The organism is Streptomyces sp. NPDC047853 (assembly GCF_043204535.1).
In the GTDB taxonomy this organism is placed as follows: Bacteria; Actinomycetota; Actinomycetes; order Streptomycetales; family Streptomycetaceae; genus Streptomyces.
This window is the reverse complement of the sequence record NZ_JBIDCI010000006.1, coordinates 140,481-362,434: the sequence shown is the minus strand read 5'-3', so window position 1 is coordinate 362,434 and position 221,954 is coordinate 140,481. Positions and strand designations below refer to the sequence as shown.

The 221,954-nt window shown below is 72.1% G+C and carries 195 protein-coding genes, 5 tRNA genes, 1 other RNA gene and 1 riboswitch; of the genes, 109 read left to right on the top strand and 92 right to left on the bottom strand.

Annotated elements, in window-relative coordinates; all coding sequences use genetic code 11:
* Nucleotides 1-159: 159 nt before the first annotated feature.
* From ACGF5T_RS15160 to ACGF5T_RS15140, 5 genes are read right to left on the bottom strand one after another with little or no spacing between them, the layout of a single operon-like run.
* Nucleotides 160-1,470 (bottom strand): DUF58 domain-containing protein, encoded by a 1,311-nt coding sequence (locus tag ACGF5T_RS15160; RefSeq protein ID WP_366768778.1) that lies wholly within the window; start codon nucleotides 1,468-1,470, stop codon nucleotides 160-162.
* The gene (locus tag ACGF5T_RS15155; protein WP_356612169.1) at nucleotides 1,470-2,459 is read right to left on the bottom strand and encodes a MoxR family ATPase; all 990 of its coding nucleotides are present in this window, start codon (nucleotides 2,457-2,459) and stop codon (nucleotides 1,470-1,472) included. Before ACGF5T_RS15155 ends, ACGF5T_RS15160 begins: the two co-directional genes overlap by 1 nt.
* Complete coding sequence (locus tag ACGF5T_RS15150; RefSeq protein WP_366768779.1) at nucleotides 2,459-3,679, bottom strand: DUF4350 domain-containing protein; 1,221 nt, start codon at nucleotides 3,677-3,679, stop codon at nucleotides 2,459-2,461. Before ACGF5T_RS15150 ends, ACGF5T_RS15155 begins: the two co-directional genes overlap by 1 nt.
* Nucleotides 3,676-4,449, bottom strand: a complete 774-nt coding sequence (locus tag ACGF5T_RS15145; RefSeq protein WP_392888038.1) for a DUF4129 domain-containing protein — start codon at nucleotides 4,447-4,449, stop codon at nucleotides 3,676-3,678. The genes ACGF5T_RS15150 and ACGF5T_RS15145 overlap by 4 nt, the downstream gene beginning before the upstream one ends.
* 4 nt (nucleotides 4,450-4,453) lie before the next feature.
* The gene (locus tag ACGF5T_RS15140) at nucleotides 4,454-5,845 is read right to left on the bottom strand and encodes a glycerophosphoryl diester phosphodiesterase membrane domain-containing protein (RefSeq protein ID WP_366768780.1); all 1,392 of its coding nucleotides are present in this window, start codon (nucleotides 5,843-5,845) and stop codon (nucleotides 4,454-4,456) included.
* Between the two features lie 140 nt (nucleotides 5,846-5,985).
* Between ACGF5T_RS15140 and mtnA the strand changes: the two genes are divergently transcribed.
* Nucleotides 5,986-7,128, top strand: coding sequence for an S-methyl-5-thioribose-1-phosphate isomerase (mtnA, locus tag ACGF5T_RS15135; protein ID WP_356612070.1), 1,143 nt, complete (start codon nucleotides 5,986-5,988; stop codon nucleotides 7,126-7,128).
* 87 nt (nucleotides 7,129-7,215) lie between these two features.
* Here the strand turns inward: mtnA and xerC are convergent, their stop codons facing one another.
* The 12 genes from xerC to ACGF5T_RS15075 all read right to left on the bottom strand — a co-directional run bounded on the left by xerC (nucleotide 7,216) and on the right by ACGF5T_RS15075 (nucleotide 13,800).
* Nucleotides 7,216-8,424, bottom strand: a complete 1,209-nt coding sequence (gene xerC, locus ACGF5T_RS15130; protein ID WP_366768781.1) for a tyrosine-type recombinase/integrase — start codon at nucleotides 8,422-8,424, stop codon at nucleotides 7,216-7,218.
* A complete protein-coding gene (locus ACGF5T_RS15125) occupies nucleotides 8,424-8,612 on the bottom strand; it encodes a helix-turn-helix domain-containing protein (protein WP_366768782.1) in 189 nt (62 codons plus the stop codon). The genes xerC and ACGF5T_RS15125 overlap by 1 nt, the downstream gene beginning before the upstream one ends.
* Nucleotides 8,609-10,000: a replication initiator protein RepSA gene (gene repSA / locus ACGF5T_RS15120; RefSeq protein WP_366768783.1), complete on the bottom strand. Its 1,392-nt coding sequence runs from the start codon at nucleotides 9,998-10,000 to the stop codon at nucleotides 8,609-8,611. Before repSA ends, ACGF5T_RS15125 begins: the two co-directional genes overlap by 4 nt.
* The gene (locus ACGF5T_RS15115; RefSeq protein ID WP_366768784.1) at nucleotides 9,997-10,167 is read right to left on the bottom strand and encodes a hypothetical protein; all 171 of its coding nucleotides are present in this window, start codon (nucleotides 10,165-10,167) and stop codon (nucleotides 9,997-9,999) included. Before ACGF5T_RS15115 ends, repSA begins: the two co-directional genes overlap by 4 nt.
* Nucleotides 10,168-10,172: 5 nt before the next feature.
* Nucleotides 10,173-10,352, bottom strand: a complete 180-nt coding sequence (locus tag ACGF5T_RS15110) for a hypothetical protein (protein WP_366768803.1) — start codon at nucleotides 10,350-10,352, stop codon at nucleotides 10,173-10,175.
* A gap of 91 nt (nucleotides 10,353-10,443) precedes the next feature.
* Nucleotides 10,444-10,767, bottom strand: a complete 324-nt coding sequence (locus tag ACGF5T_RS15105; RefSeq protein ID WP_366768785.1) for a SpdD-like protein — start codon at nucleotides 10,765-10,767, stop codon at nucleotides 10,444-10,446.
* Nucleotides 10,768-10,787: 20 nt separating this feature from the next.
* Nucleotides 10,788-10,943, bottom strand: coding sequence for a hypothetical protein (locus tag ACGF5T_RS15100; RefSeq protein ID WP_355160939.1), 156 nt, complete (start codon nucleotides 10,941-10,943; stop codon nucleotides 10,788-10,790).
* Nucleotides 10,944-10,952: 9 nt separating this feature from the next.
* A complete protein-coding gene (locus ACGF5T_RS15095; RefSeq protein ID WP_007387681.1) occupies nucleotides 10,953-11,144 on the bottom strand; it encodes a mobile element transfer protein in 192 nt (63 codons plus the stop codon).
* Nucleotides 11,145-11,163: 19 nt separating this feature from the next.
* A complete protein-coding gene (locus ACGF5T_RS15090; RefSeq protein ID WP_366768786.1) occupies nucleotides 11,164-11,847 on the bottom strand; it encodes a DUF2637 domain-containing protein in 684 nt (227 codons plus the stop codon).
* Between the two features lie 18 nt (nucleotides 11,848-11,865).
* Nucleotides 11,866-12,063: a hypothetical protein gene (locus ACGF5T_RS15085; protein ID WP_366768787.1), complete on the bottom strand. Its 198-nt coding sequence runs from the start codon at nucleotides 12,061-12,063 to the stop codon at nucleotides 11,866-11,868.
* Nucleotides 12,064-12,084: 21 nt separating this feature from the next.
* A complete protein-coding gene (locus ACGF5T_RS15080; RefSeq protein WP_366768788.1) occupies nucleotides 12,085-13,440 on the bottom strand; it encodes an FtsK/SpoIIIE domain-containing protein in 1,356 nt (451 codons plus the stop codon).
* Nucleotides 13,441-13,443: 3 nt separating this feature from the next.
* A complete protein-coding gene (locus ACGF5T_RS15075) occupies nucleotides 13,444-13,800 on the bottom strand; it encodes a hypothetical protein (protein WP_366768789.1) in 357 nt (118 codons plus the stop codon).
* Between the two features lie 156 nt (nucleotides 13,801-13,956).
* On the opposite strand from ACGF5T_RS15075, the gene ACGF5T_RS15070 reads away from it, so the two are divergent.
* Entirely contained in the window at nucleotides 13,957-14,688 is a 732-nt protein-coding gene (locus ACGF5T_RS15070) for an XRE family transcriptional regulator (protein WP_366768790.1), read from the top strand.
* Nucleotides 14,689-14,735: 47 nt separating this feature from the next.
* Complete coding sequence (locus ACGF5T_RS15065; protein WP_359191878.1) at nucleotides 14,736-15,206, top strand: NUDIX domain-containing protein; 471 nt, start codon at nucleotides 14,736-14,738, stop codon at nucleotides 15,204-15,206.
* On the opposite strand, the gene ACGF5T_RS15060 is transcribed toward ACGF5T_RS15065, so the two are convergent.
* From ACGF5T_RS15060 to ACGF5T_RS15045, 4 genes are all read right to left on the bottom strand, one after another.
* The gene (locus ACGF5T_RS15060; protein ID WP_366768791.1) at nucleotides 15,194-15,754 is read right to left on the bottom strand and encodes an HDIG domain-containing metalloprotein; all 561 of its coding nucleotides are present in this window, start codon (nucleotides 15,752-15,754) and stop codon (nucleotides 15,194-15,196) included. The genes ACGF5T_RS15065 and ACGF5T_RS15060 overlap by 13 nt on opposite strands.
* Before the next feature lie 556 nt (nucleotides 15,755-16,310).
* The gene (locus tag ACGF5T_RS15055) at nucleotides 16,311-16,745 is read right to left on the bottom strand and encodes a hypothetical protein (protein ID WP_366768792.1); all 435 of its coding nucleotides are present in this window, start codon (nucleotides 16,743-16,745) and stop codon (nucleotides 16,311-16,313) included.
* Nucleotides 16,742-17,149: a helix-turn-helix transcriptional regulator gene (locus ACGF5T_RS15050; RefSeq protein ID WP_366768804.1), complete on the bottom strand. Its 408-nt coding sequence runs from the start codon at nucleotides 17,147-17,149 to the stop codon at nucleotides 16,742-16,744. Before ACGF5T_RS15050 ends, ACGF5T_RS15055 begins: the two co-directional genes overlap by 4 nt.
* Before the next feature lie 64 nt (nucleotides 17,150-17,213).
* A complete protein-coding gene (locus ACGF5T_RS15045; protein ID WP_366768793.1) occupies nucleotides 17,214-17,573 on the bottom strand; it encodes a type II toxin-antitoxin system RelE/ParE family toxin in 360 nt (119 codons plus the stop codon).
* A gap of 214 nt (nucleotides 17,574-17,787) precedes the next feature.
* Between ACGF5T_RS15045 and ACGF5T_RS15040 the strand changes: the two genes are divergently transcribed.
* From ACGF5T_RS15040 to ACGF5T_RS15010, 7 genes are all read left to right on the top strand, one after another.
* A complete protein-coding gene (locus tag ACGF5T_RS15040) occupies nucleotides 17,788-19,122 on the top strand; it encodes an EVE domain-containing protein (protein ID WP_366768795.1) in 1,335 nt (444 codons plus the stop codon).
* Between the two features lie 118 nt (nucleotides 19,123-19,240).
* On the top strand, nucleotides 19,241-19,930 hold the full coding sequence (gene mtrA, locus ACGF5T_RS15035; RefSeq protein WP_366768796.1) for a two-component system response regulator MtrA: 690 nt from the start codon (nucleotides 19,241-19,243) through the stop codon (nucleotides 19,928-19,930).
* A 1-nt stretch (nucleotide 19,931) separates the two neighbouring features.
* A complete protein-coding gene (mtrB, locus tag ACGF5T_RS15030; RefSeq protein ID WP_356612072.1) occupies nucleotides 19,932-22,019 on the top strand; it encodes an MtrAB system histidine kinase MtrB in 2,088 nt (695 codons plus the stop codon).
* Entirely contained in the window at nucleotides 22,009-23,850 is a 1,842-nt protein-coding gene (locus ACGF5T_RS15025; protein WP_366768797.1) for an LpqB family beta-propeller domain-containing protein, read from the top strand. Before mtrB ends, ACGF5T_RS15025 begins: the two co-directional genes overlap by 11 nt.
* A 137-nt stretch (nucleotides 23,851-23,987) precedes the next feature.
* Nucleotides 23,988-24,914 carry a ComF family protein gene (locus ACGF5T_RS15020; RefSeq protein ID WP_366768798.1) on the top strand — a complete coding sequence of 309 codons (927 nt, stop codon included), beginning with the start codon at nucleotides 23,988-23,990 and terminating at the stop codon, nucleotides 24,912-24,914.
* Between the two features lie 313 nt (nucleotides 24,915-25,227).
* Nucleotides 25,228-25,920 carry a ribosome hibernation-promoting factor, HPF/YfiA family gene (gene hpf / locus ACGF5T_RS15015; RefSeq protein ID WP_356612078.1) on the top strand — a complete coding sequence of 231 codons (693 nt, stop codon included), beginning with the start codon at nucleotides 25,228-25,230 and terminating at the stop codon, nucleotides 25,918-25,920.
* 218 nt (nucleotides 25,921-26,138) lie between these two features.
* Nucleotides 26,139-26,894: a response regulator transcription factor gene (locus ACGF5T_RS15010; RefSeq protein WP_356612080.1), complete on the top strand. Its 756-nt coding sequence runs from the start codon at nucleotides 26,139-26,141 to the stop codon at nucleotides 26,892-26,894.
* 4 nt (nucleotides 26,895-26,898) lie between these two features.
* Here the strand turns inward: ACGF5T_RS15010 and ACGF5T_RS15005 are convergent, their stop codons facing one another.
* Nucleotides 26,899-28,074, bottom strand: coding sequence for a DNA glycosylase AlkZ-like family protein (locus tag ACGF5T_RS15005; RefSeq protein ID WP_361011232.1), 1,176 nt, complete (start codon nucleotides 28,072-28,074; stop codon nucleotides 26,899-26,901).
* 62 nt (nucleotides 28,075-28,136) lie between these two features.
* Nucleotides 28,137-28,703 (bottom strand): GNAT family N-acetyltransferase, encoded by a 567-nt coding sequence (locus ACGF5T_RS15000; RefSeq protein WP_356612084.1) that lies wholly within the window; start codon nucleotides 28,701-28,703, stop codon nucleotides 28,137-28,139.
* A 275-nt stretch (nucleotides 28,704-28,978) separates the two neighbouring features.
* On the opposite strand from ACGF5T_RS15000, the gene secA reads away from it, so the two are divergent.
* Nucleotides 28,979-31,822, top strand: a complete 2,844-nt coding sequence (gene secA / locus ACGF5T_RS14995) for a preprotein translocase subunit SecA (protein WP_356612086.1) — start codon at nucleotides 28,979-28,981, stop codon at nucleotides 31,820-31,822.
* Nucleotides 31,823-32,053: 231 nt separating this feature from the next.
* Here the strand turns inward: secA and ACGF5T_RS14990 are convergent, their stop codons facing one another.
* Entirely contained in the window at nucleotides 32,054-32,788 is a 735-nt protein-coding gene (locus tag ACGF5T_RS14990) for an Rv3235 family protein (RefSeq protein WP_366768799.1), read from the bottom strand.
* Nucleotides 32,789-33,120: 332 nt separating this feature from the next.
* Here ACGF5T_RS14990 and ACGF5T_RS14985 point away from each other — a divergent pair, with 332 nt between their 5' ends.
* From ACGF5T_RS14985 to ACGF5T_RS14975, 3 genes are all read left to right on the top strand, one after another.
* Nucleotides 33,121-33,636, top strand: coding sequence for a DUF6912 family protein (locus tag ACGF5T_RS14985; RefSeq protein ID WP_366768800.1), 516 nt, complete (start codon nucleotides 33,121-33,123; stop codon nucleotides 33,634-33,636).
* A gap of 132 nt (nucleotides 33,637-33,768) precedes the next feature.
* On the top strand, nucleotides 33,769-34,440 hold the full coding sequence (locus tag ACGF5T_RS14980; RefSeq protein ID WP_356612092.1) for an HAD family hydrolase: 672 nt from the start codon (nucleotides 33,769-33,771) through the stop codon (nucleotides 34,438-34,440).
* 608 nt (nucleotides 34,441-35,048) lie between these two features.
* On the top strand, nucleotides 35,049-40,004 hold the full coding sequence (locus ACGF5T_RS14975; protein WP_356612094.1) for an NAD-glutamate dehydrogenase: 4,956 nt from the start codon (nucleotides 35,049-35,051) through the stop codon (nucleotides 40,002-40,004).
* A 144-nt stretch (nucleotides 40,005-40,148) separates the two neighbouring features.
* Here the strand turns inward: ACGF5T_RS14975 and ACGF5T_RS14970 are convergent, their stop codons facing one another.
* On the bottom strand, nucleotides 40,149-40,898 hold the full coding sequence (locus tag ACGF5T_RS14970; protein WP_392888019.1) for a helix-turn-helix domain-containing protein: 750 nt from the start codon (nucleotides 40,896-40,898) through the stop codon (nucleotides 40,149-40,151).
* A 225-nt stretch (nucleotides 40,899-41,123) separates the two neighbouring features.
* On the opposite strand from ACGF5T_RS14970, the gene ACGF5T_RS14965 reads away from it, so the two are divergent.
* The 4 genes from ACGF5T_RS14965 (at nucleotide 41,124) to ACGF5T_RS14950 (ending at nucleotide 45,275) form a co-directional block, all read left to right on the top strand.
* The gene (locus ACGF5T_RS14965; RefSeq protein ID WP_366768801.1) at nucleotides 41,124-41,792 is read left to right on the top strand and encodes a DUF4097 family beta strand repeat-containing protein; all 669 of its coding nucleotides are present in this window, start codon (nucleotides 41,124-41,126) and stop codon (nucleotides 41,790-41,792) included.
* A 12-nt stretch (nucleotides 41,793-41,804) separates the two neighbouring features.
* Entirely contained in the window at nucleotides 41,805-42,785 is a 981-nt protein-coding gene (locus ACGF5T_RS14960; protein ID WP_392888016.1) for an ATP-binding cassette domain-containing protein, read from the top strand.
* Entirely contained in the window at nucleotides 42,782-43,600 is an 819-nt protein-coding gene (locus ACGF5T_RS14955) for an ABC transporter permease (RefSeq protein ID WP_356612102.1), read from the top strand. Before ACGF5T_RS14960 ends, ACGF5T_RS14955 begins: the two co-directional genes overlap by 4 nt.
* A gap of 163 nt (nucleotides 43,601-43,763) precedes the next feature.
* On the top strand, nucleotides 43,764-45,275 hold the full coding sequence (locus ACGF5T_RS14950; RefSeq protein WP_366768580.1) for a hypothetical protein: 1,512 nt from the start codon (nucleotides 43,764-43,766) through the stop codon (nucleotides 45,273-45,275).
* 84 nt (nucleotides 45,276-45,359) lie between these two features.
* Here ACGF5T_RS14950 and ACGF5T_RS14945 read toward each other — a convergent pair whose 3' ends face one another.
* From ACGF5T_RS14945 to ACGF5T_RS14930, 4 genes are all read right to left on the bottom strand, one after another.
* Nucleotides 45,360-47,063 (bottom strand): glycosyltransferase family 2 protein, encoded by a 1,704-nt coding sequence (locus tag ACGF5T_RS14945; RefSeq protein ID WP_366768566.1) that lies wholly within the window; start codon nucleotides 47,061-47,063, stop codon nucleotides 45,360-45,362.
* A complete protein-coding gene (locus tag ACGF5T_RS14940; RefSeq protein WP_366768567.1) occupies nucleotides 47,060-49,279 on the bottom strand; it encodes a CDP-glycerol glycerophosphotransferase family protein in 2,220 nt (739 codons plus the stop codon). The genes ACGF5T_RS14945 and ACGF5T_RS14940 overlap by 4 nt, the downstream gene beginning before the upstream one ends.
* A 137-nt stretch (nucleotides 49,280-49,416) precedes the next feature.
* Nucleotides 49,417-50,295, bottom strand: a complete 879-nt coding sequence (locus ACGF5T_RS14935) for an ABC transporter ATP-binding protein (protein WP_356612108.1) — start codon at nucleotides 50,293-50,295, stop codon at nucleotides 49,417-49,419.
* Entirely contained in the window at nucleotides 50,288-51,229 is a 942-nt protein-coding gene (locus tag ACGF5T_RS14930; RefSeq protein ID WP_356612110.1) for an ABC transporter permease, read from the bottom strand. Before ACGF5T_RS14930 ends, ACGF5T_RS14935 begins: the two co-directional genes overlap by 8 nt.
* Before the next feature lie 179 nt (nucleotides 51,230-51,408).
* On the opposite strand from ACGF5T_RS14930, the gene ACGF5T_RS14925 reads away from it, so the two are divergent.
* Nucleotides 51,409-52,038 carry a TetR/AcrR family transcriptional regulator gene (locus ACGF5T_RS14925; protein WP_356612112.1) on the top strand — a complete coding sequence of 210 codons (630 nt, stop codon included), beginning with the start codon at nucleotides 51,409-51,411 and terminating at the stop codon, nucleotides 52,036-52,038.
* Nucleotides 52,039-52,170: 132 nt separating this feature from the next.
* Here the strand turns inward: ACGF5T_RS14925 and galE are convergent, their stop codons facing one another.
* A complete protein-coding gene (gene galE / locus ACGF5T_RS14920) occupies nucleotides 52,171-53,151 on the bottom strand; it encodes a UDP-glucose 4-epimerase GalE (protein ID WP_356612114.1) in 981 nt (326 codons plus the stop codon).
* 74 nt (nucleotides 53,152-53,225) lie between these two features.
* Nucleotides 53,226-53,696, bottom strand: coding sequence for a MarR family transcriptional regulator (locus ACGF5T_RS14915; protein WP_356612116.1), 471 nt, complete (start codon nucleotides 53,694-53,696; stop codon nucleotides 53,226-53,228).
* A gap of 143 nt (nucleotides 53,697-53,839) precedes the next feature.
* On the opposite strand from ACGF5T_RS14915, the gene ACGF5T_RS14910 reads away from it, so the two are divergent.
* Nucleotides 53,840-54,253: an organic hydroperoxide resistance protein gene (locus ACGF5T_RS14910; RefSeq protein WP_361011196.1), complete on the top strand. Its 414-nt coding sequence runs from the start codon at nucleotides 53,840-53,842 to the stop codon at nucleotides 54,251-54,253.
* Between the two features lie 38 nt (nucleotides 54,254-54,291).
* Here the strand turns inward: ACGF5T_RS14910 and ACGF5T_RS14905 are convergent, their stop codons facing one another.
* The 9 genes from ACGF5T_RS14905 to ACGF5T_RS14865 form a co-directional block, all read right to left on the bottom strand.
* Complete coding sequence (locus ACGF5T_RS14905) at nucleotides 54,292-55,845, bottom strand: hypothetical protein (protein WP_366768568.1); 1,554 nt, start codon at nucleotides 55,843-55,845, stop codon at nucleotides 54,292-54,294.
* Between the two features lie 92 nt (nucleotides 55,846-55,937).
* Nucleotides 55,938-57,215 carry a hypothetical protein gene (locus ACGF5T_RS14900; protein ID WP_356612122.1) on the bottom strand — a complete coding sequence of 426 codons (1,278 nt, stop codon included), beginning with the start codon at nucleotides 57,213-57,215 and terminating at the stop codon, nucleotides 55,938-55,940.
* Nucleotides 57,212-59,437, bottom strand: coding sequence for a bifunctional glycosyltransferase family 2 protein/CDP-glycerol:glycerophosphate glycerophosphotransferase (locus ACGF5T_RS14895; protein ID WP_356612124.1), 2,226 nt, complete (start codon nucleotides 59,435-59,437; stop codon nucleotides 57,212-57,214). The genes ACGF5T_RS14900 and ACGF5T_RS14895 overlap by 4 nt, the downstream gene beginning before the upstream one ends.
* Nucleotides 59,438-59,444: 7 nt before the next feature.
* On the bottom strand, nucleotides 59,445-61,652 hold the full coding sequence (locus ACGF5T_RS14890; RefSeq protein ID WP_366768569.1) for a bifunctional glycosyltransferase family 2 protein/CDP-glycerol:glycerophosphate glycerophosphotransferase: 2,208 nt from the start codon (nucleotides 61,650-61,652) through the stop codon (nucleotides 59,445-59,447).
* A 156-nt stretch (nucleotides 61,653-61,808) separates the two neighbouring features.
* Complete coding sequence (locus tag ACGF5T_RS14885; protein ID WP_366768570.1) at nucleotides 61,809-64,070, bottom strand: bifunctional glycosyltransferase family 2 protein/CDP-glycerol:glycerophosphate glycerophosphotransferase; 2,262 nt, start codon at nucleotides 64,068-64,070, stop codon at nucleotides 61,809-61,811.
* A 175-nt stretch (nucleotides 64,071-64,245) separates the two neighbouring features.
* Entirely contained in the window at nucleotides 64,246-65,163 is a 918-nt protein-coding gene (locus ACGF5T_RS14880) for a carbohydrate ABC transporter permease (RefSeq protein WP_361011185.1), read from the bottom strand.
* Nucleotides 65,160-66,506, bottom strand: a complete 1,347-nt coding sequence (locus ACGF5T_RS14875) for a carbohydrate ABC transporter permease (protein ID WP_392888007.1) — start codon at nucleotides 66,504-66,506, stop codon at nucleotides 65,160-65,162. The genes ACGF5T_RS14880 and ACGF5T_RS14875 overlap by 4 nt, the downstream gene beginning before the upstream one ends.
* Nucleotides 66,507-66,510: 4 nt before the next feature.
* Nucleotides 66,511-67,926 carry an ABC transporter substrate-binding protein gene (locus ACGF5T_RS14870; protein ID WP_392888004.1) on the bottom strand — a complete coding sequence of 472 codons (1,416 nt, stop codon included), beginning with the start codon at nucleotides 67,924-67,926 and terminating at the stop codon, nucleotides 66,511-66,513.
* A 731-nt stretch (nucleotides 67,927-68,657) separates the two neighbouring features.
* Complete coding sequence (locus ACGF5T_RS14865; protein ID WP_366768571.1) at nucleotides 68,658-72,422, bottom strand: FHA domain-containing protein; 3,765 nt, start codon at nucleotides 72,420-72,422, stop codon at nucleotides 68,658-68,660.
* A gap of 480 nt (nucleotides 72,423-72,902) precedes the next feature.
* Here ACGF5T_RS14865 and ACGF5T_RS14860 point away from each other — a divergent pair, with 480 nt between their 5' ends.
* The 4 genes from ACGF5T_RS14860 to ACGF5T_RS14845 all read left to right on the top strand — a co-directional run bounded on the left by ACGF5T_RS14860 (nucleotide 72,903) and on the right by ACGF5T_RS14845 (nucleotide 78,372).
* Nucleotides 72,903-74,630, top strand: coding sequence for a serine/threonine-protein kinase (locus ACGF5T_RS14860; RefSeq protein ID WP_366768572.1), 1,728 nt, complete (start codon nucleotides 72,903-72,905; stop codon nucleotides 74,628-74,630).
* A gap of 143 nt (nucleotides 74,631-74,773) precedes the next feature.
* Nucleotides 74,774-76,018 carry a serine/threonine-protein kinase gene (locus tag ACGF5T_RS14855; RefSeq protein WP_361011177.1) on the top strand — a complete coding sequence of 415 codons (1,245 nt, stop codon included), beginning with the start codon at nucleotides 74,774-74,776 and terminating at the stop codon, nucleotides 76,016-76,018.
* A gap of 75 nt (nucleotides 76,019-76,093) precedes the next feature.
* On the top strand, nucleotides 76,094-77,200 hold the full coding sequence (gene prfB / locus ACGF5T_RS14850) for a peptide chain release factor 2 (RefSeq protein ID WP_356612138.1): 1,107 nt from the start codon (nucleotides 76,094-76,096) through the stop codon (nucleotides 77,198-77,200).
* A 320-nt stretch (nucleotides 77,201-77,520) separates the two neighbouring features.
* Nucleotides 77,521-78,372 carry a hypothetical protein gene (locus ACGF5T_RS14845; RefSeq protein ID WP_366768573.1) on the top strand — a complete coding sequence of 284 codons (852 nt, stop codon included), beginning with the start codon at nucleotides 77,521-77,523 and terminating at the stop codon, nucleotides 78,370-78,372.
* Nucleotides 78,373-78,500: 128 nt separating this feature from the next.
* Here the strand turns inward: ACGF5T_RS14845 and ACGF5T_RS14840 are convergent, their stop codons facing one another.
* Nucleotides 78,501-78,692, bottom strand: coding sequence for a hypothetical protein (locus tag ACGF5T_RS14840; RefSeq protein ID WP_053131881.1), 192 nt, complete (start codon nucleotides 78,690-78,692; stop codon nucleotides 78,501-78,503).
* A 247-nt stretch (nucleotides 78,693-78,939) separates the two neighbouring features.
* On the opposite strand from ACGF5T_RS14840, the gene ftsE reads away from it, so the two are divergent.
* From ftsE to ssrA, 5 genes are all read left to right on the top strand, one after another.
* A complete protein-coding gene (gene ftsE, locus ACGF5T_RS14835; protein ID WP_053131878.1) occupies nucleotides 78,940-79,629 on the top strand; it encodes a cell division ATP-binding protein FtsE in 690 nt (229 codons plus the stop codon).
* 29 nt (nucleotides 79,630-79,658) lie between these two features.
* Nucleotides 79,659-80,576, top strand: coding sequence for a permease-like cell division protein FtsX (gene ftsX, locus ACGF5T_RS14830; protein ID WP_053131875.1), 918 nt, complete (start codon nucleotides 79,659-79,661; stop codon nucleotides 80,574-80,576).
* A 68-nt stretch (nucleotides 80,577-80,644) separates the two neighbouring features.
* Nucleotides 80,645-81,817 carry a S41 family peptidase gene (locus tag ACGF5T_RS14825; protein WP_356612143.1) on the top strand — a complete coding sequence of 391 codons (1,173 nt, stop codon included), beginning with the start codon at nucleotides 80,645-80,647 and terminating at the stop codon, nucleotides 81,815-81,817.
* A 77-nt stretch (nucleotides 81,818-81,894) separates the two neighbouring features.
* Nucleotides 81,895-82,374, top strand: coding sequence for an SsrA-binding protein SmpB (gene smpB, locus ACGF5T_RS14820; RefSeq protein WP_356612145.1), 480 nt, complete (start codon nucleotides 81,895-81,897; stop codon nucleotides 82,372-82,374).
* A gap of 98 nt (nucleotides 82,375-82,472) precedes the next feature.
* Nucleotides 82,473-82,872: a transfer-messenger RNA gene (gene ssrA / locus ACGF5T_RS14815) on the top strand.
* 47 nt (nucleotides 82,873-82,919) lie between these two features.
* Here the strand turns inward: ssrA and ACGF5T_RS14810 are convergent.
* Complete coding sequence (locus ACGF5T_RS14810) at nucleotides 82,920-84,233, bottom strand: MFS transporter (RefSeq protein WP_366768574.1); 1,314 nt, start codon at nucleotides 84,231-84,233, stop codon at nucleotides 82,920-82,922.
* Nucleotides 84,234-84,316: 83 nt separating this feature from the next.
* On the opposite strand from ACGF5T_RS14810, the gene ACGF5T_RS14805 reads away from it, so the two are divergent.
* The 6 genes from ACGF5T_RS14805 to ACGF5T_RS14780 all read left to right on the top strand — a co-directional run bounded on the left by ACGF5T_RS14805 (nucleotide 84,317) and on the right by ACGF5T_RS14780 (nucleotide 93,536).
* On the top strand, nucleotides 84,317-85,288 hold the full coding sequence (locus ACGF5T_RS14805) for a LysR family transcriptional regulator (protein WP_366768575.1): 972 nt from the start codon (nucleotides 84,317-84,319) through the stop codon (nucleotides 85,286-85,288).
* Nucleotides 85,289-85,763: 475 nt separating this feature from the next.
* Nucleotides 85,764-87,152 carry a hypothetical protein gene (locus tag ACGF5T_RS14800; protein ID WP_356612151.1) on the top strand — a complete coding sequence of 463 codons (1,389 nt, stop codon included), beginning with the start codon at nucleotides 85,764-85,766 and terminating at the stop codon, nucleotides 87,150-87,152.
* On the top strand, nucleotides 87,152-89,347 hold the full coding sequence (locus tag ACGF5T_RS14795; protein ID WP_356612153.1) for a polysaccharide deacetylase family protein: 2,196 nt from the start codon (nucleotides 87,152-87,154) through the stop codon (nucleotides 89,345-89,347). The genes ACGF5T_RS14800 and ACGF5T_RS14795 overlap by 1 nt, the downstream gene beginning before the upstream one ends.
* Nucleotides 89,344-90,774, top strand: a complete 1,431-nt coding sequence (locus ACGF5T_RS14790) for an acyltransferase (RefSeq protein WP_366768577.1) — start codon at nucleotides 89,344-89,346, stop codon at nucleotides 90,772-90,774. The genes ACGF5T_RS14795 and ACGF5T_RS14790 overlap by 4 nt, the downstream gene beginning before the upstream one ends.
* 144 nt (nucleotides 90,775-90,918) lie before the next feature.
* Nucleotides 90,919-92,280, top strand: coding sequence for a nitrate/nitrite transporter (locus ACGF5T_RS14785; RefSeq protein WP_356612157.1), 1,362 nt, complete (start codon nucleotides 90,919-90,921; stop codon nucleotides 92,278-92,280).
* A gap of 104 nt (nucleotides 92,281-92,384) precedes the next feature.
* A complete protein-coding gene (locus tag ACGF5T_RS14780; RefSeq protein ID WP_361011157.1) occupies nucleotides 92,385-93,536 on the top strand; it encodes a uroporphyrinogen-III synthase in 1,152 nt (383 codons plus the stop codon).
* A gap of 41 nt (nucleotides 93,537-93,577) precedes the next feature.
* Here ACGF5T_RS14780 and ACGF5T_RS14775 read toward each other — a convergent pair whose 3' ends face one another.
* Nucleotides 93,578-94,609, bottom strand: coding sequence for a hypothetical protein (locus tag ACGF5T_RS14775; RefSeq protein WP_366768578.1), 1,032 nt, complete (start codon nucleotides 94,607-94,609; stop codon nucleotides 93,578-93,580).
* 299 nt (nucleotides 94,610-94,908) lie between these two features.
* On the opposite strand from ACGF5T_RS14775, the gene ACGF5T_RS14770 reads away from it, so the two are divergent.
* The 6 genes from ACGF5T_RS14770 (at nucleotide 94,909) to ACGF5T_RS14745 (ending at nucleotide 101,956) form a co-directional block, all read left to right on the top strand.
* Nucleotides 94,909-95,499 (top strand): CGNR zinc finger domain-containing protein, encoded by a 591-nt coding sequence (locus ACGF5T_RS14770; RefSeq protein ID WP_366768579.1) that lies wholly within the window; start codon nucleotides 94,909-94,911, stop codon nucleotides 95,497-95,499.
* 184 nt (nucleotides 95,500-95,683) lie between these two features.
* A complete protein-coding gene (locus tag ACGF5T_RS14765) occupies nucleotides 95,684-96,208 on the top strand; it encodes a sigma-70 family RNA polymerase sigma factor (RefSeq protein ID WP_007450155.1) in 525 nt (174 codons plus the stop codon).
* A 71-nt stretch (nucleotides 96,209-96,279) separates the two neighbouring features.
* Nucleotides 96,280-97,059, top strand: a complete 780-nt coding sequence (locus tag ACGF5T_RS14760) for a zf-HC2 domain-containing protein (protein WP_356612165.1) — start codon at nucleotides 96,280-96,282, stop codon at nucleotides 97,057-97,059.
* Between the two features lie 82 nt (nucleotides 97,060-97,141).
* The gene (locus tag ACGF5T_RS14755) at nucleotides 97,142-99,469 is read left to right on the top strand and encodes a UvrD-helicase domain-containing protein (RefSeq protein ID WP_361011148.1); all 2,328 of its coding nucleotides are present in this window, start codon (nucleotides 97,142-97,144) and stop codon (nucleotides 99,467-99,469) included.
* A gap of 437 nt (nucleotides 99,470-99,906) precedes the next feature.
* On the top strand, nucleotides 99,907-101,322 hold the full coding sequence (locus ACGF5T_RS14750; protein WP_356612966.1) for an NAD-dependent malic enzyme: 1,416 nt from the start codon (nucleotides 99,907-99,909) through the stop codon (nucleotides 101,320-101,322).
* A 352-nt stretch (nucleotides 101,323-101,674) separates the two neighbouring features.
* Nucleotides 101,675-101,956 carry an HU family DNA-binding protein gene (locus ACGF5T_RS14745; protein ID WP_003990598.1) on the top strand — a complete coding sequence of 94 codons (282 nt, stop codon included), beginning with the start codon at nucleotides 101,675-101,677 and terminating at the stop codon, nucleotides 101,954-101,956.
* A 184-nt stretch (nucleotides 101,957-102,140) separates the two neighbouring features.
* Here the strand turns inward: ACGF5T_RS14745 and murA are convergent, their stop codons facing one another.
* The gene (gene murA / locus ACGF5T_RS14740) at nucleotides 102,141-103,487 is read right to left on the bottom strand and encodes a UDP-N-acetylglucosamine 1-carboxyvinyltransferase (protein WP_053131822.1); all 1,347 of its coding nucleotides are present in this window, start codon (nucleotides 103,485-103,487) and stop codon (nucleotides 102,141-102,143) included.
* A gap of 235 nt (nucleotides 103,488-103,722) precedes the next feature.
* Between murA and ACGF5T_RS14735 the strand changes: the two genes are divergently transcribed.
* The 10 genes from ACGF5T_RS14735 (at nucleotide 103,723) to ACGF5T_RS14690 (ending at nucleotide 115,845) form a co-directional block, all read left to right on the top strand.
* Nucleotides 103,723-104,295, top strand: a complete 573-nt coding sequence (locus ACGF5T_RS14735) for a YqgE/AlgH family protein (RefSeq protein WP_356603935.1) — start codon at nucleotides 103,723-103,725, stop codon at nucleotides 104,293-104,295.
* 82 nt (nucleotides 104,296-104,377) lie between these two features.
* Entirely contained in the window at nucleotides 104,378-104,671 is a 294-nt protein-coding gene (locus tag ACGF5T_RS14730; protein ID WP_162492103.1) for a DUF3039 domain-containing protein, read from the top strand.
* A 188-nt stretch (nucleotides 104,672-104,859) separates the two neighbouring features.
* Nucleotides 104,860-106,158 (top strand): extracellular solute-binding protein, encoded by a 1,299-nt coding sequence (locus ACGF5T_RS14725; RefSeq protein WP_356603933.1) that lies wholly within the window; start codon nucleotides 104,860-104,862, stop codon nucleotides 106,156-106,158.
* Nucleotides 106,155-107,120, top strand: a complete 966-nt coding sequence (locus ACGF5T_RS14720) for a sugar ABC transporter permease (RefSeq protein WP_366768671.1) — start codon at nucleotides 106,155-106,157, stop codon at nucleotides 107,118-107,120. Before ACGF5T_RS14725 ends, ACGF5T_RS14720 begins: the two co-directional genes overlap by 4 nt.
* A complete protein-coding gene (locus ACGF5T_RS14715; protein ID WP_366768670.1) occupies nucleotides 107,117-107,962 on the top strand; it encodes a carbohydrate ABC transporter permease in 846 nt (281 codons plus the stop codon). Before ACGF5T_RS14720 ends, ACGF5T_RS14715 begins: the two co-directional genes overlap by 4 nt.
* A gap of 4 nt (nucleotides 107,963-107,966) precedes the next feature.
* Entirely contained in the window at nucleotides 107,967-109,577 is a 1,611-nt protein-coding gene (locus ACGF5T_RS14710) for a beta-N-acetylhexosaminidase (RefSeq protein WP_366768669.1), read from the top strand.
* A gap of 262 nt (nucleotides 109,578-109,839) precedes the next feature.
* Entirely contained in the window at nucleotides 109,840-110,733 is an 894-nt protein-coding gene (locus tag ACGF5T_RS14705; RefSeq protein WP_053131793.1) for a xanthine dehydrogenase family protein subunit M, read from the top strand.
* Nucleotides 110,730-112,763 carry a 2Fe-2S iron-sulfur cluster-binding protein gene (locus ACGF5T_RS14700; RefSeq protein WP_366768668.1) on the top strand — a complete coding sequence of 678 codons (2,034 nt, stop codon included), beginning with the start codon at nucleotides 110,730-110,732 and terminating at the stop codon, nucleotides 112,761-112,763. The genes ACGF5T_RS14705 and ACGF5T_RS14700 overlap by 4 nt, the downstream gene beginning before the upstream one ends.
* Nucleotides 112,760-115,075: a molybdopterin cofactor-binding domain-containing protein gene (locus tag ACGF5T_RS14695; RefSeq protein ID WP_356603923.1), complete on the top strand. Its 2,316-nt coding sequence runs from the start codon at nucleotides 112,760-112,762 to the stop codon at nucleotides 115,073-115,075. The genes ACGF5T_RS14700 and ACGF5T_RS14695 overlap by 4 nt, the downstream gene beginning before the upstream one ends.
* A 170-nt stretch (nucleotides 115,076-115,245) precedes the next feature.
* Entirely contained in the window at nucleotides 115,246-115,845 is a 600-nt protein-coding gene (locus ACGF5T_RS14690) for an SUKH-4 family immunity protein (RefSeq protein ID WP_356603921.1), read from the top strand.
* Here ACGF5T_RS14690 and ACGF5T_RS14685 read toward each other — a convergent pair.
* Nucleotides 115,817-115,888: transfer RNA gene (locus ACGF5T_RS14685), tRNA-Cys, on the bottom strand. The genes ACGF5T_RS14690 and ACGF5T_RS14685 overlap by 29 nt on opposite strands.
* A gap of 218 nt (nucleotides 115,889-116,106) precedes the next feature.
* Between ACGF5T_RS14685 and ACGF5T_RS14680 the strand changes: the two genes are divergently transcribed.
* The 4 genes from ACGF5T_RS14680 to ACGF5T_RS14665 all read left to right on the top strand — a co-directional run bounded on the left by ACGF5T_RS14680 (nucleotide 116,107) and on the right by ACGF5T_RS14665 (nucleotide 121,601).
* The gene (locus tag ACGF5T_RS14680) at nucleotides 116,107-117,558 is read left to right on the top strand and encodes an MFS transporter (protein ID WP_361011131.1); all 1,452 of its coding nucleotides are present in this window, start codon (nucleotides 116,107-116,109) and stop codon (nucleotides 117,556-117,558) included.
* Nucleotides 117,559-117,711: 153 nt separating this feature from the next.
* Nucleotides 117,712-119,508 carry a DEAD/DEAH box helicase gene (locus tag ACGF5T_RS14675; protein WP_356603917.1) on the top strand — a complete coding sequence of 599 codons (1,797 nt, stop codon included), beginning with the start codon at nucleotides 117,712-117,714 and terminating at the stop codon, nucleotides 119,506-119,508.
* A 313-nt stretch (nucleotides 119,509-119,821) separates the two neighbouring features.
* Nucleotides 119,822-120,481: a helix-turn-helix domain-containing protein gene (locus ACGF5T_RS14670; protein ID WP_356603915.1), complete on the top strand. Its 660-nt coding sequence runs from the start codon at nucleotides 119,822-119,824 to the stop codon at nucleotides 120,479-120,481.
* Nucleotides 120,482-120,821: 340 nt separating this feature from the next.
* On the top strand, nucleotides 120,822-121,601 hold the full coding sequence (locus ACGF5T_RS14665) for a S16 family serine protease (protein ID WP_356603913.1): 780 nt from the start codon (nucleotides 120,822-120,824) through the stop codon (nucleotides 121,599-121,601).
* 14 nt (nucleotides 121,602-121,615) lie between these two features.
* Here the strand turns inward: ACGF5T_RS14665 and ACGF5T_RS14660 are convergent, their stop codons facing one another.
* The 5 genes from ACGF5T_RS14660 to ACGF5T_RS14640 are packed head-to-tail and all read right to left on the bottom strand — an operon-like array spanning nucleotide 121,616 to nucleotide 125,869.
* A complete protein-coding gene (locus ACGF5T_RS14660; protein WP_392887984.1) occupies nucleotides 121,616-122,620 on the bottom strand; it encodes a glycine betaine ABC transporter substrate-binding protein in 1,005 nt (334 codons plus the stop codon).
* Entirely contained in the window at nucleotides 122,617-123,471 is an 855-nt protein-coding gene (locus tag ACGF5T_RS14655) for an ABC transporter permease (RefSeq protein WP_392887981.1), read from the bottom strand. Before ACGF5T_RS14655 ends, ACGF5T_RS14660 begins: the two co-directional genes overlap by 4 nt.
* Nucleotides 123,468-124,718 (bottom strand): betaine/proline/choline family ABC transporter ATP-binding protein, encoded by a 1,251-nt coding sequence (locus tag ACGF5T_RS14650; protein ID WP_366768667.1) that lies wholly within the window; start codon nucleotides 124,716-124,718, stop codon nucleotides 123,468-123,470. Before ACGF5T_RS14650 ends, ACGF5T_RS14655 begins: the two co-directional genes overlap by 4 nt.
* Nucleotides 124,711-125,358 carry an ABC transporter permease gene (locus ACGF5T_RS14645; RefSeq protein WP_356603909.1) on the bottom strand — a complete coding sequence of 216 codons (648 nt, stop codon included), beginning with the start codon at nucleotides 125,356-125,358 and terminating at the stop codon, nucleotides 124,711-124,713. The genes ACGF5T_RS14650 and ACGF5T_RS14645 overlap by 8 nt, the downstream gene beginning before the upstream one ends.
* 28 nt (nucleotides 125,359-125,386) lie before the next feature.
* Nucleotides 125,387-125,869 (bottom strand): Lrp/AsnC family transcriptional regulator, encoded by a 483-nt coding sequence (locus ACGF5T_RS14640; RefSeq protein ID WP_356603907.1) that lies wholly within the window; start codon nucleotides 125,867-125,869, stop codon nucleotides 125,387-125,389.
* A 125-nt stretch (nucleotides 125,870-125,994) separates the two neighbouring features.
* On the opposite strand from ACGF5T_RS14640, the gene hppD reads away from it, so the two are divergent.
* On the top strand, nucleotides 125,995-127,140 hold the full coding sequence (hppD, locus tag ACGF5T_RS14635) for a 4-hydroxyphenylpyruvate dioxygenase (RefSeq protein WP_356603905.1): 1,146 nt from the start codon (nucleotides 125,995-125,997) through the stop codon (nucleotides 127,138-127,140).
* 14 nt (nucleotides 127,141-127,154) lie between these two features.
* On the opposite strand, the gene ACGF5T_RS14630 is transcribed toward hppD, so the two are convergent.
* Nucleotides 127,155-128,552, bottom strand: a complete 1,398-nt coding sequence (locus ACGF5T_RS14630; protein WP_356603903.1) for a tetratricopeptide repeat protein — start codon at nucleotides 128,550-128,552, stop codon at nucleotides 127,155-127,157.
* 98 nt (nucleotides 128,553-128,650) lie between these two features.
* On the opposite strand from ACGF5T_RS14630, the gene ACGF5T_RS14625 reads away from it, so the two are divergent.
* Nucleotides 128,651-130,111: an FAD-linked oxidase C-terminal domain-containing protein gene (locus ACGF5T_RS14625; protein WP_356603901.1), complete on the top strand. Its 1,461-nt coding sequence runs from the start codon at nucleotides 128,651-128,653 to the stop codon at nucleotides 130,109-130,111.
* Between the two features lie 21 nt (nucleotides 130,112-130,132).
* On the opposite strand, the gene ACGF5T_RS14620 is transcribed toward ACGF5T_RS14625, so the two are convergent.
* Nucleotides 130,133-130,552 (bottom strand): SsgA family sporulation/cell division regulator, encoded by a 420-nt coding sequence (locus tag ACGF5T_RS14620; protein WP_356603899.1) that lies wholly within the window; start codon nucleotides 130,550-130,552, stop codon nucleotides 130,133-130,135.
* A 253-nt stretch (nucleotides 130,553-130,805) separates the two neighbouring features.
* Here ACGF5T_RS14620 and ACGF5T_RS14615 point away from each other — a divergent pair, with 253 nt between their 5' ends.
* Both ACGF5T_RS14615 and ACGF5T_RS14610 read left to right on the top strand, forming a co-directional pair.
* Nucleotides 130,806-132,482 carry an RDD family protein gene (locus ACGF5T_RS14615; RefSeq protein WP_366768666.1) on the top strand — a complete coding sequence of 559 codons (1,677 nt, stop codon included), beginning with the start codon at nucleotides 130,806-130,808 and terminating at the stop codon, nucleotides 132,480-132,482.
* A 269-nt stretch (nucleotides 132,483-132,751) separates the two neighbouring features.
* Nucleotides 132,752-133,573, top strand: coding sequence for an RDD family protein (locus ACGF5T_RS14610; protein WP_356603895.1), 822 nt, complete (start codon nucleotides 132,752-132,754; stop codon nucleotides 133,571-133,573).
* Nucleotides 133,574-133,609: 36 nt separating this feature from the next.
* On the opposite strand, the gene ACGF5T_RS14605 is transcribed toward ACGF5T_RS14610, so the two are convergent.
* On the bottom strand, nucleotides 133,610-133,900 hold the full coding sequence (locus ACGF5T_RS14605) for a hypothetical protein (protein ID WP_392887973.1): 291 nt from the start codon (nucleotides 133,898-133,900) through the stop codon (nucleotides 133,610-133,612).
* A 410-nt stretch (nucleotides 133,901-134,310) separates the two neighbouring features.
* On the opposite strand from ACGF5T_RS14605, the gene ACGF5T_RS14600 reads away from it, so the two are divergent.
* Nucleotides 134,311-136,662 carry an immune inhibitor A domain-containing protein gene (locus ACGF5T_RS14600; protein WP_366768665.1) on the top strand — a complete coding sequence of 784 codons (2,352 nt, stop codon included), beginning with the start codon at nucleotides 134,311-134,313 and terminating at the stop codon, nucleotides 136,660-136,662.
* Nucleotides 136,663-136,808: 146 nt separating this feature from the next.
* Nucleotides 136,809-137,150: a hypothetical protein gene (locus tag ACGF5T_RS14595; protein ID WP_356603889.1), complete on the top strand. Its 342-nt coding sequence runs from the start codon at nucleotides 136,809-136,811 to the stop codon at nucleotides 137,148-137,150.
* Nucleotides 137,151-137,422: 272 nt separating this feature from the next.
* On the opposite strand, the gene ACGF5T_RS14590 is transcribed toward ACGF5T_RS14595, so the two are convergent.
* Nucleotides 137,423-138,010, bottom strand: a complete 588-nt coding sequence (locus tag ACGF5T_RS14590) for a nicotinamidase (protein WP_361011101.1) — start codon at nucleotides 138,008-138,010, stop codon at nucleotides 137,423-137,425.
* Between the two features lie 84 nt (nucleotides 138,011-138,094).
* Nucleotides 138,095-139,450 carry a nicotinate phosphoribosyltransferase gene (locus ACGF5T_RS14585; RefSeq protein ID WP_356603885.1) on the bottom strand — a complete coding sequence of 452 codons (1,356 nt, stop codon included), beginning with the start codon at nucleotides 139,448-139,450 and terminating at the stop codon, nucleotides 138,095-138,097.
* Nucleotides 139,451-139,548: 98 nt separating this feature from the next.
* On the opposite strand from ACGF5T_RS14585, the gene clpS reads away from it, so the two are divergent.
* The 7 genes from clpS (at nucleotide 139,549) to ACGF5T_RS14550 (ending at nucleotide 144,412) form a co-directional block, all read left to right on the top strand.
* Nucleotides 139,549-139,866 carry an ATP-dependent Clp protease adapter ClpS gene (gene clpS, locus ACGF5T_RS14580; RefSeq protein ID WP_053131729.1) on the top strand — a complete coding sequence of 106 codons (318 nt, stop codon included), beginning with the start codon at nucleotides 139,549-139,551 and terminating at the stop codon, nucleotides 139,864-139,866.
* 41 nt (nucleotides 139,867-139,907) lie between these two features.
* The gene (locus tag ACGF5T_RS14575) at nucleotides 139,908-140,522 is read left to right on the top strand and encodes a DUF2017 domain-containing protein (protein WP_361011094.1); all 615 of its coding nucleotides are present in this window, start codon (nucleotides 139,908-139,910) and stop codon (nucleotides 140,520-140,522) included.
* Between the two features lie 352 nt (nucleotides 140,523-140,874).
* Nucleotides 140,875-142,302, top strand: a complete 1,428-nt coding sequence (locus ACGF5T_RS14570; RefSeq protein ID WP_356603881.1) for an amino acid permease — start codon at nucleotides 140,875-140,877, stop codon at nucleotides 142,300-142,302.
* 170 nt (nucleotides 142,303-142,472) lie between these two features.
* Nucleotides 142,473-142,895: a Mov34/MPN/PAD-1 family protein gene (locus tag ACGF5T_RS14565; RefSeq protein WP_063482172.1), complete on the top strand. Its 423-nt coding sequence runs from the start codon at nucleotides 142,473-142,475 to the stop codon at nucleotides 142,893-142,895.
* 90 nt (nucleotides 142,896-142,985) lie between these two features.
* Nucleotides 142,986-143,081, top strand: a complete 96-nt coding sequence (locus tag ACGF5T_RS14560) for a putative leader peptide (protein WP_310873142.1) — start codon at nucleotides 142,986-142,988, stop codon at nucleotides 143,079-143,081.
* A 96-nt stretch (nucleotides 143,082-143,177) separates the two neighbouring features.
* Nucleotides 143,178-143,456 carry a MoaD/ThiS family protein gene (locus tag ACGF5T_RS14555; RefSeq protein WP_361011090.1) on the top strand — a complete coding sequence of 93 codons (279 nt, stop codon included), beginning with the start codon at nucleotides 143,178-143,180 and terminating at the stop codon, nucleotides 143,454-143,456.
* A 5-nt stretch (nucleotides 143,457-143,461) separates the two neighbouring features.
* Entirely contained in the window at nucleotides 143,462-144,412 is a 951-nt protein-coding gene (locus ACGF5T_RS14550) for a cysteine synthase (protein ID WP_361011087.1), read from the top strand.
* Between the two features lie 175 nt (nucleotides 144,413-144,587).
* Here ACGF5T_RS14550 and ACGF5T_RS14545 read toward each other — a convergent pair whose 3' ends face one another.
* The gene (locus ACGF5T_RS14545; RefSeq protein WP_356603875.1) at nucleotides 144,588-145,052 is read right to left on the bottom strand and encodes a type II toxin-antitoxin system PemK/MazF family toxin; all 465 of its coding nucleotides are present in this window, start codon (nucleotides 145,050-145,052) and stop codon (nucleotides 144,588-144,590) included.
* Nucleotides 145,053-145,255: 203 nt separating this feature from the next.
* Between ACGF5T_RS14545 and ACGF5T_RS14540 the strand changes: the two genes are divergently transcribed.
* On the top strand, nucleotides 145,256-146,008 hold the full coding sequence (locus tag ACGF5T_RS14540) for an MBL fold metallo-hydrolase (RefSeq protein WP_356603872.1): 753 nt from the start codon (nucleotides 145,256-145,258) through the stop codon (nucleotides 146,006-146,008).
* Between the two features lie 69 nt (nucleotides 146,009-146,077).
* On the opposite strand, the gene ACGF5T_RS14535 is transcribed toward ACGF5T_RS14540, so the two are convergent.
* Together ACGF5T_RS14535 and ACGF5T_RS14530 are read right to left on the bottom strand one after the other, a co-directional pair.
* Nucleotides 146,078-147,343 carry a PTS transporter subunit EIIC gene (locus ACGF5T_RS14535; protein WP_356603870.1) on the bottom strand — a complete coding sequence of 422 codons (1,266 nt, stop codon included), beginning with the start codon at nucleotides 147,341-147,343 and terminating at the stop codon, nucleotides 146,078-146,080.
* Between the two features lie 261 nt (nucleotides 147,344-147,604).
* Nucleotides 147,605-148,900 (bottom strand): PTS transporter subunit EIIC, encoded by a 1,296-nt coding sequence (locus tag ACGF5T_RS14530; protein WP_356603868.1) that lies wholly within the window; start codon nucleotides 148,898-148,900, stop codon nucleotides 147,605-147,607.
* A gap of 158 nt (nucleotides 148,901-149,058) precedes the next feature.
* Between ACGF5T_RS14530 and ACGF5T_RS14525 the strand changes: the two genes are divergently transcribed.
* The 4 genes from ACGF5T_RS14525 (at nucleotide 149,059) to rdgB (ending at nucleotide 151,384) form a co-directional block, all read left to right on the top strand.
* The gene (locus ACGF5T_RS14525; protein ID WP_053131695.1) at nucleotides 149,059-149,292 is read left to right on the top strand and encodes a glucose PTS transporter subunit EIIB; all 234 of its coding nucleotides are present in this window, start codon (nucleotides 149,059-149,061) and stop codon (nucleotides 149,290-149,292) included.
* A gap of 83 nt (nucleotides 149,293-149,375) precedes the next feature.
* Entirely contained in the window at nucleotides 149,376-150,116 is a 741-nt protein-coding gene (gene rph, locus ACGF5T_RS14520) for a ribonuclease PH (RefSeq protein WP_361011082.1), read from the top strand.
* Nucleotides 150,117-150,326: 210 nt separating this feature from the next.
* On the top strand, nucleotides 150,327-150,734 hold the full coding sequence (locus tag ACGF5T_RS14515) for a hypothetical protein (protein WP_356603865.1): 408 nt from the start codon (nucleotides 150,327-150,329) through the stop codon (nucleotides 150,732-150,734).
* 47 nt (nucleotides 150,735-150,781) lie between these two features.
* The gene (rdgB, locus tag ACGF5T_RS14510) at nucleotides 150,782-151,384 is read left to right on the top strand and encodes an RdgB/HAM1 family non-canonical purine NTP pyrophosphatase (RefSeq protein WP_366767240.1); all 603 of its coding nucleotides are present in this window, start codon (nucleotides 150,782-150,784) and stop codon (nucleotides 151,382-151,384) included.
* Nucleotides 151,385-151,433: 49 nt separating this feature from the next.
* On the opposite strand, the gene ACGF5T_RS14505 is transcribed toward rdgB, so the two are convergent.
* The 4 genes from ACGF5T_RS14505 to bcp form a co-directional block, all read right to left on the bottom strand.
* Nucleotides 151,434-151,506: transfer RNA gene (locus ACGF5T_RS14505), tRNA-Leu, on the bottom strand.
* Nucleotides 151,507-151,521: 15 nt separating this feature from the next.
* Nucleotides 151,522-152,127, bottom strand: coding sequence for an HNH endonuclease (locus ACGF5T_RS14500; RefSeq protein WP_392888053.1), 606 nt, complete (start codon nucleotides 152,125-152,127; stop codon nucleotides 151,522-151,524).
* Nucleotides 152,025-152,669, bottom strand: coding sequence for an HNH endonuclease signature motif containing protein (locus ACGF5T_RS14495; RefSeq protein WP_366767241.1), 645 nt, complete (start codon nucleotides 152,667-152,669; stop codon nucleotides 152,025-152,027). The genes ACGF5T_RS14500 and ACGF5T_RS14495 overlap by 103 nt, the downstream gene beginning before the upstream one ends.
* Nucleotides 152,670-152,801: 132 nt before the next feature.
* Nucleotides 152,802-153,269, bottom strand: coding sequence for a thioredoxin-dependent thiol peroxidase (gene bcp / locus ACGF5T_RS14490; RefSeq protein WP_356603859.1), 468 nt, complete (start codon nucleotides 153,267-153,269; stop codon nucleotides 152,802-152,804).
* A 92-nt stretch (nucleotides 153,270-153,361) separates the two neighbouring features.
* Here bcp and ACGF5T_RS14485 point away from each other — a divergent pair, with 92 nt between their 5' ends.
* The 3 genes from ACGF5T_RS14485 (at nucleotide 153,362) to ACGF5T_RS14475 (ending at nucleotide 154,553) form a co-directional block, all read left to right on the top strand.
* On the top strand, nucleotides 153,362-153,694 hold the full coding sequence (locus ACGF5T_RS14485) for a DUF3618 domain-containing protein (protein ID WP_361011072.1): 333 nt from the start codon (nucleotides 153,362-153,364) through the stop codon (nucleotides 153,692-153,694).
* Between the two features lie 77 nt (nucleotides 153,695-153,771).
* Nucleotides 153,772-154,074 (top strand): GroES family chaperonin, encoded by a 303-nt coding sequence (locus ACGF5T_RS14480; RefSeq protein WP_383641017.1) that lies wholly within the window; start codon nucleotides 153,772-153,774, stop codon nucleotides 154,072-154,074.
* 56 nt (nucleotides 154,075-154,130) lie between these two features.
* Nucleotides 154,131-154,202: riboswitch (guanidine-III (ykkC-III) riboswitch) on the top strand.
* Between the two features lie 30 nt (nucleotides 154,203-154,232).
* Nucleotides 154,233-154,553: a multidrug efflux SMR transporter gene (locus ACGF5T_RS14475; RefSeq protein ID WP_053131664.1), complete on the top strand. Its 321-nt coding sequence runs from the start codon at nucleotides 154,233-154,235 to the stop codon at nucleotides 154,551-154,553.
* A gap of 27 nt (nucleotides 154,554-154,580) precedes the next feature.
* Here ACGF5T_RS14475 and ACGF5T_RS14470 read toward each other — a convergent pair whose 3' ends face one another.
* Nucleotides 154,581-157,004, bottom strand: coding sequence for a transglycosylase domain-containing protein (locus ACGF5T_RS14470; protein ID WP_361011067.1), 2,424 nt, complete (start codon nucleotides 157,002-157,004; stop codon nucleotides 154,581-154,583).
* 223 nt (nucleotides 157,005-157,227) lie between these two features.
* Here ACGF5T_RS14470 and ACGF5T_RS14465 point away from each other — a divergent pair, with 223 nt between their 5' ends.
* From ACGF5T_RS14465 to ACGF5T_RS14450, 4 genes are read left to right on the top strand one after another with little or no spacing between them, the layout of a single operon-like run.
* Entirely contained in the window at nucleotides 157,228-158,034 is an 807-nt protein-coding gene (locus tag ACGF5T_RS14465; protein ID WP_356603852.1) for an ABC-2 family transporter protein, read from the top strand.
* Nucleotides 158,027-158,860 carry an ABC transporter permease gene (locus ACGF5T_RS14460; protein ID WP_366767242.1) on the top strand — a complete coding sequence of 278 codons (834 nt, stop codon included), beginning with the start codon at nucleotides 158,027-158,029 and terminating at the stop codon, nucleotides 158,858-158,860. Before ACGF5T_RS14465 ends, ACGF5T_RS14460 begins: the two co-directional genes overlap by 8 nt.
* On the top strand, nucleotides 158,857-159,861 hold the full coding sequence (locus tag ACGF5T_RS14455) for an ATP-binding cassette domain-containing protein (RefSeq protein ID WP_392887955.1): 1,005 nt from the start codon (nucleotides 158,857-158,859) through the stop codon (nucleotides 159,859-159,861). The genes ACGF5T_RS14460 and ACGF5T_RS14455 overlap by 4 nt, the downstream gene beginning before the upstream one ends.
* Before the next feature lie 33 nt (nucleotides 159,862-159,894).
* On the top strand, nucleotides 159,895-160,731 hold the full coding sequence (locus ACGF5T_RS14450; RefSeq protein ID WP_366767243.1) for a DUF1707 domain-containing protein: 837 nt from the start codon (nucleotides 159,895-159,897) through the stop codon (nucleotides 160,729-160,731).
* A 37-nt stretch (nucleotides 160,732-160,768) separates the two neighbouring features.
* On the opposite strand, the gene ACGF5T_RS14445 is transcribed toward ACGF5T_RS14450, so the two are convergent.
* A complete protein-coding gene (locus ACGF5T_RS14445) occupies nucleotides 160,769-162,136 on the bottom strand; it encodes an SGNH/GDSL hydrolase family protein (RefSeq protein WP_366767244.1) in 1,368 nt (455 codons plus the stop codon).
* 197 nt (nucleotides 162,137-162,333) lie between these two features.
* On the opposite strand from ACGF5T_RS14445, the gene ACGF5T_RS14440 reads away from it, so the two are divergent.
* From ACGF5T_RS14440 to ACGF5T_RS14430, 3 genes are all read left to right on the top strand, one after another.
* Nucleotides 162,334-163,785 (top strand): DUF445 domain-containing protein, encoded by a 1,452-nt coding sequence (locus ACGF5T_RS14440; protein ID WP_366767245.1) that lies wholly within the window; start codon nucleotides 162,334-162,336, stop codon nucleotides 163,783-163,785.
* A gap of 99 nt (nucleotides 163,786-163,884) precedes the next feature.
* Nucleotides 163,885-165,432 (top strand): MFS transporter, encoded by a 1,548-nt coding sequence (locus ACGF5T_RS14435; protein WP_356603841.1) that lies wholly within the window; start codon nucleotides 163,885-163,887, stop codon nucleotides 165,430-165,432.
* A gap of 31 nt (nucleotides 165,433-165,463) precedes the next feature.
* Complete coding sequence (locus tag ACGF5T_RS14430; protein ID WP_356603839.1) at nucleotides 165,464-165,823, top strand: VOC family protein; 360 nt, start codon at nucleotides 165,464-165,466, stop codon at nucleotides 165,821-165,823.
* Between the two features lie 116 nt (nucleotides 165,824-165,939).
* Here the strand turns inward: ACGF5T_RS14430 and ACGF5T_RS14425 are convergent, their stop codons facing one another.
* A complete protein-coding gene (locus ACGF5T_RS14425; RefSeq protein ID WP_356603837.1) occupies nucleotides 165,940-166,242 on the bottom strand; it encodes a hypothetical protein in 303 nt (100 codons plus the stop codon).
* Between the two features lie 398 nt (nucleotides 166,243-166,640).
* Between ACGF5T_RS14425 and ACGF5T_RS14420 the strand changes: the two genes are divergently transcribed.
* Both ACGF5T_RS14420 and ACGF5T_RS14415 read left to right on the top strand, forming a co-directional pair.
* The gene (locus ACGF5T_RS14420) at nucleotides 166,641-167,114 is read left to right on the top strand and encodes a carboxymuconolactone decarboxylase family protein (protein ID WP_356603835.1); all 474 of its coding nucleotides are present in this window, start codon (nucleotides 166,641-166,643) and stop codon (nucleotides 167,112-167,114) included.
* Nucleotides 167,115-167,286: 172 nt separating this feature from the next.
* The gene (locus ACGF5T_RS14415; protein WP_356603833.1) at nucleotides 167,287-168,105 is read left to right on the top strand and encodes an SAM-dependent methyltransferase; all 819 of its coding nucleotides are present in this window, start codon (nucleotides 167,287-167,289) and stop codon (nucleotides 168,103-168,105) included.
* A 38-nt stretch (nucleotides 168,106-168,143) separates the two neighbouring features.
* Here ACGF5T_RS14415 and ACGF5T_RS14410 read toward each other — a convergent pair whose 3' ends face one another.
* The 3 genes from ACGF5T_RS14410 to ACGF5T_RS14400 form a co-directional block, all read right to left on the bottom strand.
* A complete protein-coding gene (locus ACGF5T_RS14410) occupies nucleotides 168,144-169,727 on the bottom strand; it encodes a hypothetical protein (protein ID WP_366767246.1) in 1,584 nt (527 codons plus the stop codon).
* Between the two features lie 170 nt (nucleotides 169,728-169,897).
* Complete coding sequence (tgmC, locus tag ACGF5T_RS14405) at nucleotides 169,898-171,097, bottom strand: ATP-grasp peptide maturase system methyltransferase (RefSeq protein WP_366767247.1); 1,200 nt, start codon at nucleotides 171,095-171,097, stop codon at nucleotides 169,898-169,900.
* Complete coding sequence (locus ACGF5T_RS14400) at nucleotides 171,094-171,630, bottom strand: hypothetical protein (protein ID WP_366767248.1); 537 nt, start codon at nucleotides 171,628-171,630, stop codon at nucleotides 171,094-171,096. Before ACGF5T_RS14400 ends, tgmC begins: the two co-directional genes overlap by 4 nt.
* A gap of 189 nt (nucleotides 171,631-171,819) precedes the next feature.
* Between ACGF5T_RS14400 and ACGF5T_RS14395 the strand changes: the two genes are divergently transcribed.
* Complete coding sequence (locus ACGF5T_RS14395; protein WP_366767249.1) at nucleotides 171,820-173,094, top strand: transcriptional regulator; 1,275 nt, start codon at nucleotides 171,820-171,822, stop codon at nucleotides 173,092-173,094.
* On the opposite strand, the gene ACGF5T_RS14390 is transcribed toward ACGF5T_RS14395, so the two are convergent.
* Nucleotides 173,075-173,737 (bottom strand): HAD family hydrolase, encoded by a 663-nt coding sequence (locus tag ACGF5T_RS14390; RefSeq protein ID WP_366767250.1) that lies wholly within the window; start codon nucleotides 173,735-173,737, stop codon nucleotides 173,075-173,077. The two genes, ACGF5T_RS14395 and ACGF5T_RS14390, sit on opposite strands and share 20 nt — an antisense overlap.
* Nucleotides 173,738-173,940: 203 nt before the next feature.
* On the opposite strand from ACGF5T_RS14390, the gene ACGF5T_RS14385 reads away from it, so the two are divergent.
* The gene (locus ACGF5T_RS14385) at nucleotides 173,941-175,665 is read left to right on the top strand and encodes a DUF262 domain-containing protein (protein ID WP_366767251.1); all 1,725 of its coding nucleotides are present in this window, start codon (nucleotides 173,941-173,943) and stop codon (nucleotides 175,663-175,665) included.
* 50 nt (nucleotides 175,666-175,715) lie between these two features.
* Here the strand turns inward: ACGF5T_RS14385 and ACGF5T_RS14380 are convergent, their stop codons facing one another.
* From ACGF5T_RS14380 to ACGF5T_RS14365, 4 genes are all read right to left on the bottom strand, one after another.
* On the bottom strand, nucleotides 175,716-178,862 hold the full coding sequence (locus tag ACGF5T_RS14380) for a DUF3427 domain-containing protein (RefSeq protein ID WP_366767306.1): 3,147 nt from the start codon (nucleotides 178,860-178,862) through the stop codon (nucleotides 175,716-175,718).
* A 211-nt stretch (nucleotides 178,863-179,073) separates the two neighbouring features.
* Entirely contained in the window at nucleotides 179,074-179,529 is a 456-nt protein-coding gene (locus ACGF5T_RS14375) for an SRPBCC domain-containing protein (RefSeq protein ID WP_366767252.1), read from the bottom strand.
* A gap of 79 nt (nucleotides 179,530-179,608) precedes the next feature.
* Nucleotides 179,609-180,646, bottom strand: a complete 1,038-nt coding sequence (locus ACGF5T_RS14370; RefSeq protein WP_356603811.1) for an SEC-C domain-containing protein — start codon at nucleotides 180,644-180,646, stop codon at nucleotides 179,609-179,611.
* Between the two features lie 150 nt (nucleotides 180,647-180,796).
* Nucleotides 180,797-182,221 (bottom strand): MFS transporter, encoded by a 1,425-nt coding sequence (locus ACGF5T_RS14365; RefSeq protein WP_366767253.1) that lies wholly within the window; start codon nucleotides 182,219-182,221, stop codon nucleotides 180,797-180,799.
* Between the two features lie 153 nt (nucleotides 182,222-182,374).
* On the opposite strand from ACGF5T_RS14365, the gene ACGF5T_RS14360 reads away from it, so the two are divergent.
* The 4 genes from ACGF5T_RS14360 (at nucleotide 182,375) to ACGF5T_RS14345 (ending at nucleotide 185,169) form a co-directional block, all read left to right on the top strand.
* On the top strand, nucleotides 182,375-182,938 hold the full coding sequence (locus ACGF5T_RS14360; RefSeq protein ID WP_356603807.1) for a helix-turn-helix domain-containing protein: 564 nt from the start codon (nucleotides 182,375-182,377) through the stop codon (nucleotides 182,936-182,938).
* 69 nt (nucleotides 182,939-183,007) lie between these two features.
* Nucleotides 183,008-183,319 (top strand): DUF6412 domain-containing protein, encoded by a 312-nt coding sequence (locus ACGF5T_RS14355; protein ID WP_356603805.1) that lies wholly within the window; start codon nucleotides 183,008-183,010, stop codon nucleotides 183,317-183,319.
* Nucleotides 183,320-183,411: 92 nt separating this feature from the next.
* Nucleotides 183,412-184,125, top strand: coding sequence for a membrane protein insertase YidC (locus ACGF5T_RS14350; protein ID WP_366767254.1), 714 nt, complete (start codon nucleotides 183,412-183,414; stop codon nucleotides 184,123-184,125).
* Between the two features lie 186 nt (nucleotides 184,126-184,311).
* Nucleotides 184,312-185,169 (top strand): fumarylacetoacetate hydrolase family protein, encoded by an 858-nt coding sequence (locus ACGF5T_RS14345; protein WP_361010985.1) that lies wholly within the window; start codon nucleotides 184,312-184,314, stop codon nucleotides 185,167-185,169.
* A 293-nt stretch (nucleotides 185,170-185,462) separates the two neighbouring features.
* Here ACGF5T_RS14345 and ACGF5T_RS14340 read toward each other — a convergent pair whose 3' ends face one another.
* From ACGF5T_RS14340 to ACGF5T_RS14330, 3 genes are all read right to left on the bottom strand, one after another.
* Nucleotides 185,463-186,335, bottom strand: coding sequence for an LLM class F420-dependent oxidoreductase (locus ACGF5T_RS14340; protein ID WP_356603799.1), 873 nt, complete (start codon nucleotides 186,333-186,335; stop codon nucleotides 185,463-185,465).
* A 119-nt stretch (nucleotides 186,336-186,454) separates the two neighbouring features.
* Complete coding sequence (locus ACGF5T_RS14335) at nucleotides 186,455-186,931, bottom strand: heme-degrading domain-containing protein (RefSeq protein ID WP_356603797.1); 477 nt, start codon at nucleotides 186,929-186,931, stop codon at nucleotides 186,455-186,457.
* A complete protein-coding gene (locus tag ACGF5T_RS14330; RefSeq protein WP_366767255.1) occupies nucleotides 186,928-188,010 on the bottom strand; it encodes a Gfo/Idh/MocA family oxidoreductase in 1,083 nt (360 codons plus the stop codon). The genes ACGF5T_RS14335 and ACGF5T_RS14330 overlap by 4 nt, the downstream gene beginning before the upstream one ends.
* Nucleotides 188,011-188,174: 164 nt before the next feature.
* On the opposite strand from ACGF5T_RS14330, the gene ACGF5T_RS14325 reads away from it, so the two are divergent.
* Nucleotides 188,175-189,308, top strand: coding sequence for an ROK family transcriptional regulator (locus ACGF5T_RS14325; RefSeq protein ID WP_366767307.1), 1,134 nt, complete (start codon nucleotides 188,175-188,177; stop codon nucleotides 189,306-189,308).
* A 196-nt stretch (nucleotides 189,309-189,504) separates the two neighbouring features.
* Here the strand turns inward: ACGF5T_RS14325 and ACGF5T_RS14320 are convergent, their stop codons facing one another.
* On the bottom strand, nucleotides 189,505-190,980 hold the full coding sequence (locus ACGF5T_RS14320; RefSeq protein ID WP_361010976.1) for a PQQ-dependent sugar dehydrogenase: 1,476 nt from the start codon (nucleotides 190,978-190,980) through the stop codon (nucleotides 189,505-189,507).
* Between the two features lie 673 nt (nucleotides 190,981-191,653).
* On the opposite strand from ACGF5T_RS14320, the gene ACGF5T_RS14315 reads away from it, so the two are divergent.
* The 6 genes from ACGF5T_RS14315 (at nucleotide 191,654) to ACGF5T_RS14290 (ending at nucleotide 196,755) form a co-directional block, all read left to right on the top strand.
* Entirely contained in the window at nucleotides 191,654-192,637 is a 984-nt protein-coding gene (locus ACGF5T_RS14315; RefSeq protein ID WP_366767256.1) for a hypothetical protein, read from the top strand.
* 276 nt (nucleotides 192,638-192,913) lie between these two features.
* Entirely contained in the window at nucleotides 192,914-193,693 is a 780-nt protein-coding gene (locus ACGF5T_RS14310) for an HAD-IIA family hydrolase (protein WP_356603790.1), read from the top strand.
* Between the two features lie 111 nt (nucleotides 193,694-193,804).
* The gene (locus ACGF5T_RS14305) at nucleotides 193,805-194,359 is read left to right on the top strand and encodes a hypothetical protein (RefSeq protein ID WP_366767257.1); all 555 of its coding nucleotides are present in this window, start codon (nucleotides 193,805-193,807) and stop codon (nucleotides 194,357-194,359) included.
* 2 nt (nucleotides 194,360-194,361) lie between these two features.
* Nucleotides 194,362-195,030 carry a class F sortase gene (locus ACGF5T_RS14300; protein ID WP_366767258.1) on the top strand — a complete coding sequence of 223 codons (669 nt, stop codon included), beginning with the start codon at nucleotides 194,362-194,364 and terminating at the stop codon, nucleotides 195,028-195,030.
* Nucleotides 195,031-195,117: 87 nt separating this feature from the next.
* Nucleotides 195,118-196,149 carry a glycoside hydrolase family 6 protein gene (locus ACGF5T_RS14295; RefSeq protein WP_356603785.1) on the top strand — a complete coding sequence of 344 codons (1,032 nt, stop codon included), beginning with the start codon at nucleotides 195,118-195,120 and terminating at the stop codon, nucleotides 196,147-196,149.
* A gap of 138 nt (nucleotides 196,150-196,287) precedes the next feature.
* Entirely contained in the window at nucleotides 196,288-196,755 is a 468-nt protein-coding gene (locus tag ACGF5T_RS14290; protein WP_361010964.1) for a MarR family winged helix-turn-helix transcriptional regulator, read from the top strand.
* A gap of 24 nt (nucleotides 196,756-196,779) precedes the next feature.
* Here ACGF5T_RS14290 and ACGF5T_RS14285 read toward each other — a convergent pair whose 3' ends face one another.
* From ACGF5T_RS14285 to ACGF5T_RS14275, 3 genes are all read right to left on the bottom strand, one after another.
* On the bottom strand, nucleotides 196,780-198,717 hold the full coding sequence (locus ACGF5T_RS14285; protein ID WP_356603781.1) for a kelch motif-containing protein: 1,938 nt from the start codon (nucleotides 198,715-198,717) through the stop codon (nucleotides 196,780-196,782).
* On the bottom strand, nucleotides 198,714-200,702 hold the full coding sequence (locus ACGF5T_RS14280; protein ID WP_366767259.1) for a glycosyltransferase family 2 protein: 1,989 nt from the start codon (nucleotides 200,700-200,702) through the stop codon (nucleotides 198,714-198,716). Before ACGF5T_RS14280 ends, ACGF5T_RS14285 begins: the two co-directional genes overlap by 4 nt.
* 283 nt (nucleotides 200,703-200,985) lie before the next feature.
* A tRNA-Lys gene (locus tag ACGF5T_RS14275) sits at nucleotides 200,986-201,059 on the bottom strand.
* 198 nt (nucleotides 201,060-201,257) lie between these two features.
* On the opposite strand from ACGF5T_RS14275, the gene ACGF5T_RS14270 reads away from it, so the two are divergent.
* The 3 genes from ACGF5T_RS14270 (at nucleotide 201,258) to ACGF5T_RS14260 (ending at nucleotide 204,498) form a co-directional block, all read left to right on the top strand.
* Complete coding sequence (locus tag ACGF5T_RS14270) at nucleotides 201,258-202,544, top strand: peptidoglycan-binding protein (RefSeq protein WP_361010958.1); 1,287 nt, start codon at nucleotides 201,258-201,260, stop codon at nucleotides 202,542-202,544.
* Between the two features lie 59 nt (nucleotides 202,545-202,603).
* The gene (locus ACGF5T_RS14265; RefSeq protein WP_366767260.1) at nucleotides 202,604-203,761 is read left to right on the top strand and encodes an SPFH domain-containing protein; all 1,158 of its coding nucleotides are present in this window, start codon (nucleotides 202,604-202,606) and stop codon (nucleotides 203,759-203,761) included.
* Between the two features lie 131 nt (nucleotides 203,762-203,892).
* Nucleotides 203,893-204,498, top strand: coding sequence for a lytic polysaccharide monooxygenase (locus tag ACGF5T_RS14260; protein WP_356603773.1), 606 nt, complete (start codon nucleotides 203,893-203,895; stop codon nucleotides 204,496-204,498).
* Nucleotides 204,499-204,567: 69 nt separating this feature from the next.
* Here ACGF5T_RS14260 and ACGF5T_RS14255 read toward each other — a convergent pair.
* The 6 genes from ACGF5T_RS14255 to ehuB form a co-directional block, all read right to left on the bottom strand.
* Nucleotides 204,568-204,641, bottom strand: a tRNA-Lys gene (locus tag ACGF5T_RS14255).
* A 120-nt stretch (nucleotides 204,642-204,761) separates the two neighbouring features.
* On the bottom strand, nucleotides 204,762-205,520 hold the full coding sequence (locus ACGF5T_RS14250; protein WP_356603771.1) for an IclR family transcriptional regulator C-terminal domain-containing protein: 759 nt from the start codon (nucleotides 205,518-205,520) through the stop codon (nucleotides 204,762-204,764).
* 205 nt (nucleotides 205,521-205,725) lie between these two features.
* On the bottom strand, nucleotides 205,726-206,511 hold the full coding sequence (gene ehuA / locus ACGF5T_RS14245) for an ectoine/hydroxyectoine ABC transporter ATP-binding protein EhuA (protein WP_361010951.1): 786 nt from the start codon (nucleotides 206,509-206,511) through the stop codon (nucleotides 205,726-205,728).
* Nucleotides 206,501-207,151, bottom strand: coding sequence for an ectoine/hydroxyectoine ABC transporter permease subunit EhuD (gene ehuD / locus ACGF5T_RS14240; RefSeq protein WP_356603767.1), 651 nt, complete (start codon nucleotides 207,149-207,151; stop codon nucleotides 206,501-206,503). Before ehuD ends, ehuA begins: the two co-directional genes overlap by 11 nt.
* Nucleotides 207,148-207,852 carry an ectoine/hydroxyectoine ABC transporter permease subunit EhuC gene (gene ehuC, locus ACGF5T_RS14235; protein ID WP_356603765.1) on the bottom strand — a complete coding sequence of 235 codons (705 nt, stop codon included), beginning with the start codon at nucleotides 207,850-207,852 and terminating at the stop codon, nucleotides 207,148-207,150. The genes ehuD and ehuC overlap by 4 nt, the downstream gene beginning before the upstream one ends.
* Nucleotides 207,849-208,778, bottom strand: a complete 930-nt coding sequence (gene ehuB, locus ACGF5T_RS14230) for an ectoine/hydroxyectoine ABC transporter substrate-binding protein EhuB (RefSeq protein WP_356603763.1) — start codon at nucleotides 208,776-208,778, stop codon at nucleotides 207,849-207,851. Before ehuB ends, ehuC begins: the two co-directional genes overlap by 4 nt.
* 107 nt (nucleotides 208,779-208,885) lie before the next feature.
* Between ehuB and ACGF5T_RS14225 the strand changes: the two genes are divergently transcribed.
* Nucleotides 208,886-209,380 (top strand): DUF3830 family protein, encoded by a 495-nt coding sequence (locus ACGF5T_RS14225; protein WP_361010947.1) that lies wholly within the window; start codon nucleotides 208,886-208,888, stop codon nucleotides 209,378-209,380.
* Between the two features lie 12 nt (nucleotides 209,381-209,392).
* On the opposite strand, the gene ACGF5T_RS14220 is transcribed toward ACGF5T_RS14225, so the two are convergent.
* Both ACGF5T_RS14220 and ACGF5T_RS14215 read right to left on the bottom strand, forming a co-directional pair.
* Complete coding sequence (locus ACGF5T_RS14220; RefSeq protein WP_356603759.1) at nucleotides 209,393-210,787, bottom strand: amidase; 1,395 nt, start codon at nucleotides 210,785-210,787, stop codon at nucleotides 209,393-209,395.
* A 22-nt stretch (nucleotides 210,788-210,809) separates the two neighbouring features.
* Nucleotides 210,810-211,757 carry a D-2-hydroxyacid dehydrogenase gene (locus tag ACGF5T_RS14215; protein ID WP_366767261.1) on the bottom strand — a complete coding sequence of 316 codons (948 nt, stop codon included), beginning with the start codon at nucleotides 211,755-211,757 and terminating at the stop codon, nucleotides 210,810-210,812.
* Between the two features lie 188 nt (nucleotides 211,758-211,945).
* Between ACGF5T_RS14215 and ACGF5T_RS14210 the strand changes: the two genes are divergently transcribed.
* The 6 genes from ACGF5T_RS14210 to ACGF5T_RS14185 all read left to right on the top strand — a co-directional run bounded on the left by ACGF5T_RS14210 (nucleotide 211,946) and on the right by ACGF5T_RS14185 (nucleotide 216,827).
* The gene (locus tag ACGF5T_RS14210; RefSeq protein WP_361010941.1) at nucleotides 211,946-212,791 is read left to right on the top strand and encodes an aspartate/glutamate racemase family protein; all 846 of its coding nucleotides are present in this window, start codon (nucleotides 211,946-211,948) and stop codon (nucleotides 212,789-212,791) included.
* A complete protein-coding gene (locus ACGF5T_RS14205; RefSeq protein ID WP_356603753.1) occupies nucleotides 212,788-213,519 on the top strand; it encodes an aspartate/glutamate racemase family protein in 732 nt (243 codons plus the stop codon). Before ACGF5T_RS14210 ends, ACGF5T_RS14205 begins: the two co-directional genes overlap by 4 nt.
* Nucleotides 213,520-213,958: 439 nt before the next feature.
* Complete coding sequence (locus tag ACGF5T_RS14200) at nucleotides 213,959-215,518, top strand: pectate lyase (protein WP_366767262.1); 1,560 nt, start codon at nucleotides 213,959-213,961, stop codon at nucleotides 215,516-215,518.
* A gap of 162 nt (nucleotides 215,519-215,680) precedes the next feature.
* Nucleotides 215,681-216,031 carry a hypothetical protein gene (locus ACGF5T_RS14195; protein ID WP_356603750.1) on the top strand — a complete coding sequence of 117 codons (351 nt, stop codon included), beginning with the start codon at nucleotides 215,681-215,683 and terminating at the stop codon, nucleotides 216,029-216,031.
* Nucleotides 216,032-216,154: 123 nt separating this feature from the next.
* Nucleotides 216,155-216,763 carry a bifunctional DNA primase/polymerase gene (locus ACGF5T_RS14190; protein ID WP_361010933.1) on the top strand — a complete coding sequence of 203 codons (609 nt, stop codon included), beginning with the start codon at nucleotides 216,155-216,157 and terminating at the stop codon, nucleotides 216,761-216,763.
* Nucleotides 216,754-216,827, top strand: a tRNA-Lys gene (locus ACGF5T_RS14185). The genes ACGF5T_RS14190 and ACGF5T_RS14185 overlap by 10 nt, the downstream gene beginning before the upstream one ends.
* Before the next feature lie 62 nt (nucleotides 216,828-216,889).
* Here ACGF5T_RS14185 and ACGF5T_RS14180 read toward each other — a convergent pair.
* Entirely contained in the window at nucleotides 216,890-218,263 is a 1,374-nt protein-coding gene (locus ACGF5T_RS14180; RefSeq protein WP_366767263.1) for a M6 family metalloprotease domain-containing protein, read from the bottom strand.
* Between the two features lie 284 nt (nucleotides 218,264-218,547).
* Between ACGF5T_RS14180 and ACGF5T_RS14175 the strand changes: the two genes are divergently transcribed.
* Nucleotides 218,548-220,446, top strand: a complete 1,899-nt coding sequence (locus ACGF5T_RS14175; protein WP_356603744.1) for an EAL domain-containing protein — start codon at nucleotides 218,548-218,550, stop codon at nucleotides 220,444-220,446.
* Here the strand turns inward: ACGF5T_RS14175 and ACGF5T_RS14170 are convergent.
* From ACGF5T_RS14170 to ACGF5T_RS14160, 3 genes are all read right to left on the bottom strand, one after another.
* Nucleotides 220,422-221,522: an LLM class flavin-dependent oxidoreductase gene (locus ACGF5T_RS14170; RefSeq protein ID WP_361010926.1), complete on the bottom strand. Its 1,101-nt coding sequence runs from the start codon at nucleotides 221,520-221,522 to the stop codon at nucleotides 220,422-220,424. The genes ACGF5T_RS14175 and ACGF5T_RS14170 overlap by 25 nt on opposite strands.
* A 72-nt stretch (nucleotides 221,523-221,594) precedes the next feature.
* On the bottom strand, nucleotides 221,595-221,786 hold the full coding sequence (locus ACGF5T_RS14165) for a DUF397 domain-containing protein (protein WP_366767264.1): 192 nt from the start codon (nucleotides 221,784-221,786) through the stop codon (nucleotides 221,595-221,597).
* 5 nt (nucleotides 221,787-221,791) lie between these two features.
* Nucleotides 221,792-221,954, bottom strand: a 163-nt coding sequence (locus ACGF5T_RS14160; protein WP_392888048.1) for a DUF397 domain-containing protein, incomplete at its 5' end; no start/stop codon positions are given.

The window sequence follows — 221,954 nt, the reverse complement described above, 5'->3', positions numbered from 1 at the left end:
GTACTGCAGGGGGGACCCTGTGGGAGAGTAGGACGCCGCCGAACAATTATTGCGAGAAGACCCCGCACCGGGAACGGTGCGGGGTTTTCTGCGTTTAGGGGGAACTCCGGAGGTGGTGAGGGATTTCCGGGAGAGCGGCGGGGCGGGCTGCCCCGCCGGTCATAGACGTCCTGCTGCCTTCAGTTCGAGATAGGCGTCTGCCAGTGCCGGGGCGAGGTTTTCCGGGGTCGCGTCGACTACCGTGACGCCGTGCCGGCGGAGCTGGTCGGCGGTGCGATCGCGTTCCGACTGGGCCTGTGCGGCCGCCGCGGCCTCGTAGACCGCGTCCGTGGTACCGCGCGCCCTGGCCATATGCGCGATCTGGGGATCCGCCACCGACGCCAGGAGCACCGTATGGCGCTGAGTCAGTCGGGGCAGGACCGGGAGAAGCCCCTCTTCGATCGGGGCGGCGTCGAGCGTCGTGAGCAGGACGACCAGAGAACGGCGAGGAGCCGAGCGCAGGGCCGTGGCGGTGAGACCGCGGGCGTCGGTCTCCACGAGCTCCGGCTCCAGAGCGGCCATCGCGTTGACCAGTGACGGAAGCACATCGCTCGCCGTGCGGCCCTGTACACGAGCGCGCACCCGACGGTCGTACGCGAGAAGGTCCACGCGGTCGCCCGCGCGGGAGGCCAGCGCCGCCAGGAGCAGGGCCGCGTCCATGGAGGCGTCCAGCCGGGGGGCGTCACCGACACGGCCGGCGGAGGTGCGACCGGTGTCGAGGACGAGCAGGATGTGCCGGTCCCGCTCCGGGCGCCAGGTGCGTACGGCGACAGTGGTCTGACGAGCGGTCGCCCGCCAGTCGATGGCACGGGTGTCGTCGCCCGGGACGTACTCACGCAGGCTGTCGAACTCCGTGCCCTCGCCGCGGGTGAGCAGACTCGTACGGCCGTCGAGTTCGCGGAGGCGGGACAGCTTCGAGGGGAGATGCTTGCGGCTGGCGAAAGGCGGCAGGACGCGTACCGTCCACGGGACCCGGTGGGTGCCCTGGCGGGTGAAGAGCCCCAGCGGCCCGTACGAGCGGATCGTGACGCGGTCCGACCGGTGGTCGCCGCGGCGCGTGGGCCGCAGACGCGTGGTGACGCGCCGGCGTTCACCGGCGGGCACCGTCACCCGGTGACTGGAGTCCGCCGCCTCCCCGCCGGCCCGCCAGCTGCTGGGCGGCCAGGCGTCGCGGAGGTGGGCCCGAAGCGGGCGGTTGGACGGGTTGGCGACCGTCAGTGTGATGTCGGCGGTGTCGCCCAGACGGGTGGACGTGTCGCCGCTGCGGGACAGGCGCAGACGCCGTACGGGGGCGGCCAGGGCGAAGTCGCAGGCGCAGGCCGCGGCCAGTGGGACGTTGACCGCGAGGATCCCCGTCAGACCCGGTTCCCAGATGCCGACGGGGACGGAGCCCAGGGCCGCCAGGAGCGCGGCGCGTCCGGTGAAGGCCATCAGCGGGGCACGGGGACGTGGGCGAGGATCGCGTTGACCACGGAGTCCGTGGTCACGCCCTCCATCTCGGCCTCCGGACGGAGCTGCACCCGGTGCCGGAGGGTGGGCAGGGCCAGGGCCTTCACGTCGTCGGGGGTGACGTAGTCGCGGCCCGTCAGCCAGGCCCACGCGCGGGCCGTCGAGAGCAGGGCCGTGGCTCCGCGCGGGGAGACGCCGAGGGTGAGGGACGGCGACTCGCGGGTGGCCCGGCAGATGTCGACGACGTACCCCGTGATCTCGGGGGAGACGGTCGTCTTGGCGACCTCAGCGCGGGCGGCCTCCAGATCGGCGGCGCTCGCCACGGGGCGTACGCCGGCGGCGCGCAGGTCACGCGGGTTGAAGCCCGAGGCGTGGCGGGTGAGGACGTCGATCTCGTCCTGCCGGGAGGGGAGGGGGACGGTCAGCTTGAGGAGGAAGCGGTCCAGCTGGGCTTCGGGCAGGGGATAGGTGCCCTCGTACTCGACCGGGTTCTGGGTCGCCGCGACCAGGAAGGGCTCAGGGAGGGGACGGGGCGTGCCGTCGACCGTGATCTGGCGTTCCTCCATGGCTTCGAGGAGGGACGACTGGGTCTTCGGGGGCGTGCGGTTGATCTCGTCGGCGAGCAGGAGGTTGGTGAACGCGGGACCGGGCTGGAAGGAGAACTCGGCGGTGCGGGCGTCGTAGACGAGGGAGCCGGTGACGTCGCTCGGCATCAGGTCGGGGGTGAACTGGACGCGTTTGGTGTCGAGTTCGGTGGCGGCGGCGAGGGCGCGCACGAGGAGGGTCTTGGCGACTCCGGGGACGCCTTCCAGGAGCACGTGGCCGCGGCACAGGAGCGCTACGACGAGACCGGTGACGGCGGCGTCCTGGCCGACCACGGCCTTCGCGATCTCGGCGCGCAGGGCCTCCAGGGAGGCGCGGGCGTCGCCCGGGTTCCCGGTCCGCCCGGCGTTGTCAGTGGTCGGGTCCATCATGGACGGCGTACCTCTCTTTCGAGGGCGTCGAGTTGGTCGGCGAGGGCTGTGAGGGCCGCGTCGTCGCCGGGCGGCGGGCCGAAGAGGAGGGTGTGCAGGGCCTGTCCGCCGTCGTGTTCGCCGGTGAGGTGGGCGGACAGGGCGGGGAGCAGGGCCTCGGGCGCGTGCGCCTGGGCGACGGGGACGCCGACGAGGGAGGCGAGGCGGGTGCGGGTGGCGGAGCGAAGAGCGGTGGCGGCGCGGTCGCGGGCGTTCGCCTTGCGGTAGAGGCGGGCGCGGCCTTCGACGGTCTCGGAGGCGCGGATCGCCACGGGAAGGTTCTCCGGCACCAGGGGGCCTAGTCGGCGTGCCCGCCACAGGGCCGCGAGGGCCGCGGCGACGAAGAGTTGCAGGGTGCCCCAGAGCCAGCCCGAGGGGAGCAGGTCGAAGAGGCTGCGTTCGTCGTCCGGGGTGGTGGCGCCGGTGAGCGAGGGGAGGTACCAGACCAGGTGTGCGCGGGAGCCGAGGAGTTGCAGGGCGAGCGAGGCGTTGCCGTGCTCGTCGAGGCGGTCGTTGTAGAGGATGTCGGGGGCGCCCAGGACGACGGTGTCGCCCGGGGTGCGCTCCTGGGGAGACTTCGCGGACGTGTCCGGGATGCGCAGCAGGGTGGCCAGGCGCCGGCTGGGGTAGCAGGCCTCGGCCTCGATGTGGTCGCTGCTGTAGCGGACGCCACCGGTGTCGGCGGTGCCTGCGCTTCGGGCGGCCGGCAGGGCGCATTCGGGGGCCAGTGTGGAGTCGAAGCTGAGCGCGGGATCCGCGGTGACGCCCGGGGCGAGGCGTTCGACGGCGGGGCCGCCGGGGGCCACCAGGAGGGTACGGCCGCCCGAGCCCTCGGTCGCCGCGTGCAGCTGCGTCTGCTGACGTCCGGTCAGCAGGTCGGGGACGGCGACGAGGAGGGTGGTGTCCGGGCCGGCCGCGGCGCGTGCCTCGTCCAGGGTGGTCACCACGCGCGTGGACACTCCCCGGTCGGCGAGGAGTTCGGCGACCGCCCGGCTGCCGTAGGGGTCGGCGGAGCGCGGGTCGAGTTCCCCGTGGCGGGCGTCGGAGCGGACGACGGCGATCGCCACGGCACCGGCGAGCAGGACGACGAGGGCGAGGGCGATGCCCCGTGCGCGGGTCCACACCTGGCGGGCGGTGGGCGAGGCCGAGGTGGTGGGGAGCGTGGCCTCGGTGGTCATCCGGCGGCTCCCCACGAGGTGTTCGAGTCCCCGCTGCCGGCCGTGCGGCCGGCCACCGGCTGCGGCTTGGTGCGCTCCAGGTCGCGGTCGAGTTCGGTCAGGCGTCGGTACGCCTGCTCGGTGCCGGGACGGCCGCCGTACGTGACGTCGTCGAAGTCCCGGGCCGCGGCGCGCAGCCGGTCGCCGTGGGCGGGCAGGGCGCGGCCGGCCTCGGTGGCCGCCTCGTCGGCGGTGCGGCCGGGGCGGATGTCCAGAAGGGCTCGTTCCTCCAGTGCGCGGACGACGGCCCGCATGCGTTCCTGGACCGCCTGGTTCCAGTGCCGCTGGGCGGCGTGTGCCTCGGCCGCGGCGCGGTGGTCGGCGGCGCTGCGCGGACGGTCGTCGAAGAGGGCGGGGGCGGAGGCCGGCCCGCGGCGCGGGGTGCCCAGGCGCCACCAGAGGGCGCCCAGCACCGCCAGGACGGCCACGATGATGACCACCAGGCCGAGCGTCCCCCCGGGCGTCGCGGTGGACGCCCTGTTGAACAGCTCGTCGATCCAGTCCCAGAAGGCGTTCAGGGCCCGCTGGAACCAGCTGGGGTCGTTCTCGTGGTACATCCGCTTGGACAGCTCGTCCCGGGCCGCCTCCCGCGCGGGGTCGCGCGGGATCGTCACCGGCGGTTCGTCACCGGCCCGCGGCAGCGACAGCACGGAGGTGTCGCCGGCGTGGGACGACGTCCGTACGGCGGCGCGTGACAGCACCTCTGTGAGCACTCCCCCCGCCGGGCTCACCGCATCAGCTCCCCGGAGTGGTGCCGGAGGCGCCGGAACCCGGGAGGCCGGCGGCACGGGCCAGTTCGAGGTCGAGGGCCTCGCGACGAATGCGCTGGTCGATGTACAGCAGCACGGTGACGCCGGCCGTGATCGGGAAGGTGATCATGGAGCCGATCACCGAGCCGATGCCGCTGACGATGAGGAAGGTCCAGCCGAGGTTCCCGGTGCCGTCGAGGAAGCCGCCGATGCCGTCGCTGCCGAGGGCCGCGGCCAGGAAGGCGAACGGAATGGCGATGATCGACGCGACGACGGTCGCGATGATCGTCGCGAGCAGCTGGATGCCGAAGACCCGCCACCAGGAGCCGCGGACCAGCTTCAGGGAGCGGCTCATCGCCTGCTTGATGCCCTGCTTCTCCAGCATCAGCGCGGGGGAGGCCAGCGAGAGCCGGACCATGAGCCACGCCGTGAGGACACCGGCCGCCAGAGCGCCCAGTACGGCCAGGGCCACGCCCGCGTCGCCGCCCCCCGCGGCGGACACGAGGAGACCCGGGGCCATGCCGACCGTGACGATGCCGGCGACGATGAGCAGCAGCAGGACGATCAGGCCGAAGAGCTTCGCCACCTGGGGGCGGGCGTCCCGCCAGGCCTCCCCGATCGCCACCGGCCTGCCGAGCACGGCCCGACTGGTGACGGTCGTGAGCAGGGCGGTGGCCAGGACGGTGCCGATCAGCGAGATCAGGAAGACGACGCCCGAGTTGAGCGTGGTCTCGGCCAGGGCGTCGCCGAGTTCACCGAGGGTGGCGTCGGGGTCGTTGAGGACCTCGGAGCTGGTGTCGTCCAGGACGAGGCCCTGGAGCAGCACGACGACGATCTCCGTGAACACCGCGATGGTCAGCGAGATACCGAGGACCGTGCGCCAGTAGGTGCGCATGGTGGAGACGGCGCCGTCGAGGATCTCGCCGACACCGAGCGGGCGGAGCGGGATCACGCCGGGCTTGGCCGCGGGCGGGGGGCCGCCCCAGCCGCCTCCCCAGCCGCCGGGCCCACCAGGGGGGCCGTAACCGCCGTAGGCCCCGCCCTGGCCGCCGTAGCCGCCCGGGCCGCCGTAGCCGCCGGGTCCACCTGGAGGCGGGGCGCCCCAGCCCTGGTTCGGCGGCGGGGGCGGCGGGCTCTGCTCGGGGCCGGTCGGCGCCGACCACTGGCCGGGGGGCGGCTGCTCCTTGGACCACTTCGTGCCGGGGCCCGTCGGCTCCGCGCCCGGCTGGTCCGCGGGCCGCGCGGGCTGATCGGGGACGCCGGGGCGGTCGGCGGGCTCGGCGGGACGGTCGGCGGGCTCGGCGGGGCCGGACGCGCCGGGCTCCCGCCCGTCGGACGGGGCGGATCCGGGCGAGGCCCAGCCCGGAGTGTCGTTCATCGTCGCTCCTTCACGGTGCCCGTCCGCGGGCGCGGCGGCAGGTTGGCAGCCATCGTGCCATGGGGTGGTCGGCTGCGGACCGGGCGCGGTATGGGCTGCGCACCTTCAATTGTCCGCCGGATAGGGGGCAGACTGACCGCATGGCTGATCAGGACGCGCGAAGCGGCGAGGACAAGCGGCCGACCGAGATCCCGGCACTGCGCTGGGAGGAACCACCAGAGGGCCCGGTGCTGGTCCTGCTGGACCAGACCAGGCTGCCGGTCGAGGAGGTCGAGCTGGTCTGCACGGACCCGTCCGCGCTCGTGGAGGCGATCCGCTCGCTCGCGGTGCGCGGGGCACCCCTGCTCGGTGTCGCGGGCGCCTACGGCGTCGCGCTCGCCGCCGTCCGGGGCTTCGAGGTGGAGGAGGCGGCGGCCGCGCTGGCGGGGGCCCGTCCCACCGCGGTGAACCTCGCCGTCGGTGTCGGTCGGGCGCACGCGGCCCACCAGGAGGCGCTCGCCAGGACCGGCGACACCGGGCAGGCCGCCGCGGCCGCCCTGGCCGCGGCCCGGGCGGTGCACCGGGAGGACGCAGAGGCCAGCGTCCGGATGGCCGCGCACGGGTCGGCGCTGCTGGACGAGCTGCTGCCCGCCGGCGGGCACCGAGTCCTCACGCACTGCAACACCGGTGCGCTGGTGTCGGGCGGCGAGGGGACCGCCTTCGCGGTGGCGCTCGCGGCGCACCGGTCGGGGCGTCTGCGGCGCCTGTGGGTGGACGAAACGCGTCCGTTGCTGCAAGGTGCTCGCCTGACGGCATACGAGGCGGCCCGCAACGGCATGGCGTACACCCTGCTCACCGACAACGCGGCCGGTTCGCTGTTCGCGGCGGGTGAGGTGGACGCGGTGCTCATCGGCGCGGACCGCATCGCGGCCGACGGTTCGGTGGCGAACAAGGTGGGGAGCTATCCGCTCGCCGTGCTCGCCAGGTACCACCACGTGCCGTTCATCGTGGTGGCGCCGCTCACGACGGTGGATCGGGGCACCAGGGACGGGGCGTCCATCGAGGTCGAACAGCGTCCCGGATACGAAGTGACCGAGATCACAGCGCCTCAGGTGCCGGTGACCGGAGCGGGAGGCGGGATTCCGGTGGCACCCCTGGGGACCCAGGCGTACAACCCGGCGTTCGACGTGACCCCGCCCGAGTTGGTGACGGCGATCGTCACCGAGGAGGGCGTGGTTTCGCCCGTGACGGCCGACGCTCTGGCCGAGCTGTGTGCCAGGTCACGCCAGGTAACGATTAGCTAATGGGATGATGTCGGCTTGACCGACGAAAACGGCCCCTCCACCTGCGCCTATTCGCAGAGGAAGGGGCCGTGACATCTAACGGCGACATCAACGACTGTCGAGGCCCGATCCGTCGACATCCAACGCTCGGATCCGGGCCGGCTGTCGCAGCAGGCGGTCAAGCTGTCCCACCGCTTCGATGATGTCGGGCGTCAGTGCCTCAGCGTAGATGTCCATCGTCGTCGCGATGCGGCTGTGCCGAAGGATGGCCTTGACGATCCTCGGGTGCACCTTGAGGTGAACCAGCAGCGTGCCGCAGGACTTCCGCAGCCCCTTGGGGTTCATCTTGTCCAACCCCTCCGCCCTGATGATCCGCTGCATGGTCAGGTACAGGTTTGATGCCAGGAGCGGGTGACCCGTCCGCGAGATGAAGACGTGCCCGTCCGGGTCTTCGAACCAGGAGCGTCCCTGACTGATCGCGCGATCCCGCAGCATGGCCGTACGCATCCGAGTCCAGCGCAGAGGCGCGATGCACTGCGCCGGCAGGGGAAGGGGCGCCCTGGATGTCTCGGTCTTGGGGTCCAAGTCGATCGTCCCGGCGCTGGAACGCTGCCGTTGCTGTTCCACCCAGAGAATCCGGTTGTCGAGGTCGACGTTCTCCCAGCGCAGGCCGCACACCTCGGCACGGCGGAGACCGAGCAGGCAGAGCAGCAGGAACGCCGGGTAGTACACGGTCAGCCCCCGAGCCGCAGCCAGGAAGCGGAGAACCGTCACGGCATCCCAGCTCTTGCCGCTGTCGGTCGTCGCACGGATGTGGACGAGCTTGGCCACGTTTCGAGTCAGGCCGATGTCTTCCACCATCGCGGCCGTGAGCGCCGCTGAGAGGACCCGAAGAGCCTGCTTGGCAGTCTTGGGTCCCCTCTCCTCTGCGAGCCGCTGAATGACCCCGCGCAGCTCCGCGACGCCCAGCCGGACCATGACCTTGGACCCGAGACGCTGCCGAAGGTGGTTGCGCACGGCCTGCTCGTACGTCTCGTAGCTCTTGGGCTTCAGGTTCGGCTTGACGATGACCTCAAGCCAGTAGTCGAACCACTGTCCCAAGGTCATGTCCCGCGTCGGTGTCGGGATGCCACCCTTGGCACGGTCGAGGAGATCCCGGCGCTTCTGGTCGCATTCGTCGTACGTCTTGCCGTACGCGAACTTCCGCTTCACTGTCCCGTCAGGCTGAGGGACGTACACCGCAGCCTGGTACCGGCCATCAGCGCGCTTGGTGACCGTGCCGGACCCATTGGGGTTGCGCCTTCGCTGACGTGCCATCAGCAAGCCTCTTCAAGACGTGCGCGGATGTAGTCCTGAACAGCGCTCTCGGGAATCCGACGGCAGCGACCTTCGGTGATTGAGACGAGCCGCTTTTCCCTGATCAGGTCGTACACCTTCGAACGGCTGTACTTAAGCCGCGCCATGACCTCTGGCACGGTCAGCAATTCAACAGTTGCGGTGGTCACGCGGCGGCTCCTTCCAGGGCCAATTGGTCTCGCATGGCTTCGCGGGCGGTCTCCCGATTGAGTTGGAGATCCCGGGCGATGGTGGCGGCGAGCACGGATTCGCCGGGGGTGTGGCCGTGGCCGGCGTACTGCCAGTCGGTCAGGACGAGCACGGTCTCCGGCTCGCGGTCATCCAGGCTGAGGCCGGCGTGCTCCTGTGCGGCGCGGTAGTCGGCGCGCGTCTGGCGGAGGGCGCCGAGGGTGGTCGAGTAGCGGCGGCTCTTGCTGGAGAAGTGGCCGCGGAAGCCGAGCATGTGTGCCCAGGCCCATAGGCGCCGGTCGGGGTAGAGCGGATCGAGTGCTTTGCATGCGGCGATGAGGCGGCGGGCGTGGTCGGGGACGCCGTGGCGGTCGAGTTCGGACAGCTCCCCCACCCGGCGGTCGAGGGTGCCGGTGTTCTCAGCCGCTTTGGTGGCGTACTTGGCGACGTAGGAGGCAACGGCTTGTTCAGTGATGTCGGAGCCGTCTCCGAACGCCTTCACGGGCCGTACGTCGAGCTGTGTGCCCCACCGGAAGGTGCGGGCCGGTTGGTCGGCGGCGGCCGGGACCGAGACCGAGGTGTACGAGTGCGCGGCGGCGGCGCGGATCGCGTCGGCGAGGAGATCGACCGTGGCCCAGGAAGGCGGCGGGGTGTCGGGCCCGTCGGGTCCGTCGATGCGGATCACGGCGTGGAAGTGCACGGCGCCGCGCTTCTGGAACTCGGCGACCTTGCCGTACGACAGCCGGGCGCACTCCTTGAGTTCACGTTGGGTGATGCCGGCGCGGGCGGCGATCTCGCGGCGAAGCCGGTTGGTGAAGCGCTGCCAGAGCTGCCCGGCGTAGTTGTTGAACAGCACCGCGCCCGCGTAGTCGTACGTCGCCGGGTCGAGGGCGGTACCCAGCTCCGAGGCGTCCGGGGCGTGGTGAGCACCGCAGCGGCAGGCGCCTCGGTCGGGCCGGTTGTGGACCGAGCCGAAGGAGGGGGCGGTGAGGGTGGCGAAGACCCGCGGGTGATCCCGGACGGTGGCGGGGATGTCGCGGCGGTCGTCACCGGCGAGCCCGGCACGGATCAGGTGGTACGTGTCGCCCGCGTAGGTCCAGGCGCAGGCGGGGCAGCGGGAGGCGCGGCGGTTGCCGCAGGCGACGCGCAGCCGTCCGCCCGGCTCGTCGGTGGTCGAGTAGTGGTGCAGGGTCTCGCCGGTGGCCTTGTCCTTGTGGATCGTCCAGCCAGTCAGGTGGATCGGGTCGGAGCAGCCGCCGGTGCGCTTGACCTGGTCTTGCCAGCGGTCGAAGCCGGGGGACCCGGCCACCCGCAGCAAATCGCTGAGGGTGATCGGGTCCAGGCTCGCCGGGGTGACGGCTTTGGTCACGCGTCGTCCCCCTTGTCCGTGTGGCGGTCGATCCAGTCCTCCGCGCAGACCTTGTGCACGGCATTGCCGCGGTCGGAGCGCAGTGGGGTGGGCTTGGCGCAGATCACGCACGGCTGGTCGCCGGTGTGGTCGTAGTGCTCCGAGGAGCGCCAATTCAGCAGGGCCATGACAGTCACCGCCCGGCGCGGACGAGGGCGGTGGAGGTGGCGTGGCCGGTGCCCTTGCAGGTCGGGCAGGTGATCCGGAGGGTGGCGCGGGTCCCGTCGGGGTGGCGGGTGCCGGTGGTGATGGCGACGGTCGGGAAGCCGTCGCAGTCGCGGCAGACGCGAGTGGTCGAGGCGTGCTGGGGCATCATGGGCGTGCCTTTCGGGTCCGTTGGGTCTGGAAGGTGGGAAGGCGCCCGGGGCGGCGGTTCTTTGGCGAGAGAGCCGCCCTGGGGGCCGTTAGCGGCGCCGGTTGTCGGAGGCGAGCAGGGAACGCAGGACGACGGCGCAGACGGCGACCGAGACGCCGGTGATGGCGACCGCCAAGAGCATGGAGACCAGAACGGCGCCGACGATCAGGACCACGGCGGTACCGCCCCCGACGAGGGCGAGCGCTGTGCCGGGCGTGAGCTGGATCGTGGGCAGGGTCGAGGCCGGGACCGGGGCGGCCGGGGCCGTGGGCGTGGTCGGGGTGCCGGGCGTGATCGTGGTCGGTTCGATGACGGCGGGCGGGGTGACGATGCCGGTGGGCTGGGGCATGGTCGGGAGCTTGGGGCGGAACATGGACGTTCCTCCTTCCGTGGCTACTTGAGGGCGGTGTCGATGACCGGGGCGAGGACGCTGTCGGCGAGGAGGAAGCCGCCGAGCAGGAGCACGCCGATGAGCCACCAGGGCGGGCGGATGAGCTTGACGCCGAGGGCTCCGACGCAGAGCAGGGCGAACCAGAGTGGGACGTCCATGGCGGCCTCCTAGCGGACCTTGCAGCGGTGGGTGCGGGCGGCGAGCTGTGCGGCGGACTGGCTGGTGTAGTCGGCGGACCAGCCGCAGCCGTCGGAGCTGCACACGGCGGCGTGCTTGGTCTGGCCGTGGCGGTCGCGGTGGGTGCCGATCTGTACCGGTCCGATCCGCATCACGGAGTGGAAGAAGTCGCGGGCAGGCATGACGGTGATCTCCTCTCAGTCAGGCGAGTTGGGCGGCGATGGCGTCGGCCATGTGCGGCGGGACGCCGAGACGTGCGCGAAGGGTGTCGGTGTCGATCCGGGCGCCGGTTCGGTGTTCGTGGTCGGCGGCGACCTTTCGGGCGTGGTCGACCAGCGCGGCCGGGACCGGGACGGCCGGCGGCGGTACCGGGGCCGGGTCGGCGGGCGGGAGAGCCGGGGCGTGGTCGGCGGAGTCGACCGGTTCTGGGGTGGACTCAGCAGCGGGGGCCGGGGCGGATTCCGCCTCGGGCACGGGCTCCGGATCCGCGGTGGCGGGTGCCGTCGGGGGCGAGGAGCGGTCGGCGGGTGAGTGGACGAGGAGGGTTCCGCCCATGAAGGCCAGGGCAGGCCAGGCGGCGACGAGGATGCGCAGCCAGGCCGGGACGTTGGTCAGGTCGAGGAGTCCGGCGGTGGCGACGTTGGCGCCGAGTGAGGCGATCAGGGCGATCAGGAACCAGCACCAGGCCAGCCGGGAGGGTCCGTCGGCGCGCAGTCGGCGCCAGGCGGCGACCAGGAGCAGGTCGACGGAGACCGGGTAGGCCCAGGCCTTCCAGCCGTCCTGTCCGGCCGCGGCGGCGAGGTCGTGCAGGTGAGCGAAGGACAGGGCGCCGGCGATGACGGCTTGGACCAGGACGGCATCCACGCGGAACACGGTGCGGGGCATGGTGTCCTCCCTTCCTGGTCAGTCGGTGGTGTGGCCGGTGCCCCAGCAGGTGAGGCACAGGGCGGTTTGGTGGTCGTCGGTCACACGGCCCTTGCGGGCGCCGACGCGGACGGTTTCGCGGGTCTCGCCCTTGCCGTCGCAGTCGGGGCACTTCGCGGGTTCCGGCGCCGGCGGCGTGGTCTTGCGGCGGGTGGTGGGCTTCTTCGCGGTGGGCATGGGGTGCCTCCCGGGCGGGGGTCAGGCGGCGGCCGGGGCCGACTCGACAGCCGGGGCCGGGACCGAGGCGAGGGTGCCGAGGGCGGGCCGGAACGGTGCGAGGGCGGGCAGGTCCGGGGTTAGGTCGGCGTGCCGGTTGCAGACGTTCACGGCCTGGCGCAGCGAGGTGTGCGGGGCGCGGATGCGGGCCCAGCCGCCGGACGAGTCACCGGTGACGGCGACGCCGGGCGTGTCGGTGGGGATCTGGATCGCGGCCAGCACGGCATCCGGGGCGATGTCGCCGAAGGCCATGTTCGCCGAGGATTCGTCGTTGACGCGGTGGGCAGTGCGGCCGGTGAGCTGGGCGCGGAGCATGGTGATGCCCTTGCCGAGTTCGGAGCCGAAGCGCTGCCCGCAGATCTCCAGGTAGACGCCGGCGGCACGGCCGAGCTGAGCGAGCCGGGCGAGCGCGGTGATGATCCTGTCGCGGCGCTTCTCGTCGTCCCTGGTGGCGAAGAGGGCGAGTTCGGCGACCTCGTCGACCAGGACCACGATCGGCACCGGGCGCAGGTCTTCGGGCAGGTCCCAGATGTCGGCGGCGATCTCCGCGTCCGGCACGTCGGCGGTGATCCGCTGGTGAGACCGGATGAGCTGATACACGTCCTGCATGTGGGACACGAGGGCGTCGAGGAGTTCGGCGGCGGTGTCGGGGTTGTCGGCGAGCGCGGAGAACCGTCGTGCCAGCGGGAACAGCTCCACCCCTTGCTTGCAGTCGATGCCGACCAGGGCGACCCGTTGCGGCGCGAGCGCGGCAACGAGGGTGCGCTGATAGACCGACTTGCCGGACTCCGTGGCGCCGAGGGTGAGCCCGTGCGGAACCGTGCGGTAGTCCCGGTAGTGGACCGCTCCGTCCTCGCGCAGGGCAACCGGGACCCGCATCGGCCGGGTGTCGACGTGCGCCGGCATTTGCACCCGCTTGAGCACGTCGTAACCGGTCATCCGCAGCTCGACCACGCCCGAGCGCAGCTCACGGGAGGTGACGCCGTACAGGGCGAAGGAGTGCCGCAGCCGGTCACACGAGGCCGCCACGTCGAAGGCGTCCTGACCCGGGCGGAGCTTGAGCCGCAGCACCAGGCCGGTACGGGTTACCCGCAGCCGCAGGACGCGCGGGGCACGGGGGCCGGGGATCGGCCGGTTGGTCATCCGGGCCAGGGTCAGGCGCCAGCGCGGGGCCGGGACCGTGAGCCCGCAGGCCTCCATGACCGAGCCGTAGCGGACCAGGACCCGCAGGGCGGCGAGGGTGACCCCGAAGGTCAGCCAGTACCAGGCGGGGCGCCGCCACCGCAGGAGACCCGCAGCGGCGACGACCAGCACCAGAGCGACGATCAGCCACGTCATGGCTCAGGCCGCCTTCGAGGACGAGGTGCCGGCGGCGAGGGAGGTCACGGCGACCGCGCGGAAGGCGATGCCGTGGCGCTTCTGGCCGTTGAACTCGTTCTCCCACGGCCGGGCGATGAGCCCCGTCAGCGCGACCGGGGTGCCCATCATCAGGTCACCGGAGATGCCGGACTCGGGGACGGTCACGGACAGGATCTCGACCTCACCGTTGGCCGCGAACATCACGTCCACGGTCGACAGCGCGGCGCCGGTCTCGGCGTCCATCGCGCGCTCGCCGGTACGGCGGTCCTTCACCTTCGGCTGGGGGGACTGGGCCACCATCACGGTGGCGGTGGAGGTGTCGATGGGAATCTGACGCATCGTCTGTTCTCCTGATCTAGCGGGAGTTGAACCGCCATCCGGCGGTGAGATCAGGAGACCGTGAGAGGTAGTGGACGCATCACGGTCCGTATGGACGTTTGGGGACGTCTGAGCTATCGTCAAAACGTCCCTACGGCGTCCATGGAAGGACACGTCATGGCGAACGAGCGTCTGCGCGCGGCGATTTCAGCGAAGGGCGAGACGATCCAGTCCGTGGCACAGCACGTCGGGGTGGACCCCAAGAGCGTGGAACGGTGGATCACTACGGACCGCACACCGCACCGGGGACATCGTTGGAAGGCCGCGAGCTTCCTGGGCGTCGACGAGGTCTACATCTGGCCCGGAGTTCAGAAGCAAGCCGAGTCGGCGAGCACCTCCGAGTTGATCACGTACTACCCGCATCGTGGGGCAGTGCCAGCCACACTGTGGTCATCGCTGATCGAGAAGGCGCGGGACCACGTAGACATCCTCGTTTACGCGGGACTGTTCCTCTTCGACAGCCACCCGGACCTCCCAGACCTGTTGGCAGAGAAAGCGAAGGCCGGCGGGCAGGTTCGCATCCTGCTCGGTGACCCGAACTCGGAGATGGTCCGCCAACGCGGCGAGGAGGAGGGCATCGGTGACGATCTCGCCGCCCGCGCCAGGATCACCCGGCGATACCTCGAACCGGCACTGACGACGCCGGGCGTCGACGTCCGGCTTCACGACACGATCCTCTACAACTCGATCTACCGGTTCGACGACGACGTGTTGGTGAACCCGCACGTACTCGGAGCGCCCGCGGGGCAGAACCCGGTGCTGCACTTCCGCTACATCCCGGGAGCCCGGTCCTTTCGGCACTACATGCGGAGTTTCGACTACGCATGGGAGCGCGGCCGGCCCGAGTAGGCAGCCGCGGCACGCGACCCCCTCACGGAGCGTGCAAGGCTTGGAACATGGCCCGAGTCGACTACTTCAACGATCCGAACGCCCCGAAGGCGAACAGCATCGTTCCGTCCGTCACCGCAGTGGCGCTTAACGATGCAGGCGAAGTCTTGCTGATCCACAAGACGGACAACAACCTGTGGGCGCTCCCCGGCGGTGGCGTGGACGTCGGCGAGTCAGCGCCCGATGCTGCCGTGCGCGAGACCAAGGAAGAGACCGGCTTCGACGTCGAGGTGACGGGACTGGTCGGCATCTACACCAACCCGGCGCACGTCATGGCGTACGACGATGGCGAGGTGCGCCAACAGTTCTCGATCTGCTTCCGCGCCCGCATCGTGGGCGGCGAACTGCGTACGAGCAGCGAGAGCAAGGAAGTGGCGTTCGTCCACCCCAGCCAACTGGACGGCCTCAACATCCACCCGTCGATGCGGATGCGGATCGACCGCGGGCTGACCGATAACCCCGATCCCTACGTCGGCTGACCAGCGAGGCGAGAGCGCGTCCGCTCAACGGCAGCCCCGAGGTACGGACGCGCCTTGCTGATCGCGTCGTGCACTTCACTGCCCGGCTCGTATCGCACCAGGATCTCGTCAATGCGGTGATCGAAGTCGAAGGACTGTCCGGCCGGCCCAGTCGTCATGTCCGCGTAGATCAGCGCGTCGAGGACGGGAGAGTCCTCCCGCTCATACGCGTCAAGTTCAGCAGACAGGCCGCGTTGTTCAGCTTCGTACACGGCCCCGGAGTGATGGGCCACGAGGCGGACGAGCCGCGAGGGTGCCCCAAGGGCTTCCAGATGACGAGCACCATCGAGCGGGTGGAAGCCTGTGTCTCGCAGCTCCGGGGCGTAGCCGATGTCGTGCAGCCAGGCAGCAGCGACGAGCAGATCACGGTCGCCCTCGGACACGGCCGCGGATGCTTCGCTTGCCCTAGCCGCCACCGCCTGAGTGTGCAGCCAGCGGTTCCCAAGCGGAGGCAAGAGCGACTCAGCCAGTTCAGCCGCGCCGTGAGGCGTGTCCAGTCCAGAGGGCATAGACCGCACGGTAGCCCAGATCAACGCGTTGCCGACACCCCGGGATCAGCCGCTCAGGGCATGGCGCGGTAAGAGTTTCCCTACATCATCAAGGCTCGCTGCGCTCGCTCTCGCGCCCGGCCTCCTGGAACTGCAAGCAGTCCGATCGGAGATCGAAGGTGCCGCGCACAGCGCGGCGGCGCCGGTCGGTCGCCGCCGCGCCGCCCCTCCTTGCCTTCGTCACCGGGGCCGCGCGTCGACGCCCGCCCGCGCCCGCAAGGGGGTGAAGAACAGGCCGGGGCTGGGGTGAGATGCGATGCGATGCCAAGGTCACGACCATGTCGTGGCTGGGGCGGCCGGCTCCACGGCTTTAGGCAGCCACTTTGGGGCGAGCCTCTAAGATCTTGGCCCCAACGTCGTGCTTTACCGGGCAGGTCCACAGACTGCCCGACTCGCCATCAGCTTACGGGGCCAAGATCACTCGCCCCAAAGCAGCTCCAGCCCAAAGCCGCTCCGCCGGCCTATGTGGGCATTGGGCGGTTCGACTCGGGCTGGAGTCAAGAAGACTGCAAGATCGCTACACAGAGAGTTTGTGGGCGATCAAAGACAGGACTGGAACATCTATGTCTAGCTTCTGTGCAAGATGTTGCACCGCGTCACGCAGGTAGGGGTACACCACGGCGACACCAACCCGTTCCGTGAACGCTTCCTTGAGCTGATCATCTTGCGGTAGTGGGCCATCCACACTGAACTCTGCGGCTGCATCCGCCACCAGTCGAGCCTCTGACGTGCGTAGGTCCAACCGGCACCGCACCCCGATGTGGCCCTCTCCCGAGCGATACCAGACGTGCATGTGCGGACTGGAGTCGTCGGCATCGGCGGCATCGCTGTCTTCAGCTTCTGCGCGCGTGCCGTGCAGTTCTAGGAAGCTGACATCCTGCACCTCTGCTCTGCTGACCAGCTCAGCGAGCGATGACGGAGCCGCCTTCGGCTTCTTCTCTTCCTTGCTCACCGAAGGGTCACAGTTCCTTCGCTGGAGTGGTGCCAGCTGGTCCGAGTTCGTGGATGGTCCGCCTCCTTGGCCACCAGCTGTACCGGCATCTGCGTCGCGACCCGCCAGGTGGGAGTCACGGGTGCATCACCGGCAGCCACCAGGGTGCAAAGTCGGGCACCTACGGCTCGTGCATACCGCTGCAGGGTGGAGTACCTAGCGTCTCCACCCACTCTCTCGAAATCCGACACCGTGGACTGTGTCGTCTCCATGCTCACGGCAACGTCCCGCTGAGTCAGGCCACGCTTCCTGCGAAGCACAACGAGGCTCTCTACCAGGTCGGCGTAGGCCTCAGCATCCTCAGTCGCGGCAGCAATCGCAGGGTCGTCAGGTTCGATGCCGAGCAGGTCATCCAATGCAGCCATGGCACCCCCATCCCTCAGTCTGTAGCTACAGTATCGCCTAGAACCGATATCAGTGAACCTGTAGTCAGCCACTTGAGCGACGCTGTCGCCACTCCTTGAGCCGCTTGTTCGCTGTGCGCTTGGCTGGCAGAGGCGTGGCCTGGGACTTCTTCTGGAAGAAGGTCAGCCCGAGGAGCAGCAGTCCCTCGCGCTCCTCGACGTAGATGAGCCTGAAGATGCGATGATCGCCGTCTAGGCGAGCCTCCCGCAGATCGCCACCGAGCGGCTTGACGTCACCTGACAGTGTGGTGCCGCGCTTGATCCGCTCCATGAGGACTTTCAGGCGAGCTTTCTCGGTCTTGGTCAGCTTGCACTTGTCCAGTTCCTTCTGGACAGGGCTAGCACCTCTGTCTGTCCGGTAGAAGTCCCACTCACGCCCCAACACCCCACCCCGCTGACTCCGCTCGCCCGTGCATTTAGCCTAGCGTTCATCGTCTTATCGAAGCGACGTCCATGTCACTATGCGTCGCCGATTACCTGGGCCGGGCGTCCATCTCGGCCGCCCATGGTCGACTAGGGCAGTGCGACGGCGTCTCACGAAGCCTTGTCAGTGCCATCCCCTAAGGTGCCCTCACCAACGGAGTCACCATGGGGGATTCGTGTCTACCTGGCTGCTGAGCTGCAACCCGAAGAAGTTCGATCTTGAAGGTCATCGCCGTGACGGCCATGTTCTGAACTCGTGGACAGTCGTCCGCTACGTGAACGAGGTGGCGGCCGGCGACAAGTTCGTGCTGTGGGTGAGCGGTCCGAACGCCGGTGTCGTCGCGTACGGCCACTTCACCGGAGACGCTGAGTATGGGCAACCTGACCTGCGCTACTGGGCCGAAGACCCGGGGCCGAGGCACTTCGTCCCGCTGGTAGTTGAGAAGTGGTTGGACCTTCGGGTTCCCAAGCAACGACTCGCTGACGACCCGCGGATGAGCGATGCCACGATCCTTCGACAGCCGTTTGCCGGCAGCCCTCACCGGTTGACCGATGAAGAGTGGCAGGCCGTGCGGGAGGCGATCGAGGTGTCAGAGGGCGCAGACCCTGACTGGGATCTGGAACCGGGCGACGAAATCCGCAGGGTCGACCTTCACGCGAAGTTCGGGGGGAGCACCCAAAACGGCATCTCGCCATGCAGCACCACGGACAACGTACTGATCTTCACCGCGCCGAGTTCAGGGCACCAGCACGGCTATTACGACACGTGGAACGAGGACGGCACCTTCCACTACACCGGAGAAGGTCAGACTGGTGATCAGCAGATGATCCGGGGCAACAGGGCGATCCTGGATCACCGCCAGAACGGGAAGCGACTGCGTCTGTTCGACGGTGCTCGGGGAACGGTGCGATACCTCGGGGAGTGGACGCTCGACGCGGAGGAGCCGTACACGGAGGATGAGGCGCCGGCCACTGGTGGTGGTGATCTACGGAAGGTCATTCGCTTCCACATGGTGCCGGTCAAGGCCACCATCACCGCGCCCGAGGTCGAGATCGGACAGGACTACGTAGCTCCGGATGAAACTGTTGCGCCGGCTCCGGGTACACCGAGCGCGCCAGACCCGGATCTGGTGGGGCGTAACCTGTCGACGCACCGCAGGTTGCAGAACCTGCTGGCCGCGGAAGCGCAGCGCCGTGGCTACGTCGCTCTGTCCCCGGATGTCTCCGACCCCGACTTTGATCTTGCGTGGCGGGAGGCCGAAGGCCGACTGACCGTGTGCGAGGTGAAGTCGCTAACGCCCGCGAACGAGGCTCGACAGCTTCGTGCGGGCCTCGGCCAGGTCCTCGACTACCAAGACCAGCTCCGTGAACGTGCGCCAGAGGCGGCGGCCGTGCTGTGGGTGGAGCGGGAGCCGTCCGAGCGGCGGTGGGTCGACTTGTGTCAGCGAGTCGGTGTGACACTTGCGTGGCCAGGCGAGGAAGAGGCAGCGTTCCGGGGTGATCAGAACTGACATCCGTCGCTGACATCAACGCCGGCGGACGGGGGCAGACAGTGACGGCCCCGTACGACTATCGTCACGGGCCAGTGACCTGCCTCACCTGCGCCTTCGCATCTGTTACGAGAATGGGATGATGTCGTTTATGAAGGGACGAGTCCTTGTCGTCGACGACGACACCGCACTGGCCGAGATGCTCGGCATTGTGCTGCGTGGTGAGGGTTTTGAGCCATCTTTCGTAGCCGACGGCGACAGGGCGCTGGCCGCCTTCCGGGAGACCAAGCCGGATCTGGTACTGCTCGACCTGATGCTGCCCGGTCGGGACGGCATCGAGGTGTGCCGCCTGATCAGGGCGGAGTCGGGTGTGCCGATCGTGATGCTGACGGCGAAGAGTGACACCGTCGACGTCGTGGTGGGTCTCGAGTCGGGCGCCGACGACTACATCGTGAAGCCGTTCAAGCCGAAGGAGCTGGTGGCCCGTATCCGGGCGCGCCTGAGGAGGTCCGAGGAACCGGCGCCGGAGCAGCTCGCCATAGGCGACCTGGTCATCGACGTGGCCGGTCACTCCGTGAAGCGGGAGGGGCAGTCGATCGCCCTGACGCCGCTGGAGTTCGACCTGCTGGTGGCGCTGGCCCGCAAGCCGTGGCAGGTGTTCACGCGCGAAGTGCTCCTCGAGCAGGTCTGGGGCTACCGGCACGCGGCCGACACCCGGCTGGTCAACGTGCACGTACAGCGGCTGCGCTCCAAGGTCGAGAAGGACCCGGAGAAGCCGGAGATCGTCGTGACCGTCCGTGGCGTCGGCTACAAGGCGGGACCGAGCTGACATGAGCAGGGACAGTGCCGCTTCGGCGCCCGGCCGCTCCGGGGCCCGCGCCGGACGGCCTGTCGGCCACCCGCCCGCCGGTTCGCGTTGGCGCCGGCTGCTGGACGGCGGGCTGCTGCACGGCGGGGTGCAGGGCAGTCCGGTGATCCGGCTGTTCATGCGCTGGATCCGGCGTCCCCTGCTGCCCGTGATGCGGCTGTGGCGGCGCAACATCCAGCTCAAGGTCGTCGTGACCACGCTGCTGATGTCGCTGGGCGTGGTGCTGCTGCTCGGCTTCGTGGTGATCGGGCAGGTCCGCAACGGCCTGCTGGACGCCAAGGTGAAGGCGTCCCAGAGCCAGGCCACCGGCGGGTTCGCGGTGGCCAGGCAGAAGGCCGAGGAGGCGGCGAGCGTCGGCGGCGACGACGGAGCTCCCGTGGACGGCCGTTCCCCGCAGAACGTCATCCAGTGGATGAGTGAACTGGTGAAGTCGCTCTCCAGCGGTGGCCAGGGCGCCTTCGACGTGGTCACGCTCCCCATGGGCGGGGACAGCGGCAGCGGTCGAGGCCCGCGCGCCTCCGGCCTGGTCAACTGGTCGCAGAGCGTGCCGGAGGAGCTGCGGGAGCGGATCGACGGCGACACGGCGGCGGCCCAGAGCTACACGCGGATCACCTACGACTCCGACGGGGCCTCCCAGCCGGGCCTGGTCATCGGCAAGCAGGTCAACGACCCGAACGGTGAGCCGTACCAGCTGTACTACCTCTTCCCCCTGACCCAGGAGGAGGAGTCGCTGAGCCTGGTCAGAGGGACGCTGGCGACGGCCGGGCTGTTCGTCGTGGTCCTGCTGGGGGCCATCGCGTGGCTGGTGGTGCGGCAGGTCGTCACGCCGGTGCGGATGGCGGCGAGCATCGCCGAGCGGCTGTCCGCCGGGCGGCTCCAGGAACGGATGAAGGTCACCGGCGAGGACGACATCGCGCGGCTCGGCGAGGCCTTCAACAAGATGGCGCAGAACCTCCAGCTGAAGATCAGCCAGCTCGAGGACCTGTCGCGGATGCAGCGGCGCTTCGTCTCCGACGTGTCGCACGAGCTGCGCACCCCGCTGACGACCGTGCGGATGGCCGCCGACGTCATCCACGACGCGCGCGTGGACTTCGATCCGGTGACCGCGCGGTCGGCGGAGCTGCTCGCCGACCAGCTGGACCGGTTCGAGACGCTGCTCGCGGACCTGCTGGAGATCAGCCGCTTCGACGCGGGCGCCGCGGCGCTGGAGGCGGAGCCGATAGACCTCCGGGAGGTCGTCCGGCGGGTCGTCAGCGGCGCCGAGCCGCTCGCCGAGCGCAAGGGCACGCGGATACGCGTCGTCGGTGACCAGCAGCCCGTGGTCGCCGAGGCGGACGCCCGGCGCGTGGAGCGGGTGCTGCGCAACCTCGTCGTGAACGCCGTCGAGCACGGCGAGGGTCACGACGTCGTCGTCAAGCTCGCGGCGGCGGGCGGTGCGGTGGCCGTCGCGGTGCGCGACTACGGTGTGGGGCTCAAGCCCGGCGAGGCCACCCGGGTCTTCAGCCGTTTCTGGCGGGCCGACCCGGCACGCGCGCGTACCACCGGCGGTACGGGACTGGGCCTGTCCATCGCCCTGGAGGACGCGCGGCTGCACGGCGGCTGGCTGCAGGCCTGGGGCGAGCCGGGCGGCGGCTCGCAGTTCCGGCTGACGTTGCCCAGGACCGCGGACGAGCCGTTGCGGGGCTCACCGATACCGCTGGAGCCGACGGACTCCCGTCGCAACCGCGGGCTGCACGACGCCGGTCTCGACGACTCCGGCCCCCGTGACGCCGGCTCGCCGCGTGGCGGGGACAGGACGGCCGGCGTCCCGGCGCAGGCGACCGGGGGACAGGACCCGGTGTCCGCGCGGGGCCCGATACCCCCGCGGTCGGCCCCGGCGACCCCGACGGCCGACCCGACGGCGATGCCGGGCAACGGAGCGCGCGTGGTGCCGCGGCCCGTGTCGGGCGCCCGGAGGCAGGACGGCGGGCCCGCGCCCGAGGCGGCGGACCGCCCGGACGCCGGGCCGGAGGAAACGAGCAGGCAAGGGGAGGCAACTCGTGGGCGCTGACCGCGGGGGGAGCGGTCGGCGGGTGCCGGCACGCTCGGTGGCGTACGCCGTCTGCGGCGTCGTACTGCTGGCGGGGTGTGCGTCCATGCCCGACAGCGGGGACCTGCGCGGGGTGGACTCCACGCCGCGCCAGGACCCGCAGGTGCGGGTCTTCGCGATGCCGCCGCGGGACGGCGACTCGCCCACGGAGATCGTGCAGGGCTTCCTGGAGGCGCTGACCAGCAACGAACCGCACTACGAGACGGCCCGCCAGTACCTGACGGGCGAGGCGGCGAGGACCTGGGAGCCGGAACGCTCCACCACGGTGCTCGCGGGCGGGCCGGGAACCGAGTCCGACCACTCCGGCAGCCGTGAGGAGGCCAACGACTACTCGGTCACGCTGACCGGCGCCCGGGTCGCCACGGTGGACGCCCAGCAGTCGTACGCGCCGACGGACGGCCAGTACCGCGAACCGGTCCATCTCACCCGCGACGGCAAGAGCGGGCAGTGGCGCATCGACGCCGTGCCGCAGGGCGTCATCATGGGCAAGTCGGACTTCCAGCGCACCTACATGTCCGTCAACAAGTACTACTTCGCCTCGAACACGGGCCCCACGACCCAGGCCGGTACGAGTGCGCAGCCGGCCGCCGTCGCCGATCCGGTGTACGTGCGGCGGCTCGTGGACCCCATGACCCAGGTGGTGCGTTCCCTGATCAGCGGTCCGACGAGCCTGCTCGGTCCGGTGGTGCGGTCCAGCTTCCCGACCGGTACGGCGCTCGCCGAGAACGTCGACTCGCTGACCCCCGACGACCACAACAAGCTGACGGTGCGCCTGAACGACGAAGCGGCGGGGGTCGGCGCGGGCAAGTGCGACGAGATGGCGGCGCAGCTCCTGTTCACCCTGCAGAACCTCACCCCGGTGGTGGAGGAGGTAGAGCTGCGCTCGGGCCGTGAGCAGCTCTGTTCGCTCACCGAGGACCGCGCGGAGGCGGTGGCGACGCGCGGCTCGGCCCAGCGTCCCGACTACCTGTACTTCGTCGACGACGAGGACCGCCTGGTCCGCATCGCCGCCGGCACCAACGGGACCCGGCCGGAACGCGTCCCCGGCGCGCTGGGCGAGGGCGCGGCGGCCCTGCGGTCGGTGGCGGTGTCGCGGGACGAGCACAGCGCGGCCGGGATCGGGCTGGACAACAAGTCGCTGTACGTCGGGTCGCTGGTGTCGGGGGGCTCGCTCGGGGACCCGGTGCTGGTCAGCAGGGGCAAGACGGAGGCGGACCGGCTGACGCCGCCGAGCTGGGACGCGCAGGGGGACCTGTGGATCGCCGACCGCAACCCGGCCGACCCCCGCCTGCTGCTGCTGGAGAAGGGCGCGGGCGCGCCGGTGGAGGTGCGGACGCCGGGGCTGGACGGGCGGGTCCAGGCGGTCCGCGTGGCCGCCGACGGCGTGCGGATCGCGCTGATCGTGGAGAAGGACGACGAGCGCTCGCTGCTCATCGGCCGGATCGAGCGGGACGGCAAGGCGGGCGGCCCGCCCGCGGTCACCGTCGTCGAACCCCGCTCCGCGACCCCCGAGCTGGAAGAGGTCACGGCGATGTCCTGGGCCGGTGACAGTCGGCTCGTGGTGGTCGGACGTGAGCGCGGGGGTGTTCAGCAGATCGGGTACGTGCAGGTCGACGGGTCCACGCCGGAGGCGTCGGTGCCCGCCGCCCTGACCGGCGTGAAGGAGATCGCCGCGACGGAGGACGAGCGGCTGCCGCTGGTGGCGTACTCGGAGGACCTGATCGTCCGGCTGCCGTCCGGACTGCAGTGGCAGAAGGTGACGGAGGGGACGGCGCCGGTCTATCCGGGGTGATCTCCGGGGCGTGCGGTGCGGTTGCGCACTCGTGTGGGTGAGGCGCGGCGGCGGGGGCGCGGAGTTGTCCACAGGGACGTCTCCGGCGTTTTCCACAGGCCTGGTCGAGTCGTGCCGCCGTCGGCACAGTGGTGGCCGTGCGGACATGGTGGCGGGACCTCGAGGACCTGGTGCTGCCGGCGGAATGCGGCGGCTGCGGCAGGGTGCGTGCCGTGCTGTGCGGCAGGTGCCGTACGGCCCTGAGCGGGGCCGCGCCGAGCCGGGTGCGGCCGGTGCCGGAGCCGCCCGGGCTGCCGGTCGTGCACGCGGCCGCGCGGTACGCGGACGAGGTGCGGGCCGCTCTCCTGGCCCACAAGGAGCGGGGCGCGCTGGCTCTCACGGCACCGCTCGGCGCGGCGCTGGCGGGGGCGGTGCGCGCGGGGCTCCGGGAGGCGCGCGGGGACGCCGCTGGGACGGCGACGGCGGCGGGCTCGGCGGGGCGGGGGCCGGTGCTGTTGGTGCCCGTGCCGTCCGCGCGGCGGGCGGTGCGGAGGCGCGGGCACGACCCGGCGCGGCGGATCGCCCTCGCGGCCGCCGCCCAGCTGCGGCGGGACGGGACGGCCGCCCGGGTGGTGACCGTGCTGCGCCAGCGACGAGCCGTGGCCGACCAGTCGGGGCTCGACGCCCGGCAGCGGCTCGACAACCTGGCCGGCGCACTGGCGGTCGTCCCCGGCGGGGGCCGCCTGCTGTGGGCCGGGGGGTCCGTCGTCCTGGTCGACGACCTGATGACGACGGGGGCGTCGTTGACGGAGGCGGCGCGCGCGGTGCGAGCGGAGGCGGCCCGGGCGGACGGGGTGGAGACGCTCGCCGGGAGGGTCGTCGCGCCCGAGCGCCGGACGGGGCCGGGCAGGCACCCGAGCGGAAGATCGGCTGTGTATCCGTCGGCGCCAGGGGAAGGCAGAGAGGAACGGAAGACCGGGCCCCGAATGGCGGGTCCGAACGGAGGCGATGGCGTGATACGTCGAGTGATCCGCGCGGCAGTGGTCGCGGCTTCACCGGAAGCCTTCGAAATAAACCGGAACTGACTGGGAACTTGTGTTGTTGCAGGTAATGGGAGGGCCAATTCACCGGAACGGAGGTACGCCGCAGTAGAGGGTGACGACTTCCGCCCCGGCGAGATATGTTCGGTTGTGAGGCAAAGCCGCAGGCCACACCTCTCGAATCCGAATGCCGCGCTGCGGGTTCCCACGTCATCACCCGCACCGGGGGAGTGGAGATACCGCCCGCGGGGGAGGAGGTGGAAGTCACCGAGTCCGAGGTTCCGGTACGGACCGGAATCTGGTGCGAAAGGGAGATGCTCCGCCGTCGAAGCGGAGCGATCCGGGAACGGAGTTCTGCGTGGACATCGTCGTCAAGGGCCGCAAGACCGAGGTGCCCGAGCGGTTCCGGAAGCACGTGGCCGAGAAGCTGAAGCTGGAGAAGATCCAGAAGCTCGATGGCAAGGTGATCAGCCTCGACGTCGAGGTGTCCAAGGAGCCGAACCCCCGACAGGCCGACCGCTGTGACCGAGTGGAGATCACGCTCCGCTCCCGCGGTCCGGTGATCCGGGCGGAGGCAGCGGCGAGCGACCCCTACGCGGCGCTCGACCTGGCGGCGGAGAAGCTTGACGCACGGCTGCGCAAGCAGCACGACAAGCGCTTCTCGCGTCGCGGATCGCGCCGGATCTCGGCGGCCGAGGTCGCCGACCACGTCCCCGGCGCCGCGACCCTGAACGGGAACGGCGAGATCGTCCCGGAGGAGAAGCAGGACGGCGTCCCCACCAAGAAGATCGGCTCGCTCGAGGTGCAGGGCGACGGCCCGCTCGTCGTCCGCGAGAAGACCCACGTGGCCGCGCCGATGACCCTCGACCAGGCGCTCTACGAGATGGAGCTGGTCGGGCACGACTTCTACTTGTTCGTCGACTCCGAGACCAAGGAACCCAGCGTCGTCTACCGGCGGCACGCCTACGACTACGGCGTGATCCACCTCACCACGGACACGATGGTCACCCAGTCGCACGCTCCCGAGGCGGGAGACGCGCTGGGCGGCTGACGACGCCGGAACAGTCGGTGCCCCTGGGAGCGCGTGTGCGCCCCCAGGGGCACCGGTGTGCGACGGTGCGCGAGGGTTGCGACCCCCTCGTGGCGCCGCTCGTCCCCCCGGTGTCGGCCGGACATGGAATCATGGCGGCAACGGCCCAACCGGTGGGTCGTTGCTCTGGGTTGGCGATGGCTCAGGACCTCGGGCCACAGCCTTCAGGGGGAGGAACGATGGCGGACACTTTCGGACCGATGCGGGGCGAGGGCGTCGACGGGATCGACGACGGCGCCGACGGCATGGGCCCGGACGCGGGCTCCGCGCGCGAGGAGCCGATCAGGGTCCTGGTGGTGGACGACCACGCCCTGTTCCGCCGCGGTCTGGAGATCGTGCTCGCGGCCGAGGAGGACATCCAGGTCGTCGGGGAGGCCGGGGACGGCGCCGAAGCCGTGGAGAAGGCCGCCGACCTGCTGCCGGACATCGTCCTGATGGATGTGCGGATGCCGAAGCGGGGCGGGATCGAGGCGTGCACCTCCATCAAGGAGGTGGCCCCCAGCGCGAAGATCATCATGCTGACGATCAGCGACGAGGAGGCCGACCTCTACGACGCGATCAAGGCGGGCGCGACCGGCTATCTCCTCAAGGAGATCTCGACGGACGAGGTGGCCACCGCCATTCGCGCGGTGGCCGACGGGCAGTCGCAGATCAGCCCCTCCATGGCGTCGAAACTGCTCACCGAGTTCAAGTCGATGATCCAGCGGACCGACGAACGCCGGCTGGTGCCCGCGCCGCGGCTCACGGACCGCGAGCTGGAGGTCCTCAAGCTCGTCGCCACGGGAATGAACAACCGGGACATCGCCAAGGAACTGTTCATCTCCGAGAACACCGTGAAGAACCACGTGCGCAACATCCTGGAGAAGCTGCAGTTGCACTCCAGGATGGAGGCCGTGGTGTACGCGATGCGGGAGAAGATCCTCGAGATCCGGTGACCGGTCAGGCGAGCAGGCGGGCCAGCTCCCCGGCGAGGGGCTCGCGCAGGTCCGGCGCGTCGACCCGCTCCACGCGCACGTCCGTGCAGTCCACCCAGCCCGCCGCCTCGACCAGCGCCTGGGCCACCGCCGGGACCGCCTTGGGGCCGTCCAGCGTGACCTGCCTGGCGACCAGGGTGCGTCCCTCGCGGGCCGGGTCCACGCGGCCGACGAGCCGCCCGCCCGCCAGGACCGGCATCGCGAAGTAGCCGTGCACCCGCTTCTGCTTGGGCACGTAGGCCTCCAGGCGGTGGGTGAAGCCGAAGATCCGTTCCGTGCGCGCCCGCTCCCAGACCAGGGAGTCGAAGGGCGAGAGCAGTGTCGTGCGGTGCCGGCCGCGCGGGGGCGTTCCGAGGGCCGCGGGGTCCGCCCACGCGGGCTTGCCCCACCCTTCCACCGTCACCGGGACGAGCCCGGATTCGGCGATGACGGCGTCGACCTGCTCGGCCCTGAGGCGGTGGTAGTCCGCGATGTCCGCGCGCGTGCCTACCCCCAGCGACCGGCCGGCCAGCCGGACCAGGCGGCGCAGGCACTCCGCGTCGTCGAGGTCGTCGTGCAGCAGTCCGGCCGGGACGGCGCGCTCCGCCAGGTCGTACACCCGCTTCCAGCCGCGGCGCTCGACGCACACGACCTCGCCGTACATGAGCGCGCGCTCCACGGCGACCTTCGTCCCCGACCAGTCCCACCACTCGCTGGTCCTCTTCGCGCCGCCCAGGTCCGTCGCGGTGAGGGGGCCCTCGGCGCGGAGCTGCTTGACGACCTGGGCGTAGACACCGTCGGGGAGGTCGTGGTTCCACTGCGGGCGGTTGCGGTAGGCGCGGCGGCGGAAGGCGAAGTGGGGCCACTCCTCGATGGGCAGGATGCAGGCGGCGTGCGACCAGTACTCGAAGGCGTGGGTGTCCGTCCAGTAGGCCGCCTCGACCGCCTTGCGGCCCACCGCGCCGAGGCGGGCGTAGGGGATCAGCTCGTGGGAGCGGGCGAGGACCGAGATGGTGTCGAGCTGCACCGCGCCGAGATGACGCAGGACACCGCGGACGCCTCCGCGCCGGTCGGGGGCACCGAGGAACCCCTGCGCGCGGAGGGCGAGGCGGCGGGCCTCGTCTGCGGACAGGTCCGTGGCGGGGGGCGGGAGGGTCGTCATACGTCCGCACGATAGGCGGTGGGTCTGACAGGGGGAGCCCCGCGGGCGGGCGGCGCGGAGGGTCAGGGCGCCGGCACGTACGGGGCCGCCGACGGGAGGGCCAGGTCCGAGGGCAGGAGGGAGCCGATCCAGCAGTCGCGCCGTACGCCGTTGTTGCTGATCGCGGAGCGCAGCGTGCCCTCCATGGTGAAGCCCGCGCGCAGGGCCACCGCGCGGGAGGCCGTGTTGCCGACCTCGGCGCGCCACTCCAGGCGGTCGATCGCGCGCTCGGTGAAGGCCCAGCGGGCGACGGCGAGGGCGGCCTCGGTGGTGTAGCCGCGCCCGCGGTACTCCTTGGTGCCCCAGTAGCCGATCTCCCCGACACCCGGGGAGACCACCGTGACACCGAGCACGCCCACCAGGTCACCGGCGGGGAGGAAGAGGCCGAAGGTGAACATGGAGCCGTTCGCGAGGCCGTCGGGGACCATCTGCTCCGTGAAGCCCTTCGCGTGCTCCGGCAGGTAGGGCGAGGGGATCGTGGTCCAGCGCTGGATGTCGGGATCCTGGCAGGCGGCGTACACGGCATCGGTGTCCTGGCGGCCCACCGTGCGCAGCACGAGGCGGTCGGTGGTGAGGGTGACGGGTTCCATCGGCCGATTCTGCGCGGCGCCCTCGGCGGGCGCCATCCTTTTGCACTGCGTGAACAGAGGGTCACTTTCCGTGTGTTTCCCCGCGGGCGTGGCACCATCCGCGGAGCCCGGACGTTGAACCGGGTGACAGCAGACCTGAAGCTGGACGAAGGAGCACACGGTCCCCGTCACAGCAGGCTCCCGGGGCGGCGGGGTCCTCGCATACGATGGCCGTTGCTCAGTACGTCACAGGAAAACGACCGTCCCAGGCCCGACCGGCAAGGAGACCAACCCCCGTGTCCGTCCTCTCGAAGATCATGCGTGCAGGCGAAGGCAAGATCCTGCGCAAGCTGCACCGCATCGCGGACCAGGTCAACTCCATCGAAGAGGACTTCGTCGACCTCTCCGACGCCGAGCTGCGGGCGCTCACCGACGAGTACAAGCAGCGCTACGCCGACGGTGAGAGCCTGGACGACCTGCTTCCCGAAGCCTTCGCCACCGTCCGGGAGGCCGCCAAGCGCGTCCTGGGCCAGCGCCACTACGACGTGCAGATGATGGGCGGCGCCGCCCTGCACATGGGCTACGTCGCCGAGATGAAGACCGGTGAGGGCAAGACCCTCGTCGGCACGCTGCCCGCCTATCTCAACGCCCTGGCCGGCGAGGGCGTCCACATCGTCACGGTCAACGACTACCTGGCCGAGCGCGACTCCGAGATGATGGGCCGCGTCCACAAGTTCCTCGGCCTGAGCGTCGGCTGCATCCTCGCCAACCAGACGCCGGCCCAGCGCCGCGAGATGTACGGCTGTGACATCACCTACGGCACGAACAACGAGTTCGGCTTCGACTACCTGCGCGACAACATGGCGTGGTCCAAGGACGAACTCGTCCAGCGCGGCCACAACTTCGCCATCGTCGACGAGGTCGACTCCATCCTGGTGGACGAGGCCCGTACGCCGCTGATCATCTCCGGTCCGGCCGACCAGGCCACCAAGTGGTACGGCGACTTCGCCAAGCTGGTCACGCGCCTGAAGCGGGGCGAGGCCGGCAACACCCTCAAGGGCATCGAGGAGACCGGCGACTACGAGGTCGACGAGAAGAAGCGCACCGTCGCCATCCACGAGTCGGGTGTCGCCAAGGTCGAGGACTGGCTGGGCATCGACAACCTCTACGAGTCGGTGAACACCCCGCTGGTCGGCTACCTGAACAACGCCATCAAGGCCAAGGAACTCTTCAAGAAGGACAAGGACTACGTCGTCATCGACGGCGAAGTCATGATCGTCGACGAGCACACCGGCCGCATCCTCGCCGGCCGCCGCTACAACGAGGGCATGCACCAGGCGATCGAGGCGAAGGAAGGGGTGGACATCAAGGACGAGAACCAGACGCTCGCCACGATCACCCTCCAGAACTTCTTCCGCCTCTACAAGCGCCACGACCACAACGGCAAGGAACTGCCCGGTCTGTCCGGCATGACCGGTACGGCGATGACCGAGGCCGCCGAGTTCCACCAGATCTACAAGCTCGGCGTGGTGCCCATCCCCACCAACCGGCCGATGGTCCGCAAGGACCAGTCGGACCTGATCTACCGCACCGAGGTCGCGAAGTTCGAGGCGGTCGTCGACGACATCGAGGAGAAGCACCGCAAGGGCCAGCCGATCCTCGTCGGCACCACCTCGGTCGAGAAGTCCGAGTACCTCTCGCAGCAGCTCAGCAAGCGCGGCGTCCAGCACGAGGTGCTCAACGCCAAGCAGCACGACCGGGAGGCGACGATCGTCGCCCAGGCGGGCCGCAAGGGCTCCGTGACGGTGGCGACGAACATGGCCGGCCGTGGCACGGACATCAAGCTCGGCGGCAACCCCGAGGACCTCGCGGAGGCGGAGCTGCGCCAGCGCGGCCTCGACCCCGAGGAGCACATCGAGGAGTGGGCCGCGGCCCTGCCCGCGGCGCTGGAGCGGGCCGAGCAGGCGGTCAAGGCGGAGTTCGAAGAGGTCAAGGACCTCGGCGGGCTCTACGTGCTGGGCACCGAGCGGCACGAGTCGCGCCGTATCGACAACCAGCTGCGCGGCCGCAGCGGCCGTCAGGGCGACCCCGGCGAGTCCCGCTTCTACCTCTCCCTCGGCGACGACCTCATGCGGCTGTTCAAGGCCCAGATGGTCGAGCGCGTGATGTCGATGGCGAACGTCCCGGACGACGTGCCCATCGAGAACAAGATGGTCACGCGCGCGATCGCCTCCGCCCAGTCGCAGGTGGAGACGCAGAACTTCGAGACCCGCAAGAACGTCCTGAAGTACGACGAGGTCCTCAACCGGCAGCGCGAGGTCATCTACGGCGAGCGGCGCCGCGTCCTGGAGGGCGAGGACCTGCAGGAGCAGATCCAGCACTTCATGGGCGACACGATCGACGCGTACGTGCAGGCCGAGACCGCCGAGGGCTTCCCGGAGGACTGGGACCTCGACCGGCTCTGGGGCGCCTTCAAGCAGCTCTACCCGGTGAAGATCACCGTCGAGGAGCTGGAGGAGGCGGCCGGCGACCGGGCCGGTCTGACCGCCGACTACATCTCGGAGTCCATCAAGGACGACATCCAGGAGCAGTACGAGGCGCGTGAGGCGCAGCTCGGCTCCGAGATCATGCGGGAGCTGGAGCGCCGGGTCGTGCTCTCGGTCCTGGACCGCAAGTGGCGCGAGCACCTCTACGAGATGGACTACCTCCAGGAGGGCATCGGCCTGCGCGCGATGGCGCAGAAGGACCCGCTGGTCGAGTACCAGCGCGAGGGCTTCGACATGTTCCAGGCCATGATGGAGGGCATCAAGGAGGAGTCCGTCGGCTACCTGTTCAACCTGGAGGTCCAGGTCGAGCAGCAGGTCGAGGAGGTTCCGGTCGAGGACACGGCGCCGTCGCTGGAGAAGGGCGCGCAGGACGCGGTCCCGGCCCAGACGGGCGCCCGCCCGGAGATCCGCGCCAAGGGACTCGACGCCCCGCAGCGCCGGGGGCTGCACTTCTCCGCGCCGACCGTGGACGGCGAGGGCGGTGTCGTCGAGGGCGACTTCACCACCGACGGCGAGCCGCAGCCGCAGTCCGACGGTCTCACCCGCGCGGAGCGCCGCAAGCAGGCCAAGGGCGGGCGTCGCCGCAAGAAGTGACCGCGGAGGCGACAGCGCTCGCAGCGATGGAGCGCTCGCGGTGACGGTGCCTGAAGCGACGGTGCGCGAAGCGACGGCGCGCGAAGCGACGGCGCGCGAAGCGACGGCGCGCTCGAAGTGACAGCGCCGCCAGTGGCAGGGTGCGGCGCCCGCGGGTGCCGCACCGGCCGGTGGAAGGGCCGGGCACCCCTGGGCGCCCGGCCCTTCGGCCTGTCCCGGGGCGGGGGCCGCTCAGTCGTCGTCCGTGTGCCGCCCGCGGGGGCCGCCCAGCTCCACCGCCGTGCAGCGCCAGCGCAGGTCCCGGCCCCGCTCCAGGCGGAAGGCCATGGCGCGGAGCTGGTCACCCGCGCCGATGCGGGCGAAGACCTCCAGCGCGCCCGGCCGGGGCTCGAAGTAGCCGATGTCCCGGACGACGGGGAGGGCGCCGCGGGTGCGCAGGGGGCCGCGTTCGGCGAGGCGGGCCAGCTCGTCGTAGGCGCGCCCGACGGTGTGGCGGAGCATCGAGTGGACGGGGCGTCGGCCGCTGAGCACGTGGAGGAGCAACTCGGCGAAGTGGTCGGTGGGGCGGAGCTGCGGGACGGGGCGTCGAGGGGTCTGGGCGGGCACGAGAGGCGGCTGCGGGGGCACGGCGGCCCCGCGTACGGCGGGCGCGGCGGGGCCCGTCCCGGGGGCTCCCCCCGCCGCCCGCCGGGTCGCCCCGCCGGTACGGCCCGGACCGGTCGCGGCGGGGCGGGTGTCCGTCGGCCTCGTACGGGCCCGCGCGGTCCTGCCCGGGGAGCCCGGCGGGCGGCCACCGGTCGCCGTGGCCCGCACGCCGCTGCCGCCGGGCCTGCGGGGCGGGACGCCACCGGACGCGTGAGCGGGAGCGCTCGTGGACGCGGGGTTCGGTGCGAGAGGCGCGTGGTCCGGTGCGAGGAGGGACGTGCCGGCCGGGCTGAGCTGGGTCCTGGTCATGACCTTGCGCATGGGGACTCCCCGTTCGGTGGCCCGGCCGAGGTGATACCGGGCAGTAACTTCGTGGTCGTGGATCTTGTACGGGGTGGCGGGGCGGTACGGCAAGGCGGGGGGCGGCCGGGGCGAGGGGGCCGGGAGGTTCACTTATCCGAGTGATCGGAGCCGGGGGAGAGCCCGGAACGGAGGGGGTGCACCGGGTGAGTTCCGGGGACCGGAGTGGACGTGTGGGGCGTCACGTGCGGGAACCCGAAAGGGGACACCCGCACGTATCCTGAAGCCCCTTCCACGCCCGCCCCAGGCCGTTCGGTGCCTCTGGCGGACCCGACCACGAAAGCGGCCGTCACATGCGCGTCTACGTCCCCCTGACCCTCTCCGGTCTCGCCGAGGCGCACAGGTCGGGACGGCTGGAGACCGGACAGCTCCCCGCGTACGCCGTCACGCCGGCGCTGCGCGAGTGGTACCTCACGGACGACATCGAGGAGCTGGAGTACGCCGCCCTGAACCGCGCCGCGCTGGCCTCGCTGCGGCTGCTGGCGGCCGACGCCGGCGCGCCGCGCCGCCGGGTCGTGGTCGCCGCCGACGTGCCCGACGGCGGCGTCTCGGCCGATGCGGGGCGGGGGCCCGATCCCGCGGAGCTGGGCGAGGTGCGGGTCGCGGGGCCGCTGCCGCTGGCCAAGGCGGCCTCCGTGCACGTCGACTCCGGCGACGCGGAGGCGGACGTGACCGCCGCGGCCGACGCCCTCGCGGCGGCGGACGGCGGGGATGACGACGCCCGGTCCGTCGTGGACGGCGCGGAGGACCACGAACTGCTGTGGTTCGCCACGCAGGAGATCCCGGCGCTGGTGGCGGAGCGCGGCTGACGCCTCCGCCCGGGCCCGGTTGCGCGGATGGGGCCCGGCCCCGGGGTGTCCGTTGCCGGTCCTCGCCCCGGGTTCGGGCGTACAGCCGGGGTGGCCGGCTGATTGTCAGTGGCGGCGGGTACGTTTTCGGGCATGGGGATGCAGACAGGGGCGCACATCGTCTGGGACTGGAACGGGACGCTGTTCCACGACAACGACGCGATCATCGCGGCGACCAACGCGGCCTTCGCCGAGCTGGGGCTGACACCGATCACGCTGGAGGAGTACCGGACGCTGTACTGCGTGCCGGTGCCGAAGTTCTACGAGCGGCTGATGGGCCGGCTGCCCACCGAGGCCGAGTGGCAGGTCATGGACTCGGCCTTCCACCGCCACTACATCGAGCACCGCGTGCGGTGCGGGCTCACCGAGGGCGCGGCGGAGCTGCTCGCGGGCTGGCGCTCGGCGGGGCGCAGCCAGTCGATCCTCAGCATGTACGGCCACGACGAGCTGGTCCCGCTGGTGAAGGACTTCGGCATCGAGTCCCACTTCATACGCGTCGACGGCCGGACCGGGCCGTCCGGGGGCAGCAAGGCCGAGCACATGGTGCGGCACCTCGCGGAGCTGGCGCTCGCCGGGGTGGAGCCCGCGCGCACGGTCGTGATCGGGGACGCCGGCGACGACGCGGTGGCCGCGGGGCACGTGGGGGCGCGGGCGGTGCTCTACACCGGGGGGTCGCACAGCCGGGCCAGTCTGGAGGGGTTCGGGGTGCCGGTCGTGGACACGCTGCGGGAAGCCGTGGCGGAGGCGGAGCGGCTGGCGGCGTAGGCACCGGCCGGTCGGCCGGTCGCGGCACGTGCCGCGCGCCGGGTGGTCCCCGGCCGCCGCCGGCGGTGGGACCCGCGGCGGTGGTGCCGCGTCGGGGCGGCCGGACCCGGCACCGTGCGACCAGGGGCAGGGCGGGCGCAAGAGGCGGGTGTGGCCCGGTTGACCCCGTCGGGCGGCCGTATCTGTGCAGAACGTCAAAGTTCCACCCCCGCTTTTGTACACATACGGCTCGTGACGGGGGCCCCGCGAGGGGCGATAGCCTTGTGGCGTGATCAGCGCGATAGCTCGCGGGGGCACCGGCGCCCCTGCCCTGCGCCCGGTACGCACGGACGACATCCGTGTCCGGGCGGCGGTCGCTGGTCTTCGCGGGCGGGACGGGGCATCGAAGGCCCCCGGTACGCCGCCGCGCACCCCCGGGACGGTGACCGCGAGAGCGACGTCACACCCGACGGGCGCGGCGACATTGGCTGATATGCCCCCGCTCCTCTCATCTTGCGGCATAGCGTCGGACCAGACCGGACACCCCGTGTCCCGACGTCATGCCGGAAGGCAGGAGACCGTACTTCCTTCTACGTCACGCAACGGCGCGCGACAGGAGCCAGAGGACAATGCAGACCAAGCTGGACGAAGCCAAGGCCGAGTTGCTCGAAAGGGCTGCCCGGGTAGCTGAGAACAGCCCGGTCGGGGGGCACCTACCGACTGGGACGACGGACGAGGGCACCCCGGACACCCCGGGCACCCCGGCCCCGGACCACGCATCCGTGTTCGCGTTCCTCCGGCGTTACTACCGGCACACCGCCCCGGAGGACCTGACCGACCGGGACCCGGTCGACGTCTTCGGCGCCGCGGTCTCGCACTACCGGCTGGCGGAGAACCGCCCGCAGGGCACGGCGAACGTCAGGGTGCACACCCCGACGGTCGAGGAGAACGGCTGGACGTGCAGCCACTCCGTGGTCGAGGTCGTCACGGACGACATGCCCTTCCTCGTCGACTCCGTGACCAACGAGCTGACCCGCCAGGGCCGCGGCATCCACGTCGTCGTGCACCCGCTGATCGTGGTCCGCCGCGATGTCGCCGGGAAGCTCGTCGAGGTGCTCGACGGCGGCCCGTCCGACGACCTGCCGCACGACGCCCACGTCGAGTCCTGGATCCACGTCGAGATCGACCGCGAGACCGACCGCGGCGACCTGAAGCAGATCACCGCCGACCTGCTGCGCGTCCTGAACGACGTCCGCGAGACCGTCGAGGACTGGGGCAAGATGCGGGACGCGGCCGTCCGCCTCGCGGAGGGCCTTCCCGCGGAGCCCACGCCCGACGACCTCCCCCCGCGGGAGCTGGAGGAGGCCCGCGAGCTGCTGCGCTGGCTGGCCGACGACCACTTCACCTTCCTCGGCTACCGCGAGTACCAGCTGCGCGGCGACGACTCCCTGGGCGCCGTCGCCGGCACCGGCCTCGGCATCCTGCGCTCCGACCCGCACCACGCGACCGACGAGAGCCACCCGGTCAGCCCGTCCTTCGAGCGGCTCCCGGCCGACGCCCGGGCCAAGGCCCGCGAGCACCGGCTGCTCGTGCTGACCAAGGCCAACAGCCGGGCCACCGTGCACCGGCCGTCGTACCTGGACTACGTCGGCGTCAAGAAGTTCGACGAGCAGGGCAACGTCGTCGGCGAGCGGCGTTTCCTCGGTCTGTTCTCGTCCGCCGCCTACACCGAGTCCGTCCGCCGGGTGCCGGTCGTCCGGCGCAAGGTGGAGGAGGTGCTGGAGCGGGCCGGCTTCTCGCCCAACAGCCACGACGGGCGGGACCTGCTGCAGATCCTGGAGACCTACCCGCGCGACGAGATGTTCCAGATGCCCGTCGAGGAGCTGGAGCCGATCGTCACCTCGGTGCTCTACCTCCAGGAGCGGCGCCGGCTGAGGCTCTACCTGCGGCAGGACGAGTACGGGCGCTACTACTCCGCCCTCGTCTACCTCCCCCGGGACCGCTACACCACCGGGGTGCGGCTGCGGATCATCGACATCCTCAAGGAGGAGCTCGGCGGTACCAGCGTCGACTTCACCGCCTGGAACACCGAGTCGATCCTCTCCCGGCTGCACTTCGTGGTCCGCGTCCCGCAGGGCACCGAGCTGCCGGAGCTGTCCGACGCCGACAAGGAGCGCATCGAGGCCCGCCTCGTCGAGGCCGCCCGCTCCTGGGCCGACGGGTTCGCCGAGGCGCTCAATGCCGAAATGGGCGAGGAGCGCTCCGCCGAGCTGCTGCGCCACTACGGGAGCGCCTTCCCCGAGGGCTACAAGGCGGACCACGGCCCGCGCTCCGCGGTCGCCGACCTCGGGCACCTGGAGCGGCTCGACGAGGGCCGGACGTTCGCGCTGAGCCTGTACGAGCCGGTGGGCGCCGCGCCCCAGGAGCGCAGGTTCAAGATCTTCCAGAAGGGCGGCTCGGTCTCCCTGTCCGCCGTGCTGCCGGTGCTCAGCCGGCTCGGCGTCGAGGTCACCGACGAGCGGCCCTACGAGCTGCGCTGCTCGGACCGCACGACGGCCTGGATCTACGACTTCGGCCTGCGGATGCCGAAGGCGGTGGCCGGCGGCGCCGACTACCTCGGCGACGACGCGCGCGAGCGCTTCCAGGACGCCTTCGCCGCGACCTGGACCGGCCAGGCGGAGAACGACGGCTTCAACGCCCTCGTGCTCAGCGCCGGACTGACCTGGCGGCAGGCGATGGTGCTGCGCGCGTACGCCAAGTACCTGCGGCAGGCCGGTTCGACGTTCAGCCAGGACTACATGGAGGACACCCTCCGCAACAACGTCCACACCACGCGGCTGCTCGTCTCCCTGTTCGAGGCGCGGATGGCGCCGGAGCGGCAGCGTGCCGGGCGCGAGATCGTCGACGCCCTGCTCGAAGAGGTCGACGCGGCCCTCGACCAGGTGGCGAGCCTCGACGAGGACCGGATCCTGCGCTCCTTCCTCACCGTCATCAAGGCGACGCTGCGGACGAACTTCTTCCAGGAGGCGGCGGGCGGCAAGCCGCACGAGTACGTCTCCATGAAGTTCGACCCGCAGGCCATCCCGGACCTGCCCGCGCCGCGTCCGGCGTTCGAGATCTGGGTGTACTCGCCGCGGGTCGAGGGCGTGCACCTGCGTTTCGGCAAGGTCGCGCGCGGTGGTCTGCGCTGGTCGGACCGGCGGGAGGACTTCCGCACCGAGATCCTCGGCCTGGTCAAGGCGCAGATGGTGAAGAACACCGTCATCGTGCCGGTCGGCGCCAAGGGCGGCTTCGTCGCCAAGCAGCTGCCCGACCCGAGCGTCGACCGCGACGCCTGGATGGCCGAGGGCATCGCCAGCTACCGGACCTTCATCTCGGCGCTGCTGGACATCACGGACAACATGGTCGCGGGCGAGGTGGTCCCGCCCGCCGACGTCGTCCGGCACGACGAGGACGACACCTACCTCGTCGTCGCCGCCGACAAGGGCACCGCGAAGTTCTCGGACATCGCCAACGAGGTCGCCGAGTCCTACAACTTCTGGCTCGGTGACGCCTTCGCCTCCGGCGGCTCGGCGGGCTACGACCACAAGGGCATGGGCATCACCGCCCGCGGCGCCTGGGAGTCCGTCAAGCGGCACTTCCGGGAGCTGGGCGTGGACACCCAGACCCAGGACTTCACCGTCGTCGGCATCGGCGACATGTCCGGTGACGTCTTCGGCAACGGCATGCTGCTCAGCGAGCACATCCGCCTGGTCGCCGCCTTCGACCACCGCCACATCTTCCTCGACCCGACGCCGGACGCGGCGACCTCGTACGCCGAGCGCCGCCGCCTGTTCGACCTGCCGCGCTCCTCGTGGGAGGACTACGACACCGCGCTGCTCTCGGCGGGCGGCGGGATCTTCCCGCGCACGGCCAAGTCGATCCCGGTCAACGCGCACGTCCGCGAGGCCCTCGGCATCGAGTCCGGGATCACGAAGATGACCCCGGCCGACCTGATGAAGGCGATCCTCTCGGCGCCGGTCGACCTGCTGTGGAACGGCGGCATCGGCACGTACGTCAAGGCGTCCACCGAGTCCAACGGCGACGTCGGCGACAAGGGCAACGACGCCATCCGCGTCGACGGCAGGGACCTGCGGGTCCAGGTCGTCGGCGAGGGCGGCAACCTGGGCCTGACCCAGCTGGGCCGGATCGAGTTCGCGGTGCACGGCGGCCGGATCAACACCGACGCCATCGACAACAGCGCGGGCGTGGACACCTCCGACCACGAGGTGAACATCAAGATCCTGCTCAACGGTCTCGTCAAGGACGGCGACATGACCGTCAAGCAGCGCAACAAGCTGCTCGCCGAGATGACCGACGAGGTCGGCGCCCTGGTCCTGCGCAACAATTACGCGCAGAACACGGCGATCGCCAACGCCCTGGCGCAGTCCAAGGACATGCTCCACGCCCAGCAGCGCTTCATGCGCCACCTGGTCCGCGAGGGCCATCTCAACCGGGCCCTGGAGTTCCTGCCCACCGACCGCCAGATCCGCGAACGGCTGAGCGCCGGGCAGGGTCTGTCCGGCCCGGAGACGGCCGTGCTGCTGGCGTACACGAAGATCACGGTCGCCGAGGAGCTGCTGCACACCTCGCTGCCCGACGACCCGTACCTCAAGGGCCTGCTGCACGCCTACTTCCCCAAGGCGCTGCGCGAGCAGTTCCTCGACCGGATCGACGGCCACCCACTGCGCCGGGAGATCACGACGACCGTGCTGGTCAACGACACGGTCAACACGGGCGGTACGACGTACCTGCACCGGATGCGCGAGGAGACCGGCGCGTCGCTCGAGGAGATCGTGCGGGCGCAGACCGCGGCCCGGGCGATCTTCCGCTCCTCCCCGGTGTGGGACGCGGTGGAGGCTCTGGACAACACGGTCGAGGCCGGGGTCCAGACCCGCATCCGGCTGCACTCGCGCCGGCTGGTCGAGCGCGGCACCCGCTGGCTGCTCAACAACCGGCCGCAGCCGCTGGAGCTGGCCGAGACGGTGGACTTCTTCGCCGAGCGCGTCGAGCAGGTCTGGTCGCAGCTGCCGAAGCTGCTGCGCGGCGCGGACGCCGAGTGGTACCAGCACATCTACGACGAGCTGACCGCCGCCGGTGTGCCGGACGAGCCGGCGACGCGGGTGGCCGGGTTCTCCTCGGCCTTCCCGACGCTGGACATCGTGTCGGTGGCCGACCGCATGGGCAAGGAGCCGCTGGACGTCGCCGAGGTGTACTACGACCTCGCCGACCGGCTGAGCGTCACCCAGCTCATGGACCGGATCAGCGACCTGCCGCGCAACGACCGCTGGCAGTCCATGGCCCGCGCGGCGATCCGCGAGGACCTGTACGCGGCGCACGCGGCACTGACCGCGGACGTGCTGGCGGTGGGCAACGGCACGTCGACGCCCGAGCAGCGGTTCAAGGCGTGGGAGCAGAAGAACGCGGCGATCCTCGGCCGGGCCCGCACCACGCTGGAGGAGATCCACGGCTCGGACGCCTTCGACCTGTCCAACCTGTCGGTCGCGATGCGGACGATGCGGACGCTGCTGCGCACGCACTCCTGACGGCGTGACCGTCTGAACGGAACGCTGTCCGACGGTATGACCGTCCGAACGGTATGACCGTCCGAGGTGCCCCGGGCCGTCACGGCCCGGGGCACCTTCGCGTCGCAAGGGGGCTCGCCGGGAGCCCGCACCGGCCTCGCCCGGCTAGGCGCGACCGGTGCCCGCCGGGTCGGCGGCGTCCCGGGGCGGCTCGGAGTAGAGGACCTCCCGGGCCTGCTCCGCGGCGCGCGCGATGCTCTCGCCGACGAACTCCATGAAGCGGGCGACGTTCTCCAGCCGGGCGGCGGCGGGGCTGCCGGGGCCGAGCAGGTCGACACCCCGGCGTGCCATCTCGGCGAACTGGGTGTTGTTCCGGGCGCTGGCGATCATCGCGTCGTACCAGACGCCGTTGTCCACGGTGTAGTGCTCGCGGCGGCGCTCGTCGCGTTCCCGGCCTATGAGGCCCTGGGCCTCCAGGAAGGCGACCGCCTTGGAGACGGAGGCCGGGCTGATCTCCAGACGCTGGACCAGTTCGGCGGCGGTGAGGCTGCCGGCGTCGGTGGTGAGCAGGCAGGTCAGCACGCGGGCCGTCATCCTGGGCAGGCCCGACTGCATGAAGTGGACGGTGAACGTCTCCTCGTACTCCCGCACCGCCTCGGCGTCCCGCCCGGGGGCCTGCGGGGCGTCCTTCGGTCCGCGCGGAGCCGCCTGCCTGCGCCGGTGGGCGCGCCGCTCGGTGGCGTGGTGGGCGAGGTCGGCGCGGTAGGCGGTCGGGCCGCCGTTGCGCATCACCTCGCGCGTGACCGTCGACGTGGGGCGGTCGAGGCCTCTGGCGATCTCCGCGTAGGCGAGCCCGTCGGCCAGTCCCAGCGCGATCTGCCGCCGTTCCTGCTGGGTGAGTCTGCCTCCCGGCACCGGGGGCCTCCCTTCCTCTTCCTCAACTCCCCCAGCATAGCGTTCAGTTTCGTTCTATTGCAACGAGGGTGGAGGTGATGTTGCGTTAGATATTGGCCGGTTGCAACGATTAAAGGCGACTGACCTGCAAGGAAGCAAGTCGAATGCAACAAGGGTGTTGAGTGATCCGTGAACGCAACGTAGCGTTCGTGATGTCAGAAAGCAGCGAGCGACCAGGAGAACACCATGCCGAAGTTCGACACCACCGCCCCCGTCTCCGCCGTTCTCGACATCCCCGCGGGACACATCCGGTTCATCGCCGCGGACCGTGCCGACACCACCGTCGAGATCCTCCCGGCGAACGCCGCCAAGGGCAGCGACGTGAAGGCGGCCGAGCGGATCACCGTCGAGTACCGCGACGGCGTCCTGCGGATCGAGGCCGCACCGGAGAGGAACCGGCTCCTCGGCGACTGCGGCGCCGTCGAGGTGACCGTCCAGCTGCCCACCGGCTCACGGGTCGAGGCGAAGGCGGCCGGCGGGGAGTTCCGGGGCGTCGGCCGGTTCGGCGACGTGACCTTCGAACTGGCGCAGGGCTCGGTCAAGCTCGACGAGGCCGAGAGCGCCCGCGTCACCCTCCTCGACGGCGACGTCTCGGTCCGCCGGCTGCGCGGTGCCGCGCGGATCAGCACCCAGAAGGGCGACATCACCGTCGCCGAGGCCATGGGGGGCGAGGTCGTGCTGCGCACCGAGTCCGGTGACGTGTCCGTGGTCGCCGCCCGCGGCGTCTGCGCCGCCCTGGACGCCGGCACCGGCTACGGCCGGATCGACAACGCGCTGCGCAACACCGACGGCACCGCCGACCTGACCATCCACGCGACCACCGCGTACGGCGACATCGCCGCCCGCAGCCTCTGAGGAGTCCCCACCATGACCCACCTGGCGATCGCGGCGAACGGGCTGCGCAAGTCGTACGGCGACAAGACCGTGCTCGACGGCATCGACCTGGCCGTCCCCGAAGGGACGATCTTCTCCCTGCTCGGCCCGAACGGCGCCGGCAAGACCACCGCCGTGAAGATCCTCTCCACCCTCGTCTCCGCCGACCCGGGCACCGGCGGCATCCACATCGGGGGCCACGACCTGGCCGTCGATCCCCAGGCGGTGCGGGCCGCGATCGGGGTCACCGGGCAGTTCTCCGCGGTGGACGGCCTGATCACCGGTGAGGAGAACATGCTCCTCATGGCCGACCTGCACCACCTGTCCAGGGCGGAGGGGCGCCGGGTCGCCGCCGAGCTGCTGGAGCGGTTCGACCTGACGGAGGCGGCGAAGAAGCCGGCCTCCACCTACTCCGGCGGCATGAAGCGCCGCCTGGACATCGCGATGACCCTGGTCGGGGGCCCGCGGATCATCTTCCTCGACGAGCCGACCACCGGCCTGGACCCGCGCAGCCGCCACACCATGTGGGGCATCATCCGCGAGCTGGTCACGGGCGGGGTGACGGTCTTCCTCACCACCCAGTACCTGGAGGAGGCCGACCAGCTCGCCGACCGCATCGCCGTGCTCCACGACGGCGGGATCGTCGCCGAGGGCACCGCCGAGGAGCTCAAGCGGCTCGTCCCCGGCGGTCACGTGCGGCTGCGCTTCACCGACCCCGCCGCCTACCGGAGCGCCGCCCTCGCCCTCGGCGAGGTCACCCGCGACGACGAGGCGCTCGCCCTGCAACTCCGCAACGACGGCAGCCAGCGCGCCCTGCGCGCCGTCCTCGACCGGCTCGACGCGGCCGGTGTCGAGGCCGACGAGCTGACCGTGCACACCCCCGACCTGGACGACGTGTTCTTCGCCCTGACGGACACCGCCGCACGACCCGGCCCGCCCGGCGTCCCCGACCAGCCCAAGGAGACCGCACGATGAGCACCCCCACCGCTCCCGCCCGACCGAGCCGGATGTCCCTCGCCGTGCGCGACTCGTCCACGATGCTGCGCCGCAACCTCCTGCACGCCCGGCGCTATCCGTCCCTCACCCTGAATCTGCTGCTCACGCCGATCATGCTGTTGCTGCTCTTCGTGTACATCTTCGGAGACACGATGAGCGCGGGCATCGGCGGCGGCGGCCCGGACCGCTCCGCGTACATCGCGTACGTCGTCCCGGGCCTGCTGCTGATGACCATCGGCAGCACCGTGATCGGCACCGCGGTCTCCGTGGCCGGCGACATGAACGAGGGCATCATCGCCCGCTTCCGCACCATGGCGATCCACCGCCCCTCGGTGCTCGTCGGACATGTGGTCGGCAGCGTGCTGCAGTCGGTCCTGAGTGTGGTCCTCGTGGGGATCGTGGGCGTGGCCATCGGCTTCCGCTCCACGGACGCCACCGCCCTGGAGTGGCTCGCGGCCTTCGGACTGCTCGTGCTCTTCGCCACGGCGCTCACCTGGATCGCGGTCGGCATGGGCCTGGTCAGCCCGAACGTCGAGGCGGCCAGCAACAACGCGATGCCGCTGATCCTGCTGCCGCTGCTGTCCAGCGCCTTCACCCCGGTCGACTCCATGCCCGGCTGGTTCCAGCCGGTCGCCGAGTACCAGCCCTTCACGCCGGCCATCGAGACCCTGCGGGGCCTGCTGCTCGGCGGGGAGATCGGCCACAACGGCTGGCTCGCCGTCGCCTGGTGCGTGGGCCTCACGGTCCTCGGCTACTTCTGGTCGACCACGACGTTCAACCGCGACCCGAAGTAGCCGGCATGCCGGCGCGGGCCCACCCGCAACGCGTTCCGCCCCCGGGGCGGCGTCCTCCGACACCGAGTCGGCAGACGCCGCCCCGTTCCGCGTGGACGTCCCGCGCGCACGGTGTCCCCGCACTCGGCCGAGAACGGGACATTACGGATAAAGTGACGGCGTGATGGAGCGCCCCGGGACGACGCGTGCCGTACCGCCACGCACGGTCGCCGCCCCAGGAGCCGCCACCGCCGGCGCGGTCGCCGCCCTCCTCCTGCTGCTGCTCCTGGTGGTCGTCCGGCTGCCCTGGGCCGGTGACCTGGGCATGCACGCGGCCACCCTGCAACGCCTGCGGCACAGCCTGCTCGACCCCGGCAATCCCCTGGTCGACGCGGACACCCCGAGCCCGTACTACTCGCCCTGGACGGTGCTGCTGGGCTGCGTGGCGCGGGTGACCGGGTTCTCCGTCTTCGTCGTGCTGCGGCTCGGGGCGCTGGTGGCGCTGGGGCTGCTGGCGACCGGGGTGTGGCGGTACGTCCGCACGCTGAGCGCCCGCCCGGCCGCACCGCCGCTCGCGCTGCTGTGCCTGGTGCTGCTGTGGGGGACGTCCCAGTTCGGCTGGAGCGGCTTCCTCGGGCTCACCTCCCTCGCCCTGACGGTGTCGTACCCGAGCGTCCTCGCGCTCGGCCTCGCCTTCCACCTCTGGGCCTGGCTGGCCCGGGCCGTGCGGGGGAGCGGGGAGCGGCCGGCGGGGTGGGGGGTCCTGGCCGGGCTCGGGGTGCTGTGGGCGGTGGTCCTGCTGGTGCACCAGTTCTCCGGGATCGTCGCCTCCCTGGGCGCCCTCGCCGTCGTGGGGGCGGCGCGGGCCGGGTGGAGGGTGTGGGGGCGGCTGGGCGTGGGGCTGCTGGTGGGGGCGGTGGTGCTGTGGCTCTGGCCGTACTACGACTTCTACGCGCTGCTCGGTGCCGGTGACGGGATGGACGCGGTGCACCGGTCGCTGTACCGGGACCTGTTCGGGCGGTACTGGCTGGTTCTGCTGGGGGTGGCGGCGCTGGGGATGCGGTGGCGGCGCGACCGGCGGGACCCCCTGGTGCTGTTCTTCCTGCTGGGCGCGGTCGTGTTCGCGGCGGGCGGGGTGAGCGGGCACTGGTCCTGGGGACGGGTGCTGCCCGCCGCGCTGATCCCGGCGCAGGTCGCGGTGGCGCTCGAGGCGGTGGAGCCGGGGCGGCGGGCGGTGCGGGCCGGGTGGGCGTGGGTGCTGGCCGCGGCGCTGGCGGTGGGGGCCTGGGGGCAGGCGGGGACGCTCGCGTACGTGGTCGACCGGGAGACCCTGCCGGGCGCGGTGGCGGGGAAGGCCCCGGAACCGTGGCCGGGATACCACTGGATCACGCCGTGGGTGGGCTACGGGGACGTGGTCATGGCGCGGCGGCTCCCGGCGCGGCAGATCCCGGCGTACGGGGCGTACACGGTGGCTCCCGGCTATCCCGACTTCTTCCTGCGGGACGAGGACACCCGGGCGGCGGCGGTGCGGACGTACTTCGCGCGGGACACGGCGGCGGGGACGCGGCGCGACATCGTGCGGGAGTACGGCGTGCGCTGGGTGGTGGACCGGGGCGCGGGGCTCCGCGGGGCCGAGGGACTGCGGGTGGTGGCCCGGGGGCCGGGCGGGCAGGTGCTGTACGCGGTGGCGGACTGAACGGCGGTTCGGCCGGGCACGCGGGGAGCGCGACGAGTACCCCGCCCGCCCCGGCGCTCTCGGCCGTGCCGGCGGTGCGGGAGGTCAGCGCAGGACCGCGGCCGCCATGCGGGCCGCCCGTTTCACGCGGGGCGTGGCCAGGCGGCGCACGGCCGGTCGGACGACGGCAGCCGTGCTGCCCACGGGCTGCCAGCGGATCTGCAGGCGGCCAGGGTCGTGACCCTCCGGTTCCGCGGTGACCCGGTGGGGGGTGGTGCCCCCGTGGTACGGGACGCGGGCGGTCAGGGGCGGGAAGGACAGCGGAGCCAGGAGCACGCCCGTGTGGGTCCGGCCCTGGCCGCGGAGGCGGAGCACGGGGTGGCGGACGCCCTCGAAGCCCTGCACGGGCAGGCGCGCCGACGCCAGGTCCAGGCGCACCCGGCCCTCGAAGACACCGGGGCGGACGGGGGAGAGGCGGAAGGCGACCGTGAGCCGGCGGCGCCCGGGGGCGAGGTGGAGGGTGGCGCGCTGGGGGCCGACCGGGAGGCGCAGGGCGGGATCGTAGGTGCGGACCGTCAGGTCGACCGAGGCTCCGGGCCCCCGCGCGATCTCGGTGATCTCGTGGCGGAACAGGGCGGTGAAGAACGGACGGGTGTCCAGGTCCAGGTCCGTCAGGTCCAGTTCGCCGCGGGCCGGTTCGGAGCGGGGGACCTCCCCGCCCCAGTAGGTGCGGCCGTCCGCCGGGTCCGTAATGGTCCGGCGCGGGGCGACGTCGTGGCCGAGGCCGCGGGCCGCCTCCCGGACGTCGTCGAGGCGGCGGTCGCGGACCAGCTGGAGCACGACGCGTTCGGCGCGGGGCAGGCGGGCGAAGGCGCCCGGGGCCAGGGTGTCGAGGTACGGGGCCATGAGGTCCGCGAAGGACGCCAGCCACGCGTCGTCCCGGTACGGCAGGTCACCGGCGTACATCCGGAAGTCGTGCTTGAGGAACTTGAAGTCCTTGTCCTCGCGCAGCGACCCGTGCCCGCTCCCGGCCAGGAACGCGTCGATCAGGCGCTGCACGTGCACACGGTCCCGGACGTTGCTCAGCTTGTGCCGCTGGTTGGAGATGGAGGCGGCCTCGGAGGCGGCGTACGGGGCGACGTACCAGCGGTAGACCGGGTCCGGGACGACGGTGAACGCCCTGGCCAGGCAGTACGCCTGCGCGGAGAAGAGCTGGTCCTCGTAGTGGATGCCCTCCGGGAAGCGCAGGCCGTGCCGGTCGAGGAAGGCCCGGGCGTACATCTTGCTGGTGGCCAGGTGCTCGAAGAGCAGCCGCGGGTCGGCCTCGATGCCGTCGAGCGTGCGGCGCTCGGCGACCAGGTGCGGCATCCACGTCGTACGGCGCCCGTTGTCCACGCGCACCCGGTGCACCGCGCCCATCGCGAAGTCGAGGTCGCGTTCCCGGTGGGCGGCGAGCAGCACCTCGACGGCGCGCTCGGGCAGCTCGTCGTCGCTGTCCAGGAACATCAGGTACGGCGCCCGCGCGATCTCCAGGGCGCGGTTGCGCGGCGCGCTGCAGCCGCCGCTGTTCTCGGGCAGGCGGAGGTACACGACGCGGGGGTCGCGTGCCGCCAGCCGTCGCGCCACGTCGGGGGTCGCGTCCGTCGAGTGGTCGTCGCTGATGACGACCTCGATGTCGGTGTGGGTCTGGCGCAGGACGGACGCGACCGCGCGGGGCAGGCGTTCGGCGTCGTTGTGGACGATGACCGTGACGGTGACGTCCGGCGTGGTCACGGCCGTGCTCCTGGCCGGGCTCTGGACCGTGGTCATGACGCGGTCGCCTCCTCGGGGCTCGGGGCCGGGGTGCGCTCCTCGATCGGCAGTACGGGCGGCAGCGTCCGCTCGTCCTCCCCGAGGAAGACCCGGCGGACGACGCGCTCGGCGGCGCGGCCGTCGTCGTACTCGCAGAACCGGCGCCGGAAGGCGGTCCGCGTCTTCGTCGCGCGCTCGTCGTGCCAGGCGTCCGTGGTGAGGATGTCCGCCAGCTCCCGCTGGGTGCGGGCGACCGGGCCCGGGGCCTCGGCCGTCAGGTCGAAGTAGACGCCGCGGGTGGTGCGGTACGTCTCCCAGTCGTCGGCGTGGATCACGATCGGGCGGTCGAGGTTGGCGTAGTCGAACATGATCGACGAGTAGTCCGTCACCAGCGCGTCGGCCGCCAGGCACAGCTCCTCGACGGGGTCGTAGGAGGAGACGTCGATGATCCGGCCGGCGCGGCGCAGACCGGCCAGCGGGGAGGAGGGGGAGGCGGCGGTCTCGTAGAAGTAGTGGGCCCGCACCAGCAGGATCGTTTCTTCGCCGAGTTGGTCGGCGAGCGCGGCGAGGTCCAGGCGCGGCGTCCAGCCGGCCTCGTAGTCGCGGTGGGTCGGCGCGTACAGCACCGCCCGGCGGCCGGGCGCGATGCCGAGGCGCTCGCGGACCGCCCGGACCTCGGCGGCACCGGCGCGGTAGTAGACGTCGTTGCGCGGATAGCCGTGGTCGAGGGAGACGTGCCGGGAGGGGTACGCCCGCTGCCACATGCGGGTCGAGTGGCTGTTGGCGGAGACGCTGAAGTCCCACTTGTCGACGCGCTCCAGCAGCGCCTGGAAGTCCAGGCCCCGGGCGGCGGCCGGGTACGGCAGCTGGTCCAGGCCCATGCGCTTGAGCGGGGTGCCGTGGTGGGTCTGGAGGTGGACGGTGCCGGGGCGTTTGACGACCGCGTCCGGGAAGTTGACGTTGTTGACCAGGTACTTGGCCCGCGCCAGCACCTCCCAGTAGCGGCGGGTGCCGGGCACGACGTGGTCGGTGCCGGGCGGCAGCAGGGCGGCGCCCGCCGCGGTGACCACCCACACCGGGTGGACACCGGGGGCGAGCCGGGCCAGCTCGGCGGCTATCGCGGCCGGGTTGCAGGCCACGCCGCGGGCCCAGTACGCGGAGAAGACGGCGAGGTGGGGATCGACCGGCTCGGCCAGCGCCCGGCGGTACTGGGCCGTGCGCAGCAGCGTGCCGGCCCGGCGCCTGCCGGTGCGGACGGCGGAACGCACCCTGCGGCGCGTGCGGTTGGCGGCCTGGAGCGCGCGGTACTCCGTGCAGGCGTCCTCCTCCAGCAGCGACCGGCGCAGGCCTTCGAGGCCGGGCGGTCGCCGGTGGCCGTCGGGGCGGCGGTGCCGGGCGGCCAGGGAGGCCCGCCGGAAGAACTCCCGCGCGACGTCGTCCGGCATGCCGGCGCGGGCGAAGGTGCGCAGGCAGTCGCCGACCATCAGGTCGTACAGGACGGCGTAGGCGGCCGGGCGGTCGGCGGCCAGGTCCAGGAGGCTCTCGTAGCGCTCGACCAGCGCGTGCCGCCGCTCGGGCGGGACGGGGGGCAGGCTCTCGCGGCGCAGCGCGCGGACCTCGTAGGCGGCGTGGGAAAGGCACGCGACGCGGTCGGCGAGCAGCAGGGCCGCCTGCGCGGCGAACGGCTCGTCGTCGGTGGTGAGGAGCCGTTCGTGGTCCCGCCAGAAGGCGGCGCGCACGGCGCGGTTGCCGAGCAGCGGGGCCAGCCCGAGCAGCGCCGCGCGGTCGTCGAGGGCCAGGGCGGCGCCGCCCGCCCGGGCGAGGCGGGGGCCGTCGGGGGAGGGCAGGCCGGTGGTCCGCCAGGTGCTGCGGACATGGTCGAAGAGCAGGACGTCCACGGTGTCCGGGAGGCTCGCCGCGTGGTCGGCGATGGTGCGCGGGGCGCCGGCGGGCAGTCCGTCCTTGGCGTGGACGAAGTGCAGCCACCGGCCGGAGGCCCGCGCCGCCCCCGCCGCGCGGGCCGCGGCGTCACCGGCCCCGTCCGGCAGCGGAAGCACGGTGAACGCGGGCGCGTGCTCCTCGGCCGCCTCCCGGGCCCAGTCCCCGACGGCGGCGACGATCACCTCGACGCCGCCGTCGGGCGGCTGGGCGGCCAGGGGGCCGAGGAGCGCGGGCAGGTGGTCCTGGACGTTGGGACCGTACACGACGACGCTGAGTTCGGGGGTCTCGGGCATCGCGGGGACTCCTTCGCCTTCGTCGCTCCCAGCCTGCTCCTGGCTGCTCGGCCTATTGGGTCATAGTGGCACCAAACGGGCGACAGGGTGAGTCGGGAGTGCGCCTGACGGGCGAAGGGTGACCGGCGCCGGGACGTTCAGGCGGCCGTCTTCGCCCCCGGTGCCGGCTTCGGTGCCGCCTCGGGTGCGGGCTTGGGCTTCGCCGCCCTGTCCGGGCCGCCGGTGAACTTCTCGTACTCCTTCAGCACCTCGTCCGTCGGGCCGTCCATCCGCAGCTCGCCGCGCTCCAGCCACAGCACCCGGTCGCAGGTGTCGCGGATGGACTTGTTGCTGTGGCTGACCAGGAACACCGTGCCGGCGTGCTTGCGCAGCTCCCGGATGCGTTCCTCGGAGCGCTTCTGGAAGGCGCGGTCGCCGGTGGCCAGGGCCTCGTCGACGAGGAGGACGTCGTGGTCCTTGGCGGCGGCGATGGAGAACCGCAGCCGGGCCGCCATGCCGGAGGAGTACGTGCGCATCGGCAGGGTGATGAAGTCGCCCTTGTCGTTGATCCCGGAGAAGTCGACGATCTCCTGGTACCGCTCCCTGATCTGGGCCCGGGACATGCCCATCGCCAGACCGCCGAGGTAGACGTTGCGCTCGCCGGTGAGGTCGTTCATCAGGGCCGCGTTGACGCCGAGGAGCGAGGGCTGGCCGTCGGTGTGGATGCGGCCGTTCTCCACCGGGAGCAGCCCGGCGACCGCCTTGAGCAGCGTCGACTTGCCGGAGCCGTTGGTGCCGATCAGGCCGATGGCCTCGCCCCGGTACGCCACGAAGGACACGTTCCGCACGGCGTGCACCCGGCGCACGCCCGCGGCCTTCTCGGCCTTCCCGCGGCGCAGGATGCGGTTGAGGGCGGCGGTCGCGGAGCCGCGGCCCGCGCCGGTGCCGTTGACCCGGTAGACGATGTCGACGCCGTCGGCGATGACGGTGGGGACGCGCTCGCCCGCCTGCTCGGTGATGCCGGTGTTGTCAGCCACGACCGTACGTCTCCTCGGCCTTCCAGAAGTAGATGAAGCCGCCGATCCCGGCGACCAGGGCCCAGCCCAGGGCCAGCGCCCACACGTGGTCCGGCAGCATGCCGCCGCCGAAGCTGTCGATCAGCGCGAAGCGCATCAGGTCGATGTAGACGACGGCCGGGTTGACCTGGAGGAGCGGCCCGACCCACGAGGGCAGGCCGCTGTCCGGGCCGGTCATGTGATGGATGCTGAACATCACGCCCGAGCCGTACATCCAGGTCCGCAGCAGGAACGGCATCAGCTGCGCCATGTCCGGGATCTTGGAACCGACCCGGGCCATGACCAGCGCCACGCCCGCGTTGAACACGAACTGCAGCACCAGCGCGGGGACCGCGAGCACCCAGGACGCGGCGGGCGGCACGCCGAAGGCGAGCAGGATCACGACCAGGGCCGCCATCGAGAACAGCAGTTGCTGGAGCTGCTGGAGGCAGAAGGAGACCGGCAGCGCCGCCCGCGGGAAGTGCAGGGCGCGCACCAGGCCGAGGTTGCCGGAGACGGCCTTGGTGCCCGCCATGATCGAGCTCTGCGTGAACGTCCACACGAACACGCCGGTCACCAGGAACGGGACGAAGTCCTCCACGCCCTGCCTGGTGTCCATCAGGACGCCGAAGATGAAGTAGTACACCGCCGCGTTGAGCAGGGGCGTCATCACCTGCCAGAGCTGGCCCAGCTTGGCCTGGCTGTACTGGGCGGTGAGTTTGGCGGTGGCGAAGGCGGTGATGAAGTGCCGGCGCGCCCACAACTGGCGGACGTACTGGGGCAGTGAGGGGCGGGCGCCGCTGACCGACAGACCGTGGCGGGCGGCGAGGGCCGCGAGGTCGTGGTCGCCGGTGGGCGCGGCCGGCGCCGGTGCGGGGGCCGGTGTCGGGGGCGGTGTGTCGAGGGCCTGGCTCACATCCGCTGCTTTCGCTCGGAGGGGGAGAGGGGGCGGCGCCCGGCGTTCACCCGAGTGACCTCGTGCGTTCACTTACGTCGGGACGGGACCGTATCGTCGTGACGTGAGCGTAGGGCGTGGCGGCGTCGGAACGCAACCGTTCCGTCGTGACGCCCGCATCGCCCCTATGCTTGGCTCGCATGACGACCAACGCCGACGAGCCGCAGCCGCGCCCGGGCCGCCGCCGGGCCCCCGCCGGGGCGGCGGTGCTGCGCGAGGACGTGACGGAGGCGATCCGGGCGGCGGTCTTCGAGGAGCTGGCGGCGGTCGGCTACGCGCGGATGTCCATCGAGGGGATCGCGCGCCGCGCGGGGGTCGGCAAGACGGCGGTGTACCGGCGCTGGCGCTCCAAGCTGCACCTGGTGCTCGACATCGTCTCCGCGCTCGCCGTCCAGGGCCTGCCCGCGCCCGACACCGGGTCGCTGGAGGGCGACCTGCGGCTGCTGTACGAGGTGACCTCGCGGGCGCTGCGCCACCCGGTGGCCTCGCAGATCATCCCCGACCTCCAGGCGGAGGCGGCCCGCAATCCCGACATCGCCGAGGCGCTGCGGAAGGCCCTGCGGGAGGGGCAGGACGGCGTCGCCAGCAGGATCCTCGCCGCCGCCGGGGAGCGCGGCGAGGTCGGCCCCGGCCTCGACACCGACCTGGCCCTCGACCTGATCTCGGGCCCGCTGTACTGGCGCTCGGTGGTCATCCGCAGCCCCAAGCTGCCCAAGGGCTACCTGGGCGCGCTGGCGCGGGCCACGGCGGAGGGCCTCAAGGCGCTGTGAGCGCGGTCGCCTCCGGATGAAGCCCCGCTCCGGGCCGGGGTGCGGGGGGACCGGCCGGGGAGGTCCGTCCGGGCCGTGAAGGGCGCCCGGGGTGGGCCCGGGTGCCGCACGGTCGGGGTGGCCGGACCGAGATCAGTCCCGCGCGGCCCCCGGATGCAGCCGCACCCAGCCCGCCCACGCCGACGTGATCATGTCCTCGACGTCGTGCTTGGCCTTCCAGTCCAGCTCGACCGCGGCGCGGTCGGCCGAGGCGACGACCCGGGCCGGGTCGCCGGGGCGGCGCGGGGTGACCGTCGGGGGCTGGTCGTGGCCGGTGAGGGCGTTGATGCGGTCGATCATCTCGCGGACGGAGACGCCCTCGCCCCGCCCGATGTTGAGGGTGAGGGGGCGGCCCGGGGAGGCGGCCAGGGCGCGGGCCGCCGCGACGTGGGCCTCGGCCAGGTCGACCACGTGGATGTAGTCGCGGACGCAGGTGCCGTCCGGCGTCGCGTAGTCGTCGCCGAAGACGCGCGGGGCGGCGCCCTCGGTGAGCTTCTCGAAGACCATCGGGACGAGGTTGTAGACACCGGTGTCGGCGAGTTCCGGGCTCGCCGCGCCCGCCACGTTGAAGTAGCGCAGCGAGGCCGTGGACAGGCCCGCCGCCCGCCCGGTCGCCCGGACCAGCCACTCACCCGCCAGCTTGGTCTCGCCGTACGGGGAGAGGGGCAGGCACGGCGTCTCCTCCGTCACCAGGTCGACGTCGGGCATGCCGTACACGGCCGCGGAGGAGGAGAAGACGAACGACGCGACACCGGCCGCCGTGACCGCCTCCAGCAGGACGCGCAGCCCCTCCACGTTCTCCCGGTAGTAGTGCAGCGGCAGGTCCACCGACTCGCCGACCTGCTTCTTCGCCGCGAGGTGCACGACCCCGGTGACGGAGTGGTCGGTGAGGGCGCGCGCGACCCGCTCGCCGTCCAGGACCGAGCCCACCACCAGGGGGACGCCGTCGGGCACGCGCTCGGCGATGCCGGTGGACAGGTCGTCGTACACGACCGCCCGCTCGCCCGCCTCGGTCATCGCCCGTACGACGTGCGCCCCGATGTAGCCGGCGCCGCCGGTGATCAGCCAGGTCATTGCGGCCGTCCCCTCGTCAGTGGTCCTGGGTAGCCATGATCCGTCATCCCGGGAGCCGGTGGTCACCGCACCCGTCAGGACGAGGCCGGGGGCGACCCGGCGCCGTACGCGTCCAGAGCGGCCGTGAGCCGGTTCAGCCGGGCGCCCAGGTCCTGGATCTCGGCGAGGTCCAGGCCGGTCGCCCCGGCGATCCGGCGCGGCACCTCGCCGGCCCGCTCGCGCAGCGCCACGCCCTGCGCGGTCAGCCCGACCTCCACCGACCGCTCGTCGCGCGCGCTGCGCTCCCGCCGGACCAGTCCGGCCGCCTCCAGCCGCTTGAGCAGGGGTGACAGCGTGCCGGAGTCGAGCCGCAGCCGCTCGCCGAGCTTCTTCACCGGCAGCTCCCCGTCCTCCCACAGCACCAGCATCACCAGGTACTGCGGGTAGGTGAGCCCGAGGTCCTTGAGGACCACGCGGTAGACGCCGTTGAAGGCGCGCGAGGCGGCGTTGAGCGAGAAGCAGATCTGCTGGTCGAGGCGGAGCCAGTCCGTTGCGGGCGTGGTCATGCCTCCAGGGTAGCGGGACCGAGATTGCGCGTCACTCAGTTGTGCACAACTTAATTGTGTGCCACAGTTGGTGTCGTCAGGGCGCCGGGAGGCCGGCCGCCCGGCACGCTTCTCGCCAGATCTCTTCAGAGGGAAGGTTCCCCATGGACGCGCTCTACACCGCCGCCGCCACCGCCACCCACGGCCGCGACGGCCGCGCCGTCAGCTCCGACGGCAAGCTCGACCTCGCGCTCAGCGCCCCCGCCGAGCTGGGCGGCGACGGCAAGGGCACCAACCCCGAGCAGCTGTTCGCCGCCGGGTACGCCGCCTGCTTCGGCAGCGCCCTCGGCGTCGTCGGCCGGCAGGCGAAGGTCGACGTCAGCGAGGCGGCGGTGACCGCCGAGGTCGGCATCGGCAAGCAGGGCGAGGGCTTCGCGCTCGCCGTCACCCTCCGGGTCGAGCTGCCCGAGGGCGTGGACGAGGAGACCGGCCGCAAGCTGGTCGAGCAGGCCCACCAGGTCTGCCCCTACTCCAACGCCACCCGCGGCAACATCCCGGTCGAGCTCGTCATCGAGTAGAGCCCCCCGGCCCCCCGGCCCGCCCCCCGGGCAGGCCCTCACCCGACCCGCGCCAGCACCTCGCCCGTCCGTTCGCTCCACGCCACCACCACCGCCTCCTCGGGCACCGGCTGCCAGCGCGTCAGCAGCAGCCAGCGGACGTGGTGGCGGCGGACCACGGCGGCGCGCTCCGCGCGGGTCGAGCCGGGCGCCAGGTACGCCTCGACGTCGGCCACCCGCCGCCGGCGCTCCCGTTCGTCGAGCGAGGGGTCCGGCCAGGCGGGCGCCGCGAGGTTGGGTCCGTACCCGGCGATGGCGTGCCCGGCGTAGTAGCCGTCGGTGATCACGACCTCGCCGGGACCGATGTGCCGGGCCGCCCACGCGTACGTCGGCCACCGCGGGGGCTGCTCGAAACCGACCGGGTCCAGCGCGCGCGGCACCACCGCCCCGGCGTGGACCGCGAGGAAGCCCAGCAGGGCCCCGGCGGCCGCGGCCCCGCCCAGCGCCCGCCGCCACCGCCCCCACGGCCGGGGCGCCGCCAGCTCCACCGCGAGGGCGAACTGCGCCGGCACCAGCGTCAGCCCGAGGATGCGGCCGTAGGTGTAGTGGCCGCTGAACCAGCCGTACGCCACCACCGCGCAGTCCAGCGCGAACATCAGCACCAGCGGGTCCCGCGCCGAGCGCCGCCCGCGCAGCCACAGCGCCGGCAGCCCGAGCAGGGCCAGCCAGAACTCGCCGGGCAGATCCAGGTACAGCACCCGGTGCATGCCGTCCACGCTGTCGTCCCCGGCCAGCGCGAACACGTCGAAGTACGGCCACGCCGCCGCCGAGGCCACCGCCGCCGCGCCCGTCAGGGCCCACCGTCCGACGACCGCCGCGCGCCACCCGCGCTGCCAACCGCCCACCAGGGCCACCGCGCCCAGCGCCGCCGCCACCGAGGTGATCGGGTGGACGAGGAGGATCAGACCGTAGAGGACGCCCAGGCCCGCGTACCCGGGCAGGCCGCGCAGCCCGCTCGGTCCCAGGTAGCGCACCCGGCGCGCGTCCCGTGCCCGGGCACCGGTGAGCGCCCAGGCCCAGAAGGTGAGCCCGATCGCGAAGGCCGACGGGTAGCCCAGGTTGCCGGTCATCGACATCAGCCCGAGGTAGCCGCTCCACCAGGCCCGCTCGGTCCCCCACAGCAGTGTCATCGCGCCCAGCGCCAGCACCGGCGCCCACGGCCGGGGGGAGAGCACCCTGACGAAGCGGCCCAGGCCGGTCAGCAGGACCAGCAGGTTCACCGGTCCGGCCAGCCGCACCACCTCCCAGCCGTCCAGACCGGTCAGCCGGGCGAACAGGCCCTGCGCCACCGCATAGGGCGAGTAGTAGGCGCTGCCCGCGCCGGGCAGGTCGGCCATCGGATGGCGGGGGTGGAGGAGATCGGCCTTCAGGCGCTCGACGACGGCCGCGTGCTGTCCGGCGTCGCAGCACAGCGGCACCGCCCAGTACGCCAGCGACATCAGCAGGAAGAACAGGAAGCCGGCGACCTGGTACGGGGTGGGACGCCAGGCGCGGCCGCCGCGCAGCGCCGTCGCGCCGCGCACGGGCCGCCGGACGAGGACGCCGGCGCTCACGGAAGAGATGACTGGTGGGACATTCGGGGCATTTGCCGTATGTTCCCTTCGGGGTCAACGACATGAACCCAAGTCACCTCATCGAGTGATCCTCAGTTGATCGCACGGGCCCGGTCGGTGTGCCCCTGCGCCGGCAGCGCCACCCGGCCCCGCACCACCGGCTCCAGCAGCATCGGCACCCCCACCACCGGCAGCAGCCACGCCAGCACGATCAGCCGCCCGCCCCAGATGTCGATGTCCGGATGCGCGGCCTGGGTGAGGATCCCGGTGAACGCGGCCGCGACCAGGAAGACGCCGACCGCGCCCCCGCGCCGCAGCGCACCCCACGCCCCCGCCCCCAGGGCCGCCGCGAACAGCGGCTCCCACGCCTGGCGGCGCAGCCACTCCACCCAGAAGTTGCCCTGCAACTGCCAGAACTCCGGCCACGGGTCCTCCCGGTCGGGCCGGGCGAAGTGCCCGGTGAGCAGGTCCTGGAGGCTGTCGGACACGGTCGGGTAGTGCAGCAGCCGCGCCAGGACCATGGTCAGGACCGCGCCGCACAGGCCGGTCACCGCGATCGCGAGCACGTCCCGGCCGGGCGGCCGGCCCCGCCGGTACCGCCGCAGGGCCAGCAGCGCGCCCGCCGCCGCCAGGCACAGCCCGAGGAACAGCGCCTGGGAGTGCTTGACGGCGAACAGCGCGAGCAGCGACCCGGCGACCAGCAGGAACCCGGCCCGCCCGCGCCCGGCCCGCAGCACCAGCGCACAGCCCCACACCGCCGCAAGGGTCAGCGCCATCAGCAGCCCCTCGGCCATCGGGCGCATGGCCGTCGTACCGCTCGGCAGCACGTAGTAGAGCGCCTGTCCGGTCAGCGCGAGCGGTACCGGGACCGACAGGGTGCGCAGGATCAGGAAGACCAGCACCCCGCCCGCGCAGGCGAGCACGACCCCCGCGGCCCACAGCCCCCAGGTCACCCCGAAGGCCAGGACGAACGGCACCAGGAACGCCGGATAGCCGGGCCGCGCCTCGAAGATCCGCATGAAGCGTTCCTCCATGTACGGCACGGTGTGCCCGCCGGTCTGCCCGGCCGCCAGCCGCGGTTCCACCTGCCGCCACTGGCGCTGCCGGCACTCGGCCGCGACCCGCTCGGTGGGGTCGGGGCGGTGGAAGCGGACCACGTGCACGCTCTGGTCGCGGCGGGCCGCGGAGGCCTGGCTCGCGCACACGTAGTCGATGGTCGCCGCCGCCACCCCGCGCTTGCTCTCCCCGGTGAGGCTCAGGGCGTACGCCAGGTAGTTCTTCGTGTCGGGGGTGTCCCGGCCGGTGATGTTCGCGAGCTGGAGCACGGCGAACAGGGCCGCCACCACCAGCACCCGGCCGCGCGGCCTCACGAGGAGGTCAGCAGGTCGCGGCGGGCCCGGGCGGCCCGGGCCCCGGGGACGGCCGGCGGCTGCGGCTCGGGCATCCGCTCGCCCAGCAGCAGCGTCCGCACGACCCGCTCGGCGGCCCTGCCGTCCTCGTACTCGCAGTACCGGGCCCGGAAGGCGGACCTGAGGCGCGCCGCCTCCTCGTCCCCCCACGCCCCGGAGTCCAGCAGCCACGCCAGCTCCCGGTACGAACGCGAGACGTGGCCCGGCGCCTCGGCGGTGATGTCGAAGTAGGCGCCGCGGCTCGCCGTGTAGGCCGCCCAGTCGTCGGCGTGGATGACGACCGGCCGGTCCAGGAGGACGTAGTCGAACATCAGGGCGGAGTAGTCGGTGATCAGCAGGTCGGAGGCGAGCATCAGGTCCTCCACGTGCGGCTCGTCCGTGGCGTCGACCAGGACGCCCCGCCGGTGCAGCTCCGACAGGCCCAGACCGCGCGCCGGTCCGGTGGCCAGCGACGGGTGCAGCCGCACCACCAGGGTGTGCCCCTCCCCGAGATCGGCGGCGAGACGGGCCAGGTCGATCCGGTCGACGTGCCCGCCCCGCCGGTACTCGCGGCGGGTCGGCGCGTACAGCACGACGGTGTGCCCGTCCGGGACGCCGAGCCGCTCACGGACCCGTCGGCCGTCCTCGGGGCCCGCGTTCACCAGCACGTCGTTGCGCGGGCTGCCGGTGCGCGCGGACGTGAAGTGGCACGGGTACGCCCGCTCCCACACCCGCTCCGCGTACCGGCCCGCGACCAGGCTGTGGTCCCAGCGGTCGGCCCGGCGCAGCATCTGCGGCACGTCCAGGCCGTGCCGGGCGCCCGGCCGGCCCAGCAGATCGACGCCCATGTACTTCAGCGGCGTGCCCTGGTGGGTGTGGATGTGGACGCTGCCGGGGCGCTTGGGCACCGCACCGGGCCAGTTGACGTTGTTGACGAAGAACGCCGCCCGCTCGGTCACCCGGCGGTAGGCCGCGCTGCCGAGGACCACGTGCTCCGTGTCCGGCGGCAGCAGCGGCACGTCCTCCTCGTCGCGCACCACCCACACCCCGCGCAGGTGCGGGGCGATCTCGCGGGCCTTGCGGTGGACCGCCGCCGGGTCCCCCAGCACGCCCCGGTGGGAGAACGCCGAGTACACGACGAGGTCCCCGACCAGCGGGCGACGCGTGTGCACCGCGGTCCTGACCCGCCCCGCACGCCCGGCGACCGCCCCGCGCACCTGCCGCGCCCGCCGCTCCAGCTCCCGTCCCGCCCGCCCGGACCGCCGCCGCAGGCGGTACGCGGTGTACCCGCCCTCCAGGACGCGCAGCTCGGCCGGGACCTCCGCGCCCTCCGGCCGGTACGCGCGGAACATCTCGGCGGTGCGGCCGAAGAACTCGCCCCGGTCGGACGGCGGCAGCCGGTCCGGTTTGCTCAGGATGTCCAGGCAGTGCTCGCCCATCTTGGTGTGCAGGAACGGCCGCCAGCGGGCCAGCTCCGGACGGGCGTCGAGGAAGGCGAACACCCGCTCGTACTGCGCGTGGACGTCGAAGTGCTTGCGGCTGGTGGTGGACAGGATGTTGCCCTGGCGCCGCTGGCGGTAGTTCAGGCAGATCCGGTCCAGCGCGGCGATCCGCCCGGCGCTGAACATGACCGGGAAGGTCCAGGGCGTGTCCTCGTAGTAGCCCGGCGGGAAGGTGAAGCCCTCCCGCTCCACGAAGTCGCGCCGGTAGACCTTGTTCCACACCACCATCAGCAGGTCGAGGATCTCCGGGTGCCCGGCGGCGGTGAACGTGCCGTCGCCGGCCTCCGCCAGGACCCGGGCCAGGGCGTTGCGCCGGGTGCCGCCCCACCAGTAGGTGCGCGCGTAGTCGAAGACGAGGACGTCGGGGTCGTCGGTCTCCGCGAGCCGGTCGGCCATCGCGCGCAGGGCGCCCGGGGTGAGGGAGTCGTCGCTGTCGAGGAAGAAGAGGTAGTCGCCGGTGGCGTGCGGCAGCCCGGCGTTGCGGGCCCGGCCGAGGCCCACGTTCTCCGCCAGGTGCAGCACCCGCACCCGGTCGTCGCGGGCCGCGTACTCGTCGAGGATGGCGCCGCTGCCGTCCGGCGAGCAGTCGTCGACGGCGACGACCTCGATGTCCCGGTAGGACTGGTCCAGGACCGAGTCCAGGCACTCGCGCAGGAAGCCCTGCACCTTGAAACAGGGGAGGATGACGCTGAAGCGGGGCACTGCGGGATCAGCTCCTTACGAGGGTGGCGGCGGCGGGGGCCGGGACGCGCTCGGCGAGCGGGGTCACGGGCGGGAGCGCCTCGGGCGGCTCGCCGAGCAGCACCCGACGCACCACGCGCTCGGCGGCCCGGCCGTCGTCGAAGTCGCAGAACCGCTCGCGGAAGGCGGCCCGCAGCGCCGCCGACTCCCGGCCTGCGAAGGTGCCGTCGCGGAAGACGCGGGCCAGCTCCTGCGGGGTCCGCGCCACCGGGCCGGGCGGCGCCGCCATCAGGTCGAAGTAGACCCCGCGGGTCTCCCGGTAGACCTCCCAGTCGTCGGCGTACACGACGATCGGCCGGTCCAGGTTGGCGTAGTCGAACATGATCGACGAGTAGTCGGTGATCAGCGCGTCGGCGGCCAGGCAGACGTCCTCGGAGGAGCGGTGCGCGGTCACGTCGATGATCCGGCCGCTGCTCGCGGCGCCGCCCCGGTCGTAGAAGTAGTGGGCCCGCAGCAGCACGACCACGTCCTCGCCGGCCGCCTCGCAGAACGCCTCCAGGTCCAGGCCGCCGGCGCCGAACCCCGCCTCGTGGTCGCGGTGCGTGGGCGCGTACAGGACGGCCGTCTTCCCCTCCGGCACGCCCAGCTCGCGCCGGACGCGGGCGACGTCGTCGGCGGTGGCCGTGCAGTAGACGTCGTTGCGCGGATAGCCGTACTCCAGCTGCTCGTACGAGCCGGGGAAGGCGCGCTCCCACATCTGGGTGGAGTGGCGGTTGGCGCAGAGGTTGTAGTCCCAGCGGTCCACCCGGCCGAGCAGCCTGGTGAAACTGCCGCTGGCCGCCGCCACCACGGGGTACGTCGACTGGTCGACGCCCATCGTCTTCAGCGGCGTGCCGTGCTGGGTCTGCACGTGCACACTGCCGGGGCGCTTGACGACGCCCTCGGCGAAGTTGGCGTTGTTGACCAGGTACGTGGCGCGGGCCAGCACCTCCCAGTAGCGCCGGCTGCCGATGACCGCGTGGTCGACGTCCTTCGGGACGGTGTGCGCCTGGTCCGCCTCGACCAGGAACACCGACCGCAGGTGCGGGGCGAGTTCGCGGGCCTTGGCGTGGATCGCGGCCGGGTTGCAGGCGTAACCGCGGCCCCAGTAGGCGCAGTACACGACGAGGTTCGGGTCGAGCGGGCGGCGCAGCGCGCGGCGGTAGCGCAGCCGGGTGCGCAGCCCGTGCGGACGCGGCAGCCGCAGCAGGACGCCGGAGGCGGCGCGGTTGACGGCGCGCAGGACGCGGAAGCCGGTGTAGGAACCGGAGGCCAGCAGCCGGTGCTGGACGCCGAGCCGACCGCCCGGCGGCCGGAAACCGGCGGGACGGTGGCGCCGGTAGAGGCGGCTCGCGCGGCGGAAGAAGGCACGGCGGCCCCGGCGGGTCAGGCGCCGCGGATGGGTGGCCGTCTTCAGGACCGCCGCGAAGAGCTGCTCGAACAGCGGCCCGCGCCGCTCGGCCGGCAGCCCCCGCTCCTCGGCGTGCGCGAGGGCCCGTTCGGCCTGGTCGAGGAGGTCCGCGTGGTGCTCGCCCGGCAGGCTCAGCCGACTGCCCTGCCGGCGCACCAGATGCCGTACGACCACCGACCGCAGCACCGTGACACGCTCGGCGCGCGCCGAGACCAGCGCGCCGAAGCCGACGTCGGTGAAGTGCCCGTCGGGAAAGTCCAGTCGCCGCTCGGTGAGGAAGGTGCGGCGGTAGACCGCGCTCCAGGCGGGCAGCCGCACGCCGGTGAGGTGCGGGGCGCGGTCGGGGCCGAAGGCGCCGTCGGGGGCCTTCGCCAGCAGCGGGGCCGCCGGGTTGGCCGGCTCGCCCTCCCACCAGGGCACCCGCTCGTGCTCGAAGTACAGGACGTCGACGCCGCCGGTGTCCGCCAGCCGCGCGTCCAGCGCCGCCAGCGCGCCCGGGACGAGGACGTCGTCGCCGTCGAGGAACAGCAGGTACGCGCCGGTCGCCGCCCGCATCCCGGTGTTGCGCGCCCCGGCCAGCCCGGCCTCCGGCGGCGCGTGCACGGGCGCCACCCGGGAATCCCGCTCGGCGCGCTCCTCCACGACGTCCGCCGCGGCGCGGTCCGGGGCGTCGTGGACCGGGATCAGCTCGAAGTCGCCGAAGGACTGGGCGAGGACGGAGTCCAGCGCCTGGGACAGCCGCCCCGCGACCCCATGGGACGGGACGATGATGCTGAAGCGGGGCATACTGCTCTTTCTCTCGTTGTCCTGGTCCGAAGGGAGCCCCCGCCGCTCACGCCGTGCGGCGGCCCGGCCGTCCCGTCGGCCGCACGGTGGACGGCCGGGGCGGAGTGGGCCGCTTCGAGCTGCGGGGCATGCGAACTCCCAGTGGACAAACGGTGATCAGAGGCTGTCGGTGACGGTGCGGGGCCCGGCGGGTTGCGGCACGGTGGCCAGCGGGGGCCGGGCGAGGGCCGCGGCGGCGGAGGGGACGGGGCGGCGCGCGGCCGGCGGCACGACGGGCGGCAGGTCCGTCTCCCCGAGCACCACCCGGCGCACGACGCGCTCGGCGGCGCGCCCGTCGTCCCAGGGGCAGAACCGCTCCCGGAAAGCCGTCCTGAGCTGCGCGGACCGCGAGCCGCACCAGTGGCCGTCGGCGAAGATGTCGATCAGCTCGTCCTCGTCCCGGGCGATCGCTCCCGGCGGCAGCTCACGCAGGTCGAAGTAGGTCCCGCGGGCCGCCTCGTACGCCTCCGGCTCGTCGGCGTGGATCACGATCGGGCGGTCCAGACCCGCGTAGTCGAACATCAGTGCCGAGTAGTCGGTGACGAGCGCGTCCGAGGCCAGGCAGAGCGACTCCACGCTCGGGTGGTCGCTGACGTCGAGGACGCGGCCCCCGGACTCGACGAGCGGGCCGCCGCTTCGGGGGTGGGCGCGGGCCAGCACCATGAAGCGCGGCCCGAGACGGGTCAGGACGCGCTCCAGGTCCAGGGCGGCGCGCTGGGTACGCCGGTAGTCGCGGTGGGTCGGCGCGTACAGGATCGCCACCGTGCCGTCGGGGATGCCGAGGCTCTCCCGCAGCCGGGCCACGTCCGCGGCGGTCGCCCGCTGGAGGGCGTCGGTACGGGGCTGGCCGTACTCCAGCGTGGTGTAGTCGCCAGGGTGGACGCGTTCCCAGGTCAGCGTGGAGTGGCGGTTGGCGGAGACGACGTAGTCCCACGAGTCGACGTCGCGCAGCAGCCGGGCGAAGTCGGTGCCCCGCGCCGCGGCCGGGCGTTCCTGGAGGTCCAGGCCCATGTGCTTGAGGGGCGTCCCGGCCTGCGTCTGGATCAGCACCTGCCCCTTGCGCTTGACCAGGCCGGCGTCGAAGCCCGTGTTGTGCACCACGTACCGGGAGCGGGCCAGCGCCGTCCAGTAGGCGGCCGTGCCGGGGGTCAGCCGGCGCGGGCCGGGCGGGACGGTGTGGTGGTGCGCGGGGTCGGCGGCCCATGCCGTGCGCACGTGCGGCGCGAAGTCGCGGAACGCCTCCTCCAGCGCGCCCGGGTTGCAGCCGTGCCCGCGGTCGCCGTGGGCCGCGAAGACGGCGCGGTCGGCGCGCAGCGGGAGACGGCGCTGGACGCGGTAGTGCAGGCGCAGGGCGCCGGCCCGTGCGGCGCGCAGCAGCTGCGCCGTGACCTTCACCGTCCGGCGGCGCAGGGCCGACCCCAGCCGCAGGGTCTCGTAGGTGCGGCGCAGGCCGAGGCGGAGCAGGGCGTGGCGCAGCCGCACGGGCAGCGGGGCGGGGGCGCCGGGGACCCGGTAGCGGCGGCAGTGGACGCGGGCCCGGCGCAGGAACTCCGCGCGCAGGGAGCGCGGGAGGCGGTCCGGGCGGGTGAACACCGTCGTCAGGTGGTCGGCCATGCGGCGGTAGAGCACCGGCCGCCAGCGGGTCCGCTCCGGGTGCGACTCCAGGAACGCGAAGACGCGGTCGTACTGCGCGAAGACGTCCAGGTGCCGTTCGCTCGGCGTGCCCAGGATGCTGCCGCGCCGGCGCTGCCGGTAGTGGACGCAGACCCGGTCCAGGGTGGCGAGGGACTCCGCCGTCAGCAGGACCGGGTACGTCCACGGGGTGTCCTCGTAGTACCCCGGCGGGAAGGTGAGGCCCTCGCGCTCGGCGAACTCGCGGCGCACCGCCTTGTTCCAGGCCACCATCAGCAGCTTCAGCAGCCCCGGCCGGTCGGCGAGCCGGAACGGTGCCGGGCCCCGCTCGGTGAGGTGCGCGGCGGCCTGGTTGCGGACCGCCTCGCCCGACCAGTGCGTCCGCGCGTAGTCGTAGACCAGGACGTCCGGCTCGCCGGTCTCCTTGATCCGGTCCGCGATCGCCCTGAGCGCGTCCGGGGTCAGGGTGTCGTCACCGTCGAGGAAGACCAGGTAGTCGCCGGTGGCCCGCTCCATCCCGGCGTTGCGGGCGGGGCCGAGGCCCTGGTTCTCGGGCAGGTGCACGACGCGGACGCGCGGGTCGCGGGCCGCGAACTCGTCGGCGATCGCGCCGCAGGCGTCCGGCGAGCAGTCGTCGACCGCGATCACCTCGAGGTCCGGGTAGGACTGCGACAGCACCGATTCCAGGCACTCGTGCAGATACGCCTGAACCTGGTACGCGGGGACGATGACACTGAACCGGGGCACGGGACATCCATGGGTCGGCGGGGTCGGCGCGGGCGTTCTGCCCGGGAACGGCCGATGGAGTGACTTGGTTACGGTCCCTGCGGCATTCGGGGGACCGTCGCGCCGGCGCGTGCCCCGTACGAAGGAAGGGGCGGACCGGTGTCCGGTCCGCCCCTCAAGCGTGGTGCCCCGGCGCCTACTTGACGGCGCCCGCCATCACGCCGGAGACGAACTGCCGCTGGAACGCGAAGAACACGGCCAGCGGGATCACCATGGAGATGAACGCTCCCGGCGCCAGCACGTCGATGTTGTTGCCGAACTGCCGTACCTGCGTCTGCAGGGCGACCGTGATCGGCTGGTTCCCGGAGTCCGAGAAGATCAGCGCGACCAGCATGTCGTTCCACACCCACAGGAACTGGAAGATGCCGAGGCTCGCGATCGCGGGCCCGCCCAGCGGCATCACGACCCGGGCGAACAGCCGCAGCTCACCCGCGCCGTCGAGCCGGGCGGCCTCCAGCAGCTCCCTCGGGATCTCCGCGAAGAAGTTCCGCAGCAGGAACACCGCGAAGGGCAGACCGAAGCCGACGTGGAAGAGGATCACACCGACGATCGACCCGAACAGGCCGATCTTCCCGAAGAGTTCGGCGATCGGGATCAGCGCGACCTGCACGGGGACGACCAACAGCCCCACCACGGCGAGGAACCACCAGTCGCGGCCCGGGAACTCCATCCACGCGAAGGCGTAGCCCGCCAGCGACCCGATGACCACGACCAGGACCGTCGCCGGGACCGTGATCAGGACGGTGTTGAACAGGGAGGAGGTGATGTCGCCGTTCTTCAGCAGCTCCTCGTAGCTCTGGAAGGTGAGCTGGGAGGGCTTGGTGAAGACCTCCCACCAGCCGCTCGACGCCATGTCCCGGGGCGTGCGCAGCGAGGACAGCAGCAGACCGATCGTCGGGACCAGCCAGAACAGGCCCACCACGATCAGGAAGACCCGGACCAGCCCGCCGCTGACGCCCTCGGCGAGCCGTGACCCGAGCGACCGCTTCGCCTCGCGGGCGGTCCCGGGCGACGCCGGTGCCGTCTTCGTGAGGGAGCCCGCGTCCGTGGTCATCGCCGCACCTCCCGCCTCAGCCGCCGTACGTTGAACCACATCACCGGGATCACCAGGAGCAGCAGGAACACCGCGATGGCGCTGGCGATGCCCGGCTGGTCGGAGGCGAAGCCCTTGCGGTACAGCTCCAGGGCGAGCACGTTCGCGTCGTCCTGGGAGGAACCGGGGGCGATGATGAAGACCAGGTCGAAGACCTTCAGCACGTTGATCATCAGGGTGACGGCCACGACCGCGAGCACCGGCGCCAGGAGCGGCACCGTGACCCGTCTGAAGACCTGCCACTCGGTGGCCCCGTCGACCCGGGCGGCCTCCAGCAGCTCCCGCGGGACCCCGGCCAGCCCCGCCGCGATCAGCACCATCGCGAAGCCCGCCCACATCCACACGTACGACCCGATGATGGCCGGTGTGACGAGCGAGGGGCCGAGCCAGTCCAGGCCGTTGTAGGGCTCCTTGAAGTTGTCGGCGGGCAGCCTGAGCTGCGCCCCGTCGGCAGCCGCCGGCAGCGAGAAGGTGCCGTCGCCGGCCGCCGTGGCCGAGGCGACGACCTCGCCGTCCTTCACCGCCTCGATCCTCATCCCGGCGTAGCCCAGTTCGGCCGCGTCGACGCCGTTGAGCTTCCCGACGCCCTTGCCGCGGGTGAAGTCCTGCCAGGTGGTGCCGGTGATCCTGCCGTCCTCCGGATCGGCGGGCACGGCCTTCTTCGCACCGTCCGGCATCAGGTCGGGGGCGACGCCGACCAGGGGCAGGACGACGGTCGCGCCCGCCCGCACCGGCTCCTTGGTGACGAAGGCGCCCCCGCCGGCCGGCTCCAGCGGCGAGTCGCGGCCCGGGTGCGCCTTCGGGAACGCGGACGACTCGGCGAACGTGTCGTGCACCCCGACCCACACCGCGTTGGCGACGCCCTTGTCCGGGTCCTGGTCGTACACCAGGCGGAAGATGATGCCCGCCGCGAGCATCGAGATCGCCATCGGCATGAAGACGACCAGCTTGAACGCCGTGCCCCAGCGCACCCGTTCGGTCAGCACCGCGAAGATCAGGCCGAGCGCGGTGGCGACCGTCGGCGCGAACACCACCCAGATGATGTTGTTCTTGAGGGCCGTGCGGATGCCGTCGTCGGTGAACAGGGCCTGGTAGTTGTCGAATCCGGCGAAGGAGTCGCCGGACTGGTCGTAGAAGCTGCGGATCAGCGAGTACCCGATCGGGTAGACCACGAGCGCGCCGAGCAGCACCAGGGCGGGCAGCAGGAACAGCACCGCCACGGCCTTGCGGGTGCCGGTCACGCTCTTGCGCGACTTGGGGGCGGCGGGGCCCGGTGTGGTCCCCGCCGCCGTGACCGACGTCATCGCGTCAGTCCCCGTAGGCGGCGGCCGCGTCCGCCTCCAGCCGCTCCTGCGTGCCCGCGACGTCCTTCGGGTTCTTCAGGAAGTCCTGGAGCGCCTTCCACTCGCCCTTGCCGGGCGTGCCGCCGAAGGCCTGGGGGGCCTGGTCCGACATGTCGAAGCGGAAGTCGTCACCGGCCGCGACGAGCGCCTCGGCGATCTTCTTCTGCACGTCGTTCGGGTACGCCGACGCCGCCACGTTCTTGTTCGGCGAGAGGTAGCCGCCGAGCTTCGCCTGGATCGTCGCCGCGTCCGGCGAGGCCAGCCAGGTGGCCAGGGCCTGCGCCGCCTTCGAGTCCTGAAGGACCACGGCCGCGTCGCCCCCGGACACCACCGGCGCGGTGCCGCCGACCGACGGGAAGGGGAAGACCTTCGCGTCCGTGCCGACCTCCGCGTCCGTCTCGCCGATGTTGACCTGGACGAAGTCACCCTCGTAGACCATGCCCGCCTTGGGCTGGTCGCCGCCGGTGAAGGTCTGCGTCACCGAGGCCGGGAACTCGGTCTGCAGCGCGCCGGACGCGCCGCCCGCCACGTAGTCCTTCTTGCCCCAGATCTCGGCGAGGGTGGTCAGCGCCTCCTTCACCGACGGGTCCGTCCACTTGATCTCGTGCTTGGCCAGCTGGTCGTACTTCTCCGGGCCGGCCTGCGAGAGGTAGACGTTCTCGAACCAGTCGGTGAGCGTCCAGCCGTCCGCGCCGCCGACCGAGAACGGCGTGACGCCGGAGTCGTAGATCGTCTGGGCGGCGGTGAGCAGCTCGTCCCAGGTCTTGGGCTCCGCCGCGCCCGCGTTCTCGAAGACCTGCGCGTTGTACCAGATCAGGGACTTGTTGGCGGCCTTGTAGTAGACGCCGTACTGCTTGCCGCCGACCTTGCCGATCTCCTGCCAGCCCGGCGAGTAGTTCTCCGCCAGCTCCTTGGCGGCCTCCGCGCCCAGCGGCTTGGCCCAGCCCTTGTCGACGGCCTGCTTGATGGCCCCCGGCTGCGGCAGCATCGCCACGTCCGGCGGCGCACCGCCCGCGATCTTCGAGCCGAGGAAGTTGATGATCGGGTCCTGGGCGGGCACGAACGTCACCTTGGCGCCGGTGCGCTTCTCGAACTCGGCGAGGACCTTCTTGAAGTTCTCCTGCTCGGCGCCGGTCCAGACGGCGGCGACCTCCAGGCTCTCGCCGTCCAGCTTCGGCAGGGTGACGGTGGCGGCCGTCTCCTTGCCGCCTCCCTCACCGGCGTTCTCGTCGCCGCCCTTGTCGTCGTCGCCGCCGCACGCGGTGAGCGAGAGCGCGAGGGCCCCCGCGGCGAGGGCGGCGGCGGCCCGGGTGGTCCTCTTCGCGGCTCTGCCCGTGCCCTTGACGGTCCTGCGTGTCCCCATGGTGCTGCTCGTGCGCATCACTGCCCCGTTCTTCGTCCTCGTCGAACGTTCGGCGCTGTCCCGTGCGCTCTGGTGTACGCCAGGGGGGTGAGGGCGGCAAGAGCGCCTCCGCTGTCAAGCGGGGGATCGTGACCGCGTCGTGACCAGGCACCGGGCACCGGCACCGTCGAGGGCCGCCGCCGGTGCACCGCCGCCCGCGCCTGATCGGTCAGGCACCTGGCCGACCCCGCGCGTCGTCGCCCGGAGGGCGGTTTCGCGGCGGCCGGGGCGTTGAGGGTGCGAGCGAGGTGTCGAGGGTGCGTGTGGCGTCGCGAGGGTGTGGGTGGCGTTGCGAGGGTGCGTGTGGCGTCGGGGGTGTGCGTGGCGTCGCGAGGGTGCGTGTGGCGTCGGGGGTGCGTGTGGCGTTGCGAGGGTGCGGGTGGCGTCGGGGGTGTGCGTGGCGTCGCGAGGGTGCGTGTGGCGTCGGGGGTGCGCGTGGCGTTGCGAGGGTGCGTGTGGCGTCGGGGGTGCGCGTGGCGTTGCGAGGGTGCGGGTGGCGTCGCCAGGGTGTGCGTGGCGTCGGAGATGCGCGTGACGTTGCGAGGGCGCATGGCGTCGGGGATGCGCGTGGCGTTGCGAGGGCGCGTGGCGTCGAGGGTGTGCGCGTGGCGTCGCGGGGCGGGCGGGAATCGTCGGACCGGCCCCTTGGCCCTCCGGCGCGCGGAGCCCGCCTCGGGTGGCGCCTTCGGCGGGCCGGTCGACGGCCGGGGTCACAGCAGCGACGGCACCTCCGCCGCCGCCACCTCCCGTGCCGCCCGCTCCAGCGCGCTGGCCAGCAGGGCCAGGTCCGTCGGCCCGTTGCCCAGCTCCCGGACGGGGCGCCGGGCGGGCGGGTCGCCCATGCGGTGCCACTCCAGCGGGACCACCGTGGGCCGCAGGGTCGCCGTCCGCGGGATGCGTCCCGTGACCCGGCCGCCCTGGAACACCACGACCTGGCCGTCCGGGCGGGTCAACCGCCCCCGCCCCGGCGCCGGTTCGTCCGGGCCCGGCACCGGCGCGTCGAGGGTGACCCGCAGCGTGGCGCGCGACGAAGGCTCCGTCTGGGAGGTGCGGCCCCCCGGCGTGGTGGCGGCCACCAGATGCACGCCGAGCCGCTCGCCCTCCCGCGCGACGGCCTCCAGCGCCCGCATCACCGACCCCGCCGCGGGCCGGCCGGGCGAGCCGAGCGGGGGAGTGACGAGTGCGTCGAGGTCGTCCACGACCACGACGAGGCGGGGGAGCGGCGGTACCGCCTCCGCTCGGCGCCTGGCCGCGCCCGGCCGCAGCCGCAGCGTGGAACTGGGCGGGGACTCCACGTCCCCGGCGCCCGCCCCCGGCCCGGCCCCGGGCCCGTCCGCGGGGGCGCGCTGGGCGACCAGCCGGCCGGACACCTCCCGCCCGGTGTGCCACTCGGCGAAGTGCGACCGTCCGAGCAGCTCGGCGCGCCGCTTCAGCTCCGCGCTCAGGGACTGCGCGAACTCCCGCATCCGCACGGGGTCGTTGGCGGTGAGGTGCGTGGTGACGTGCGGTACGTCCGTGCAGACCCGCAGTCCCTCGCCGTGTCCGCCGCCCGCGCCCACGCTGTCCCGGCCGTCCACCAGGACGACGCCGAGGCGGTCGGGGCGTTCGGCGGAGGCGAGGGAGGCGACGAGCGCCCGCAGCAGCTCGGTGCGGCCGCTTCCCGGCGGGCCCTCGATCAGCAGGTGCGGCCCTTCGGCGCCGAGGTCCGCCGCGACCGGGCCGCGCGGTCCGGCGCCCAGCACGGCGTGCGCGCGGCCGCCGAGGGCCTGGGCGTCGTCGGCCGCGTCCGCCCAACGGGCCATCAGGGAGGCCGGGGTGGCGCGGGCGAGGCCCAACTCGTCGAGGAGCCGGGCCGCCTGGGGCAGCGGTGCCGACACGCGCGTGTGCCGCTCGCCGACCGGGCCGTCGGTGCGCAGCGGGGCCAGGGCGCGGGCGAACCGCTCGGCCCAGGCGAGGGAGACGGCGTCCACCGTGCCGAGCGTGCCGTGCCCGACCGGGCCGGCGGGGGCTGACGCGGCGTCCGGGGCGCCGGGGGAGGTGCCGCCCCGCGCGACGCGCAGCAGCCGCAGGGCCGTCGCCACGTCCCCGCTGAGCAGCGCCACGGCACCGCAGCTCCGGAACACCGGCGACACCGCGCAGGCCGCCTCGTAGGTCTCCGTCACCGGCGAGGTCGGGGAGGCGGCGGCCGTCTCGGCGAGGCACACGACGTGGATGCCGGCCCGCGGCCCCTCCAGGGTCAGGCGCGTCACGGTCTCGCGCACGTCCGCCCCGCCGGGGTCCCCGTCCACCACGACCACCGTGTACGGGCCCGGGAAGCCGCCGGCCGGGTTGGAGCCGTCGTCGGGCCGCGCCCACGAGGGCTGCCGGACGGTGTCGGGCGCCGGTCCCGCGCCGTGCCCCCGTGCGTCCCGCGCGAGGGCCGTCGGCTGGGCCGGGATGGCGCCGGCGGGGGCCGGTGGCCGTGCGCCGGAGCGGACGTCCGCCATGTGGTCGTCCAGGCGGCGCAGAAGTTCACCTGCGCGCGCCGCGGCCTGTTCGCGGTCGTAGGCGAGCAGCAGGCGGCAGTCCTGGCCGTGGCCCGGGCGCAGCTGCGGCAGCCAGCCCAGCCAGGCCCATTCGGCGGCCCGGTCCGATAGCGGGCGGGAGCGGTCCGCGCTGATCAGGACGATCTCCAGGACGTCGGCGGAGTGCAGCGCGGCGAGCTGGGCCAGCACCGAGCGGGCCAACCCGGCGAGCCGTCCGCGCGGGCCGGCCAGTCCGAGCGCCCCCACCTCGCGCAGCCCGGCGGTCACCGGGACGGCGGGCAGCGGCGCGTCGCCGCCGGGCGCCACCCGGTCGGCCGTGCCGAGCCGCACGGTGAGCGCCTCCGGGTGGCCCGGGCCGCGCTCCCACAGGCGGGGCCCCGGCCCGAGTGCCGTCAACAGCAGCGAGGCGGGGTCCGGCCAGGTCTCCGGCGCGCGGGAGGTGCCGGTCGGGGCCGTCGGCGCCGGCCGGGCCGCCTCCTCGTCGAGGGCGTCCGCGTACGCATCGGGTCCGGGTGCGTGCTGCGGGCCGCCGCGTCCGCCGGCCAGGCGCCGCGCCCACGCGCCGAGCCCGCCGCGCCGGCGCGCGCCCTGCGGGGCATCGGCGTCCCGCGGCGGCGTGCCCGCGCGTCCGGCGCCGTCGTCCGGGTGCGGGGCGTCGCCGGGGCCCGCGCTCCCGCCGAAGGCGGCCGTCGCCCCTGCCGTGAAGGCGCCCGACCCGGCTCCGGCGCCGTGCGTGTCGCCCGCGGCCGGGTACGACCGGGGTGATCCCGCCCCGGGGTCGTACCCATGGCTCTCGATGCGGGGTGCGCCTCCCTGGCCGGGCACCTGAGGTGACCCGGCCGGCCCCGCGCCGCCGTCCGGAGCGGTGCCGTGCCCCGCCGCGGGGTACCCCGTGGTGCCGTAGGCGTGGTGGGTGGGTCCGCCGGAAACGGGCGGGTCCTGGCGACCGGTCCCGGGTCGCCCGTCCGGCGCACCGGCCGCGCGGGGGTCCCCGTCCGCCGCGCCGGCCCGGGGGGCGGGGCCGCCCGCCCGTCCGGCCGTGGGAGGCCCTCCCGCCCCGTACACGCCGCTGTCCGTGGCGTCGGCCGGGTGCCGGTGACCACGCGCCCCCGCACCGGGCCGGGCGGAACCCGCCGCCGGGCCGCCCGGGTGCGGGGAGCCTGTCGCGGAGCCGCCCGGGTGCGGGGAGCCCACCGCCCCGCTCGCCGGGGCGCGTCCCTCCACCGCGTCCGCCACGCGCGCGTGCACCACGTCGTCCCCGCCGAAGGCGGCGGCCGTGCGGGCGGCCGGCAGCCGTACGTGCCCCTCGCCGTCGGAGGTCGTGGGCACCCGCGCCTCGTCCGCCGGGGGCACCGGCACGAGCCGCAGGGCCGACTCGCCGACCCGCAGCAGCGCCCCCGGCGCGAAGCGGACCGGGCGGTCGCCCACGCGGGTGCCGTCCAGGGTGGTGCCGTTGGTGGAGCCGAGGTCGGCGACCGAGACGCGGCCGTCGGCGGCGACGGTCACGGCGCAGTGCATCCGGGAGACGTCCGGATCGTCCAGCGCGACGTCCGCCTCCGCCGAGCGGCCGAGCCGGACCTGACCGCCGTGCAGCAGGTGCACGCCGCCCGCGTCGGGACCGGCGACCACGTGCAGCTGGGCCGGGACGTCGGCCGGCTCGGTGTGCGGGTCGGGCTCGCCCGGGGCGCCCACGCAGAGCACGGCGCCGTCCAGGAGCGGTGGCTCGCCGAGGGTGCTGCGCTGGGCGTCGAGCCGCTGCGCACCGGCGTAGAGCACCACCTGGCCGGAGCCCTGGCCCTCCCCGCCGGGGAGCACGGCGGCCAGCGCGGAGGAGATCGCGGCCAGCGCGGTGCCGGCCGGTGCGGTGACCAGCACGTCGCAGCTCGCGGCGCGGCCCCCCACCGCGGCATGCGGGCCCAGCGGGTCTACGACGGTCAGCCGGATCTGCATCGCCGTCAGCGGTCCCTTCGCGCGGGCGCCCGCGCGCCGGGACAGAAGCCGTCACCACGGTCCCCCACCGCGGACTTCCCCCACCGCCACACGAGCACGTCGGCCAGTACTGCACGCATCCTCGCACCTGCCACTGACAATGCGCCCGTCACCGGCCATCAAATGATCTTGATTGGTCGGCTCTGCCCGTAAAAATGCCTGACAGCTGTCGTGCCGGTGATCGAACGGTGCCCGCTTGAGATCGGTCACGTCCGGGCCCGGCAACCAAGGGACCGGGTCGAGCGTCTTCCCTCCGAACACGCACCTGAACACCCGCACCGGAACACCGGCACCTGAACAGGTGCCGGACACGGAACGCGAGCGGAGCGCGGGACCCGCCCGCGGCCCCACGAGAACCCCGAAGGGCGACGACAGCCCGGCGCCCGCACCGCGGCACTACAGTGGGTCGGAACAGCCAGCAAGCAACAGGGAGCGCATGACGTGCGGCCGGTAGGCAGCAAGTACCTCCTCGAGGAGCCCCTCGGTCGCGGAGCCACGGGCACCGTCTGGCGAGCCCGCCAGCGGGAGACCGCGGGCGCCGAGGCGGCCGTGGCCGGGCAGCCCGGCGAGACCGTCGCGATCAAGGTCCTCAAGGAGGAGCTCGCGAGCGACCCCGACATCGTGATGCGCTTCCTTCGGGAGCGCTCCGTCCTGCTCCGGCTCACCCACCCCAACATCGTCCGGGTCCGCGACCTGGTCGTCGAGGGCGAGCTGCTGGCGCTGGTCATGGACCTCGTCGAGGGCCCCGACCTGCACCGCTACCTGCGCGAGAACGGGCCGTTCACCCCGGTCGCCGCGGCCCTCCTCACGGCCCAGATCGCCGACGCCCTCGCCGCCAGCCACGACGACGGCGTCGTCCACCGCGACCTGAAGCCGGCCAACGTGCTGCTGAGGCAGACCGGCGGCGAGATGCACCCGATGCTCACCGACTTCGGCATCGCCCGCCTCGCCGACTCGCCCGGCCTGACCCGCACCCACGAGTTCGTCGGCACCCCCGCCTACGTGGCGCCGGAGTCCGCCGAGGGCCGCCCGCAGACCTCCGCCGTCGACATCTACGGCGCGGGCATCCTGCTGTACGAGCTGGTCACCGGCCGGCCCCCGTTCGCCGGAGGCTCCGCGCTGGAGGTGCTGCACCAGCACCTGAGCGCCGAACCGCGCCGCCCCTCCACCGTCCCCGACCCGCTGTGGACGGTCATCGAGCGCTGCCTGCGCAAGAACCCCGACGAACGCCCCAGCGCCGAGAACCTCGCCCGGGGTCTGCGTGTGGTCGCCGAGGGCATCGGTGTGCACGCGGGCAGCGCGCAGATCGGCGCCGCCGAGAACGTCGGCGTGCTCCTCGCCCCCGACCCGGCCCCCGCGCCGGTCCCGGGAGCCCCCGGCGCAGCCGACCCGACGCAGGTCCTGCCGCAGAACCCGCCCGGTGCGCACGACCCGAACGGCGCCACCAGCGTCCTGCCGCAGACCGGCAACCCGTCGGGCGCCGCCGACCCCACCGCCGTGCTCCCCCACCGGGGCGCCGCCGACCCGACCGCCGTCATGCCGCCCGTGCCCCCGGGGCAGCCGGGCGGACCGGGGCAGCAGGGCGGACCGGAGGACCCGCACCCCTGGCAGAACCAGCTCCGCGCCGCCCGCGACCGCAACGAGCAGACGCAGGTCCAGTACCTCGACCCGAACCAGGACCCGCTGCGCCGCCGCCCCCAGCGGCAGGTCGCCCGCCCGCAGCAGCAGCCCCGCCAGGCACCGCAGGGCCCGCCGCCCCAGCAGCCCGGTTACGGGTACCCGCAGCAGCCCCAGCCCCAGCCGCAGCGCTACGCCACCCCGCAGCCGCAGCAGCCCGCGCAGCCTCAGCGGCCCCAGCCGCAGCGTTACGCCCCGCCGCCCGCGCCCGAGCCCCAGCCGCCCCGGCGCGAGCCCCGGCCGCCGCGGCAGCGCAGCGCCAACCCGATGCGCATCCCCGGGCTGGGCTGTCTCAAGGGGTGCCTGTTCACGCTCGTCATCCTGGTCGTGGCCGGCTGGCTGATCTGGGAGCTGAGCCCCCTGCAGGACTGGATCGGCACGGGCAAGGGCTACTGGGAGCAGCTCAGCGACTGGTTCACCACCGTGACCGACTGGATCGGGGACCTGGGCGGCGGCAGCGGCTCGGGCGGCGGCACGTCGACCGGCAACTGAGCCTCCGACGGGTCCCGTTCCCCCGGATCCGACGGCGAGTCTGGAGATTTGTCGACATCCGGCGGGTGATTTCCGGCTCCCCCGTGAAGGTCGGCTCCGCGGGCGCGTACGTTTAGGCGCAACACGCGTCGGTAGGAGCAGTCTTGGCACGGAAGATCGGCAGCCGGTACACCGCCCACCAGATCCTGGGGCGGGGCAGCGCCGGCACGGTGTGGCTGGGCGAGGGTCCCGAGGGGCCCGTCGCGATCAAGCTGCTGCGCGAGGACCTGGCGTCCGACCAGGAGCTGGTCTCACGCTTCGTGCAGGAGCGCACCGCGCTGCTCGGCCTGGACCACCCGCACGTGGTCTCCGTGCGCGACCTGGTGGTCGACGGCAACGACCTCGCGCTGGTCATGGACCTGGTCCGGGGGACGGACCTGCGCACCCGCCTGGACCGGGAGCGGCGCCTGGCGCCCGAGGCGGCGGTCGCCATCGCCGCCGACGTCGCCGACGGCCTGGCCGCCGCGCACGCCGCCGGGGTCGTGCACCGCGACGTCAAGCCCGAGAACGTGCTGCTCGACATGCAGGGCCCGCTCGGCCCCGGCGGCGCCCACCCGGCGCTGCTGACCGACTTCGGGGTCGCCAAGCTCATCGACACCCCCCGGCGCACCCGCGCCACGAAGATCATCGGCACGCCCGACTACCTGGCCCCGGAGATCGTCGAGGGCCTGCCCCCGCGCGCGGCCGTGGACATCTACGCGCTGGCCACGGTCCTGTACGAGCTGCTCGCGGGCTTCACGCCGTTCGGCGGGGGCCACCCGGGCGCGGTGCTGCGCCGCCACGTGACGGAGACGGTCGTCCCCCTCCCTGGCATCCCCGACGAGCTGTGGCAGCTCCTCGTCCAGTGCCTGGCCAAGGCCCCGGCCTCCCGGCTGCGCGCCTCCGAGCTGGGGGACCGGCTGCGGGAGCTGCTGCCGATGCTGGTCGGCATGGGGCCGCTGGACGTCGACGAGCCCGACACCGAGCAGGACGAGGACGCCTCCGAGGAGCCCCCGGCGTCCGCCGCGCCCTCCGGGGAGCCGGTACGGCGCCGGGGAGCGGTCCCCCTGGTGCCGGGCTCCGCACCGGCGGACTCCAACCGCGACACGCACACCTCCATGCGCGTGCCCGCCCCCGACGAGCTGGCCGGCGGCGCCCGCGGCACCGCCCGCGCCCCGCGCGCCGCCGGGGCCCCGCGCCCCGGCTCCGCCCGCAACCGCGCCGCCGCCCGGCGCCGCCGGCTGGCGGTGGGCGCCGGTGTGATCGCCCTGGTGGCCGCGATCGGCGCCGGTACCTGGCTCGCCACGGGCGGTGACGAGAGCGGCGCGGACCCGCAGGACACGCGGAACTCGGCACCGGCCTCGCCCTGAGTCCCGGGGCGGGGCCGCCACGCACACCGCGACGACCCGGCGAAAGCCGGTGGACGGAGCCGTTACGCTGGATGCGTGGCAGTCGTCGATGTATCCGAAGAGCTGAAGTCCCTCTCCTCGACCATGGAGTCGATCGAGGCCGTCCTGGACCTGGACAGGCTGAGGGCAGACATCGCCGTGCTCGAGGAGCAGGCGGCAGCGCCCTCCCTGTGGGACGACCCGGAGGCGGCGCAGAAGATCACGAGCAAGCTCTCCCACCTCCAGGCGGAGGTGCGGAAGGCCGAGGCCCTGCGCGGCCGGATCGACGATCTCGCGGTGCTCTTCGAGATGGCCGAGGAGGAGGACGACCCGGACACCCGCGCCGAGGCCGAGTCCGAGCTCACGGCCGTGAAGAAGGCGCTGGACGAGATGGAGGTCCGCACCCTGCTCTCCGGCGAGTACGACTCCCGTGAGGCGCTGGTCAACATCCGCGCCGAGGCCGGTGGCGTGGACGCCGCGGACTTCGCCGAGAAGCTCCAGCGGATGTACCTGCGCTGGGCCGAGCAGCGCGGCTACAAGACCGAGGTCTACGAGACGTCGTACGCGGAGGAGGCCGGCATCAAGTCGACGACCTTCGCCGTGCAGTCGCCGTACGCCTACGGCACCCTCTCCGTGGAGCAGGGCACCCACCGCCTGGTGCGCATCTCGCCCTTCGACAACCAGGGGCGCCGCCAGACCTCCTTCGCGGGCGTCGAGATCCTCCCGGTGGTCGAGCAGACCGACCACATCGAGATCGACGAGTCCGAGCTGCGAGTGGACGTGTACCGGTCCTCCGGCCCCGGTGGACAGGGTGTGAACACCACCGACTCCGCGGTGCGACTCACCCACCTCCCCACCGGCATCGTGGTCTCCTGCCAGAACGAGCGCTCCCAGATCCAGAACAAGGCCACGGCGATGAACGTCCTCCAGGCCAAGCTGCTGGAGCGGCGCCGCCAGGAGGAGCAGGCCAAGATGGACGCCCTCAAGGGCGACGGTGGCAACTCGTGGGGCAACCAGATGCGTTCGTACGTGCTGCACCCGTACCAGATGGTCAAGGACCTGCGCACCGAGCACGAAGTGGGCAACCCGGAGGCCGTGTTCAACGGTGAGATCGACGGGTTCCTGGAGGCCGGAATTCGCTGGCGCAAGCAGCAGGAGAAGTAGGGCGAAGCGCTGAGACCGCTTTGTCGACAAGGCAACTGCCGCCGTTTCGGGGGCGGTTGCCTTTTCTCTGCCGCCCGGACGCCGGTGATGTCTGGGTTTTACATCACACTCACACCCTTTGTGTCCGGCATACGTCCCGTACCTGGACATCGCGTACGCAATGGCCTTGACGTTGCTTTGAACATTCGCCAGGGTGAGGCGCGGCATGCGTATTTACGGGGCGCATGTGAACCGGGGGACGTCAGTTAACAGCCACCTCCGTCGATCACGGCCCCGAGTGCGGCCTCACCGACTAATCGGCTACTGGGGGTAGCAACTACATGACGAAGAAGACGCGCATCCGTGTCGCGCGCATAGCGGCCGGCGCAGTGATCGCGGCCGGCGCCTCCCTGACCGCCGCGGGTGCCGCTTCGGCGCTCGACATCGGCGTGGGCGTGGGTGTCGGCGACGCCAACGTCGGCGTCGGCGTGAGCGTCCAGGGCGAGGGCGACACCGAGGGGACGACCGAGGGCACCACGGAGGGCACCACCGAGGGCGCGATCGTCGGCGTGACCGAGGGCACCACGGAGGGCACCTCCGAGGGCACCACGGACGGTACGTCGGAGGGCACCTCCGAGGGGACGTCCGAGGGCACCACCGAAGGCACGTCCGAGGGCACCACGGAGGGCACCACGGAAGGTACCTCCGAGGGCACCACCGAGGGCTCTTCGGTGGGTACGTCCGAGGGCACCACCGAGGGCACCTCCGAGGGCACTTCCGAGGGAACCTCGACGGGCACCTCCGAGGGCGGTGACAACGGCGGCTCCGGCGACAACGGCGGCTCCGGGGACAACGGCGGTACCGGGGACAACGGCGGCGGCAACGGCGGCTCGGAGACCACGGGCGGCGGCACCGGCGGCAACGGCGGGACCGGTGGCGGCGACAACACCACCCCCGACGGCGGCAGCAACGACAACGTCACCCAGGACGAGGGTTCCTCCGCCCTGACCGACACCGGCGACGAGGCCCCGGCCTCCGACACCGCCGCCCAGGGCAGCGGTGACGAGCTCGCCGAGACCGGCGCCGCGGAGACCACGTTCCTGCTGGTCGGCGCCGCCACGATGATCGCCGGCGGTATCGGCTTCCGCATGCTGCCGCGCATGATGAACGGCCGCGGCGGAGCGGCTGCCTGAGGGTAGTCACCCGCATACGCGCAGCGAACGCGGACGAAAGGGCCCGGAGCGCACCCGCTCCGGGCCCTTTCCTCGTCTCTGCCCTCGCGTCCCGCGCCCTCTGGGCCCGGGAGGGGCCCTCCGGGGTCTCAGACGGTCTGGTGGGCCAGCAGGGCCATCGCCGCGATCAGCACCGCCAGCAGCACGACCAGCGTCATCGGATTCAGGCCCGCGAGGAAGTTCCCCTGCTGCAGCCGCTCGCGGTTGGCCCGGCACACCGGGCACCGGCCCTCGCTCACGGGCGCCGCGCAGTTCGCGCACACCAACCGGTCGTACGTCATGCGCTCGCCCTCCTTGCCGCCGGCTCCGTCAGGTCAACGCCCACACCGCCGTGAACGTTCCCCTTCCACTGTGCCAGGTTCCGTGGGGCCCCGCGCGCCTTCCCCCCGAGGCCGGACCCGGGTGCATGCCCCGTAAGGGCAGGGACAAAACGTGCCACTGTCGCGCAACCCCGGCCGGTGACTGCGGCACGCTCCCCGGTTCGCGTATGGTCACGCTCATCTACCCCCGGCGACCCGTGGTGCACCCGTGATCCGATTCGACAACGTCTCCAAGGTCTACCCGAAGCAGAACCACCCAGCCCTCAGGGATGTCTCCCTGGAGGTCGAGAAGGGCGAGTTCGTCTTCCTCGTGGGCTCCTCCGGCTCCGGAAAGTCCACCTTCCTGCGGCTCGTCCTCCGCGAGGAGCGGTGCAGCCACGGCCAGGTGCACGTCCTGGGCAAGGACCTCGCCCGCCTGTCCAACTGGAAGGTGCCGCAGATGCGGCGCCAGTTGGGGACCGTGTTCCAGGACTTCCGCCTGCTGCCGAACAAGACGGTCGGCGAGAACGTGGCCTTCGCCCAGGAGGTCATCGGCAAGTCCCGCGGCGAGATCCGCAAGTCCGTGCCGCAGGTCCTCGACCTGGTCGGGCTCGGCGGCAAGGAGGACCGCAGGCCCGGTGAGCTGTCGGGCGGTGAGCAGCAGCGCGTCGCCATCGCACGCGCCTTCGTGAACCGGCCCAAGCTCCTGATCGCCGACGAGCCCACCGGCAACCTGGACCCGCAGACCTCGGTCGGCATCATGAAGCTGCTCGACCGCATCAACCGGACGGGCACCACCGTGATCATGGCCACCCACGACCAGAACATCGTGGACCAGATGCGCAAGCGCGTCATCGAGCTGGAGAAGGGTCGCCTCGTCCGCGACCAGGCGCGCGGCGTCTACGGCTACCAGCACTGACGAGCAACGGAAAGGCTTGACGAGACGCCATGCGCGCCCAGTTCGTCCTCTCGGAGATCGGTGTCGGTCTCCGTCGCAATCTCACGATGACCTTCGCGGTCATCGTCTCGGTCGCCCTGTCCCTGGCCCTGTTCGGCGGTTCACTGCTGATGAGCGACCAGGTCAACACCATGAAGGGCTACTGGTACGACAAGGTCAACGTCACCGTCTACCTCTGCAACAAGAGCGACGCGAAGTCCGACCCCGCCTGTGCCAAGGGCGCGGTGACCGAGGACCAGAAGAAGCAGATCCTCGCCGACCTCGACAAGCTGTCGGTCGTGGACAAGGTGACGTACGAGTCGCAGGACGAGGCGTACAAGCACTACAAGGACCAGTTCGGCGACTCGCCGCTGGCCAGTTCGCTCACGCCGGACCAGATGCAGGAGTCGTACCGGATCAAGCTGAAGGACCCGGAGAAGTACCAGGTCATCGCGACCGCCTTCGAGGGCCGGGACGGCGTGCAGTCCGTGGCGGACCAGCGCGCGACCCTGGACAGCCTCTTCGAACTCCTCAACGGCATGAACTGGGCCGCGCGCGCGGTGATGGCGCTCATGCTGGTCGTCGCGCTCATGCTGATCGTGAACACCGTGCGGGTCTCGGCGTTCAGCCGGCGGCGCGAGACCGGCATCATGCGGCTGGTCGGCGCCTCGGGCTTCTACATCCAGGCGCCGTTCATCATGGAGGCCGCGGTCGCCGGGCTCATCGGCGGCGGGGTCGCCTGCGCGTTCCTGGTCGCCGCGCGGTACTTCCTCATCGACCACGGGCTCGCCCTGTCCGAGAAGCTGGCCCTGATCGACTTCATCGGCTGGGACGCGCTGCTGACGAAGCTGCCGCTCATCCTCGCCACGAGCCTGCTGATGCCCGCGTTGGCCGCGTTCTTCGCGCTGCGCAAGTACCTGAAGGTGTGACACATGCCAAGAGGGCCGAACGGGCAAGCGACCGTTCGGCCCTCTCGCCTTGTCCTAGACTCACCGGCATGTCAGGCCGTGACCTGTTCTGTCAGCCCCGCCGCGCACGCCACGGGGCCACCCTGACCTTGCTGTTCGCCGGAGTACTCGTCGCGGGCGCCGCCACCGGCTCGCTCCCCGGCGGCGACCGGAAACCCGCGCCCGACACGGCCCGCCCGGCCGCTCCCGCCGGACGGCAGGAGCAGGTGGCCCGCGCCGCCGCCGAGGCGATGGCCGACGGCAAGTCCCCCGTGGAGGCCGCCGAACAGGCCGTCAGCCGCAGCGGCGACCGCTGGGGAGCCGTCTACTCCCCGGGCGAGTACGAGGAGTTGGAGGAGGCCCTCGACGGCCGGTACACCGGCGTCGGGCTCTCCGCGCGCCGCGAGCGCGACGGCCGCATCGAGGTGACGCGGGTGCGTTCCGGGTCGCCCGCCGCCGGCGCCGGGATCCGCGAGGGCGACCGGCTGCGCAGCGTCGACGGCGAGCGGGTCGACGGACGCCCGGTCACCGAGGTCGTCTCGATACTGCGCGGCGACACCGAGGCCGAACCCGCCGGCACCGCCGTCCGGCTCGGCCTGGAACGCGGCTCGCGCTCCTGGACCAGGACCGTCCGCCGGGCCACGCTGTCCACCGACCCCGTGGCCGTGCGCACGCTCGCCGGTGGCGTCACCGTCGTCAAGGTCACCTCCTTCACCAAGGGGGTCGGCGCACAGGTGCGGGCCGCCGTCGCGCGGGTGCCGTCCGGCGCGGGCGTCGTCCTCGACCTGCGCGGCAACAGCGGCGGCCTGGTGGCCGAGGCCGTGACCGCCGCCTCCGCCTTCCTCGACGGCGGTCTGGTCGCCACCTACGACGTCGACGGCGAGCAGCGGGCCCTGCACGCCGACCCCGGCGGCGACACCGGCAGACCCCTGGTCGCGCTCGTCGACGACGGCACGATGAGCGCGGCCGAGCTGCTCACCGGAGCCCTCCAGGACCGCGGACGCGCCGTCGTCCTGGGCTCCCGCACCTTCGGCAAGGGCTCGGTGCAGATGCCGAGCCGGCTGCCCGGGGGCTCGGTGGCCGAGCTGACCGTCGGGCACTACCGCACCCCCTCCGGCCGCGGCGTGGACGGCACGGGCATCACACCCGACCTGGCGGTCGACCCGGCCGGCCCGGCCGCGCTGGACCGGGCGCGGACGGTGCTCAGCGGACTGGGGCGGTAGGCGGGCGCTCCCGTCGGCGCCCCTCCCGTAATCGGCTTTCCGCGGGCCCCCTCCCTAGTGCCAAAATGGGCGGCACTATGGCTAAGGAAAAAGGGCGCAAGCTGATCGCGCAGAACAAGAAGGCGCGGCACGACTACCAGATCCTCGACACCTACGAGGCAGGCCTGGTCCTGTCCGGGACCGAGGTGAAGTCGCTGCGCCAGGGGCGTGCGTCGCTGGCCGACGGCTTCGTGCAGCTGGACGGCAACGAGGCGTGGCTGCACAACGTGCACGTGCCCGAGTACAGCCAGGGCACCTGGACCAACCACAGTGCCCGCCGCAAGCGGAAGCTGCTGCTGCACCGCGTGGAGATCGACAAGCTGGAGGCGAAGTCCCAGGAGACCGGTCACACGATCGTGCCCTTGGCGCTCTACTTCAAGGACGGCCGGGCCAAGGTCGAGATCGCGCTGGCGCGCGGCAAGAAGGAGTACGACAAGCGGCAGACCCTGCGGGAGAAGCAGGACCGCCGCGAGGCGGAGCGCACGATCTCGGCGATCAGGCGCAAGCAGCGGGCCTGACCTCCGGGGAGGGGAGGAATAGGCTGGCACCCGCGTGCGTTGGTCACGTACGATGGTGAACGCACCCCCCGAGGGTGCGCGGATTGAAAAATCAACATGGGGATGATCGGTTTCGACAGCGGCTGTCGAAGCAGGGGAAGCGTGTCGAGGAAGCGGCCATGATCTCGTAAACCACAGGCCGAAAAAAATAATCGCCAACACCAAGCGCGATTCCTCCCAGCAGGCCTTCGCCCTCGCTGCCTGATCTCAGGTAGCGAAGCGAGCCTCCTACTACGGGAGTGTCAGCCCGGGGCTGTTCCCGACCCGGATCCTGGCATCAGCTAGGGGACTAAACCTTGATCCCGGTCACGGGGTGAAGAGGGAAACCAAACAGTGACTGAGCCCGTCGGAGACTTGTCCGCGTGATCTCCGGGGCTGAGAAAATCGAAGCGGACTGCACACGGAGAAGCCCTGATTCCGCACCGTTGGACGCGGGTTCGATTCCCGCCATCTCCACAGTTCCCATGTGGGCCAAGGCCCCGCCGCTCCACGCGGCGGGGCCTTCGTCATGCCCGCGGCCCGTGCGCCGCACCCCGGGCGGAGGAGGCCAGGGCGAGCAGCAGGGCCAGCGCCGCCGCCGTGACCGGGACGCCGTAGCCGGCCGTGGGGGAGGCGTGTTCCACCATCCAGCCGCCGGCCGCGCTGCCGCAGGCGATGCCGCCGAGCAGACCCGTCACCGCCAGGGTCATCCCCTCGTTCAGGCGCCCCTCCGGAGTGCGCTGCTGGACCAGGGTCATCGTGGTGACCATCGTCGGGGCGGTGGCCATCCCGGCGACGAGCAGCGTGAGCGCCAGCAGCGGCAGGGAGCCCGTGAGGGACGCCGCGAGCAGCGGCAGCGTCAGCAGGGCCGCCATCGCGGCGACGCACCACGGCAGACGGTGCTCGGCCGAACCGCTGGGCCTCGTCGCCCCGTACACCAGCCCCGCCGCGCAGGAGCCGGCCGCCTGGAGTCCGAGGACCACACCGGCGGCCGCTCGGTGCCCCTGTGCGTCCGCGAACGCGATCGTGACGACCTCCATCGCCCCGAACACCCCGCCCGTCGCCAGGCACACGGCCAGCAGCGGCGGGATCCCGGCGGCGCGCAGGGGCGCCTTCGCGGTCGGGCGCGGTCGGGCCGGCGGCTCGGTCGAGCGCTGGGCGGTGAAGACCAGCATGCCGGTGACCAGCAGGACCACGCCGACGAGCGTGCCCGCCTCCGGGAACCAGGCCGTGCACAGGAACGCGGCGAGGACCGGCCCCAGCATGAAGCACAGCTCGTCCGCGGCCTGCTCGAAGGAGTTCGCGGTGTGCAGGGCCTCGGCGGCGTCCCTCCTGTCCCGCAGCAGGTGGGCCCAGCGGGCGCGGGCCATGCCGCCGGTGTTGGGCGTCGTCGCGGTGGCCGCGTACGCGGCGAACAGCGTCCAGGCGGGCGCGTCGTACCGGACGCACAGCAGCAGGGCGAGCGACCCCAGGGCGGCGACCAGGGTGGCGGGCAGCGCCACCCTGGCCTGGCCGTGCCGGTCGACGAGCCGCGCGGTCCACGGCGCGACGACCGCCGTCGCCGCCAGCCCCGTCGCGGTGACGGCGCCGGCCAGGGCGTAGGAACCGTGCTCCCCGGCGATCATCACGACCGCGCTCACGCTGAACATGCCCATGGGCATCCGCGCCATGAGGTTCCCGATCGTGAAGCCGCGGGCGCCGGGGGTGGAGAGGAGACGCCGGTACGGGCCGGCCGGCCGGTGCCGGGAGCGTGGACGGAAGTCGGCGGCGACCAGGGTGTCCGCCGTCAGGGACAGCAGGGCGGGGGGCGTGGACGGGCGTACGGAAGGCGGTTGCGGCATGCGTCCACCGTCGCCCCGGGGTGATCACCGGGTCCAACACCTTCTCCCGCCCCATTCACGCATGCCTGTTGTAAGTTCGCCGGATGCCCGCACCCGCCCACCTCGATCCCCGCCTCCTGCGCGCCTTCGTCACCGTCGCCGAGGACCTGCACTTCACCCGCGCCGCCGCCCGCCTGTACGTGGCCCAGCAGGCGCTCAGCAGGGACGTACGGCGCCTGGAGCGGGAACTGGGCGCCGAGCTGTTCGTCCGGACCACCCGGCAGGTGACCCTCACGGCCGACGGTGAGCGGCTGCTGCCGTACGCCCGCCGCGTCCTCCAGGCGCAGGACGACCTCCTGGCCGCCTTCGGGCAGGCCCGTCCGCTGCTGGTCGACCTCAACTCCCCGGGGCTGGTCACCCACCGCCTGGTCCTGGAACGGGCCCGGGAGCTGGCGCCCCAGGCGGAGCTGATGGCGCGTTACGAGAGCGGACTGACGTACGCCGCCGCCGAACTGCTCGCGGGCCGCCTCGACGCCTCCTTCGGCCGGTTCGCGGGCCTCTCCCCGGCGCTGCGGGCCGGCCTCGGCCACCAGCCGGTGCGCTACGAGCCCATGGCGGTCGTCCTGCCCGAGAACCACCCGCTGGCCCGGCTGGCGAAGGTGCCGCTCGCCGCGCTCGCGGGCGAGACCGTGTACGCCGGCGCCGGCAACCCGCGGACGCCGGAGTGGACGGACCTCGCGCACCACCTGTTCGAGGGACGCGGTATCGCGGTGGCACCACCCGTTCCGCTGGCTGTCGGGGAGGAGGAATTCCAACGGATCATGGACAAGACGCGCAATCCGATCCTCGCCGTGGCGAGCTTTCCGGCCATGGCGTCGACGGTGGTGCGCCCGCTCGTCGATCCGGTGCCGCTGTCGCCCGTATCACTGGTGTGGCGAAAGGGGCTGGTACACCCGGCCCTTGACGCGCTCCGCCGGGCGGCGGCGCAGGTCGCGGCGGAGGAGGGCTGGTTGCGCCAGCCCGCCGAGGGATGGATTCCGGCCGTCGACGCCGGTGTGATGTCCGCCCATAAGTGACACGTGGGAACCACACATCCTCCGCGTGCGCTACATTCTTGACCTGAGCACGGTGTGGTACAGGGGGCGCTCGAACCAGGTGAGGGCCGGTTCGGCCGACGAGTGCTCGGCGTCGTACGCGCACCCGGAACCGTCCCGTGGGGGGAAGTGCGTGCGCGTGAAGAAATGGCAAAAAGACGCCCAGGCGGAGGAGTCCGAGGCTGTGTCCGGGATGCGCGATTTCCCGGGTTCGGGACAGGACGCCGATGCCACCGACGTGTTTCCGTCCACTCGGGCCTTTCCGATGACCGATGAGACTCCGCACGCCGCGATGCCGCCCGGCTCGTCCGGTTCATCCGGTTCGTCCGTCCCGGGCGGCGCGGGATGGTTCGGGGCCGCCGGTGACGCCGCGCGTCGCCCCGGCGCGGGCCTCGGCGGTGCCGCCGCGGGTGCCGGCGGGCCGTGGAGTTCCGCCCGGCCGTCACCGGAGACCGCCGTGACCCGTCCGCTCGACCCCCACGGGAGCGCGGGCGCGACGGAGTTCCCCGGTTCGCGGACGGGCGGGGACCGCACGGGCACGGACCGAATAGGCGGGGGACCGGCCCACGCGTACCCGAGCCCGGCGGGCTGGGGCACCACGGGCGGGAGCCCGGCCACCGACCCGTCGCACCGGCCCCGGATCACCTGGGGCAGCCCCACCCCGGCGACCGACACGGACCAGGCCGGTGTCCACCCGGCCGTCCCGAGGCAGCCGGGCGTGAACCAGGCCGTCCCGAGGCAGCCGGGCGCGGATCAGGCCGGCCCCAACGCGGCCGGCGCGGACCCGACCCGTGCGCACCAGGCCCGGACCGCTCCCGTCGGTCCCCCCGTCAGCCCTCCCGTCGGCGTCACCCCCGCCGGGAACCGCCCGGGTGGCACCGGCGTGGACGCCGACGTGACCGACATCCTCCCCCCGGCCGTCCCGGGCTTCCCGGCCGAACCGACCCGCGCCTTCCCGACCAGCGCGTCCGGCCCCGCCACCACCGTCCTGCGCGACCCCTGGCAGGAGACCCCGGACCTCGACGCCGTCGCCGACGCCGCCGACACCGGCGATCACACGCACGACCCGCACGAGGTGACGGTCCAGCTCGACGCCGTCCAGCTCGGCGACGGCGTGATCCGCCGGGCCGAGAGCGGGCAGCACCGCAAGAGCCGCTCGGAGAACTCCGACGGGCCCGTCTTCGTCGACGCCTCGGGACGCCGCAGCCGCCTCTACCGACGCCTCGGCATAGCCGTCGGCGTCGCCTGCGCGGTCTACGCCGTGGTCATCGTCTCCACCCTGCTGTCCGGCAACTCCAACGCGCCCTGGCTGCCCGTGGAGGGCCAGCAGGAGGGCAAGCCGGCCGGCCAGGTCGACACCACGCCGCTGCCCTCGCAGTCGGCGCAGCCCTCCGGCACCGGCAGCGCGGCCCCGCAGACCAGCCCCTCCACCGACGGCGGTGCGAGCACGGCGCCCGGCTCCGACGCCTCCGCGCCCGGCACGTCCGGCACCGCGCGGCAGCCCGGCACCGGCACCGGCTCCGGTCCCTCGGAGACCGGGGCCGGCACCCAGCCGGGCGGCGGCGCCACCGACCCCGACCCGACGCGGTCGACGCAGGCGCCGCCCCCCGCCAGCCCGGACCCGTCGGTCCCCACGGGCGGCGGCGAGCCCACCGGCGAACCGACCGGACCCACCGTCGATCCCACCACCGGCACCGACCCGGGCGGCGACGACACGACCGTCAACGGTGCGGGAGACCCGCTCTCCGCCGCCGGGACCGCCGACGGACCCGCGGTCGTCGCCGGACCAGCGGGTCCGGACCACACCTCCACGTCCTCTTCCCTGTCCCCGGAGAACACCCTCTGATGGCATCCCGCACCCGCCGTCACGGGGCCGCGCGCCGCGCCCGTGAGGGCTCTCGCCGCCGCCTGCCCTTGCGCCTGCTGCTTCCGCTGCTCGTCCTGGTCGCCCTCGCGGCCATGCTCATGCTGCGCGGCTACGTGCACAGCGAGATCCTCGCCGACCACCGCGTCCAGCCGCCCGCCGCCACCGACCGGGTGCCGGAGAAGATCCTCGAGGGCGGCCCGGTCATCGACGTGCGGGGCGGCCGCACCGAGAGCCTGAGCGTGCCCGACCACCACCTGGTCCTCACGTTCGACGACGGCCCCGACCCGACCTGGACCCCGCGGGTGCTGGACGTGCTGAAGAAGCACGACGCGCACGGCGTCTTCTTCGTCACCGGCACCATGGCCTCCCGCTACCCCGACCTCGTGCAGCGCATGGTCGACGAGGGCCACGAGGTCGGCCTGCACACCTTCAACCACCCCGACCTCTCCTTCCAGTCGAAGGAGCGCATCGACCGGGAGCTGTCGCAGAACCAGCTGGCGATCACCGGCGCGGCAGGCATCCGCACCTCGCTCTTCCGGCCGCCGTACTCCTCCTTCGCCGACGCCATGGACAACAAGTCCTGGCCGGTCACCGAGTACATCGGCAGCCGCGGCTACATCACCGTCGTCAACAACACCGACAGTGAGGACTGGCAGCGGCCCGGCGTCGACGAGATCATCCGCCGCGCCACCCCGGAGAACGGCGACGGCGCCATCGTCCTGATGCACGACTCGGGCGGCGACCGCAGCCAGACCGTGGCCGCGCTGGACCGGTTCCTGCCCGACCTGCAGAAGAAGGGGTACGAGTTCGACAACCTCACCGAGGCCCTGGACGCGCCCAGCGCCATGAGCCCGGTGACCGGAGCCGAACTGTGGAAGGGCAAGGCCTGGGTCTTCCTCGTCCAGGCGTCGGAGAAGCTCACCGACGGCCTGGTGGTGGGGCTCGCGATCATCGGCACCCTGGTCATCGGCCGCTTCGTGCTGATGCTGCTGCTCTCCGGCATCCACGCCCGCCGGGTCCGCCGCAAGGGCTTCCGCTGGGGCCCACCGGTGACCCAGCCGGTGACGGTACTGGTCCCGGCGTACAACGAGGCCAAGTGCATCGAGAACACCGTCCTGTCGCTGATGGCCAGTGACCATCCCGTCGAGATCATCGTCGTCGACGACGGCTCCACCGACGGCACGGCACGGATCGTCGAGGCGATGGGACTGCCGGGCGTCCGGGTGATCCGACAGCTCAACGCGGGCAAGCCCGCCGCGCTCAACCGCGGTCTGGCCAACGCCAGTCACGACATCGTCGTGATGATGGACGGCGACACGGTCTTCGAGCCGTCCACCGTCCGCGAACTCGTCCAGCCCTTCGGCGACCCGAAGGTGGGCGCCGTGGCCGGCAACGCGAAGGTCGGCAACAAGGACAGCCTCATCGGCGCCTGGCAGCACATCGAGTACGTGATGGGCTTCAACCTGGACCGCCGGATGTACGACGTGCTGCGCTGCATGCCGACCATCCCGGGCGCCGTGGGCGCCTTCCGCCGCTCCGCCCTCGCCCCCATCGGCGGCATGAGCGACGACACCCTCGCCGAGGACACCGACGTCACCATGGCGCTGCACCGCGCCGGCTGGCGCGTGGTCTACGCCGAGAACGCCCGCGCCTGGACCGAGGCCCCCGAGACCGTGCAGCAGCTCTGGTCGCAGCGCTACCGCTGGTCGTACGGCACGATGCAGGCCATCTGGAAGCACCGCCGCGCGGTGATCGAGAAGGGCCCATCGGGCCGCTTCGGCCGCGTGGGCCTGCCCTTCGTCTCCCTGTTCATGGTCCTGGCCCCGCTGCTGGCGCCGCTGATCGACGTCTTCCTGCTCTACGGCATCGTCTTCGGCCCCACGCAGAAGACGATCACGGCGTGGCTGGGCGTCCTCGCCATCCAGGCGGTCTGCGCGGCGTACGCCTTCCGGCTCGACCGCGAGCGCATGACCCACCTGATCTCGCTGCCGCTGCAGCAGATCCTCTACCGCCAGCTCATGTACGTCGTGCTGCTCCAGTCCTGGATCACGGCGCTCACCGGCGGCCGGCTGCGCTGGCAGAAGCTGCGCCGCACCGGTGTCGTCGGGGCGCCCGGCGGCACCGTGCCGCAGCAGCGTGCGGCGCGTCACGACGATCGGAGGCCCGTGGCATGACCCACGGACACACGACCGGTCCGGGTGCGAGCCCGGAACCGGCCGGCAGCCCCTACGGCACCCCGTACGCGGGTGGCCCGGGCACCGCCGCGGGGATGCCGAACGGGGCCACCGGAAGGCCGAACGGAGCGGCGGGGACGCCGTACGCCGTCCCGCGGCAGCGCACGACGGAGCCCGCGCCGGTTCCCGCACCCGTGGCCGTCCCCGCGACGACGACGGCGACGGCGACCGCGGCCGCACCGACCGCCCCCGCCCCGGCCGCCGGGAAGGGCGGCCGCGACCGGTACCTGGACCTGCTGCGCTCCATCGCCCTGGTCCGGGTCGTCGTCTACCACCTCTTCGGCTGGGCCTGGCTCTCGGTGGTGTTCCCGTCGATGGGCGTGATGTTCGCGCTCGCCGGCTCGCTGATGGCACGGTCGCTGAAGCGTCCGGCGCTGGGCGTGATCCGCGGGCGCGTGCGCCGGCTCCTGCCGCCGATGTGGGTGTTCGCCGTCGTCGTGCTGACGATGATGTTCGCCAACGGCTGGAACCCCACGGACGACCCCGACCGCGGTGGCACCTGGGGCCTGATCGAGCTGTTCAACTACCTCGTCCCGATCGGCGCCCCGCCCTACCCCTGGCACGTCGGCTCCGCGTCCGGCCTGCTGGAGGACACCTGGGCGGTGCAGGCCGCGGGACCGCTGTGGTACCTGCGGGCGTACCTCTGGTTCGTCATCGCCTCGCCGCTGCTGCTGTGGCTGTTCCGCAAGGCCCCCTGGCCGACGCTGCTGGCCCCGCTGGCGCTGACCGCGGTCGTCGGCACCGACCTGGTGAAGATCCCCGGGGAGACCGGCAACGCGATCACCGACTTCGCGGTCTACGGCGGCTGCTGGGTCCTGGGATTCGCCCACCACGACGGCCTGCTGAAGCGGATCCCGCGGTACGTCTCCGTCTCCTGCGCCTCCCTGATCATGGCCTTCGGCCTGTGGTGGGCCTCGAACCACCTGGGCCCCGACGGCTGGGACCTCAACGACATCCCGCTGGCCCAGGCCACCTGGTCGTTCGGGTTCGTCGTGATCCTGCTCCAGTACTCCCCGTCGTGGCAGGAACTCCCCGGCCGCCTGGCGAGGTGGGACAAGCTGGTGACCCTCTCCAACAACCGCGCGGTCACCATCTACCTGTGGCACAACCTGCTGATCATGGCGACGGTGCCCATCATCGACCTGGCCTACCAGCTCCCCTTCATGCAGAGCGAGCGCGCGGTCGGCGCCCTCGACGGCGCGTACACGATCTGGATGTTCGCCCTCGTCTGGCCCCTCATCGGCCTGATGGTCCTGGCGGTCGGCTGGGTCGAGGACCTCGCGGCGAAGCGGAAGCCACGGCTGTGGCCGAACGGCACGAAACGTGCCGCGGCCCCCTCGCGCTCCCGGGCGGCCCACCGGGGCTGACGGCGGGCCGCGCGGCGACCTCTCACCGCCCCCCGGCGCCGGGTGAGACCAACGTTCCCTCGCGGTCATCCACAGCCCCACAGGCCCGAAACGCGTGCTGCCTACCGTCGGTGCAACCGAGCTACGGAGCACCGTGGAGGCGTCATGACAGTCCCTGGCGGCCGCTGGATCCAGCACTGGGATCCGGAGGACGAGACCTTCTGGAAGGAGACGGGGGAGCGCGTCGCCCGGCGGAACCTCTTCTTCTCCGTCCTCTCCGAGCACATCGGGTTCTCGGTCTGGACGCTGTGGTCCGTGCTGGTGCTCTTCATGGGCCCCGAGTACGGGCTGACGCCGGCCGACAAGTTCCTGCTGACGTCCGTGGTGACGCTGGTCGGGGCCGTCGTCCGGGTGCCGTACACCTTCGCGGTCGCGGTCTTCGGCGGGCGGAACTGGACGATCATCTCGGCCGGGCTGCTGCTCGTGCCGACGATCGCCGCCTTCCTGGTCATGGAGCCCGGGACGTCGTACTCGACCTTCCTCCTGGTGGGCCTGCTCGCGGGCGTCGGCGGCGGCAACTTCGCCTCCTCCATGACCAACATCAACGCCTTCTTCCCGCTCCGGAAGAAGGGCTGGGCGCTCGGTCTCAACGCCGGGGGCGGGAACATCGGCGTGCCCGTCATCCAGCTGGCCGCCCTCGCGATCATCGGGGCGAGCGGCGGTCCGCGGGTCCTGCTCGGCATCTACATCCCGCTGATCCTGGTCGCCGCCGTCCTCGCCGCCTGCTTCATGGACAACCTCGCCTCCGTGAAGAACGACACCGGGGCCGCCAAGGACGCCGCCCGGGACGCCCACACCTGGATCATGGCGGTGCTGTACATCGGCACGTTCGGCTCGTTCATCGGCTACAGCTTCGCCTTCGGGCAGGTGCTCCAGACCCAGTTCGGGCGCACCCCGCTGCAAGCGGCGTACCTCACCTTCATCGGCCCGCTGCTCGGCTCGCTGATCCGGCCGCTGGGCGGCAGGCTCGCCGACCGGTACGGCGGCGCGCGGATCACGCTGTGGAACTTCGTCGCCATGGCCGCCGCCACCGCCGTACTCGTCGCGGCCAGCATGGCCGGGTCGCTCGGGCTGTTCGTGGCCGTCTTCGTGGTCCTGTTCGTGCTCAGCGGGCTCGGCAACGGGTCCACGTTCAAGATGATCCCCGGCATCTTCCAGAACAAGGCGCTGGCCCGGGGACTGACCGGCGAGGAGGCCGTGGCGCACGGGCGGCGGCTGTCCGGCGCCTCCATGGGCCTGATCGGCGCGGTCGGCGCGCTCGGCGGCGTCGCCATCAACCTCGCCTTCCGGCAGTCCTTCCTCTCCCTCGGCTCGGGCACCGGCGCCTTCGTCGCCTTCCTCGCCTACTACGCCGTCTGTTTCGCCGTCACCTGGGCGGTATACCTTCGCCGTCCGGCCCCGCCGGCGCCGGACGGGCCGTCGCACCCGGCCGAGCCGAAGGCCCGGCTCAGCTACGCCGAGGTATGACGTAACACTGGTGACATGAAGCGGAACCGAGCCTGTCACGCACCGTTGACAGGCTCGGTCGCCGTGCACGCAGCACGACGACCGGGACGATCGGGACGAGACTGATGGACGACGAACGACAGCGATCCGACCACGGCCCCCTCGCCGGATTCACCGTGGGCGTGACCGCCGCCCGCCGGGCCGACGAACTCGGCGCGCTGCTCCAGCGGCGCGGTGCGGCCGTCCTGCACGCCCCGGCGCTCAGGATCGTGCCGCTCGCCGACGACAGCGAGTTGCTGGCCGCGACCAAGCAGCTCATCGACCAGGCGCCGGACGTCGTCGTCGCCACCACGGCCATCGGCTTCCGCGGCTGGGTCGAGGCCGCCGACGGCTGGGGGCTCGGGGACGCCCTGCTGGAGCGGCTGCGGTCCGTGGAGCTGCTCGCCCGGGGGCCCAAGGTCAAGGGCGCGGTCCGGGCCGCCGGCCTGACGGAGGAGTGGTCGCCGGCCTCGGAGTCCATGGCCGAGGTGCTGGACCGGCTGCTGGAGCAGGGCGTCGACGGGCGCCGGATCGCGGTCCAGCTGCACGGTGAGCCCCTGCCGGGGTTCGTGGAGTCGCTGCGGGCGGGCGGCGCCGAGGTCGTCGGGGTGCCCGTGTACCGGTGGCTGCCGCCCGAGGACCTCGGCCCGGTCGACCGGCTGCTGGACGCGGCCGTCTCGCGGGGCGTGGACGCCGTGACGTTCACCAGCGCGCCCGCCGCGGCCTCCCTCCTGTCCCGTGCCGAGGAGCGCGGCCTGCTGCCCGAGCTGCTCGCCGCGCTCGGCCACGACGTGCTGCCCGCCTGCGTGGGACCGGTCACCGCGGTGCCGCTCCAGGGGCACGGCATCGACACGGTCCAGCCCGAGCGCTTCCGGCTCGGGCCCCTCGTGCAGCTGCTCTGCCAGGAACTGCCGGGCCGCGCCCGGGCCCTGCCGGTCGCCGGGCACCGGCTGGAGATCCGCGGCCACGCGGTGCTCGTCGACGGGGAGCTGCGGGCCGTGCCGCCCGCCGGCATGTCCCTGCTGCGGGCGCTGGCCCGGCGGCCCGGCTGGGTCGTGCCCCGCGCGGACCTGCTGCGCGCCCTGCCGGGCACCGGCCGCGACGAACACGCCGTCGAGACGGCGATGGCCCGCCTGCGTACCGCCCTCGGCACCCCGAAGCTGATCCAGACGGTGGTCAAGCGCGGCTACCGCCTGGCCCTGGACCCGGCCACGGACGCCAAGTACACGGACGGGTGAGGCGTGCCCCGCGCGGGCGGCGTCCGCGCGGGGCACGCCGCTCACCGGGAGTCGACCATGCGGTACTCGATGGCGGTCACCCGCGGCTTGTCCCGCGGGTCCAGCACGGCGAGCGCCTGGCCCTGGAACTCGTCGGTGACCACGTCCCGCTTCGTGGCGTCGTAGCGGGCCTCCTCGTCGTTGGGCGTGATGTCGAAGCCGCTCAGGTACCGCGGCTTGAGCATCAGCTCGCTGGTGTGCGCGGTCGGGAAGAGGGCGAGCGTGCCCCCGTCGGCGAGCTTCAGCGCGTACACCTCGGGGTGGGCCGGCTCCGCGGCGAAGTACTTCTCGGTCGCGTACTCCTCCAGGTCGTCGTCGGGGCCCTCGTCGTGGACCTCGATCGAGCCCTTCGAGGTCTCGGTCGGCGCGAACGTCTTCGCGGCCTTCTTCCTGCCGCCGCTCTCGAAGAAGTCCTCGTAGTGGTCGCCGAGCTGGTCGGGGGCGAGCGCGCCGACCTTCTCCGACGGGTCGGCGGGGGTGACGAGCCCCTGCTCGTCGACGGCGACCTCCGGGATCGGGGCCTCGTCGGCGTAGACCGCCATCGTCATCCGGTACGTGCTGCCGCCGGCCTTGTCGAAGACCAGCAGCGCGCCCTTCTGGTCCGGGGCCGCGCTGGAGGTGGCCTTGACGGCGAACCAGGACACCCCGCTGCCGGCGGGCGGGATCAGGTACTCGCGGTCCGTGTAGTGGAAGGCGGACGCGTACTCCTTCTGATCCTTCTTCGACCAGGTCTCCCACAGCGTGTAGTCGGCCCTCGACTGCTCGTGGACCTGCCCGGTCTCCACCGTGCTCAGGAGCTTCTCGTTCCGCGCGGCGTTCGCGCGGTTGTTGACCCGCTCGTAGGTGTCGACCACCTCGGCGGCCGCCTCTGGGGTGAGCAGGCCCTGACGGGCGGCACCGGTGCTCCGGGCGGGCGCGTCGTCACCCTTGTCCGCGTCACCGCCGCAGGCCGTGAGGGCGAGGGCGCCGGTCAGGCCGAGGGCGAGCAGAGCCGGACGGCGCGGCCGTGAACGTCGGGCGATGGGGCGGGACATGCGTGGGGTTCTCCTCGCGGAAGGGCGTACGTGGGGGGAGCGCCGGGGACTTCGAGGACGGCCCGGCCGGATCGGCCCCGAGCGCCCGTCACACGGTACAAGTCGCGGGCCGGTGCCCCGAGTCGGGGGCAGGGGGGCGCCTGCCTGCCCCGCGCCCGGCCGGTGCGCCGGCCCCGCTCACGGCAGGGCGGTACGAGGGGTTCCGGGCGCGGGAGCGGGCAGGCACTGTAGAGGGAGCGAACCACCTGGTCCCCTCTCCGGCCCGCCCCACCGGGCAACCCCTAGGCGGTGACAGGAACATGGCACTGGGTACGGCCACCGACCCGTACGAGCTGCGGTTCGACACCGGGCGGATCTGCCTGGACCTCATCGCCACCACCCACCCCGTGGAGCGGCTGGAGTCCGTCGAGGTGCTGCGCGCCTGGATCACCGGCTCCGGACTCGTCCCGCCCGGCACCCCGCTGACCCACGCCGACCCCTCCTGGCTGACCGCCTTCCGCGAACTGCGCCGCGAGACCACGAGACTGGTGCGCGGCCGGCCGGCGCCCCGGACCCACCCGTACGACCTCGCGCTCGACCGCGTCAACGCCCTCGCCACCGCGGCGCCCCCCGCCCCGCGCGCGGTCCACGGCGAGGACGGCGCGCTGGTACGGGAGCTGACCGGGCCGCCGGAGTGCGCCGCCCTGCTCGGCGCCCTCGCCCGGGACGCGGTGGAGCTGCTCACCGACCCCGTCGCACGGGCGAGCCTCAGGCAGTGCGAGGGCGACAACTGCCCGATCGTCTACATGGACACCTCCCGGGGCCGACGCAGGCGCTGGTGCTCCAGCGAGATCTGCGGCAACCGCGAACGCGTCGCCCGGCACCGCAGGCGCGCCGCCCTCGCCCGGTAACTCCCCCCGCGTCCCCTTCGTCACGCGTCTCTCAGAAAACTGTCGACGCGCTTTGAACGCCCCGCACCTCGCGCACGTACCGGATGGGCGAGCGACCGACTGGGGGAACCCCCGGACATCGGAGGTGGGCGTGCGCAAGGATTCCGTCGTGGCCGGTGAACGTGGTGCGAGGGCCCGACATCGCATGTCCCAGTCGTCCTCGGAACCCGACGAGGAGCTGATGCGCGCCCTCTATCGGGAGCACGCGGGCCCCTTGCTGGCGTACGTGCTGCGGCTGGTCGCGGGGGACCGGCAGCGCGCCGAGGACGTCGTCCAGGAGACGCTCATCCGTGCCTGGAAGAACGCCGGTCAGCTCAACCGTGCGACCGGATCGGTACGCCCCTGGCTGGTGACGGTCGCCCGGCGCATCGTCATCGACGGCCACCGCAGCCGGCAGGCCCGGCCGCAGGAGGTCGATCCGTCGCCGCTGGAGGTCATCCCCGCGGAGGACGAGATCGACAAGGCGCTGTGGCTGATGACGCTGTCGGACGCGCTCGACGACCTGACCCCGGCTCACCGTGAGGTCCTCGTCGAGACGTACTTCAAGGGGCGTACCGTCAACGAGGCGGCGCAGACACTGGGCATACCCAGCGGCACCGTGCGCTCCCGGGTGTTCTACGCCCTGCGTTCGATGAAGCTGGCTCTGGAGGAGCGGGGGGTGACGGCGTGATGAGCGGGTACGGGGGAGTTCAGGGTTTCGGCGGGGGATTCGGCCCGGGTGATACGGGTAATTCTGTCCCCATGCAGGGATCACCGGCGCCGAACGAGCACGAGACCGTCGGCGCCTACGCCCTCGGCATCCTCGACGACGCGGAGGCCACCGCCTTCGAGGCCCACCTCGCCGGCTGCGAGTGGTGCGCCCAGCAACTCGACGAGCTGGCCGGCATGGAGCCGATGATGGCCGCGCTCGCGGACCTCCCCGGCACCGGCACACCCGCGATCGCCGAGTCGCTGACGGTGAAACCGGGCCCGCGGCTGGCGGAGAAGCTCGTCGACGAGGTCGCCGAGCGCCGGGCGAGCAAGCGGCGCCGCAACTTCTACCTGGTGGGCACCGCGGCCGCGCTGATCATCGGCGGCCCGTTCGCCGCGGTGGCGACCACCGGAGGCGGTGACGACGGCGGTGGCGGCCGGAAGACCGAGGCGACGCGGACGGCCGCCGGCCCCGCCGAGTCCGCCTTCGCCGCCATGCCCGACCGGGTCACGGCGACCGACCCGGCCACCGAGGTCAGCGCGACCGTGGCGCTGGAGAAGAAGGCCTGGGGCACCGAGGCCGTCCTGGAACTGAAGAACGTCAAGGGACCCCAGAAGTGCTCCCTGATCGCCGTCGGCAAGAACGGCGAGCGCGAGACGCTCAGCTCCTGGACCGTCCCGGACTGGGGCTACGGCATCCCGGACGCCACCACCGAGAAGGCGAAGAAGCCGCTCTACGTGCACGGCGGCGCCGCCTTCGAACCCAACCAGATCGACCACTTCGAGGTCATGACCTTCGACGGCGAGCGGCTGGTGGAGGTGGACGCGTAGCGCGGGCGCCCGGCGTGGCGTAGCTTCCGGCGCCCCCTTCGCGTACCTTTGACGGCTGCCCAGCACGTCAGAAGGGGGCCCGGTGGCCGCACAGGCGCAACAGGACTCAGCGGTCGACTCGGTGCACGACTCCGTACGGGAGAAGTCCGCACGGGAGGACTCCGTACGGGACCGAGAGATCAGCGTGGAGCAGGCACACCTGGACCGGGTGTACCGCCGGCTCGAGGAGAAGATCCACGAGGCCGAGTTCCTCATGCACGACGCCGCCCAGCGCGGCCACGTCGGCACGCCCGGCGCACTGGCCGAGCGCGACGCGCAGGTCTTCCGGGCCGGCATCCACCTCAGCCGTCTGAACAACGAGTTCGAGGACTTCCTCTTCGGCCGGATCGACCTGCTGCTCGGCAAGGACGGCAAGAAGGGCCCGGACGGCGCGTACACGGCGGTGGAGCCCGCCGAGGGCGCCCTGCGGCCCGACCGGACCGCCGACATCGCCGAGACCCTGCACATCGGCCGCATCGGCGTCCTGGACGAGGACTACGCGCCGCTGGTCATCGACTGGCGGGCGCCCGCCGCCGCCCCGTTCTACCGGTCCACGCCGGTCGACCCGGGCCGGGTCGTGCGCCGCCGGGTGATCCGCTCCAAGGGGCGGCGCGTCCTCGGGGTCGAGGACGACCTGATGCGGCCCGAGGTCCGGGCCAGCCTGGACGGCGAGGAGCTGGCCGTCGTCGGCGACGGCGCCCTGATGGCCGCCCTCGGCCAGGCCCGCACCCACTCCATGCGGGACATCGTGGCCTCCATCCAGGCCGAGCAGGACCTGGTCATCCGCGCCCCCGCCGCCTCCGTGACGTACGTCGAGGGCGGCCCCGGCACCGGCAAGACCGCCGTCGCCCTGCACCGGGCCGCGTACCTGCTCTACCAGGACCGGCGCCGGTACGCGGGCGGCATCCTGATCGTCTCGCCGACCCCGCTGCTGGTGGCGTACACCGAGGGCGTGCTGCCCTCCCTCGGCGAGGAGGGGCAGGTCGCGATCCGCGCGATCGGCTCGCTGGTCGACGGCGCCGAGGCCACGCTGTACGACTCCCCGGCCACCGCCCGCGCCAAGGGCTCCTCGCGCATGCTCCGGGTGCTGCGCAGGGCCGCGCGAGGGGCGCTGGAGCCGGAGGGATCGCCGACCCTGTTGCGGGTCGTCGCCTTCGGCCGCCGCCTCGAACTGGAGGGCGAGGAGCTGGCCGGCATCCGCCGTACCGTCCTCGGCGGCACCGCGCCCGTCAACCTGCTGCGCCCCCGCGCCCGCCGGCTGATCCTGGACGCGCTGTGGGCGAAGTCGGGCGCCGGTACCCGGCACGCCGACCCCGAGCTGGCCGCCGAGCTGCGCTCCTCCTTCGACGAGGACGTCAGCTCCGAGGACCCGTTCATCGCCTTCCTCGACGCCTGGTGGCCGGAGCTGACCCCGGGCGCGGTGCTGGCGGCCATGGCGGACGAGCGGCGCCTGGGCCGCTGGGCCCGGCGGATCCTCACCCCGGGCGAGGTCCGCAAGGTGGCCCGCTCGCTGCGGCGCGAGGGCCACTCGGTGCACGACATCGCCCTGCTCGACGAGCTCCAGGCCGTGCTCGGCACCCCGGCCCGCCCCCGCAAGCGGCGCGAGCTGGACCCGCTGGACCAGCTGACCGGCCTGGACGAGCTGATGCCGCAGCGCGAGGAGACCCAGTGGGAGCGCGCCGAGCGCCTCGCGCAGGAGCGCACCGAGTACGCGCACGTCATCGTGGACGAGGCGCAGGACCTCACGCCCATGCAGTGGCGGATGGTGGGCCGCCGCGGCCGGCACGCCACCTGGACCGTGGTCGGCGACCCGGCGCAGTCCTCGTGGTCGGACCCGGACGAGGCGGCGGCGGCCCGTGACGAGGCGCTCGGCACCCGCCCGCGCCGCCGTTTCGAACTCACCGTGAACTACCGCAACCCGGCGGAGATCGCCGAGCTGGCGGCCAGGGTGCTCGCCCTCGCCATGCCGGGCTCCCCGTCCCCGACGGCGGTGCGCTCCACCGGCGTGCAGCCGCGGTTCGCGGTGGTGGAGGAGAGCCTCGCCCAGGCGGTCCGGGCGGAGGCGGCCCGGCTGCTGGACCTCGTCGACGGCACCGTCGGTGTCGTGGTCGCGATGAACCGCCGCGAGGAGGCCCGGCGCTGGCTGGCCGGCCTCGGCGACCGCGTGGTGGCGCTCGGCAGCCTGGAGGCCAAGGGTCTGGAGTACGACGCCACGGTCGTCGTCTCGCCCGCCGAGATCGCCGACGAGTCGCCCGCCGGGCTGCGCGTGCTCTACGTCGCCCTGACCCGGGCCACCCAGCAGCTGACGATCGTCTCCGGCGAGCGGGACGAACCGGACGCCTCGGGCGTGCCGGACCTGCTCCGCGACTGAGGCGCCGGTGCGGGTGGACCGCCCGCACCGGAGCATGCGAGAGGCCCGCGCCGTCGGCGCGGGCCTCTCGTCTCGTTCAAGTGGCACCGACCCGCCATGCTCGCCTCGCGGCAAGTGGTCGCTCGTAGCGACGAAGGTTGGGCCCGGGGGCTTGGATCGGGCCGGTGCCACGTCCAAGGTAACAAACGATCCCCGCAAGACAATTCCCCTCCCGCGGGTTCTTTCGCGGACCCGGGCACGGCTTCGGGTTCCCTCTTCCGCACGGGCTCAACTTCTCGTATGGTGGAAGTCGTTTTCCGAAAGTGTCGCCCCTCCGGTGCGGGAACGGCGCGCGAACTCAAAGTTCGCAATCCGGGGCGGCTACCACGTACTCGGTGGTAGGTGCGACGATCGGACGGCACAACGCAGCTACACGGTGAAAGCAGAGGAAGTCGGCCATGGCAACGGCGCCCAGCGTCTCCTACTCGATGACGGTCCGACTGGAGGTGCCCGCGGGCGGGACCGCGGTCTCGCAGCTCACCACCGCGGTGGAGTCCGCCGGCGGCTCCGTCACCGGCCTCGACGTCACGGCCTCCGGCCACGACAAGCTCCGCATCGACGTCACCATCGCCGCCGGTTCGACCGCCCACGCCGACGAGATCGTGGAGCAGCTGCGGGGCATCGAGGGCGTCAGCCTGGGCAAGGTCTCCGACCGTACCTTCCTGATGCACCTCGGCGGCAAGATCGAGATGGCGTCCAAGCACCCCATCCGCAACCGCGACGACCTTTCCATGATCTACACGCCCGGCGTGGCCCGCGTCTGCATGGCGATCGCCGAGAACCCCGAGGACGCCCGCCGCCTGACCATCAAGCGCAACTCCGTTGCGGTCGTGACGGACGGCTCGGCGGTGCTGGGCCTCGGCAACATCGGCCCCAAGGCCGCGCTGCCCGTGATGGAGGGCAAGGCGGCCCTCTTCAAGCGCTTCGCCGGCATCGACGCCTGGCCGATCTGCCTGGACACGCAGGACACCGACGCGATCGTCGAGATCGTCAAGGCCATCGCCCCGGGCTTCGCCGGCATCAACCTGGAGGACATCTCCGCCCCCCGCTGCTTCGAGATCGAGGCCCGGCTGCGCGAGGCCCTGGACATCCCGGTCTTCCACGACGACCAGCACGGCACGGCGATCGTCGTCCTCGCGGCCCTGACCAACGCCCTGCGCGTCGTCGACAAGCCGATCGAGAACGTCCGGGTCGTCATGTCCGGCGCCGGCGCCGCCGGTACGGCCATCCTGAAGCTGTTGCTGGCCGCGGGCGTGAAGAACGCCGTCGTCGCCGACATCCACGGCGTGGTGCACTCCGGCCGCGCGGACCTGGTCGACGCCGCGCCCGAGTCGGCGCTGCGCTGGATCGCCGACAACACCAACCCCGAGGGCCTCACCGGCACCCTGAAGGAGGCCGTGCACGGCGCGGACGTCTTCATCGGCGTCTCCGCTCCGAACGTCCTGGACGGCGAGGACGTGGCGGCCATGGCGGACGGCGCGATCGTGTTCGCGCTCGCGAACCCCGACCCCGAGGTCGACCCGGCGATCGCCCGGCAGACCGCGGCCGTCGTCGCCACCGGCCGCTCGGACTTCCCGAACCAGATCAACAACGTGCTGGTCTTCCCGGGCGTCTTCCGCGGTCTGCTGGACGCCCAGTCCCGCACGGTCAACACCGAGATGATGCTGGCCGCCGCGCACGCCCTCGCGGACGTGGTGACCGAGGACGAGATCAACCCGAACTACATCATCCCCAGCGTCTTCAACGACAAGGTCGCCGGTGCCGTCGCGGGCGCCGTGCGCGAGGCGGCGAAGGCCGCCGGGGTGGTGGCGTAGTTCTCCCGGACGCGGGCAGGCGGTCTGTGGCGTGGTGGTGAGGATCATCACGGCGGGCCGCCCCACCGGCGCGTCGCGGAACGGACGGCCTCGGATCGCCCTCTAGGGTGGCGCAAGGCTCAGGCCCTCTCATCGTGTGACTCCCAAGGGTGTTCTCACGACTCCTGGGGGTGCCGGATTGGCTTTACCGCCGCAGGTGGAGGCAGGATGCCTCCCTGGGCGCGAGGGTCTGACGACCGACCCGGGTCCGGGGAGTGTCCGAGGCCCCTGGCAGCATCGGCATCGCTGTGCCCAACATGCGGCTCCGCCGCGTGGCACGCCTCAACGGCAAGAAGAACACGGGAGTAACAACATGAACCGCAGTGAGCTGGTGGCCGCGCTGGCCGACCGCGCCGAGGTGACCCGCAAGGACGCCGACGCCGTGCTGGCCGCGTTCGCCGACGTCGTCGGCGACATCGTCTCCAAGGGCGACGAGAAGGTCACCATCCCCGGCTTCCTGACCTTCGAGCGCACGCACCGTGCCGCTCGCACCGCCCGCAACCCGCAGACCGGCGAGCCGATCCAGATCCCGGCCGGCTACAGCGTCAAGGTCTCCGCGGGCTCCAAGCTCAAGGAAGCCGCCAAGGGTAAGTAAGCGCTCCGCTTGGAGCGCCGGGTTCTGCGCGGGCCGTTCGCACGGTGTACGGGTCGTCCTGCGGCCGCGGGCCGTCTGGGGTCGGCCGCGCAGTTCCCCGCGCCCCTCTCGGGGCGCACAGCACGACGCCGATGGGGCGGTCACCCGGGTTCGGGTGACCGCCCCATCGGCGTCGTGCCGACGTCTAGCCGAGCGCCTTGCCCGGCAGTTCCACCTTGGCTCCCAGCTCCATGAGCTTGTCCATGAAGTTCTCGTAGCCCCGGTTGATCAGGTCGATGCCGTGGACCCGGGAGGTGCCCTGGGCCGCGAGGGCGGCGATGAGGTAGGAGAAGCCGCCGCGCAGGTCGGGGATGACCAGGTCGGCGCCCTCCAGCTTGGTCGGTCCGGAGACGACCGCCGAGTGCAGGAAGTTGCGCTGGCCGAAGCGGCAGTCGGAGCCGCCGAGGCACTCGCGGTAGAGCTGGATGTGGGCGCCCATCTGGTTGAGCGCGGAGGTGAAGCCGAGACGGGACTCGTAGACCGTCTCGTGGACGATGGACAGGCCCGTGGCCTGGGTCAGGGCGACCACCAGGGGCTGCTGCCAGTCCGTCTGGAAGCCGGGGTGCACGTCCGTCTCCAGGGCGATGGACTTCAGCCGGCCGCCCGGGTGCCAGAAGCGGATGCCCTCGTCGTCGATCTCGAAGGCGCCGCCCACCTTCCGGTAGGTGTTGAGGAACGTCATCATCGAGCGCTGCTGGGCGCCGCGCACGTAGACGTTGCCCTCGGTCGCCAGCGCCGCGGAGGCCCAGGAGGCGGCCTCCAGGCGGTCCGAGAGGGCGCGGTGGGTGTAGCCGCCCAGCTCGTCCACACCGGTGATGCGGATGGTGCGGTCGGTGTCCATCGCGATGATCGCGCCCATTTTCTGCAGGACGCAGATCAGGTCCTCGATCTCCGGCTCCACGGCGGCGTTGGACAGCTCCGTGACGCCCTCGGCCAGCACGGCCGTCAGCAGCACCTGCTCGGTGGCGCCGACGGACGGGTACGGCAGCCGGATCTTCGTGCCGCGCAGCCGCTGCGGGGCCTCCAGGTACTGGCCGTCCGCGCGCTTCTCGATCTTCGCGCCGAACTGCCGCAGCACCTCGAAGTGGAAGTCGATGGGCCGGCCGCCGATGTCGCAGCCGCCGAGGCCGGGGATGAAGGCGTGCCCGAGGCGGTGCAGCAGCGGGCCGCAGAACAGGATCGGGATGCGCGACGAGCCCGCGTGGGCATCGATGTCGGCGACGTTCGCGCTCTCCACGTGCGAGGGGTCGAGCACCAGCTCGCCGGGCTCCTCACCGGGACGGACGGTCACCCCGTGCAGTTGCAGCAGTCCGCGTACGACCCGCACGTCGCGGATGTCCGGCACATTGCGCAGCCGGCTCGGCGCACTGCCCAGCAGGGCGGCCACCATCGCCTTCGGCACGAGGTTCTTCGCACCGCGGACCCGGATCTCGCCCTCGAGCGGGGTTCCGCCGTGGACAAGCAGTACGTCATCAGCGCCGTTGACGGTCATGAATCTCGCGTTCCGTGGGGTTCGGGCAGGGGCCAGAAGGGAAAGGGTAATCGCCTTGTACCCCAGCCGAGTAAGTCCGCGCACGGTCGACCCACGTCATGGATTTGTCACAACACGCGGTGTCCCCCGGCGCACACGGGGGGTCACGACCGAGGGGCGCGCGCGGGGTGCGTGTTCACCCCCGTGCCTCCGATTGCCTCCCCACGGGAGGGGAACATGCGGGATCATGTCTGGCATGACCGAGGTGTCCTCGCTCACGGGGCGGCTGCTCGTGGCAACGCCCGCCCTTGCGGACCCGAACTTCGAGCGTGCGGTGGTGCTCCTCCTCGACCACGACGAGGAGGGCTCCCTCGGTGTCGTCCTCAACCGGCCCACGCCCGTCGACGTGGGCGACATCCTGGAGGGCTGGGCCGATCTCGCCGGCGAACCCGGCGTGGTCTTCCAGGGCGGCCCGGTGTCGCTCGACTCGGCGCTGGGCGTCGCCGTCGTCCCCGGCGGGACGTCCGGCGAGCGGGCGCCGCTGGGCTGGCGGCGGGTGCACGGCGCGATCGGCCTGGTGGACCTGGAGGCGCCGCCGGAGCTGCTGGCGCCGGCCGTGGGCGCCCTGCGGATCTTCGCGGGGTACGCGGGCTGGGGCCCCGGGCAGCTGGAGGACGAGCTGGAGGAGGGCGCCTGGTACGTGGTCGAGTCGGAGCCCGGCGACGTGTCGTGTCCGGCGCCCGAGCGGCTGTGGCGGGAGGTCCTGCGCCGTCAGCGGGGCGACCTGGCGATGGTGGCGACCTACCCGGACGACCCCTCGCTCAACTGATCCGGCCCCGCCGGCCCGCGCCCGGCTGTCCCGGCCGGTCCGTGTGGGCTACGGGACCCCGGCTTTCAGTACCCTGGCATTCATGAGCACTCTCGAGCCCGAGCGCGGGACTGGTACGGGGACCCTCGTCGAGCCGACGCCGCAGGTGTCCCACGGCGACGGTGACCACGAGCGCTTCGCCCATTACGTCCAGAAGGACAAGATCATGGCGAGCGCCCTCGACGGCACCCCCGTCGTGGCGCTGTGCGGCAAGGTCTGGGTACCGGGGCGCGACCCGAAGAAGTACCCGGTCTGTCCCATGTGCAAGGAGATCTACGAGTCCATGAGCGGCGGCGGGGACGAGGGCAAGGGCGGCAAGGGCGGCGACAAGAAGTAGCAGACCGCCCCGGCCCGACGTCCCGAAGGCCCCCGGAGTGTGCCCGCGCGCACTCCGGGGGCCTTCGCGTGTCACGAAGTGGTGGAGACCTCTTGTGGACAGGTTCCTGTACTCCATAACCTCCGGGGTGTTGTGCAGAGCGAAACCGTCATTGCATATGTTGCAACGCACGTCCGGAGGAACACTCCATGAAGCTCGCCCCCCGCCTGGCCGTCCTGCTGGCCGCGGTCGCCGTCACCGCGACCGCCTGCGCCCCCCAGACCTCCGACAACTCCTCCTCCGGCAAGGACGAGAAGAGCGGCACGCTCCGGGTCTGGCTCTTCCAGGAGGTCGACACCAAGCCCAAGCAGAAGGTCGTCGACGCGGTCCTGGCCGACTTCGAGAAGGCGCACGAGGGAACGGAGGTCGACGTCGAGTACATCCCCGTCGAGACCCGCGCCCAGCGCATCAAGGCCGCCTTCAACGACCCCGACAGCGCCCCCGACGTCATCGAGTACGGCAACACCGACACCGCCGGCTACGTGAAGGACGGCGGACTCGCGGACGTCACCGAGGAGTTCGGCGCCTGGGACGAGGCCAAGGACACCGACCCGACCGCCCGGCAGTCGGTCACCGTCGACGGCAAGGTCTACGGCGCCCCCTACTTCGTCGGCGTCCGCGCCCTGTACTACCGCACCGACGTCTTCGAGGAACTCGGCCTCGAAGCCCCCAGGTCGCTGGACGAACTGGCGTCCACCGCGAAGCGGGTCCGGGCCGCCGAGCCCGACCTCTACGGCATCGCGGTCGGCGGCGCCTACACCTACGGCGCGATGCCCTTCCTCTGGGCCCACGGCGGCGAACTCGCCACCGGCAAGGGCGGTTCGTACGCCTCGGCCCTCGACAGCGCCGCCGCCCGCAAGGGCGTCGAGGCGTACACCTCCCTCTTCGGCGACGACAACTGCCCCGCCGCCAAGTGCGCCGGCATGGGCGGCAACGACACCGTCACCGCCTTCGCCTCGGGCAAGGCGGCCATGGCGATCGGCGGCGACTTCAGCCACCAGGCCGTGGAGGCCGGGAAGGTGAAGGGCAAGTACGCGGTCGTGCCGCTGCCCGGGGTCGAACCCGGCTCGATCGCACCGGCCTTCGCGGGCGGCAACAACATCGGCGTCCTCAAGAGCACCTCCCACCGCACCCTCGCCGTCGATCTGATGAAGCGGCTCGCGTCCAAGCAGGCGCAGGGCGAGCTGTTCGACGCGATGGGCTTCCTGCCGACCTACACGGACGTGCGGCAGCAGGTGGCGGCCGAGGAGCCGTTCGTGAAGCCGTTCGTCGACACCCTCGCCGCGGGCACGAAGTTCGTGCCGGCCTCGGCGGCCTGGGCGACGATCGACTCCTCGCTGGTGCTGCCGACCATGTTCCAGGAGGTGGTCAGCGGCAAGAAGGACGTGAGCGCTGCCGTTCGCGACGCCGCCGAGAAGATGGACGCGGCGTTCGGCTCCGCCGGATGAGTGGGGCGTCTTCCCGCTCGGAGGGCGCGGTGCGTCCGCGGGTGCGGCGGCGTGGTGGCTCGTCGCGCAGTTCCCCGCGCCCCTCTCGGGGCGCTGCCGGCACCCCCTGGCTCTATCTCGCGCCCGCCGTCGTCGTCCTCGGCGGCCTGCTCGTCTACCCCGTCTACCAGCTCGGGCTGATCTCCTTCCTGGAGTACACGCAGGCCCAGGTCTCCGGCGGTGAACCGACCACCTTCCAGGGGTTCGGCAACTACGCCGAGCTGTTCGGGGACGGCGAGTTCTGGCGGGTGCTGCTCGCCACCGTCGTGTTCGCCGCGGCCTGCGTGGTCTCCACGCTGGCCGTGGGGTGCGCCCTCGCCGTGCTGCTCACCCGGGTGCGCGCCCTGCCGCGGCTCGCGCTGATGCTCGCCGCCCTCGGCGCGTGGGCGACCCCCGCGGTCACCGGGTCGACGGTGTGGCTGCTGCTCTTCGACCCGGACTTCGGTCCGGTCAACCGGATGCTGGGCCTCGGCGACCACTCCTGGACGTACGGGCGCTTCAGCGCCTTCGCCCTGGTCCTGCTCGAAGTGGTCTGGTGCTCCTTCCCGTTCGTCATGGTCACCGTCTACGCCGGGATCCGGGCCGTGCCCGCCGAGGTGCTGGAGGCCGCCGCGCTGGACGGCGCCTCGCAGTGGCGCATCTGGCGCTCGGTCCTCGCCCCGATGCTCCGGCCGATCCTGGTGGTCGTCACCATCCAGTCGGTCATCTGGGACTTCAAGGTCTTCACGCAGATCTACGTCATGACGAACGGCGGCGGCATCGCCGGCCAGAACCTCGTCCTCAACGTCTACGCCTACCAGAAGGCGTTCGCGTCCTCGGAGTACAGCCTCGGCTCCGCGATCGGCGTCGTCATGCTGCTGATCCTGCTCGCCGTGACACTGGTCTACCTGCGGTTGCTGCGCCGCCAGGGGGAGGAGCTGTGAATCTCGTGCGCGCGCGTGTGCGCCGTCCGTGGCGGCTGGCGGCCGAGGCCTCGGCCCTGCTGATCGCCGTCGTGGTGGCCTTCCCGCTGTACTGGATGGTGCTGAGCGCCTTCAAACCGGCCGGGGAGATCGAGTCGACCGCACCGCGGCCGTGGACCCTGGAGCCCTCGCTGGACTCCTTCCGGCGGGTCTTCGGCCAGCAGGAATTCGGCCGCTACTTCCTCAACAGCCTCCTCGTGGCGGGCACCGTCGTGATCGCCTCGGCGCTGATCGCGTTCCTCGCGGCGACGGCGGTGACGCGATTCCGGTTCCGTTTCCGGACCACCCTGCTGATCATGTTCCTGGTGGCGCAGATGGTGCCCGTGGAGGCCCTCACCATCCCGCTGTTCTTCCTCATGCGGGACTTCGGGCAGCTGAACACGCTGGGGTCGCTGATCCTGCCCCACATCGCCTTCTCGCTGCCGTTCGCGATCTGGATGCTGAGGGGCTTCGTCAAAGCCGTTCCCGAGGCCCTTGAGGAGGCCGCCTACCTCGACGGGGCGAGCCGGGCGCGATTCCTGTGGCAGATCCTTTTCCCCCTGGTCTTCCCGGGGCTCGTGGCCACCAGCGTCTTCTCCTTCATCTCGACCTGGAACGACTTCCTGTTCGCCAAGTCGTTCATCATCAGCGACACCTCCCAGTCGACGCTGCCGATGGCGCTGCTGGTCTTCTACAAGCCGGACGACCCCGACTGGGGCGGGGTGATGGCCGCCTCCACCGTGATGACGATTCCGGTGCTGGTCTTCTTCGTACTCGTGCAACGACGACTCGTCTCCGGCCTCGGCGGAGCGGTGAAGGACTGACGTGATGGACACGATCCCCCGGCCGCGGCGGCTGACCCGCCCCGACGACGGATCCTTCGAACTCGGTCCGGGCACCTCGGTGGTGGCGGGCGAGGGCACCGAGGACACCGAGCGCTGGCTGCGCGCCACCCTGGGCGCCGCCACCGGCCTGCCCCTCGCGCCCGGAGCGGGGGGCGACGACGCCGTCCGGCTGTCCCTGGACGGCGGACTGGCCGCCGAGGGGTACCGCCTCGTCGTCACCCCGGCCGGCGTGGACCTCGCGGGCGGGGGGCCGGCCGGCCTCTTCTGGGGCGCCCAGACGCTGCGCCAACTGCTCGGCCCGGACGCCTTCCGGCGCGCCCCGCTGCCCGGCCGCCGGTGGCGGCTGCCCCTGGTCCGGATCGAGGACGCGCCCCGCTTCGGCTGGCGGGGCCTGATGCTGGACGTGGCCCGGCACTTCATGCCCAAGGAAGGCGTCCTGCGGTACCTGGACCTGATGGCGGCGCACAAACTCAACGTCCTGCACTTCCACCTGACGGACGACCAGGGCTGGCGCGTCGAGATCAAGCGCCACCCGAAGCTCACCGAGACCGGCTCCTGGCGGTCCCGCACCAAGTACGGCCACCGCGCCTCGCCGTTGTGGGAGGACAAACCCCACGGGGGCTACTACACCCAGGACGACATCCGGGAGATCGTCGCCTACGCCGCCGAACGGCACATCACCGTCGTCCCCGAGATCGACGTCCCCGGACACTCGCAGGCCGCCATCGCCGCCTATCCGGAACTCGGCAACACCGACGTCGTCGACACCGCGTCCCTCACCGTGTGGGACACCTGGGGCATCAGCGAGAACGTCCTCGCCCCCACCGACACCACCCTGCGGTTCTACGAGGGCGTGTTCGAGGAACTGCTGGACCTCTTCCCCTCCGCGTTCGTCCACGTCGGCGGCGACGAGTGCCCGAAGGACCAGTGGCGGCGCTCGGCCACCGCGCAGGCGCGCATCGGGGAGCTCGGACTCGCCGACGAGGACGAACTCCAGTCCTGGTTCATCCGGCACTTCGACACCTGGCTCACCGCACGCGGACGCCGGCTCATCGGCTGGGACGAGATCCTGGAGGGCGGACTCGCCGAGGGCGCGGCCGTCTCCTCCTGGCGCGGGTACGCGGGCGGGGTCGCCGCCGCGCGCGCGGGGCACGACGTCGTGATGTGCCCCGAGCAGCAGGTCTACCTGGACCACCGGCAGCACCCGGGCGAGGACGAGCCCGTGCCGATCGGCTTCGTGCGCACCCTGGAGGACGTCTACCGGTTCGAACCGGTTCCGGCGGAGCTGACGCCGGACGAGGCCGGCCACGTGCTCGGCACCCAGGCGAACGCCTGGAGCGAGGTGATGGAGAACCAGGGGCGCGTCGACTACCAGCTGTTCCCGAGGCTCGCCGCGTTCGCCGAGGTGGCCTGGAGCGAACTGCCCGCCCCGGCGGACCGGGACTTCGACGATTTCGAGCGGCGGATGGCGGCCCACTACCGGCGACTCGACGCCCTGGGCGTCGCCTACCGGCCGCCCGGCGGTCCGCTGCCCTGGCAGCGGCGGCCCGGCGTGCTCGGCCGGCCGATCGACGGGCCGCCGCCCAACAAGTAGGCGAAACGCCTCGAAACGCTCCCCAACAGTGGCAACTCCGGCCCACCTCGCCGATCCCGAACAGTCGCGATTCTCGTCCGATCAGAGTGGATCTCGTGGGAAAACGGTCCATTTCGCCGACGAGATGGGCGAATGCCTCCTAGCGGACCCCCGCGTTCGGGCCCTGCGAAGATGTGCCAGAGTTGCCACGTCCGCCCTGTCAGGTCGTACCGTACGGCCACATGGGCGAGACCAGGTGGGACAGCGGGAAGGGGCAGTCGGTTTGACCACGCACGCACCGCAGGCGGCGCAGGCCGTCACGCTGCCCACGACACTGGACGAGGCCGTGGCGGCTCTGGCCGCCGTGCCCGCCGCCGTGCCGGTGGCGGGCGGCACCGACCTGATGGCCGCCGTCAACTCCGGGCAGCTCAGGCCCGCCGCGCTGGTGGGACTCGGCCGCATCAGCGAGATCCGCGGCTGGCAGTACCAGGACGGCCACGCACTGCTCGGCGCGGGACTCACACACGCCCGCATGGGCCGCCCCGACTTCGCCGCGCTGATCCCGGCCCTGGCCGCCGCCGCGCGCGCCGCCGGACCGCCGCAGATCCGCAACGCGGGCACCCTGGGCGGCAACATCGCCTCGGCCGCCCCCACCGGGGACGCGCTGCCGGTGCTCGCCGCGCTGGAGGCCACGCTGATCATCGCGGGCGCGGACGGCGCCCGCCGGGAGATGCCGGTCTCGCACCTGCTGGCCGGCATGGAGCTGCTCCGCGCGGGCGAGCTGATCGGCTACGTGCGCGTGCCGCTGCTGCACGCCCCGCAGGTCTTCCTGAAGGCGACCGGCCGGACCGGCCCCGGCCGCGCGATGGCCTCGGTGGCGCTGGTCCTCGACCCGGCCCGGCGCGGCGTGCGGTGCGCCGTCGGCGCCATCGCGCCGATGCCGCTGCGCCCCCTGGAGGCCGAGCAGTGGGTGGCCTCCCTCATCGACTGGGACAACGGCCGCGCGATCGTCCCGGAGGCGCTGAGCGCCTTCGGCGAGTACGTCGCCGCCGCCTGCATCCCCGACGCGGCCCCGGCCGAGGACGGTTCCGTACCGCAGCTCCCGCCGGCCGTACTGCACCTGCGGCGCACCGTCGCCGCGCTGGCCCGACGAGCACTGGGGAGGGCGCTGTCGTGACCGACGACCAGCACGACGACCGGCACGGGCAGGGCACGCCCCCGAGCGGTGGACGCTGGGACCCGCTGCCCCAGGGGGACTACGACGACGGCGCCACCGCCTTCGTGAAGCTCCCCGAGGGCGGTGTGGACGCCCTCCTGGCCTCCGCCGACAGCCCGCTCGCCGCGCCCGGGCACGGCTACGTGCCGCCGCAGATAACGGTGGCGCCCGCCACCACCGCCGGCACCGACCCGGCGGCCACCGGCACCTGGGCGATGCCCTCGGCGCCCGTCGACGGCACCCAGTGGGGCCATTCGGACACGGGTGCTCAGCAGGGCGGCGCCCAGCAGGGCGGTCAGGGGCACGGTGAGCAGGGGCACGGCGGTCAGGGGCACCCTGGGCAGCCGGAGCACGCCGGGCACCCGGAGTACGCCGGGCACCCGGAGTACGCCGCCCCGTACCCGCAGCAGGACCCGTACGGGCAGGCGGCGCGGTACGACGCGCACGCCGGGCAGGGCGACCGGTTCGCCTACCGGCCCGGCGCCACCGGCCAGTGGGACTTCACCGAGGCCGCCGCGGACGGCGGCGCGGCGCCCGCGCCCGGCCAGGACGTGACCGGGCAGTGGTCCATCCCCGTCGCCGACGGCGAGCTGCCGGACGAGTCGGGCGAGTTCACCACGTCCTCCCTGGCCGAGCAGTGGGGCGGCACCGCACCGGCCACCCTGCCCGGCGGCGCCCCCGCGCCCTGGGCACCGCAGCCGGCCGGACAGCCGTGGGACGACCGCGCGGCACAGGGCACCCCGGCCGCCGAGCAGCCGTCCGAGGCACCGTCGGCCCCCCGCCCCGCACCCGGGCCCGCCGTCGGGCCGTACACCGAGGAACCGTCCCCGGAAGGCGCCGCCGCGGCCGCGCACCCGGCGCCGCACCCGGCCCAGGCGCCCGACGAGGCCCCGGCCGACGGGCGTCGAGGGCCCGCGGAGGCCGCTGAGGGCCCCGCAGAGGCCCCGGAGCGGGAATCCGAGGGTGCGGATGCCGAATCCGGCCCGGAGGCCGCCGAGGAGCCCGTGGCGGGCCCGCCCTCGGAAGCCGCGCCGGAGGACGTGGGGGAGCGGGAGCCGGAACAGGAGCCGGACGTCCGTCCCGAGCCGGTGGAGACGTCCCCCGCCGACGCACCGGGCGACCCGGCCGCCTCCGAGGAGCCGCCTCCCACGGGCCCGCAGGAGGAGCACCCCCTCGCCTCGTACGTGCTGCGCGTCAACGGCGCCGACCGGCCCGTCACCGACGCCTGGATCGGCGAGTCCCTGCTGTACGTGCTGCGCGAGCGGCTCGGTCTGGCGGGCGCCAAGGACGGCTGCTCGCACGGCGAGTGCGGCGCCTGCAACGTGCAGGTCGACGGGCGGCTGGTCGCCTCCTGCCTGGTCCCGTCCGTGACCGCCGCGGGCAGCGAGGTGCGTACGGTCGAGGGCCTGGCCGCGGACGGGCAGCCGTCGGACGTGCAGCGCGCGCTCGCCCGACGGGGCGCCGTCCAGTGCGGCTTCTGCGTGCCGGGCATGGCGATGACCCTGCACAACCTCCTGGAGGGCAACCCGGCGCCGACCGAACTCGAGGCCCGGCAGGCCCTGTGCGGCAACCTGTGCCGCTGCTCCGGCTACCGGGGCGTCCTGGAGGCGGTCAAGGAGGTCGTCGCCGAACGCGAGGCGCACTCCGCCGCGGAGACGACCGCCGCGGACGCCGACGAGCCGCGCATCCCGCATCAGGCGGGCCCGGGCGCGGGCGGCGTCAACCCGTCGGCGTTCGAGGCCCAGGGACCGCCCGGGACGCCGGACACGCACCCCCACGAACCGCACGACGGGCCCTACGACCGGGACGACCGGACCCACGGCCAGGACGACCACACCTACGGGCAGGGCGACCACACCTACGGGCAGGGCGACCGGGCCTACGGTCAGGACGATCAGCCCTACGGTCAGGACGACCGGAACCACGGTCAGGACGACCGGCACTACGGTCAGGACGACCGGAACTACGGTCAGGACGGAGGCCACGCGTGAGCAACGACGCCGCGACTGCGGAGGCCGCGGGAACCGCCGAGGCGCCTCCCGTCCCCGAGCCGATCCCGCACGGCCTCGGCGCCTCCCTGCCGCCCGCCGACGCGCGCGCCAAGACGGAGGGCACCTTCCCCTACGCCGCCGACCTGTGGGCCGAGGGCCTGCTGTGGGCGGCCGTCCTGCGTTCACCGCACCCGCACGCGCGCATCGTGTCCATCGACACCACCCACGCGCGCGAGATGCCCGGCGTCCGCGCGGTCGTCACGCACGAGGACGTGCCCGGCACCGCCCTGCACGGACGCGGCCGGGCCGACCGCCCGGTGTTCGCCTCCGAGGTCGTACGCCACCACGGCGAGCCCCTGGCCGCCGTCGCCGCCGACCATCCGGACACCGCGCGGATGGCCGCCGCCGCCGTCATCGTCGAGTACGAGGTGCTCGACCCGGTGACCGACCCCGAGCAGGCCTTCGAGGCCGAGCCGCTGCACCCCGACGGCAACCTGATCCGGCACATCCCGCTGCGGCACGGGGACCCCGAGGCGGCCGGCGAGGTCGTCGTCGAGGGCCTGTACCGCATCGGCCGCCAGGACCCGGCCCCGATCGGTGCCGAGGCCGGCCTCGCGGTGCCGCGTCCCGACGGCGGTGTGGAGCTGTACCTGGCCTCCACCGACCCGCACGGCGACCGCGACACGGCCGCGGCCTGCTACGGCCTGACACCCGAACAGGTGAAGATCGTCGTCACCGGCGTGCCCGGCGCCACCGCCGACCGCGAGGACCAGGGCTTCCAGCTGCCGCTCGGCCTGCTGGCGCTGAAGACCGGCTGCCCGGTGAAACTGACCGCCACGCGCGAGGAGTCCTTCCTCGGCCACGTCCACCGGCACCCCACCCTCCTGCGCTACCGCCACCACGCGGACGCCGAGGGCCGGGTGGTGAAGGTCGAGGCGCAGATCCTGCTCGACGCGGGCGCCTACGCCGACACCTCCGCCGAGGCCCTGGCCGCCGCGGTGGCCTTCGCCTGCGGCCCCTACGTCGTCCCGAACGCCTTCATCGAGGGCTGGGCGGTGCGCACCAACAACCCGCCGTCCGGCCACGTCCGCGGCGAGGGGGCCATGCAGGTGTGCGCCGCCTACGAGGCCCAGATGGACAAGGTCGCCAAGAAGCTCGGCCTGGACCCGGCCGAGGTGCGCCTGCGCAACGTCCTGGCCACCGGCGACGTGCTCCCCACCGGCCAGACGGTCACGTGCCCGGCCCCGGTCGCCGAACTCCTCCAGGCCGTCCGCGACTTCCCCCTCCCCGCGCTGCCCAAGGACACCCCCGAGGACGAGTGGCTGCTGCCCGGCGGGCCCGAGGGCGCGGGCGAACCGGGCGCGGTGCGCCGGGGTGTGGGCTACGGCATCGGCATGGTGCACATGCTGGGCGCGGAGGGCGCGGACGAGGTCTCCACGGCCACCGTCAAGGTGCAGGGCGGCGTGGCGACGGTGCTGTGCGCGGCGGTGGAGACCGGCCAGGGCTTCACCACGCTCGCCCGGCAGATCGTGCAGGAGACCCTCGGCGTGGACGAGGTGCACGTGGCGCCCGTCGACACCGACCAGCCGCCGGCCGGCGCCGGCTGCCGCGGCCGGCACACCTGGGTGTCGGGCGGCGCGGTGGAGCGGGCCGCCAAGATGGTCCGCACCCAGCTCCTCCAGCCCCTGGCGCACCAGTTCGGGATGTCGACCGAGCTGCTCCAGATCGCCGACGGCAAGATCACCTCGTACGACGGCGTGTTGTCCACCACGGTGGCCGAGGCGCTGGAGGGCAAGGAGCTGTGGGCGACCGCCCAGTGCCGCCCGCACCCGACCGAGCCGCTGGACGAGGCGGGACAGGGCGACGCCTTCGTCGGCATGTCGTTCTGCGCGATCCGCGCGGTGGTGGACGTCGACATCGAGATCGGCTCGGTACGGGTCGTGGAGCTGGCCGTCGCCCAGGACGTGGGACGGGTGCTGAACCCGGCCCAGCTGACCGCCCGGATCGAGGCGGGCGTCACCCAGGGCGTCGGCATCGCGCTGACCGAGAACCTGCGCACCCCGCGCGGCCTGGTCCGCCACCCCGACCTGACCGGCTACGCCCTGCCGACCGCGCTGGACGCCCCCGACATCCGGATCGTGAAGCTCGTCGAGGAGCGTGACGTGGTCGCCCCCTTCGGCGCCAAGTCGGTCAGCGCGGTGCCGGTGGTGGCCTCCCCGGCGGCCGTCGCCTCCGCCGTGCGCGCCGCCACGGGACGCCCGGTGAACCGCCTGCCGATCCGGCCGCAGGCCGCGGTGGTGACGGGGACCTGACGTCCCCGCGCGCGTGAGGCAACGCGTCGACCGCGGGACGCGTCCTACCCGAGGGACGGGCGCGTCCGGCGGGCCGGGGCGTTGTCAGTGGTGGCCCGTAGGCTGCGGAGCGGTGGGCACGACTGCCGCTCCCACCGCACACGGCCACTCACGCACACTCGGGGGAGACGATGCACGGGGTCACGACGCAGGACACGACGGCGCGGGCGAGGCGGACGGCGCGGGCGCTGCCGTGCGCGACCTCGGAGCGCTCGGAGCGCGGTACGCCGCTGCTGTGGACGTCGGCGGCGGTGATCGGCTGCCTGGTGCTGTCGGCGGGCCGTCGTCCGGCGTCGGGCCTGGCCCTGGACCTGCCGTACCGGCTGCTGGTCCGTGAGTTCGGCCGGGGCCGCGTGGCCCGCTTCGAGGACATCGACTTCCCGCCGGCCCTCACCCACGAGCCCACCCGCCGCTTCCTGCGCGAGACGGGACTGCCGGAGGACGCGTTCCCGCTCGCGACGGACGACGACGGGATGGCGCTGCCGACCCTGGCGGAGCACTACGGGCCCGCCGTCCCGACCGGGGCGGCCGGCCACCTCGTCCGACTGGGCCGCCTGCCCGACGGCAGCGACGTGGTCGTGGACGGACCCACGGGCACCGTCCTGACCTGGCACCCGTGCACCGCGAGCCTGCGCCCCCTCACCCCGGACGTCTCGACCCTCGTCTTCACCCTGTGGCTGCTGCGCCGCGCAGCCGCACCGGAGGCCGTGGCGGGATTCGAACCCACGTAACTCGCTTTGCAGGCGAGCCCCTGAACCACTCGGGCACACGGCCGTGTTCCGGGTGCGGTGCGGACCCGCGCCGAACCCGGTGATCCGACCGTAGAGCGGCGCGGGGGAGCGGCTCAAGGCGTCCGGGGCCGCCGCAACGCGACTGCCACACGCCGTTCACGTACGGCCCGGCAGGGCGGGCGGGTCGTACGACCGGGGTCCCGGTCCGGTACCGACTTCCGACAGGGGTCAAAGTGGCCTGCGGCCCTTACTCTGGCGTCCATGACCGTCCCTGAGCCCCGCGACGCCGACGTCGCGGTCACCACCGTGCCCGCCGCCCACGCCACGCCGCCCGGCGAGACCGTGCTGAGCCGCGCCTACCGGGCGCTGAGCATCGGCATCGTCTCCGTCGTCGTGCTCATCGCCTTCGAGGCGACGGCGGTCGGTACGGCGATGCCGGTGGCGGCGCGGGAGCTGGACGGGGTGTCGCTCTACGCGTTCGCGTTCTCGGGGTACTTCACGACGAGCCTGTTCGGGATGGTGCTCTCCGGCCAGTGGTCCGACCGGCGGGGCCCGCTGGCGCCGCTGACCTGCGGGATCGCGGCCTTCGCGGTCGGGCTGGTGCTCTCCGGGACGGCCGGGGCGATGTGGCTGTTCATCCTGGGGCGGGCGGTGCAGGGCCTCGGCGGCGGGCTGGTGATCGTCGCGCTCTACGTCGTCGTCGGGCGGGCCTACCCCGAGCGGCTGCGGCCCGCGATCATGGCGGCCTTCGCGGCGGGCTGGGTCGTCCCGTCGATCGTGGGCCCGCTCGCCTCCGGAGCGGTGACCGAGCACCTGGGGTGGCGCTGGGTGTTCGTCGGCATCCCGGTGCTGGTGGTGTTCCCGCTGGCCCTCGCGCTGCCGCAGATACGCAGCCGGGCGTCCGGCGCGGTGGGCGGGGCGGACGCGCCGGGCTCCTTCGACCGCCGCCGCATCCGGCTCGCCCTGGCCATCTCGCTGGGCGCCGGCCTGCTCCAGTACGCCGCCCAGGACCTGCGCTGGTCCGCGCTGCTGCCCGGCGCGGTGGGGGTGGCGCTGCTCGTCCCGGCCGTGCTCGGTCTGCTGCCCCGCGGCACCTACCGGGCGGTGCGCGGCCTGCCCTCCGTCGTCCTGCTGCGCGGTGTCGCCGCGGGCGCCTTCATCGCCGCCGAGTCCTTCGTCCCGCTGATGCTGGTCACCCAGCGGGGGCTCAGCCCCACGATGGCCGGCTTCTCGCTGGCCGCGGGCGGGGCCACCTGGGCCCTGGGCTCGTGGGTCCAGTCCCGGACACGTCTCGAGGCGTACCGCGAGCGCCTGATGGCCCTCGGCATGCTGCTGGTGGCCGCGGCCATCGCCACGGCGCCGAGCGTGCTGATCGACGCCGTACCCGCCTGGACGGTGGCCGTCGCCTGGGGCTTCGGCTGCCTCGGCATGGGCCTGGTGATCTCCTCCACCAGCGTCCTCCTGCTCAAGCTCTCCGCCCCCGAGGAGGCGGGCAGCAACTCCGCCGCCCTCCAGATCTCCGACGGCCTCTCCAACGTCGTCCTGCTGTCGGTCGGGGGAGCCGCCTTCGCGGCCCTCGGCGGCGGCACGGTCAGCCACGCGGCCACCGAGGCGACCGGCTCCCACCCGGCCGCGTTCGCGGTGGTGTTCCTGCCGATGGCGGGCGTGGCGCTGGTGGGGGCGTGGGTGGCCACGCGGGTGCGGACGAAGTGAGCGCGCGGCGATCGGGGTGGCCGGCGGGACGGTTGTGACGTGCGTCCCACCCGGGGGTGACCCGCCCCCGTGCGCGCGTCGATCGCATCGGGGCGCCGGTAGGGTGGCCCGGTTGTCATACGTGGCCGAGCCGTTCTACCCCCTTCGGAGACCGTGACTACCACCGCCAGCTCCAGCACCTCGCACCACCTCTCCCCGGCCTTCCCCGGCCGCGCCCCCTGGGGCACCGCCAGCAAGCTGCGGGCCTGGCAGGAAGGGGCGATGGAGAAGTACCTCCAGGAGCAGCCCCGGGACTTCCTCGCGGTCGCCACCCCCGGCGCCGGCAAGACCACCTTCGCCCTGACGCTCGCGTCCTGGCTGCTGCACCACCACGTCGTGCAGCAGGTCACCGTCGTCGCGCCCACCGAGCACCTCAAGAAGCAGTGGGCGGAGGCCGCGGCCCGGATAGGGATCAAGCTCGACCCCGAGTACAGCGCGGGCCCGCTCAGCCGCGAGTACCACGGCATCGCGATCACCTACGCCGGCGTCGGCGTGCGCCCCATGCTGCACCGCAACCGCGTCGAGCAGCGCAAGACCCTCGTGATCCTCGACGAGATCCACCACGCCGGTGACTCCAAGTCCTGGGGCGAGGCCTGCCTGGAGGCGTTCGAGCCGGCCACCCGGCGGCTCGCCCTGACCGGTACGCCGTTCCGCTCGGACACCAACCCGATCCCCTTCGTCACGTACGAGGAGGGCAACGACGGCATCCGGCGCTCCGCCGCCGACTACACCTACGGGTACGGCTCCGCGCTCGCCGACGGCGTCGTGCGTCCCGTCATCTTCATGAGCTACAGCGGCCAGATGCGCTGGCGGACGAAGGCGGGCGACGAGATCGCCGCCCGGCTCGGCGAACCCATGACCAAGGACGCCGTCAGCCAGGCCTGGCGCACCGCCCTCGACCCGCGCGGCGAGTGGATGCCCGCCGTGCTGCGCGCCGCCGACCAGCGGCTGACCGAGGTCAGGAAGGCCATCCCGGACGCCGGCGCCCTCGTCATCGCCGCCGACCAGGACTCCGCCCGCGCCTACGCCAAGCTGATCCGCGAGATCACCGGCGACAAGGCCACCGTCGTGCTCTCCGACGACACCGGCGCCTCCAAGAACATCGACGCGTTCAGCGGGAGCACCGACCGGTGGATGGTCGCCGTCCGCATGGTGTCCGAGGGCGTCGACGTCCCCCGCCTCGCGGTCGGTGTCTACGCCACCACCATCTCCACCCCCCTCTTCTTCGCCCAGGCCGTCGGCCGTTTCGTACGGTCCAGGCGGCGCGGCGAGACGGCCTCCGTCTTCCTGCCGACCGTGCCCGACCTGCTCTCCTTCGCCAACGAGATGGAGCGCGAGCGCGACCACGTCCTCGACAAGCCCAAGAAGGAGGGCGAGGAGGACCCGTACGCCGAGTCCGAGAAGGAGATGGACGAGGCCAACCGGGAGCAGGACGAGGACACCGGTGAACAGGAGCAGTTCTCCTTCGAGGCGCTGGAGTCCGAGGCCGTCTTCGACCGGGTGATGTACAACGGCGCCGAGTTCGGCATGCAGGCCCACCCGGGCAGCGAGGAGGAGCAGGACTACCTCGGCATCCCGGGGCTGTTGGAGCCCGACCAGGTGCAGTTGCTGCTCCAGAAGCGGCAGGCACGGCAGATCGCGCACAGCCGCAAGAAGCCCGACGACGAGGCCGATCTGCTCGAACTGCCCGCCGAGCGGCGCCCGGTCGTCTCCCACAAGGAGCTGATGGAACTGCGCAAGCAGCTCAACACCATGGTCGGCGCCTACGTCCACCAGAGCGGCAAGCCGCACGGCGTGATCCACACCGAGCTGCGCCGGGTCTGCGGCGGCCCGCCCAGCGCCGAGGCCACCGGGGGACAGCTGCGCCAGCGCATCGCCAAGGTGCAGGAGTGGGCCACGCGCATGAAGTGACGCCCGGGCGACACGACGCGGCTCGGGCGGTGATCACCGTGCGCCGTACGTATCGGGACAAACACAGGTAGTCCCCACGGGCCACCGCCCGGATTCTGGACGGAGCCTTCCGCTGAGCGAACCTGGTCGCTACTGTCCCGCTACGCACACGCCCCGTGGCAGCGCCGCCGCGGAGCGCAGCCGTGAAGCGACTGGGCCCGGGCAACGCCGGGCCGTCTGCCGATCGGCGGCCTCTGAAGCGCGTCACTGACGGGACTCGGTGACGCATACCCGCGAGGAGGGCCGCCGACCTCACCACGAAGGAGTGGGCGTCGTGACCGCGGAGACCTCTCAGACGCTCGACCGGGGACTGCGGGTCCTCAAACTGCTGGCCGACACGGACCACGGGCTGACCGTCACCGAGCTATCCCACAAACTGGGCGTGAACCGGACCGTCGTGTACCGGCTGCTCGCCACGCTGGAACAGCATGCGCTCGTCCGCCGTGACCTGGGTGGACGCGCCCGGGTCGGACTCGGCGTGCTGGGACTCGGCCGCCAGGTGCACCCGCTGGTGCGCGAGGCGGCCATGCCGGCGCTGCGCTCGCTCGCCGAGGACATCGGGGCCACGGCCCATCTCACGCTGGTGGACGGGGCGGAGGCACTGGCCGTGGCCGTCGTCGAACCGACCTGGACCGACTACCACGTCGCCTACCGGGCCGGGTTCCGGCATCCGCTGGAGCGGGGAGCCGCCGGGAAGGCGATCCTGTCCGCCCGGCAGCAGGCGCAGCCCGCCGGCGAGGCGGTGGACGGGCCCGGCTACACCCTGACCCACGGGGAGCTGGAGACCGGCGCCTGCGGAGCCGCCGCGCCGCTGCTCGGGGTCACGGGCGTCGAGGGCAGCGTCGGTGTGGTGATGCTGGCCGAGGTGGTGCCGGAGCGGGTCGGGACGCGGGTGATGGACGCGGCCCGGGAGGTGGCGGAGGCGCTCCGCTAGGCGGGACCGCGCGGGCGGCGGTGCCCGGGGCCGCGCCGGCTCCCGCGCGCGCCGGGACGGCGGCACCTTCGCCCCCGCACGGGGCGCGGCGGCACCTTCGCCCCCGCACGGGGCGCGGCGGCACCTTGCCCGTGCACCCCGGGCGGCGGCACCTGTGCCCGCGTACGGGGCGGCGACACCTCCGTCCCGCACGGCGCGGCGGCACCTTGCCCGCGCACCGGGGCGGCGGCAACTTCGCCTGCACACGGGGGGGCGGCGGCCCCTTGCCCGCGCGCCGGGACGGCCCCCGCTCCCTTGCCCGCGCGCCGGGGCGGCGGCGGCCTCACGTTAGATTGACCCCGTGCTCTCTCGTCTCACGCGCCCCCAGGTCCTCGCCGTCTGCGCGCTGCCCGTCGTGGCGCTGCTGGCCACCGCCGTGTTCGCGCCGCTGCCGTTCTCCGTGGCGCAGCCCGGGCTGACGGCGGACGTGCTCGGGAGGAACCAGGGCGCCCCGGTGATCACCATCGAGGGCGCGCCGACGCACCGGACGACCGGGCAGCTGCGGATGACGACGATCGAGGCGACCGGACCGGACGCCGGCGTCCACCTCGGTGACGTCCTCGGCAGCTGGTTCGACACCGACCGGGCCGTGATGCCGCGCGACGCCGTGTACCCGAACGGGGACGGCGTCGAGGAGATCGAGGAGTACAACGAGGAGCAGATGAAGGAGTCCCAGGACGCGGCGACCGCGGCCGCGCTGGGCTACCTGGACCTCGACGGGACGGACGTGGACGTCCGGCTGCGGCTGGAGGACGTCGGCGGCCCCAGCGCCGGCCTGCTCTTCTCCCTCGGCATCATCGACAAGCTGGGCGCCGGCGACCTCACCGGGGGCCGGGTCGTCGCCGGCACCGGCACCATCACCCCCGCCGGCCGGGTCGGCGCCGTGGGCGGGGTGCCGCTGAAGACGCAGGCCGCGCGGCGGGACGGCGCGACCGTCTTCCTGGTGCCGAAGGCGGAGTGCTCGGACGCGCGGGCCGAGCTGCCCGAGGGGCTGCGGCTGATCCCGGTCACCACCCTGAAGGGCGCGGTCGACTCGTTGCAGGCGCTGGAGACGGGCAAGGGCGAGGTCCCCGCCTGCTGAGGCGGCGGCCCGGCTCAGTCCTCCGTCACGAACCCCTTCTCGACCATCCAGTCCAGGGCGACCTGGTGCGGGTCCTCCCCGTCGACGTCGACCTTCGCGTTCAGCGTCCGCGCCACGTCGTTGTCCAGGGCCTTGGTGACCGGGTCGAGGACGGTGGCGATCGCCGGCCACTTCTTCAGGACGTCGGTGCGGACCATGGGCGCCGCGTTGTAGTTCGGGAAGAAGTGCCTGTCGTCCGCCATCACCACCAGGTTCATCGACTTGATGCGCCCGTCGGTGGTGTACACCTCGCCGTAGGTGCAGGCGCCGTCGGCCGTCTGCGTGTAGATGATCCCGGTGTCCATGTCCGTGATGTTCCTGGCCGGGATGTTCATCCCGTACGCCTTCTCCATGCCCGGCAGCCCGTCCGCCCGGTTGGCGAACTCGACCTCCACGCAGAGCGTCACCGCCGCCGGGTCGGTACGCGCCAGCTCCGCCACGTCGGACAGCGTCTTCGTGCCGTACTTCCTGTAGTTCGCCCGGTTCATCGCCAGCGCGTACGTGTTGTTCAGCCGGGCCGGCGCCAGCCAGGTCAGCCCCTTCCCGGCGTCCTCCTTGCGCACCGCCTCCCACTGCTCGTGCGGGTCGGTGATCGGCTCGCCGTGTCCGAGGTACGTGATCCAGGCGGTGCCCGTGTACTCGTACGTGGCGTCGGCGTCCCCGTTCTCGACCGCCGCCCGGGTGCCGACGGAGCCCTGGATGCCGGTGCGGTCCAGCACCTCCGCGCCGGCCGCCTGGAAGGCGATGCCCATGATCGCGCCGAGGACGAGCTGTTCGGTGAACTGCTTGGACACCACCGTCAGGTCGGCGCCCTCCAGCGGCCGGCCCTTCCCGATCGTGCCGGGCCCGACGTCGTCGACCATCGGGGAGCCGCTGGTCAGCCCGCACCCGGAGGCCGCCACCAGGAGCGCCGCCGTCACCAGCCACGTACGGCGTCTCCCGCTTCCGTGTCGGGTTCCGTTCCGGGGGCGCGTGTTCATGTCCTCACCTCCAGACCGCGGGGCCGCAGCAGCAGTTCGGCGAGCGAGGCCAGCCAGTCCACCAGCAGCGCGAGGGCCACGGTGAGGATCGAGCCGAGCACCAGCACCGGCATCCGCTGGCTGGTGATCCCGGTGGTGATCAGCACGCCCAGTCCGCCGCCCCCGCCGAAGACGGCCAGCGTCGCCGTGCCGACGTTGAGGACGAGGGCCGTGCGCACGCCGGCCAGGATCAGCGGGACGGCCAGCGGCAGCTCCACCCGGGTGAGCACGCCCAGCGGGGACATGCCGATGCCGCGGGCCGCCTCCAGCAGCGTCGGGTCGTTCGCCTTGAGGCCGGCGATGGTGTTGGAGAGCACCGGCAGGACGGCGTAGATGATGATGCCGATCAGGGCGGCCCGGCGGCCGATGCCCAGCCAGATCACCAGCAGCGCCAGCAGGCCGATCGCCGGGGTCGCCTGGCCCATGTTGGCGAACGCCATCGCCACCGGCGTGGCCCTGCGGAACATGCGGCGGGTGAGCAGGATGCCCAGCGGGATCGCGATGATCAGCACGAAGAAGGTGGAGATCACGGTCAGTTGGACGTGCTGCCACAGGGCCTTGGTGACCTGGCCGTCCGCCAGCGCGTTCTCGCTCAGCGCGTCCAGGTCGGCCTGCCGGAACCACAGCCAGGTCGCCAGCAGCACGGCGACCAGCAGCGTCGGCAGGAAGGTCAGCTTCCGCCAGCCGATCCGCCGCCCCGCCGTCGACGGGGACGGCGGACGCGGCTCCTGCCCGGCGTCGTCCTCGTCGCGCAGGTCGTCGGAGGAGCCGGACGGAGGGCGGGACGAGGAACCGGAGGATGAGGTGCTCACGCCGTGGTCCCCTCCCCTCCGAAGCCCTCCTGCTCGGCATGGGTCTGCTCGGAGCGCGTGTCCTGGAGGTCGTGCTGGTGCTCCAGCGCGTCCAGCCGGTCGGCCTCCAGCAGCTCGTGCACGGAGTTCATCAGCGTCTCCATGTCGACGACGCCCTCGTACTCGCCGCGCCGCCCGGTGACCGCGACCCGCCCCGCGTTGTCGGTGAGCACCGCCTCCAGCGCGTCCCGCAGCGTCGCGTCCGCCGTCACGGTGTCGGTGACCAGCGCCCCGGCCCGCGCCAGCGACCCCTTGGCCCGCATCAGGTCGCCGCGCCGCAGCCACTTGTAGGGCCGGCCGCGCCGGTCGAGGAGCAGGATCTCGTTGGTCCCGGCCGCCCGCAGCGCTTCGAAGATGTGCTGGAGCGGGTCCTCCACGGTCACCGTCGGGTAGTCGGTGATCCCCACGTCCCGCACCCGGGACAGGTTCAGCCGCTTCAGCGCCGCGCCGGCGCCCACGAAGCCGGAGACGAAGTCGTCCGCCGGGTTGGTGAGGATGGCCTCCGGGGTGTCGAACTGGGCGATGTGGGAGCGCTCGCGCAGCACCGCGATCCGGTCGCCCAGCTTGATCGCCTCGTCGAAGTCGTGGGTGACGAAGACGATCGTCTTGTGCAGCTCGTGCTGGAGCCGGATCAGCTCGTCCTGGAGGTGGTCCCGGGTGATCGGGTCCACCGCGCCGAACGGCTCGTCCATCAGCAGCACCGGCGGGTCGGCCGCCAGCGCCCGCGCCACGCCCACCCGCTGCTGCTGACCGCCGGACAGCTGGCGCGGATAGCGGCCGTGGAACTCCCCGGCGTCCAGTCCGACCAGGTCGAGCATCTCCTCCACCCGGTCCCGGATGCGCCCCTTCGACCAGCCGATCATCTTCGGGACCAGCGCGATGTTCTGGGCGACGGTCATGTGCGGGAAGAGGCCGGAGGACTGGATCGCGTAGCCGACCTTGCGGCGCAGCTTCACCGGGTCGATGTCGGTGACGTCCTCGCCGTCGATGCGGATGCGTCCGCCGCTCGGCTCGATCAGCCGGTTGATCATCTTCAGGGTGGTGGACTTCCCGCAGCCCGAGGGGCCGACGAAGATGACGGTCTCGCCCGCCCTGATCTCCATCGACACGTTCTCGACGGCCGGCTGCGGGTTGCCGGGGTAGCGCTTGGTCAGGCAGTCCAGCTCGATGGTCGCCCCGGTGGTGGCACGGTGACCGTTGTCAGACACGGATCCCCCTGGGGATGGTCAGCCGCCCGAGCAGGACGTACGCGGCGTCGAACAGAAGCGCCAGGATGATGATCCCGAGCGTGCCCGCGAGCACCTGGTTCAGGGCGTTCTTGCTGCCCAGCGACGCGATCCCGCGGAAGATCTCGTTGCCGAGGCCCGGGCCCGAGGCGTAGGCGGCGATGGCGGCGATGCCCATCAGCATCTGCGTGGAGACCCGGATGCCGGTGAGGATCGGCGGCCAGGCCAGCGGGAGCTCCACCCTCAGCAGCCGCGCCGGGCGGGACATCCCGATGCCCGTGGCCGCGTCCACCAGCGCCGGGTCCACCCCGCGCAGGCCGACGATCGCGTTGCGCACGATCGGCAGCAAGCCGTACAGGGTCAGCGCCGTCACCGTCGGCGGCACGCCCAGGCCCACGATCGGGATGAGCAGACCGATCATGGCCAGCGACGGGATGGTCAGGATGGTCGACGTGGTCAGGGTCGCCAGGTTCCCCGCCCACTCGCTGCGATAGGTGACGACGCCGATCAGGACCCCCAGCAGGGTCGCCACGACCATGCACTGGAAGACCGCGCTGGCGTGCTGGTAGGCGTCGGTGAGCAGCTGCTGGTGGCGGCTGCCCACGAACTCCCAGAAGTTCACGTCCGCTCACCTCCGGGGTCGTCCGGTCCTAGGCCTCGCCGCCCCGGTCGCGGGCGGCCTGCTCCACCAGCGGGATGATCCGCAGCGGGACCGGGTTCTCCATGACGATCGCCGTGGCGGCCCGGACGATGCCATCAAAACCGACAACCCGGTCGATCACCCGCTGGAGATCGGCGTTCGAGCGGGCCACCAGCCGGCACAGCATGTCCCCGGTGCCGGTCGTGGTGTGCAGCTCCAGCACCTCCGGCACGGTCGCCAAGTGCGCCCGCACGTCCGCCCCTTGGCCCTGCCGGATCTCCAGCGTCGCGAAGGCGGTCACCGGGTAGCCGAGCGCCGCCGGGTCCACCTCCGGACCGAAACCGCGGATGACTCCGTTCGACTGAAGCCGGTCCAGGCGCGCCTGGGCGGTCCCGCGGGCCACGCCGAGGCGCCGGGACATCTCCAGCACCCCGATCCGCGGCTCCCGGGCCAGCAGCCCGATGATCCGCCCGTCCAGTGGATCGATCCCCATCCCCGCGCCCTCCCGGCTGGTCATCCTGTACAGATCGCCCGCACTGGACCCCGTATCCCTGGTCAGCTTGTCCAGTGAAAACGCAAACTATTGCGCACCTTGCAGACGCGGGAGACCCTGCGGCTATGACGCAGACCACACACCACACTCCCGACACCGCCCGGCAGGCCGACCCCTTCCCGGTCAAGGGAATGGACGCGGTCGTCTTCGCCGTGGGCAACGCCAAGCAGGCGGCGCACTACTACTCCACCGCCTTCGGCATGAAGCTGGTCGCGTACTCCGGACCGGAGAACGGCAGCCGCGAGACCGCGAGCTACGTCCTGGAGAACGGCTCCGCCCGCTTCGTGCTCACCTCGGTGATCAAGCCGTCCACCGACTGGGGCCGCTTCCTCGCCCAGCACGTGGCCGAGCACGGCGACGGCGTCGTCGACCTCGCCATCGAGGTCCCCGACGCGCGCGCCGCCCACGCCTACGCCGTCGAGCACGGAGCCCGTTCGATCGCCGAGCCGTACGAGGTCAAGGACGAGCACGGCACCGTCGTCCTCGCCGCCATCGCCACCTACGGCGAGACCCGCCACACCCTGGTGGAGCGCACCGGCTACGACGGCCCGTACCTGCCCGGCTTCGCCGCCGCCGAGCCGATGGTCCAGCCGCCCGCCCAGCGCACCTTCCAGGCCGTCGACCACTGCGTCGGCAACGTGGAACTCGGCCGCATGAACGAGTGGGTCGGCTTCTACAACAAGGTCATGGGCTTCACGAACATGAAGGAGTTCGTGGGCGACGACATCGCCACCGAGTACAGCGCGCTGATGTCGAAGGTCGTCGCCGACGGCACCCTCAAGGTCAAGTTCCCGATCAACGAGCCCGCCGTCGCCAAGAAGAAGTCCCAGATCGACGAGTACCTGGAGTTCTACGGCGGCGCCGGCGTCCAGCACATCGCGCTGAACACCAACGACATCGTGCAGACCGTGCGCACGATGAAGGCGGCCGGCGTCCAGTTCCTCGACACCCCCGACTCGTACTACGACACCCTCGGCGAGTGGGCGGGCGAGACCCGGGTGCCCGTGGACACCCTGCGCGAGCTGAAGATCCTCGTCGACCGCGACGAGGACGGCTACCTGCTGCAGATCTTCACCAAGCCGGTCCAGGACCGCCCGACCGTCTTCTTCGAGCTGATCGAACGGCACGGCTCCATGGGCTTCGGCAAGGGCAACTTCAAGGCCCTCTTCGAGGCGATCGAGCGCGAGCAGGCCAAGCGCGGCAACCTCTGACGACCCCGCAGGGCTCAGCCGGGCGGGTCCTCCACGGAGGGCTCGCCCAGCTCCGCCAGCGCCCGCTCGGCCTCCGGCGCCCCGAGCGGCGAGAAGTACGGGTTGATCGTCAGCGCCTCCCGAAGGTGCCGCCGCGCGGGCCCGTACCGTCCCAGCGCCCGCTCGATCACCCCCCGGTGGAACGCGTACGAGGCGCTGCGCACCCCGCCCCCCTGCTCGCCGTCGGTCGCGATCGTCGCGAACTCCAGCGCCTCCTCGTCCTCACCGGCCCGGTGCAGCGCCCAGCCCAGCGCGTCGGCCACCGCGGTCCCGGGCTGCCGCCCCCACTCCTCCCGCAGCCGCCGCACCGCCGCCTCCGGATCACCGTGGTCCGCCTCGAACCGCCCCAGCACCAGCTCCTCGTCGGCCCCGGCCGCCCCCGCCTCCCGCACCCGCGCCCGCAGCAGGTCGTACTGCACCCGCGCGGCCTGGTCGAGCCCCAGCGACTCGTACAGCTCGCCCAGCTCCAGGGCGTACTCCGGGCTCGGCCGCTTGGCCAGCGCCGCCTGGTACGCCGACAGCGCGTCGGTCGTCCGGCCCAGCGCGGCCAGCGCCCGCCCCTGCCCGGCCTGCGCCGCCCGCTGGTCGGGGTCGATGCGCCGCGCCTCCTGGAAGAACCGCAGCGCCTCCTCCCGGTCCCCGCGCTCGAACGCCAGCCGCCCCGCCTGCTCCAGGTACGCCGCCCGCTCGGCCGGTGCCTCGGCGGCCGCCGCCGCGTCCGAGATCCGCGCCGCCGCGTCCTCCCGCCAGCCCCGGTCCCGGTAGACGGCCGCGGCCCGCGCCCCCACGGCCGGCGTCCCCGGACGCAGCTTCATCACCTTGTCCAGAGCCCGGCCCACGCCCTCGTGGTCGCCGAGCCCGGTGTACGCGTCGATCAGCACCGCGTGCGCCGTCCACCGCTTCGGCGCCGCCTTCACCGCGTCCTCGCCCCACTTCTTCGCCGCGGGGAAGTCCCGCCGCGCCACCGCCAGCGCCGCCAGCCCCTCCAGGGCCTGCGGATTGCGCTCCGCCCCCACCTGAAGCGAGGTGCGCAGCGCCTTCTCGGCCTTCGGCCAGTTCGCGGCGTCGGCCGTCCGGCGCCCCTGCTCGACGTACGCCGTCCCCAGGACCGCCCACGACACCCCGTCCAGCGGATGCGCCCGCAGGTGCCTCTCCCGGTCGCCGATCAGCACCGCCAGGTCCGGCAGCGCGGCCGGCACGCCCGTGGTCACCGCCCCGCGCGCCAGGGCGGCCGGCCCCGGCGCGGGCGGAGCGTCCTCACCCCCGCCCCACGGAAGCAGCACCAGGACCCCGCCGAGCACGACGGCCCCGGCGACGGAGGCGGTCAGCGCCCGGCGCCCGCGGCGGGCAGGCCACCCGCGTGTGATCTCCATGCCGCTCACTGTGCGTCAGTACGACGAGCACACCCGGGCTTGCTCCGCCTGCCGTCCACGGGGTTCACACCGATGGCCCCGGGTGCGAACCTGAGATCATGAGCCGTATCGAAGCGCCTCGCGACGAGGCCGACGCGGTCGCCGAGGCCGCCGCAGCCGACGCAGCCGCCGCCGTCCGGACGCCCGCGGCCTCAGGCACCCTCGTCGACCGGCTGCTCGCCGGCCTGCCCGCCGACGCCGTCATCACCGACCCCGACGTCACGGCCTCCTACGCCCACGACATGGCGAGCTTCTGCCCCGCCGGCGCCCCCGCGGTGGTCGTCCTGCCGCGCACCGTGGAGGACGTCCAGCACGTCATGCGCACCGCCACCGAGCTGCGCGTCCCGGTCGTCCCGCAGGGTGCCCGCACCGGCCTGTCCGGCGGCGCCAACGCCACCGACGGCTGCGTGGTCCTCTCCCTGACCAGGATGGACCGCATCCTGGAGATCAACCCGGTCGACCGCGTCGCCGTCGTCGAACCGGGCGTCGTCAACGCCACGCTCTCCCGCGCGGTGAACGAACACGGCCTGTACTACCCTCCCGACCCCTCCAGCTGGGAGTCCTGCACCATCGGCGGCAACATCGGCACCGCCTCCGGCGGCCTGTGCTGCGTCAAGTACGGCGTGACGGCCGAGTACGTCCTCGGCCTCGACGTCGTTCTCGCCGACGGCCGTCTGATGTCCACCGGCCGCCGCACCGCGAAGGGCGTCGCCGGTTACGACCTCACCCGGCTCTTCGTCGGCTCCGAGGGCTCGCTCGGCATCGTCGTACGGGCCGTCCTCGCGCTGCGCCCCAAGCCGCCCGAGCAGCTGGTGCTGGCCGCCGAGTTCGCCTCCGCGTCCGCCGCCTGCGACGCGATCTGCCGGATCATGGAGGGCGGGCACGTGCCGTCCCTCCTCGAACTGATGGACCGCACGACCGTCAAGGCGGTCAACGACCTCGCCCACATGGGGCTCCCGGAGACCACCGAGGCCCTGCTCCTCGCCGCCTTCGACACCGCCGACCCGGCCGCCGACCTCGCCGCCGTCGGCGCCCTGTGCGAGGCCGCCGGCGCCACGCAGGTGGTCCCGGCCGACGACGCCGCCGAGTCCGAACTCCTCCTCCAGGCGCGGCGCCTGTCCCTCACCGCCCTCGAAGCGGTCAAGGGCACCACGATGATCGACGACGTGTGCGTGCCCCGCTCCCGGCTCGGCGCCATGCTGGAGGGCGTCGAACGCGTCGCCGCGAAGTACGACCTCACCATCGGCGTCTGCGCCCACGCGGGCGACGGCAACACGCACCCGACGGTCTGCTTCGACGCCTCCGACCCCGACGAGTCCCGGCGGGCCCGCGAGTCCTTCGACGAGATCATGGCCCTCGGGCTGGAACTCGGCGGCACCATCACCGGCGAGCACGGCGTGGGGGTGCTGAAGAAGGAATGGCTGGCGCGGGAGATCGGTCCGGTGGGCCTGGAGATGCAGCGGGGCGTCAAGGAGGTCTTCGACCCGCTGGGCATCCTCAACCCGGGCAAGCTCTTCTGACCCGCGGTGCCCGCGAATCCGTCACCGGGCGAGCAGTTCGGCCAGCCCGTCGTCGATGCCGAGCCGTCCGCCCTCGGTGCCCGGCGGCACCGTCAGCAGGGTGCGCTCCAGCCAGGCCGACACCTGCGCCGTCGGCGCCTCCAGCAGGGCGTCGCCGTCCGGGCTGCTCAGCGCCATCAGCACGACGCTGCGCCCGTCCGCCTTCGACGGCCACACCCGCACGTCCCCCTGCCCGCAGGGCCGGAACACCCCCTCCACCAGCAGGTCGCGGGCGAACGTCCAGTGCACCGGATGGCCGGAGTCGATGTGGAAGGTGATGTGCACGGCGTACGGGTCGTCGGTGGCGTAGCCGAGCAGCGCGGGTACCGGGATGCCGCGCTCGGGCGACAGGATGAGCCTCAGCTCCAGCTCGCGCTCCACGACGGCGGGGTTGGGGTGCATGGCGGGGTGTCCTCTCTCGTACGGGTCCGCACGGGCCGCCTGGACCGGACCCGCACGAGGGAGAGCGGCGAGGGCCGTGAGCGTTACGCGGGTTCGCGGAACTTTTTCCCCCACCTCTGTCCCGCGTGTGAAGGTCCATGCACGAGGTTGCCCGGAAAGGGGCGGGACCGGCGGGACCGGCGGTGCGGATTGCGCCCGTCTGATAGATGTTGAGCCCCCATATCAACCCCCGAGCAGATACGGGACGACGGACATGAGCGCCCCAACCCCGGCCCCCGGCGACGACAGGCCCCGCGAAGGGTATTACCCCGACCCCTCCATCCCCGGATACGTCCGGTACTGGAACGGAGCCTCCTGGGTGCCGGGCACCAGCCGCCCCGCGCCCGAGGACGGCGAACCGCTCGCGCCGCCGGCCGGCGTGCGGCCCTCGGTGGAGGAGACCGGCCCGCACTTCTTCGACGAGGACCCGGTCGAGGAGGCGCCCGCCGCGTCCCAGCACGGCAGCCGCCCGGAACCCGCCACGGCCTGGGGCGCCGACCGCTCCCGCCAGTCCGGCTTCGCCGACGGCCCCGACCAGCGGGTCGCCTGGCCGGGGACCGTCCAGGGCGCGGACCCGAGGGTGCCGCACGCGCGGGCTGCGGGCCAGGCCGGGGGAGCGGCGGCCGGAGCCGGCGGCCCGGGCACCGGCGGTGAGTCCGGTACCGACGGTGGCGCGGGCCCGACGGGCGCCCGGGCCGGGGGTGCGTCCGGTGAAGTGCCGGGCGGTACGTCCGCGGGTGCGCCGGGTGGTGCGGGTGCCGTCGGTGGCGCTCAGGCCGGACGCGCCCCCGGCGGGCCGGCCGACCCCCGTGGCGGTGGCGCCGGGCCCGCGGACGCGCCGGGTACCGCGGGCTCCGTGGCGGGCGGCCGGCCCGCGCAGGGCGACGACGCCCGCTCCGCGCCGGCGGGGAACGCGTCCGGCGGGACGGACGGCGACTCCGGCAACACCTTCGTCTTCCGGCGCCCGGTGACCGGAGGGCGGAACACCCCGGCCCCGGACGGCGGTGCCGAGGACGAGGGCACCATGACCTTCCGCGCGGTCTCCCCGCGCGCGGGCGCCCAGCGCCCCGGCGCGGCCGCCCCGGGCGGCCCCGGCTTCGCCGCCGGCCAGGCTGCCGCCGCGCGCGCCGCCGCGCAGTCCCCGACGGCGCCGTCCGGTCCGCAGCGGACGGGTGCCCCGGGAGGGCCCACGGGCCCGGGGTCGCCGGGCGGCCCGGCGGTCCCGCACCCGGCAGCCGCCCCCCGGCCCGCGGCCTCCGCCCCGATCGCGCCCGGCCCCGGCGGGGGCCAGTCGTCGTGGGCGCAGCAGGTGCACCGGCTCGCCGGCGCGGCCGGGGACGAGCAGCCCGTCGCGCCCTGGAAGCCACCGGTCGAGGACGTGTTCCAGGCCGCCGCGCGGCGCCAGGCGGCGGCCCGGCCCGCCGGACTCGGCAAGCGGCTGGCCGCCCGGTTGATCGACACCGTCGTCCTGGCCGGCGTCACCGCGGTCGCCGCCGTGCCCCTCGGCACCAAGGCGATCGACCACGTCGACGACAAGATCGACGAGGCCAGGCTCTCCGGCGAGACCGTGACGGTCTGGCTGCTGGACGGCACGACCTCCACGTACCTGGGCATCGTGCTGGCCGTCCTGCTGCTCTTCGGCGTCGTCTACGAGGCGCTGCCCACCGCCAAGTGGGGCCGCACCCTGGGCAAGAAGCTGCTCGGTCTGGAGGTGCGGGACATCGAGGCGCACGAGCCCCCGTCCTTCGGCGCCGCCCTGCGCCGCTGGCTGGTCTACAGCGTCCCCGGTCTCCTGGTGGTCGGTGTCGTCGGCGTCGCGTGGTGCCTCTTCGACCGGCCGTGGCACCAGTGCTGGCACGACAAGGCGTCCCGCACCTTCGTAGCGGGCTGACCCGGCCCGCGCCCCGGCGGGCCCCGGAACCCCGCTGAGCCATGACGCCGTCGTCCCGCCTGTACCGCGGGTGCGCGCCCTCCCGTGCCGACGGACGCGGTTCCGTCTCCGGCCCGTCGGCGGGGTCCCGCACAGGCCCGACGGCGGGGTCCCGCACAGGCCCGGGATCAGACCCCGGCAGCCCCGCCCCGGGCACCGCCGGAGGCGCTCGTACTCCGGACGGCCGCTCGCCGGATGCGCGCGCGGGGTGATCGCGGTCGACTCGGGCCATGAGCAGCGAACCGCCCCCCGGCTTCGGCGGGCAGCCGCCGGAAGACGACCCGTTCAGGAAGCGTCCCCCGTCGCCCGGGCCGGGCCAGGAACCCGGCCCCGGCCCCGACCCGGGCGCGGGCGGCACGGGCTCGCCGTACGACGGTCCGCCCCCGCACGGCAGCACCGGCCAGCCCCCGCCCTCCGGCGGCACGCCCCCGCCTCCGGGCGGCGGTGGCCCGTACGGAGCTCCGCCTCCGGGCGGCGGTGGGCCCTACGGCGCCCCGCCCCCCGGCGGGGGTGGGCCCTACGGCGCCCCGCCCCCCGGCGGGGGTGGGCCCTACGGAGGCGACCCGTACGGCGGCGGGAACCACCCCACCGATCCACTGGCCGGCATGCCCCCGCTCGCCGACAGCGGTCGGCGCACGCTCGCCCGGATCATCGACATGATCCTCGTGGGTATCGTCGTGTGGCTGCTGAGCTGGGCGTTCGACGTCCAGGAGTACCAGGTGGACGGTGACGACATCTCGGTCGGCAAGTCCTTCGGGCAGTCCCTGATCGCCGCCGTGCTCTACATCGCCTACGACACCTACATGACCAGCAAGTCGGGCCAGACCCTCGGCAAGAAGTGGCTCGGCCTGCGGGTGGCCAACCTGGACAACGGCGCCACCCCCTCGGTGCAGACGTCGCTGATCCGCGCCCTGGTGCTGTGGATCCCGTTCGCCTTCTGCTGCGCCTGCGTCTGGACGATCATCGCGGGCGGCTGGAGCTTCTTCGACCGGCCCTACAAGCAGGGCCTGCACGACAAGGCGGCCAAGACGGTGGTGGTCAGTGCCCGTTGACGGCCCGGGGCCGGCGCCCCGGGCGGCACGGAGGCGTCAGGCGGCGCGACCGCGGGCCGTCTCGCCCGCACCCGCGGAGACCCGCGCCGCCGGCACCGGCTCCCGGTCCGCGACGGGCCGGCGGGCCGGCACGGCGGCCACCCTGCGCGCCCTCGGCTGGGGGACGGTCAGGGCGACCAGCAGCCCGAGGGCGAGCGCGGCCACGGCGACGACGGCGACTCCGGGGCCCGAACTCGTCCGGGACAGCAGCAGCATGGCGAGCGTCGAGAAGATCACGGTGCACGTACCGTAGGCGAACTGTGCGGCAGTCGGACGGGGCATGGCCATCGTGTCCTCGGAAGACAATCTGGGGGTGAGACGGGCTGTCAGCCTGGCTTTCCGCCGGCTTCCGGGCGTGGTGCCAAGCGACTCTAACCCGCTGTGTGCCCGAGTGGAACCAGCAGTAAGCGTGACCTAACCGGCATGGCCGATGCACGGGGGGCGCACGGATTCATGGTGCCCGGTCAGTGGACGGTCCCGCGCGCCCGTCCGGTGCCGCTCGGGTCCCGGTGGGGTGTCCGCAAAACGAACCCGCCCTCCGCATAGTGCACTTGTCCTGCTCAAGTCAAGGTCTGTCTTTTCCGGTGAACCTCTAGTCAAATGTCGTCACTTGACTACACGCGTTGACCACGTGTGCGCGGACTTTGCCCTGTCCTTGGCCCCCCATCCGCGCACGTGCACGCGGGGGAGGAACTCAAGTGACCAGAAGATCCTGGACGTTCAGAACGGCGGCGACGACCGTCGCCCTGGCCGCCGCCACCGCCACGCTCTCCGCGGCCGGTGTGGCGCAGGCCGACTCGCCCGCCCGACCGGAGGCCGTGGACCGCCACGACCCGCACCCCGCGAAGGGCATGGACTCCCATGACCTCAAGGGCCCCCTGAGCGACACGCAGGAGGCCCAGCGCGAGGAGGCCCTCAACCAGGTCATATCCGGCAAGGCCTCCGTGCAGAAGAAGGACGGCTCGAACGTCGTCCAGCTCAAGAGCAAGAAGGGCGACAGCAAGTACGTCGAGCTGGGCCGGGAGAAGACGGACAAGATCTTCACCATCCTGGTCGAGTTCGGCGACAAGGTCGACAGCCGCTACGGCGGCGACGCCGGCCCGCTGCACAACCAGATCGCCAAGCCCAACCGCAAGACCGACAACTCCACGGCCTGGAAGGAGGACTACGACCAGCAGCACTTCCAGGACCTGTACTTCGGCTCCGGCGAAGGCGTCGACTCGGTCAAGACGTACTACGAGAAGCAGTCCTCCGGCCGTTACTCGGTCGAGGGCGAGGTCTCCGACTGGGTGAAGGTCCCCTACAACGAGGCCCGCTACGGCAACAACGCCTGCGGCGACACCAACTGCCCCAGCGTGTGGAACGTCGTCAGCGACGGCCTGAACGCCTGGGTCGAGCAGCAGAAGGCGGCCGGCCGCACCGACGCCCAGATCAAGGCCGACGCCGCCCGCTTCGACGAGTGGGACCGCTACGACTTCGACGGCGACGGCGACTTCAACGAGCCCGACGGCTACATCGACCACTTCCAGGTCGTGCACGCCGGCGAGGACGAGTCCGCGGGCGGCGGCGCCCAGGGCACCGACGCCATCTGGGCCCACCGCTGGTACGCCTTCGGCACCGACGCCGGCGCCACCGGTCCCGAGCAGAACAAGCTCGGCGGCTCGCAGATCGGCTCCACCGGTGTCTGGGTCGGCGACTACACCATCCAGCCGGAGAACGGCGGACTCGGCGTCTACGCCCACGAGTACGGCCACGACCTCGGTCTGCCGGACCACTACGACACCGCCGGCGGCGACAACTCCACCGGCTTCTGGACGCTGATGTCGTCCGGTTCGTGGCTCGGCACCGGCCGCAACGAGATCGGCGACCTGCCCGGCGACATGACCGCCTGGGACAAGCTCCAGCTCGGCTGGCTGAACTACGACACCGCCAAGGCCGGGGTCAGCTCCTGGCACAAGCTGGGCGTGGCGGAGTACAACACCAAGCACAAGCAGGGCCTGGTCGTCGAGCTGCCGAAGAAGGCGGTCACCACCGAGATCGTCACGCCCGCCGAGGGCGCCACGCAGTGGTGGAGCGGCAGCGGTGACAACCTCAAGAACACGCTGAGCCGTTCGGTCGACCTCACCGGCAAGGCGAAGGCCGAGCTGACCTTCGACGGCTGGTACGACATCGAGGCCAACTACGACTACCTCTACACCGAGGTGTCCACCGACGGCGGCGCCAACTGGACCGCCGTCGACGGCACGGTGGACGGTCAGCCGGTCCCGCGCGACGCCGCCGACAAGCCGGCCCTGCACGGAACCCTGGACGGTCACAAGAAGTTCGCGTACTCCCTCGACGCCTACGCGGGTCAGAAGGTCGACGTCCGCTTCCGCTACCAGACGGACGGCGGCGTGGCCCAGAAGGGCTTCACGGCCGACGCCATCACGGTCACCGCGGACGGACAGGCGCTCTTCACCGACAACGCCGAGACCGCGGACGCCGCCTGGACGGCCACCGGCTTCTCCCGCGTCGGCGCCTCCTTCACCAAGGACTACGCGCAGTACTACCTCGCCGAGAACCGGCAGTACGTGTCGTACGACAAGACCCTGAAGACCGGCCCGTACAACTTCGGCTTCACGGAGCGCCCGGACTGGGTGGAGCACTACCCGTACCAGAACGGTCTGCTGATCTGGAAGTGGGACACCTCCCAGGCGGACAACAACACCAGCCAGCACCCCGGCACCGGCCTGGTCCTGCCCGTCGACTCGCACCCGACCGCGATGAAGTGGAAGGACGGCACGCTGCTGCGCAACCGCATCCAGTCGTACGACTCGCCGTTCAGCCTCTACCGCACGGACGCCATCACGCTGCACAAGGCCGACGTGGCGAAGTACTTCCCGGGCTCGAAGGGCGTCTCGGTCTTCAACGACCGCAAGAGCGACTACTACGACGAGTCGAACCCCACCGGCGGCGTCAAGATCACTGACACCAACACGAAGATCAAGATCCTGAAGGAGGCCAAGAACGGCTCGACGATCGAGCTGGAGGTTGGCTCCGCGGGCAGGTAGACAGCATCTGCCCAGGTCAGAGCGTGATCGGCGGTGACCCCCTGGCGGGTCGCCGCCGATCCGTGTTTAGGTGCGTCCTGTGGTTCTCTTATTGACACCTGGTCCGACATCCGGACCGGCACCGGCAGACACGGGGGTATGACCGCATGGCCGCAGGAGGCTTCTGCAAGCTGCCGAACGGCACGGTGGTGGTGGCGCTGAACCTGCCCAGCCCCGCCGGCCCGGACGGCAGCCTGCGCTTTCTCGTCCACGCCCAGAACCGGGCGCGCGCCCTGACCAGGCTGCGCAATCTGGGGCTGCGCGCGGTCTACCTGCGGGGCAACGCGGCCCCGCCGACCCCCGACGAGATCACCGCGGTCCTGCACCACCCGGACGGCCTGATCTGGCGCACGGCGCCGGTGGCCGCCGTCCCGGGCGGTCCGGAGCCGGTCCAGGAGCTGTGGCACCCGATCCGCGCCCTGCTCAGACGCCCGGCGCCCCAGGCGTAGCGGAGCACGCGGCCGCCGGAGGCCGACCGCCTTCCTGTACGGCTCGACGCCCGCTGGGCCGTATCCGCACAGTCCCGTCGTCCGCCCGGAGGGCGGGCCCCGCGGCGTCCGGTGCGTGCTCTGGGGGCCCCCGGCCTGAGGCTGGGGGCGGGGCCGGGCGCAGCCACTCGTACGAGGCCTACTCGGGGCTTCGCCCGGTGCGGAGAGTGGGGGTGCCCCCTCCCGGGGAGCGTGCCGGGCGTCGCGGGGCAGGCGGACCTTGCGGACGCGACCTAGTGCACGACCGGCTTCCCGGACAGCTCCACGCCCGCCTCCCGCAGCTCCTCCAGCGCCCGCTCGGTGCTCTGCGCGGCCACTCCGGCGGTCAGGTCGAGCAGCACCTGGGTGCGGAAGCCCTCGCGGGCGGCGTCCAGGGCGGTGGCCCGTACGCAGTGGTCGGTGGCGATGCCCACGACGTCGACCTCGTCGATCTCCCGGGTCCGCAGCCAGTCGGCGAGCCGCGTGCCGTTCTCGTCGGCTCCCTCGAAGCCGCTGTAGGCGGCCGAGTACGCCCCCTTGTCGAAGACGGCGTCTATCGCGCCGGAGGCGACGGCGGGGGCGAAGTTCGGGTGGAAGCCGACCCCCTCCGTGCCCGCGACGCAGTGCGCCGGCCAGGAGTGGACGTAGTCGGGGTTGTCGGCGAAGTGGCCGCCCGGCGCGATGTGGTGGTCGCGGGTGGCCACCACGTGGCGGTAGCCGGCGGGCGCCTGCCCGATCAGCTCGGTGATGGCGGCGGCCACGTCCGCACCGCCGGTCACGGCGAGGCTGCCTCCCTCGCAGAAATCGTTCTGCACGTCTACGACGATCAGGGCGCGGCGCATGGTCGGTGTCCTTCGACTGGGTCGAGTGGGGGCGGGAGGGGACGGACGGACGGCTGACGCGGGCCTGCGGGGCCCGCACCTGCTTTAGCTACCCGAGCCCTCGTGCACGTACTCCGTCGGAATGACGGGTTCCCCTCGGGAGAGCTGGGTGGCGGACAGCGGCAGGTTGGCGCGGGCGGCCGCGTGCCGGTCCCGGGCGGCGTCCAGCGGCTCGCGGGCGACCACCTCGCCGCCCCTGACCAGCTCCACGAGGAGCTGCCGGTCGGCGAGGTCCTCGGGCACCGGCCCGGTGCCGACCACCTCGGCCTCGGCGTACCCGTGGGAGTCCAGGCGCCGGGCGGCCCACTTGCGGCCGCCGATCGACGTCTTGCCCCCGCTGGACTTCTTCGCCACCGCCACCAGCGGCCCCGCGGCGTCGGCGGGGGCGCCGGACTCGGCCCGGGCGACCAGCTTGTAGACCATCGAGGCCGTCGGGTGCCCGGACCCGGTCACCAGCTGGGTGCCGACGCCGTACGCGTCCACGGGCGCCGCCGCCAGCGAGGCGATGGCGTACTCGTCCAGGTCGGAGGTGACGACGATCTTCGTCTCCGTGGCGCCCAGCTCGTCCAGCTGCTGGCGCACCCGGTGGGCGACCAGCAGCAGGTCGCCGGAGTCGATGCGCACGGCGCCCAGCTCGGGCCCGGCGACCTCCACGGCCGTGCGGACGGCCTCGGTGACGTCGTAGGTGTCCACCAGCAGCGTGGTGTCGCGGCCGAGGGACTCCACCTGCGCCTGGAAGGCGTCGCGCTCGGTGTCGTGCAGCAGGGTGAAGGCGTGGGCGGAGGTGCCGACGGTGGGGATGTTGTAGCGGAAGCCGGCGGCCAGGTCGGAGGTGGTCGCGAAGCCGCCGACGTAGGCGGAGCGGGCGGCGGCCACCGCGGCCAGCTCGTGGGTGCGGCGGGCGCCCATCTCGATCAGCGGACGTCCCCCGGCGGCCGAGGACATGCGGGACGCGGCGGCGGCGATCGCCGAGTCGTGGTTGAGGATGGAGAGGATCACCGTCTCCAGCAGCACGCACTCGCCGAAGGTCCCCTCGACCCGCATGATCGGCGAGCCCGGGAAGTACACCTCGCCCTCGGGGTAGCCCCAGATGTCGCCGCTGAAGCGGTACTGGGCCAGCCAGTCCAGCGTCTCCTCGTCGACGATGCCCCGCTCGCGCAGGAAGGTGAGGACGTCCGCGTCGAAGCGGAAGTTCTCCACCGCGTCCAGCACCCGCCCGGTGCCCGCCACGACGCCGTAGCGGCGCCCGTCCGGCAGCCGGCGCGTGAAGACCTCGAACACGCTGCGCCGCTCGGCCGTGCCCGCCTTCAGGGCGGCTCGGAGCATGGTCAGCTCGTACTGGTCCGTGAAGAGCGCCGTCGAGGGAACGTCCACCGGCAGCCCAAGGTCCGCTGTGTTCATGGCAGGAATCGTACCCCCATTTCGTCAGACTGACGATTTCTGGTCGCGTGGCGTGGCCCACAGACCCGTTTGTGCGGCCGCCCCCCTGTGGTGGCAGCATGGGCCCTGTGACGGCAGCCGCACCCATGGAGATCGAGAAGACCGAGTCGGCGGAGGAGGTCTTCGCCGTACCCGAGCCCGACGTGCCCTGGGTGACGATCGTCCACAACGATCCCGTCAACCTCATGAGCTACGTGACGTACGTCTTCCAGTCCTACTTCGGCTACTCGAAGGACAAGGCCACCAAGCTCATGATGGACGTCCATCACAAGGGCCGGGCGGTCGTCTCCAGCGGCAGCCGCGAGGAGATGGAGCGGGACGTGCAGGCCATGCACGGCTACGGCCTGTGGGCCACCCTCCAGCAGGACCGGAAATGACCCACGCCCGCCCGCAGGACGGAAGTAGCTGAATCACCTCGATGCCCGGACAGTTCGAACCGCTCCCCGGCGGCGGCGCGGCCGTCGCCCTCGACGACGTCGAGATCTCCATCATCCGGTCCCTGGCCGTGCAGCTCCTGGAGCTGATCGGCCCCGGCCCCGCCGAGGACGCCTCCGACGACCCGCTCGCCGAGCTCTTCGCCGAGGGCCCGAGCGAGCCGCCCACCGACCCGGTGCTGCGCCGCCTGTTCCCCGACGCCTACGGCGATCCCGAGGGCACCCCCCAGGCCGCGGAGGCCGAGGAGCAGCGGGCGCACTCCGCCGAGTTCCGCCGCTACACGGAGAACGACCTGCGCGCCGGCAAGCGCGACAACGCGCTGGCGGTGATCCGCACCCTGGACGCCCTCGCCTCGGCGAGCGCGGGGGCGGGCGAGGACGGCGCGGTGCTGAAGCTGTCGGCCGCGGAGTCCCGGCAGTGGCTGAGCGCCCTCAACGACCTGCGCCTGGCGATCGGCTCCCGGCTGGAGATCGCCGACGAGGACGACACCGACCTGCTCTACCGGCTGCCCGACGAGGACCCGCGCAAGCCCATGGTGATGGCCTACCTGTGGCTCGGCGGTCTCCAGGAGTCCCTCGTCGCGACCCTTATGCCCTGAACGTGGCGGTACGGGCACGCTGAGTGTCCGCTCAGCGGACCCTCAAATCCGGATAACGATCCTGTCAAAACGATGCCCTTTTTTGCACCCCATGGGTGGTTTTTGTCCGCTTCTGCCTATGGGACACGTCACAGAGTGCCCCTGTGATCAGCCGGGCCGTCGTGGTAAATCTTCACGACCGCCCGGCGAACACCACCCGAATGTTCGGCCGGGTGCGCCACCGAGCCGGCGGATCGCCGGCCAGGCACCGAGCGGGACGTGAGGCCCGCTCAGCTCCATCATCCGGGGGGATCGAGACCCGATCCGAGGCCGCGAGAAGGCCCGGTTCGGCATGGAGAAAGGCGCACCACACATGACCTCTGCGCAGGTCGACACGGAGAAGGCCCCCGAAGAGGGGTACGAACGCGGACTCAACAGCCGCCAGGTCCAGATGATCGCGATCGGCGGCGCCATCGGCGTCGGCCTCTTCCTGGGCGCCGGGGCCAACATCGCCAAGGCCGGCCCCAGCATCATCCTCATGTACGCCCTCGCGGGCGTGATCATCTTCTTCATCATGCGGGCGCTCGGCGAGCTGCTCCTCTACCGACCGGTCTCCGGCTCCTTCGCCGAGTACTCGCGCGAGTTCCTCGGCCCCTTCTTCGGTTACTTCACCGGCTGGACGTACTGGCTGATGTGGGTGGTCACCGGCATGGCGGAACTCACCGCCGCCGCCATCTACATCCACTACTGGTTCCCGGACATCCCGCAGTGGGTCTCCGCCCTGGTCTTCCTGGTCCTGCTGTTCGTCGCCAACCTGATCTCGGTGAAGCTGTTCGGCGAGATCGAGTTCTGGTTCTCGATGGTCAAGGTCACCGCCATCATCGGCATGATCGTCATCGGTATCGGCGTCCTCACCCTCGGCTTCAGCCAGGCCGGCGACACCGCCGCCGTCTCCAACCTGTGGGAGTTCGACGGCTTCTTCCCCAAGGGCATCGGCTCGTCCCTGATGACCCTCCAGGGCGTCATGTTCGCCTACCTCGCCGTCGAGCTGGTCGGCGTCACCGCCGGTGAGTCCGAGAACCCGGAGAAGACCCTCCCCAAGGCGATCAACACCCTGCCCTGGCGCATCGCGCTGTTCTACGTCGGCGCCCTCACCGTCATCCTGGCCGTGGTCAAGTGGACCGAGTTCGCCGAGGGCGTCAGCCCCTTCGTGAAGGCCTTCACGGTCATCGGCATCCCGGCCGGCGCGGGCATCGTGAACTTCGTCGTGCTCACCGCCGCCCTGTCGTCCTGCAACTCCGGCATGTACTCCACGGGCCGCATGCTGCGCTCCCTGGCGGACAACGGCGAGGCCCCGAAGATCTTCAACCGGCTGTCGTCGACCAAGACCCCGGCCATCGGCATCGGCGTCTCGGTGATCTTCATGGGCATCGGCGTGGTCCTCAACTACGTCGTCCCGGAGAAGGCCTTCGGCTACGTCACCTCCATCGCCACCGCCGCCGGCATCTGGACCTGGCTGATGATCCTGATCAGCCACGTCCTCTACCGCCGCAAGGTCGTCGCGGGCCGCCTGCCCGCCTCCTCCTTCCCGGCGCCGGGCGGCTCGGTCTGCTCCTACATCGCCATCGCCTTCCTGCTCTTCGTCACCTGCCTGATCGCCCTCGACGCCGACGCCCGCGTCTGCCTCTACGTGATGGCCGGCTGGGCCGTCGCGCTCGGCATCGGCTGGGCCGTGCTCAAGAGCCGCAACCCGGAGATCACCGAGCGGCGCGACGAGCCGGAGATGGAGAAGATCGTCTGACGGCCACCCCGGCCGGCAGACTCCGACCAGCGCGTTCGCGCGCACCGAGGACGTCCGGCCGCACGGGGTGCTCGTGGCACCCCAGCGCGGCCGCCGCTCAGGATGTCCGGCATACGGGCCGGTCCGTACCACCCATCGGTACGGTCCGGCCCTCTGCTTATCCTGGCCGCATGCTGACCATCACCCAGGCCCTGTACGACCAGATCGTCGCCCACGCGCGCGAGGACCACCCCGACGAGGCGTGCGGCGTGGTGGCCGGTCCGGTGGGCGAGGGCCGCCCGGAGCGGTTCGTCCCGATGCTGAACGCCGCGCGCTCCCCGACCTTCTACGAGTTCGACTCCCAGGACCTGCTGAAGCTCTACCGCGAGATGGACGACCGCGACGAGGAGCCGGTGGTCATCTACCACTCCCACACCGCCACCGAGGCCTACCCCTCCCGCACCGACATCACCTACGCCAACGAGCCCGGCGCACACTACGTCCTGGTCTCCACGGCGGACACCGACGGCGCCGGCGACTTCCAGTTCCGGTCGTTCCGGATCCTGGAAGGCGAGGTGACGGAGGAGGAGGTCAAGGTCGTGGAGGCGTACTGATCCCGGGCGCGTCCCGCATAGCGGATGAATCATGTCCGCAGGGTGAGATCACACTCCGGGGGCCGGACCGGGAATCGATACGATGAGCCCATGGTTCTTCTCGACGTGAGCGAAAAGGCGCCGGGCACGCTGCTCGTGGCGCGCCTGCACGTCGACCTGTGCAGGCTGAACAGCGCCATCTGTTGACTTCCGCCGCCGTACGGCCGTGAGCCGCGGCGGGCTGCCGCGTGCCGCCGCGCGCCTGACCGAACCCACGACACCTTCCGACAGGAGCCCTCAGCCATGGCCATCGAGGTCCGCATCCCGACCATCCTCCGCCAGTACACCGACGGCCAGAAGGCGGTGGAGGGCAACGGGGACACCCTCGCCAAGCTCTTCGCCGACCTGGAGACCCGGCACGCGGGCATCCAGGCCCGGATCGTGGACGGGGAGCAGCTGCGCCGCTTCGTCAACGTCTACCTGAACGACGAGGACGTCCGCTTCCTCGACGGCATCGACACCAAGCTGACCGACGGCGACAGCATCACGATCCTGCCGGCCGTGGCCGGCGGCATGGCCTGATCGGGATGCGTTACGACTCCCCGCTGGCCGCGGTGGGCAACACCCCCCTGGTGCGCCTGCCGCGGCTCTCGCCGTCCGACGACGTCCGCATCTGGGCCAAGCTGGAGGACCGCAACCCGACCGGCTCGATCAAGGACCGCCCCGCGCTCCACATGATCGAGCAGGCCGAGAAGGACGGCCGCCTCACCGCGGGCTGCACGATCCTGGAACCCACCAGCGGCAACACCGGTATCTCCCTCGCCATGGCCGCCCGGCTCAAGGGCTACCGGATCGTCTGCGTGATGCCCGAGAACACCTCGCAGGAACGCCGGGACCTGCTCGCCATGTGGGGCGCGGAGATCATCTCCTCCCCGGCCGCGGGCGGCTCCAACACCGCCGTGCGCGTCGCGAAGGAACTCTCCGCCGAGCACCCGGACTGGGTGATGCTCTACCAGTACGGCAACCCGGACAACGCCGGCGCCCACTACGCCGGCACCGGCCCCGAGATCCTCGCCGACCTGCCGTCCCTCACCCACTTCGTGGCCGGCCTCGGCACCACGGGCACCCTGATGGGCGTCGGCCGCTACCTGCGCGAGCACAAGCCGGACGTGAAGATCGTCGCCGCCGAACCGCGCTACGACGACCTGGTGTACGGGCTGCGCAACCTCGACGAGGGCTTCGTACCCGAGCTGTACGACGCCTCCGTCCTCACCACCCGCTTCTCGGTGGGCTCCGCCGACGCGGTCACCCGCACTCGCGAACTCCTCCAGCAGGAGGGCATCTTCGCGGGCGTCTCCACCGGCGCCGCCCTGCACGCCGCGATCGGCGTCGGGAAGAAGGCGGTGAAGGCCGGCGAGAGCGCGGACATCGTCTTCGTCGTCGCCGACGGCGGCTGGAAGTACCTCTCCACCGGCGTCTACACGGCCGCCACCACCGAGGAAGCCATCGAGACCCTCCAGGGCCAGCTCTGGGCCTGAGGCCTCACCGGGCGAGGTGACGGGCCCGGTCCTCGCCGGGCGGGGTGACGCGGGGGGACCCGCGCGGGCGAGAGGGCGGGTCCGGTCCTCACGGGCCGGGGCGACGCGGTAGGGCCCGCACGGGGCGAGGCGGAGTATCCGGTCCCTCACCGGGCGAGGCGGAGTACCCGGTCCCTCACCGGGTCAGGTGACGGACCTGGTCCCACAGGGCCGGGTCCACCTCGCCCACCCGGCGCCGGAAGTCCCTCACCGGTACCCGGCGCAGCTCGTCGGTCTCCAGGAAGCTCGTCCGCCCCCGCGCGTCACCGACCGAGCCCGGCGGCAGGGTGATCACCCCGGCCCGTCCTTCCCGGTGCCGCGTGGTGATCTTCGCGACGAGCGCGCGCCGCCCGTGCACCGAGATCACCAGACACGGCCGGTCCTTCGCGCCCCCGGTGTCCTCGTACGGCACGTTCGCCCACCAGATCTCCGCGGGCCGGGGCCGGGACACCCGTCCCCGGGGCCCCGTCGGCCGCCCCGGCGGACGCCGGCTGCCGCCCGGCCGAGGGGGCCGCCGCCCGCGACCCCAGCCGTCGACGACCGTGGCGACGAGTGCGAGCAGTACCACCGCCGCGAGGGCGAGCCACCAGGACGTGTCCATACGAGGACCGTACCGGCGCGCACCACCACCGCGCGCCCCCTCGATGACCTCACGCGCCCCACGTCCAGCCGAACCGGTGACACCGCAGGTGAGTTCGCCCACAACGGCCCCTGGCGGAGGAGCGACCACAGGTTTTGCGCCTTACGCTCGACAAACCGCACGACCCCCGTCTCTCCACACGCGCCAGCGGAGGTTTCTGCTTCATGAAGCTCACCGTCGTCGGCTGCTCGGGGTCGTTCCCGTCCGCGGAATCGGCCTGCTCGAGCTACCTCGTCGAGGCCGACGGCTTCCGGCTGCTCCTCGACATGGGCAACGGTGCCCTCGGCGAGCTGCAGCGCCACTGCGGTCTCTACGACCTCGACGCGATCTTCCTCAGCCACCTGCACGCCGACCACTGCATCGACATGTGCGCCTACTTCGTGGCGCGCTACTACCGGCACGAAGGCGGCCGCTGCGACCCCCTCCCGGTCTACGGACCCGAGGGCACCGAGCACCGGCTCACCACCGCCTACGCCGACACCCCCACCGCCTCGTCCATGAGCGAGGTCTTCGACTTCCACACGGTCAAGCCGTCCACCTTCGAGGTCGGCCCCTTCACCGTGCACACCGAGCGCGTCGCGCACCCCGTGGAGGCCTACGCCATCCGCGTCGAGCACGACGGCAGGTCGCTGACCTACTCCGGCGACACGGGTGTCACCCCCGTGCTGGACGAACTCGCCCGCGACACCGACCTGTTCCTGTGCGAGGCCGCGTTCACGCACGGCAAGGAGAACATCCCCGACCTGCACCTCAACGGCCGCGAGGCGGGCGAGACCGCCGCCCGTGCCGGCGCCCGCAGCCTGGTCCTCACCCACATCCCGCCGTGGACCGACCCCCGGGTCAACCTCGCCGACGCGCGCGAGGTCTACGACGGACGGGTCGAGGTCGCCGCCGCGGGCGCGGTGTACGAGGTCTGACGCACGACGACGGAGGCGGGGCCCGGCCCCCGGGCCCGGCCCCCGCCTCCGTGCGAGACGCGTGCGGGGCTACTTGCCCTCCGCCTTCTGCAGCTCGGCTATCTCCTCGTCGGACTCGCGGCCGGGCGTCGGCAGGTTGAACTTCGTGATCGCGAACCGGAAGACCACGTAGTAGACCGCCGCGAAGCACAGGCCGACCAGGGCCAGGCCCCACGGGTTGCTCGCGATGCCCAGGTTCAGGAAGAAGTCGACCGCGCCGGCCGAGAAGCCGAAGCCGTCCTTCATGCCCAGCGCCCAGGTCAGCGCCATCGAGACACCCGTGAGCACCGCGTGGATGGCGTACAGCACCGGCGCGATGAACATGAAGGTGAACTCGATCGGCTCGGTCACACCGGTGACGAAGGACGTCAGCGCGAGCGAGAACATCATGCCGCCCACGACCTTGCGGCGCTCGGGACGGGCGCAGTGCACGATCGCCAGACAGGCGGCCGGCAGCGCGAACATCATGATCGGGAAGAAACCCGTCATGAACTGGCCCGCGGTCGGGTCACCGGCCAGGAAGCGGGCGATGTCGCCGCTCTTGCCCTCGTACGAACCCGCCTGGAACCAGGGGAAGGAGTTCAGCAGGTGGTGCATGCCGATCGGGATCAGCGCGCGGTTGGCGACACCGAAGATGCCCGCGCCGACCGCGCCGGAGCCGACCAGCCACTCACCGAAGTTGTGCAGGGCGGTGCCGAGCACCGGCCAGATGTAACCGAAGACGATGCCGAGGACCAGGCCCGCGAAGGCCGACAGGATCGGAACCAGCCGGCGCCCGCCGAAGAAGCCCGCCCAGTCGGGCAGCTTGGTGCGGTAGAAGCGCTGGTAGAGCAGCGCCACCACGATGCCCATGACCACACCGCCGAGGACCTTGGCGTCCACCGGCGCGTCGGTCATGACGACCTTGCCGTCGACGGCCTGCGCCACCTGCGGGAGGTTCTTGTCGGTGAACGTCGCCAGCACGTTCTTGAAGACCAGGTAGCCGACGACGGCCGCGAGCGCCGTGGAGCCGTCCGACTTCTTGGCGAAGCCGATGGCGATGCCCACCGCGAACAGCAGCGCCATGTTGTCGAGGATGGCGTTGCCGCCCGCCGCCATGAACCCGGCGATCTTCGTCAGGAACGTGGGGAACTCCGGGCGGCCCAGCATGTCGGTGTTGCCGAGGCGCACCAGCAGGGCGGCGGCGGGCAGCACCGCGACCGGCAGCATCAGGCTGCGGCCGATGCGCTGCAGCACAGCCATCACACCGGCGCCCTTCTTCTTCTCTGCCGCGGGCGCGGCGCTGGGCGTGGTCACAACATCCTCCAGGGGGACAGGGCGCGCCGCCCGGTCGCACGGGAAGGAAGAGGACGGCGTCGTCGCAGGTCTAAACCACTCAGTGGTGTAGACCTGTTGTAGCACGATGAAGGCTGTGTAAGGAACCCGCTGTTCCGCGACCGCGGCACTACACGCAGTACCGGATCCGGCGCCCGCTCCCAGCCCCCGCGAAGGCATGCCGAAGGCCCCCGGACCAGGTCCGGGGGCCTTGGAAGACCACGCTCGAAAGCCTACGCGACGCTAGCCCTTCGCCACGTCCTCCACCTCGTCCTCCGGCTCCCGCCCCGGCGTCTTCAGATCGAACTTCGTGATCGCGAACCGGAAGACCGCGTAGTACACCACGGCGAAGCACAGGCCGATCGGAATGATCAGCCACGGCTTCGTCGCCAGGTTCCAGTTGATGACGTAGTCGATCAGCCCCGCCGAGAAACTGAACCCGTCCTTCACCCCCAGCGCCCACGTCACCGCCATCGACACACCCGTCAGCACCGCGTGCACCGCGTACAGCAACGGCGCGATGAACAGGAACGAGTACTCCAGCGGCTCCGTGATCCCGGTCACGAACGACGTCAGCGCCACCGACAGCATCAGGCCGCCGACCTCCTTGCGGCGGTGCGGCTTCGCGCAGTGCGTGATCGCCAGCGCCGCCGCCGGCAGCGCGAACATCATGATCGGGAAGAAGCCCGTCGTGAACTGCCCCGCCGTCGGGTCGCCCGCCAGGAACATGTTGATGTCACCGTGCACCACCGTGCCGTCCGGCTTCGTGTACGAACCGAACTGGAACCACATCGGCACGTTCAGGAACTGGTGCAGGCCGATCACCAGCAACGCCCGGTTCGCCACGCCGAAGATGCCCGAGCCCCACGCGCCCAGACCGTTCAGCCAGTCGCTGAAGCTCTCCAGCGCACTGCCGATCGGCGGCCACACCCACAGACACAGCGCCGCGAACACGATCGCCGCGAACGCCATGATGATCGGCACCAGCCGGCGCCCGTTGAAGAAGCCCAGCCAGTCGACCAGCCTCGTACGGTGGAAGCGCTGCCAGAAGTACGCCGCCAGCAACCCGATCACGATGCCGCCGAAGACGCCCGGATTCTGGTACGTGAACGCCGTCACCGTCTCCGACCCGTCGGTGAGCCGGCAGCCGATCTGGGGGACCGCCTCCGCCCCCTCCGGACAGTCCTCCGGGAACTGCCGCAGCACGTTCCAGTAGACGAGGAACCCCGCCACCGCCGCCAGCGCCGTCGAACCGTCCGCCTTCTTGGCCATGCCGATGGCGACACCCACGCAGAACAGCAGCGGCAGCCCCAGCGAACCGTCGAGCAGCGCACCACCCGCACCGGTCATCACCTTCGAGACGTTCGTCCAGCCCAGCCCGTCGTCGCCGAAGACGTCCGGCTGCCCCAGCCGGTTGAGGATGCCCGCGGCGGGCAGAACCGCGATGGGCAACTGAAGACTGCGCCCCATCTTCTGCAAGCCCTGGAACAACGTGTTCCAGCGGGCGCGAGCGGGACTGACCGCGCTGTCGGCACTCATCCGGTCTCCATCCGGTCGCCGGTACACTGGTGTAGACCAGTTGACGGTCGGTTCCGCCGCCGTGACGCCATCATTCGGTACACCACCCCCGATGGCTCGCGAAGATGGGCCAACTGTGGGTTACTGCGACAAAGCGGTCCGGATCAGGGAGAAGGAACATGGCCAGCAAGGCTGAGAAGATCGTCGCCGGCCTCGGCGGCATCGACAACATCGACGAGATCGAAGGCTGCATCACCCGCCTCCGTACCGAGGTCAACGACCCCGCGCTGGTCGACGAAGCCGCCCTCAAGGCCGCCGGCGCCCACGGCGTCGTCAAGATGGGCACCGCCATCCAGGTCGTCATCGGCACCGACGCCGACCCGCTCGCGGCCGAGATCGAAGACATGATGTAAGCGCCCCACCGGCGCACCCAGGGGCCCTTCCCGCCGAGCACCACCGGAAGGGCCCCTCCCCATGTCCCGCTAGGCTCACCCGCATGTCACGCATCGACGGCCGCACCCCCCAGCAGCTCCGCCCCGTCACCATCGAACGCGGCTGGAGCAAGCACGCCGAAGGCTCCGTCCTCGTCTCCTTCGGCGACACCAAGGTCCTCTGCAACGCCTCCGTCACCGAAGGCGTCCCCCGCTGGCGCAAGGGCAGCGGCGAAGGGTGGGTCACCGCCGAGTACGCCATGCTGCCCCGCGCCACCAACACCCGCGGCGACCGCGAGTCCGTCAAGGGCCGCATCGGCGGCCGCACCCACGAGATCAGCCGCCTCATCGGCCGCTCCCTGCGCGCCGTCATCGACTACAAGGCGCTCGGCGAGAACACCATCGTCCTCGACTGCGACGTCCTCCAGGCCGACGGCGGCACCCGCACCGCCGCCATCACCGGCGCCTACGTCGCCCTCGCCGACGCCATCACCTGGGCCCAGACCACCAAGAAGCTCATCAGGCCCAGCCGCAAGCCCCTCACCGGCACCGTCTCCGCCGTCTCCGTCGGCATCGTCGACGGCACCCCGCTCCTCGACCTCCGCTACGAGGAGGACGTCCGCGCCGACACCGACATGAACGTCGTCTGCACCGGCGACGGCCGCTTCGTCGAGGTCCAGGGCACCGCCGAGGCCGAGCCCTTCGACCGCACCGAACTCAACGCCCTCCTCGACCTCGCCGCCGGCGGCTGCGCCGAACTGGCCGACCTCCAGCGCAAGGCGCTCGACGCGACCCTCGAAAAGTAAAGAGCACACCAAGGGCGCATCGAGAACGGCGGCCCGGACGCGCAACTCCACCGCCCACCACCGCGTCACTAGCAGTACAGCGACACAGCGACACAGCGACACAGCGACACAGGAGATCCCCGGGCGTACGGCCGCACCCGCCGTACGCCCGACGCCGCACCGCACGCACACGGGCCACCCGGCCCTGTCCCAAGGGGAGGACCGAGACCCATGGCCGCGAGCCGCCACCGCCGCCTTCGCCGCACCACCGTCGCCGCCGCAGCCGTGGCGACCTTCGCCCTGACGGCCGGACTCACCACCGGCTGCGACGCCGTCGACAAGGCCCTCGACTGCGTCCAGACCGCCGACGCCATCGCCGACAGCGTCACCGCCCTCCAGCAGGCCGTCGAGAGCGCGTCCAACGACCCGACGCAGCTCGAGGAATCCCTCACCTCCATAGACCAGAACCTCGACAAGATCGGCGACAAGACCGAGAACACGGACGTGGAGAAGGCCGTCGACGACCTCGGCAAGGCCGTCGACAACGTCCGCACCTCGGTCGAGAACGGCGACGAGACCCCCGACCTCAGCCCCGTCACCGACGCGGCGGGCGAACTGACCAAGGTCTGCACGCCGTAGCGGGAGCGGGTGCGAGCGGACCGGCGGACGCCCGGGATACTGACCCCATGACCCGCCTGATCCTCGCCACCCGCAACGCCGGAAAGATCACCGAACTCAACGCCATCCTCGCCGACGCGGGCCTGCCCCACGACCTCGTCGGCGCGGACGCCTACCCGGAGATCCCCGACGTCAGGGAAACCGGCGTGACCTTCGCCGAGAACGCCCTCCTCAAGGCCCACGCCCTCGCCCGCGCCACCGGCCACCCCGCCGTCGCCGACGACTCCGGCCTCTGCGTCGACGTCCTCAACGGCGCGCCCGGCATCTTCTCCGCCCGCTGGGCCGGCCGCCACGGCGACGACAAGGCCAACCTCGACCTCCTCCTCGCCCAGATCGGCGACATCGCCGACGAGCACCGCGGCGCCCACTTCGCCTGCGCGGCCGCCCTGGCCCTGCCCGACGGCACGGAACGCGTCGTCGAGGGCCAACTCCGCGGCACCCTCCGCCACACCCCGGCCGGCACGGGCGGCTTCGGCTACGACCCGATCCTCCAGCCGGACGGCGAGACCCGCACCTGCGCGGAACTGACCGCCGCCGAGAAGAACGCCATCAGCCACCGAGGCAAGGCCTTCCGCGCACTGGTGCCGGTGGTGCGGGAGCTCTTGGGCTGAGCAGTCGAGATGCCCCCGCGCCCGCGGAGGCGCGGGGGCCGAATCGCAGTGCGCCCGGTCGGATTCGAACCGACAAACACAACCACCTAAAGATTGCCGCTCGGCCATTGGCGTACGGGCGCTCGATCGGAGCCACTCTACTGGGGAAGGCCGGGTCGCCGCTGCCCACCTCTGCACCAGGTGTCTGTGGAGGCGTGACAGTTGGGGCACAGGAGCCTCAGATTGGCTGCGCGATCATCGCGCCAATCCCCGTTGACGTGGTCGACCTCCAGCGTCATCGGCCTGCCGTGCCACTCCGGTCCGGTGCCGCACCCGGCGCACTCCTCGGGCAGGCCGATCTCGCGCAGCGCCCGGCGCAACAGAGCGGTCCGTGTGCGTCTCACCTCGTCGTGCCTGACCAAGATATGCTCGGCCCGCCTCGGTGGGGTCGTACCGGGCCCACCCCGTTGGTGTGCCTGACCGAGGAAGTGCGCCGTCGAGAGGCCCTCCTCGTCGACCCAACGGCGCAGCAGAGCTCGTTGCGTGCCGTTGTCGGGACGGCCCAGGCTGCGCAGCGTGGCCGCGACCGAGACCGACCCCGCGACCGCGGAGCGTAGATCCGCAGAGCTGGGACGCGTGCGCGTGTAGGGAAGGTAGTTGCTCATGCGCGAGTGCCTCCCTTGGCGCGTCCCCGGTAGGTGTCGGTGGTGGAGTGGCAGTTGGGGCACAAGAGCCGCAGGTTCTGGAGGCGGTTGTCCCGCCAGTTGCCATCCACGTGATCGACTTCCAAGGGGAGCGGCCGCCCCCGCCACACAGTGCCGGTGCCGCAGAGGGCGCACTGCTCGGACACGCCCACGGTCGTCATCGCCCACTTGATCCGGTCGCTCGGAATACGCCGGACTTGGGCAGTCGGTTGCTCGACGAGCAGTCCTTCCGGCGTCCGGGGGCGCCAGGGCTTGCCCTTCCGAGTCGGCATCCGGAAGTGCGAGATGTCGATGCCGTACGCCTTGATTCGGCGACTGATGTGGGTGTGGTGTCCGCCGACCACGTCCAACCCGAGATGCCTCAGAACCTCGGACATGTTCGTCGAGGCCGAGACCGCTTCTTGAAGTATCTCCCTGGTCCACTTCACCCCCTCCCGCTGGAAGTGCGATACCTCGACCCCCAGCCTCTTCATCCGCCCCAGCACATACCGTCGCGTCGAACTCCTCGGATCCACCCCCAACCTCACCAACGCCTCCGACAACGTCCGCGCCCCCCGAGCCGCCTCCTCCAGCCGCTCCCTGCTGTACGCACTCGCCCCCACCAGGTCCCCTCCATCCCGGCCACGCGTTCGCAGCCTCGTACGGAGTAACGAACCGACTATCGGACAGTCACGCGCGGCATGCGGAAGGGCCCATACCGGGCGGGTCGGTACGGGCCCTTCGACGGAGCGGGGTCAGATGCCCAGGTCCTTGATGATCTTGGCTACGTGGCCCGTGGCGCGGACGTTGTACAGGGCGCGTTCGACCTTGCCCTGTTCGTCGACGACGATCGTGGAGCGGATGACGCCCATGTACGTCCTGCCGTAGTTCTTCTTCTCGCCGAAGGCGCCGTACGCGTCCAGGACCTTCTTGTCCGGGTCGGCGAGGAGGGTGACCTTCAGGGACTCCGTGTCGCGGAACCTGGCCAGCTTCTCCGGCTTGTCGGGGGAGATGCCGATCACGTCGTACCCGGCGCCGGCCAGCAGCTCCAGGTTGTCCGTGAAGTCGCAGGCCTGCTTGGTGCAGCCGGGGGTAAGGGCAGCAGGGTAGAAGTAGACGATGACCTTGCGGCCCTCGTGGTCCGACAGGGACACCTCGTTGCCGTCGGCGTCCGGGAGGGTGAAGGCGGGGGCCGGGTCCCCGGGCTGGAGTCGCTCGCTCATCGATCCAGCGTAACGGGGGGTCCTGACAGTGCGGAGGACCGAGTAGCTGACAGACTGTCCGGGACAGTGTCAGAAGACAGCGGAGGCGTACGGTGGCGGACACGTCGGACAGCAGGACCCCGGCGCAGATCGAGGCGGACATCAAGCGCCGCCGCGAGGTGCTGGCCGAGACCCTCGACGAGCTCGGCATGCGGGTGCACCCGAAGACGATCGTGGGCGATGCGAAGGCCAAGGTCGCTTCCAGCGTCGACCACACCCTCGGGCGGGCCTATGTCGGGGTCAATCGGGTGGTCAGCGATGTGAAGTCGCAGTTCGTGGACGAGAAGGGCGCACCGCGGATGGAGCGCGTCCTGCCCGTCGCGCTCGTGGTCGTCGGCGTCGTGGGGCTGCTGGCCCTGGGCGGTACCCGGCGGCGCGGGCGCTGAGCCGGGGCAGGTAGGTTCAGGGCGTGAGCGACAGGAAGAACGAGCACGGTTCCCCGGACGACAAGCTGCCCATCCGGATGCTGCACGACCGCGTACTCGTGCGGCAGGACGCCGGTGAGGGCGAGCGGCGTTCGGGGGGCGGCATCCTGATCCCCGCCACGGCGGCGGTCGGCCGGCGGCTGGCCTGGGCCGCGGTCGTCGCGGTGGGGCAGAACGTACGGACCGTGGAGCCGGGCGACCGGGTGCTGTACGACCCGGAGGACCGCGCGGAGGTCGAGGTGCGGGGCGTCGGCTATGTGCTGATGCGCGAGCGCGACCTGCACGCGGTGGCCGCGGACCGGTTCGAGGGGTCCGAGGATTCGACCGGGTTGTACCTCTGAACCGGCGGTAGCGAACGGACCGGAGGGGCTGGTGATCGAGGTCACCGGCCCCTTCGGCCTGTTTTTGCTAGGTTGGAGGAACCCCGACGAGACGCGCCGTACCGGGCTGAAGGAAAAGACGACGCACCCCGTTCAGTTCGTTCACGGAGGTGCCTGTCATGGCCTGGGTTCTGCTGCTCGTCGCCGGTCTGCTCGAGGTCGGCTGGTCGATCGGGATGAAGTACACGGACGGTTTCACCCGTCTCGTCCCCAGTCTGCTCACCGGTGCCGGGATCGTCGCCAGCATGGTCCTGCTGTCGTACGCGGCCCGGACGCTGCCCATCGGTACGGCCTACGGCGTGTGGGTGGGCATCGGCGCGGCCGGTGCGGCGGTGCTCGGCATGGTGGTGCTGGGTGAGCCGGTCACCGCCGCCCGGATCTTCTTCATCTGTCTGCTGCTGGTCGCCGTCGTGGGCCTGAAGGCGACCTCGGGTCACTGACGCTCGGCGACGCCGGCTGCTCGGCGCTCACTGGCGCCGGGGGGTGATGGGGATGCCGGCGACCGTCCCGGTGTCCGGGTCCCCGCCGCCCGCGCCGCTGGTGTCCCCGCCGCCCTCGGTGGTGCCGCCGTTCGAGGAGTCGTCCCCGCCCCCGCCGCCGTCGCCGCCACCCGTGGGGCCCGGTTCGGTGCTGGCGCCGCCCGTGGTGGGGCCGCCGGTCGACGGGTCGCCGGTGCCGGTGTTCCCGGTGTCGCCCGGCGGGGTGCTGCCGCCGCCGGTCGTGCCCGGGGTCTCGTCGCCGGTGTCCTCGTCGCCGGTCGAGCCCTCGTCCGGCTCGCCGCTGCCGCTCTCGTCGCCGGAGCCCGGTTCGTCGGAGGCCTCGCCGGAGGGGGCCTCGGTGACGTCGGCGCCGGTCATGAGCTGGAGGTCGAAGTCGGTGACCGGTTCGCCCTTCAGGGCGTCGCGGGTGTACTGGCCCCAGATCTCCGCGGGTGCGCCGCCGCCGTTGATGCGGGCGAGGCCCATGGCGCCGTACAGGGACTTGTGGGCGGCGGTCTTCGGGTCCTGGCCCATCACCGAGATGACGGTGGCGAGCTCGGGGGTGTAGCCGGCGAACCAGGCGGCGGTGTCCTCCTCGGCGGTGCCGGTCTTGCCGGCCGCGGGGCGTCCCGCGGCCTGGGCGGCGGTGGCGGTGCCGTTCTGGACGACGCTGCGCAGGACGGAGGTGGTGGTGTCGGCGGCTTCGCGGCTGACGGCCTGGCGCTCGCGCCGCTCGGGCAGCTCGACCTCCTGCTTGCCCTCCTTCATGACCTTCTCGACCAGCGTGTAGGTGCCGTGCCTGCCGTGGTTGGCGAGGGTCGCGTAGGCCTCCGCCATGTCGAGGGGGCTGGCGGTGGCGACACCGAGGGCGATGGAGGGGGAGGGGGTCAGTTCGGGGGTGTTCTTGGAGAGGCCGAGGTCGATCGCGGTCTGCTGGACCTTGTCGGAGCCCACGTCGACGGCCATCTGCGCGTAGACGGCGTTGACGGACTTGTCGGTGGCCTCGCGGACGGTCACGTCGCCGTAGTCGTGGTGGTCCTCGTTCTCCGGGGCGTAGCGGCCGCCGCTCCAGCCCTGGACGGGGCGTTCGCTGGTGCCGTCGTAGATCGTGTTGGGGTTGATCATGCGGCCGTCCTGCGTCTCGGAGTGGTTCTCGACGGCCGAGGTGAAGACGAAGGGCTTGAAGGTGGAGCCGACCTGGAAGTCGCGGCGGACGGCGTTGGGTGTGTACTGCTTGACGTAGTCGATGCCGTTGTACATCGCGACGACCTTGCCGGTCCGCGGGTCGACGGAGGCGCCGCCGGCCCGGACGTAGCTGTCGACCTTGCGGTCCTTGTCCAGCTTGGACATCAGCTTGTCGTCGACGGCCTTCACGAAGGCGTCCTGCTTGTCCTTCTGGAGGGTGGTGGTGATGCGGTAGCCGCCGCGGCCGAGTTCCTCCTCGTCGACGATGCCGTTCTGGATCAGCTCGTCGCGGACGATGTTGACGACGTAGCCGCGCTGGCCGGACATGCCGGTGGAGATGGTGGACTTCTTGGGGGCGGGGAACTTCGCGGCGGCGCGTTCGGCGGGGCTGAGCCAGCCCTTGGCGACCATGCCGTCCAGGACGTAGTTCCAGCGGGCCTCGGCGGCGGGCCGGTTCTCGGGGTGGGCGACGACGTCGTACTGGCTGGGCGCGTTGAGCAGGGAGGCGAGGTAGGCGCCCTGGGCGGCGGTGAGGTCCTTGGCGTCGATGCCGAAGTAGGCCTGGGCGGCGGCCTGGATGCCGTAGGCGCCGCGGCCGAAGAAGCTGGTGTTGAGGTAGCCCTCGAGGATGTCGCTCTTGCTCTTCTCCCGGTCGAGCTTGATCGAGATGAAGAACTCCTTCACCTTGCGGGTGACGGTCTGCTCCTGGGCGAGGTAGTAGTTCTTGACGTACTGCTGGGTGATGGTGGAGCCAGACTGCTTGCCCTTGCCGGTGGCGGTGTTCCAGCCGGCGCGCACCATCGCCCCGGGGTCGATGGCGGACTCGGTGTAGAAGTCGCGGTCCTCGGCGGCGAGGACGGCGTGCTGGGCTTCCTTGGAGATGCGGGCGAGGCCGACGTTCTCGCGGTTGACCTCGCCGTCGCGGGCGAGGACGCTGCCGTCGGCGTACAGGTAGACGTTGGACTGCTTGAGGGCGAGCGCGTTGGCGGCCGGGATGTGCACCAGGGAGTATCCGAGGAAGAAGCCGCCGACGAGGAGGAGGAGGCCGACGACGCAGGTGCCGAGCGCGATGCGCCAGGTCGGGATCAGCCGGCGCCAGCCGGTGCGCCGGGGGCGCTTCGGCTTCTTCGGCTTCCCCGGGCCGTCGGTCCCCGGGGAGCCGGCCGCCTGTGGCTCTCTGGGGGCCCAGCCCTGGTTCGGCTGCTGCGGCTGCGGCTCGTCGCTCATCTCGTGCACGGACTCCTGTTTCGCGTCGTACGGTCTTCTCCCGCACGGCCTTGTCAACGCTTCTGCGCCCTGTGGCGCCCCTGATGCCGGTGACACCCTCTGAAGAAGACTCTCGCACCGGGCGTTCCGTTCCCACTCGACGGCACACCCGTGAAAATCCGTGGCACGGGCGGTCGGCGTCGCACTAGGCTCCTGCGCTTCGGTGCCGGTCGGGGGGAGTGCGGTGGGCGTGGGCTCGGGGCGGTTGTACGTGGCCGTCGCGGCGGGGGGATTCCGACGGTACGCGACGTATCGGGTGGCCACCGCCGCCGGGGTGTTCACCAACACGGTCTTCGGGCTGGTGCTGGTGTACACGTACCTGGCCCTGTGGGAGGAGAAACCGCAGCTCGGTGGTTACGACCAGGCGCAGGCGGTGACGTTCGTGTGGCTGGGGCAGGCCCTGCTGGCGGCGCTGGCGATCGGGGGCGGCGGTTTCGAGGACGAGCTGATGGAGCGCATCCGTACGGGTGATGTGGCGGTGGATCTGTACCGGCCGGTGGATCTTCAGCTGTGGTGGCTGGCGGCGGACGTGGGGCGGGCGCTGTTCCAGTTGGTGGCACGGGGGGTGGTGCCGTTGGTGTTCGGTTCGTTGTTCTTCCCGGTGGAGCTGCCGCGTGAGGTGTCCGTGTGGGCGGCGTTCCTGGTGTCGGTGGTGCTGGCGATGCTGGTGGGTTTCGCGTTGCGCTATCTGGTGGCGCTCTCGGCGTTCTGGCTGCTGGACGGCACGGGCGTGAAGCAGATGGGGTGGATCGTGGGGCTGTTCTGCTCGGGGATGCTGCTGCCGCTGAACGTGTTCCCGGGTGAGCTGGGCGAGGTCGTGCGCATGCTGCCGTGGTCGTCGCTGCTCCAGGCGCCGGCGGACGTGCTGCTGGGGGAGGCCGGGGCGGTGGGGACGTTCGTCTTCCAGGCGGGGTGGGCGGTGGCGCTGCTGGCGGTGGGGCGGCTGGTGCAGTCGGCGGCGACGCGGCGGGTGGTGGTGCAGGGTGGCTGAGACGGCGCACGCGGACGGCCGGGTCGCGGAGGGGCTGCGGGTGTACGGCCTGATCGTGATGATGTGGGTGCGGTCGACGATGGCGTACCGGACGTCCTTCGCGCTGACGGCGTTCGGGAACTTCGCGGTGACGGCGCTGGACTTCGTGGCGATCCTGCTGATGTTCTCCCAGGTCGACGCGTTGGGCGGCTGGTCGCTGGCGGAGGTGGCGCTGCTGTACGGGCTGTCCGGTGTGTCCTTCGGGCTGGCCGACCTGGCGATCGGTTCGATGGAGCGGCTGGGCCGCCGGGTGCGGGACGGCACCCTGGACACGCTGCTGGTGCGTCCGGTGCCGGTGCTGGCGCAGGTGGCGGCGGACCGCTTCGGGTTGCGCCGGCTGGGCCGGGTGGTGCAGGGGTTGCTGGTGCTGGGGTACGCGCTGGCGGTCGTGGACGTCGACTGGTCGGTGGCGAAGCTGCTGCTGATGCCGGTGATGCTGCTGAGCGGGGCGGGGATCTTCTGCGCGGTGTTCGTGGCGGCGGCGGCGTTCCAGTTCGTGGCGCAGGACGCCTCGGAGGTGTCGAACGCCTTCACCTACGGCGGGACGACGATGTTGCAGTATCCGCCGACGGTGTTCGCGCTGGACCTGGTGCGGGGGGTGACGTTCGTGGTGCCGTTGGCCTTCGTGAACTGGCTGCCGGCGTGCTACGTGCTGGGGCGGCCGTATCCGCTGGACCTGCCCCGGTGGGTGGCGTTCGGGTCGCCGCTGGTGGCCGTGGCGTGCTGCGCGCTCGCGGGGCTGGCCTGGCGGGCGGGGCTTCGTTCGTATCGGAGTACGGGGAGTTGAGGGCGTTGGCACAGGCGGTGGACGGCGTGGGGTCCGGGGCGGGTTACATCGAGCTGGCCGGGGTGGAGAAGGTCTTCGACGTGCGCAGGAGGACCGGTTTCCTGAAGCGGGAGCGGCGGCGGGTGCGGGCCGTGGACGGGCTGTCGTTCTCCGTGGCGCGCGGCGAGATGGTCGGCTTCATCGGCCCGAACGGTGCCGGGAAGTCGACGACGATCAAGATGCTGACGGGCATCCTGACGCCGAGCGGTGGCCGGCTGCGGGTGGCCGGCATCGATCCGTCCCGGGAGCGGACGCGGCTGGCGCGCCGGATCGGGGTGGTGTTCGGGCAGCGGACGACGCTGTGGTGGGACCTGCCGCTGATCGACTCCTACCGGCTGGTGCACCGCATGTACCGCATCCCGGACGCCCGCTACCGCGAGAACCTGGACCGGTGCGTGGAGCTCCTCCAGTTGGAGGAGCTGCTGGACGTGCCGGTGCGGCAGCTGTCGCTGGGGCAGCGGATGCGCGGCGACATCGCGGCGGCGCTGCTGCACGACCCGGAGGTGCTGTACCTGGACGAGCCGACGATCGGCCTGGACGTGGTCTCCAAGGCCAAGGTGCGGGGTTTCCTGCGGGACCTGAACGCGGAGCGCGGCACCACGGTGCTGCTGACGACGCACGATCTTCAGGACATCGAGCAGCTGTGCTCCCGGGTGATGGTGATCGACCACGGGCGGCTGATGTACGACGGTCCGCTCGCCGGCCTGCACGAGGCGGGGGAGAGCGAGCGCACCCTGGTGGTGGACCTGGAGCGGGAGTTGCCGCCGGTCGAGGTGGCGGCGCCCGCGCGGGTGGTGCGGGTGGAGGGGCCGCGGCAGTGGCTGGCGTTCCCGGCGTCGGCGTCGGCGGCGGGGCTGGTGGCGCGGATCGCGGCGGAGTATCCCCTGGTGGACCTGTCGGTGCGGGAGCCGGACATCGAGTCGGTGATCGCCAAGATGTACGCGGAACGTTCGAGCGCGTAGTTTCCGGCGCGGTGACCTCGTAGGCTGCTGTACATGACCGACGACGCCCCGGAACTCCGCGCATCCGACGCCGACCGTGAACGAGTCGCCGAGGTCCTCAGGGACGCCCTCGCCGAGGGGCGCCTGGACATGACCGAGTTCGAGGAGCGGCTGGACGCCACGTACAGCGCCCGTACCTACGGGGAGCTGGCGCCGATCACCAGGGACCTGCCGGTCGGCGGGGGAGTCGTGACGCCCAGGGTGTCGATGACCAAGGAGCCGGCGGCGGACGGGGACTGGGCGGGCCGGGTCACCGGTGGCGAGGGGTCGTCGTCGTGGGCGGTGGCCGTGATGTCCGGGTTCCAGCGCAAGGGGCGCTGGACGGTGCCCAAGCGGTTCAACTCCTTCGCCTTCTGGGGCGGCGGGGAGATCGATCTGCGGGACGCGTACTTCGCCGACCGCGAGGTCGTGATCAACTGCGTGGCGATCATGGGCGGGGTCGACGTGATCGTGCCGCCGGGGGTCGAGGTGCTGGTCCGCGGGGTCGGCGTCATGGGCGACTTCGACCACCGGGAGTCCGGTGTGCCGGGCGAGGCGGGGGCGCCGCGCGTGATCGTGACCGGCTTCGCCTTCTGGGGCGGCGTCGGCGTCCGCCGCAAGCTGACGCGGGCGGAGAAGCTGCGGGCCCGGGAGGAGCGCCGGCAGGAGAAGCTGGACCGCAGGGCCGGGCGCGGGGAGGTGCGCTCCTCCACCCAGGAGGAGCTGGCGGACGCCCACCACAGCATGATCGAGGGGCACCGGGAGATGGTGCGCGGGCTCCGCGACGAGCGCCGTGAGGAGCGTGAGCTGCGCCGCGAGGAGCGGGACCGCCGCAGGCGGGGCGAGGACTGAGCCGCGTGCCGCGCCCGGCGGCCGGCGCGCGTGCCGGTCACAGCTGGATGGGCGCGGCGCCCTTCAGGTCGTCCAGGTCCAGGGTCCGGCCCATGCGCGCGTAACCCTGGTCGCTGGGGTGCAGGTGGTCACCGCTGTCGTACTGGGCGCGCAGCCGGCGCGGGTCGTAGGGGTCGCGCAGGGCCTTGTCGAAGTCGACGACCGTGTCGAAGACGCGGCCCGAGCGGATCTCCTCGTTGATCTCCTGCCGCATCGTCTCGCGGGCCGGTGTGTGGCCGGCGTGGCCGCCGAACGGCGTGATCGTCCCGCCGACGACCTTCAGTCCCCGGGCGTGGGCCTGGCCGGTCAGGGTGCGCAGGCCTTCGAGGACGCGGTCGCGGTCGGCGAGCTTCGGGCTGTGCAGGATGTCGTTGACGCCGATGAGGATGACGACGACCTTGGCGTTGGTGCGGCCCAGTACGTCCCGTTCGAACCGGCTCAGCGCGCTGGGATTGTCGGCGGGCCGGCCGGACCTGCTGGTCAGGATGCGGTTGCCGCTGATCCCCTGGTTGACGACGCTGTAGCGGGGGGTGTCCCGCCCGCCCTGGGCCGCGTCGTGCAGGCGCTCGGCGAGGACGTCGGTCCAGCGGTGGTTGGCGTTGGTCTTGGAGCCGAGGCCGTCGGTGATCGAGTCGCCGAGGGCGACGACGGTGCCCTGGGCCTCGTGGCTCAGCACGTCCAGCGCGGTCAGGTAGCGCCAGTACCGGGTCTCGGTGGTGTAGGCGACGGCCGTGACGTCCGAGGCGCGGTCGCCCTCGGCGAGGTAGCTGATCTGCTGCGCGCGCGGGTGGTAGGTGACCGGGCCGGACGGCACCGGGGAGTACGTGGTGACCAGGACGTCCGCGCCGTACGGGACGGCGAGGCGGGCGATGTCGCTCATCACCTGTCCGCCCGGCGGGATGACGACCCGGGGGCTGCCGGCGAAGGTGAGCCGGCGCATGGTGTCGGCGAGCGCGGCGGCGGTGTCGGGGCCCGCTGCCAGGGCGACCGAGGCGTGCGTGATGGTCAGCGGGGACTGCCCGTACAGGTTGGACAGGGTGATCCGGGCGCTGGTACCGCCGATGCTCGGGTGCACGACGTTGCGCACCGACAGGCCCGCCATGCCGGTGGTCTCGGTGCCCGGCTCGGCCGCCGCCGGTGCCGTGGACCAGGCGCCGACCCAGGTCCCGGTGGAGGCGGGGGCGGCCTCGCCCCCCGGGAAACGTCCGCCGGCGACCGGTGGGGTGCGGTCCCCGGTGCCGTCGTCGGCGGACGCGCCGACGTATATGGCCGCGGAGATCGCCACTATCAGGGTGACGATCGCCGCGAGCAGGGCACGGTGCTGGGTGGGAGGTGCCCCCGTACCTCCGTCACGACCCCGGGTCATGCTGTGCTGTTCTCCTCGGGCGAGGGGAGCCCGAGGCTCCGGTCCGATGACCCCATGATGCGTCATGGGTCGGGGAAAGGCCGTACGACCCCCGGGCGTTCCCCCTCCCGGACAGACGCCGGGAACTTGTGTTCCGTTCCGGGAGTCGGTCAGGAAGGGACAATGTGTGCGGGACGCAACAGTGAACGGTGGAGCGGATGGACAGCAGCGGAGCGGGACTTCCGGGTGGTTCCGGCGACACGGGCGGTACCGGCGGTACCGGTGACGTCGGGACGGGCGCCGGGACGGGCGCGGGGGCGGGCGTGCGATCTCCCGTGAAGACCGGAGACACCGCCTCGGGAGCCTCTGGTGCCCCCGGTGCCCCCGGCGCCTTCCGCGACCGGGCGATGACGTCCTTCAGCCCGGCCGACGAGGAGAAGCGCCGCGGCGTGCGCCGCATGAAGCTCACCGCCACCGGCCTGCTGCTCTTCGTCGCCGTGGTCTACGTGCTGGCCGAGTGGGCCGCGCACCGGGGCGCCGGTGCCTGGGCCGGCTACGTCGCCGCCGCCGCCGAGGCCGGCATGGTCGGCGCGCTCGCCGACTGGTTCGCGGTCACCGCCCTCTTCCGCCACCCGCTGGGCCTGCCCATCCCGCACACGGCGATCATCCCGAAGAAGAAGGACCAGCTCGGCGTCTCGCTCGGCGAGTTCGTCGGCGAGAACTTCCTCTCCGAGGCCGTCGTACGGCAGCGGCTGCGCGCGGTCGGCATCGGCAGCCGGCTCGGCGCCTGGCTCGCCGTGCCCGAGCACGCCGACCGGGTGACGGCGGAGCTGTCCGCCGCCCTGCGCGGCGCCCTCACCGTGCTGCGCGACTCCGACGTGCAGGCGGTGGTGGGGGAGGCGATCACCCGGCGCGCCGACGCCCAGGAGATCGCCCCTGGCATCGGCAAGCTGCTGGACCGCATCGTCACCGACGGCGGTCACAAGCGGGCCGTCGACCTCGTCGTCTCCCGCGCGCACGACTGGCTGGTCCTGCACGGCGACTCCGTGATGGACGCCGTACAGGGCGGGGCGCCCGGATGGACGCCCCGGTTCGTGGACAAGCGGGTCGGCGAGCGCGTCTACAAGGAACTGCTGCGCTTCGTCACCGAGATGCGGGACATGCCCGCCCACCCGGCGCGCGGCGCCCTCGACCGCTTCCTCGCCGACTTCGCCTCCGACCTCCAGGCCGACACGGACACCCGCGCGCGCGTGGAGCGGCTGAAGACCGAGGTGCTGGGGCGCGGCGAGGTCCAGGACCTGATCGCGTCCGCCTGGACGGCCGTACGCTCCATGATCGTCTCCGCGGCCGAGGACGAGCGCAGCGAACTGCGCCTGCGGGTGCGGGCCTCACTGCTGTCGCTGGGCGCCCGGATGGCCTCCGACCCCAAGGTGCAGGGCAAGGTCGACGGCTGGGTCGAGGGGGCCGCGGTGTACGTGGTCACCACCTACCGGCGCGAGATCACCTCCCTGATCACGGACACCGTGGCGGGCTGGGACGCCGAGCACACCACGAAGAAGATCGAGGCGAACATCGGCCGCGACCTCCAGTTCATCCGCATCAACGGCACGGTCGTCGGCTCGCTCGCCGGGCTGCTGATCTACACGGTCTCCCGCATCCTGGGGGCGTAGGGCTGCCGCTGCGGGCGGCCCCGCGGCCTCCCGGCGCGGCGGGCGTGTTCCTCCCGGTGCAGGGCACAAGGGAGGCGTTCGCTCGACGGAGAGGGAGCCATGACAGCAGAATCGTCGTCGGCCTCGGTGCCCAACCCGACCGGTACGGTCACCACGGCCGTCCCCGCCCGCCTGGACCGGCTGCCCTGGTCACGGTGGCACTGGATGATCGTGATCGGCCTGGGCACCGTCTGGATCCTGGACGGCCTCGAAGTCACGATCGTCGGCAACGTCGCCGGACGCATCGCCGAGGACGGCAGCGGACTGGACATCAGCTCCACCCAGATCACCGGCCTCGCCGCCGCCCTGTACGTGGCGGGCGCCTGCTGCGGGGCCCTGTTCTTCGGCTGGCTGACCGACCGCTACGGCCGCAAGAAGCTGTTCATCACGACCCTGGTCGTGTACCTGGCGGCGACCGCGCTGACGGCCCTGTCCTTCGAGTCCTGGTGGTTCTTCCTCTTCCGCTTCCTCACCGGCTTCGGCATCGGCGGCGAGTACGCGGCGATCAACTCCGCGATCGACGAGCTGATCCCGTCCAAGTACCGCGGCCGCGTCGACCTCATCATCAACGGCAGCTACTGGCTCGGCGCGATCGGCGGCTCCCTGCTGTCCATCGTCATGCTGGACACCGACATCTTCCCCAAGGACCTCGGCTGGCGGCTCAGCTTCGCCCTCGGCGTCGTCCTCGGCCTGGTCATCCTCCTGGTGCGCCGGCACGTACCGGAGAGCCCGCGCTGGCAGTTCATCCACGGCCAGGGCGAGAAGGCCGACACCCTCGTCTCCTCCGTCGAACGGGAGATCGAGGAGGAGAAGGGCGAGAAGCTCCCCCCGCCGGCCGGTGAGATCACCATCCACCAGCGCAAGAGCATCGGCTTCGGCCTCATCGCCAAGACCGTCTTCGGCCGCTACCCGCGCCGCGCGGTCCTCGGCCTCTCCCTCTTCATCGGCCAGGCCTTCCTCTACAACGCCATCACCTTCGGCTTCGGCGCCATCCTCATCACCTTCTTCGACGTGCCGACCGGCAGCACCGGCTACTACTTCGCCGTCATCGCGGCGGGCAACTTCATGGGCCCGCTGCTCCTCGGCCACCTCTTCGACACGGTCGGCCGCCGCATCATGATCTCCAGCACCTACCTGCTCTCCGGCATCCTGCTGTTCGGCACGGCCTACCTCTTCGACCGCGGCTCGCTCACGGCGACGACGATGACGGCCTGCTGGTGCGTGGTGCTGTTCTTCGCGTCGGCGGGCGCCTCCAGCGCCTACCTGACCGTCTCCGAGATCTTCCCCATGGAGACCCGCGCGATGGCCATCGCCTTCTTCTACGCCCTCGGTACCGCCGCCGGCGGAATCAGCGGCCCGCTGCTCTTCGCCGACCTCACCGAGTCCGGGGTGGTCGCCGACACGGTCCTCGCCTTCCAGATCGGCGCCGGGCTGATGTGCGCGGCCGGCCTGGTGGCGGCGTTCCTCGCCGTGAAGGCGGAACGGCGCTCGCTGGAGGACATCGCGGAGCCGCTGTCCTCGGTGGGGGCGGGGTCGGGCGGAACATCCGGGTCGGGCGGACCGTCCGGTTCGGGCGGAACATCCGGCTCCGGGGCGGCGAAGGCGTAGCCTCGGCCCACCGACCTTCAGGAGCCGCCCGATGACCGTCCGCCGCATCGTCCCCAACCACCAGGTCGAGTCCGAGGAGCAGCTCACGGCGAGCCGCGACTTCTACGGCCTGCTGGGCTTCGAGGAGGTCATGAGCATGGGCTGGGTGACGACCCTGGCCTCCCCGGCCAACCCCACCGCCCAGATCAGCTTCTTCACCGAGGAGCGCACCGCGCCCGTCGTCCCCGACCTGAGCGTGGAGGTCGAGGACGTCGACGCGGTCCACGCCCAGGTGCTCGCCTCGGGCGCCGAGATCGTACGGGAGCCGCGGGACGAGGAGTGGGGCGTACGGCGCTTCTTCGTCCGGGCCCCCGACGGGCGGGTGGTGAACGTCCTCACCCACCTGCCGTAGCTCCGAGGGCCTCCCGGTCCCAGTCCCGGCTTCCCGGCCTCAGTCGCGCTTCCCGGCCCTCAGTCCCGCTCCCGGCCCTCAGTCCCGCTTCCCGGCCTCAGTCCCGCCGGTCGGCCTCAGTCCCGCCGGTCGGCGACCGCCCAGGAGGCCAGCGCCACGGCGCCGGCCACACCGAGGACGGCGGGCCACGCGCCCACCTTCTTGGCCAGCGGGTGGGACCCGGCGAAACCGGCCACGTACGCGGCCGTCAGCGCCCCGGCCGCCCGCCCGCCGGCCCGCTCCCGCCACTGCTGTGCCGCGGCCGCTCCGGCGACGGCGAGCACGGCCCCGCCGAGCTGCCGCTTCTTCGTCCAGCGGGCCACGCCGTACCCGCCGACGAGTCCGCTCGCGGCGACCACCGCGCTGGGTACCTTCGCCATGTCTGCCTCCTGCTCCTGTCGCTGCCGCCCCGAGTACCGGGGCTTGCTGCCGCGCCGAGTACCGGCACCGAGGCTAATCCTCGACGAGGGCGGCGCTCGCGCCGGGGGAGCGGGCACGGCGCACACGCCGGGGTGTGTCCGGGACGACGACGGCTCCCACCCGGCTGCCGGCCGACCCGCGCCGAACGGCTGAGACACGTCCGCGGCCCGTATCCGCCCTGTCACGTCCGCGCCCGTACCTCGTTGTAGCGGTGTACGCCCCCGCGCGGCGACGGCCGACGGCCTCCGGCACGCAGCGCACGCCCACCCGACACACGCACCCCGGCCCACGCCGACAACAGACCCCCGCCTCCTACGCCCCCACGCCCAGGCCCCCACGCCGAAGGAACGGATGCACCATGAACGCTCGTCTCGACATCTTCGCCAACCCGATCGCGGGCAAGTTCCTGCGCCACATCAACTCGGCCGGCAAGATCCTGACGGACTCGACGCTGCCGGCCGCGACCCAGGAACTGGTGAAGATCCGCGCCAGCCAGATCAACGGCTGCGGCCTCTGCCTCGACATGCACACGAAGGACGCCGTGGAGGCGGGTGAGACCGCGGCGCGCCTCCACCTGATCGCGGCCTGGCGGGAGGCGAAGGTGTTCACCGACGCCGAGCGTGCCGCCCTGGAACTGACCGAGCAGGGCACCCGCCTCGCCGACGCCGCGGGCGGCGTCACCGACGAGGCCTGGGCGAACGCGGCCGCACACCACGACGAGGACCAGCTGGCCGCGCTGGTCGGGCTGATCGCCCTCATCAACGTGTACAACCGCGTGAACGCCATCACCCGGCAGCCCGCGGGCGACTACCAGCCGGGCATGTTCGGCTGACACTCGGCCGGCGCCCCCCACCCATCGGCGGTCGACGCCCGAACGAGCCGTCAGCTACCCCAACTGCCCACCCCCACGCGGGCGTCGGCGTCACCCATCTCCCACCATCCCGACCTCGGCGGCGCTAGGTTGGTGTCCGGATCACACACGTCGACCCCGAGGAGACCCTGCCGTGCCGGACACCCACTCCGACCTCGCGGCCACCGCGGAGATACGGGCCAGGATCGACACCGCCACACCGCACTCGGCCCGTTTCTGGAACTACTTCGTCGGCGGCAAGGACCACTACGAGGTCGACCGCGAGATCGGGGACCAGATCAAGGAGATCTTCCCCGGCCTCGTCGACGTGGCCCTCACCAGCCGGCTCTTCCTGGGCCGCGCCGTCCGGCACCTGGTCGCGGAGCACGGCATCCGCCAGTTCCTGGACATCGGCACCGGCCTGCCCACCGCCGACAACACCCACGAGGTGGCCCAGCGCGTGGCCCCGGACGCCCGGATCGTGTACGTCGACAACGACCCGATCGTGCTGGCCCACGCGGGCGCGCTGCTCACCAGCACCCCCGAGGGCAGGACCGCCTACCTGGACGCCGACCTCTACGACCCCGACAGCGTCCTGGAGGCCGCCGCCGGCACCCTCGACTTCTCCCGGCCGATCGCCCTGATCATCCTCAACACCCTCGGCCATGTCGCCGACCACGACCAGGCACGCGACCTGGTCCGCCACCTGGTGGCCGGCCTCCCGTCGGGCAGCCACCTCGTCATCAGCGACAGCACCGCGACGAGCGAGGGCATGATCGCCGCCTCCGCCGCGTACAACGCCAGCGGCGCGACGCCCTACCACGTCCGGGACGTCGAGGACATCGCCGCCTTCTTCGAGGGCCTCGACCTGCTCGCCCCGGGCGTCGTACGGGTCACGGAGTGGCGCCCGGACCCGGACACCCCGGAGGCGGTCGCCGTCGACGCGTACTGCGGGGTGGCGCGCAAGCCCTGACGCGGTGCGCCGCGCCTCCCCGTCACCCCGTCATCCCGTCACCCCGAGGCCAGCTGCTCCGCGATCTCCGCGATCCAGGAGGCCTTCTTCGCCGGGTCGTCGAGGCTCTCCGCCCACGCCTCCGGCTCCAGCTTGTGGTGGGCGGGGCCCGCCTTCAGCGCGACGAGGAGGGCCCTGGCGGACTCCCGCATCTCGGCCGTGGTGGCGTGGCCCCCGGGGACGGCGGGGCCCGCCGCCAGGTCGTAGATCCTGCGCGCCATGGCCTGCCGCTCGCCCTTGGACACCTTCTTCCAGAACTTCAGGGCGTGTTTCAGCGAGTCGGTGCGGGACGCGGCCTCCGCGGGGTCCTCGCCCTGCGGAGTCCAGCGGTCGGGATGGCGGGCCTCTTCGTAGCGCTTCGTGCCCGCGCGGCCGGCCTTGTAGGCGGTGACGCCGAGGAGGAGGCCGGCCCCGGCGGCGGCGAGGCCCCAGCCGACCGGGTTGCTCGCCAGTCCGGCCCCTCCCGCCGTGGCGGCGACCGCCGTCACGATGCCGGCCGCGGCCTTGGTGGGCTCGGCCACCGCGGTCACCGCGTCCTTGCCCATCTTGTAGCGCTGCTTCCTGGTCGCGTACCCGTGCACCGTGTGCAGGGTCTCCACGTCCTCCTCGGCGTGCTGAAGCCTCTGGGCGGCCTCCCGGGCCCCGTCCATCGCCTCCGAGGCCACGTCGAGCGCCTCGGAGACACCGTCGAGCCCGTCCTCGCGACCCTGGTCCCAGTACGCGTCCAGCGCTACGTACGCCCTGGCCGCGGCCCAGTTGGCCGCCTGCCGCTCCTCGTCCAGCCGGGCCAGCGACGCCTCGTGGACCAGGTTCGGGTCCCCGAGGTTCTTCAGGTCCTTGTACTTGCCGGACGTCCTCCCGACGCGGACCGCCGCACGGGCGCCCTTCACCAGGCCGACGACCCCGCTGGCGACACCGCTCGCCTCGGACGCCAGCGCGGCCCCCGCGGCCCTGTGGAGCTTGGTCGCCTCCTTGGCGCCCGCGACGACGTAGCTTCCCGAACTGGCGGCGCCGACGACCGCGTCGGCGCCCTTCACCCTGGACCTCCGGTCGGTCCTGTGCTGGTCGGCCCCCGGCTCGTGCCCCTTGGCCTCCTTCCTCGACTTGACCGCGTCCATACCGCTGACCACGGTCCCGGCGGCCTCGGTGAGGAAGTTGCCCGACGCGGCGGAGGTCCCCGAGGCGGCGGCGGAGTGCTTCAGCCCGTCGTTGACCGTGGCGGCGGCCTGCTGGGTGAAACCCGCGTTGGTGGGCACCTGGACGCCCTTGATGAACGTGTCGATGGGCTCGAGATTCTTCTTGAACCGGTCGAGGTACCCGGCGATGACGTCCCGGTAGTTCCTCTTCGCCCGAGCGGCCGCGTCCCCGCTCTCCGACGCCTTCCCACCCGCCGCCGCGCCCCTGGCCCGCTGCACCGCCACCGTCGCGGCCCGGTTGCCGACGCCGGCCTGCAACTCCAGCAGGGCATGCTCGGCCGAGGTCGCGGACGTCCCCCCGGCCCGGCTCCGCTCCTGCCGCTGCCGAGCCGAGACCAGGACGGCTGCGGACGGCCGTGTCGGGGTGCGGTGGACCGGGGTGCTCATGGGACACGCCTCTCCTGGGCCTAGCCGGGCGAGGCGAAGGTAGCCGGGCGTGGCCAACAGGAGGGGTACGGCGGAGAAACTCAGCGCGGACACCACGGCACGCGTCGAAAGGGAGCCGGGCCGGTCCGCCCATCCGTGCTACGGGGTTTCCTCCCTCCTCTGGACAGCCCTCACGACGCGATCAACGAGAGTGGAGGCATGCCGGGGTGCAACAACTGCTGGCCCTTGCCGTCCACTCGTAGGGTGAAGGCTTCCGGCTCGGGACGGCCCGCGGCGTCGAAAGCGTCGACGACCTGCTCGATCCGCTCCCACAACCGCAGCGGTCCGCCCTCCCGCACTTCCCATGTGTCACCGTCCATCGTGAGCGCGGCAGAGGAGCCGGAGACGACGTCGACCAGATGCAGGATCCCGTCGATGGTGACCAGCTGAGCGTCCGGCACCGCGCTTTGAGTGAGAAACCGCAGATGAAAAGCCTCTTCGGTCGCAGCCGTAAGCCGCTCCGGGGCGTGCCGCGCCGACCGGGGCGCCTCGGGTAGACCCGCGGTCCAGTCAGCCGGATTTCCGTACGCCGGTGCCGCGTGTGTCCGCGCGGCCATGAAGGAGATGGTGCCTGGCAACAGGGGACCCTCGGCGGTGCCGTCCGCGGCGACGGTGAGAAGGACGCGGGCACTGCCGTACAGCCACCCCGACAAGGGGAGCAAGATCTTTCCGCCTGGCCGCGTCTGCCTCAGTAGGGCGGGAGGTACGGCGCGGACGGAGCAGGTGGCCACGACCCGGTCGAACCAGGCCTCGGGCCAGTACCCGTACAGCCCGTCCGCCCGTGCCAGAGTCGGCATGTACCCACAGCCGTACAGCGCGTCGGCCGCCGTCTCCAACCGGTCGGGGTCGACTTCGACGCTGGTCACGTGGGACGACCCCAGCCGTTCACAGGCGAGCGCCGTCGCGTACCCGGCCCCCGTCCCGATCTCCAGGACCGTGTGTCCCTCAGCGACGTCCGCGTCCGACCACATACGTAGGGCCAGGGATGGCGGCGTGGACGAGGAGGTGGGAGTTCCTCCATGCCGGACGGTGGGGTGCTTCCAGTCGGTCTTCTCGCCGTCGATCTGCGTGATCAGCGTGGTGTCCGAGTACGAGGTCGCCAGCCAGCGCCCGTAGTCGAGGTCGGGGGTGACCGGTTCCCACACCGTCAGTCCCCGCTCGTCGCATGCGCCAGCGGGCAGGTAGAAGCCGGGTACGAAGGCGTGGCGGGGCACCCTTTCCGCGACCGCCTGCCAGGCAGGCGCGAGCCGAGTCCCGGTTTCAGCGAAGGCCCTCACCATCGCGGGTCGCAGCGCGGCGGCGTCGTTGTCGAGGTCGGTGGGCATCGTCATGCTGTGCCACATCCGTCCGTGCTCGGAACGTCGGCGCTCGCGTCGGTGACCGCGGGTGCGTTCAGTCGTGCCCGCCCGTCACGCATCAGGGCGATGATCGCTCGCGGGGCGCACAGGTCGCCTTCGTACCGTGGCGGAACGACCCAGTACGTGCCAGGTGGCTGCTGGCGGTCGATGCGCGGAACCCCCAGGTAGGTGCCGTGACCGAGACAGACCGCGACGTCCTCGTACGCCCATACGAGAGCGGCGTGCGCCTGGATCAGGGCGTAGTACGTTCCGCCTGCCACTCGGCTGTCGTGAATGATCGAGCCGCCGAGCAACTCGCCCAGGCTCACCGCGACGCGGTTCCTGTCCTGAGACCGGACAGCGGCGTGAACTACGCGGGCGGGCAGACGCACAGCTGCGAACCGCTTGCCGAGGGGAAGCAGCGCGACGCTCTGGGTCGCCCACTCCCGGCGAGCCCGTTCCGGATCTGGGTCACTGCGCGCGAGCCACTCGGAGATGACTCGATCGAGAGCGTCCTGTGTGTACACCGGGGCCTCCTGGACTCCGTCACGGTGAGGTACAGCGCCTAAGACTCCTCACCGGACAGCTCCGAAACTAGGGCTTCTAGGGGCCTCTGAGAGGGCGTTGACAGGATGTCTATGGCTGCCTGAGGGTGACAGGCCGCCTTCTACCGGACTTATGTGGGAAGCTCGGCGTAGTCGTCAGCAGGAGGTCCCGTGTCCAGGCCGACAGGAAACATCCGTCTCAAGGCCGCACGCGTAGCCGCCGGGTTCAATTCACAGCAGGACCTGGCCGACGCCCTTACGGAACACGCTCAGAGCATGGGCATCCGCGGCTTGTCCATTGGAGTACGACAGGTCCGTCGCTGGGAGTCAGACAATCCTCCGTGGCCGCAGCCGGACTGCCAACGCGTCCTGGTGCACCTTTTGGGTCAGAGCTTGGAGGCACTCGGATTCGCTCCGCCATGGGGATCAAACGGCCCGAAGCCCGACCCGGTGCGTCGCACGCTGGTCGTCGGGGGAGCCACATCCCTGGGGCGGGCGGTGACACCCAGTCGAGGCGGCACGGCTTTTCAACCGGCCACCGTGGGAACCGACTTCCAGGCGGTGACCAGGTCTCACCGTCGGCTCTACTGGTCGGTCGCGCCGGCCATACTGCACCCTGCCGTCCTGGCGCACGCGACGCTGGGCTGTGCCCTGCTCCCGGAGACGGCGAGTCCCACACGCGCTGTGATCGCGGCAGCGCTGGCGGAGACGTATCTCCTGGCGGGCCGGATCGAGTTCTTCGACATGCGCGAGCCGAGCATGGCACACGAGACCCTTCTCCTCGCCCTCCAAGCGGCGGGCGAAGCCGACGACCCCATGCTTGGGTCGGCGATCATCGCGCACATGGCCTTCATCCCCGGTTGGGCCGGAGACCGAGACGCAGCCCTGGACCGAATGATCGCGGCACGCACCTACGCGCGGCGGGCCACGGCGTCGGCCGAGTTCCTGGCCTGGTTGGGCGCCGTCGAGGCCGAGTGTGAGACCAGGTGCGGTGACACTCGCACCGCCTTGCATCTGATCGGCCATGCGGAGGACGTCCTGAAGGACGGTAACGAGCACCCCTCACCCGAGTGGATGGACTGGTTCTCCCCGGCCAGGCTCGCGGCCTTCAAGGGCAACACCCACCTGCTCGCGGGCCACCTCCCTCAGGCCCGCGAGGCGCTGCTGGGGGCCCTTGAGGCCATGACACCAAGCGAGGCCAAACAACGCACCGTCGTATACGGCGACTTGGCGGCGGTTGAGGTCGCGGCCGGAAACCCTGAGCAAGCCTGCTCATACGCCGGAAAGGCTCTCGATCAACTGTCCATCACGTGGTACGCGACGGGCATGGACCGCGTACGCGAAGTCCGTCGTGCGCTCACCTCTCACCAACATGAGCGCTGCGTCCGCGACCTGGACGACCGACTGTACGACTGGTCGACGACCGTCAGCGCTCTGAGCCGTTGAAGAGGGCGATCGCGTCGCTGAGCCCAGCGAGATTCTCGATGCGGAAGGTCGGCAACTCCTCTGCCTCGGCGCTGTGCCACTGGATGGTGGCCCAAGGACCACGGCGCACGAGTGCGGTGTGCAGTCCCGCTTCGCGGGCCGGCCGGACGTCGTTGTCGCAGCGATCGCCGACGTAGAGGATCTCGCCGACGTCGAAAGGCGCCGCGTCGGCGACCCGCTTGAAGAACTCGGGGTCGGGCTTACTGGCGCCCCAGTCGTCGGACGTGCCGATCAGGTCGACGTCTGCGCAGAAGAGGTCCCGCAGGATCCGCCCCGCGCGGACGGTCTGGTTTCCCGCGATACCGAGCCACAACCCATCAGCGCGAAGTCGCCGAAGGCACGCTCGGACGTCGTCGTACAGGTCGTCCTCGCCGAAGGTCTCCGCCTGTCCGGCGGCGGCCCTCTTCTCGCGCTCTTCGTAGAGGTCGAACCCGGGTCGAAACTCCTGGAAGACGTCGCGGTAGTCGCGGCCCTGAGCGATCACGGCGCCGAACATGGCGTGGAAGGTGTGCCGCGGCACGCCGAGCCAGTCCGCCCATGTCCCGTACTCCCGGGTCTCGTCCACGAGACACTCACCGACGTCGAAGACCACTGCGCGAATCATGGGGGCAGGGTACAGACGTGCTCCGAGCGGGCCCGAGGCAAGTGTTTCAAGAGGGCGCTCGCGAGCCTCACAGGCGCTGACCGAACCGGTGACTCGATGCTGTAACAGCGTCGACCGCTCCCTCCTGACGTTTGATCAGATCGAGTCTAAGATCGTTCAGCGACGTACGTCCCGACCTCATCCAATCCACCTGGACGGTTCTCATGACTAGCGCCTACGAGTCGGATCCCATATTCGAGACGGTGCCACGGCAGCTTTCGAATCTAGTTACTAGAATCCATGGGCGCGAGGTTGCACTTCCAGATTTTCAGCGAGATTTCGTATGGGATGCCACGCGAACCGAAGAGTTGATCCAATCAATAATTTCGGAGTTTCCGGTCGGAACCCTGCTTCTTTGGAAGCAAGGGGACGGTGAAACGTTTGCGAGTCGCAGCTTCGAAGGGGCACCCGAATTGGGTGATAAGAAGCCTTCGGAACTCGTACTGGACGGCCAGCAGCGGCTTACCGCCTTGTATCAGGCCCTAACTGGAGCCGGGGACGAACGTTTCTACCTGAAGGTGGACGAGTTCGTTGATGTGTGTACTGACTATGTCAAGGAATTTCACGAGGTCAATTTCGACGAAGCGGTAATATCTGTACCTATTGCGGCAAGCAAGGGGCAGGCCAAAAAGAATCAAGAGTTGCTGGGGGTGTCTCACTTCCCTGTTTCGAATGTCGGCAGGTTCGATGACTGGCTAGATGACTACGTAGAAGTCATCAATGGTGAAGTTGAGGAATACAGTGCGAAGTACCTGAAGTCGCTTTACAGGAGGATGCGTGACAAGTACATCGTTCCCTTGCGTTCCTATGGTCTACCGGTCCTTACCCTTCCGGAAACGACCCCGATAGAGGCAGTTTGCACGATCTTTGAGACGCTCAACCGAACTGGGAAGCCGCTAGGTCCGTTCGAACTTCTCACGGCTCGTTATTATCCCCAAGGGGTGAACCTTCGGGACCTCTGGCTAGAGGCGCAGGGCAACTATAAGGCTCTGCTTGATTTCAGAGTGGATCCTTACAGCGTTCTTCAGGCCGTGTGTCTCAGGGCTCATGGGTCCGCCCAGAGGTCGGATGTGCTCAAGAAGTTGACGGCTGCTGATATTTCCAGTCATTGGTCGTCCGCGGTGAAGGGAATTGCCGGAGTCATTGACATGCTGCAGTCTGACTGCGGATTGGTGGCGCCAAAGTGGCTACCGTATGGCATGCTCCTTATTCCCATGGGTGCCATCTGGGGTGACATCCAAAAACTTGAGCCCATTGATCGGGCTCCCGCCTATGAGCGCCTTCAGCGGTTCTTCTGGTGCAGTGTGTTCACCACGAACTACGATCAGGGCGCCAACAGTCAAGCAGGGGCAGACTATGCTCGCCTGAAAGAATGGGTGGTTGCCGGGGAGGGGAACGCCCCTGAGGCAGTGAGCGAGTTGCCGCTGAGTGCTTCCACTCTTCGCAGTGCATCTGTACGACGCAAGGCCTTGTACTGCGGTCTGATGTGTCTGCTGGCTACGACCCGAGCGGAAGACTTCCATACGGGCCAAGCCATGACGCCATACCGAGTTGGTGAAGTGCAGATAGATTCGCACCACATTTTCCCGAAGGCCTTCCTGGCGCGCACTGGTGCAACGGAAAGCTCTGAGCTTCTGTTGAATCGCACCCTCATTGATGCGGAAACTAATCGCATCATCAAGGATAAGGCGCCCAGTGTATATCTGACCGAGATGGCAGCAGCTTACGGAAGTGAGAAGCTGGAGTCAGTCCTCTCGTCTCACGCCATCAAGAGCGGCTCGACGAGTGGTCTGGCTAATGACCGCTACGGTGACTTCCTTGATGAGCGACTCCAGACAATCGTCCAGCTGATTGAAGGAGTTACAGGCCGTAGTCTGCAGGAAGAGTGACAGGAGGACCGGGGTCACTGAACCGTTGTTACCCGGTCCGGATGCCTGCGTCAGCCAGCCTGGATGGCCGAGTACGTCCACACGTCGGCCGGTAGGGGATGTGCGAGGTGCCAGGTGATCGCCATCGGCTTGCTGCCGGTGTGCTTCACGTAGGTCGCCGGACCGAGGAGCGTCCACGGCTGGGATTTTCCTATGTCCGTGTTCTTGTAGCGGCGCATGAACAGCAGGACATGGCTGCCGCGACGCGCGTGCTGCTGGTAGCGCAGACCCGTGCGCGAGTCGGCTGACGTCGCATTCTGGGACTCCCAGTGGAAGAGCGTCGGGCTCACCGCGTAGTCCTTGTAGCGGATGGTGGGGGAGAAGTCCCTTTCGTTCTTCTCGAGTGTGACGAGGAGCGCGTCCGTCTGGAGCTCCTCGACCCACTGCACGCCCTGCGCGAAGGACCTCGGCATCTGTCCACCGAAACGTGCGACGCCGAGCGCGGCCAAGATCTCCGACCGGTTGTACGCACTGTGGACCTTCAGCGGGACCCGACTGAAATGGCCGGACAGTGGGATTGGAAAGTGGTCCGCCTGCTCGATCACGTGTGACAGCACCTGCCGGAGTTCATCCCGAAGCGCTCGCTGTGGGCGTAGGGCGGCGAGGCCCTCCTGGAAACTCGTGAAACCGCCGGCGTTGTCCCACAGGTTGAAGAACAGCATGCGGGCGTAGGCCTGCTCGGTCGCTCCGAGTGCCTCGTACGGTGGGGCATCGTCTTCCAGGAGACGCGAGTAGCTCTGTGCACGCTCGGGGTCGTCGACGTGCAGAAAGGCGTGGACCCGCTTCAGCAGTGCCGTCTCACCCGGCGAAGGGGGCCAGGTGGGCAGTCCTGCTCGGCGGAGGACGCTCGTCCAGGAGTTGTCACTCTTGTACAGTTCCTTGATCTCTCGGCGGCTTTCCCGGAGGTAGTCGGCGAGACGTGGGGTGCTGTATTCCTTGACCTCCTTCGCCAGCGTCTTCACCGTGGCCCCCAGCTGAGTCCTGATGTTGTCGAGGATCAGATCCTTCGCCTTGCCCTCTAGGAGAATCTGACAACCGGACGGCAGCTGCGGAAAGTCGCGTTCGATGTTGTCGACGAGCCGGTTCCGGGACAGGTTGGTCAGAGCCCGGAACTGCTCCTCGAAGCGGAACTCGGCTCGGTGCTGTCCGATGAAGTCGAGGACAGTGAGGACGGGCTTCGTCTGGGTTCGCCGCAGTCCTCGCCCAAGTTGCTGGAGGAAGACCGTCGCGCTGTTCGTGGGCCGCAACAGAAGCAGGGTGTCGACGTCCGGGATGTCGAGCCCCTCGTTGAACAGGTCCACTGAAAAGATCACTTGCAGCTTGCCGCTGCGCAGCTCGGACAGCGCCCGGGCGCGTACGTCGGCAGGCGAGTCGCTGTCGAGCGCTACGGCCTGGATGTTGGCCTTGCGGAAGAAGTCCGCCATGAAGTGGGCGTGCGCCTTGGTGACGCAGAATCCGAGCGCCCGCATGGTGCCCGGGTCGGAAACCTTGTCCCGGATCTGCTTGACGACGATACGGGCCCGGGCGTCGTTGCCCGTGAAGAGGTTTCCGAGCTCCTGATCCGCATAGGAGCCCTTTTGCCAGTGGAGGCCGGTCAGATCCGTGCCGTCAGGGATTCCGAAGTAGTGGAAGGGGCACAGCAGGTCGTTCTCCAGTGCCTCCCAGAGTCTCATTTCGGCGGCGATACGCCCCTCGAAGAACTCGTCCTGGACGTTGCGGCCGTCCATCCGCTCCGGAGTGGCGGTGAGGCCCAACAGCTCCTTCGGCGTGAAGTGGTCTATCACCCGCCGATAGGTGGAGGCCGTCGCATGGTGGAACTCGTCGATGACGATGATGTCGAAATGGTCGGGAGCCAACTGCTCCAGCCTCTGGACGTTGAGGGACTGGACGCTGGCGAAGACGTGGTTCCACTCTCGCGGGTCCGCGCCGCCGTGCAGCAGCTCACCGAACGAGGCGTCGTCCAGCACCTCGCGGTAGGTGCGCAAGGACTGCCTGAGGATCTCCTTGCGGTGGGCCACGAACAGCAACCTCGGCTGAGGGCCCGTCGATTCCCGGTTCAGGCGTCGGTAGTCGAGCGCGGCCATCACCGTTTTCCCGGTACCGGTAGCCGCTACCAACAGGTTGCGGTGCCGTCCGCGGAGGCTGCGCTCGATGTGGAGCCTCTCCAGCATGTCCCGCTGGTGAGGGAACGGACGCACCTCAAGGCCGGAGAGGTTGATCTTCACGTCGCTGGGCGCCGTGGTCCCGCTCGCCTGGGCCAGAGCCCCGTCGAGGCGCTGACCGTCGGAATCCGGGTCGTACGTCTCGAAAGCCGCGTCGTTCCAGTACGCGTCGAAGGTAGCCTCGAACTTGTCCAGTACCGCAGGGGTGGCCACCGACGACAGGCGGACGTTCCACTCCAGGCCATCGAGCAGCGCCGCACGGGAGAGGTTGGAGCTGCCGATGTACGCGGTGTCGAACCCTGTCCTGCGACGGAAGAGCCAAGCCTTGGCGTGCAGCCGGGTTGAGCGGATCTCGTAGTTGACCTTCACGGTGGCGCCGAATTCTCGAACGAGCCGGTCGAGCGCGTGGCGGTCTGTGGCGCCCATGTACGTGGTGGTGATGACCCGGATCGGCACCCCGCGTTCTTTTGCGGCGCGCAGGGAGTCCTCCAGTACCCGGATGCCGTACCACTTCACGAACGCGCAGAGCAGGTCGATACGGTCTGCGGTGGCCAACTCGGCCCTCAGCTCCGAGCCGAGGCTGAGGTCCTCCGGCGAGTTGGTGAGCAAGGACGTGTCAGAGAGCGGCGTGAGCGGACGGATCGCGTAGGCCCCGGGAGCCTCCTGCTCCGCCAAGGCCAGCAACTGACGAGGTCCCTCGACGATGGAGCTGACGGGCTCGGGGTCACTCTGCTCGCTCGTACCTGCGGCCAGGGACTCGAGTATGCGGTTTGCGAAGGGAACCCGCTGGGCGGCCGGGAGTTGGCTGAGGCGGCGGGTCACCATGTCACCGATGTGCCGAGCCAGCACATGGGGCGAGGACTCGGCACTGACCTCTGCGTCGACGGCCTTCCAGCCAGCGGCTTCCAGCCGCTCCAGCTCGCCGTGCACACTGTCCGTGATGAGTTGCTCGTAGACCCCCGCGACCGGTTGCCCCGGTACCCCCGCTTCTCCCACCACGCCCCCTCGATCATCATGCCGACGTGGTTCAGTTCTAACAGCAGGCACTGACAACCAGCTACGCCTTCGGTGACGGGCCGGGGTGCTCGCGGTGTGGGGCCCAGCAGATGAGCAGAGCGTGAACACTTGTCCGGCGAGTGTTCACGCTCTTTCTAGTCGGCGCTTCGGCGCTTCGGCGGTCGGTCCGCGTCGTACGCGTTCGCGCTGCTCAGCCCCGCGACCCGTCCCCCAGGAATCCCTCCAACCCGTCCAGCAGCATCCCGCTGCCCTGTTCCGCCATGTCCCGTTCCTCCGCCGTCTCGCAGGTCTGGGTGAGGGTGATGACCGTGTTGCGGGGGCCCTCTTCCGTGAGGGTCATGGTCATCAGGGTCGGGTCGGGGCGGCCGGGGATGTCCATGCCGGTGACGAGGTGGCGGTTGTCGGTGACCTCGGTGTAGGTGCCGGTGAGGGGGAACTCGGCGCCGTCGGGGGTGATCATCGTGGACTTCCAGGCGCCGCCCGGCCGGACGTCCATGGTGACGGAGCCGGGGGCGGCGTGGGCCCACTGGGCGTACTGGTCGGGGGTGGTCCAGGCCTGCCAGACCCGCGCCGCGGGGGCGTCCAGGGTGCGGGTCAGGGTGTAGGTGAAGCCGCTCGCCGGGGTGGAGGTCTGCTCGGTGCTCATGTCGTCCGGTCTCCTCGGGTCGTCGCCCCGCGTGTTCCGTAGGGCTGGTGCTCCGGTAGACGTCCGTCGGCGCGGGTTCTCATCGGTCCGTGGCGGTGTCCCCTCCGTGGCACTGGGCGTACGGCTGCCCGGAGCCGCACCAGCACGCCGCCCCGCGCTGCGGCGGCCACGCCACCGCGCGGCCGCGGGCCGCCAGGGTCGTCGCGTACTGGGGGAGGAGGGACGGGTCGGACGGGGCCGCGCCCTCCGACGCCGCGAAGGCCTCGTAGGACGGGACGGTGCCGCGGACCACGCCCAGGTTGGGGGTGCCGGACGAGGCCAGTTCGCGCAGGGCCGCCTCTATCGTCGTCAGGTGCTCCTCGTAGGACGGGTACTCGGCGGCCAGGGGCGGGTACGCCTCGACGAGTTCCGTCAGTTCGTCCGCCGGCCAGTGGAGCATCGCGACCGGGAAGGGGCGGGAGAGGGCCTCGCGGTAGGCGCCGAGTTCGGCGCGCAGGCGGGAGATCTCCGCCTGGAGGTCCGCCGGGTTGTCCGAGCCCAGCGACCAGACGCGCTTCGGGTCGTGCAGCTCGTCCAGGGAGACCGGCATGGTGTGGAGGGTGTCGGCCAGGGCGTCCCACTCGTCGTGGGCCAGGCCCAGCATGCGGCGGACGCGGTGGCGGCCGTAGAGGAGGGGGTGCGTCGAGTACGGGGGCTCCGCCACGTCCGTCAGGAGCAGGCGGGCGCCCTCCGTGAACGTCTCGTGGGCCGCCTCCAGCTCGTCGTGGGCCTCCAGGGCCTCGGCCACGATCACCCAGGGGGCGGGGTCGCGCGGCGCCGCCGTGCGGACGCCGTCGATGATCGCCCTCGCCTCGGCCTCGTGGTCGTACTCCCACAGGTTCGAGGCCTTGAGGGCACGGATCAGGGACGGGTTCTCCAGCGCGGAGGGCCCGGAGGCGGAGGCCAGCAGGCGGTCGTAGAGCTTGGTCGCGGCGGGGCGGTCGCCGGACAGTTCCAGGTGGGCCGCGGCGCGCAGGAGCAGGGCCTCGGCGTCCTCGGGGTAGAGGCCGGCGGTCCGCTCCAGGCGGGCCGCCTCGGCGGTGTGGTCGACGTTTTCGGCGGGCGTGTCGGGGCGCATGGATGACACCGTACTGCCGAGAGGTGACGAAGGTGAGGTATCCGCAGGCCAGAGGCTCGGGCAGGCATCGTGGCCGGGCGGACGCGCCACGCGGGGGGCCGGTGACAGGTCCGGGTCCGCTCATGGCCGGGACCGCAAGGTGCCGCCCGCTCAGCCTCGTTCCCGCAGCACCCCCACGAGGAGGCCCGCCGCCACCGCCAACCCCGCCGACACCCACAGCGCCACGTCGGTGCCGCGGCCGGGGCTCCCCGTCGACGTCACCAGGGCGATGGTCAGCGCGACCCCGGCGCACGAGCCGATGTAACGGAACGTCTGCTGGGCGCCCGAGCCCATCGCCGCCCGCGCCGCCGGTACCGACTCCACGGCGAGCAGCGGCAGCGCCGCGTTCAGCAGGCCGCTCCCGACGCCGGCCAGGACCAGGCCGGGCAGCATGCGACCCCAGGAGCCCGCGTCGACCGCGCCGAGCATCGCCAGGGCGCCCGCCGCGTGCAGGGCGAAGCCGACGGCGAGTTGCCGCCGTGGGGGGAGGCGGTGGGCGAGCCGGCGGGCCTGGAGCGCCACCGTGAAGGAGAGGCCGGACCAGAGCAGGAACAGCCAGGCGGTGTCCATCGGGGACAGCCCGAGCGCCCGCTGGAGCAGTGTCGGCAGATAGCTGAAGAGACCGATCACCGAGAGGCCCATGAACAGGCCGCCCGCGGAGGACGCGAGGAAGCGCGGGGCGCGCAGCAACGACAGGTCGATCATCGGAGAGGCCGCGCGGCGCTCCAGCCACGCGAACAGGCCGCCCAGGAGCACGGCCACCGCCAGCAGGGACACCACCGGCGCCCGCAGCCATCCGTCCCTCCCCAGCGTCAACGCCGCCACCAGCGCGACGAGCGACGCCCCGAACGTGAACGCCCCGGCGAGGTCGGGCCGGCCCGGACGCGGCGACCGCGACTCCGACAGCGCCCGCGCGCCCAGACCGGCCACCACGAGCGCGGCGGCGCCGAGCACGCCGTATGACACCCGCCACTCGGGGATCGCCCCGACGAGGAGGGGGCCCGCCGCGATGCCGCCGCTCACGAAGGCGCCCCACACGCCGGTCGCGCGCAGCCGTCCGGCGGGGGTCGGGAAGGCGTGGACCAGCAGGCCGAGGCTGCTGGCCAGCAGTGCCGCGCTCGCCGCACCCTGCGCGACGCGGGCCAGCGTGAACAGCCACGTGGTGGACGAGAACGCGCCCAGCACGGTGGTGAGACCGAGGGCCAGCGTGCCGGAGACGAAGATCCGGCGGCGTCCGTAGTCGTCGGCCAGGCTGCCCGCCACCAACAGCAGGGCGGCCAGGCCGAGCGGGGTGCCGTTCAGCAGCCAGGCCTGGGCGGAGAGCGGGGTGTTCAGGTCGGCCGCCGTCTGCGGGAGCGTGACCATCGGCGCGGTGTACGTCATCAGGGCCACGGCGGTCGCGGCGCTGGTCAGGGCCAGGGTGCGGCCCGGGTGCGGGGGCGGGGGCGAGTCCCGGTCGGGGCCGCCGGCCGCGCGTACGCCGGGGGGAGCGGTCGCCTCGGTGGCCGCGGTGGAATCCGTGCCGGTGTCGGTCATGTCCGTCCGCCTTCTCGGTCCGGGATGCCCGCTGCGAGCCGGGCGGCCGCGACGGGGCTTGTGGTTCGTTCACTGAACTGACGCGGTGGTCAACGTAGCACCACCGGTTCGGTGAATGAACCAAGGAAGCGGAAAGTGGTTACAGTGGACCTCATGGCACTGGGCAAGGACTATGCGGCGCAGGAGTGCTCGATCGCCCGGGCACTGGAGGTGGTCGGCGAGCGGTGGACCCTGCTCGTGATCCGCGACGCCCTCTACGGCGTCCGGCGCTACAACGACTTCCTGGTCCACCTCGGCATCCCGCGCGCCGTCCTGGCCAACCGCCTCCAGGCGCTCACCGCCGAGGGCATCCTGGAGAAGCGCCGCTACCAGCAGTCGCCGCCGCGGGACGAGTACGTCGTCACCGAGCGCGGCATCGCCCTGTGGCCCGCCCTGCGCGCGCTCGGGATCTGGGGACGCGAGCAGCTCGGCGGCGAGCCCATGCGCACGTTCTGGCACGCCGACTGCGGCACCGAACTCGACCCGCACGGTGTCTGCCCGGCCTGCGGGACCACCGTCGCCGTCCGCGACATCGACATGGAGCCCGGCCCCGGTCTCGACCCGGACCCGGCGGACCCGGTCAGCCGGGCGCTGCTCGGACGGCGGCGGCTGCTCCGGCCGATCGAGGTCGAGCAGCCCTCGCGGACCGCTCCGGCGCAGGGGCGGGCGCCGGGGTAAGTCCTGTATAACTGGGGAGGACTGGGCCCCCTGCGTGGGACCCGTGCGCGGGAGAGGAAGGGGTGGCCGATGACCCGGGACCGGGCCGTCCTGCGCCCCCTGCTCGTGCTGCTGCTCGTGCTCCTCCCCGTCGCCCTCGTCGACGTCGGCAGCCTCTCCGTCACCGTCGCGCTCGCCGCGACCGCCGCGGTCGGGTCCGCACTCGCCGTCTGCGCCGTCATCGCCGCCCGCTGCGCGCCCGCCGTGCCGCGCACCCGGGTCCGCACGGCCCTCAGGGACCGGGACCTGCGTACGGCCTTCCTGCCCCAACGCGACCCCGACGCCCCCGGCCGTCGCCGGCCCCGAGCGCCCGGGCACGCCCTCCCGGCGACCGCCGCGTAGGGCACCCCTTCCACACGAGGCAACCCCGCGCGGGTCGTGTCGTCATGCCGTCTTCCCACCCCGGCACGACGAGACCCCCGGAGGGCTCACCCATGTCCGTCTTCGCCAGCCTGGTCGATCACCTCGCCGACCTGCTCCAGCCGCTGTTCGGCGCCTCCGCCGCGGCCGCCGCCATCGTCCTGTTCACCGCGCTCGTACGGCTCCTCGTCCATCCGCTGTCCCGGGCCGCCGCGCGCGGACAGAAGGCCCGCACCGCGTTGCAGCCGAAGGTCGCCGAACTGCGCCGCAAGCACGCGAGGAACCCCGAGAAGCTGCAGCGGGCCGTACTCGCACTGCACGCCGAGGAGAAGGTGTCGCCGCTGTCGGGCTGCCTGCCGAGCCTGTGCCAGGTGCCCGCTTTCTTCCTGCTCTACCACCTGTTCTCCAGCTCCTCGATCGGCGGACAGGCCAACGAACTGCTCTCGCACCGACTCCTCGCCGCCCCGCTGGGCGGGCGGTGGGCCGACGCGCTCGGCGACGGCGGGGTGACCGGCGGCGCCGGTCTCGTGTACGTCGTGCTGTTCGCGGTCGTCGCCGCCGTCGCCACCTTCAGCTACCGGCTGACCAAGCGGACGATGGCCGACCGGCCGCTGCTGCCCGCCGGTGACGGAGAGGCGGTGCCGGGAGTCGGCGCGATCACCAAGGTCATGCCGTTCATGTCCTTCTTCACGCTCGTCACCGTGGCCGTGGTGCCGCTGGCCGCCGCGCTGTACGTCGTCACCAGCACGACGTGGAGCGCCGTCGAGCGGGCCTTCCTGTACCGGTGAGGCGTACCGGCGGTACCGGTGCGGCGGGGGCGCGCGGCCTGGCTACGGTCCAGTACGTGAACGGGGTATTGCGGAGTGGACCCCGACCTTGGACGATCGACCAAGTCCTCCGATGGTTGTCGCGTCCCTGCCGCACCCAGGTCGCACCTCGTCGGCGGGCTGCCCGAGACCGAGGAGTTGGGGATCATGAAGCTGTTGCGAGTCGGTACGGCGGGGTCGGAGCGACCCGCGCTGCTCGACGCCGACGGGACCCTGCGAGACCTGTCGGGCGTGGTGACGGACATCGACGGGGCGCTGCTCGGCGACGACGCCGCGCTCGGCCGGGTACGGGCCGCCGCCGAAGCGGGTGAGCTGCCCGTCCTGGACGGAACCGGGCTGCGCGTCGGACCGCCCGTGGGGCGCATCGGCAAGATCGTGTGCATCGGGCTCAACTACCACGACCACGCCGAGGAGACCGGGGCCCAGCCGCCCGCCGAACCCGTCGTCTTCTTCAAGGCGCCGGACACGGTGGTCGGGCCGGACGACACCGTGCTCGTGCCGCGCGGCTCCGTCAAGACCGACTGGGAGGTGGAGCTGGCGGTCGTGATCGGGCGCACGGCCCGCTACCTGGAGTCGGCCGAGGCGGGCCTCGCGTGCGTCGCGGGGTACGCGGTGGCGCACGACGTGTCCGAGCGGGAGTTCCAGATCGAGCGGGGCGGGACCTGGGACAAGGGCAAGAACTGCGAGACCTTCAACCCGCTGGGTCCCTGGCTGGTGACCGCCGACGAGGTGCCCGACCCGCAGCGGCTGTCGCTGCGGCTGTGGGTGAACGGGGAGCTGAAGCAGGACGGGACGACCGCGGACCAGATCTTCCCGGTGGGGGAGGTCGTGCGGTACGTCAGCCAGTTCATGGTGCTCAGGCCCGGTGACGTCATCAACACCGGGACGCCGGCGGGGGTGGCGATGGGGCAGCCCGAGCCCAAGCCGTACCTGCGGGCGGGGGACGTCGTGGAGCTGGAGGTGGAGGGGCTGGGGCGGCAGCGGCAGTCGCTCAAGAACGCGTAGGCGCTCCGCTGGGGGTGGGGGTGGGGGGCGGGGGTTCGGTGCGTTGTCGGCTGCGGGTTGGGGTGGGCCGGTCGCGCAGTTCCCCGCGCCCCTTGGGGGTGTGCGGTGTGGTGTCGGCTGCGGGTGGGGTGTGGCTGGTCGCGCAGTTCCCCGCGCCCCTGAGGGGCGTCCTGCCTTGCGCCAGTGGGGAGGGCGCCCTTGAGGGGCGTTTGCCTTGCGTCAGTAGGGAGGGCGCCCTTGAGGGGCGTTTGCCTTGCGTCAGTAGGGGAGGCGCCCTTGAGGGGCGCCTTGCCTTATGGCAGTAGGGAAGCGAGGCGGCGCCAGCCCTCGCGAGGGATCAGGGTCATGTCGTCCTCCACCACCTGGAGGGCCACGTGGTCGGCGCCCGCGTCGAGGAAGGCGTCGATACGGGCCCGGATCGCGTCCTCGTCGCCCCACGCGAACACGGCGTCGATGAGGCGGTCGCTGCCGCCGTCCGCGACGTCGGCCTCCGTGAAGCCGAGGTTGAGGAAGTTCTTCGTGTAGTTCGGCAGCGTCAGGTACCGGGCGAGGTAGGCGCGGGCCGTCGTGCGGGCGGTGGCCGGGTCGGAGGAGAGGACCACCTTGAACTCCGGCGCCAGCAGCGGCCCCGCGCCGAGCCGCTCGCGGGCCTGGGCCGTGTGCTCGGGGGTGACCAGGTACGGGATCGCGCCCGCGGCCCGGTCCCGGGACAGCTCCAGCATCTTCGGGCCGAGCGCCGCCAGCACCCGGTGGCCGGACCGCAGGCCCGCCCGGTCCAGGGCGTCGAGGTACTCGACCATCCTGGAGTACGGGCGGTTGTAGCCCTCGACCCGGGGACCGTGGCTCACCCCGAGGCCGAGCAGGAAGCGGCCGGGGTGGGCCACCTCCAGCTCCGCGAAGCTCGCCGCCGTCGCGGAGGGCTCGTGCTCCCAGATGCTCTGGATGCTGGTGCCGAGGACGATCCGCGAGGTCGCCTCGATCAGCGGGGCGGCGTCCGCGGCGGAGGTGTTGCCGCCCAGCCACAGGGCACCGAACCCGAGCTGCTCCAACTCGGCTGCGGCCTCGCTGTGTTCGGTGTCGCCCGCCGCGGACCCGGAGCGCAGTTGCACACTCCACACGCCGTACCGTCCGACCGATTCCTTCAGAGAAGCCGTCGCCTCGTTCATCTCGGTTCGCGATCCCTTCGGTGAGCACTGCGATCATCGTGGGTACCTGCCTGCCAACCACAGGCACCCATCGGTGATTCCCGGAGTACGCCGTCCGGGACCGACCGCGGCCGGGCGGGCTACTCGCCCAGGAACCGCTCCAGCGCCTCCACCACCATCCGGTGGTCCTCCACCTGCGGCAACCCGGACACCGTGACCGAGCCGATCACCCCGACGCCGGCCACGGTGATCGGGAAGGAGCCGCCGTGCGCCGCGTACGTGTCGGCGTCGAGCCGCGAGGACTCCTCGAACGTCGTGCCCTTGGCCCGGAAGCGGGAGCCGACCAGGTAGGACGCGGAGCCGTACCGCTCCACCACCCGGCGCTTGCGGGCGATCCAGGCGTCGTTGTCGGGGGTCGAGCCGGGCAGGGCCGCGTGGAAGAGCTGCTGGCCGGCGCGGTGGATGTCGACGGCGACCGGCGCCCCGCGTTCGCGGGCCAGCTCGACGAGGAGCGAGCCGAGCGTCCAGGCGTCGTCGTGCGTGAAACGGCGGAAGACCAGGCGGCGTTCCTGCTCCTCCAGCTCCTCCACCGTGGGGACGGGCTTCTCGGAACTCACAGCGCCACCACCATTCCCTCGCGGGCGGACCGGCGGGCCGCCTCCAGAACGTCCAGGGCAGCAGCCGCCTCGCGGGCGCCGACCGGGTTCGGGCCGCCCTCCAGCAGGGCCTTCGCCACCGCCGCGTAGTAGGCGGGATAGTCGCCCGGCACGGTCGCCGTCACATGCCCACCGCCGGTCGTCGGGGACTCCCCGGCGCCCACGCGGCCCCACAGCGACTCGTCCTCCTCGCCCCAGCCCGGGCCGGGCCGCTTGCCCTCGCGCAGCGCCGCCTCCTGCGGGTCGAGGCCGTGCTTGACGTAGCCGGCCTTGGAGCCCAGGACGCTGAAGCGGGGGCCGAGCTGGGCGGCGGTGGAGGAGACGTACAGGTGGGAGCGGACGCCGTTCGCGTGCGTGAGGGCGATGAACGTGTCGTCGTCCGCCTCCGCGCCCGCGCGCCGGACGATCGACTCGGCGTAGACCTGCGTGGCCGGGCCGAAGAGGACGAGGGCCTGGTCGACGACGTGGCTGCCGAGGTCGTACAGGAGACCTCCGATCTCTGCCGGGTCGCCGGACTCGCGCCAGCCGCCCTTCGGCTTCGGCCGCCAGCGCTCGAAGCGGGACTCGAAGCGCCACACGTCGCCCAGCGCGTCCTCGGCGATGAGCCGCCGCAGGGTGAGGAAGTCGTTGTCCCAGCGGCGGTTCTGGAAGACGGAGAGCAGCAGACCGCGCTCCGTCGCCAGCGCCGCGAGCTCCCGCGCCTCGGCCGCCGTGCCCGCCACCGGCTTGTCCACCACGACCGGCAGACCGGCCTCCAGGGCCCTCGTCGCGAGCGGTACGTGCGTCTTGTTCGGGGACGCGACGACGATCAGGTCCAGCTCGCCGGCCCGGTCGAACAGCTCGTCGGGCGTGGAGACGGTCCGCACGTCCGGGAACTCGGCGCGGGCCTGCTGCTGCCGTTCCGGGTTCGAGGTGACCACCGTGTCCAGGGCCAGGCCCTCGGTGGCGGCGATCAGCGGGGCGTGGAAGACGGAGCCCGCGAGGCCGTAGCCGACCAGGCCGACGCGCAGCGGGGACCTGCCGGGAGGAGTACCAGTCATGCCTCCTACTTTCGCAACGGAGTTGCCAAAGTGCAAGCGCCGGTGACAATGGGGGCGTGGACAGGACGAACGGCGGAGGTGCGAGGGCCGGCGCGCGGGTCACCGGTGGTGGTGGCGTGGGTGTCGCCGGTGGGGGCGGCGTGGGTGTCGCGGGTGGAGGCGGCGTGCGGGGTGCGGTGGGCGGGGCCCAGCCGCGCGCCCCGCGCAGTCCCAACGCCGCCCTGGTGCTCGACCTGCTGCGCACCGCCGGTGCCGAGGGCATCAGCCGGCTGGAACTCGCCGAGCGGACCGGGCTCACCCCGCAGGCGGTCAGCAAGATCACCGCACGCCTCCGGGAGGACGGCCTGGCCGCCGAGGCCGGACGCCGTGCGTCCACGGGCGGCAAGCCGCGGACGGTACTGCGCCTGGTGCCGGAGGCCGGCCACGCGCTCGGCGTCCACCTGGACCGGGACGAGTTGCGGGCGGTGCTGGTCGATCTGGACGGCACCGTGCTGGGGGAGCGGCGTTCCCCGCTGGACCTGGGCGCGGGGGCGGAAGCGGTGCTGGAGGGCGTGGCGGGGGCGGTCCGCACGTTGGTCGCGGACACCCTGGGGCTGCCCGGAGAGACTGCCGCCCACGCGCCCACCCTCCTGGGTCTCGGTGTCGCCCTCCCCGGGCCGCTCGACCACGTCCGGGGCGTCCTGCACCGGGTCACCGGTTTCCCGGAGTGGGACGGCTTCCCCTTGCGGGACGCGCTGGTGCGGCGGCTCGGTGTGCCGGTCGTCGTCGACAAGGACACCAACGCGGCGGCCCTGGGCCTCACGGTCGGTGGAGAGGGGCCCGGCCAGGGCGGCTCCTTCGCCTATCTGCACCTCGGTACGGGACTGGGCGCCGGACTCGTGATCGGCGGCGGGGTGCACCGGGGCGCCCGGACGGGTGCCGGGGAGTTCGGGCACCAGGTCGTCCAGCTGGACGGGCCGCCCTGCACCTGCGGCGCCCGCGGCTGCATAGAGGCGCTGTGCCTCGGGGCCGTCGCCCGCGGTGACGTCACGGAGGCGGCCCGGGTGCTGGGAGCGGGCGCCGCGAACCTCGCCGGGCTGCTGGACATCGACCTGGTCCTGCTCGGCGGCCGTACCGTCGCCGCCGCGCCGGAGGCCTTCGTCGGCGGGGTCGGTGCCGTCCTCGACGCCCGCGCCCGGCGGGAGGGCGGTCACGGCGGCGCCGTACCGGTGCGGATGGCGCCCGGCGGGGTGCGCGGGGTCGCGGAGGGCGCGGCGCAGCTGCTGCTCGCGCCGCTGTTCGGGCGGGGGGACGCCTGACGTGCCGCCCGGTGCTCGGGCGTGAGGTGTGAGGTGTGAGGCGGGACGAGGGATGGGGGCGGGGGACGGGGGAGGAGGGACAGGGAACGGGGGACCAGGGCCAGGGCCAGGACCAGGGACGAAGACGGTCCGGTCGGGGCCGGGCCGCGTGGGACCCGGACCGGACCGACCGTCGTTCACGGCGTACCGGCGCCGCTCACGAACCGACGGCGCACGCGTCCCCGTTGAGCATGAACCGGGGTGGCGGCGACGCGTCGCCGGTGTGCGAGGCGAGATAGCCGAGGGTGACGCTCGCGCCCGGCGCGATCGTGGCGTTGTGCGGGGCGTTGGTCGCGTCGATCGTGTTGCTGAGCTGGACCAGCTCCGTGTTCCAGTCGGACACGACGGTCTGCCCGAAGGACAGCGGGAACGCGAGGGTCCAGCCGTTCACCGGAGTGTCGCCGGTGTTGGTGACGGTGAGGTCGACCGTGGTGCCGGTGCCCCAGCGGGTCACCTTGCGGTCCACCCGGCAGGTGGGCTCCTCCCGGGTGAACGACACCCGGTGCAGACCGCCGGGCAGGTCGTTGACCACGTAGAACTCGCCGTCGACGGTCACGCCGATCGACGTGACCTGGGTGGGCATCTGCCCGATCTCGGCCTCCTCGTAACCGCCCCGCCCGTCGGGGCGCAGCGCCCAGACGGTGGACGAGCAGTAGTCGGTGGCGATGTACGTACCGCCCACCAGGTCGGCGTACTCCCGCCCCCGGTAGACGTGGCCGCCGATGACCGAGCAGCCGCCGGTGTACGGCGAGTAGGTGAAGACCGGCTCGGTGTACTCCTGGCCGGACGCGCAGTCGCCGCCCTCGAACTCCTCCAGGCCCTCGTAGCAGGACCAGCCGAGGTTCAGCCCGCCCTGCCCGGCGGGGATGTGGTCGACCTCCTCCCAGTGGCCCTGGCCGACGTCGCCGATCCACAGCGAGCCGTCACCGCTGTCGAAGGAGAAGCGCCAGGGGTTGCGCAGCCCGTACAGCCAGATCTCCGCCCGGGCGCCGGGAGTGCGGGTGAAGGGGTTGTCGCCGGGGACGCAGTAGGCGAGCGGCGCACAGGCGCGGCTGACGTCGATGCGCATGATCTTGCCCAGCAGGGTGTCCAGCCGCTGGCCGGACCGGAACGGGTCCCCGGAGCCACCGCCGTCGCCGATGCTCCAGTACAGCTTGCCGTCGGGGCCGAAGGCGAGCTGGCCGCCGTTGTGGTTGTTGTACTCGGCGTGCTCCTGGGAGAGCAGGACCTCCAGGCGGGACGCGTCGAGCCGGTAGCGGGCCAGCGTGACCGCCCCGTCGGGCAGCGCCGTGTACGCCAGATAGAGGTCCTGGCTGTCGGCGAAGTCCGGCGGGAGCGCGATGCCGAGCAGCCCGCGTTCGTTGCCCGACTCGTCCACGGCCGCGGTGATGTCGAGCAGCGGGGCGGCGGCCAGGCCGGTGTCCGGGTGGTAGACGCGGACCCGGCCGGACTTCTCGGTGATGAACAGCCGGTCCGTGCCGTCGTCGGGGGCGGCGATGGCGGTGGGCCGCCGCAGTCCGGAGGCGACCTGGGTCGTGGTCGCGCTGAGCGACGGCAGGGGGACGGGCGCCGCGGCCTGCGCCGCCGCGGCGGGTGACGGGGCGAGGGCGGTCAGCAGGAGGGCCGGGATCACCAGGGCGAGCGTGGCGAAGGGGAGTCTCGGACGTCGTCCCGTGGCGCGAAATAGAGCATGTATATGACAAGCCAGGTCCATGGGCCTCTTGTCCTTCTCTTCCTGGGGGAGAGGGGGCGGGTGCTCTTCCTGTGCCTCTTCCTGGAGGGGGAGGCGGGGTGGGGGGTGGCGTGAGGGGCTGGGGGCACCGGTGGTGTGGGAGCGCTCCCGCTCCTCAGGCTGCGGCCCGCCGGGGCGGAGCGGCAACGCGCGATCGCGCCACTTTGATGCCGTCCGGCGGAAAGCGGGCCGAGGAGTGCCGGCCCCCGGCCGTCGACCGCCGGCCCCCGGCCCTCGACCGCCGGCCCCCGGCCCTCGACCGCCGGCCCCCGGCCCTCGACCGCCGGCCCCCGGCCCTCGACCGCCGGCCCCCGGCCGTCGACCGCCGACCGCCGGCCCCCGGCCCTCGACCGCCGGCCCCCGGCCCTCGACCGCCGGCCCCCGGCCCTCGACCGCCGACCGCCGACCGCCGACCGCCGACCGCCGACCGCCGGCCCCCGACCGCCGACCGCCGGCCCCCGACCGCCGACGCCGACCGTCGACCGCCGATCAGGGGGTGTCCGTGCTCCGTCCGGGGGGCGTGGCCCGAATGGCGGTGCCCGAAGCCGGACCTCACCGGCACGCTCATGTGTTTATGCGACTGTTCACGTCCACGTCCCCCTGCCTGGTGGCGGCAGGCGCCCTGCTCGCCGCCGCCGCGTCGGCCGTCCCCGCGCACGCGGACCCGCAGGCGCCGTTGCCCGCGTGCACGGCCCCGGACGACCACACCTTCCCCCTCACCACCCGTATCCACGGCGGTCCCACCGGCTTCGAGGCCGGGGGCGGCTACGGCACCTGGTACCTGGACCTCACCAACACCACCTCCCGGACCTGCGAGGGCATCCACCCGGTCGTGGTCCTCGTCGACGAGGAGCGGGCCCTGAAACCGTCGCAGCCCCGCCTGGAGTTCTACGACGGTGAGCAGGCGCGTCCCGTGGCGTTCGAGTCGACTGAACGGGACGAGCTGATCGGCGTGTTCGGCGAGGAAGCGGCCGAGGACGAAGACGCGAGCGGGGGTGAGGCCGAGCCCGAGCCCGAGGCCGGGTCCGAAGGCGAGTCCGTGAGCGGCAGCGCCACCCTTCCCCGTTTCCCCGGCTTCACCGTCGACCCCGGCAAGACCCTCACCGTCAAGGTGCGGCTGGCGCTCACCTCGGACGCCGTGGCCAACGACGTGACCGCCACCGCGGCCGTGGTCCAGCGGCGAGGCGACGACGGCGACTGGATCGGCCAGTCGAACGACTACCGCTTCCGCATCAGGTCGGGCGCGCCCGCCGACGAGCCGACCGCCGGCCGGAGCGCCGACCCCGCGTCCCCCTCCGGCGCCGCCACCCCGGACGGCCGGGACACGGGCGGTAGGGACGCGGCCCCGAGCGCCGGCCCCCCGGAGGGCCGTCGCGCCGACCCCCCGGAGGGCCGCGCCGACGAGGCCCGGGACGGGCGGGCCGCCGACACCCCGTACGCGTACGCCGAGGAACTGGCCGGCACCGGACCGGGCCGCACGGGTCTGGCCGCGGCGGCCGCCGCCCTGCTGGTCGCCGCCGGATGCGGAACCGTACTGCTCGCCCGCAGGCGCCGCTGACTCCCCCTCACCCGCGCCCCACGAGTGCGCCGCCCCCCCCGCACGCACGCGGACCCGGCCCCCCCTGTCCCCCCGTCCGCGACCAGCCCTGCGTGGACTACCTCTTCGCACCCGACTGGACCGGCATCGAGAAGAACCTGACCTCCTGCATCGACGCCTGGAAGTCGGCCACCGGCAACTGACCCGGCGGGCTCCTGATTAGGCTGGGGGCGTCGGCACGCCGTGGTTCCGGCGCCCCCGCCCTCGTCCCACCGCACGCCAGGGAGTTCGTTGCACATGGCAGACCGCAAGCCCATCGAGTCGTGGCTCACCGACATGGACGGCGTCCTCATCCACGAGGGCGTGCCGATCCCCGGCGCCGACGCCTTCATCAAGAGGCTCCGCGAGTCCGGCAAGCCCTTCCTGGTGCTCACCAACAACTCGATCTACACCCCGCGCGACCTGCACGCCCGGCTGCGGCGCATGGGCCTGGAGGTCCCGGTCGAGGCCATCTGGACCTCGGCGCTGGCCACCGCCCAGTTCCTGGACGACCAGCGGCCCGGCGGCTCGGCCTACGTCATCGGCGAGGCCGGCCTGACCACCGCCCTGCACGACATCGGCTACATCCTCACCGACCACGACCCCGACTACGTGGTGCTCGGCGAGACCCGCACCTACTCCTTCGAGGCGATGACGAAGGCGGTCCGGCTCATCAACGGGGGCGCCCGCTTCATCTGCACCAACCCCGACGAGACCGGCCCCTCCACCGAGGGACCGCTCCCGGCGACCGGCGCGGTGGCCGCCCTGATCACCAAGGCGACCGGCCGGCAGCCGTACTTCGCCGGCAAGCCCAACCCGCTGATGATGCGCACCGGGCTCAACGCGATCGGCGCCCACTCCGAGAGCAGCGCCATGATCGGCGACCGTATGGACACCGACGTGCTGGCCGGCATCGAGGCCGGCATGCAGACCTTCCTCGTGCTCACCGGCCTGACCCGGCCCGAGCAGGTCGACAGCTTCCCCTACCGCCCGTCCCAGGTGGTCGACTCGATCGCGGACCTGGTCGAACGGGTCTGAACCCGGTAAACGCGCCACTCACCGGCACGACCCGTTCGGAGTAGTCCGGCCCCCGCGCAGGATGCGGGGGCCGGTCCCGCGGGGCAGCCTCCAGATAACTGGAGGTACACGATGGGCTCACTGAAAGTCACTCTCTGTGCCGGTACCGCGGTGGCCGCGGCACTCGCACCGATCGCGCCGGCCGCCCACGCCGCGGACGGGGGAGGCGTCTCGGTGTCACCGTCCGCGCCCGTGCCGGGCGGCGACGTCAGGCTCCGCGTGTCCGACTGCACCGAGAAGACGGCCGTCGCCGTCTCGGCGGCGTTCGTCTCGGACGTGAAGCTCTCCCTGTCCCGCTCCGACGGCGCCCTGGTCGGCGCGGGCTCGGTCCGCTCCACCCTGGAGGCAGGCGCCTACGCCGTACGGATCACGTGCGGCGACGCCGCGCGGGAGAGCACCGTCACCGTCGGCGAGAGACGGCGCCCGGCCGCCCACTCCTCTCCCGTCGCCCCCGTCGACGCGGGCGGCGGCGGCGCCGCGCGGCTGGCCGCCGACGGCACCCGCGAGGAGGCCCGGCCCGAACCCCCGGGCACGGCGCACACCGTGACCGGCCTGGTCCTCGCCGGCATCGCCGCCGTCGCCGTCGCGCTGCGCAGTGTCCGCAGCCGGAGCCGCGGGACGGGCTGACCATGTCCGAACAGGACCGTCCCACCGTCGGCCCGGGCCGCCTGGTGACCGGCACCGCCTGGGTGGTGCTGCTCCTCGGGCTGTGGCTCTGGGGCCGCGAGGCCACCGACGCGCGCGAGGGCATATCCCGGCCGGCCACCGGCGACATGGCGGCGGCCGGCCGACCCCCCGACCTGCCGCTGCCGCCCGCCCGCACCCCCCTCGGCGCCGCCCTGCCGCAGCGGCTCGACATCCCCGGCCTCGGCATCCGGGCGCCCGTCCTGGCCCGCGGCCTCGACACCGAGGGCGCTATCGAGCCACCGCCCTTCGACCGACCCGACACCGTCGGCTGGTACGCCGACGGCACGGCGCCGGGCGCCGCCGGGACCGCGCTGCTGGTCGGCCACGTGGACACCGAGACCGAGCCGGCCGTCTTCCACGCGGTCAGCACCCTGGAACCCGGCGAGACGCTGCGGGTGGTCCGCGACGACGGCGAGGTCGCCGAGTTCACCGTCGACGACGTGCGGGTCCTCACCCGCGACGGCTTCGACGCCCAGCAGGCCTACGGACCGCGGGACACGGGCCGCGCCGAACTCCGCCTGATCACCTGCGGCGGCACCTTCGACCCCGCCACCGACAGCTACACGGCCAACGTGGTCGTCTCCGCCTACCTCACGGGTACCGGCTCCTAGGAGACGTCGGACCGGCACCCGGGAACCGCCTGGGTGCCGGAGGCGTATGTCAGGATTGAGCCTCGGAACAGGCACCAGGGGGGTTGGATGTACGGCAGCAGGGGGGCCGCGACGCTGTCCACGAGGCGCGCGTCCGCGGCGGTGCTGGGGGCGGCACTGCTGCTCGCGGGCTGCTCCTCGTCCGGGGACGGCGGGGACGAGGGCAAGGACAAGAACGCAGGCGCGGGCATAACGCAGCGGCCCGAGGAGGACGGCCCGTTCTGGGTCAACCCGGACGGCAACGCCGCCCAGCAGCTGGCGGCCCTGGAGCAGTCCGACAAGAAGGACCAGGCCGAGCAGATCCGCAAGATCGCCCAGCAGCCGACCGGCGAGTGGATCAGCCCCGAGAACCCCGAGGAACAGGCCCGGGGCTTCACCGAGGCCGCCGACAAGGCCGGGCGCACCGCGCTGCTCGTGCTCTACAACATCCCGCACCGCGACTGCGGCCAGTACTCCGGCGGTGGCGCCGCCGACGGCGACGCCTACCGCGCTTTCGTCGACGGCGTGGCCCAGGGCATCGGCGACCGCTCCGCCACGGTGATCCTGGAACCGGACGCGGTGCTGCACCTGGTCGACGGCTGCACCCCGGAGGAGTTCCACGAGGAGCGCTACGACCTCCTCAAGGGCGCCGTCGCCAAGCTCGGCGGGCTGAAGAACACCAAGGTCTACCTGGACGCGGGCAACGCCGGCTGGGGCCACCCCGACCAGATCTTCGAGCCGCTGAAGTGGGCGGGCATCGACCAGGCCGACGGCTTCTCGGTCAACGTGTCGAACTTCTACACCACCGAGGACTCCATCGCCTACGGCAAGCAGCTCGCCGCCAAGGTCGGCGGCAAGCACTTCGTCATCGACACCAGCCGCAACGGCAACGGCCCCTACACCGAGGGCGCCCCCGACGAACGCTGGTGCAACCCGCCCGGCCGCGCCCTGGGCGAGACCCCGACGACGAAGACGGCCGACCCCCTCGTGGACGCCTACCTGTGGGTCAAGCGCCCCGGCGAGTCGGACGGCGAGTGCAAGGGCGGCCCGAAGGCCGGCGAGTGGTGGTCCGACTACGCCGTGAAGCTGGCGCAAGGGTAGACGCACCGGCGTCACTGATCGGACGCGGACGCCCCAGGGTCCTGGTCAGCCGCTTGCCCTCGACCGCGCTTGAGGTTCTACGGTCCTCGCAGGACCTGCCGACGTGCAGGCTCCGCACCGAAGCGCCAGGAGGGGACCATGACGACCCAGCAGACCGGCGACGCCGGACTCGCCGGACAGCCCGCCGCGTACTGGACCGGTGTCGCCTACGAGGCGCTCATCGCGTACACCCGGGCCCGGCAGGCCGAGAAGGGCTACACCCAGCCTCAGTTCTGGCTGCTGCGCAACCTGTCCGGGAACGACATCTCGCCGGACGGCGCGGGGATGACGCTGTCCGAGCTGAGGCAAGCCATGGCCTCCTACCTCCGCCCCGAGGACGATCTGGCGGCGGAGGCCGCGGTGCTCCTGGAACGCGGCTGGCTGACCCGGGACGCCGAGGACCGCCTGTGGCTCACCGAGGCCGGCGAGCGGGCCCGCGTGGACCTCGCGCGCAACGCCCCCGCGATCCGAGCCGCCCTCCACGAGGGCATCGACGACGCGGACTACGTCACCACGGTGAAGGTGCTCCAGCGGCTGATCCGCAACGCGGGCGGATCAGCCGCCTGACCGACCGACGGTCCGGGGGCCGCGCTACGGCACCTTCACCCACTGTGCCTTGGACGGCGTGCCCTCCCCGTCCGTCACGAACATCATGTACCACCCGGACTGGACGAGGTTCTTGTTCTCCGGCACCGTCACCGTGAGCTTCTGACCGTCCGCCTCGAAGTCCAGCGCGATCGAGCGCTGGTCCACGTCGGTGACGTGCGTCGAGGCGCTCGGCCGGATCAGCCGCACCTTCTTCACCGTCGACGCCGACCGCGAGGTGAACGTGCCCGACTCCCCACGCTCGATGGTCTGCGGGCCGCCCGAGAGGTCCGGCCGCGAGTCCCGGTACAGGTAGGGCGGCGTGTAGATCTCGATGCGCTGCTCGAACTCGCCCGGCTTGGTGTTGGCCTTGTCGGCGTAGAGCGGGTCCGACCCGAAGAACATCAGGCGCCCGTCGGGCAGCAGGATCGAACCGGAGTGGTAGTTGCGGCCCACCAGCGGGTCGGCGACCTGCTCGAACGCGTTGCTCTCCGGGTGGTAGAGCCGCGCCTGGAGGACGTTGGAGTCACCGCGCCCCCGGTAGTCCTCCGAGCCGCCGGAGACCAGCACGCTGTCGTCGGGCAGGACCGAGGCCTGCGGGTAGCGCGTGCCCTTCTCCATCGACGGCCCGTCCACGAACCTCGGGTCGTCCGCCTTCAGGTCGACGATCCGGGTCTTCTCGCTGGACAGCCGGGACTCGCCGACCCCGCCACCGCCGATCACCATGTACTTCTCGTCCTGCGCCGGCGGCAGCAGCACCGAGTTGGCGGTCTCCAGCATGTTCGCGTCGCTCATGCCGGGGATCTTGGTGAACTTGTTGGTCTCCACGTCCCAGACGCCCGGGTCGCGGCCCACGTCGTCGGGGCCGTACCCGGCGTTGGCGCCCGAGTAGAAGACCTTGCCGTTCTGCATCAGGAACAGCGCCGGGTACGTCGGGAACTGGCGGACCTTGTCGGTGTAGGTCCACTTCTTCGTCTCGGGGTCGTAGACCTCGTTCTTGCCCGGCACCAGCTGGCCGATGTCGTCGAGGCCGGAGACGCTGAGGATCTTCCCGTCGCTCAGGGTGGTGAGCGTCGGGTACCAGCGGGCCTCGTGCATCGGGTCGACCTTGATGTACTTCTCGGCGACCGGGTCGAACTCGAAGGCGTCGCGGATGCCCTGGAAGTCCTTCTTGTCCAGGGCGAGTTTCTGCGCGATGCCGTACGTGTTGCGCGCGTCGGTGCCCGACAGGCCCTGGACGCGGTAGTTGTCCTCGGTGCCCGTCTCGTACTTCGCGCCGCTCTTCTGCGCCTCGACGTAGATCCGGCCCAGGCCCGGGTCGTTGCGCACGAACGCGCCGGTCTGCGGGTCGAAGACCTTCTCGGCGCGGGGCACCAGCACGGGGTCCTTGGAGACGAACGTCCTGCCGTTCTCCTTGCCGGTGAACTTGGTGCCCGCCGGCAGGGTGATCGGCTTGTCCGGGTTCTCGTTGTGGACGATCATCAGGCCGCCGGCCTTGGTGACGTCACCCTTGAGCTTCTCGTACCGCTTGGTGCCGCCCGCGATCAGCAGGTTGCCGTTGGCGAGCTGGGTGTGGCCGGTGCAGAACAGGTCGGTCGGCGTCGGCACCGTCTTGATGGTGCCCTTGACCGGGTCCCAGATCCGGGTGTCGAACTTCTTCGCGTCGAAGTTGTCCTGGTCGTTGCCCGACCCCGCGACGAGCAGCACCTTGCCGGTGCGCAGCAGCGCCGCGTGGATGGTGTTCTGCCGGTACTTCTCGGGAAACTCGATGATCTCCCACTTGCCGTTGGCGGCCTTGTACTCCGGCTGGTTGATCTTGTACTGGTGGTATTTCTCGGTTCCGAAGCGGTAGAGCCACGGTCCGTTCATCCCGGCCAGTGCGACTACCACCGCCGTACCTATCGCGAAGCGACGGGCGCGGCGGCGGCCGGCACGGTCTTTCATTCCTTACGTCCCCCAAGTCCACCAAGGGCGATCTGCATGGTCTGGTCGTTGCCCCCGTCGGAGGGGGCCGCCCAGCTGGGCTTCTGCTGCGGCGCGTGCGGCGCGTACGCCGGAGCGGGCGCCGGGTCCGTGGACGCCGACTGCTGCGACGGGACCCACGGCGCGGGCTCCGCCGCCACGGCCGGCGGCCGCTTCTTCGCCTTCCGCAGCTCGTGGCGCCAGGCGAACATCGGCGACGCCGTGATCAGCATCGCGAACGTCGCCCAGACGATCATCGCGGGGTGCGCGTGCCCGAAGACGACGCCGGCCGTGATCGAGCCCGCGAAGATCGCGATGAAGTACCAGTGGTACCGGAAGGTCCCGAACCAGGTGTCCGGGCTGGCCGAGTCGCCCTTCGGCGTCACCACGAACTTGCTCTTGCGTCGCAGCACCGAGTCGATGAGCGCCTTCGCGTACAGCGGCGCCGACAGCGCGGACATCACCATGCCGGCCACACCGCCGGAGCCCTCCGGCTCGTGCGGCGAGACGTTGTGGCGGCGGTTCCAGACGTACAGGCCGATCTGGAGGGCGGAGGCGTTGCCGTAGAGCATCAGCCAGACCGCCGGGTCGATGTTGACGCCCGAGGCACCCAGGCCCAAGAACAGGCAGCAGCTCAGCGCCGCCAGGATCCAGTTCAGGGCCGACATCGGGTAGAAGATGATCATCATCGTGTAGTTGAAGAGCTTGCTCGGCGGGAGCGAGTACCAGCCCTTCCAGTACTGCTTGAGGATCGTCTCGTAGGTCCCTCGCGACCAGCGCATCTGCTGGGTGAAGAAGTCCGTCCAGGCGTTCGGGCCCTCACCGACGGCGAGCACGTCCGGGGTGTAGACCGAGCGCCACTTGCGGCCGGTGGCCGGGTTCTTGTGGCGGTGGATCTCGAAGCCGGTCGCCATGTCCTCGGTGATCGAGTCGTACAGGCCGCCGATCTGCTTCAGCGCCCTGATGCGCACCGCGTTGGAGGTGCCCACGAACATGGGGGAGCCGTAGCGGTTGCCCGCGCGCTGGATCAGCGCGTGGAAGAGGAACTGCTGCGACTCGGCGGCCTTGGTGATCGGGTTGTCGTAGTTGCCGTAGACCTGCGGGCCGATGACGAAGCCGACGTCCGGGTCGCGGAAGAAGCCGAGCATCCGCTCCAGGTAGTTGGGCAGCGGCACGTGGTCGGTGTCGACCGAGGCGAAGAAGTCGTAGTCGTCGCCGTGCGCCTCGAGCCAGGCGTTGTAGTTGCCGTGCTTGGTCTTGGCGCGGTGCGGGCCCTTGGGCATGTTCCACTTCGCGACGCCCTTGCGGGAGAAGTGGTGCACGCCCAGGCGCGCGCAGACGGCCTTCACCTCGGGGTCGTCGCCCTCGTCGAGGAGCCAGACGTGCATCAGACCGCGGTGGCGGATCTTCACGGCCGCCTCCAGGGTCTTCGTCACCATCTCCAGCGGCTCCTTGCCGGGCACGAAGGAGGTGAGGAACGCGACCCGGGTGCCGGTCTCGGGCACCACCGGGATCGGGTCCCGGGCGACCAGGGTCGCGTGCGCGTTCGAGAGCACGTTCAGGCAGCGGAACAGCTCGATCAGGCCGATCGCCACGAGCATCACGATGTCGAGCGTGGGCAGCCAGTCGAAGGCCGGGTAGTCGCGCTCGGTCCAGTGCGAGGGCTGGAGCAGCCAGACCAGCAGCACCACCGACAGCAGCGGGGCAGCGGCCAGCATCAGCGCCACCCGCAGGCGGTGCGGCTCCTGGGAGATCAGCGAGCGGTACTGCACCTTGTACGGCTTGTGCGGGTCGGGCTGGGTGAGGGGGCCCGCGAGCCGGCTGTAGTGCTCGTAGTCGTACCTCGGCAGGGTCTTCCTGATCCGCCGGAACGAGCCGGTGTTCCAGGTCCGATGCGCAGGCACCCGGAGCTGCGTGGTCTGGGACGGGTCGTGGTCCTGCCCGGCGCCCGTCGGCGTCGACGTCATGAGTCATCCCCCCACACGCGGGTCACGCGTGTTTCGTCGCTTCCTTCGCCCGCCCCGGTCCCCCTCGACCTTCACGGACGTCACAGTGGTGGGTCGCTGTCACCACGGCATCCACACCTTATATAGACATGGAATGGCGACCACCGGTTGCATGATGCCCCCCCCGCGGCATCCGGCTCCCGAGCGGACCAGGGTTCTACGCCGTTCGTCATGATCGCAAGGTGCTCGCGGTCCGGGTACGCCGAAGGCCCCCCGTGTGCTACGAGGGGCCTTCGACCGTCGGTGCGCCGCCAGGGACTCGAACCCCGGACCCGCTGATTAAGAGTCAGCTGCTCTAACCAACTGAGCTAGCGGCGCCTGCTGACCTGCACAACTCTACCCGATGCCGACCGGTGCTCCGGACCGGCCGGGAGGCGGCCCGCGGGGCGTGCCCGGGGCCCGGGTACATCATTCGGACCGTCAACATGCGCACAGCGGGGTCAGTTGAGAAACTTACCGACATGTACCGATGTGCACCGCCGCGGACCACGTCACCGGGAGTGTGAGGGGAATCGCATGGAGGCTCCCGTGTTCGAGGACGTCGATCCCGCGCGCGACTGCGACTGCCCCGGCTGCCGCCACCGGCGCCGGGTGCCGCCGCGTTCCCCCGCCGGCCGCGCCCCGGCCCTTCCGGCCGCCCACCGCACGCTGATCGTGGCCACGGCCGCCGCCACCGGCGCCCTGGGCGCGGGTCAGGCCGCGGCGGCCCCGACCACCGTCCACGCCTCCCACCTGCCGGGCGTCCCCGCAGGTGAGGAGCCCGACACCCCGCAGGGCCCGCGGGCTCCGCTGCACGGCCCGACCGGTACGCCGGCGGTCCCCCCGGCCGGCGCCGAACCGGCCGCGATCACCCGTACGGAGATCATCGAACGGGCCAAGACCTGGGTCGCCGCGAAGGTGCCCTACAGCATGACCGCCTACTGGTCCGACGGTTACCGGCAGGACTGCTCGGGCTACGTCTCGATGGCCTGGAAGCTGCCCACGAACGAATGGACCGGGAGCCTCGGCACCTTCGCCGACCGCATCACCAAGGAAGAACTCCAGCCCGGCGACATCCTGCTCTTCCACAACGCGGCGGACCCGCAGAAAGGCTCCCACGTGGTGATCTTCGGCGGCTGGACGGACTCCACGCGCACCGCCTACACGGCCTACGAGCAGACCCCGCCGCACGCCCGGAAGCTCGCCACGCCCTACGCGTACTGGAGCAACTCGGCCAAGTACCTGCCCTACCGCTACAAGGGGGTCACGGCGAGCGCCGCGAGCGGGGCGCCGGCCGCCACCGCCTACCCGGGGGCGGCCGCCTTCGGTCCCGGCGCGAACAACGGGCACGTCACCGAGCTGGGCCGGATGCTCACGGCCCGTGGTGCCGGCCGCTTCTACACGTCCGGGCCCGGGCCCCGCTGGTCGGAGGCGGACCGCAGGGCGACCGAGGCGTTCCAGCTCGCCCAGGGCTGGCGGGGTGGGGACGCCGACGGGCTGCCCGGCCCGGGCACCTGGCGGCTGCTGACCTCCGGCGGGGGCAAGGACGTCGGAGCCCCGTCGGCCGGCCCCGCCTCGCACGGGGTGGCCGGCTATCCGGGCCGGGCGATGTTCCGCCCGGGCGCCGAGAACCCGTACGTCACCCGCCTCGGCAGGCAGCTGGTGGCCAAGGGGTTCGGCCGGCACTACACGACCGGACCGGGGCCGCGCTGGGGCGAGGCGGACCGGCGGGCAGTCGAGGCCTTCCAGCGCGTGCAGGGGTGGCGCGGTGGCGCGGCGGACGGCTACCCGGGCCCGGAGACCTGGCGGCGGCTCTTCTCCTGACCGTCCGCCCGCGGTGATCACCCGTTCATGACGCATCTGGCGCGGAGGCTGGAGCACGCATGAGTACGACCTCTTCCACGAACCCGGACATCAGGCCGCCGGCTCCCTCGGGGCCCTTGACCGCCGAAGGGACGCCCGCGGAGGCCGGCCCCCGGCCCGCCCGGCTCATCCACAACGAGGCCACCACCGAGATCCCCGTCCACCTGCTGTTCCGCGACGACCCCGATCCGGCGCCGGTGGCGCTGCCTCCCGCGGTGGTCGCCCGCCGGCAGGGCAGGGGGGAGCAGCCGAGGGCGCGCCGCCCCGTCGCCGCGCGGCCGAGCCCGGTGGCGAGCGTCGATCCGGAGCTGACGGAGCGTCCGGCCCGGGTGCTGCCCGGTGCGGCGGGCGTGGCCGCCGGGGTCTGCGGGGCGGCGGGCTGCGGGGTCACCACCTGGTGGGCGGGGGTCGTCCCGCCGCTCGCGGCGGAGGCGCTGGCGCTGCCGGCGTACGCGGGTGCCGGGCTCGGGCCCGCGCAGTGGGCGGCGTACGCGGCCGCCGGGGCGCTGGGGCTGTTCGGTTTCGGCGGGCTGGCCCGCGGCCGGACCGGACGGGCGTGGGTGCTCGGCCTGTTCGGCCGCTACCGGGGGACCGTCCGGCGCACCGGCCTGATGTGGGTCAACCCGCTGCTGCTGCGGCGCCGGGTCGACGTCCGGCTGCGGCACTGGCGCAGCGAGCCGATGCCCGCGGCCGACGGCAACGGGGTCGCCCTCAGGGTCGTGACGCTGGTGGTGTGGAAGGTGCGGGACACCGCGCGGGCCACGCTGGGCGTCGAGGACCACGAGACGTATCTGCGGGAGTGCGTCGAGGCGGCGCTGGCCAGGGTTCCGGTGGAGCCGCTCGGCACGGTCCGCGGGGCGGCCGACGTGGCGGGCGAGACGCTGACCCGGCTGGTGGCCGCGGACGCGGCGCCGGTCGGGCTGGAGGTCTTCTCGGTGCGGCCGGTCCGGGTGGAGTACGCCCCCGAGGTCGCCGCCGCGATGCACCGGCGCCGGATCGCGGCCCTGGACGCGGCGCAGCGGGCGAGCGTGCTCACCTCGGTCGTGGACTCGGTGGAGGACACGGTGACCCGGCTGACCGTGCGGGGACTGGTCGAGCTGGACGACTACGAGCGGAAGGCGCTGGTGAAGGACCTGACGGTGGCGTTCTGCGCCGGACGGGGGGACACGCGGTCCTGAAGAGGCCGGGAACCGGCTGTCGAGCGGGTTCCGCGATTGGTATGGACATGTTCAACTCGCGGTCATAATCTGGGACTTGGTCTAGACCTGCAAGGCTCACTGATCCTCCCCCACGTCACAGGAGCAGCAGTATGCGCACCAGGACCAAGTTGTACGCAGCCGCGGTGGGCATGGCGACCACCGGAGCCCTAGTGCTCTCGTCCGGCGGCGCCAGTGGCCACGGGTACACCGACCTGCCGGTCAGCCGGCAGAAGGTGTGCCAGAACGGCACCGTCAGCGGCTGCGGCTCCATCCAGTGGGAGCCGCAGAGCGTCGAGGGCCCCAAGGGGTTCCCGGCGGGCGGGCCGGCCGACGGCAAGATATGTTCCGCGGGCAACGGCCCCTTCGCCCCGCTCGACAGCTCCAAGCAACCCAACGGTCAGGCGTGGCCGGCCACGAAGGTGAACGGCGGGCAGAGCTACAGCTTCCGCTGGCAGTTCACCGCGCGGCACGCCACGACCGACTTCCGGTACTACGTCACCAAGCCGGGCTGGAACCAGAACCACAACCTGTCCCGGTCCGACCTCAACCTCACGCCGTTCTTCACGGTGCCCTACGGCGGCAAGCAGCCGCCGGCCACCCTCTCCCACAGCGGCACGCTGCCGTCCGGGCTGAGCGGGCGCCACGTGATCGTCGCGGTGTGGACGGTCGCCGACACGGCCAACGCGTTCTACGCGTGCTCGGACGTGACCTTCTGACCGAGCCGGTCCGGCACGACCCGGCAACGCGGAAGGCCCCCTCGCCTGGGCGAGGGGGCCTTCCTTCGGTGCGCCGCCAGGGACTCGAACCCCGGACCCGCTGATTAAGAGTCAGCTGCTCTAACCAACTGAGCTAGCGGCGCATGACTCCCGCCGTCCGCTTTCCGCGGTCGGCGACGACGAAAATACTACCTGGTCCCCGGGGGTGCTCCCGACCACCCCCCGGCCACCTCCCGGCCACCTCCCCGGGCTGCCCTTCGCGGCTAGATCGCCAGCGAGAGCAGCACCCCCGCGGCGTTGCGGTTCAGCTCGTCGGCGGCGCGGCGCAGCCGGTGGGCGTGCTCGACCGGGAGGGACAGCGCGAGGCAGCCCACGGCGGAACCGGCCGTGATCGGGACGGCCGCGCAGACCGTGCCCACCGCGTACTCCTGGAGGTCGAGGACCGGGACGGTGGGCGGCTGGGACTCCAGCCGGGACAGCAGCAGCTTGTCGCTGGTGATGGTGCGCGAGGTCAGCCGGGCCATCTTGTGCCGGGCCAGGTGGTCGCGGCGCCCGGCGTGGTCCAGCTGGGTGAGCAGGCTCTTGCCGACCGCGGTGGCGTGCGCCGAGACGCGGAAGTCCACCCACTCGTTCACCTTGGGCGTGGCCGGGCCGTCGGCGTACTGGGTGACGCTGACCTCGCCGTCCACGTAGCGGCTGATGTAGACGGCGGCGCCCACCGAGTCGCGCAGCCGGTCCAGGGTGCGCTGGAGCTGCTCGCGCACGGCCTCCTCGCGGCCGCGGGCGGCGCCCAGGCGGTCCAGGGCCTCTCCGGTGACGTACGAGCCGTCGGTGGTCTGCTCGACGTAGCTCTCGCGGCGCAGCATGCGCAGGAGGACGGCCAGCCGCTCCCGGTCGAGCCCGGTGTCGCGGGCGAGTTGGATGTCGGTGACTCCGGCGGTGTACCGCGCCACCGTCTCCAGGACGCGCAGGGCGTCCTGGGCCGAGTGGAGCGGCGCGGTCGGCTGGTGCTGCAGCGCCACGGTGGTCTCCCCCTGCGCTAGCTCGTTGGCCCCTGCCCCCCGATCCGGACAGTGGATCCCCTCCACGATAGCCGCCAAGAGGCCGGTAGGGACGGGGTGTTGGCCTATTTCCACCGTCCTCGACCAGCACACCGGCCCGCTGGCACATGCCAAGGGAATGCCCCAACGCCCCGACCTCGGGCGTTGGGGCGGGAGCGCTGTGGGGTCACAGCACCGCGCTGAGGAATTCCCGGGTCCGGTCGTGCTCCGGCTCGCTGAAGATCTTCTCCGGCGGGCCGGACTCGATGACCCGGCCGGAGTCGAACATCAGGACCTGGTCCGAGATGTCCCGGGCGAAGTTCATCTCGTGGGTCACGCAGAGCATGGTGATGTCGGTGCTGCGGGCGATGTCCCGCAGCAGGTCGAGGACGCCCGCGACCAGCTCCGGGTCGAGCGCGGAGGTCACCTCGTCGAGGAGGAGCACCTTGGGCCGCATCGCCAGCGCCCGGGCGATCGCCACCCGCTGCTGCTGGCCGCCGGAGAGCTGGGCCGGGCGCGCGTCGCACTTGTCGGCCAGGCCCACCATGTCGAGCAGGCCCTTGGCCCGCTCCACCGCCTCGTCCTTGGACAGGCCGAGGACCGTGACCGGAGCCTCGGTGATGTTGCGCAGCACGCTCATGTTCGGGAACAGGTTGAACTGCTGGAAGACCATCCCGATCTGCTTGCGGACCTCCCGCCGCTCCTTCTCGCTCGCCGGGAAGAGCTTCTGCCCGTCCACGGTGATCGTGCCCTCGTCGGGCTTGAGCAGCGTCATCAGCAGCCTGAGGATCGTCGTCTTGCCCGACCCGGAGGGGCCGATCAGGGTGACGTGCTTGCCGGCGTCGACGGAGAAGTCCAGGTGGTCCAGGACGGTGTTGTCCCCGAACCGCTTGGTCACCTGCTCCAGGCGTATCAGCTCGCCGGAGCTGCGCTCGGGGCTCTTCTCGGGATGGGGGAGGGTGTCAGTGGGCAAGGCGTCGCTCCAGGGCTCGCAGGGCAAGGGAGGCCAGGTAGGAGATGACGATGAAGGCCACGCCGATCACCGTCAGGGGCTCGGTGAACTGGAAGTTCTGCTGCGAGAACAGCCGCGCCTCGCCGAGCATCTCCAGCACCGTGATCGCCATCAGCAGCGGCGTGTCCTTCAGCATGGAGATCACGTAGTTGCCGAGGGCGGGGACCACCCGGCGGATCGCCTGCGGCAGGATCACGGCCGTCCAGGTCCGCCCCACCGGCAGGTTCAGCGCCGTCGCGGCCTCCCACTGGCCGACCGGCACCGCCTCGATGCCGGCCCGGTAGACCTGCATCGTGTACGTCGAGTAGTGCAGGCCGATGGCGATCACGCCGGTGGTGAGCGCCGAGGCGGTCACCCCCCACTCGGGCAGCACGTAGAAGAGGAAGAACAGCTGCACCAGCAGCGGGGTGTTCCGCACGAACTCGGTCACCACGCCGACCGGCCAGGTCACGAAGCGGCTCGGCACCCGCATCAGCAGGGCCCACACCAGGCCGAGGACGAAGGAGACCAGCGAGCCGAGGACCAGGATCTGCAGGGTGACCAGCAGCCCGTCCCAGAAGTGCGGCATGAAGTCGGAGACCGCGCTCCAGTCCCAGTTCATCGGACACCCCCGATCCCGGCCGGCTCGGCGGCGGCGGCCTTCCGCTCGGGTGCCGCCTTGCCGACGCCCGCCTTCAGCTTCTTCTCCAGACCGCGCATCACCCGGGTCAGCAGGAACGCGATCACGAAGTAGATCAGCAGGACGTACGTGTAGATCTCCGCGCTCTCCTGGAGCGCCAGGCGCACCAGGTTGCCGCTGAAGGCCAGGTCACCCATGCCCATGATCGACACCAGCGCGGTGCCCTTGAGCAGCTCGATCAGCAGGTTGGAGAAGGGCGGGATCATCTCCGGCACCGCCTGCGGCAGCAGGATCAGCCGCATCCGCTGCCAGGGCGTGAAGCTGAGCGCGATGCCGCCCTCCTTCTGCGCCGGGTCGACCGCGGCGAGCGCGCCGCGCACGATCTCGGAGCCGTACGCCCCGTAGGTCAGGCCCAGCGCCAGGGTCCCCGCCCACATCGGCACCAGCTGCCAGCCGAATGCCGGCGGCAGCACGAAGAAGACCCAGAAGATCATCACCAGCGCGGAGGTGCCGCGGAACACCTCGGTGTAGAAGCCCGCCAGGAAGCGGACGATCCACAGCCGGTGGGTGCGCCCGACGCCGACCACGAAGGAGACGGCCGTCGCCAGCAGCGAGCTGAAGAAGAGCAGCTGGACCGTGACCCAGACGCCCTGGAGTACCAGTTCCCACAGTCCGGATGTCATCCGCCGCACAGCTCCTTCGCGGTCAGATCCGTCATCTCGTCCTCGGTGAAACCGAAGGGCTTGAGGATGCGGAGCAGCTCGCCGCTCTTCTTGAGCTTCTGCAGCTCGACGTTGAAGGCGTCCCGCAGGTTGGTCTCGGTCGGGCGGAAGGCGAAACCACCGCCGTCGGTGTGCGGCTTCCCGTCGACGATCGGCTGGAAGGCCTGCGTCGCCTCGGTCTTCCCGGACTTCTTGACCACCTCGCGGACGGTCAGCGCCGTACCCGCGAACACGTCCACCCGCCCGGCCTCGACGGCGTTCAGGCCGGCGACCTGGTCGGGGACGATGAGGATGTCGCTCTCCTTGTACCCGGCCTCCACCGCGTAGGCGATCTCGGCGTAGCCGGTCCCGGTCGCGAACTTGGCCTTCTTCGCCACGACGTCCTTGTAGTCGTGCAGGTCCAGGGGGTTGCCCTTGCGCACGATGAAGGAGTCGAGCATCTGGTAGTCCGGGTCGGAGAAGATGACCTGCGCGCAGCGGTCCGGGTTGATGTACATCCCCGCCGCGACGACGTCGAACTGCTGCGACGCCAGCCCCGGGATGAGGGAGCCGAACTCCGTCGGCACGGGCTGCACCCGGTCCACCCCGAGCCGCTTGAAGATGACCTTCGCCAGTTCCGGCGCCTCGCCGGTCAGCTCACCGTTCCGGTCGATGTACCCGAAGGGGACCTCGCCCGCGATGCCGAGCCGGGCCACGCCCTGCGCCCTGAGCCGGTCGAGGAGGTCACCGCCCTCCACGTCGGAGGCGGTGGCCACCCGGGAGCAGCCGGCGGCTCCCAGTGCGCCGAGCGCCGCGACCCCCGCGAGCAGCGACCGGCGAGTGGGCCCGGCTGACCTGGACCGTGGGACGGATATACCCCATGGAGGGGTTCTGTGTGGTGGAGCCATGGGCGCGCAGCTACCCGAACCCGGCCGTCTTATGCCGATGTTTTTCGGTCCGGTACGACGGCAGGGCACCCTTGACCGGGGCCGCGCCGGGCACTGCCATGGAGGGCATGGCTGATCGCTACATCGAAGTCTCGCTGGTCACACGCGGAATCACGTGCACGGCCCAACTGCTCGACGACCGGGCCCCGCTCACCTGCGCGGCCGTCTGGAACGCGCTCCCCCTCGGCGGCGACGTGTACCACGCCAAATACGCGCGCAACGAGATCTACGCCCTCTTCCCGCCCTTCGCGGCATCCGAACCACCGCTGGAGAATCCGACCGTGACGCCCATTCCAGGCGATCTGTGCTATTTCGCCTTCGCGGGCGCCGAGCTGGGCACCAAGGCGTACGGCTACGACCGCGAGGTGCGGCCGGACACCACCCTCGTCGACCTCGCCCTCTTCTACGAGCGCAACAACCTGCTGCTCAACGGCGACGTCGGCTGGGTCCCCGGCACCGTCTGGGGCCGGATCACCGAGGGCCTGGACGCGATGGCCGAGGCCTGCAACGACCTCTGGCGCACGGGAGCGGCGGGGGAGACGCTCAGCTTCCGGCGGGCCTAGGCCCGCCCCGGCCTACCCCACCGCCGCGGACCCGGTACCCGTTCCGTACAGCGCGTGCGCGGCCCGCAGGACCAGGTCGTCCCGGTGGCGGGCCGCCACGAGCTGGAGGCCGATCGGCAGGCCGTCCCCGTCGCTGCCGACCGGCACGGTCGCCGCCGGCTGCTGGGTCAGGTTGAACGGGTGGGTGAAGGGCGTCCAGCCGGTCCACCGACGGTGCCCCGAGCCCTTGGGCACCTCGACGCCCGCCTCGAACGCCGTGATCGGCAGCGTCGGCGTGACCAGCAGGTCGTACGCCTCGTGGAACCGGCCCATCCGCCGGCCCAGCTCCATCCGGACGTCCACCGCGGCCAGGTACTCCAGCGCCGAGTACCGCGCACCCGCGCCGACGATCTCCCGCAGCCCCGGGTCGAGCACCTCCCGCTGCCCCGCCCGCAGGTGCTGCACCACGCGCGCCGCCCCGCTGAACCACAGCGTGTGGAAGGCCTCCACCGGGTCCGCGAAGTCCGGGTCCGCCTCCGTCACGTACGCGCCCAGCTCCGCCAGCCGCTCCACCCCGCGCCGCACCGCCGACGCCACCGCCGGGCGCACCGCCACCTGCCCGCCGAGCGTGGGCGAGTACGCCACCCGCAGGCCCCGCACCCCGCCCGCCAGGGCCTCGGAGTACGAGCCCGGCGCCGGGCCCAGCGCCGACCAGTCCCGGGCGTCCGGGACGCCGACGACGTCCAGCATCAGCGCCGCGTCCGCCGCGTCCCGTGTCATCGGACCCACGTGCGCGAGGGTGCCGAAGGCGCTCGCCGGATAGAGCGGCACCCGGCCGTACGTCGGTTTCAGGCCGAAGACGCCGCAGAAGGAGGCCGGGATGCGCACACTGCCCCCGCCGTCCGTGCCGAGCGCCAGCGGCCCCGCGCCCAGCGCCACGGCCGCCGCCGCGCCCCCGCTGGAACCGCCCGCGGTGCGCGCGGGGTCGTGCGGGTTGCGGGTGACACCCGACAGGGGCGAGTCGGTGACGCCCTTCCAGCCGTACTCGGGCGTCGTCGTCTTGCCCACGAACACGGCGCCGTGCTCGCGCAACCGGGCGACCGAGGGCGCGTCCTCGTCCCACGGCCCCTGCGGGGAGACGGCCCGGGAGCCGCGCAGCGTCGGGTGCCCGCGCATCAGCAGGATGTCCTTCACCGTCACCGGCACGCCGTCCAGCCGCCCGCACGGCTCCCCGCGCAGCCACCGCTCCTCGGACCGCCGGGCCGCGTCGAGCGCCTCCTCGCCGGTCAGCCGGACGAAGGCGTTGACGGCCGGCTGGATCCGCTCGGCCCGCTCCAGGACCGCCCGGGCCACCTCGACCGGGCTGAACCCGCCCCTGCGGTAACCGTCGAGGAGCTGGACCGCGGTCAGCTCGGTGAGGTCGGTCATGCACCCTCCGCTTCCAGGAACGTCAGTGTCCGGGCACGTATCCACGCTTCTTGTCGACCACGTTCGAAAGCGGCCCGCCGGCCGCCCAGCTCTCGAACAACTCCACGAACTGAGCCCCGAGTTCGTCCCGCCAGCCGACCGTGTCCCCGCTCATGTGCGGCGAGACGATCAGGTCGGGCACCTCCCAGAGCGGACTGTCGGCCGCCAGGGGCTCGTGGCTCAGCACGTCCAGGGCGGCGCCCGCGATCCAGCGCCCGGTCAGCGCCGCGGCCAGGTCGTCCTCGACGACCAGCTGGCCCCGGCCCACGTTCACGAACCGCGCGGAGGGCTGCATCACCCCGAACCGCCGGGCGTCGAACATGCCGCGGGTGTCGTCCGTGAGGGGCGCCGCCGCCACCACCCAGTCGGCGCGGGCCAGCAGCCGGTCCAGGTCCTGCGGTCCGTGGACGCCGGTGCGGGCGGTGCGGCCGACCACCGCGGTCGTCACGCCGAGCGCCTTGAGCGTGCGCGCGATCGCCCGGCCGATCGGCCCCGAGCCGACCACGCACGCCCGCGTCCCGGCCACCCGCAGCGACTCGCGGTGCCGCCAGGTCCGTTCGCCCTGCAACCGCAACGTCGTCGGCAGGTCCTTGGCCATCGCCAGGACGAGCGCGGCGACGTACTCGGCGATCGGCTGGTCGAAGACACCGCGCGCGTTGGTCACCACCGTGTCCGACGCGGCCAGTTCGGGGCACATCAGGTGGTCCACTCCCGCGCTCGCCGTGTGCACCCAGCGCGGACGCGGGCCGTCGCCCGGCCAGGCCCGGCGCACGGCGTGCGAGGCGAAGTCCCAGACCAGCAGCACGTCGGCGAACGGCAGCCGCGCGGCGAGGTGCGCCTCGTCGGTGTGCTCGATCCGGGCCCGGCCGGTCAGCCGGCCGAGCCGGGGGAGGGGCTCGGCGTCCAGGACGAGAAGGGTGGGCGTGCTCATCGGCAGGCGTGTCTCCGGGGCGTGCGCGCGGGGGCGCGGCGGGTGGTTTGCGAAGGAGTTAACCGGCTGTTGACCTGCGAGTGACGCGGGCGGATTGACCACGCTCGCACCGGAACCTACCTTCGTCAACACGGCCGTGCGTACGGTGCGTTGTCCTCCCCTCTCTCAGCGTGAGGTCGGTGCGTGCCATGGACATCTCCTTTCTCGGCGGACCGGCTCCGCAGCGCGGGGTCGGCGTGGTCGCCCCGTTCGACTTCGCGCTCGACCGCGAACTGTGGCGCTGGGTGCCCGACGACATCTCGCTGCACATGACGCGGACCCCCTTCGTGCCCGTCGAGGTCAGCCTGGACCTGGCCCGGCTGGTGAGCGAGCACGAGACGCTGGGCGAGGCGGTGCGCACCCTGAACGCCATAACCCCCGAGGTCGTCGCCTACGCCTGCACCTCGGGCAGCTTCGTCGGCGGCATGGCCGGCGAGCGCGCCATGTGCGAGGCGATGACCTGGGCGGGCGCGGTCCCGTCCGTGACCACCTCGGGCGCGTTACTGGACGCGCTGACCGAGCTGGGCGTGCGCCGGGTCGCGCTGGTGACGCCGTACACCGTGTCGGTGACCCGGGCGCTGGAGGAGTACGTCGCCGAGGCCGGTGTCACCGTCACCGGCCGCGCCTTCATGGGGCTGACCCGGCACATCTGGAAGGTCCCCTACCGCGACGTGGCCGCCATGGCCCGCCGGGCGGTGCCGCGCGCGGGGGCCGCGGACGCCCTGTTCATCTCCTGCACCAACCTGCCGACCTACGACGTCATCCCGCAGCTGGAGGCCGAGCTGCGCATCCCGGTGATCTCGGCCAACCAAGTGACGATGTGGGCGGCGCTGCGCCGGCTGGGTACCCGTGCCGTGGGGCCGTATCAGGCGCTGACCGACCCGTCGGCGCGCACCGGCCCCGTGGTGCCGGGGCCGGCCGGTCCCGCAGTGGCGGACATGCCGGGCGTCGGTGACGGCCCGGACACGGAACAGCAGCAGGAAGGGTGGACATGACAGCACTGGGATTCCTGTACCCGGGCCACTCCGGTGAGGAGGACTACCCACGCATCGAGCAGCTCCTGGGCAGCGACATCCGGGTGGACCTGGTGCACACGGACATCGGCGAGGACGCGCACCGGGTGGACGCGCTGCTGGAGATGGGCTCACCGCAGCGCCTGGAGGCGGGCGTGGCGGAGCTGCGGCTGGCCGGTGCCGACGCCGTGGTGTGGGCCTGCACCAGCGGGAGCTTCGTGCACGGCTGGGAGGGCGCCCACGAGCAGGTGCGCACCCTGGCCCGGGCGGCGGGCCTCCCGGCCTCCTCCACCTCCTTCGCCTTCGTGCACGCGGCGCGGGAGATCGGGGCGCGGCGGGTGGCGATCGGGGCGACCTACCCCGACGACGTGGCGCGGCTCTTCGCGGACTTCCTGAGCGCCGCCGGCATCGAGGCGGTCGACGTCGTCGGCTCGGGCGTCATCACGGCGGCGGAGGTCGGCACCTGGACGGAGGCCCAGGTGCTGGCCCTGGCCCGCGCCGCCGACCGCCCGGACGCGGAGGCGGTCCTCCTGCCGGACACCGCCCTGCACACGGCCGCGCACATCCCGGCCCTGGAGAAGGAGCTGGGCAAGCCGGTCCTCACGGCCAACCAGGTCACCGTCTGGGAGGGCCTGCGCCTGGCCGACCGCAGGGTCAACGCGCCGGAACTGGGCGCGCTGTTCACCCGGGAGCCGGTGGTCCAGGCCTGAGGCCGGGCCCGACCCCGGGGCAACGGAAGAAGCCCGGTCCCGCTGGAGCGGGACCGGGCTTCTCGTGGAGCGCTGGGCAGGCCTTGCACCTGCATTTCCCCACGGGAAGTGGGGCGTCTTTCCTTGGACCACCAACGCACTGCCGGTCTCCGGGATTTGACCCCCTGTGACCTTGCAGGATGATCGTACCGCAGCATCCGCGGACATGCACATCGAGGCTGTCGCGCGGGACGCCGAGCGCACCTCGTGCGGGATACCGAGTGCACCTCGCGTTCATCCCGCTGTACGACAGTTGTCAGCGTGAACGCGTCAGATCTCTTGTCAGCCCCTGGAGAGGCCCCTATATTCACGCCGAGAAAGCGCTTTCTCGCCTGCTGTGTTGACATGATCACGACAGGCTGTTCGTTCCGGCATGTGAAGGCGATAGGGGATACCGAGGATGAGACGAGCAGTCACCCTGCGACTCAACGCGGCGCTGGCCACCCTGGCCGTGGCCGCGGCGACCGGCGTGGTGCTGTCGATGCCCCAGGAGGCGTCGGCCGCCACCGGTGCGACCGGCTACGCCACGCAGAACGGCGGTACGACCGGCGGTGCGGGCGGGCAGACGGTCCGGGCCACCACCGGCACCGCGATCCACCAGGCCCTGTGCGGCCGGGCCAGCAGCAGCACCCCGATCGTCATCCAGGTCGAGGGGACCATCAACCACGGCAACACCGCGAAGGTCTCCGGCGGCAGTTGCAGTACCGCCGCCGGCGTGATCGAACTCAAGCAGATCAGCAACGTCACGATCGTCGGCGTGGGCAGCGGCGCGGTCTTCGACCAACTGGGCATCCACATCCGGGACTCCAGCAACATCATCATCCAGAACGTGACGGTCCGGAACGTCAAGAAGTCGGGCTCGCCCACCTCCAACGGCGGCGACGCCATCGGCATGGAGAGCGGTGTCCGCAACGTCTGGGTCGACCACACCACCCTGGAGGCCTCGGGCGGGGAGTCGGAGGGCTACGACGGCCTCTTCGACATGAAGGACGACACCAAGTACGTCACCCTGTCCTACAGCGTCCTGCGCAACTCCGGCCGCGGCGGCCTCATCGGCTCCAGCGAGAGCGACGTGTCGAACGGCTTCGTCACCTTCCACCACAACAAGTACGAGAACATCGACTCCCGCGCGCCCCTGCTGCGCGGCGGCATCGCCCACGTCTACAACAACCACTACGTGAGCCTCAACGAGTCGGGCATCAACTCCCGGGCGGGCGCCAAGGCCAAGGTCGACAACAACTACTTCGAGGACTCCAAGGACGTCCTCGGCACCTTCTACACCGACGCGGCCGGCTACTGGCAGGTCAGCGGCAACATCTTCGACAACGTGACCTGGTCCGCGCGGAGCGGGGACCACAACCCCGCCGGGCCGAACCCGCAGTCCAACACCAGCGTCAGCATCCCGTACGCCTACAGCCTGGACGCGGCCACCTGCGTGCCGAACGTGGTGAGCCAGACGGCGGGCGCGAACAAGGGCCTCAAGGTGTCGGACGGCAGCTGCACGCCGCAGAACCCGGACCCGACCCCGACCGACCCGGGACCCACCGACCCGGACCCGACCCCGACCGACCCCGACCCCACCGACCCGCCCACCGGGACCAACCTCAGCCTCGGGGCCGGCGCCGACGGCTCCTCCAAGGCCGCCGGGACCAGCTACGGCAACGTCCGTGACGGCAACGCGAGCACCTACTGGTCCCCGGCCGGCGCCACCGGCTCCGTCTCCGTGAAGTGGGGCTCCGCCACCACCGTCGCCAAGGCCGTCATCCGCGAGGCGGCGGGCTCCGAGGGCGGCATCCGCTCCTGGCGGATCATCAACCACGACACCGGCTCGGTCCTGGCCTCCGGCAGCGGAGCGGGCGTCAGCAGCTTCGCCGCGACCTCGCTGAAGAAGATCACCCTGGAGATCACCGCCTCCAGCGGCTCGCCCCGGGTCGCCGAGTTCGAGACCTACGCCGGCTAGCGCACGGCGCACGGCGGCCGTCCCACCCCGCGTCCGGTCCGGCACCCTTCGCCGGGCCGGACGCCTACTTGCACGGGGCGGGACAATGGACGGTGGCCCACTCCACCGGGGTGCCCCCGCCCGTGCGGGGAGGGCCGTCGTGACGTACGAGGAGGAGAAGACATGGCGGAGCCCACGCCGCGTCGGAACGAACCGCGGCTACGCCCCGCGCCCCTGCTCTTCGAGCCGGCGGAGGCGTCCGCCGACCCGGAGCACTTCTTCGACCTCGAGTCGATCGACGACCCCAGGGTCCTGCTGGAGCGGGCGACCGAACTGACCCAGGCGTTCCGCGCGGCGGCCGACCGGGCGATGGAGTACCAGGCGACGGCGGCGGCCCAGCTCGCCGATCCGCGCCGCTTCGACCGGCTGACGACCGCGGACATCGCCGAACGCGCCGAATGGACCGAGGACTACGCCAAGAAGATGGTGGAGTTCGGACGGGACCTGCTGCGCGGCGGCGACGCCCCCGACTAGCCGGGGCCCAGTCCCGCCGCATATGCCAAGCGGGTGAGCAAGATACTCCTCGCCCCTCCCTTCTGTCCCGGTTTCCCGCAACCCAGCGGAGTGGTCCCCTCACGCCCGGTAGATGTAGTCGGCATGAGCAGCGCACGCGACCTCACCCTCAACGCCACCCCCCACGCCTCGGACGTCACCGCCGACGGGGCCGCCTGGCTGGCCTCGACCGGCGCGTACCCGCGCGGCACGCTCGCGTTCTGGGAGGAGCGGCCCGCGGCCCCGGTCGTCCTGCCCTGCGGCTCCGTCTTCGACGTGGTGAGCGCCCCGGCGGTCTTCGGGCGCCGGATGCTGGACCGGATGTGGGACGAGGGCCCGGGATCCGGCCCGGTCGCGGAGTACCGGGGCCGGATGCTGCTGTTCACCGCGCCGGGTACGGCCCAGCGGCTGCCGTCGCTGCTGGAGTGGGAGGAGTGGAGCGCGCGGGGCCGCTCGGGTGGACGTACGGGCGCGGTGCCGCCGCTGCTGTGCCACGGCGCCGGGGACGCGGTGACCGTGCCGGCGCCGGTGGGCCCGCCCGCCCGTTCCGGCTCCCGCTGGCTGGTGGCTCCGGACACCCGGCAGCCGTGGCTGCCGGGTCCCGAGATCCTGCTCTGGGCGGCCGTGCGCGCCGCCCGCGCCGCGGTGCGGATTTCGATTTTTCCCTCCGCCGACCAGGGTGCTAAGGTCTACGACGTCAGCAGGCGCCGCTAGCTCAGTTGGTTAGAGCAGCTGACTCTTAATCAGCGGGTCCGGGGTTCGAGTCCCTGGCGGCGCACAGACAACGGGAAGGCCCCTCGCTCCGGCGAGGGGCCTTCCCGCATGTCCGGAGCCTCCCGGCTACCCCGGCGTGACCTGCACCGTCCACGCCCCCGACGCCGTCCGCCCCTCCACCTCCACCCGTACGCCGTCGCCCGGCACCGTGAAGCTCTCGCCGAGGCCCACCGGGGCGTCGGCCAGCGGTGGGTAGACCGAGTCCTCCCAGCAGGCCTCGGTGTCCGGATGGGCGTCGACCACCTGGATCGGCCCGCCCCCCGACTCCGCCCCGCTGCGCACCCGGTACACCAGCACCCCCGCCCGGCACGCGGCGACGTCGTTGCCGACCGGCCCCCGCACCTCGAAGGCGAGCGCGCTGTCCGCCCCGGTGCGGACCACCGCCAGCTTGGTGCCCCGGCCGAGACCGAAGCCGGGTGCCCCGGCGGCGCCCGCCACCGCCACGCCCGGACCCGCCGCCAGCGGCTCCAGCGTCAGCCGGGTCGGCCCGCTGCCCCGTACGCAGGCCACCTGCCGGGGCTCCAGCCAGCCCAGCTTCCACTTGTGCCAGCCGAAGAGGTCCGGCGCCAGTCCGAACTGGCTGCCCATGAGGTCCCAGTCGCCGACGTGGGTGTCCCAGTCGCCCTCGCCGTCGTCCGGCCGGTGGTACAGGTCGGGCAGGTCGAAGACGTGCCCCGTCTCGTGGGCCAGGACCAGCCGGTCCGGCGGGTGGTTCTCGAAGACCGTGACCATTCGCCGGACGTCGGTGCCGTCCGCCCGCATCGGGGTGTCCAGGTTGACGACCTTCGTGGCGTCGGAGTCCACGCCGGGCGCGTCCGGGTCGGCGACGAAGTAGACGATGTCGTAGCGGGAGAAGTCGACGTGCCGGTCGGCGACCGCCATCGCGTCGCGCAGGTAGGCGGCCCGGTGCCGCGGGTTCCAGTCGCGTTGTATGGCGTACGCCGTCGACGGGCGCGGCATCGGGATCCAGTCGCCCAGCAGATGCGGCCGCAGCGTGAACCTGCCGTAGGAGGCGTGCTGGAAGAAGCGGGTGGTGGCCGGGAAGTGGTCGGCGGCCAGTTCGGCCGGCGCCGTCAGCGGCTGGGAGTCGGGGAAGGACAGGAACACCATCACCGCGTCCAGTGCGCGGGCCGGCCGCGGATAGGCGGTGTTCCAGGTGTCCAGGCCCTCGGAGTGGTGCACCTCCGTGCGCTGGAGCGCGCAGGGCTCCGGCGAGAAGGGCTCGGCGACCGAGGGGGCCGTGATCAGGGACGTCGCGGCGAGCGCCGACATCGTCGTGCAGACCGCCGCCGTACTGCGCAGCCGGGACCGGGGCCCCGCCGCCCGGCGGCCCGCGCCGAGCGCCTCGAGGGCCTCCCGGGGAAGTCGCCTCAGGGGGAGCTGGCGCGGCACATGAACCTCCGGGCGCGGTCGACGGGACACCGCACCCAGCTTGTGCATGATTGTCCTACTACGACCTGTTCGCCTGCACCGGATGGGTGAGCCGCCCGGAAATCTGCCGGAAGTCGTCGGACCGACACCCCCGAGTCACTTACAGAACGTCACAACTGGTCGGAGGCATAAAGAACCCGTCCAGGTGTGAGCAGAAACGATCTGGCAGGGGGGTCGGGCGGTCGGGAAGGTGGGGCGGCGGCTGGAAGGGCCCCGTGGCAGCCTCTATGATCGGCACACTTTCCTGCACGAACAGAGCACGAACAGAGATCGAGGCACTGCGGGAGCGAGCGGTGAACGGAACCTCCGAAGGGCCGGCGCCCGTGGCAGACCTCGGCCGGTCGGTCGTCACAGAGAGTGATGAAGGCCTGTCTCCTCGTACGCCGGGCGCGAAGACGGAGCCGGCGGCCTACCGCTCGGCGTTCTCGGCGGCGCCCCTGGCCATGGCCGTTGTCGACGCCGAGGGCCTGGTCGTCAGCGCCAACGACACGCTGGGCGCCCTGCTCGGTACTGATCCGGCCGCGCTGGCCGGCCGTGCGGCGGCCGACCTCGTCGATCTCGCCTGCGACGCCGGTACCTGGCACGCGTACCGCGAGGTGTTGCGCGGGCACCGGCCCCGGCTGCGCTGCACCCGGCGCCTGAAAGGGGCCGACGGACGCTCGCTCTGGGCGCAGGTGACGGTCGAACCGCTGGCCGACTCCGGCGACGCGCCGGGCCTGCTGCTGTCGGTCGCCGACATCAGTGCCCGGCGCGAGCTCCAGGAACGGCTGCGCCACCTCCAGATGCACGACCCGGTGACCCGGCTGCCCAACCGCGCCCTGTTCTTCGAGCGTCTGACGGCCGCGCTGGAGGCCGAGTCCTACGAACACGGCGGCACCGGCCGGATCGGCGTGTGCTACCTGGACCTGGACGGCTTCAAGGCCGTCAACGACACGCTCGGCCACCGCGTCGGCGACCGGCTGCTGGCCGCCGTCGCCGAACGCCTCACCCGCTGCGCCGAGGAGGCCGCGCACGCCCGTTCCGGCGCCCCGCTGGTGGCCCGGCTCGGCGGTGACGAGTTCGCCCTGCTCGTGGAGGACTCCACGGGAACCGACCAGCTCGCCGACCTGGCCGAGTCGGTCCTCGCGGCCCTCCAGGCGCCCTTCGAGGTCTCCGACCGGCGGCTCTCGGTCACCGCGTCCGTCGGCGTCGTCGAACGCCACACGGCCGGCACCACGCCCACCGCCCTGATGCAGGCCGCCGACACGACCCTGTACTGGGCGAAGGCCGACGGCCGGGCCCGCTGGACGCTCTTCGACCCCGAGCGCAACGCCAGCCGCATGACCCGCCAGGCCCTCGCCGCGACCCTCCGCCCCGCCATCGAACGAGGCGAGTTCGCCCTGGAGTACCAGCCGCTGGTCGGCATGGAGGACGGCCGGGTGCGGGGCGTCGAGGCGCTCATCCGCTGGAATCATCCTCAGTTCGGCGTACTGGCGCCGAATCGGTTCATCGCACTGGCGGAGGAGGACGGTTCGATCGTTCCCCTCGGCCGCTGGATCCTGCGTACCGCCTGCCACCAGGCCCGCCGCTGGCAGCTGGCCCACCCGGACGACCCGCCGATCTTCGTCAGCGTCAACGTCGCGGTCCGCCAGGTCTGGGACTCCGACCTGGTGGCGGACGTCGCGGCGACCCTGGAGGAGACGGGCCTGGCTCCCCACCTGCTCCAGCTGGAGCTGACCGAGTCCGCGGTGATGGGGTCGGCGGGCCGCCCCCTCCAGGCCCTCAAGGCGCTCAGCGACATGGGCGTCCACATCGCCATCGACGACTTCGGCACCGGGTACTCCAACCTCGCCTACCTCAGCCGGCTGCCGGTGTCCGTCCTGAAACTGGACGGCGCCTTCGTGCGCGGCTTCCAGTACGACGGGGCCGAGGGTGCCGGGGTACCGGGCGCCGGCGTGGACGCGACCGCGGCCAACCCGGCCGACGAGGTCATCGTCGAGGCGATGGTCCAGCTCGCCCACCGGCTCGGTCTCACCGTCACCGCCGAGTGCGTGGAGACCTCCGACCAGGCGACCCGCCTGCGCCGCATCGGCTGCGACACCGGTCAGGGGTGGCTGTACTCCCGACCGGTGGCGCCGGATCGTATCTCCGCGCTGCTGGGCTCCGCCGGGCCCGGGGCGGCCGGGGTTCAGGCCGGCGTCGGCAAACCGTAGGCGTCGGCGATCAGCTCGTAGGAGCGCAGGCGCACGTCGCCGCCGTGGGCGTTGGCGGTCAGCATCAGCTCGTCGGCGCCGGTGCGCTTGTGCAGGTCGTCCAGGCCGGCACGGACCTCGTCGGCGGTCCCGTGGATGACGTTGGCGTTCCAGGACCGCACGAACTCCTCCTCCATCGGGCTGAAGTCGTACGCCTCCGCCTCCTCGGGCGTCGGCACGAGTCCGGGGCGGCCGGTGCGCAGGCGGACCATGTTCAGCGCGGCGGCCAGCACCTGCCGGCGGGCCTCCTTCTCGTCGTCGGTCGCGAGCGCGGAGACGCCGATGAGGGCGTAGGGCGCGTCGAGGACCGCGGACGGCCGGAAGGACTCGCGGTACAGGTCCAGCGCCGGGACGGTGTTCTGCGCGGAGAAGTGGTGGGCGAAGGCGAACGGCAGCCCGAGGGTGCCGGCCAGCCGGGCACTGAAGCCGGAGGAGCCGAGCAGCCAGACCGGCGGCCGGTGCGCCGACTGCACGCCCCCGGGCGACGTGGCCTGCACGGGGCCCGGCACGGCGTGGATACGGCGGTAGGGGTGCCCGTCCGGGAAGTCGTCGTCCAGGAACCGGATCAGCTCGGCGAGCTGCTGCGGGAAGTCGTCGGCGCCCTCGTTCAGCCGGTCGGTGCGGCGCAGGGCGGCGGCGGTGGCCCCGTCGGTGCCGGGGGCGCGGCCGAGCCCGAGGTCGACGCGGCCCGGGGCCATCGCCTCCAGCGTCCCGAACTGCTCCGCGATGACGAGAGGCGCGTGGTTCGGCAGCATGACGCCGCCCGAGCCGAGGCGGATGCGGTCGGTGTGGGCCGCGAGGTGGGCGAGGATCACCGCGGGGGAGGAGGAGGCGACGCCGGGCATCGAGTGGTGCTCGGCGACCCAGTACCGGTGGAAGCCGCGGTGCTCCGCGAGGCGCGCGATGTCCACGCTGGTGCGCAGGGCGTCGGTGGCGGTGCGGCCGGCGCCGACGGTCACCAGGTCCAGTACGGAGAGGGGGACGGGTGCGGTGCCGTGGGCGGTGCCCCGGATCTCCTCTGCGGCGTCTGCGGCCATGGTGAGGTGCCTCCTGTGTGGTGTGACGACGTTCGCGGTGCGCTCCGCGACTTAACAGGAGGGGGTCTCCGGTTATTCCCCGGCGCGGGTCCGGAGGGTGCGGAGGAAGGCGGTGAAGACGGGGGCGGGGAAGGTGAGCACGGCTCGGGCGGGTGCCTTGGAGTCGCGGACGGCGGTGCGGGGGTGGCTGGGGGCGACCTCTACGCAGGCGTTGCCGTCGCCGCTGCCGGAGTAGGACGACTTCTTCCATGCGCCGCGTGTCATCGGGGTCACAGCTCCTTCGCCAACCGGTGGACGAACTCACGGGATCGTTCGGGCTCGAAGGCCACTTCTTCTACGGCGCGGGTCCGGAGGGTGCGGAGGAAGGCGGTGAAGACGGGGGCGGGGAAGGTGAGCACGGCTCGGGCGGGTGCCTTGGAGTCGCGGACGGCG

Coding starts and splice junctions, on each gene's coding strand:
- ACGF5T_RS15160 (WP_366768778.1), bottom strand. CDS start 1,470: ATGGCCTTCACCGGACGCGCCGCGCTCCTGGCGGCCCTGGGCTCCGTC.
- ACGF5T_RS15155 (WP_356612169.1), bottom strand. CDS start 2,459: ATGGACCCGACCACTGACAACGCCGGGCGGACCGGGAACCCGGGCGAC.
- ACGF5T_RS15150 (WP_366768779.1), bottom strand. CDS start 3,679: ATGACCACCGAGGCCACGCTCCCCACCACCTCGGCCTCGCCCACCGCC.
- ACGF5T_RS15140 (WP_366768780.1), bottom strand. CDS start 5,845: ATGAACGACACTCCGGGCTGGGCCTCGCCCGGATCCGCCCCGTCCGAC.
- mtnA (WP_356612070.1), top strand. CDS start 5,986: ATGGCTGATCAGGACGCGCGAAGCGGCGAGGACAAGCGGCCGACCGAG.
- xerC (WP_366768781.1), bottom strand. CDS start 8,424: ATGGCACGTCAGCGAAGGCGCAACCCCAATGGGTCCGGCACGGTCACC.
- ACGF5T_RS15115 (WP_366768784.1), bottom strand. CDS start 10,167: ATGGCCCTGCTGAATTGGCGCTCCTCGGAGCACTACGACCACACCGGC.
- ACGF5T_RS15110 (WP_366768803.1), bottom strand. CDS start 10,352: ATGCCCCAGCACGCCTCGACCACTCGCGTCTGCCGCGACTGCGACGGC.
- ACGF5T_RS15105 (WP_366768785.1), bottom strand. CDS start 10,767: ATGTTCCGCCCCAAGCTCCCGACCATGCCCCAGCCCACCGGCATCGTC.
- ACGF5T_RS15100 (WP_355160939.1), bottom strand. CDS start 10,943: ATGGACGTCCCACTCTGGTTCGCCCTGCTCTGCGTCGGAGCCCTCGGC.
- ACGF5T_RS15095 (WP_007387681.1), bottom strand. CDS start 11,144: ATGCCTGCCCGCGACTTCTTCCACTCCGTGATGCGGATCGGACCGGTA.
- ACGF5T_RS15090 (WP_366768786.1), bottom strand. CDS start 11,847: ATGCCCCGCACCGTGTTCCGCGTGGATGCCGTCCTGGTCCAAGCCGTC.
- ACGF5T_RS15085 (WP_366768787.1), bottom strand. CDS start 12,063: ATGCCCACCGCGAAGAAGCCCACCACCCGCCGCAAGACCACGCCGCCG.
- ACGF5T_RS15080 (WP_366768788.1), bottom strand. CDS start 13,440: ATGACGTGGCTGATCGTCGCTCTGGTGCTGGTCGTCGCCGCTGCGGGT.
- ACGF5T_RS15075 (WP_366768789.1), bottom strand. CDS start 13,800: ATGCGTCAGATTCCCATCGACACCTCCACCGCCACCGTGATGGTGGCC.
- ACGF5T_RS15070 (WP_366768790.1), top strand. CDS start 13,957: ATGGCGAACGAGCGTCTGCGCGCGGCGATTTCAGCGAAGGGCGAGACG.
- ACGF5T_RS15065 (WP_359191878.1), top strand. CDS start 14,736: ATGGCCCGAGTCGACTACTTCAACGATCCGAACGCCCCGAAGGCGAAC.
- ACGF5T_RS15060 (WP_366768791.1), bottom strand. CDS start 15,754: ATGCCCTCTGGACTGGACACGCCTCACGGCGCGGCTGAACTGGCTGAG.
- ACGF5T_RS15050 (WP_366768804.1), bottom strand. CDS start 17,149: ATGGCTGCATTGGATGACCTGCTCGGCATCGAACCTGACGACCCTGCG.
- mtrA (WP_366768796.1), top strand. CDS start 19,241: ATGATGTCGTTTATGAAGGGACGAGTCCTTGTCGTCGACGACGACACC.
- mtrB (WP_356612072.1), top strand. CDS start 19,932: ATGAGCAGGGACAGTGCCGCTTCGGCGCCCGGCCGCTCCGGGGCCCGC.
- ACGF5T_RS15010 (WP_356612080.1), top strand. CDS start 26,139: ATGGCGGACACTTTCGGACCGATGCGGGGCGAGGGCGTCGACGGGATC.
- ACGF5T_RS15005 (WP_361011232.1), bottom strand. CDS start 28,074: ATGACGACCCTCCCGCCCCCCGCCACGGACCTGTCCGCAGACGAGGCC.
- ACGF5T_RS15000 (WP_356612084.1), bottom strand. CDS start 28,703: ATGGAACCCGTCACCCTCACCACCGACCGCCTCGTGCTGCGCACGGTG.
- ACGF5T_RS14990 (WP_366768799.1), bottom strand. CDS start 32,788: ATGCGCAAGGTCATGACCAGGACCCAGCTCAGCCCGGCCGGCACGTCC.
- ACGF5T_RS14985 (WP_366768800.1), top strand. CDS start 33,121: ATGCGCGTCTACGTCCCCCTGACCCTCTCCGGTCTCGCCGAGGCGCAC.
- ACGF5T_RS14980 (WP_356612092.1), top strand. CDS start 33,769: ATGGGGATGCAGACAGGGGCGCACATCGTCTGGGACTGGAACGGGACG.
- ACGF5T_RS14975 (WP_356612094.1), top strand. CDS start 35,049: ATGCAGACCAAGCTGGACGAAGCCAAGGCCGAGTTGCTCGAAAGGGCT.
- ACGF5T_RS14965 (WP_366768801.1), top strand. CDS start 41,124: ATGCCGAAGTTCGACACCACCGCCCCCGTCTCCGCCGTTCTCGACATC.
- ACGF5T_RS14960 (WP_392888016.1), top strand. CDS start 41,805: ATGACCCACCTGGCGATCGCGGCGAACGGGCTGCGCAAGTCGTACGGC.
- ACGF5T_RS14955 (WP_356612102.1), top strand. CDS start 42,782: ATGAGCACCCCCACCGCTCCCGCCCGACCGAGCCGGATGTCCCTCGCC.
- ACGF5T_RS14950 (WP_366768580.1), top strand. CDS start 43,764: ATGGAGCGCCCCGGGACGACGCGTGCCGTACCGCCACGCACGGTCGCC.
- ACGF5T_RS14945 (WP_366768566.1), bottom strand. CDS start 47,063: ATGACCACGGTCCAGAGCCCGGCCAGGAGCACGGCCGTGACCACGCCG.
- ACGF5T_RS14940 (WP_366768567.1), bottom strand. CDS start 49,279: ATGCCCGAGACCCCCGAACTCAGCGTCGTCGTGTACGGTCCCAACGTC.
- ACGF5T_RS14925 (WP_356612112.1), top strand. CDS start 51,409: ATGACGACCAACGCCGACGAGCCGCAGCCGCGCCCGGGCCGCCGCCGG.
- galE (WP_356612114.1), bottom strand. CDS start 53,151: ATGACCTGGCTGATCACCGGCGGCGCCGGCTACATCGGGGCGCACGTC.
- ACGF5T_RS14915 (WP_356612116.1), bottom strand. CDS start 53,696: ATGACCACGCCCGCAACGGACTGGCTCCGCCTCGACCAGCAGATCTGC.
- ACGF5T_RS14910 (WP_361011196.1), top strand. CDS start 53,840: ATGGACGCGCTCTACACCGCCGCCGCCACCGCCACCCACGGCCGCGAC.
- ACGF5T_RS14890 (WP_366768569.1), bottom strand. CDS start 61,652: ATGCCCCGCTTCAGCATCATCGTCCCGTCCCATGGGGTCGCGGGGCGG.
- ACGF5T_RS14880 (WP_361011185.1), bottom strand. CDS start 65,163: ATGACCACGGACGCGGGCTCCCTCACGAAGACGGCACCGGCGTCGCCC.
- ACGF5T_RS14875 (WP_392888007.1), bottom strand. CDS start 66,506: ATGACGTCGGTCACGGCGGCGGGGACCACACCGGGCCCCGCCGCCCCC.
- ACGF5T_RS14870 (WP_392888004.1), bottom strand. CDS start 67,926: ATGCGCACGAGCAGCACCATGGGGACACGCAGGACCGTCAAGGGCACG.
- ACGF5T_RS14865 (WP_366768571.1), bottom strand. CDS start 72,422: ATGCAGATCCGGCTGACCGTCGTAGACCCGCTGGGCCCGCATGCCGCG.
- ACGF5T_RS14845 (WP_366768573.1), top strand. CDS start 77,521: ATGACGAAGAAGACGCGCATCCGTGTCGCGCGCATAGCGGCCGGCGCA.
- ACGF5T_RS14840 (WP_053131881.1), bottom strand. CDS start 78,692: ATGACGTACGACCGGTTGGTGTGCGCGAACTGCGCGGCGCCCGTGAGC.
- ftsX (WP_053131875.1), top strand. CDS start 79,659: ATGCGCGCCCAGTTCGTCCTCTCGGAGATCGGTGTCGGTCTCCGTCGC.
- ACGF5T_RS14825 (WP_356612143.1), top strand. CDS start 80,645: ATGTCAGGCCGTGACCTGTTCTGTCAGCCCCGCCGCGCACGCCACGGG.
- smpB (WP_356612145.1), top strand. CDS start 81,895: ATGGCTAAGGAAAAAGGGCGCAAGCTGATCGCGCAGAACAAGAAGGCG.
- ACGF5T_RS14810 (WP_366768574.1), bottom strand. CDS start 84,233: ATGCCGCAACCGCCTTCCGTACGCCCGTCCACGCCCCCCGCCCTGCTG.
- ACGF5T_RS14805 (WP_366768575.1), top strand. CDS start 84,317: ATGCCCGCACCCGCCCACCTCGATCCCCGCCTCCTGCGCGCCTTCGTC.
- ACGF5T_RS14795 (WP_356612153.1), top strand. CDS start 87,152: ATGGCATCCCGCACCCGCCGTCACGGGGCCGCGCGCCGCGCCCGTGAG.
- ACGF5T_RS14790 (WP_366768577.1), top strand. CDS start 89,344: ATGACCCACGGACACACGACCGGTCCGGGTGCGAGCCCGGAACCGGCC.
- ACGF5T_RS14785 (WP_356612157.1), top strand. CDS start 90,919: ATGACAGTCCCTGGCGGCCGCTGGATCCAGCACTGGGATCCGGAGGAC.
- ACGF5T_RS14780 (WP_361011157.1), top strand. CDS start 92,385: ATGGACGACGAACGACAGCGATCCGACCACGGCCCCCTCGCCGGATTC.
- ACGF5T_RS14775 (WP_366768578.1), bottom strand. CDS start 94,609: ATGTCCCGCCCCATCGCCCGACGTTCACGGCCGCGCCGTCCGGCTCTG.
- ACGF5T_RS14770 (WP_366768579.1), top strand. CDS start 94,909: ATGGCACTGGGTACGGCCACCGACCCGTACGAGCTGCGGTTCGACACC.
- ACGF5T_RS14765 (WP_007450155.1), top strand. CDS start 95,684: ATGTCCCAGTCGTCCTCGGAACCCGACGAGGAGCTGATGCGCGCCCTC.
- ACGF5T_RS14760 (WP_356612165.1), top strand. CDS start 96,280: ATGCAGGGATCACCGGCGCCGAACGAGCACGAGACCGTCGGCGCCTAC.
- ACGF5T_RS14750 (WP_356612966.1), top strand. CDS start 99,907: ATGGCAACGGCGCCCAGCGTCTCCTACTCGATGACGGTCCGACTGGAG.
- ACGF5T_RS14745 (WP_003990598.1), top strand. CDS start 101,675: ATGAACCGCAGTGAGCTGGTGGCCGCGCTGGCCGACCGCGCCGAGGTG.
- murA (WP_053131822.1), bottom strand. CDS start 103,487: ATGACCGTCAACGGCGCTGATGACGTACTGCTTGTCCACGGCGGAACC.
- ACGF5T_RS14735 (WP_356603935.1), top strand. CDS start 103,723: ATGACCGAGGTGTCCTCGCTCACGGGGCGGCTGCTCGTGGCAACGCCC.
- ACGF5T_RS14730 (WP_162492103.1), top strand. CDS start 104,378: ATGAGCACTCTCGAGCCCGAGCGCGGGACTGGTACGGGGACCCTCGTC.
- ACGF5T_RS14725 (WP_356603933.1), top strand. CDS start 104,860: ATGAAGCTCGCCCCCCGCCTGGCCGTCCTGCTGGCCGCGGTCGCCGTC.
- ACGF5T_RS14720 (WP_366768671.1), top strand. CDS start 106,155: ATGAGTGGGGCGTCTTCCCGCTCGGAGGGCGCGGTGCGTCCGCGGGTG.
- ACGF5T_RS14710 (WP_366768669.1), top strand. CDS start 107,967: ATGGACACGATCCCCCGGCCGCGGCGGCTGACCCGCCCCGACGACGGA.
- ACGF5T_RS14690 (WP_356603921.1), top strand. CDS start 115,246: ATGCACGGGGTCACGACGCAGGACACGACGGCGCGGGCGAGGCGGACG.
- ACGF5T_RS14680 (WP_361011131.1), top strand. CDS start 116,107: ATGACCGTCCCTGAGCCCCGCGACGCCGACGTCGCGGTCACCACCGTG.
- ACGF5T_RS14660 (WP_392887984.1), bottom strand. CDS start 122,620: ATGAACACGCGCCCCCGGAACGGAACCCGACACGGAAGCGGGAGACGC.
- ACGF5T_RS14640 (WP_356603907.1), bottom strand. CDS start 125,869: ATGGGGATCGATCCACTGGACGGGCGGATCATCGGGCTGCTGGCCCGG.
- hppD (WP_356603905.1), top strand. CDS start 125,995: ATGACGCAGACCACACACCACACTCCCGACACCGCCCGGCAGGCCGAC.
- ACGF5T_RS14630 (WP_356603903.1), bottom strand. CDS start 128,552: ATGGAGATCACACGCGGGTGGCCTGCCCGCCGCGGGCGCCGGGCGCTG.
- ACGF5T_RS14625 (WP_356603901.1), top strand. CDS start 128,651: ATGAGCCGTATCGAAGCGCCTCGCGACGAGGCCGACGCGGTCGCCGAG.
- ACGF5T_RS14620 (WP_356603899.1), bottom strand. CDS start 130,552: ATGCACCCCAACCCCGCCGTCGTGGAGCGCGAGCTGGAGCTGAGGCTC.
- ACGF5T_RS14615 (WP_366768666.1), top strand. CDS start 130,806: ATGAGCGCCCCAACCCCGGCCCCCGGCGACGACAGGCCCCGCGAAGGG.
- ACGF5T_RS14610 (WP_356603895.1), top strand. CDS start 132,752: ATGAGCAGCGAACCGCCCCCCGGCTTCGGCGGGCAGCCGCCGGAAGAC.
- ACGF5T_RS14605 (WP_392887973.1), bottom strand. CDS start 133,900: ATGGCCATGCCCCGTCCGACTGCCGCACAGTTCGCCTACGGTACGTGC.
- ACGF5T_RS14595 (WP_356603889.1), top strand. CDS start 136,809: ATGGCCGCAGGAGGCTTCTGCAAGCTGCCGAACGGCACGGTGGTGGTG.
- ACGF5T_RS14590 (WP_361011101.1), bottom strand. CDS start 138,010: ATGCGCCGCGCCCTGATCGTCGTAGACGTGCAGAACGATTTCTGCGAG.
- ACGF5T_RS14585 (WP_356603885.1), bottom strand. CDS start 139,450: ATGAACACAGCGGACCTTGGGCTGCCGGTGGACGTTCCCTCGACGGCG.
- clpS (WP_053131729.1), top strand. CDS start 139,549: ATGGGCCCTGTGACGGCAGCCGCACCCATGGAGATCGAGAAGACCGAG.
- ACGF5T_RS14575 (WP_361011094.1), top strand. CDS start 139,908: ATGCCCGGACAGTTCGAACCGCTCCCCGGCGGCGGCGCGGCCGTCGCC.
- ACGF5T_RS14570 (WP_356603881.1), top strand. CDS start 140,875: ATGACCTCTGCGCAGGTCGACACGGAGAAGGCCCCCGAAGAGGGGTAC.
- ACGF5T_RS14565 (WP_063482172.1), top strand. CDS start 142,473: ATGCTGACCATCACCCAGGCCCTGTACGACCAGATCGTCGCCCACGCG.
- ACGF5T_RS14560 (WP_310873142.1), top strand. CDS start 142,986: ATGGTTCTTCTCGACGTGAGCGAAAAGGCGCCGGGCACGCTGCTCGTG.
- ACGF5T_RS14555 (WP_361011090.1), top strand. CDS start 143,178: ATGGCCATCGAGGTCCGCATCCCGACCATCCTCCGCCAGTACACCGAC.
- ACGF5T_RS14550 (WP_361011087.1), top strand. CDS start 143,462: ATGCGTTACGACTCCCCGCTGGCCGCGGTGGGCAACACCCCCCTGGTG.
- ACGF5T_RS14545 (WP_356603875.1), bottom strand. CDS start 145,052: ATGGACACGTCCTGGTGGCTCGCCCTCGCGGCGGTGGTACTGCTCGCA.
- ACGF5T_RS14540 (WP_356603872.1), top strand. CDS start 145,256: ATGAAGCTCACCGTCGTCGGCTGCTCGGGGTCGTTCCCGTCCGCGGAA.
- ACGF5T_RS14530 (WP_356603868.1), bottom strand. CDS start 148,900: ATGAGTGCCGACAGCGCGGTCAGTCCCGCTCGCGCCCGCTGGAACACG.
- ACGF5T_RS14525 (WP_053131695.1), top strand. CDS start 149,059: ATGGCCAGCAAGGCTGAGAAGATCGTCGCCGGCCTCGGCGGCATCGAC.
- rph (WP_361011082.1), top strand. CDS start 149,376: ATGTCACGCATCGACGGCCGCACCCCCCAGCAGCTCCGCCCCGTCACC.
- ACGF5T_RS14515 (WP_356603865.1), top strand. CDS start 150,327: ATGGCCGCGAGCCGCCACCGCCGCCTTCGCCGCACCACCGTCGCCGCC.
- rdgB (WP_366767240.1), top strand. CDS start 150,782: ATGACCCGCCTGATCCTCGCCACCCGCAACGCCGGAAAGATCACCGAA.
- bcp (WP_356603859.1), bottom strand. CDS start 153,269: ATGAGCGAGCGACTCCAGCCCGGGGACCCGGCCCCCGCCTTCACCCTC.
- ACGF5T_RS14480 (WP_383641017.1), top strand. CDS start 153,772: ATGCTGCACGACCGCGTACTCGTGCGGCAGGACGCCGGTGAGGGCGAG.
- ACGF5T_RS14475 (WP_053131664.1), top strand. CDS start 154,233: ATGGCCTGGGTTCTGCTGCTCGTCGCCGGTCTGCTCGAGGTCGGCTGG.
- ACGF5T_RS14470 (WP_361011067.1), bottom strand. CDS start 157,004: ATGAGCGACGAGCCGCAGCCGCAGCAGCCGAACCAGGGCTGGGCCCCC.
- ACGF5T_RS14450 (WP_366767243.1), top strand. CDS start 159,895: ATGACCGACGACGCCCCGGAACTCCGCGCATCCGACGCCGACCGTGAA.
- ACGF5T_RS14445 (WP_366767244.1), bottom strand. CDS start 162,136: ATGACCCGGGGTCGTGACGGAGGTACGGGGGCACCTCCCACCCAGCAC.
- ACGF5T_RS14440 (WP_366767245.1), top strand. CDS start 162,334: ATGGACAGCAGCGGAGCGGGACTTCCGGGTGGTTCCGGCGACACGGGC.
- ACGF5T_RS14435 (WP_356603841.1), top strand. CDS start 163,885: ATGACAGCAGAATCGTCGTCGGCCTCGGTGCCCAACCCGACCGGTACG.
- ACGF5T_RS14430 (WP_356603839.1), top strand. CDS start 165,464: ATGACCGTCCGCCGCATCGTCCCCAACCACCAGGTCGAGTCCGAGGAG.
- ACGF5T_RS14425 (WP_356603837.1), bottom strand. CDS start 166,242: ATGGCGAAGGTACCCAGCGCGGTGGTCGCCGCGAGCGGACTCGTCGGC.
- ACGF5T_RS14420 (WP_356603835.1), top strand. CDS start 166,641: ATGAACGCTCGTCTCGACATCTTCGCCAACCCGATCGCGGGCAAGTTC.
- ACGF5T_RS14410 (WP_366767246.1), bottom strand. CDS start 169,727: ATGAGCACCCCGGTCCACCGCACCCCGACACGGCCGTCCGCAGCCGTC.
- tgmC (WP_366767247.1), bottom strand. CDS start 171,097: ATGACGATGCCCACCGACCTCGACAACGACGCCGCCGCGCTGCGACCC.
- ACGF5T_RS14390 (WP_366767250.1), bottom strand. CDS start 173,737: ATGATTCGCGCAGTGGTCTTCGACGTCGGTGAGTGTCTCGTGGACGAG.
- ACGF5T_RS14385 (WP_366767251.1), top strand. CDS start 173,941: ATGACTAGCGCCTACGAGTCGGATCCCATATTCGAGACGGTGCCACGG.
- ACGF5T_RS14375 (WP_366767252.1), bottom strand. CDS start 179,529: ATGAGCACCGAGCAGACCTCCACCCCGGCGAGCGGCTTCACCTACACC.
- ACGF5T_RS14370 (WP_356603811.1), bottom strand. CDS start 180,646: ATGCGCCCCGACACGCCCGCCGAAAACGTCGACCACACCGCCGAGGCG.
- ACGF5T_RS14365 (WP_366767253.1), bottom strand. CDS start 182,221: ATGACCGACACCGGCACGGATTCCACCGCGGCCACCGAGGCGACCGCT.
- ACGF5T_RS14360 (WP_356603807.1), top strand. CDS start 182,375: ATGGCACTGGGCAAGGACTATGCGGCGCAGGAGTGCTCGATCGCCCGG.
- ACGF5T_RS14355 (WP_356603805.1), top strand. CDS start 183,008: ATGACCCGGGACCGGGCCGTCCTGCGCCCCCTGCTCGTGCTGCTGCTC.
- ACGF5T_RS14350 (WP_366767254.1), top strand. CDS start 183,412: ATGTCCGTCTTCGCCAGCCTGGTCGATCACCTCGCCGACCTGCTCCAG.
- ACGF5T_RS14345 (WP_361010985.1), top strand. CDS start 184,312: ATGAAGCTGTTGCGAGTCGGTACGGCGGGGTCGGAGCGACCCGCGCTG.
- ACGF5T_RS14340 (WP_356603799.1), bottom strand. CDS start 186,335: ATGAACGAGGCGACGGCTTCTCTGAAGGAATCGGTCGGACGGTACGGC.
- ACGF5T_RS14330 (WP_366767255.1), bottom strand. CDS start 188,010: ATGACTGGTACTCCTCCCGGCAGGTCCCCGCTGCGCGTCGGCCTGGTC.
- ACGF5T_RS14315 (WP_366767256.1), top strand. CDS start 191,654: ATGCGACTGTTCACGTCCACGTCCCCCTGCCTGGTGGCGGCAGGCGCC.
- ACGF5T_RS14310 (WP_356603790.1), top strand. CDS start 192,914: ATGGCAGACCGCAAGCCCATCGAGTCGTGGCTCACCGACATGGACGGC.
- ACGF5T_RS14305 (WP_366767257.1), top strand. CDS start 193,805: ATGGGCTCACTGAAAGTCACTCTCTGTGCCGGTACCGCGGTGGCCGCG.
- ACGF5T_RS14300 (WP_366767258.1), top strand. CDS start 194,362: ATGTCCGAACAGGACCGTCCCACCGTCGGCCCGGGCCGCCTGGTGACC.
- ACGF5T_RS14295 (WP_356603785.1), top strand. CDS start 195,118: ATGTACGGCAGCAGGGGGGCCGCGACGCTGTCCACGAGGCGCGCGTCC.
- ACGF5T_RS14290 (WP_361010964.1), top strand. CDS start 196,288: ATGACGACCCAGCAGACCGGCGACGCCGGACTCGCCGGACAGCCCGCC.
- ACGF5T_RS14285 (WP_356603781.1), bottom strand. CDS start 198,717: ATGAAAGACCGTGCCGGCCGCCGCCGCGCCCGTCGCTTCGCGATAGGT.
- ACGF5T_RS14280 (WP_366767259.1), bottom strand. CDS start 200,702: ATGACGTCGACGCCGACGGGCGCCGGGCAGGACCACGACCCGTCCCAG.
- ACGF5T_RS14270 (WP_361010958.1), top strand. CDS start 201,258: ATGGAGGCTCCCGTGTTCGAGGACGTCGATCCCGCGCGCGACTGCGAC.
- ACGF5T_RS14265 (WP_366767260.1), top strand. CDS start 202,604: ATGAGTACGACCTCTTCCACGAACCCGGACATCAGGCCGCCGGCTCCC.
- ACGF5T_RS14260 (WP_356603773.1), top strand. CDS start 203,893: ATGCGCACCAGGACCAAGTTGTACGCAGCCGCGGTGGGCATGGCGACC.
- ehuD (WP_356603767.1), bottom strand. CDS start 207,151: ATGAACTGGGACTGGAGCGCGGTCTCCGACTTCATGCCGCACTTCTGG.
- ehuC (WP_356603765.1), bottom strand. CDS start 207,852: ATGACATCCGGACTGTGGGAACTGGTACTCCAGGGCGTCTGGGTCACG.
- ehuB (WP_356603763.1), bottom strand. CDS start 208,778: ATGGCTCCACCACACAGAACCCCTCCATGGGGTATATCCGTCCCACGG.
- ACGF5T_RS14225 (WP_361010947.1), top strand. CDS start 208,886: ATGGCTGATCGCTACATCGAAGTCTCGCTGGTCACACGCGGAATCACG.
- ACGF5T_RS14220 (WP_356603759.1), bottom strand. CDS start 210,787: ATGACCGACCTCACCGAGCTGACCGCGGTCCAGCTCCTCGACGGTTAC.
- ACGF5T_RS14215 (WP_366767261.1), bottom strand. CDS start 211,757: ATGAGCACGCCCACCCTTCTCGTCCTGGACGCCGAGCCCCTCCCCCGG.
- ACGF5T_RS14210 (WP_361010941.1), top strand. CDS start 211,946: ATGGACATCTCCTTTCTCGGCGGACCGGCTCCGCAGCGCGGGGTCGGC.
- ACGF5T_RS14205 (WP_356603753.1), top strand. CDS start 212,788: ATGACAGCACTGGGATTCCTGTACCCGGGCCACTCCGGTGAGGAGGAC.
- ACGF5T_RS14200 (WP_366767262.1), top strand. CDS start 213,959: ATGAGACGAGCAGTCACCCTGCGACTCAACGCGGCGCTGGCCACCCTG.
- ACGF5T_RS14195 (WP_356603750.1), top strand. CDS start 215,681: ATGGCGGAGCCCACGCCGCGTCGGAACGAACCGCGGCTACGCCCCGCG.
- ACGF5T_RS14190 (WP_361010933.1), top strand. CDS start 216,155: ATGAGCAGCGCACGCGACCTCACCCTCAACGCCACCCCCCACGCCTCG.
- ACGF5T_RS14180 (WP_366767263.1), bottom strand. CDS start 218,263: ATGCACAAGCTGGGTGCGGTGTCCCGTCGACCGCGCCCGGAGGTTCAT.
- ACGF5T_RS14170 (WP_361010926.1), bottom strand. CDS start 221,522: ATGGCCGCAGACGCCGCAGAGGAGATCCGGGGCACCGCCCACGGCACC.
- ACGF5T_RS14165 (WP_366767264.1), bottom strand. CDS start 221,786: ATGACACGCGGCGCATGGAAGAAGTCGTCCTACTCCGGCAGCGGCGAC.